204 protein-coding genes, 3 tRNA genes and 5 pseudogenes (1 of these 212 only partly in view) are annotated in these 227835 nt (G+C 73.2%); 123 read left to right on the top strand and 89 right to left on the bottom strand.

What is annotated here, in order from left to right; all coding sequences use genetic code 11:
* The 3 genes from ACVMYR_RS01060 to ACVMYR_RS01050 form a co-directional block, all read left to right on the top strand.
* Positions 1 to 1101, top strand: the 3' portion of a protein-coding gene (locus ACVMYR_RS01060) for a glycosyltransferase family 2 protein (RefSeq protein WP_077935870.1). The gene continues 441 nt to the left of window position 1, outside the view; the window shows 1101 of its 1542 coding nt (coding positions 442–1542); its start codon lies beyond the left edge, outside the window; its stop codon occupies positions 1099 to 1101.
* A gap of 216 nt (positions 1102 to 1317) precedes the next feature.
* A complete protein-coding gene (locus tag ACVMYR_RS01055; RefSeq protein ID WP_043961628.1) occupies positions 1318 to 2103 on the top strand; it encodes an FkbM family methyltransferase in 786 nt (261 codons plus the stop codon).
* Positions 2104 to 2506: 403 nt separating this feature from the next.
* Positions 2507 to 5545 carry an Ig-like domain-containing protein gene (locus tag ACVMYR_RS01050; protein WP_457120894.1) on the top strand — a complete coding sequence of 1013 codons (3039 nt, stop codon included), beginning with the start codon at positions 2507 to 2509 and terminating at the stop codon, positions 5543 to 5545.
* A gap of 92 nt (positions 5546 to 5637) precedes the next feature.
* Here ACVMYR_RS01050 and ACVMYR_RS01045 read toward each other — a convergent pair whose 3' ends face one another.
* The 5 genes from ACVMYR_RS01045 to ACVMYR_RS01025 form a co-directional block, all read right to left on the bottom strand.
* Positions 5638 to 6252 (bottom strand): hypothetical protein, encoded by a 615-nt coding sequence (locus ACVMYR_RS01045; protein ID WP_077935862.1) that lies wholly within the window; start codon positions 6250 to 6252, stop codon positions 5638 to 5640.
* Positions 6249 to 7625: a hypothetical protein gene (locus ACVMYR_RS01040; protein WP_457120893.1), complete on the bottom strand. Its 1377-nt coding sequence runs from the start codon at positions 7623 to 7625 to the stop codon at positions 6249 to 6251. Before ACVMYR_RS01040 ends, ACVMYR_RS01045 begins: the two co-directional genes overlap by 4 nt.
* Positions 7622 to 8425 carry an ABC transporter ATP-binding protein gene (locus ACVMYR_RS01035; RefSeq protein WP_387106297.1) on the bottom strand — a complete coding sequence of 268 codons (804 nt, stop codon included), beginning with the start codon at positions 8423 to 8425 and terminating at the stop codon, positions 7622 to 7624. The genes ACVMYR_RS01040 and ACVMYR_RS01035 overlap by 4 nt, the downstream gene beginning before the upstream one ends.
* Positions 8426 to 8515: 90 nt before the next feature.
* Positions 8516 to 9310, bottom strand: a complete 795-nt coding sequence (locus tag ACVMYR_RS01030) for a zf-HC2 domain-containing protein (protein ID WP_091283507.1) — start codon at positions 9308 to 9310, stop codon at positions 8516 to 8518.
* Entirely contained in the window at positions 9307 to 9858 is a 552-nt protein-coding gene (locus ACVMYR_RS01025) for an RNA polymerase sigma factor (RefSeq protein ID WP_457121277.1), read from the bottom strand. The genes ACVMYR_RS01030 and ACVMYR_RS01025 overlap by 4 nt, the downstream gene beginning before the upstream one ends.
* Before the next feature lie 211 nt (positions 9859 to 10069).
* Here ACVMYR_RS01025 and ACVMYR_RS01020 point away from each other — a divergent pair, with 211 nt between their 5' ends.
* On the top strand, positions 10070 to 11713 hold the full coding sequence (locus tag ACVMYR_RS01020) for a cellulose binding domain-containing protein (protein WP_431896516.1): 1644 nt from the start codon (positions 10070 to 10072) through the stop codon (positions 11711 to 11713).
* A gap of 72 nt (positions 11714 to 11785) precedes the next feature.
* On the opposite strand, the gene ACVMYR_RS01015 is transcribed toward ACVMYR_RS01020, so the two are convergent.
* On the bottom strand, positions 11786 to 13366 hold the full coding sequence (locus ACVMYR_RS01015; protein ID WP_457120892.1) for an FAD-dependent oxidoreductase: 1581 nt from the start codon (positions 13364 to 13366) through the stop codon (positions 11786 to 11788).
* Between the two features lie 173 nt (positions 13367 to 13539).
* Here ACVMYR_RS01015 and ACVMYR_RS01010 point away from each other — a divergent pair, with 173 nt between their 5' ends.
* Entirely contained in the window at positions 13540 to 13914 is a 375-nt protein-coding gene (locus ACVMYR_RS01010) for a PadR family transcriptional regulator (protein ID WP_457120891.1), read from the top strand.
* Positions 13911 to 15287: a permease prefix domain 1-containing protein gene (locus ACVMYR_RS01005; RefSeq protein ID WP_457120890.1), complete on the top strand. Its 1377-nt coding sequence runs from the start codon at positions 13911 to 13913 to the stop codon at positions 15285 to 15287. The genes ACVMYR_RS01010 and ACVMYR_RS01005 overlap by 4 nt, the downstream gene beginning before the upstream one ends.
* A 45-nt stretch (positions 15288 to 15332) precedes the next feature.
* Here ACVMYR_RS01005 and ACVMYR_RS01000 read toward each other — a convergent pair whose 3' ends face one another.
* The 6 genes from ACVMYR_RS01000 to ACVMYR_RS00975 all read right to left on the bottom strand — a co-directional run bounded on the left by ACVMYR_RS01000 (position 15333) and on the right by ACVMYR_RS00975 (position 24041).
* Entirely contained in the window at positions 15333 to 16460 is a 1128-nt protein-coding gene (locus ACVMYR_RS01000; RefSeq protein ID WP_043963826.1) for a glycoside hydrolase family 53 protein, read from the bottom strand.
* Positions 16461 to 16549: 89 nt separating this feature from the next.
* Entirely contained in the window at positions 16550 to 16744 is a 195-nt protein-coding gene (locus ACVMYR_RS00995) for a hypothetical protein (RefSeq protein ID WP_077935877.1), read from the bottom strand.
* A 187-nt stretch (positions 16745 to 16931) separates the two neighbouring features.
* Positions 16932 to 17975: a hypothetical protein gene (locus tag ACVMYR_RS00990; protein WP_077935878.1), complete on the bottom strand. Its 1044-nt coding sequence runs from the start codon at positions 17973 to 17975 to the stop codon at positions 16932 to 16934.
* A gap of 60 nt (positions 17976 to 18035) precedes the next feature.
* Positions 18036 to 18662, bottom strand: coding sequence for a hypothetical protein (locus ACVMYR_RS00985; RefSeq protein WP_077935879.1), 627 nt, complete (start codon positions 18660 to 18662; stop codon positions 18036 to 18038).
* A gap of 40 nt (positions 18663 to 18702) precedes the next feature.
* Positions 18703 to 21093 (bottom strand): family 43 glycosylhydrolase, encoded by a 2391-nt coding sequence (locus tag ACVMYR_RS00980; protein ID WP_228986361.1) that lies wholly within the window; start codon positions 21091 to 21093, stop codon positions 18703 to 18705.
* A 101-nt stretch (positions 21094 to 21194) separates the two neighbouring features.
* Entirely contained in the window at positions 21195 to 24041 is a 2847-nt protein-coding gene (locus ACVMYR_RS00975) for a family 43 glycosylhydrolase (protein ID WP_457120889.1), read from the bottom strand.
* Positions 24042 to 24605: 564 nt separating this feature from the next.
* Between ACVMYR_RS00975 and ACVMYR_RS00970 the strand changes: the two genes are divergently transcribed.
* Complete coding sequence (locus tag ACVMYR_RS00970; protein ID WP_457120888.1) at positions 24606 to 26195, top strand: glycoside hydrolase family 43 protein; 1590 nt, start codon at positions 24606 to 24608, stop codon at positions 26193 to 26195.
* Between the two features lie 50 nt (positions 26196 to 26245).
* Here the strand turns inward: ACVMYR_RS00970 and ACVMYR_RS00965 are convergent, their stop codons facing one another.
* Entirely contained in the window at positions 26246 to 27556 is a 1311-nt protein-coding gene (locus tag ACVMYR_RS00965; RefSeq protein WP_457120887.1) for a cellulose binding domain-containing protein, read from the bottom strand.
* 448 nt (positions 27557 to 28004) lie between these two features.
* Between ACVMYR_RS00965 and ACVMYR_RS00960 the strand changes: the two genes are divergently transcribed.
* The 3 genes from ACVMYR_RS00960 (at position 28005) to ACVMYR_RS00950 (ending at position 31461) form a co-directional block, all read left to right on the top strand.
* Positions 28005 to 28538: a SigE family RNA polymerase sigma factor gene (locus ACVMYR_RS00960; RefSeq protein ID WP_077935884.1), complete on the top strand. Its 534-nt coding sequence runs from the start codon at positions 28005 to 28007 to the stop codon at positions 28536 to 28538.
* Entirely contained in the window at positions 28525 to 29751 is a 1227-nt protein-coding gene (locus ACVMYR_RS00955; RefSeq protein WP_457120886.1) for a hypothetical protein, read from the top strand. The genes ACVMYR_RS00960 and ACVMYR_RS00955 overlap by 14 nt, the downstream gene beginning before the upstream one ends.
* A gap of 318 nt (positions 29752 to 30069) precedes the next feature.
* On the top strand, positions 30070 to 31461 hold the full coding sequence (locus tag ACVMYR_RS00950) for a poly(ethylene terephthalate) hydrolase family protein (protein WP_077935885.1): 1392 nt from the start codon (positions 30070 to 30072) through the stop codon (positions 31459 to 31461).
* 144 nt (positions 31462 to 31605) lie between these two features.
* On the opposite strand, the gene ACVMYR_RS00945 is transcribed toward ACVMYR_RS00950, so the two are convergent.
* A complete protein-coding gene (locus ACVMYR_RS00945; protein WP_431896530.1) occupies positions 31606 to 32844 on the bottom strand; it encodes a COG1361 family protein in 1239 nt (412 codons plus the stop codon).
* Positions 32845 to 33091: 247 nt separating this feature from the next.
* Here ACVMYR_RS00945 and ACVMYR_RS00940 point away from each other — a divergent pair, with 247 nt between their 5' ends.
* From ACVMYR_RS00940 to ACVMYR_RS00920, 5 genes are read left to right on the top strand one after another with little or no spacing between them, the layout of a single operon-like run.
* Positions 33092 to 34783: an ABC transporter substrate-binding protein gene (locus ACVMYR_RS00940; protein ID WP_457120885.1), complete on the top strand. Its 1692-nt coding sequence runs from the start codon at positions 33092 to 33094 to the stop codon at positions 34781 to 34783.
* The gene (locus ACVMYR_RS00935; RefSeq protein ID WP_396788909.1) at positions 34780 to 35784 is read left to right on the top strand and encodes an ABC transporter permease; all 1005 of its coding nucleotides are present in this window, start codon (positions 34780 to 34782) and stop codon (positions 35782 to 35784) included. Before ACVMYR_RS00940 ends, ACVMYR_RS00935 begins: the two co-directional genes overlap by 4 nt.
* Entirely contained in the window at positions 35777 to 36664 is an 888-nt protein-coding gene (locus ACVMYR_RS00930; RefSeq protein ID WP_396788910.1) for an ABC transporter permease, read from the top strand. The genes ACVMYR_RS00935 and ACVMYR_RS00930 overlap by 8 nt, the downstream gene beginning before the upstream one ends.
* Entirely contained in the window at positions 36661 to 37656 is a 996-nt protein-coding gene (locus ACVMYR_RS00925) for an ABC transporter ATP-binding protein (protein WP_091283535.1), read from the top strand. Before ACVMYR_RS00930 ends, ACVMYR_RS00925 begins: the two co-directional genes overlap by 4 nt.
* The gene (locus ACVMYR_RS00920) at positions 37653 to 38348 is read left to right on the top strand and encodes an ABC transporter ATP-binding protein (RefSeq protein WP_457120884.1); all 696 of its coding nucleotides are present in this window, start codon (positions 37653 to 37655) and stop codon (positions 38346 to 38348) included. Before ACVMYR_RS00925 ends, ACVMYR_RS00920 begins: the two co-directional genes overlap by 4 nt.
* A 117-nt stretch (positions 38349 to 38465) precedes the next feature.
* Here the strand turns inward: ACVMYR_RS00920 and ACVMYR_RS00915 are convergent, their stop codons facing one another.
* Positions 38466 to 38612 (bottom strand): hypothetical protein, encoded by a 147-nt coding sequence (locus tag ACVMYR_RS00915; RefSeq protein ID WP_457120883.1) that lies wholly within the window; start codon positions 38610 to 38612, stop codon positions 38466 to 38468.
* 76 nt (positions 38613 to 38688) lie between these two features.
* Complete coding sequence (locus tag ACVMYR_RS00910; protein WP_457120882.1) at positions 38689 to 39342, bottom strand: class I SAM-dependent methyltransferase; 654 nt, start codon at positions 39340 to 39342, stop codon at positions 38689 to 38691.
* A gap of 190 nt (positions 39343 to 39532) precedes the next feature.
* Between ACVMYR_RS00910 and ACVMYR_RS00905 the strand changes: the two genes are divergently transcribed.
* From ACVMYR_RS00905 to ACVMYR_RS00850, 12 genes are all read left to right on the top strand, one after another.
* Complete coding sequence (locus ACVMYR_RS00905) at positions 39533 to 40129, top strand: helix-turn-helix domain-containing protein (protein WP_043961654.1); 597 nt, start codon at positions 39533 to 39535, stop codon at positions 40127 to 40129.
* Positions 40130 to 40366: 237 nt separating this feature from the next.
* A complete protein-coding gene (locus ACVMYR_RS00900) occupies positions 40367 to 41269 on the top strand; it encodes a hypothetical protein (RefSeq protein ID WP_144082527.1) in 903 nt (300 codons plus the stop codon).
* Between the two features lie 3 nt (positions 41270 to 41272).
* Entirely contained in the window at positions 41273 to 43135 is a 1863-nt protein-coding gene (locus tag ACVMYR_RS00895) for an ABC transporter ATP-binding protein (protein ID WP_457120881.1), read from the top strand.
* Positions 43132 to 44940: an ABC transporter ATP-binding protein gene (locus tag ACVMYR_RS00890; protein ID WP_457120880.1), complete on the top strand. Its 1809-nt coding sequence runs from the start codon at positions 43132 to 43134 to the stop codon at positions 44938 to 44940. The genes ACVMYR_RS00895 and ACVMYR_RS00890 overlap by 4 nt, the downstream gene beginning before the upstream one ends.
* A 318-nt stretch (positions 44941 to 45258) precedes the next feature.
* Positions 45259 to 46071, top strand: coding sequence for a hypothetical protein (locus ACVMYR_RS00885; protein WP_457120879.1), 813 nt, complete (start codon positions 45259 to 45261; stop codon positions 46069 to 46071).
* Between the two features lie 226 nt (positions 46072 to 46297).
* A complete protein-coding gene (locus ACVMYR_RS00880; protein ID WP_457120878.1) occupies positions 46298 to 47071 on the top strand; it encodes a phytanoyl-CoA dioxygenase family protein in 774 nt (257 codons plus the stop codon).
* 47 nt (positions 47072 to 47118) lie between these two features.
* Positions 47119 to 48384 (top strand): glycosyltransferase family 4 protein, encoded by a 1266-nt coding sequence (locus ACVMYR_RS00875; RefSeq protein ID WP_457120877.1) that lies wholly within the window; start codon positions 47119 to 47121, stop codon positions 48382 to 48384.
* Positions 48385 to 48471: 87 nt separating this feature from the next.
* A complete protein-coding gene (locus ACVMYR_RS00870; protein ID WP_077935898.1) occupies positions 48472 to 48840 on the top strand; it encodes an MmcQ/YjbR family DNA-binding protein in 369 nt (122 codons plus the stop codon).
* 182 nt (positions 48841 to 49022) lie between these two features.
* The gene (locus ACVMYR_RS00865; RefSeq protein WP_457120876.1) at positions 49023 to 50198 is read left to right on the top strand and encodes a metallophosphoesterase; all 1176 of its coding nucleotides are present in this window, start codon (positions 49023 to 49025) and stop codon (positions 50196 to 50198) included.
* Between the two features lie 305 nt (positions 50199 to 50503).
* Entirely contained in the window at positions 50504 to 51505 is a 1002-nt protein-coding gene (locus ACVMYR_RS00860) for an NAD-dependent epimerase/dehydratase family protein (protein ID WP_457120875.1), read from the top strand.
* Positions 51506 to 51545: 40 nt separating this feature from the next.
* Complete coding sequence (locus ACVMYR_RS00855) at positions 51546 to 52370, top strand: enoyl-CoA hydratase/isomerase family protein (RefSeq protein ID WP_457120874.1); 825 nt, start codon at positions 51546 to 51548, stop codon at positions 52368 to 52370.
* A gap of 76 nt (positions 52371 to 52446) precedes the next feature.
* The gene (locus tag ACVMYR_RS00850) at positions 52447 to 53052 is read left to right on the top strand and encodes a TetR/AcrR family transcriptional regulator (RefSeq protein WP_431896558.1); all 606 of its coding nucleotides are present in this window, start codon (positions 52447 to 52449) and stop codon (positions 53050 to 53052) included.
* Between the two features lie 280 nt (positions 53053 to 53332).
* Here ACVMYR_RS00850 and ACVMYR_RS00845 read toward each other — a convergent pair whose 3' ends face one another.
* The gene (locus tag ACVMYR_RS00845; protein WP_457120873.1) at positions 53333 to 54442 is read right to left on the bottom strand and encodes a pyridoxal-phosphate dependent enzyme; all 1110 of its coding nucleotides are present in this window, start codon (positions 54440 to 54442) and stop codon (positions 53333 to 53335) included.
* 298 nt (positions 54443 to 54740) lie between these two features.
* Here ACVMYR_RS00845 and ACVMYR_RS00840 point away from each other — a divergent pair, with 298 nt between their 5' ends.
* Genes ACVMYR_RS00840 through ACVMYR_RS00820 form a run of 5 tightly spaced genes read left to right on the top strand, consistent with a single transcriptional unit; the run spans position 54741 to position 61081 of the window.
* Positions 54741 to 56255, top strand: a complete 1515-nt coding sequence (locus ACVMYR_RS00840; RefSeq protein ID WP_457120872.1) for an ABC transporter substrate-binding protein — start codon at positions 54741 to 54743, stop codon at positions 56253 to 56255.
* 2 nt (positions 56256 to 56257) lie between these two features.
* The gene (locus tag ACVMYR_RS00835; protein WP_457120871.1) at positions 56258 to 57217 is read left to right on the top strand and encodes an ABC transporter permease; all 960 of its coding nucleotides are present in this window, start codon (positions 56258 to 56260) and stop codon (positions 57215 to 57217) included.
* The gene (locus ACVMYR_RS00830) at positions 57214 to 59070 is read left to right on the top strand and encodes a dipeptide/oligopeptide/nickel ABC transporter permease/ATP-binding protein (protein WP_457120870.1); all 1857 of its coding nucleotides are present in this window, start codon (positions 57214 to 57216) and stop codon (positions 59068 to 59070) included. The genes ACVMYR_RS00835 and ACVMYR_RS00830 overlap by 4 nt, the downstream gene beginning before the upstream one ends.
* Positions 59064 to 59861 (top strand): ABC transporter ATP-binding protein, encoded by a 798-nt coding sequence (locus ACVMYR_RS00825; protein ID WP_457120869.1) that lies wholly within the window; start codon positions 59064 to 59066, stop codon positions 59859 to 59861. The genes ACVMYR_RS00830 and ACVMYR_RS00825 overlap by 7 nt, the downstream gene beginning before the upstream one ends.
* Positions 59858 to 61081 (top strand): ATP-grasp domain-containing protein, encoded by a 1224-nt coding sequence (locus ACVMYR_RS00820; RefSeq protein WP_457120868.1) that lies wholly within the window; start codon positions 59858 to 59860, stop codon positions 61079 to 61081. Before ACVMYR_RS00825 ends, ACVMYR_RS00820 begins: the two co-directional genes overlap by 4 nt.
* Here the strand turns inward: ACVMYR_RS00820 and ACVMYR_RS00815 are convergent.
* On the bottom strand, positions 61078 to 61815 hold the full coding sequence (locus tag ACVMYR_RS00815; protein WP_077935909.1) for a class I SAM-dependent methyltransferase: 738 nt from the start codon (positions 61813 to 61815) through the stop codon (positions 61078 to 61080). The two genes, ACVMYR_RS00820 and ACVMYR_RS00815, sit on opposite strands and share 4 nt — an antisense overlap.
* Before the next feature lie 98 nt (positions 61816 to 61913).
* On the opposite strand from ACVMYR_RS00815, the gene ACVMYR_RS00810 reads away from it, so the two are divergent.
* From ACVMYR_RS00810 to ACVMYR_RS00780, 7 genes and pseudogenes are all read left to right on the top strand, one after another.
* A complete protein-coding gene (locus ACVMYR_RS00810) occupies positions 61914 to 62924 on the top strand; it encodes an enolase C-terminal domain-like protein (protein WP_457120867.1) in 1011 nt (336 codons plus the stop codon).
* Positions 62925 to 62991: 67 nt separating this feature from the next.
* On the top strand, positions 62992 to 63729 hold the full coding sequence (locus ACVMYR_RS00805) for a class I SAM-dependent methyltransferase (RefSeq protein WP_457120866.1): 738 nt from the start codon (positions 62992 to 62994) through the stop codon (positions 63727 to 63729).
* The gene (locus ACVMYR_RS00800) at positions 63726 to 64907 is read left to right on the top strand and encodes an MFS transporter (RefSeq protein WP_096761567.1); all 1182 of its coding nucleotides are present in this window, start codon (positions 63726 to 63728) and stop codon (positions 64905 to 64907) included. The genes ACVMYR_RS00805 and ACVMYR_RS00800 overlap by 4 nt, the downstream gene beginning before the upstream one ends.
* Entirely contained in the window at positions 64904 to 66061 is a 1158-nt protein-coding gene (locus ACVMYR_RS00795; protein WP_457120865.1) for an acyl-CoA dehydrogenase family protein, read from the top strand. Before ACVMYR_RS00800 ends, ACVMYR_RS00795 begins: the two co-directional genes overlap by 4 nt.
* Positions 66062 to 66373: 312 nt before the next feature.
* On the top strand, positions 66374 to 67015 hold the full coding sequence (locus tag ACVMYR_RS00790; protein ID WP_256092083.1) for a superoxide dismutase: 642 nt from the start codon (positions 66374 to 66376) through the stop codon (positions 67013 to 67015).
* Between the two features lie 5 nt (positions 67016 to 67020).
* A complete protein-coding gene (locus ACVMYR_RS00785; RefSeq protein WP_077935914.1) occupies positions 67021 to 67287 on the top strand; it encodes a hypothetical protein in 267 nt (88 codons plus the stop codon).
* A gap of 11 nt (positions 67288 to 67298) precedes the next feature.
* Positions 67299 to 67481 (top strand): annotated as a pseudogene (locus ACVMYR_RS00780) (DUF6244 family protein); the annotation flags it as partial.
* Positions 67482 to 67822: 341 nt separating this feature from the next.
* On the opposite strand, the gene ACVMYR_RS00775 reads toward ACVMYR_RS00780, so the two are convergent.
* From ACVMYR_RS00775 to ACVMYR_RS00760, 4 genes are all read right to left on the bottom strand, one after another.
* Positions 67823 to 68263: a carboxymuconolactone decarboxylase family protein gene (locus ACVMYR_RS00775; RefSeq protein ID WP_457120864.1), complete on the bottom strand. Its 441-nt coding sequence runs from the start codon at positions 68261 to 68263 to the stop codon at positions 67823 to 67825.
* Entirely contained in the window at positions 68260 to 68772 is a 513-nt protein-coding gene (locus ACVMYR_RS00770) for a MarR family winged helix-turn-helix transcriptional regulator (RefSeq protein ID WP_457120863.1), read from the bottom strand. Before ACVMYR_RS00770 ends, ACVMYR_RS00775 begins: the two co-directional genes overlap by 4 nt.
* A 2-nt stretch (positions 68773 to 68774) precedes the next feature.
* Positions 68775 to 69632, bottom strand: coding sequence for an MBL fold metallo-hydrolase (locus ACVMYR_RS00765; protein ID WP_457120862.1), 858 nt, complete (start codon positions 69630 to 69632; stop codon positions 68775 to 68777).
* Positions 69633 to 69788: 156 nt separating this feature from the next.
* Positions 69789 to 70667, bottom strand: coding sequence for an aldo/keto reductase (locus tag ACVMYR_RS00760; protein ID WP_457120861.1), 879 nt, complete (start codon positions 70665 to 70667; stop codon positions 69789 to 69791).
* Between the two features lie 101 nt (positions 70668 to 70768).
* On the opposite strand from ACVMYR_RS00760, the gene ACVMYR_RS00755 reads away from it, so the two are divergent.
* The gene (locus ACVMYR_RS00755) at positions 70769 to 71344 is read left to right on the top strand and encodes a TetR/AcrR family transcriptional regulator (protein WP_457120860.1); all 576 of its coding nucleotides are present in this window, start codon (positions 70769 to 70771) and stop codon (positions 71342 to 71344) included.
* A gap of 253 nt (positions 71345 to 71597) precedes the next feature.
* Here the strand turns inward: ACVMYR_RS00755 and ACVMYR_RS00750 are convergent, their stop codons facing one another.
* The 3 genes from ACVMYR_RS00750 to ACVMYR_RS00740 form a co-directional block, all read right to left on the bottom strand.
* Entirely contained in the window at positions 71598 to 71861 is a 264-nt protein-coding gene (locus tag ACVMYR_RS00750) for a hypothetical protein (RefSeq protein ID WP_457120859.1), read from the bottom strand.
* 135 nt (positions 71862 to 71996) lie between these two features.
* Positions 71997 to 73850, bottom strand: a complete 1854-nt coding sequence (locus ACVMYR_RS00745) for a putative bifunctional diguanylate cyclase/phosphodiesterase (protein WP_457120858.1) — start codon at positions 73848 to 73850, stop codon at positions 71997 to 71999.
* The gene (locus ACVMYR_RS00740) at positions 73847 to 74653 is read right to left on the bottom strand and encodes an SAM-dependent methyltransferase (protein WP_077935920.1); all 807 of its coding nucleotides are present in this window, start codon (positions 74651 to 74653) and stop codon (positions 73847 to 73849) included. The genes ACVMYR_RS00745 and ACVMYR_RS00740 overlap by 4 nt, the downstream gene beginning before the upstream one ends.
* 225 nt (positions 74654 to 74878) lie before the next feature.
* Between ACVMYR_RS00740 and ACVMYR_RS00735 the strand changes: the two genes are divergently transcribed.
* Positions 74879 to 75589, top strand: a complete 711-nt coding sequence (locus ACVMYR_RS00735; RefSeq protein ID WP_457120857.1) for a hypothetical protein — start codon at positions 74879 to 74881, stop codon at positions 75587 to 75589.
* Positions 75590 to 75701: 112 nt separating this feature from the next.
* Here the strand turns inward: ACVMYR_RS00735 and ACVMYR_RS00730 are convergent, their stop codons facing one another.
* Positions 75702 to 76049, bottom strand: a complete 348-nt coding sequence (locus ACVMYR_RS00730) for a DDE-type integrase/transposase/recombinase (RefSeq protein WP_457120856.1) — start codon at positions 76047 to 76049, stop codon at positions 75702 to 75704.
* A gap of 218 nt (positions 76050 to 76267) precedes the next feature.
* Between ACVMYR_RS00730 and ACVMYR_RS00725 the strand changes: the two genes are divergently transcribed.
* The 4 genes and pseudogenes from ACVMYR_RS00725 to ACVMYR_RS00710 form a co-directional block, all read left to right on the top strand.
* The gene (locus tag ACVMYR_RS00725) at positions 76268 to 77473 is read left to right on the top strand and encodes a glycosyltransferase (RefSeq protein ID WP_457120855.1); all 1206 of its coding nucleotides are present in this window, start codon (positions 76268 to 76270) and stop codon (positions 77471 to 77473) included.
* A gap of 735 nt (positions 77474 to 78208) precedes the next feature.
* The gene (locus ACVMYR_RS00720; RefSeq protein WP_431896589.1) at positions 78209 to 78529 is read left to right on the top strand and encodes a helix-turn-helix domain-containing protein; all 321 of its coding nucleotides are present in this window, start codon (positions 78209 to 78211) and stop codon (positions 78527 to 78529) included.
* 608 nt (positions 78530 to 79137) lie between these two features.
* The gene (gene cspE / locus ACVMYR_RS00715; protein ID WP_013283833.1) at positions 79138 to 79341 is read left to right on the top strand and encodes a transcription antiterminator/RNA stability regulator CspE; all 204 of its coding nucleotides are present in this window, start codon (positions 79138 to 79140) and stop codon (positions 79339 to 79341) included.
* 123 nt (positions 79342 to 79464) lie between these two features.
* Positions 79465 to 79650 (top strand): annotated as a pseudogene (locus tag ACVMYR_RS00710) (transposase); the annotation flags it as partial.
* A gap of 52 nt (positions 79651 to 79702) precedes the next feature.
* Here ACVMYR_RS00710 and ACVMYR_RS00705 read toward each other — a convergent pair.
* Entirely contained in the window at positions 79703 to 79876 is a 174-nt protein-coding gene (locus tag ACVMYR_RS00705; protein WP_457120854.1) for a putative ATP-grasp target RiPP, read from the bottom strand.
* A gap of 185 nt (positions 79877 to 80061) precedes the next feature.
* On the bottom strand, positions 80062 to 81342 hold the full coding sequence (locus tag ACVMYR_RS00700; protein WP_431898264.1) for an alpha/beta fold hydrolase: 1281 nt from the start codon (positions 81340 to 81342) through the stop codon (positions 80062 to 80064).
* Between the two features lie 119 nt (positions 81343 to 81461).
* Here ACVMYR_RS00700 and ACVMYR_RS00695 point away from each other — a divergent pair, with 119 nt between their 5' ends.
* Both ACVMYR_RS00695 and ACVMYR_RS00690 read left to right on the top strand, forming a co-directional pair.
* Positions 81462 to 83696 (top strand): histidine kinase, encoded by a 2235-nt coding sequence (locus tag ACVMYR_RS00695; protein WP_457120853.1) that lies wholly within the window; start codon positions 81462 to 81464, stop codon positions 83694 to 83696.
* The gene (locus tag ACVMYR_RS00690) at positions 83693 to 84487 is read left to right on the top strand and encodes a response regulator transcription factor (RefSeq protein WP_457120852.1); all 795 of its coding nucleotides are present in this window, start codon (positions 83693 to 83695) and stop codon (positions 84485 to 84487) included. The genes ACVMYR_RS00695 and ACVMYR_RS00690 overlap by 4 nt, the downstream gene beginning before the upstream one ends.
* Positions 84488 to 84896: 409 nt before the next feature.
* Here the strand turns inward: ACVMYR_RS00690 and ACVMYR_RS00685 are convergent, their stop codons facing one another.
* Positions 84897 to 85460, bottom strand: a complete 564-nt coding sequence (locus tag ACVMYR_RS00685) for a hypothetical protein (RefSeq protein ID WP_457120851.1) — start codon at positions 85458 to 85460, stop codon at positions 84897 to 84899.
* On the bottom strand, positions 85457 to 85762 hold the full coding sequence (locus ACVMYR_RS00680; protein WP_457120850.1) for a hypothetical protein: 306 nt from the start codon (positions 85760 to 85762) through the stop codon (positions 85457 to 85459). Before ACVMYR_RS00680 ends, ACVMYR_RS00685 begins: the two co-directional genes overlap by 4 nt.
* Positions 85763 to 85828: 66 nt before the next feature.
* Between ACVMYR_RS00680 and ACVMYR_RS00675 the strand changes: the two genes are divergently transcribed.
* From ACVMYR_RS00675 to ACVMYR_RS00665, 3 genes and pseudogenes are all read left to right on the top strand, one after another.
* Positions 85829 to 86464 carry a DUF4291 domain-containing protein gene (locus ACVMYR_RS00675; protein ID WP_457121276.1) on the top strand — a complete coding sequence of 212 codons (636 nt, stop codon included), beginning with the start codon at positions 85829 to 85831 and terminating at the stop codon, positions 86462 to 86464.
* 209 nt (positions 86465 to 86673) lie between these two features.
* A pseudogene (locus ACVMYR_RS00670) lies at positions 86674 to 87509 on the top strand (IS5 family transposase).
* Positions 87506 to 87913 (top strand): hypothetical protein, encoded by a 408-nt coding sequence (locus ACVMYR_RS00665; RefSeq protein WP_457120849.1) that lies wholly within the window; start codon positions 87506 to 87508, stop codon positions 87911 to 87913. Before ACVMYR_RS00670 ends, ACVMYR_RS00665 begins: the two are co-directional and overlap by 4 nt.
* Positions 87914 to 87948: 35 nt before the next feature.
* Here ACVMYR_RS00665 and ACVMYR_RS00660 read toward each other — a convergent pair whose 3' ends face one another.
* Complete coding sequence (locus ACVMYR_RS00660) at positions 87949 to 89208, bottom strand: barstar family protein (protein WP_457120848.1); 1260 nt, start codon at positions 89206 to 89208, stop codon at positions 87949 to 87951.
* A 480-nt stretch (positions 89209 to 89688) separates the two neighbouring features.
* On the opposite strand from ACVMYR_RS00660, the gene ACVMYR_RS00655 reads away from it, so the two are divergent.
* Positions 89689 to 89761 (top strand) — tRNA-Arg (locus ACVMYR_RS00655).
* 260 nt (positions 89762 to 90021) lie between these two features.
* On the opposite strand, the gene ACVMYR_RS00650 is transcribed toward ACVMYR_RS00655, so the two are convergent.
* Positions 90022 to 90369: a DivIVA domain-containing protein gene (locus tag ACVMYR_RS00650; RefSeq protein ID WP_457120847.1), complete on the bottom strand. Its 348-nt coding sequence runs from the start codon at positions 90367 to 90369 to the stop codon at positions 90022 to 90024.
* 30 nt (positions 90370 to 90399) lie between these two features.
* Complete coding sequence (locus ACVMYR_RS00645; RefSeq protein ID WP_457120846.1) at positions 90400 to 90690, bottom strand: hypothetical protein; 291 nt, start codon at positions 90688 to 90690, stop codon at positions 90400 to 90402.
* A 687-nt stretch (positions 90691 to 91377) separates the two neighbouring features.
* On the opposite strand from ACVMYR_RS00645, the gene ACVMYR_RS00640 reads away from it, so the two are divergent.
* From ACVMYR_RS00640 to ACVMYR_RS00625, 4 genes are all read left to right on the top strand, one after another.
* Positions 91378 to 92658 carry a hypothetical protein gene (locus tag ACVMYR_RS00640; protein WP_457120845.1) on the top strand — a complete coding sequence of 427 codons (1281 nt, stop codon included), beginning with the start codon at positions 91378 to 91380 and terminating at the stop codon, positions 92656 to 92658.
* Positions 92659 to 92672: 14 nt separating this feature from the next.
* Complete coding sequence (locus ACVMYR_RS00635) at positions 92673 to 93218, top strand: GNAT family N-acetyltransferase (protein WP_457120844.1); 546 nt, start codon at positions 92673 to 92675, stop codon at positions 93216 to 93218.
* 53 nt (positions 93219 to 93271) lie between these two features.
* Complete coding sequence (locus ACVMYR_RS00630) at positions 93272 to 93640, top strand: hypothetical protein (RefSeq protein ID WP_457120843.1); 369 nt, start codon at positions 93272 to 93274, stop codon at positions 93638 to 93640.
* Positions 93641 to 94651: 1011 nt separating this feature from the next.
* Complete coding sequence (locus ACVMYR_RS00625; protein WP_457121275.1) at positions 94652 to 97831, top strand: NACHT domain-containing protein; 3180 nt, start codon at positions 94652 to 94654, stop codon at positions 97829 to 97831.
* An 862-nt stretch (positions 97832 to 98693) separates the two neighbouring features.
* Here the strand turns inward: ACVMYR_RS00625 and ACVMYR_RS00620 are convergent.
* Positions 98694 to 99125, bottom strand: coding sequence for a hypothetical protein (locus ACVMYR_RS00620; RefSeq protein ID WP_457120842.1), 432 nt, complete (start codon positions 99123 to 99125; stop codon positions 98694 to 98696).
* A complete protein-coding gene (locus tag ACVMYR_RS00615; RefSeq protein ID WP_457120841.1) occupies positions 99122 to 99799 on the bottom strand; it encodes a TetR/AcrR family transcriptional regulator in 678 nt (225 codons plus the stop codon). Before ACVMYR_RS00615 ends, ACVMYR_RS00620 begins: the two co-directional genes overlap by 4 nt.
* A 114-nt stretch (positions 99800 to 99913) precedes the next feature.
* On the opposite strand from ACVMYR_RS00615, the gene ACVMYR_RS00610 reads away from it, so the two are divergent.
* Complete coding sequence (locus ACVMYR_RS00610) at positions 99914 to 100582, top strand: SRPBCC family protein (RefSeq protein ID WP_457120840.1); 669 nt, start codon at positions 99914 to 99916, stop codon at positions 100580 to 100582.
* 519 nt (positions 100583 to 101101) lie between these two features.
* Here the strand turns inward: ACVMYR_RS00610 and ACVMYR_RS00605 are convergent.
* Complete coding sequence (locus ACVMYR_RS00605; protein WP_077935963.1) at positions 101102 to 101656, bottom strand: hypothetical protein; 555 nt, start codon at positions 101654 to 101656, stop codon at positions 101102 to 101104.
* Positions 101657 to 102020: 364 nt separating this feature from the next.
* Positions 102021 to 102230 (bottom strand): hypothetical protein, encoded by a 210-nt coding sequence (locus ACVMYR_RS00600; RefSeq protein WP_457120839.1) that lies wholly within the window; start codon positions 102228 to 102230, stop codon positions 102021 to 102023.
* 77 nt (positions 102231 to 102307) lie between these two features.
* Between ACVMYR_RS00600 and ACVMYR_RS00595 the strand changes: the two genes are divergently transcribed.
* Together ACVMYR_RS00595 and ACVMYR_RS00590 are read left to right on the top strand one after the other, a co-directional pair.
* Entirely contained in the window at positions 102308 to 102442 is a 135-nt protein-coding gene (locus ACVMYR_RS00595; RefSeq protein ID WP_457120838.1) for a hypothetical protein, read from the top strand.
* Positions 102443 to 102487: 45 nt separating this feature from the next.
* Entirely contained in the window at positions 102488 to 103786 is a 1299-nt protein-coding gene (locus ACVMYR_RS00590; protein WP_457120837.1) for a WD40 repeat domain-containing protein, read from the top strand.
* A 194-nt stretch (positions 103787 to 103980) separates the two neighbouring features.
* Here the strand turns inward: ACVMYR_RS00590 and ACVMYR_RS00585 are convergent, their stop codons facing one another.
* The 4 genes from ACVMYR_RS00585 to ACVMYR_RS00570 all read right to left on the bottom strand — a co-directional run bounded on the left by ACVMYR_RS00585 (position 103981) and on the right by ACVMYR_RS00570 (position 108171).
* A complete protein-coding gene (locus tag ACVMYR_RS00585; RefSeq protein ID WP_457120836.1) occupies positions 103981 to 105534 on the bottom strand; it encodes a cellulose binding domain-containing protein in 1554 nt (517 codons plus the stop codon).
* Between the two features lie 163 nt (positions 105535 to 105697).
* The gene (locus ACVMYR_RS00580; RefSeq protein WP_457120835.1) at positions 105698 to 106543 is read right to left on the bottom strand and encodes a LacI family DNA-binding transcriptional regulator; all 846 of its coding nucleotides are present in this window, start codon (positions 106541 to 106543) and stop codon (positions 105698 to 105700) included.
* Positions 106544 to 106560: 17 nt separating this feature from the next.
* Positions 106561 to 107832: an ROK family transcriptional regulator gene (locus ACVMYR_RS00575; protein ID WP_077935976.1), complete on the bottom strand. Its 1272-nt coding sequence runs from the start codon at positions 107830 to 107832 to the stop codon at positions 106561 to 106563.
* A 120-nt stretch (positions 107833 to 107952) separates the two neighbouring features.
* Positions 107953 to 108171 carry a hypothetical protein gene (locus ACVMYR_RS00570; protein ID WP_077935977.1) on the bottom strand — a complete coding sequence of 73 codons (219 nt, stop codon included), beginning with the start codon at positions 108169 to 108171 and terminating at the stop codon, positions 107953 to 107955.
* A 160-nt stretch (positions 108172 to 108331) separates the two neighbouring features.
* Between ACVMYR_RS00570 and ACVMYR_RS00565 the strand changes: the two genes are divergently transcribed.
* Complete coding sequence (locus ACVMYR_RS00565) at positions 108332 to 109198, top strand: AraC family transcriptional regulator (RefSeq protein WP_077935978.1); 867 nt, start codon at positions 108332 to 108334, stop codon at positions 109196 to 109198.
* Between the two features lie 92 nt (positions 109199 to 109290).
* Here the strand turns inward: ACVMYR_RS00565 and ACVMYR_RS00560 are convergent, their stop codons facing one another.
* On the bottom strand, positions 109291 to 110139 hold the full coding sequence (locus ACVMYR_RS00560; protein WP_457120834.1) for an SDR family oxidoreductase: 849 nt from the start codon (positions 110137 to 110139) through the stop codon (positions 109291 to 109293).
* A 158-nt stretch (positions 110140 to 110297) separates the two neighbouring features.
* On the opposite strand from ACVMYR_RS00560, the gene ACVMYR_RS00555 reads away from it, so the two are divergent.
* The gene (locus tag ACVMYR_RS00555; protein WP_043961714.1) at positions 110298 to 110654 is read left to right on the top strand and encodes a winged helix-turn-helix transcriptional regulator; all 357 of its coding nucleotides are present in this window, start codon (positions 110298 to 110300) and stop codon (positions 110652 to 110654) included.
* 237 nt (positions 110655 to 110891) lie between these two features.
* Here ACVMYR_RS00555 and ACVMYR_RS00550 read toward each other — a convergent pair whose 3' ends face one another.
* A complete protein-coding gene (locus ACVMYR_RS00550) occupies positions 110892 to 111488 on the bottom strand; it encodes a ClpP family protease (RefSeq protein ID WP_077935980.1) in 597 nt (198 codons plus the stop codon).
* A 138-nt stretch (positions 111489 to 111626) separates the two neighbouring features.
* Positions 111627 to 112271 carry a helix-turn-helix domain-containing protein gene (locus ACVMYR_RS00545; RefSeq protein ID WP_363629699.1) on the bottom strand — a complete coding sequence of 215 codons (645 nt, stop codon included), beginning with the start codon at positions 112269 to 112271 and terminating at the stop codon, positions 111627 to 111629.
* Between the two features lie 212 nt (positions 112272 to 112483).
* Between ACVMYR_RS00545 and ACVMYR_RS00540 the strand changes: the two genes are divergently transcribed.
* A complete protein-coding gene (locus ACVMYR_RS00540; protein ID WP_077935982.1) occupies positions 112484 to 113503 on the top strand; it encodes a potassium channel family protein in 1020 nt (339 codons plus the stop codon).
* 96 nt (positions 113504 to 113599) lie between these two features.
* Here the strand turns inward: ACVMYR_RS00540 and ACVMYR_RS00535 are convergent, their stop codons facing one another.
* The 3 genes from ACVMYR_RS00535 to ACVMYR_RS00525 form a co-directional block, all read right to left on the bottom strand.
* Positions 113600 to 114634: a 2-oxoacid:ferredoxin oxidoreductase subunit beta gene (locus tag ACVMYR_RS00535; RefSeq protein ID WP_077935983.1), complete on the bottom strand. Its 1035-nt coding sequence runs from the start codon at positions 114632 to 114634 to the stop codon at positions 113600 to 113602.
* Positions 114627 to 116471 (bottom strand): 2-oxoacid:acceptor oxidoreductase subunit alpha, encoded by a 1845-nt coding sequence (locus ACVMYR_RS00530; protein ID WP_077935984.1) that lies wholly within the window; start codon positions 116469 to 116471, stop codon positions 114627 to 114629. The genes ACVMYR_RS00535 and ACVMYR_RS00530 overlap by 8 nt, the downstream gene beginning before the upstream one ends.
* A 258-nt stretch (positions 116472 to 116729) precedes the next feature.
* Entirely contained in the window at positions 116730 to 118160 is a 1431-nt protein-coding gene (locus tag ACVMYR_RS00525; protein ID WP_457120833.1) for a hypothetical protein, read from the bottom strand.
* A 107-nt stretch (positions 118161 to 118267) separates the two neighbouring features.
* Between ACVMYR_RS00525 and ACVMYR_RS00520 the strand changes: the two genes are divergently transcribed.
* The gene (locus ACVMYR_RS00520) at positions 118268 to 118645 is read left to right on the top strand and encodes an NADH-quinone oxidoreductase subunit A (RefSeq protein ID WP_043961720.1); all 378 of its coding nucleotides are present in this window, start codon (positions 118268 to 118270) and stop codon (positions 118643 to 118645) included.
* A gap of 54 nt (positions 118646 to 118699) precedes the next feature.
* Here ACVMYR_RS00520 and folP read toward each other — a convergent pair whose 3' ends face one another.
* A complete protein-coding gene (gene folP / locus ACVMYR_RS00515; protein ID WP_091283239.1) occupies positions 118700 to 119569 on the bottom strand; it encodes a dihydropteroate synthase in 870 nt (289 codons plus the stop codon).
* Between the two features lie 235 nt (positions 119570 to 119804).
* Here folP and ACVMYR_RS00510 point away from each other — a divergent pair, with 235 nt between their 5' ends.
* The 4 genes from ACVMYR_RS00510 (at position 119805) to ACVMYR_RS00495 (ending at position 122374) form a co-directional block, all read left to right on the top strand.
* Positions 119805 to 120383 (top strand): DivIVA domain-containing protein, encoded by a 579-nt coding sequence (locus ACVMYR_RS00510; protein WP_077935987.1) that lies wholly within the window; start codon positions 119805 to 119807, stop codon positions 120381 to 120383.
* Positions 120380 to 120877, top strand: a complete 498-nt coding sequence (locus ACVMYR_RS00505) for an SRPBCC family protein (protein WP_074477038.1) — start codon at positions 120380 to 120382, stop codon at positions 120875 to 120877. The genes ACVMYR_RS00510 and ACVMYR_RS00505 overlap by 4 nt, the downstream gene beginning before the upstream one ends.
* Before the next feature lie 148 nt (positions 120878 to 121025).
* The gene (locus ACVMYR_RS00500; protein WP_457120832.1) at positions 121026 to 121613 is read left to right on the top strand and encodes a DNA-3-methyladenine glycosylase I; all 588 of its coding nucleotides are present in this window, start codon (positions 121026 to 121028) and stop codon (positions 121611 to 121613) included.
* Positions 121610 to 122374 (top strand): hypothetical protein, encoded by a 765-nt coding sequence (locus ACVMYR_RS00495; protein ID WP_457120831.1) that lies wholly within the window; start codon positions 121610 to 121612, stop codon positions 122372 to 122374. The genes ACVMYR_RS00500 and ACVMYR_RS00495 overlap by 4 nt, the downstream gene beginning before the upstream one ends.
* 73 nt (positions 122375 to 122447) lie before the next feature.
* Here the strand turns inward: ACVMYR_RS00495 and ACVMYR_RS00490 are convergent, their stop codons facing one another.
* Together ACVMYR_RS00490 and ACVMYR_RS00485 are read right to left on the bottom strand one after the other, a co-directional pair.
* A complete protein-coding gene (locus ACVMYR_RS00490) occupies positions 122448 to 123239 on the bottom strand; it encodes an enoyl-CoA hydratase/isomerase family protein (protein ID WP_077935990.1) in 792 nt (263 codons plus the stop codon).
* Positions 123236 to 124054: a PaaX family transcriptional regulator gene (locus ACVMYR_RS00485; RefSeq protein WP_043961726.1), complete on the bottom strand. Its 819-nt coding sequence runs from the start codon at positions 124052 to 124054 to the stop codon at positions 123236 to 123238. The genes ACVMYR_RS00490 and ACVMYR_RS00485 overlap by 4 nt, the downstream gene beginning before the upstream one ends.
* A 190-nt stretch (positions 124055 to 124244) precedes the next feature.
* Here ACVMYR_RS00485 and ACVMYR_RS00480 point away from each other — a divergent pair, with 190 nt between their 5' ends.
* Entirely contained in the window at positions 124245 to 124412 is a 168-nt protein-coding gene (locus tag ACVMYR_RS00480; protein ID WP_007455245.1) for a DUF3117 domain-containing protein, read from the top strand.
* Between the two features lie 142 nt (positions 124413 to 124554).
* Positions 124555 to 126030, top strand: coding sequence for a leucyl aminopeptidase family protein (locus ACVMYR_RS00475; RefSeq protein ID WP_077935991.1), 1476 nt, complete (start codon positions 124555 to 124557; stop codon positions 126028 to 126030).
* Between the two features lie 55 nt (positions 126031 to 126085).
* Here ACVMYR_RS00475 and ACVMYR_RS00470 read toward each other — a convergent pair whose 3' ends face one another.
* Positions 126086 to 126736: an O-methyltransferase gene (locus ACVMYR_RS00470; RefSeq protein ID WP_457121274.1), complete on the bottom strand. Its 651-nt coding sequence runs from the start codon at positions 126734 to 126736 to the stop codon at positions 126086 to 126088.
* Positions 126737 to 126976: 240 nt separating this feature from the next.
* Here ACVMYR_RS00470 and ACVMYR_RS00465 point away from each other — a divergent pair, with 240 nt between their 5' ends.
* Positions 126977 to 128326: a S1C family serine protease gene (locus ACVMYR_RS00465; RefSeq protein WP_457121273.1), complete on the top strand. Its 1350-nt coding sequence runs from the start codon at positions 126977 to 126979 to the stop codon at positions 128324 to 128326.
* 72 nt (positions 128327 to 128398) lie between these two features.
* Entirely contained in the window at positions 128399 to 128827 is a 429-nt protein-coding gene (locus ACVMYR_RS00460) for a Sec-independent protein translocase family protein (protein ID WP_077935993.1), read from the top strand.
* A 329-nt stretch (positions 128828 to 129156) separates the two neighbouring features.
* Here the strand turns inward: ACVMYR_RS00460 and ACVMYR_RS00455 are convergent, their stop codons facing one another.
* From ACVMYR_RS00455 to ACVMYR_RS00445, 3 genes are all read right to left on the bottom strand, one after another.
* Positions 129157 to 130305: an Mrp/NBP35 family ATP-binding protein gene (locus ACVMYR_RS00455; RefSeq protein ID WP_077935994.1), complete on the bottom strand. Its 1149-nt coding sequence runs from the start codon at positions 130303 to 130305 to the stop codon at positions 129157 to 129159.
* Between the two features lie 126 nt (positions 130306 to 130431).
* Positions 130432 to 131067 carry a DUF1003 domain-containing protein gene (locus tag ACVMYR_RS00450; protein ID WP_457120830.1) on the bottom strand — a complete coding sequence of 212 codons (636 nt, stop codon included), beginning with the start codon at positions 131065 to 131067 and terminating at the stop codon, positions 130432 to 130434.
* Positions 131060 to 132346 carry a magnesium transporter MgtE N-terminal domain-containing protein gene (locus ACVMYR_RS00445; RefSeq protein WP_431893098.1) on the bottom strand — a complete coding sequence of 429 codons (1287 nt, stop codon included), beginning with the start codon at positions 132344 to 132346 and terminating at the stop codon, positions 131060 to 131062. The genes ACVMYR_RS00450 and ACVMYR_RS00445 overlap by 8 nt, the downstream gene beginning before the upstream one ends.
* A 33-nt stretch (positions 132347 to 132379) precedes the next feature.
* On the opposite strand from ACVMYR_RS00445, the gene ACVMYR_RS00440 reads away from it, so the two are divergent.
* Both ACVMYR_RS00440 and ACVMYR_RS00435 read left to right on the top strand, forming a co-directional pair.
* Complete coding sequence (locus ACVMYR_RS00440; protein ID WP_043961733.1) at positions 132380 to 133249, top strand: PhzF family phenazine biosynthesis protein; 870 nt, start codon at positions 132380 to 132382, stop codon at positions 133247 to 133249.
* 104 nt (positions 133250 to 133353) lie between these two features.
* Positions 133354 to 133887 carry a hypothetical protein gene (locus ACVMYR_RS00435; RefSeq protein WP_096761573.1) on the top strand — a complete coding sequence of 178 codons (534 nt, stop codon included), beginning with the start codon at positions 133354 to 133356 and terminating at the stop codon, positions 133885 to 133887.
* 19 nt (positions 133888 to 133906) lie between these two features.
* Here the strand turns inward: ACVMYR_RS00435 and ACVMYR_RS00430 are convergent, their stop codons facing one another.
* Complete coding sequence (locus ACVMYR_RS00430; protein ID WP_457120829.1) at positions 133907 to 134605, bottom strand: HAD family hydrolase; 699 nt, start codon at positions 134603 to 134605, stop codon at positions 133907 to 133909.
* Between the two features lie 120 nt (positions 134606 to 134725).
* On the opposite strand from ACVMYR_RS00430, the pseudogene ACVMYR_RS00425 reads away from it, so the two are divergent.
* Positions 134726 to 135795: pseudogene (locus ACVMYR_RS00425) on the top strand (DMT family transporter).
* Positions 135796 to 135802: 7 nt separating this feature from the next.
* Here the strand turns inward: ACVMYR_RS00425 and ACVMYR_RS00420 are convergent.
* Positions 135803 to 136627, bottom strand: coding sequence for an SDR family NAD(P)-dependent oxidoreductase (locus ACVMYR_RS00420; protein WP_077935999.1), 825 nt, complete (start codon positions 136625 to 136627; stop codon positions 135803 to 135805).
* Between the two features lie 124 nt (positions 136628 to 136751).
* Between ACVMYR_RS00420 and ACVMYR_RS00415 the strand changes: the two genes are divergently transcribed.
* Positions 136752 to 137708, top strand: coding sequence for an HpcH/HpaI aldolase/citrate lyase family protein (locus ACVMYR_RS00415; protein ID WP_077936000.1), 957 nt, complete (start codon positions 136752 to 136754; stop codon positions 137706 to 137708).
* A gap of 99 nt (positions 137709 to 137807) precedes the next feature.
* Here ACVMYR_RS00415 and ACVMYR_RS00410 read toward each other — a convergent pair whose 3' ends face one another.
* Positions 137808 to 138329, bottom strand: a complete 522-nt coding sequence (locus ACVMYR_RS00410) for a DUF4190 domain-containing protein (RefSeq protein ID WP_077936001.1) — start codon at positions 138327 to 138329, stop codon at positions 137808 to 137810.
* A 119-nt stretch (positions 138330 to 138448) separates the two neighbouring features.
* Between ACVMYR_RS00410 and ACVMYR_RS00405 the strand changes: the two genes are divergently transcribed.
* The gene (locus ACVMYR_RS00405; protein ID WP_396791493.1) at positions 138449 to 139354 is read left to right on the top strand and encodes an SDR family NAD(P)-dependent oxidoreductase; all 906 of its coding nucleotides are present in this window, start codon (positions 138449 to 138451) and stop codon (positions 139352 to 139354) included.
* Positions 139355 to 139406: 52 nt separating this feature from the next.
* On the opposite strand, the gene ACVMYR_RS00400 is transcribed toward ACVMYR_RS00405, so the two are convergent.
* The gene (locus ACVMYR_RS00400; protein WP_396791491.1) at positions 139407 to 139862 is read right to left on the bottom strand and encodes a DUF4190 domain-containing protein; all 456 of its coding nucleotides are present in this window, start codon (positions 139860 to 139862) and stop codon (positions 139407 to 139409) included.
* Between the two features lie 180 nt (positions 139863 to 140042).
* On the opposite strand from ACVMYR_RS00400, the gene ACVMYR_RS00395 reads away from it, so the two are divergent.
* The gene (locus ACVMYR_RS00395) at positions 140043 to 141239 is read left to right on the top strand and encodes an acyl-CoA dehydrogenase family protein (protein ID WP_457120828.1); all 1197 of its coding nucleotides are present in this window, start codon (positions 140043 to 140045) and stop codon (positions 141237 to 141239) included.
* 22 nt (positions 141240 to 141261) lie between these two features.
* Here the strand turns inward: ACVMYR_RS00395 and ACVMYR_RS00390 are convergent, their stop codons facing one another.
* Together ACVMYR_RS00390 and ACVMYR_RS00385 are read right to left on the bottom strand one after the other, a co-directional pair.
* Entirely contained in the window at positions 141262 to 141669 is a 408-nt protein-coding gene (locus ACVMYR_RS00390) for a CoA-binding protein (protein WP_043961746.1), read from the bottom strand.
* 26 nt (positions 141670 to 141695) lie between these two features.
* Positions 141696 to 142742, bottom strand: coding sequence for an Rv2578c family radical SAM protein (locus tag ACVMYR_RS00385; protein WP_457120827.1), 1047 nt, complete (start codon positions 142740 to 142742; stop codon positions 141696 to 141698).
* Between the two features lie 91 nt (positions 142743 to 142833).
* Here ACVMYR_RS00385 and ACVMYR_RS00380 point away from each other — a divergent pair, with 91 nt between their 5' ends.
* Positions 142834 to 143214, top strand: a complete 381-nt coding sequence (locus ACVMYR_RS00380; protein ID WP_043961747.1) for a thiol-disulfide oxidoreductase DCC family protein — start codon at positions 142834 to 142836, stop codon at positions 143212 to 143214.
* 3 nt (positions 143215 to 143217) lie between these two features.
* Here ACVMYR_RS00380 and ACVMYR_RS00375 read toward each other — a convergent pair whose 3' ends face one another.
* The 3 genes from ACVMYR_RS00375 to ACVMYR_RS00365 are packed head-to-tail and all read right to left on the bottom strand — an operon-like array spanning position 143218 to position 148243.
* Positions 143218 to 144285, bottom strand: a complete 1068-nt coding sequence (locus ACVMYR_RS00375) for a DUF742 domain-containing protein (RefSeq protein ID WP_077936006.1) — start codon at positions 144283 to 144285, stop codon at positions 143218 to 143220.
* On the bottom strand, positions 144282 to 146927 hold the full coding sequence (locus tag ACVMYR_RS00370; RefSeq protein ID WP_457120826.1) for a LuxR C-terminal-related transcriptional regulator: 2646 nt from the start codon (positions 146925 to 146927) through the stop codon (positions 144282 to 144284). The genes ACVMYR_RS00375 and ACVMYR_RS00370 overlap by 4 nt, the downstream gene beginning before the upstream one ends.
* A 2-nt stretch (positions 146928 to 146929) precedes the next feature.
* Positions 146930 to 148243 (bottom strand): Hsp70 family protein, encoded by a 1314-nt coding sequence (locus ACVMYR_RS00365; protein ID WP_457120825.1) that lies wholly within the window; start codon positions 148241 to 148243, stop codon positions 146930 to 146932.
* A 327-nt stretch (positions 148244 to 148570) separates the two neighbouring features.
* Between ACVMYR_RS00365 and ACVMYR_RS00360 the strand changes: the two genes are divergently transcribed.
* From ACVMYR_RS00360 to ACVMYR_RS00350, 3 genes are all read left to right on the top strand, one after another.
* Positions 148571 to 149458, top strand: coding sequence for an IniB N-terminal domain-containing protein (locus ACVMYR_RS00360; protein ID WP_457120824.1), 888 nt, complete (start codon positions 148571 to 148573; stop codon positions 149456 to 149458).
* Between the two features lie 107 nt (positions 149459 to 149565).
* The gene (locus ACVMYR_RS00355) at positions 149566 to 151473 is read left to right on the top strand and encodes a dynamin family protein (protein ID WP_457121272.1); all 1908 of its coding nucleotides are present in this window, start codon (positions 149566 to 149568) and stop codon (positions 151471 to 151473) included.
* The gene (locus ACVMYR_RS00350; protein ID WP_457120823.1) at positions 151470 to 152954 is read left to right on the top strand and encodes a hypothetical protein; all 1485 of its coding nucleotides are present in this window, start codon (positions 151470 to 151472) and stop codon (positions 152952 to 152954) included. The genes ACVMYR_RS00355 and ACVMYR_RS00350 overlap by 4 nt, the downstream gene beginning before the upstream one ends.
* On the opposite strand, the gene ACVMYR_RS00345 is transcribed toward ACVMYR_RS00350, so the two are convergent.
* The 3 genes from ACVMYR_RS00345 to trxA form a co-directional block, all read right to left on the bottom strand.
* Positions 152853 to 153791 (bottom strand): MFS transporter permease, encoded by a 939-nt coding sequence (locus tag ACVMYR_RS00345; protein WP_457120822.1) that lies wholly within the window; start codon positions 153789 to 153791, stop codon positions 152853 to 152855. The genes ACVMYR_RS00350 and ACVMYR_RS00345 overlap by 102 nt on opposite strands.
* Positions 153788 to 154228: a hypothetical protein gene (locus tag ACVMYR_RS00340; protein ID WP_431893065.1), complete on the bottom strand. Its 441-nt coding sequence runs from the start codon at positions 154226 to 154228 to the stop codon at positions 153788 to 153790. The genes ACVMYR_RS00345 and ACVMYR_RS00340 overlap by 4 nt, the downstream gene beginning before the upstream one ends.
* A gap of 178 nt (positions 154229 to 154406) precedes the next feature.
* Complete coding sequence (gene trxA / locus ACVMYR_RS00335; protein ID WP_043961753.1) at positions 154407 to 154769, bottom strand: thioredoxin; 363 nt, start codon at positions 154767 to 154769, stop codon at positions 154407 to 154409.
* Between the two features lie 552 nt (positions 154770 to 155321).
* Here trxA and ACVMYR_RS00330 point away from each other — a divergent pair.
* The 11 genes from ACVMYR_RS00330 to ACVMYR_RS00280 all read left to right on the top strand — a co-directional run bounded on the left by ACVMYR_RS00330 (position 155322) and on the right by ACVMYR_RS00280 (position 164159).
* Positions 155322 to 155837, top strand: coding sequence for a MaoC family dehydratase (locus ACVMYR_RS00330; protein WP_077936013.1), 516 nt, complete (start codon positions 155322 to 155324; stop codon positions 155835 to 155837).
* Between the two features lie 72 nt (positions 155838 to 155909).
* Positions 155910 to 156437, top strand: a complete 528-nt coding sequence (locus ACVMYR_RS00325; protein WP_431893063.1) for a hypothetical protein — start codon at positions 155910 to 155912, stop codon at positions 156435 to 156437.
* 77 nt (positions 156438 to 156514) lie between these two features.
* A complete protein-coding gene (locus tag ACVMYR_RS00320; RefSeq protein ID WP_396791475.1) occupies positions 156515 to 157138 on the top strand; it encodes a TrmH family RNA methyltransferase in 624 nt (207 codons plus the stop codon).
* Between the two features lie 208 nt (positions 157139 to 157346).
* Positions 157347 to 158042: a DUF6758 family protein gene (locus tag ACVMYR_RS00315; protein ID WP_308102618.1), complete on the top strand. Its 696-nt coding sequence runs from the start codon at positions 157347 to 157349 to the stop codon at positions 158040 to 158042.
* 133 nt (positions 158043 to 158175) lie between these two features.
* On the top strand, positions 158176 to 158334 hold the full coding sequence (locus ACVMYR_RS00310) for a hypothetical protein (protein ID WP_165878125.1): 159 nt from the start codon (positions 158176 to 158178) through the stop codon (positions 158332 to 158334).
* 6 nt (positions 158335 to 158340) lie between these two features.
* Entirely contained in the window at positions 158341 to 159219 is an 879-nt protein-coding gene (locus ACVMYR_RS00305) for a PH domain-containing protein (RefSeq protein ID WP_077936015.1), read from the top strand.
* 106 nt (positions 159220 to 159325) lie between these two features.
* Positions 159326 to 160150 carry a SigE family RNA polymerase sigma factor gene (locus ACVMYR_RS00300; protein WP_457120821.1) on the top strand — a complete coding sequence of 275 codons (825 nt, stop codon included), beginning with the start codon at positions 159326 to 159328 and terminating at the stop codon, positions 160148 to 160150.
* Positions 160151 to 160206: 56 nt separating this feature from the next.
* Positions 160207 to 161439: a hypothetical protein gene (locus ACVMYR_RS00295; RefSeq protein ID WP_457120820.1), complete on the top strand. Its 1233-nt coding sequence runs from the start codon at positions 160207 to 160209 to the stop codon at positions 161437 to 161439.
* A gap of 89 nt (positions 161440 to 161528) precedes the next feature.
* Complete coding sequence (locus ACVMYR_RS00290) at positions 161529 to 162410, top strand: PHP domain-containing protein (protein ID WP_363633894.1); 882 nt, start codon at positions 161529 to 161531, stop codon at positions 162408 to 162410.
* Between the two features lie 32 nt (positions 162411 to 162442).
* Entirely contained in the window at positions 162443 to 163057 is a 615-nt protein-coding gene (locus tag ACVMYR_RS00285) for a MarC family protein (RefSeq protein ID WP_043961761.1), read from the top strand.
* Between the two features lie 280 nt (positions 163058 to 163337).
* Complete coding sequence (locus ACVMYR_RS00280) at positions 163338 to 164159, top strand: RecB family exonuclease (RefSeq protein ID WP_457121271.1); 822 nt, start codon at positions 163338 to 163340, stop codon at positions 164157 to 164159.
* Positions 164160 to 164395: 236 nt separating this feature from the next.
* On the opposite strand, the gene ACVMYR_RS00275 is transcribed toward ACVMYR_RS00280, so the two are convergent.
* A complete protein-coding gene (locus ACVMYR_RS00275; RefSeq protein ID WP_457120819.1) occupies positions 164396 to 165247 on the bottom strand; it encodes an oxygenase MpaB family protein in 852 nt (283 codons plus the stop codon).
* A 54-nt stretch (positions 165248 to 165301) separates the two neighbouring features.
* A complete protein-coding gene (locus ACVMYR_RS00270) occupies positions 165302 to 165730 on the bottom strand; it encodes a Fur family transcriptional regulator (protein WP_077938262.1) in 429 nt (142 codons plus the stop codon).
* 126 nt (positions 165731 to 165856) lie between these two features.
* On the opposite strand from ACVMYR_RS00270, the gene ACVMYR_RS00265 reads away from it, so the two are divergent.
* Entirely contained in the window at positions 165857 to 166339 is a 483-nt protein-coding gene (locus ACVMYR_RS00265) for a DUF2231 domain-containing protein (RefSeq protein WP_043963920.1), read from the top strand.
* A 158-nt stretch (positions 166340 to 166497) separates the two neighbouring features.
* Here ACVMYR_RS00265 and ACVMYR_RS00260 read toward each other — a convergent pair whose 3' ends face one another.
* Positions 166498 to 166851: a hypothetical protein gene (locus ACVMYR_RS00260; protein WP_363633893.1), complete on the bottom strand. Its 354-nt coding sequence runs from the start codon at positions 166849 to 166851 to the stop codon at positions 166498 to 166500.
* 66 nt (positions 166852 to 166917) lie between these two features.
* On the opposite strand from ACVMYR_RS00260, the gene ACVMYR_RS00255 reads away from it, so the two are divergent.
* Positions 166918 to 167103, top strand: a complete 186-nt coding sequence (locus tag ACVMYR_RS00255) for a hypothetical protein (protein WP_074477079.1) — start codon at positions 166918 to 166920, stop codon at positions 167101 to 167103.
* A 133-nt stretch (positions 167104 to 167236) separates the two neighbouring features.
* Here the strand turns inward: ACVMYR_RS00255 and ACVMYR_RS00250 are convergent, their stop codons facing one another.
* The 3 genes from ACVMYR_RS00250 to ACVMYR_RS00240 form a co-directional block, all read right to left on the bottom strand.
* Entirely contained in the window at positions 167237 to 167752 is a 516-nt protein-coding gene (locus tag ACVMYR_RS00250; RefSeq protein ID WP_091283184.1) for a flagellar biosynthesis protein FlgA, read from the bottom strand.
* Positions 167753 to 167988: 236 nt separating this feature from the next.
* Positions 167989 to 168414 carry an FmdB family zinc ribbon protein gene (locus ACVMYR_RS00245; protein ID WP_457120818.1) on the bottom strand — a complete coding sequence of 142 codons (426 nt, stop codon included), beginning with the start codon at positions 168412 to 168414 and terminating at the stop codon, positions 167989 to 167991.
* Positions 168415 to 168453: 39 nt separating this feature from the next.
* On the bottom strand, positions 168454 to 169140 hold the full coding sequence (locus ACVMYR_RS00240) for a 5-formyltetrahydrofolate cyclo-ligase (protein ID WP_077936020.1): 687 nt from the start codon (positions 169138 to 169140) through the stop codon (positions 168454 to 168456).
* Positions 169141 to 169223: 83 nt separating this feature from the next.
* Here ACVMYR_RS00240 and ACVMYR_RS00235 point away from each other — a divergent pair, with 83 nt between their 5' ends.
* The 7 genes from ACVMYR_RS00235 to ACVMYR_RS00205 all read left to right on the top strand — a co-directional run bounded on the left by ACVMYR_RS00235 (position 169224) and on the right by ACVMYR_RS00205 (position 176408).
* Positions 169224 to 171392: a diguanylate cyclase gene (locus ACVMYR_RS00235; RefSeq protein WP_457120817.1), complete on the top strand. Its 2169-nt coding sequence runs from the start codon at positions 169224 to 169226 to the stop codon at positions 171390 to 171392.
* A 9-nt stretch (positions 171393 to 171401) separates the two neighbouring features.
* Positions 171402 to 172403 carry a UTP--glucose-1-phosphate uridylyltransferase gene (locus tag ACVMYR_RS00230; protein WP_353899517.1) on the top strand — a complete coding sequence of 334 codons (1002 nt, stop codon included), beginning with the start codon at positions 171402 to 171404 and terminating at the stop codon, positions 172401 to 172403.
* Entirely contained in the window at positions 172400 to 173713 is a 1314-nt protein-coding gene (locus ACVMYR_RS00225) for a molybdopterin molybdotransferase MoeA (protein WP_043961769.1), read from the top strand. Before ACVMYR_RS00230 ends, ACVMYR_RS00225 begins: the two co-directional genes overlap by 4 nt.
* A 61-nt stretch (positions 173714 to 173774) precedes the next feature.
* Positions 173775 to 174416, top strand: a complete 642-nt coding sequence (locus ACVMYR_RS00220; RefSeq protein WP_457121270.1) for a GNAT family N-acetyltransferase — start codon at positions 173775 to 173777, stop codon at positions 174414 to 174416.
* A 179-nt stretch (positions 174417 to 174595) separates the two neighbouring features.
* A complete protein-coding gene (gene sepX, locus ACVMYR_RS00215; protein WP_457120816.1) occupies positions 174596 to 175393 on the top strand; it encodes a divisome protein SepX/GlpR in 798 nt (265 codons plus the stop codon).
* A gap of 253 nt (positions 175394 to 175646) precedes the next feature.
* Positions 175647 to 175720: transfer RNA gene (locus tag ACVMYR_RS00210), tRNA-Ala, on the top strand.
* 229 nt (positions 175721 to 175949) lie between these two features.
* Positions 175950 to 176408: a hypothetical protein gene (locus tag ACVMYR_RS00205; RefSeq protein WP_141722281.1), complete on the top strand. Its 459-nt coding sequence runs from the start codon at positions 175950 to 175952 to the stop codon at positions 176406 to 176408.
* Between the two features lie 111 nt (positions 176409 to 176519).
* Here ACVMYR_RS00205 and ACVMYR_RS00200 read toward each other — a convergent pair whose 3' ends face one another.
* Positions 176520 to 177383, bottom strand: a complete 864-nt coding sequence (locus ACVMYR_RS00200; protein ID WP_457120815.1) for an alpha/beta hydrolase — start codon at positions 177381 to 177383, stop codon at positions 176520 to 176522.
* A gap of 84 nt (positions 177384 to 177467) precedes the next feature.
* On the opposite strand from ACVMYR_RS00200, the gene ACVMYR_RS00195 reads away from it, so the two are divergent.
* Complete coding sequence (locus ACVMYR_RS00195) at positions 177468 to 179450, top strand: BTAD domain-containing putative transcriptional regulator (RefSeq protein WP_457120814.1); 1983 nt, start codon at positions 177468 to 177470, stop codon at positions 179448 to 179450.
* On the opposite strand, the gene ACVMYR_RS00190 is transcribed toward ACVMYR_RS00195, so the two are convergent.
* The 4 genes from ACVMYR_RS00190 to ACVMYR_RS00175 all read right to left on the bottom strand — a co-directional run bounded on the left by ACVMYR_RS00190 (position 179428) and on the right by ACVMYR_RS00175 (position 183023).
* Entirely contained in the window at positions 179428 to 179967 is a 540-nt protein-coding gene (locus ACVMYR_RS00190; protein ID WP_457120813.1) for a hypothetical protein, read from the bottom strand. The two genes, ACVMYR_RS00195 and ACVMYR_RS00190, sit on opposite strands and share 23 nt — an antisense overlap.
* Before the next feature lie 353 nt (positions 179968 to 180320).
* The gene (locus tag ACVMYR_RS00185) at positions 180321 to 181226 is read right to left on the bottom strand and encodes a hypothetical protein (protein WP_457120812.1); all 906 of its coding nucleotides are present in this window, start codon (positions 181224 to 181226) and stop codon (positions 180321 to 180323) included.
* A 5-nt stretch (positions 181227 to 181231) separates the two neighbouring features.
* Positions 181232 to 181990: a class I SAM-dependent methyltransferase gene (locus ACVMYR_RS00180; RefSeq protein WP_077936029.1), complete on the bottom strand. Its 759-nt coding sequence runs from the start codon at positions 181988 to 181990 to the stop codon at positions 181232 to 181234.
* A gap of 178 nt (positions 181991 to 182168) precedes the next feature.
* On the bottom strand, positions 182169 to 183023 hold the full coding sequence (locus tag ACVMYR_RS00175; RefSeq protein WP_228986392.1) for a hypothetical protein: 855 nt from the start codon (positions 183021 to 183023) through the stop codon (positions 182169 to 182171).
* A gap of 186 nt (positions 183024 to 183209) precedes the next feature.
* Between ACVMYR_RS00175 and ACVMYR_RS00170 the strand changes: the two genes are divergently transcribed.
* A complete protein-coding gene (locus tag ACVMYR_RS00170) occupies positions 183210 to 186167 on the top strand; it encodes an AfsR/SARP family transcriptional regulator (protein WP_457120811.1) in 2958 nt (985 codons plus the stop codon).
* On the opposite strand, the gene ACVMYR_RS00165 is transcribed toward ACVMYR_RS00170, so the two are convergent.
* The gene (locus ACVMYR_RS00165) at positions 186144 to 187508 is read right to left on the bottom strand and encodes a glycosyltransferase (protein ID WP_457120810.1); all 1365 of its coding nucleotides are present in this window, start codon (positions 187506 to 187508) and stop codon (positions 186144 to 186146) included. The genes ACVMYR_RS00170 and ACVMYR_RS00165 overlap by 24 nt on opposite strands.
* 11 nt (positions 187509 to 187519) lie before the next feature.
* The gene (locus tag ACVMYR_RS00160; RefSeq protein ID WP_457120809.1) at positions 187520 to 188827 is read right to left on the bottom strand and encodes a cytochrome P450; all 1308 of its coding nucleotides are present in this window, start codon (positions 188825 to 188827) and stop codon (positions 187520 to 187522) included.
* A gap of 328 nt (positions 188828 to 189155) precedes the next feature.
* On the opposite strand from ACVMYR_RS00160, the gene ACVMYR_RS00155 reads away from it, so the two are divergent.
* Genes ACVMYR_RS00155 through ACVMYR_RS00135 form a run of 5 tightly spaced genes read left to right on the top strand, consistent with a single transcriptional unit; the run spans position 189156 to position 200827 of the window.
* Positions 189156 to 196529, top strand: a complete 7374-nt coding sequence (locus tag ACVMYR_RS00155; RefSeq protein WP_457120808.1) for an amino acid adenylation domain-containing protein — start codon at positions 189156 to 189158, stop codon at positions 196527 to 196529.
* Positions 196526 to 197767, top strand: coding sequence for an FAD-dependent monooxygenase (locus ACVMYR_RS00150; protein WP_457120807.1), 1242 nt, complete (start codon positions 196526 to 196528; stop codon positions 197765 to 197767). The genes ACVMYR_RS00155 and ACVMYR_RS00150 overlap by 4 nt, the downstream gene beginning before the upstream one ends.
* On the top strand, positions 197764 to 199353 hold the full coding sequence (locus ACVMYR_RS00145) for a phthiocerol/phthiodiolone dimycocerosyl transferase family protein (RefSeq protein ID WP_457120806.1): 1590 nt from the start codon (positions 197764 to 197766) through the stop codon (positions 199351 to 199353). Before ACVMYR_RS00150 ends, ACVMYR_RS00145 begins: the two co-directional genes overlap by 4 nt.
* Entirely contained in the window at positions 199350 to 200321 is a 972-nt protein-coding gene (locus ACVMYR_RS00140; protein WP_396791442.1) for an SDR family oxidoreductase, read from the top strand. Before ACVMYR_RS00145 ends, ACVMYR_RS00140 begins: the two co-directional genes overlap by 4 nt.
* Before the next feature lie 5 nt (positions 200322 to 200326).
* Positions 200327 to 200827 carry a nuclear transport factor 2 family protein gene (locus ACVMYR_RS00135; protein ID WP_077936039.1) on the top strand — a complete coding sequence of 167 codons (501 nt, stop codon included), beginning with the start codon at positions 200327 to 200329 and terminating at the stop codon, positions 200825 to 200827.
* An 87-nt stretch (positions 200828 to 200914) separates the two neighbouring features.
* On the opposite strand, the gene ACVMYR_RS00130 is transcribed toward ACVMYR_RS00135, so the two are convergent.
* The 5 genes from ACVMYR_RS00130 to ACVMYR_RS00110 all read right to left on the bottom strand — a co-directional run bounded on the left by ACVMYR_RS00130 (position 200915) and on the right by ACVMYR_RS00110 (position 207078).
* On the bottom strand, positions 200915 to 201970 hold the full coding sequence (locus ACVMYR_RS00130) for a DUF4352 domain-containing protein (protein WP_077936040.1): 1056 nt from the start codon (positions 201968 to 201970) through the stop codon (positions 200915 to 200917).
* Positions 201971 to 202051: 81 nt separating this feature from the next.
* Positions 202052 to 202708, bottom strand: coding sequence for a 4'-phosphopantetheinyl transferase family protein (locus ACVMYR_RS00125; protein ID WP_457120805.1), 657 nt, complete (start codon positions 202706 to 202708; stop codon positions 202052 to 202054).
* A gap of 156 nt (positions 202709 to 202864) precedes the next feature.
* Positions 202865 to 203650 carry a peptidase gene (locus ACVMYR_RS00120; RefSeq protein WP_077936042.1) on the bottom strand — a complete coding sequence of 262 codons (786 nt, stop codon included), beginning with the start codon at positions 203648 to 203650 and terminating at the stop codon, positions 202865 to 202867.
* Between the two features lie 2 nt (positions 203651 to 203652).
* Positions 203653 to 204978, bottom strand: coding sequence for a VWA domain-containing protein (locus tag ACVMYR_RS00115; protein WP_457120804.1), 1326 nt, complete (start codon positions 204976 to 204978; stop codon positions 203653 to 203655).
* A 366-nt stretch (positions 204979 to 205344) separates the two neighbouring features.
* Positions 205345 to 207078, bottom strand: coding sequence for a dolichyl-phosphate-mannose--protein mannosyltransferase (locus ACVMYR_RS00110; protein ID WP_457120803.1), 1734 nt, complete (start codon positions 207076 to 207078; stop codon positions 205345 to 205347).
* Positions 207079 to 207170: 92 nt separating this feature from the next.
* Here ACVMYR_RS00110 and rsmI point away from each other — a divergent pair, with 92 nt between their 5' ends.
* Positions 207171 to 208010, top strand: coding sequence for a 16S rRNA (cytidine(1402)-2'-O)-methyltransferase (gene rsmI, locus ACVMYR_RS00105; protein ID WP_077936045.1), 840 nt, complete (start codon positions 207171 to 207173; stop codon positions 208008 to 208010).
* A gap of 137 nt (positions 208011 to 208147) precedes the next feature.
* Here the strand turns inward: rsmI and ACVMYR_RS00100 are convergent, their stop codons facing one another.
* Positions 208148 to 209071, bottom strand: a complete 924-nt coding sequence (locus ACVMYR_RS00100; RefSeq protein WP_457120802.1) for a hypothetical protein — start codon at positions 209069 to 209071, stop codon at positions 208148 to 208150.
* A gap of 146 nt (positions 209072 to 209217) precedes the next feature.
* Between ACVMYR_RS00100 and metG the strand changes: the two genes are divergently transcribed.
* Positions 209218 to 211020 carry a methionine--tRNA ligase gene (gene metG, locus ACVMYR_RS00095; protein WP_228986395.1) on the top strand — a complete coding sequence of 601 codons (1803 nt, stop codon included), beginning with the start codon at positions 209218 to 209220 and terminating at the stop codon, positions 211018 to 211020.
* A gap of 161 nt (positions 211021 to 211181) precedes the next feature.
* On the opposite strand, the gene ACVMYR_RS00090 is transcribed toward metG, so the two are convergent.
* On the bottom strand, positions 211182 to 212033 hold the full coding sequence (locus ACVMYR_RS00090) for an alpha/beta fold hydrolase (RefSeq protein ID WP_457120801.1): 852 nt from the start codon (positions 212031 to 212033) through the stop codon (positions 211182 to 211184).
* Positions 212034 to 212136: 103 nt separating this feature from the next.
* Positions 212137 to 213384 (bottom strand): hypothetical protein, encoded by a 1248-nt coding sequence (locus ACVMYR_RS00085; RefSeq protein ID WP_077936048.1) that lies wholly within the window; start codon positions 213382 to 213384, stop codon positions 212137 to 212139.
* 148 nt (positions 213385 to 213532) lie between these two features.
* Here ACVMYR_RS00085 and ACVMYR_RS00080 point away from each other — a divergent pair, with 148 nt between their 5' ends.
* The 7 genes from ACVMYR_RS00080 to ACVMYR_RS00050 all read left to right on the top strand — a co-directional run bounded on the left by ACVMYR_RS00080 (position 213533) and on the right by ACVMYR_RS00050 (position 219475).
* Complete coding sequence (locus ACVMYR_RS00080) at positions 213533 to 214447, top strand: TatD family hydrolase (RefSeq protein ID WP_396791607.1); 915 nt, start codon at positions 213533 to 213535, stop codon at positions 214445 to 214447.
* Positions 214444 to 215316, top strand: coding sequence for a 16S rRNA (adenine(1518)-N(6)/adenine(1519)-N(6))-dimethyltransferase RsmA (gene rsmA / locus ACVMYR_RS00075; protein ID WP_077936059.1), 873 nt, complete (start codon positions 214444 to 214446; stop codon positions 215314 to 215316). Before ACVMYR_RS00080 ends, rsmA begins: the two co-directional genes overlap by 4 nt.
* 9 nt (positions 215317 to 215325) lie before the next feature.
* The gene (locus ACVMYR_RS00070) at positions 215326 to 215454 is read left to right on the top strand and encodes a hypothetical protein (RefSeq protein ID WP_255378720.1); all 129 of its coding nucleotides are present in this window, start codon (positions 215326 to 215328) and stop codon (positions 215452 to 215454) included.
* Positions 215451 to 216407: a 4-(cytidine 5'-diphospho)-2-C-methyl-D-erythritol kinase gene (locus tag ACVMYR_RS00065; protein WP_457120800.1), complete on the top strand. Its 957-nt coding sequence runs from the start codon at positions 215451 to 215453 to the stop codon at positions 216405 to 216407. The genes ACVMYR_RS00070 and ACVMYR_RS00065 overlap by 4 nt, the downstream gene beginning before the upstream one ends.
* A 117-nt stretch (positions 216408 to 216524) precedes the next feature.
* Positions 216525 to 218336 carry an ABC-F family ATP-binding cassette domain-containing protein gene (locus tag ACVMYR_RS00060; protein ID WP_091283133.1) on the top strand — a complete coding sequence of 604 codons (1812 nt, stop codon included), beginning with the start codon at positions 216525 to 216527 and terminating at the stop codon, positions 218334 to 218336.
* A gap of 95 nt (positions 218337 to 218431) precedes the next feature.
* On the top strand, positions 218432 to 218887 hold the full coding sequence (locus ACVMYR_RS00055; protein ID WP_396791424.1) for a DUF4383 domain-containing protein: 456 nt from the start codon (positions 218432 to 218434) through the stop codon (positions 218885 to 218887).
* Between the two features lie 117 nt (positions 218888 to 219004).
* On the top strand, positions 219005 to 219475 hold the full coding sequence (locus ACVMYR_RS00050) for a DUF4383 domain-containing protein (RefSeq protein WP_077936052.1): 471 nt from the start codon (positions 219005 to 219007) through the stop codon (positions 219473 to 219475).
* Positions 219476 to 219505: 30 nt separating this feature from the next.
* Here the strand turns inward: ACVMYR_RS00050 and ACVMYR_RS00045 are convergent, their stop codons facing one another.
* Together ACVMYR_RS00045 and ACVMYR_RS00040 are read right to left on the bottom strand one after the other, a co-directional pair.
* On the bottom strand, positions 219506 to 220198 hold the full coding sequence (locus tag ACVMYR_RS00045; RefSeq protein WP_077936061.1) for a TetR/AcrR family transcriptional regulator: 693 nt from the start codon (positions 220196 to 220198) through the stop codon (positions 219506 to 219508).
* A 122-nt stretch (positions 220199 to 220320) separates the two neighbouring features.
* Positions 220321 to 221295: an acyl-CoA desaturase gene (locus ACVMYR_RS00040; protein WP_077936053.1), complete on the bottom strand. Its 975-nt coding sequence runs from the start codon at positions 221293 to 221295 to the stop codon at positions 220321 to 220323.
* Positions 221296 to 221390: 95 nt separating this feature from the next.
* Between ACVMYR_RS00040 and ACVMYR_RS00035 the strand changes: the two genes are divergently transcribed.
* From ACVMYR_RS00035 to ACVMYR_RS00005, 7 genes and pseudogenes are all read left to right on the top strand, one after another.
* Positions 221391 to 222275 carry a helix-turn-helix domain-containing protein gene (locus tag ACVMYR_RS00035; RefSeq protein WP_457120799.1) on the top strand — a complete coding sequence of 295 codons (885 nt, stop codon included), beginning with the start codon at positions 221391 to 221393 and terminating at the stop codon, positions 222273 to 222275.
* 29 nt (positions 222276 to 222304) lie between these two features.
* Positions 222305 to 222376 (top strand) — tRNA-Gln (locus ACVMYR_RS00030).
* A 170-nt stretch (positions 222377 to 222546) separates the two neighbouring features.
* A pseudogene (gene glmU / locus ACVMYR_RS00025) lies at positions 222547 to 224027 on the top strand (bifunctional UDP-N-acetylglucosamine diphosphorylase/glucosamine-1-phosphate N-acetyltransferase GlmU).
* Positions 224028 to 224081: 54 nt separating this feature from the next.
* Positions 224082 to 225062 carry a ribose-phosphate diphosphokinase gene (locus ACVMYR_RS00020; protein ID WP_077936056.1) on the top strand — a complete coding sequence of 327 codons (981 nt, stop codon included), beginning with the start codon at positions 224082 to 224084 and terminating at the stop codon, positions 225060 to 225062.
* 298 nt (positions 225063 to 225360) lie between these two features.
* Positions 225361 to 226053 carry a 50S ribosomal protein L25/general stress protein Ctc gene (locus ACVMYR_RS00015; RefSeq protein ID WP_043961799.1) on the top strand — a complete coding sequence of 231 codons (693 nt, stop codon included), beginning with the start codon at positions 225361 to 225363 and terminating at the stop codon, positions 226051 to 226053.
* 114 nt (positions 226054 to 226167) lie between these two features.
* On the top strand, positions 226168 to 226758 hold the full coding sequence (gene pth / locus ACVMYR_RS00010; RefSeq protein ID WP_353899487.1) for an aminoacyl-tRNA hydrolase: 591 nt from the start codon (positions 226168 to 226170) through the stop codon (positions 226756 to 226758).
* Between the two features lie 137 nt (positions 226759 to 226895).
* Positions 226896 to 227714: an inositol monophosphatase family protein gene (locus ACVMYR_RS00005; protein ID WP_077936058.1), complete on the top strand. Its 819-nt coding sequence runs from the start codon at positions 226896 to 226898 to the stop codon at positions 227712 to 227714.
* Positions 227715 to 227835: the final 121 nt, after the last annotated feature.

Genomic DNA, 227835 nt, shown 5'->3' with positions numbered 1-227835 from the left:
CTGGACAATGCCCCGCTGATCGACAGCCTGACGGCACACAAACTGTTCCGCCGGTCCTTCCTCGAAGAGCACGAGATCCGCTTCGTGGAGGAGAAGCGCCGGCTGGAGGACCACCTCTTCGTGGTCCGGGCCTTCCTGCTGTCCAAGCGCACCTCCGTGCTGTCGAACTACGTCTGCTACCACCACATCCGCCGCGAGGACGCCGGCAACGTGACGGCGCAGGGGCTGGACCCGGCGGGCTACTACGCCAACCTGCGCGACGTGCTGGACGTCGTCGACGCGCACACCGAGCCGGGGCCGCTGCGCGACAAGCTGCACCGGCGCTGGCTGCGTAACGAGATGGTCAGCCGGCTGCGCGGCAAGCGGTTCCTCCGGGAGCCGGCCGACTGGGTGGAGCAGGTGGCGCTGGAGTGCGGCAAGATCGTCCGTGAGCGCTTCGCGCCGGGCGTGGCCGCTGGGCTCCCGCCGCTGCAACGGGCGATCACGGCCCTCACCGCGGCCGACGACGTCGCCGGGCTGCGCGAGCTGGCCGAGTGGGAGGCGGGCGTCCGCGTCCAGGCCCGGGTCGACGACCACCGGGTGGACGGGACGGTCCTCACCGTCGACGTCACCGCGCACCTCGCGTCCGGCGACCAGCCGGTGGCCCTCACCGCCTCCGACGGGCGCTACCAGATCGTCCTGCCCGTCGACCTCGACCCGGAGATCCTCGACGTCACGGCCCGCCGGGCCATGGCCCGGCTCGACGTGGTGGCCCGGCGCAAGGAGGGCGGCGAGGAGTGCTTCCTGCCGGTCGAGTTCCGGGTCGAGGACGCCCCGGTCCAGGGCGCCGGGCAGGGGCGGGTGCATCTCGTGCACCACGCCACCGCCACGGTGGACTTCGCCACCCTGAACTCGGGCCGGACCGAGGGCACCTGGCTGCTCAAGGCCCGGCTCACCGAGAACGGGTGGACCGAGGACGCGCGGCTCCCGCTGACCTTCCGGTGCGCCGCTGACGGCGCCGCCCCGGTGCGGGTCGTGCCCGCCGCGAAGAAGAAGCCCGCCCTGCACCGGCGCGTCCGCAACCGCCTGCGCCGGGTGGCCAACCGCCTGCTGGGCCGGTAAGGAAGGGCCCCCTGTTAACGCATTCGGTATAGCAGGGTTCCCCTCTCACCTCTCTCGTGGACCGGCGGGCATCCCGGGCGGATGAACCGTTTCGCCGCTGCCCGCGTAGTCATTGTCAGCGCCGCGCGGCGTCCAACCGGACAGCCGGACGGCGGAGCGGTGCGGCGGCGCCGACGATCCGAGGTGTCCCGGTGGCGGGGCGACGGGAGGACCACCATGACCAGCGACCCGCGGCCCGGACAGCGGACGTTGCGCCGGGCCTGGGGACTCACCCGTTCCCTGGCCATCTACCACGGCCAACCCCACAAGCACCGCCGGGCACTGGAGCTCTACCGGGAGTTCCTCAAGCCCGGGGACGTCGGCTTCGACATCGGCGCCCACGTCGGCGGCCGGGTACGCACCTGGCGGCGGTTGGGCGCGCGGGTGGTGGCGGTGGAGCCGCAACCCGACTGTCTGCGGGCCCTGCGCCTGTTCTTCGGCCGGGACCCGAACGTGACGATCGTGCCCGAGGCCGTCGGCGCGGACGCCGGCCGGGCGCGGCTCGCCCTGTCCACCGCCACCCCGACGGTCTCGACGATGTCTACCGAGTGGATCGAGTCGGTCACGGCGGACAGCAGCTTCTCCGGGGTCCGCTGGGACCGGTCCGTCGAGGTCGACGTGGTGACCCTCGACGACCTCGTCGCCGCGCACGGCGTTCCCGCGTTCTGCAAGATCGACGTCGAGGGCTTCGAGGTGGACGTGCTGTCGGGGCTCAGCCGGCCCCTGCCCGCGCTGTCCTTCGAGTACCTCCCCCCGGCCCATGACGCGGCCCTCGCCGCGCTCGACATCGTGGACCGGCTGGGCGGCCCGGCCGGCGGGTACCGCTACAACTATTCGCCGGTGGAGACGATGCGCTACGCCGCTGACGAGTGGCTCGACGCGGCCGGGCTGGTGCGGCTGCTGGAGCGGTTCCGCCCGGCGGGCCGGTCCGGCGACGTCTACGCCCGCCTACGCGGGGCCTGAGGCTGGTCCCGGCGCGGGTGTCGGGCCGCGATCCGTTGCCCGGGGCCGGAGGCCGGCCCCGGCGCAGCCGCCGAGCCCGATCCGTTCGGTGGAGTGAGATTCGCTCCGATGGTGGTGCGTTCCGTCGCCGGGATCATGTCTGATGGCGATCGGCCTGATTCCGGCGAGGCACGAGATGGTGAGGCGGTTTCGCCTCTTACGGTGTCCTCGGCATGCCGGCGGGTGGACGCTGCCGGGGCCGACCCGGTGGCGCGATGCGGGCGCTAACAGGGGGTTTGTCTCGATGCGTGTTCGGAGCCGCGTGATCGCGGGTCTGGTGGCCGGGACTGTCGTGTTGATCGGTCAACCGGTCATCGCGGCGGTGTCTGCCTGGCAGGCGGGTCCTGCCGCCAAGGCGCTCGTCGTGGAAAGGCCGGGGCACACCGGCCTGGTGCCCAGCGCACCGCGCAACGATGTCCCGAGGATCACCGACGGTGAGGTCACCGACATCGAGGTGATCGGGAACCGGGTGTTCATCGCCGGCTCGTTCACCGGGATCGCCAACGTCGGGCAGACCGCGCTCGCGCAGCGGTGGCTGGCGTCGTACAACATCGACACGGGCAAGGTCGACACCGGCTTCCGGCCGACGTTCGACGGGGCCGTCGAGTCCGTCGAGGCGTCGCCGGACGGCTCGGCGCTCTACGTGGCCGGCACGTTCAACACCGTCGGCGGACTCACCAAGCGCAAGGTCGCCCGGCTCGACCCGGTGACCGGTGCCCCGGTCGCCGGCTTCACCGCGCAGGGCAACGGCCGCGGGACCGCCCTGGCCGTGACCAACAACGCGGTGTACGTCGGCGGCCAGTTCACCAAGATCAACAGCACGAACCGCACCGGCCTGGCGGCGCTCAACCCGACCACGGGGGCGGTGGACGCCGGCTTCGACCTGCAGCTGTCCGGTGGCATCGGCGTCGGCGGCATGCTCACCGTGCAGCAGCTCAAGCTGACCCACGACGGCGCGAAGCTGATGGTCGTCCACACCGGCCGGCAGATCGCCGGACAGGACCGCTACGGCGTCGGCCTGATCGACACCGCCACCAAGGCGCTCCTGCCGTGGCGCACCCGCCTGTGGGAGGACAACCTCTCCTTCGTCGGCGGCATCCAGCGGGCCTTCGGCGGCGACATCTCGCCGGACGACTCGTACTTCGTCGTCACCAGCGGCTCGGGCGGCGACCGCCCGCCGATCAACGACACCGCGATGGCGTTCCCGATGGCCGGCGGCGACCACGTCGAGCCGATCTGGATCTCCCGGCACTTCGACAGCATCTACTCGGTCGCCGTCACCGAGGCGGCCGTCTACGTCGGCGGCCACTTCAGCTGGCAGGAGTCGCCGACCGCCAACGTCCCGTGGCCGGGCCTGGACAACGTCGGGTACGGCACGGGCCAGGGCCTCAGCGGCTACGGCCTCGGCGACCAGGTGGTCCGCCGCGACCACCTCGGCGCGCTCGACCCGGCGACGGGCACCGCCCTGGAGTGGAACCCGGGTTCCAGCTCCTACGAGGGCGAGAAGGCGATGCTGGCCACCCCGCGCGGCCTCTTCGTCGGCGGCGACGGCAACACCAAGGGCGGCCTCACGGTGGGTCGGGTCGGCTTCTTCGACCTGGGCCGGGTGCCGGCGCCCTCGGCGGTGGAGACGACGATCGACACGCCCATCGAGGGTCGGGTGAAGCCCGCCAACGGCTCGTTCACGATCGAGGGCCAGGCGACCGCGCCGTCCGGCGTCAAGAAGGTGCAGCTCGAGATCCAGAACCGCGGCTCCAAGAAGTACCTCCAGCCGGACCTGAAGACGTGGGGCTCGTCCGCCGTCATCGTGTCGACCCTGGCCAGCCCGAACGCCACCTCGACCATGTGGTCGCTGGCCGTCTCGCTGCCCGTCGGCGAATACCAGATCCAGGCGAAGACGTTCGGCCGCACCAGCAGCGAGACCGACGCGACGAAGGCCGTCAAGAAGATCGAGACGTTCAGCTTCGACGACCTGCCCCCGACGACGAAGTTCAGCGCGCCGGCCGCCGGCCTGCTCGCCACGAAGACCTTCGTGGCCACCGGCACCGCCACCGACGACAAGGGCGTCAACGCGCTGACCTACTCGTTCCGCACCCCGGACAACCGCTACCTCCAGGACGACGGCACCGTCGCGCCGGTCTACAACACGTTCCGCACCGAGCCGGACGTGATCGGCGCGGTGTCGACGACCTGGCAGGTCGAGGTGACCCTGCCGACCGAGGGTGAGTGGCGGATGACCGCCACCGCCATCGACACCGCCGGCCAGAGCGACCTGCGCGGCGAGAACCGGGACTGGATCATCGCGGAGGACGGCGTGGCGCCGACGGTGGCCATCACCGCGCCCGCCGCGATGACCCCGCCCACCGCCGCCGGCCCGGTCACCGTGGCCCCCGGCAGCCCGCTCACCTTCTCCGGCACGGCCAGCGACGACGGCACCCTGAAGTCGGTCGAGGTCTACCTGCGCAACACCACCACCCGCGAGTCGCTGGCCGCCGACGGCACGTGGGGCCCCGACGCGGTCGCGGCGTACCACCGGGTGTCGCCGACGAACCTCAACGCCGCGTCGTACAACTGGTCGTTCACCACCGCGGCGCTCACCCCGGGCATCTACGACTTCCGGGTACGCGCCACCGACAACCTGGGCCTGGTCACGACGAACGCCAACCTGGGCAAGCTGGCCGTCACCGCCCAGGTGCCGGGCGACGCCTTCCCCAACGGGAAGCTGAACTTCACCGGCACCGACCAGAACGTGGAGCAGTTGCACCTCAACCTGGCCGGCACCGCGACCGACGACAAGGGCGTGCAGGGCGTCCGGGTGGCGCTGCGCGACCTGGACACCGGCCGGTACGTGCAGCCCAACGGCACGATGGCGGCGAGCTTCGCCACGGTGAACGCCACGCTCGCCTCGCCCGGCGCGACGAGCACCGCCTTCACCCTGTCGGTCGACCTGCCGACCAAGGGCGAGTACAGCGTCGAGGCGTGGGCCGTCGACACGTCGGGCCAGCAGGACAGCTCGACCTCCGGGGCCACCGCCAAGTACCTCGTCTACCCGGGCGACCTCGACCCGCGCCTGGAGCCGAGCCTCAGCCCGACCAACGGCGCGGTCTTCGGCGACTCGCGGATCGTGGTGACCGGGCGCGCGGTGGACGACGTCGGCATGTCGAAGGTGGAGGTGCAGATCGTCAACGGCGCGGGCCAGGGGATGAACTCCTCCGGCGCGTTCGGCGGCGGCTCCGCCCCGTGGATCGCCACGTTCCTCACCAGCCCGGGTTCGCCGGGGTCGAACTTCGCGTACACGTCGCCGGTGGTGCCGGCGGGCGCGTACACGATCTCGGTGCGGGCGGTCGACAACTACGGGCAGCTCCAGCAGCCGCCCACCACCATCTCGGTGACCGTCAGCTGAGCTGACGGCAGCCCAACCCGGGCCGCGTCGGGGCTACTTCCGCCCCGACGCGGCCCGGCCCGTATCCGGCCGCCGGCCCGATGCGGGCCACGTCACCGGTCGGGGGCCGTCTCCGCAGCCGGGCGGCGGGGGCAGCCCCGCAGGGCGTACGCGACGAGCCCGACCACGGCGAGGACCGTCGCGCAGACCGTCGCGGCGGTGGTGCCGGCCGGCTGGACCAGCCAGGCACCGACCTGCAGCCGCACCTGGTCGCTCGGCCCCAGCCACGGCAGCATCGCGACGAGGGTCCAGGTCAGCGGGGCGATCCAGGACAGCGCGGCACCCAGCAGCGCGGCGCCGAGCGCGGTGAGCCCGAGCAGGCCGGCCGTGTTGCGCGCCACCACGCCGAGTGGTTCGAACCGCACGTCGGTGAGCGTGCTGGCCAGGAGCAGCGCGACGATCGCGGCGGCGGCCAGCAGGACGTGCCCGGCGCGGCGGGCGGGCCAGTTGACCGACGCCGTGTGGTCGAGGGCGTCGTCGGCGCCGCCGAGCGTGGTGCCGACGGCGACCGCCGCGATCAGCGCGGCGACGCTGACCACCCGGGCGTTGACGGTCTGCCCGTCGGAGAAGTACGGCCAGCTCGCCCAGAGCGACCCGACCGCGCAGACCGTGCCGGCCAGCGCCAGGGGAACCCGCCGGGCCCGCAGGTACAGGCGGAGCCACCTCACGGTTGCGCCAGGAACAGCAGCGAGTGGAACCGGTCGATCTCGCAGCCGAGCGCGGCGGTGCGGGCCGCCTGCACCCGCTTGCGCTGCTCGTCGGGGGGCAGGTTCCGCAGCTCCCGGAGGGCGGCGCCCACCTTCTCCCGCTCCTCGGGGGTCGACCCCCGACCGAGGGCCGGCTGCCCGCCGGTGAGCCAGGCGACGGCGACCGCACGGGCCAGGTAGGTCGTGTGGTCGGTCCCGCACTCCCGCCACCAGGCGGCGTCGAGCAGCGCTGCCCGCAGTTCGTCGGGCGAGACGTCGGAGAAGCCGGTCCAGCCGACCGACAGGGCGTCGAAGACCAGGGTTCCGTCGTCGCGGACATGGTTCGCGTCCGACCGGACCGTGTTGTCGAGCAGCTGCCTGCTCTCCTCCACGCGGGTGGGGGCGGCGCCGGGCAGCTTCGCGTCGATGAGGGCCAGCGTCTCCCGGGCCGGGCCGACGACCCTGGGCAGCAGCGCGGCGTGCGCCCGGGTCACACAGACCTGGGGGCCGTCGTCGTCGCAGACCAGCTCGACGGCGGCCGGATCGAGCACGGCCGACCCGGAGTAGCCGCCGGTGGGCAGCAACGGCACCGCCACGGCGGCACCGACCACGGCCGGAAGCACGGCCAGTGCGACGGCGCGGCGGCCGACCGCGCCGAGCAGCAGCAGCCCGGTCGCGGCGAGGGCCGCCAGCCACAGCGCCTGGAGCAGGCTGACCGACGACGGGATCGTCTTGAAGTCGTTCAACGAGCTGATGGCAGGGGCCAGCAGCAGCACCGCCGGGTCGGGCCGGACCTTCGTGAAGTTCTCGTCGTAGCCCGACATCGAGACGTAGTCGGGCACGAAGGTCAGCACGGCGAACGCGACCACCGCGAGGATCGGGGCGGTGGCCACCCGGGGCACCGCCCGCCCGGCGGCCATGCCCAGCCAGCCGGCGGCGACCAGCGCGAGCGCGCCGACCGCGGTGATCGGGATCGTCGCGACGGGGAAGTATCCGGCGCTCGGCGCCACCCAGGGGATCCCGAGGAGGAACGTCAGCAGGTACACGGTGACCAGCGCGACCGCGTAGCCGGCGGCGAGCGGGACGCTGCGCTGCCACCGGGGCCGGACGGTGGTGCCGAACAGCTCGTCGACCCGGTGCCGCCGGTCGCGACGTCCCAACCATGCGCCGCCGGCCAGCGCCAGCGGCATCAGCATCATCAGCGTGGACCGGGCGTACACCGCCAACTGCGTCCACCGCCCTGCGTACCCCCCGGTGACGGTCAGCATGAGCGCGGCGCCGACGATCACCAGCAGCAGGGCGATGCCGGGGACCGCCGACCGGCGCACCTCGGTCCGCATGATCCTCCCGGTCATGCCGCCACCCGCTCCCGGTGGGAGCGCAGCAGCGCCGAGTAGCCGCGCTCGGCGGCGCTGTCCCCGGCGTCGCCGGTGCCGCCCTGCGCGGCGAGCTGCCCCGTGGTGCCCTGCCACACCAGCCGGCCCTCGTGCACCAGCACCACGTCGGTGCAGGCCACGGCGACGTCCTCGACCAGGTGGGTGGAGACCAGCACGCAGCTGTCCGACCCGATGTCGCGGAGCAACTCGCGGAAGTCGAGCCGCTGCTCGGGGTCGAGGCCGACGGTCGGCTCGTCGAGCAGCAGCAGCTCCGGGTCGTTGACGATCGCCTGGGCGATCCCGGCCCGGCGCACCATGCCGCCGGAGAGCGTCTTCATCCGGGCGTCGGCCCGGTCGGTCAGGCCCACCCGGTCGACGGCCCGCTGGACCGCGCCGGGGATGTCGGCCTTCGGCATCTCCTTGAGCCAGGCCATGTACTCGACGAACTCCCGGACGGTGAAGCGCGGATAGAAGCCGAAGTGCTGCGGCAGGTAGCCCAGCCTGCGGCGGACCCGACGCAGGTCGGCGCGGCCGCTGACGTTCTCGCCTAGCAGGTCGAGCCGCCCACCGGCGGGCTTCACCACGGTGGCGAGCGCCCGCATCAGGGTGGTCTTGCCGGCGCCGTTCGGGCCGAGCAGCCCGTGCACACCGGTGCCCAGCGCCAGGTCGAGCCCGTTGACCGCGAGGCGTCGGCCGGCGCGGACAGCCAGGTTCTCGGCGTGCACCGTCCACGCGTACGTGGTCGGTGCGGTCTCCGCCGCGCTGACGGCACGCATCATGATCTCTCCGTTCGTCGTGTCGTCGGCGGTGCCCGCCGACGGAGAAGGGGATGTACCGGCCGGACGACCGGGGTCGCCGGTGACGACCGGTCAGCTCCGGTCGGCGCGCAGCCGGCTGTGGTCGGTGGCCCGCAGGAGCACCACCGCGCTCAGCGCGACGGTGGCCAGCGCCCAGCCGGGCCAGCTACGGGTCTGGAGGACGACCGGCAGTTCCTGGCCGACCAGGCTCGGCGTGATCACGCCGACGGACCAGGCGATCGCCAACCCGAGCGCCGCCCGGTCCACCCCGACCAGCCCGCCCAGCGCCAGGGCGCCGGCGGTGAAGGCCAGGCACGGCAGCAGCCACAGCGCCGGCGAGTGCCCGGTCCACCAGCCCGCCACGGCCAGCACCGGGACGACCGCCGTCAGGATCGCCAGGGTCCGGCGCAGCAGCAGCGGCAGCCCCGCGCGGGGCACGGTGGCGATCAGTTCCCAGGCCGGATCGGTGCGCCGGCTCCACGCGGCGGCCACCAGCAGCAGCGGCACCAACGGCGCGACCAGCAGCACCGGCGACGGCATTCGGCCCGACACCATCTCCAGCAGGACCGCGACGACCACCAGCGCGGTGGTCGTGGCCAGCCAGGGCAGGAGCCGCGCGGCGACACCGGTGCGCCGTAGCCGGCGGCGACGCACCGGCCCGGGCCCGGCGTCGAGGCCGGCGGCGATCCCGACGGCCACCCGGTCCAGCAGTTGCCGGGCGGCCGGGTCGGCCGCGTCGGCCAGCAGCGCCCGGCACCCGGCGCAGGACTCCAGGTGCGCCTCGACGGCCCAGACGGTGACGTCGTCGACGCCGTCGTCGCCGGTGGCGTACCGGGAGATGAGGGTGGGGGTGGGGTGGTCGGTCATGACAGCGCCTCCCGTAGCGCGATGCGGGCCCGCCGCGCGTACGTCTTCACGGTTCCCTCCGGCATGCCGAGCAGCACCGAGGTCTCCCGCGTGGTCAGCCCGTCGAGCACCATCGCGCGCAGGACCCGGCGCAGGTTGGGCGGCAGCGCCAGCAGCGCCTGCTCCAGGTCGGCGTCCATCCCGCCGGCCAGCGCCTCCTCCTCGGCGGCGGGGGCGACGGTGGCGAAGGTCCGCACCGCCGGGACCCGTTCGGCGCGGGCGCGGGCGCGGAACGCGTCGACCAGCCGGTGGGCGGCGATCGTCCACAGCCAGCCGACGGCGCTGCCGCCGCCCGCGTGCTGGGCCTGGCTGCCGGCCGACCGCCACACCGCCAGGTAGGTGTCCTGGAGCACCTCGGCGACCACGTCGTCGTCGGCGCAGCGCCGCCGCAGCCGGGCGGTCAACCAGGGCGACGTACGGCGGTACAGCTCGTCGAAGGCCCGCCGGTCGTCCCGGGCGACGCGGCGCAGCAGCGCACCCTCGTCGAGGGTCTCCAGGCTCTGTCTCACAACAGGCAAGACGATCCCCGGGCCCACCCCGGTTTCCCATCGGTGGTGATCCACGTCACACTTGGCGGGGGGTGTTGCCGGGGCGGTCTCGGCCGACGGGGCCGGCGGTGGCTGTTGTTACCGATAACATAGACGCCTATAGTTTTCTGGCGAGAGTCGCCCCGGTCCAGCGTCGGCGGCGGTCGGCTCCGCCGCCGAAGAGGAGACAACGATGAGACGTACCGCTTCCCGCCGCCGGTGGGTGACCGCCCTGGCGGCCGGGTTCCTGCTGGTCGGCGCCGCCGTGGGTCTGCACGCGCCGGCTGGCCAGGCGCTGGAGAACGGGGTCGCCCGCACCCCGCCGATGGGTTGGAACAGCTGGAACACGTTCGGCTGCAACATCAACGAGACGTTGATCCGGCAGATGGCGGACGCGATCGTCAGCAGCGGGATGCGCGACGTGGGCTACGAGTACGTGGTGGTGGACGACTGCTGGTTCAACCCCAACCGGGACTCCGCCGGCAACCTCCAGGGGGATCCGACCCGGTTCCCCAGCGGGATGAAGGCCCTGGGTGACTACATCCACGGCAAGGGTCTCAAGTTCGGCATCTACCAGGTGCCGGTGGACAAGACCTGCGCGCAGTACTTCGGTGGGTATCCGGGGGCGACCGGCAGCCGCGGGCACGAGGTCCAGGACGCGCGGCAGTTCGCCGCGTGGGGGGTCGACTTCCTCAAGTACGACTGGTGCTCCCCGCAGGGCACGATCAACGACCAGGTGGCGACGTTCGCCAAGATGCGCGACGCGCTGGCGGCGACGGGCCGGCCGATCGTGTTCAGCATCAACCCGAACAGCATCCACGAGAAGACGGGCCCCCAGCGCAACTGGGGCGACGTGGCCAACATGTGGCGGACCACGGAGGACATCACCAACGCGTGGAACACCGGGCAGACCAACGGCTACCCGATGGGGATCCAGAACATCATCAACGTGACCGTGCCGCTGGCGTCGTACGCCCGGCCGGGGGCGTTCAACGACCCGGACATGATGGAGGTCGGCCGGGGCGGGATGACCGACACGGAGATGCGTAGCCACTTCGCGATGTGGGCGATCATGGCGTCGCCGCTCATCGCGGGCAACGACATCCGGTCGATGAACGCGGCGACGCAGACGATCCTCAAGAACCAGAACCTGATCGCCATCAACCAGGACCCCCTCGGCCTCCAGGGGGTGCAGGTGTCCAACGACGGCACCCGCCGGGTGCTGGCGAAGAAGCTGGCCAACGGTGACGTGGCGGTGGCGCTGTTCAACCAGGGCAGCGCGACCACGACGGTCTCGATCACGGCCCCCGCGATCGGCATGAGCCCCGGCACCCTCACCCTGCGCGACGCGTGGACCAACGGCACCAGCACCACCACCGGGACGATCTCGGCCAGCGTCCCGAGCCACGGCACGGTCGTCTACCGGGTCAGCGGCCCGGGCAGCACCCCGCCGCCCCCCACGACCCCGCCGCCCACCCCGCCCTCGCCCTCCCCGTCGCCCACGACGGGCCCGCCGGCCGGCGGGTGCCGGGTCGGCGCGACCGTCAACGCGTGGAGCACGGGCCTGACCGAGGACATCACGATCACCAACACGGGCAGCTCGGCGATCAACGGGTGGTCCCTGGCGTTCACCCTGCCGGCCGGGCAGAGCATCACCGGCGGCTGGAACGCCACCTACGCCCCGACCAGCGGGCAGGTGACCGCCACCAACGTCAGCTACAACGCGGCGATCCCGCCCGGCGGCTCGGTGTCCATCGGCTTCCAGGCCAACCACACCGGCAACTCGGCCGCACCGGCGGCCTTCACGCTCAACGGCAGCCCCTGCTCCCGCGCCTGAGGGAGCGTGACGGCCCGAGCCTGACGCCGGGCCCCGCCCGGTGCGCGCGTGCGGCGCACCGGGCGGGGCCGGTCACGCCCGGCGGCGGGCGACCAGCACGGCGTCGTGGATGGTGACCTCGCGGCCCTCCGGGTCGACCGTGGCCCGGGCCCGGGTCTCGGTGGCCAGCACCTGCCAGGCGGCGGGGTCGAGGGCGGACGCGACCTCCTCGGCGGTGTACATCGCGTCCGGGAAGTGCATCCGGTGGGCGGTGGTGCGCAGGTCGCGCGGGTGGTGCCCGACGATCAGCAGCGTCCCGCCCGGCGCGACCGCCGCGGCGAGCCGCGCGAACAGTTCCCGCCGCGCCGCGCCCGGCAGGTGCATGAACTGCGCCGACACCAGGTCGTACGCGCCCTCGGCCGGCGGCGTGACGCGCAGGTCGGCGTGCAGCCACTCGATGCGGTCGGCGACCTCGGGACCCGCCGCCGCGGCGTGGGCGGCGGCCCGCTCCAGGGCGGTGGCGGAGATGTCGACCGCCGTGACCCGCCAGCCCCGCCCGGCGAGCCAGCCGGCGTCGGCGCCCTCCCCGCAGCCGACGTCGAGCGCCCGGCCCGCCGGCAGCCCGGTCGCCTCCGCGACGAGCTGGGGGTTGGGCCGGCCGCTCCACACCGCCGGCCGGGCGCGGTAGCGCTCCTCCCAGGCGGCCTCCTCGAACATCGTCCGCGTCCGCTCCCGGTACGCGTCCACGGCGGCGCGACCCTCCTCGGCGACGAGGTCGGCGTTGATCGCCGCGCCGGCGGCCAGGCCCGCCACGGCGGAGGCGACGACCTGGGCGCGTACGTCGGCCACGTTGCCCGCGACCCACACGCCGGGCACGGCGGTGGCTCCGGTCGGGTCGGCGGGCACCTGGCTGCCGATCACCTGCCCGCCGAACTCGACGTCGACCGGCTTGCACCCCAGCGACTCCAGCACCTCGGCGCGGGCGGTGAACCGGGGCGCGACGACCACCGCGTCGAGCGCGACGACCTCGCCGGAGGCCAGGCGTACCCCGGTCAGGGTGTCGTCGGTGACCTCGACGGCCGCGACCCGGTCCGCCACGACGGTGATCTCCCGCGCGGCGAGCCGCTCGACGTCCTCGGCGGCGAGCGTCGCGTCGTGCAGCAGGAGCAGCACGTGCGGGCTCCACTGCCGCCACAGCTCCGCCTGGTGCACGGCCGTCGGGCCGGTGGCGAGGACGCCGATGCGCCGGTCCCGGACCTCCCACCCGTGGCAGTACGGGCAGTGCAGCACGTCGTGACCCCACCGCTCGGCCAGCCCCGGCAGGTCGGGCAGCTCGTCGACGAGCCCGGTCGCCACCAGCAGCCGCCGCGCCCGCACCTCCCGCCCGCCGTCCAGCGTGACCACGAAGCCGGTGTCCCCCCGGGCTGCCGCCTCGACCCGGCCGGCGACGATCTCGCCGCCGTAGCGGGTCACCTCGTCGCGCCCGGCCGCCACCAGCTCGGCCGGCGGGGTGCCCTCCCGGCCCAGGTAGTTGTGCACGTGCCCGGCCGGGGCGTTGCGCGGCTGCCCGGCGTCCACCACCAGCACCGACCGCCGCGCCCGGGCGAGGGCCAGGGCCCCGCTCAGCCCGGCCGCGCCCCCGCCGACCACCACCACGTCGTACGCCTCGTCCACCGCGCGCCTCCTTCGCTCGTCGTGCGCCCACCGTGCCGCGCGGCCCGCCGATCCGACAAGAGAAGTTGCCGGAACGGCAAAAGACCGGCCGGCCGGATGGCCCCGCCGGAGGGGATTGCGGGGCATGTTACCTAGAACTACTATGCATTGCAGTTCTAGGGATAGGTGGTCGGATGCACATCACCAAGGACCTCGTCGCCGCCTCGGCGACGCCGCTCGTGCTGGGGATCCTCGCCGAGGGCGAGAGCTACGGCTACGCGATCCTCAAACAGGTCAACGAGCTCTCGGGCGGGCGGCTGGAGTGGACCGAGGGTCTGCTCTACCCGCTGCTGCACCGCCTGGAGCGGCTCGGGCACGTCGAGTCGTACTGGCAGACCCCGCCCGGGGGACGCCGCCGCAAGTACTACCGCATCACCGACCAGGGCCGGGCCGAGCTGGTCGAGCAGCACCGCCAGTGGGCCGCGGTCGTCGACGCCCTGCGCGGCGTCTGGAACACGACCCGGGCCATCAACCCGATCGTGGCACCGGCCTGGGAGGCGGGACGATGACCCTCGACAGCGACAGCGACAGCGACCTGGAAGGCCAGATCGCCCAGTGGCGGGCCTACACCCGCCGTCGCCGGGAGCTGCACCACGCCGACACCGAGGAGCTGGAGGACCACCTGCGCAGCCGGATCACCGAGCTGACCGAGGCGGGCCTGCGCACCGACGAGGCGTTCCTCATCGCCGTCAAGCGCATGGGCAGCCTCGACGAGCTGTCGCGGGAGTTCGCCCGCGAGCACTCCGAGCGGCTATGGAAACAGCTCGTCCTGCCGGGGGAGCCGGACGCGCCCGCCGCCGCCCGCGCCCGCCGCGAGCTGCCCGTCATGGTGCTCTGCGCGGCCCTCGCGGCCCTCGCCATCAAGGTGCCGAGCTGGTTCGGGCTCGACCTGGCCGACGAGGACGCCGCCTTCTACGCCCGCAATCTGAGCCTGTTCGCGCTGCCGGCGCTGGCCGCGTACTTCGCCTGGCAGCGCCGGGTCGGCGTCCGCGTCGTCGGGGCGCTCGTGGCGCTGTTCGCCCTCGGCGGGGTCGCCGCGAACGCCTACCCGCTCGCCGGGGACTCGCAGTCCTTCGGGCTCACGGCGATCCACCTGCCGCTGGCGTTGTGGCTGGTCGTCGGCGTCGCCTACGTGGGCGGCGACTGGCGCTCCGAGCGGCGCCGGATGGACTTCATCCGGTTCACCGGCGAGTGGGTGATCTACTTCAGCCTCCTCGCCCTGGGCGGCGGCGTGCTCACGGCCTTCACCGCCGGCACCTTCCGGGCCATCGGCATCGACGCCGAACAGTTCATCAGCTCGTGGCTGCTGCCGTGCGGCGCGATGGCGGCCGTCGTCGTGTCGGCGTGGCTGGTCGAGGCGAAGCAGAGCGTCATCGAGAACATGGCCCCGGTGCTGACCCGCGTCTTCACGCCGCTGTTCGCGGCGACCCTGCTGGCGTTCCTGGTCGCCGTCGTCTGGACCAACAGCGGCATCGACGTCAAGCGCGACGTGCTCATCCTGTTCGACCTGCTGCTCGTCGTCGTGCTGGGCCTGCTGCTGTACGCCATCTCCGCCCGCGACCCCGCCGCCCGGCCCGGGCTGTTCGACCGCCTCCAGTTGGCGCTCGTCGTCAGCGCCCTGGTCATCGACGTCCTGGTGCTGGTGGCGATCACCAGCCGGATCGGCGAGTGGGGCTTCAGCCCCAACAAGACGGCGGCGCTGGGGGAGAACATCGTCCTGCTGACCAACCTGGCCTGGTCGGCGTGGCTGTTCCTCGGCTTCGTCCGGGGCCGCGCGCCCTTCGCCCGCCTGGAGCGCTGGCAGACCCGCTACCTCGCCGTGTACGCCGGCTGGGCCTGGGTCGTCGTCCTGGCCTTCCCCCTCGTGTTCGACTTCGCCTGAGCCCCTGAGCCGGTCCGGTCGCCGTTCGCGCGGTGGCCGGGCCGGCTACGGCGTCCAGCGGATGTTGGGGTTCACCTGGCCGGTCCAGTTGAAGATGGCCATGTTGTCCCACTGGTTGCCGGTGCCGTTGATGTTCGCCGGGTCCCACCCGTTGCCGGGGACGGCGTACCAGGTCGGCTCCCAGTAGAAGACGCCGACGGCACCGGCGTCGCGGGCGGTGTTCTGCACCCAGGCGAACTCGGTGGCCTGCCCGCTCCAGCTCGCGGGGTGGCCGGCGCAGGGCTCGCCACCGTTGATCGAGTTCGGCTCGCCGTCGGCGTTCGCGGCGGTGAACGGGTACGCCGTCTCGGTGAGCACGACGGGCCGGCCGTAGCGGGACCGCACGTCGGTGATGACGTTGTAGAGGTTGGCCAGGCTGCCGTGCCACATGCAGTAGTAGGACAGGGCGGTCAGGTCCCACTGGACGCCCTTGGCCCGGATGCCGTCGTAGAACCAGCGCGCGTTGGCCATGCTGTCCGCGTTGGCGGTGTGGATGATCACCTGAGTGCCGCCGTTGCACTGCTTCGTCGCCTGGTAGCCGGCCTTGAGCAGCAGGCTGAGGTTGGTGAAGTCGTTGTTGACGACCTTGCCGTCGTTCCACAGCATGCCGACGTTGATCTCGTTGCCGATCTGCACGCTGTCCGGCGTGGTGCCCTGCGCCTTGAGGCTGGAGCAGACGTCGTAGGTGTAGTTGTAGACGTCCGTCTGCAACTGGCCGATGCCGTGGCTGGCCCAGGCGGCGGGCTTGTACTGCTTGCCCGGGTCGGCCCAGGTGTCCGAGTAGTGGAAGTCGATCATCAGCTTGAGGCCCTTGGCCTTGACCGTCCGCGCGTACGCCAGCACCCGGGCCTTGTTGTTCCAGCCGCTGGCGGGGTTGTTCCAGACCCGGAGCCGGACGTAGTTGACGCCGAGGCCCTTGAGGATGTCGAGCGGGTCCCGCGCCGTGCCGGCGGCGTCGTAATATCGCGCGCCGAGGTCCAGGCTGCGCTGCACGCTGGAGACGTCCGCGCCCAGCATGGTGAGCGTGTTCGCGGCGGAGGCCGGCGCGGGCGGCACGAGCAGGGCGGCCGGCAGGGCGACCAGCGCGAGGAACGCGGCGATCCAGGCGTGCGGGCGGGAGCGGTGCCGAGTCATCCCGACCTCCTCGGTGGCGGGCGCGGGGCCGGGGCGCGGCACCGCCGGACATCAATCGATGTCCATATATACCACAGGTGGCGGGCCCGTCAGGCGTTCCGCCCCGGGCGGTCGCCCGCCTCCGTCGAGGCGGCAGCCTGGTCGACCGGGCCCACCGCGAACGGGTGGCGCAGCCGCCGCATCGCCTCCTCGCTGCCGTCGAAGGTCACGCCCCGGTCGTCGAGGTCGTCGGCGGTCGGCGTGACGAGGAACAGGGCCGATCGATCGTCGTCGTGAAAAGTCATGCGGGAGTCCCGTTTCTGGAGAGGAAGAACCTGGGCGGCTGCGGGTGGTGTTGCCGCATGGTCCCAGTCGGCGCTCACACCGGCGCCCGATCACGATGCCCGACGGCGGAGGAACCTCCTGCCGACACCGTCACCCCGCACCATACCCGGCGACGCCCCCGTCCACGCCGGCCGGACGTCGCCGGCCTCAGTCCGTCGAAGCTCCCACCGTGGTCGCGGACGCCCGGCCCTCCTGCCGGGCCCGGTCGAGCAGCAGGTCGAGCCGCCGCTGCCGCCGCCGACGGACGGCCCGCAGCAGCAGGGCGACCGCGACGAGAACGACCAGCAGGCCGAGCTGCGGCCACGGCACCGCCCAGACCGTCACGGTGGCCGTGGCCTGCCGGACGTCGGCGACGGTCCCGTCGCCGAGCGCCGCCGGGGTCACCGTCACGGTCGTCCGCAGCGGGCCCAGCCCCCAGACGCCGCCGACGTTGGCCCGGGCCACGCGGCTGCCGCCGGGCAGCAGCTCCTCCACCTCGACGGTGGTGTCCCGTCTGGCGAGGCCGAACGCCTCCGAGACGGTCACCCGCCCCCGGCCGGAGGCCCAGACGTTGCCGCCGTTGGCCACCGCGTACCGCAGGCGGAGCGTGCCCGGCGCGAACGGGTTCCAGGACCGGGCGTATGTGGCGGTCACGTCGTCGACGGCCAGGGCCGCCGTGGCCGTGCCGCTGGCGCGCAGCATGACCCGGAAGCCGACCCGGCTCTCGACGGCGACCGTGCCGCCGGTGCTGGTGACCGACGCCGCGATGCCCGCCGGATGGTCGCCCGGCGCGGCGTCGGCGGGCACGGTGATCGTGAAGGGCACCACCTTCGTCTCGTTCGCGCCGACGGTGACCGTGTCGCGCACCGAGATCCAGGTGCCGCCGTCCTTCGACGTCTCGGTCGAGGGCAGCATGTTGAAGCGGCCCTTGTCGGTGAGATAGCCGTCGGCGGCCTGGAGGCGGAACACCGCCCTGGCGGCGCTGAAGTTGCGCACGGCCAGGTGTTCCGTCACCACCTGGCCGGGGTCGAGGGTGCGCTCGATCCACCGCCGGCCGTCCGGGCCGTCCGGGTCGGCCGGCTGCACCGCCCAGGTCAGCTTCGGCGCGGCGGGTTCCGCGCCGGCACCGGTGGGCGCGACCGGCACGGCGACGAGCACCGCCGCCAGCACGGCGAGCAGCCTCGGCAGCGCCTGCGGCACGGAACGGATCATCGGGCGTCCTCCGGCGGGGTGCGGGGGCGGGACCGCTGCCGGCCCCGCCCCCGCGCGTGATCATTCGAACAGGGACAGGGTCAACGTCGAGGTGTACGCGCCCGCGGCGACGTCCGCCGGGGTGCGCAGGTACAGGTCGGCGTTGACCGAGTACGAGTCACCGGCGACCGCCCCCGAGTCGTACGTCGACATCAGCAGCTCCTGGTCGGCCAGGCCGACATTGTTGCCGGGCTGGGTCGGCTCGTCCAGGACGGTCACGACCTCCTCGCCCTCGGTCACCGAGCCGGTGGTGCCGCCGTCGATGAGCCGCGGCTTCCAGCCGAGGTGACCGGCGCTGATCGGGGCCTGCCCGGAGCTGCCGACGAAGTCGCTCGCGCTGCCGACCACGGCCCAGGCCGCGCCGGCCGGCACCTCGTCGGCGGTGCGGGTGTCGGTGACCGTCACCGTCGGCAGGGTGCCGACGAACTGGCGTACCAGCAGGGTCGAGCCGTCCTCGGACAGCGCGACCGAGTCGCCCGCGACCGACAGGGCGAGCACGCCCGGCTCCCGGATCTCCTCGATGTCGACCGTCACCCGGACGTCGGCGCCGTCCTCGGCCAGGGCCGGTGCCGGCAGCGCCGCCGTCCCGGCCAGGATGGCGGCCGCGGCACCCGCCGCGTACAGCCGCTTACGCTTCCATGTGTTCATGCGATCTCCGTTGACGTCCGTGGTTGATGGGGGTTGGTGGTCATCCGCCGCAGCTGAGGGCGGGGTGGTTGGCGGTGACGACGGTGGTGACGGTGGTGCCGTCGACGGTGCCGGTGGCGCGGATGGTGGCGGTGCCGGCGGGGATGGAGGTGGCGCGGGTGGTGAAGGACTGGTAGGCGTTGGTGCCGGGTGCGACGGCGGTGACGGTGCGGGTGCCGTAGGCGGTTTCGAGGGTGATGTCGACGGGTGCGGTGTGGCCGTTGGTGGCCTGTACGGCGACGTAGGCGCGGCCGCCGACGCAGCGTGTCTGCGCGCTCGCCGTCACCGGCAGCTCCGGCTGACCGGTCGCGGCCGCGAACTTCCAGGAGTCGAGCTCGAAGAGGTCCGCCCCGGCGGGTCCCGAGTAGGTGAAGTAGACGTCGTGCACGCCGCTGACGCCCTGGAGCGCGGCGGTCACCTCGGCCCACTCGCCGGCGGGCGTGTCGACCTCGACCGTGCCGACCACGGGGCCCGCCACGTCGTCCAGGCGCACCTGCACCCGGCCGCCGGCGGCCAGCGCCCGCACCTTCGCCGTCACGCTCGCCGCGCCGGCCGTGCCGAAGTCGACGGACGACAGCGCCGTCCAGTCGCCGTTGTCGATGTCACGCACCACCAGGTTCGGCGCGGAGGTGCCGAACTGGGCGGAACCGCCGTCGACCTTCGCGGTCGCGATGCCCTTGCTCCAGCCGAAGGTCTCCGCCTCGAACAACCGGTACGGGTCGAAGTCGCGGACCTGGTCCACGCCCGCGTAGGTGCCCACGACCTGCTGGATCGTGCCGTCCGGGTTGAACGTCAGCTCCTGGATGTGCGGGCTGCGGTAGCCCTGCGTGGTGTTGCCGTTGATGCGCTTGTTGAGCGTCGGGGCGTGGTAGGTGAAGTAGTACCTGCCCCCGAACTCGAACACCGACTGGTGGTTGTTGCCGCCCGTGCCGGCGCCGAAGAACTGCGACTGGTTCGGGAACAGCACGCCCGCGTAGGTCTCCTTCGGCCAGGACATCGGGTCGTCGGAGATCAGGTAGCCGATCTGGCCGCCGCCGGGGTAGCCGGGCAGCGGGGTCTGGTTGCCGCCGAAGTCCGCGCCCCCGAAGTGCGACGAGTACGACAGGTAGTACTTGCCCTGGCGCTTGAAGACCTGGGCCGCCTCGAACGAGACCGGGGTGTCGACCACCACGGCCGAACCCTGGGTGGAGACCATGTCGTCGCCGAGCCTGATCGCCCGGATGTTCTTCGGGTTGTTGAAGCGCTCGGCGGCCGGCATGCTCGTCGACGCGGGGCCGCCACCGAAGTAGAGGTAGCCCTGGCCGTCGTCGTCCACCAGCGGGGCCGGGTCGAACTTCCACGCGACGTCCTCGGCACCGGGAGTGCTGCCGTTGATCAGCGTGCTCGTCCGCTCGCTGGTCCACGGGCCGAGCGGCGAGTCACCCGTGATCACGTTGCTCGAACCGCCGCCGTTGGCGTAGTAGAGGAAGAACTTCTCCTTCCCGTTCACCGTCTTCTTGGCCATGCCCGGCGCCCACGAGTTGCCGGTGAACGGCGCGACGCCGTTCGGGCCCGCGACCTGGATCTCGCCGTGGTCCGTCCAGTTCACGAGGTCCTCGGACGAGATCAGCGTGATCTGGTTGATGTTGCCGTAGTTGATGCTCGGCGAGATGCCCGTGACCGGGTCGGGCGCGTAGCCCTGGGTGTCGTTGGTCATGTACAGGTAGACCCGGCCGTTGTGCACGAAGCCGAAGCCGTCGGCGCCGAACTTGTGCCCGATCAACGGGTTGTGCTCGCCGGGCAGCTTGCCGACGACCTCGATGGTCCTCGACGGCGGCGGGGGCGGCGGCGCGCCGATCACCGACACGTCGTCGAGCGTGAAGTCCATGAGGTGCAGGGCCGGGTCGGTGGACGGCGTGCTCGTCCACGGCGTCTCGAAGAAGATCCGGGCCGTCGACACGCTCTGGGACGCCGGAATGGTGAACGTCCCGTTGAACTGCGCCCACTGCCCCTTCGTCGCGACCACGCTCACCAGGTTGGTGTAGGTGGACCCGCCGTAGTGCATGGTGGCGAAGAACTGCTTCGTCGCCGGCCCGGCCTCGTTCTCGTACTTGATCCGGGCCGTGAGGGCGTAGGTCTGCCCGGCCTGCACCTTGCCGCTGAGATCCTGCATCGGCCCGGAACCGGTCGTCGCCCGGCCGGTGACGAGCGCCGCGCCCGACCCGGCGTAGGCGTCCGACGTCGCCGACAGCGTCGCGCCGTCGGTCGAGTTGCCGTTGTTCACGAACCAGTTGGCGACGCCGGCCTCGAACCCCCCGTTCACGATGAGGTTCTCCTCGGCGGCCTGGGCCGGCGCCGACGTGGCGACCAGCCCCGCGGCCAGCATGGCGCCGACCGCCGCGATCGCGGTCACCCGTCGCCGGGTAGCCCCTCGCAAGCGTTGTCTCACTCGGTGTGCTCCTTCGTTGGGACGTGCACTGGTGGTGGGTCGCCGGCCCCTCTCGGGCCGGTCGGCTATGCGCCGCAGCTGAGGGCGGGGTGGTTGGCGGTGACGACGGTGGTGACGGTGGTGCCGTCGACGGTGCCGGTGGCGCGGATGGTGGCGGTGCCGGCGGCGACGGAGGTGGCGCGGGTGGTGAAGGACTGGTAGGCGTTGGCGCCGGGTGCGACGGCGGTGACGGTGCGGGTGCCGTAGGCGGTTTCGAGGGTGATGTCGACGGGTGCGGTGTGGCCGTTGGTGGCCTGTACGGCGACGTAGGCGCGGCCGCCGACGCAGCGCGTCTGCGCGCTCGCCGTCACCGGCAGCTCGGGCTCGGCGCGGAGCACGCCGAGCCGCGCCAACTGGAAGCTGAGCGACCGCTGCGGCGCGTCGATCTGGTTCTGGGTGCCGAACCGGCCGGCCCGGGCCGCCTTGGCGGTGGCGAGCGCGGCCCGCATCGCCGCCCAGGCGTCCGCCGGGTAGTGCCGGCTGTCGAGCGTCTCGGCGTGCGCGATGGCCGCGTCGAGCGCGCCGGTGTCCAGCGGCAGGCCCTGCGCGGTCAGCGTGTCGCTGAGCAGGTAGTGGTCGAAGTCGACCCGCCCGCCCGTGGCCTGCGTGGCGTAGTTGAACAGGCCGACCCGGTGGCCCATGAAGTGCGCGAGGCTGCCGTCGAGCGTCTGCGGGCCGACCCGGTTGCCGAGCTGCGTCCAGGTGAGCCCGTCGAGGCTGTAGTAGAAGGTGGTCCAGAGCTGCCCGACCGGCGCGGCGAAGTCGAGATCGGCCTTCACGTGGACCACGGTCGCGTCGCCCAGCGGCACCGTCGTGCCCGGCAGGAAGCTCTCCAGCGCGGCCTGGTCGAGGTCGACCGCGAACGGCTGCCCCCGGTTGACCACGCCGAGGGTGTTCTGGCCGTCGACGCGCTTGACCGCGACGTACGAGAAGCCCCGGTTGTAGGCGGCCAGGCCGGCGACGTCGCCGTTGCGCATGCCGGAGATGTCCATCCGGGTCTCGGCCGACTGGCGCGGGCCGAAGGTGCGCTGCGACAGGGTGTTGCGCGCCTCCTCGAACCAGGCGAGTTCGGCCCGGTTCGACAGCTTCGTGTAGACGTACTGGCCGGTGACCACCTTGCCGGTGGTCAGGCGCAGCCAGCCCTCCCGGTCGGTGAGCGACCAGTACCGGTTGTCCGGGGCGTGGTTCCACTCCCAGGCCAGGTCCAGCCGCGAGCCGTTCGGGGCGATCTCCGCCTCGGTCGGGTGTTCGGTGGTGACGGGCTGCCCGACGACCGAGACGTCGTCGATCAGGTATTCCACCGTGGACGACGCCGGCTGCGGGTTGCCCCACGGCGTCTCCACCGCGAACTTGACGTTGGCGAGGTTCGCCGTCGCCGGGAACGTGTACTGGCCGGTGACCGTCGTCCACTGGCCGACGGGGACGGTGCCGAAGGTCATGACCTGCACGCCGGAGCCCCAGTCGGCGGCCAGGTTGAACCGGACGCTGGCCGGGCCCGAGGTGTACTTGATCTTCGCCGACACCGTGTAGGTCACACCGTGCTGGAGCTTGCCGGCGAGATTCTGGTGGGGGCCGGAGCCGTTGAGCGTGCGGTTGCCGACCCGCAGCGCCGCCGCGCCCGAGGCGGCGTCGGCCGGCTCCAGGGCGAGAGTCGCCCCGAACTGCGCGGACCACGGCGAGACGCTGCCGGACTCGAAGCCGGCGTTGCCGAGCAGCTCGACGCCGAGGAGCGACTCGTCGAGGTCGGGCGGCGTCGGGATCGTCCACTCCTCGTCCTGGTACGTCTTGTGCGGCGCGTCGTTGGCGAAGTCGTCCGAGGCGACGATGCTCTTCTGCCGTTCGAGGGCCTCCTCGGCCGGGCTCAGCCGGATCGGCTTGGTGAACGCGCCGTCGACCGGCACGACCCCGTTGTTGCCGAACGTCGGCCACCCGTCGGACCAGGTGGCGGGGATGAGGGCGGGGATGCGGCCGATCGGGAACGTGTCGCGGAAGAACATCCCGTGCCAGTCCGTCCCGCCGCCGACGCGCGCGACCGGCACGAGGCTGCCCTGGGCGAAGCCGTTGGAGTTGAGCACGCCGCGCGCCTCGTAGGTGTTGACCCCGCCGGCCGAGGTGTACCGCCCGAGCAGGTCCTTCGAGCGGAACATGACGACCTGACGCCCCTGGCCGGAGGGCCAGGTGATGATGACGGCGTAGTACCAGCCGTCGATGTGGTAGAACTGCGCGCCCTCGAACAGGCCGCCGATGAACGGTTGGCCGGCGTAGTCGGCCGCCGTGAAGATGTTCGGGTAGTCCTGCTCGATCGCGGTCAGGCCGGCGTTGAGGCGTACGGCGCTGGTGCCGCCCGAGCCGTAGAAGATGTACGGCGTGCCGTCCACGTCGAAGAAGAGCGACGGGTCGTGCAGGCCACGGCCGAGGGCGGTGCGCTGCCACGCGCCGTTCTCGATGTCGTCGGTGCGGTAGATGTACGCGCCGTTGAGGTTGTTGGTGTTGAACGCGACGTAGTACATGCCGTCGTGGTAGCGCAGCGACGACGCCCACTGCCCCTGACCGTAGGAGTTCTGGCCGTTGCGCAGGGAGAACGAGTCGCCGATGCTGGCCCGGTCGAAGACGTAGTTGACCGTCTCCCAGTTGACGAGGTCGTACGACTTCATGATCGGTGCACCCGGGCTCAGGTGCATCGTCGTGCTGATCATGTAGTAGATGTCGCGGCCCTCGTCGTTCTCGGCGGCCGGGACCCGCTCGACGCTGATGTCCGGCACGTCGGAGCGCAGCAGCGGCACGGTGTACGTGCCGTCGCCCCGGTCGGTCGACGTGTGCGACGACTCCGGGGACCACTCGTCGGCCGCCTGCGCCGCTGTGCCGATCGTCACGACACCGGCGCACAGGAGGAGCGCCCCCACGGCTGCCAGTGAGACCCGTCGTAGCCCTCCGGAGGCACCACGACCCACGGTTACTTTCATGCGAACTCCTGCCGCCAACGTAACGGGAGGTTCATAGTGTTATCGCTCACATGCGGTGTCAAGACGTTCCCGAGACTTGCCGGAAATCTTCGTGAAACAGTCGCCGCCGGGCGTGGAAGCGCTCCCGTAGCGGCAGATCAGCCGCGCTCCGATCAGGTGCAAGTCGCCCGGTTCGCGGCGAATCACGTGAGCGCGACCTATGGGGCAAGGGCCCGCGAGTGCCGAATACCGGGTCACGATGTTTGCGCTAACACGTCCCTGTCGTGAGGGGGGCCAAGAATAGCGGCGGCAGTCGCTCCCAATCGCTCGGGAGGCGCAATTCAAAATGAGTCCCGTCGATCTGCTGTTGCATTGTCGGCGGTGATTCGGGTCGCCGGTCGAACGCTGCGCGGGGGGCTGACCCGAAACCCGCCGCCGGGGAGACTGCGGTACGGCCCGCACCGCGCGGGCCACCTCGACCCCGGGAGGCAGCAGATGACTCCGGCCCAGGCCCGCACGACCCCCGGCACCGCCGGCTGGAGCGACGGCGCGTTCACCAACCCGGTGCTCGCCGGTCTGCACCCGGACCCGAGCGTCTGCCGGGTCGGCGACGACTACTACCTGGCCTGCTCCAGCTTCGAGTACTTCCCCGGGGTGCCCATCTTCCACAGCCGCGACCTCGTGCACTGGGCACAGATCGGCAACGTGCTGGACCGGCCCGGCCAACTGGTGCTGCCCGCGACGATGCCGTCGTCCGCCGGCGTCTACGCGCCGACGCTGCGCCACCACGACGGCCGCTTCTGGCTGATCGTCACCAACTGCGCCGACGGCGGCGGTAACCTCCTCTACACCGCCACCGACCCCGCCGGCGACTGGTCGGATCCCGTCCGGCTGCCCGGCATCGGCGGCATCGACCCGGACCTCGCCTGGGACGACGACGGCACCTGCTGGTGCACCTACGCCGGCATCGAGCAGGTGCGCCTCGACCCGCACACCGGGCGGACGCTCGGCCCGCCCCGCCGCCTGTGGTCCGGCGCGCCCGGCGCGCAGGCACCGGAGGCCCCGCACCTGTACCGGGTCGGCGACCACTGGTATCTCCTGATCGCCGAGGGCGGCACCGAACGCGGGCACGCCGTCTCGATCGCCCGCGCCCCCGCGCCCGACGGGCCCTACGAGCCGTGCCCGGCCAACCCGATCCTGACCCACCGGGGCACCAACCGTCCGATCCAGAACACGGGCCACGCCGACCTCGTCGAGGCGGCCGACGGAACCTGGTGGATGGTGCTGCTCGGCGTACGCCCCGGCGGCGGCACCCCCGGCTGGCACGTGCTCGGGCGGGAGACGTTCCTGGCCCCGGTGACCTGGGTCGACGACTGGCCGGTGGTGGGCGCGGTCGAGCCGGTCATGCAGGCGCCGCCGTGGCCCGCGCACCCGGTGCCGACGTCGCCCGTGCGGGACGACTTCGACGCCGACGGGCTGCACCCGCGCTGGGTGTCGGTGCGGTCCCGACCCGCCGGGAGCTGGTCGCTGACCGAGCGGCCCGGCTGGCTCACGCTGCGGGCGCGCGGCGCGTCGCTGGACGAGCCCGACGTCACGTTCGTCGGCCGCCGCCAGCAGCACCTGTCGTGCCGGGTGCGGACGCTGGTCGACGCGACCGGGGGGCGCGGCGGCCTCGCCGTACGCCTCGACGAGCGGCACCACTACGAGATCGAGGCGGGCGACGGCGAGGTGCGGGTGCTCGCGCGGATCGGCTCGGTGCTGTCCACGGTGGCCACCCGGCCCGTCGGGGCCGGCCCGGTGTGTCTGCGCGTCGACGTGGTCGCCCCGTCGCCCGGCGACTGGCACCCGGCCAAGGAACCCGACGTGCTCCGGTTCGGCGTCGAGGCGGCGGACGGCACGTACGACGTGCTGGGCACGCTCGACGGCCGTTACCTGTCCACGGAGGTCGCCGGCGGCTTCACCGGCCGGGTCGTCGGCATGTACGCCGGGTCCGGCAGCGTCCGCTTCGACTGGTTCGACTACGAGCCCCGCGACCTCGCGCGCGCGGACGGGGCGGTGCCGTCCGGGACCGAGCCGGGGCGCTGACGGCCGGCGGGCCCGGAGCCGGGTGGCTCCGGGCCCTGATCGTGCCGTGCTCAGGGGCTGGTGCAGGAGACGTTGCTGGGCGCGGGCCCGTCGCCGGTGGCGGTGAACCCGAACGTCGTCGAGCCGTTCGGGGCGACCGTGCCGTTGTAGGCGGCGTTCTTGACGGTGACGTTGCCGGTGGTGCCCGTGTTGACGCCGTTCCAGACGCTGCTGATGGCCTGGCCGCTGCCCAGCGTCAGGCGTACGGTCCAGCCGTTCAGCGTGGCGGTGGTGCCGTTGGCCACGGTGACCTCACCCTGGAACCCGCCGGGCCAGCTGTTGACCGCGCGGTACGTGGCGGTGCAGGTGCCGGGCTCGCCGGTCGGCGGCGGAGTCGTCGGCGGCGGGGAGGTCGGGGGCGGGGTGGTCGGCGGCGTGCTGGTGGGGGGAGCGGTGGTCGGCGGCGTGGTCGACGCGAACTGGCTGAAGAACTTCCAGATCTCGCCCGAGGTCCAGGTCCGGGAGTCGTTGGGGCTGGAGGAGCCGTCCACCGGGCTGGGGGTGTGGTCACCGTCGAAGGCGGCCCACTGCACGGGGTAGCCGGCCCGGCAGCCGGAGTAGGCGGTGGTGATGTGGGTCAGGCTGCCCCGGCTCGGCTCGCGCGGGCTCTGCGCGGTGCAGCCGTTGTTCCTGACGAACGTGTCGCGCAGCGACCGGCCCGCCGAGATGTTCAGCACGCTGTCGTAGATGCCGTGGATGCCGAAGTACGCCACCGGCTGGGTGCCGGGGTTGCAGCCGCTGAGGTTGGCCCCGGACAGGACGCTGACCGCCCGGATGACGGTGGGCCGGGCGCAGGCCACCGCGTAGCTCATGGCCCCGCCGTAGCTCCAGCCGAGCGCGAAGCGCTGCGTCGTGTCGACGCAGAGGTCGTTCTCGATCACCCGGGAGATGTCGTCGAACAGGGTCAGGTCACGGCCGTTGGTGTTGGCCCAGCCGTTGTCGATGCCCTGCGGCGCGACGAAGATCGTGCTGTTGTTCGACAGCGGCAGCAGGCCGTAGTAGCCGGCCGAGGCGACGTTGTTGGCCGAGCCGTTCAGCCAGTGGAAGCCGAAGATCAGCCGGTAGGGGCGGTTCCTGTCGTACCCGTCGGGGATCCGCAGGATGTAGCTGCGGTTCTGCCCGCTGCTGGAGATCGTGCGCGTGCCGCTGGTCAGCGTGGGGGCCTTCCCACAGCCGGCGGTCGCCGCGAGCGTGCCGTTCGTCGCGGCCTCCGCCGCCTGGCCGAGGCTGCCGGTCAGCACGCCGCCGGCGGTGGCGACGACGAGCGCCGCCGCGGCCGCGACGGAGGAGAGGACGTATCTGTGTTTCCACTGCCTCACCATTGCCTGGTTCCTTCCATCGATCGTCATGTGCGTGGTGGGGTCGTGTTGCCGTCCGTCGGCCGGCCCGGCAGGAGGGGGCTCGGAACGTGACGCCCGGCGGGTTGCCGCTTGGGTGAGCGGCCCGGCTGCCCGGCCGGGCCACGGGGTGGTGGCGGCCACGGGCGTCCGGGCTTCCTCCGCGTGGTCGACGGAAGCACCTCCCGGAGTCGTGGGGTTGCCACCAGCCCGTGTTAACGCTCACGTATTGATGGTCATATGTTTTCAGAAAGTTGCGGATTCATCAAGCGATAGTTTCGATCTTGGGTCGCCGGGCTGCGGTCGCGGCGCTCCCCGCCCCGTCGGGCGCGCGGCGCGGTTGCGCAGAGTTTTCGGGCGACTACTTCCCCGGACGGTGCAACTCCCCGGCCGGGTGGCTCCGTTCTACCTCCGTCATGAGGAGGCAGTCGACTTGAGAGCCGAAGACGAGCAGGCGTTCCGCGAGTTCGTGACGTCACAGATGGCGTCGCTGCGCAAGCTGGCGTACATGACCTGCGGCGACTGGCACACGGCGGAGGACGCCGTGGCCAACGCGCTGGTCAAGCTCTACCCCCGCTGGCGGAAGCTGGAACGGCCCGATCTCTACGCCAAGACCATGGTCTACCGGGCCGCGATCGACGAGACCCGCCGGCCCTGGCGACGCGAGCGGTCGGCCGGCGACGCCATGCCGGACGTGGCGCTGCGGGACCCGGCCGCCGCGGCCGACGAGCGCATGCGCCTGCGGGCGGCGCTCGACGCCGTGCCGGCCCGGCAGCGGGCTGCGGTCGTGCTCCGGCACTACCTGGGCCTGAGCTTGGAGGACACGGCCGGCGTGCTCGACTGCACGGTGGGCACGGCCAAGAGCCAGGCCTCCCGTGGCCTGGCGAAGCTGCGCGAGGCCCTCGCCGGCGAACACATCAGTCTCACCGGGAAGCAGATGGAGGAGTGGACCAGTGCAGTTGCGTGAATTCGTGGACGCCGTGACGGGCGAGGAGCCGCCGATGGCCCGCACCGTCGACGACATCGTCGCGGCCGGGCGGCGGGCCGAGCGGCGACGCCGGGCCGGCTTCGCGTCGGCGGGCGCGGCCGGTCTCGTCGTGGTCGCGGTCACCGGCGCGTTCCTGCTGCCGACCTCCGGCGCCGAGCGGAACACCCCGGCCACGCCGGCCCAGGCCGGCGCGGCGGCGGCCGAGCCCGCCGAGGCCACATGGCCCGACGCCCCGCCGTTCACCTTCACCTTCCAGGGGTACGACGCCGGCACGCTGCACGTGCAGGACCCGATCGTCGCGTCCACCGCCTACCAGATCGCCTCCGTCTACTCCGACCGCCACACCTCGAACGACAAGCCCGTCACGGCCGAGGAGGAGGCTGGAACGCGGGGCGACATCCTTGAGTGGAAGAAGAGGGCGGCCAAGGGGAAGCCGAGCCTGTGGGCGTACCTGACCGTCTACCGGCCGGGCGCCTTCGACCCCGCCAAGATCAAGGGCGGCGAGAAGGTCACCGTGGCCGGTCGCAAGGCCGTCCAGGCGACGCTGCCGGTCGGCCTCGGCCCGCAGGGCCCGACGGACGCGCGCAACAAGCTGTTCGCCTGGGAGTACGCCCACGACGCCTGGGCGGCCGTCACGTCGATCTCCAGCGACCAGGCCGCGCCGAGCTTCCGGGACCTGGGCGGCCTGGTCGAGGGCCTGAAGCCCGGCAGGCCGAAGCCGGCCCCGGTGCCGTTCACGGTGGGCTACGTGCCGGCCGGCTACCTGCCGCTGCAGAGCGGCACGCACGCCATGCCCGGCCTCAGCGGCATCGCCACGGCCCGTGCCGGCGACTACGGCGGCGCGACGTACACCAGGCCGGCCATGCCCACCTCGGGCCTGACCCTGCCGTACGACGCGGTCGAGGGCACCATCAAGGACGGCTTCCACATCTTCGTCACGCCGAACACCAGCTCGAACCAGTCGCCGGAGCCCGGCACGACGAAGTGCTACCGCACCACCGACGGCCCCGCGCGGGGTGGCTTCTGCAACGTCTGGAGCGCCGACGGCAGCGTCGTCCTCCAGGTCAGCAGCCAGGGCCTCGGCAACAGGCTGCCGCTGGCCGAGGTGGAGAAGGTCGCGAAGGGGATCACGGTCGCCGACGTCGCGGACGAGTCGACCTGGACTCCCGCCGCGAAGGCCCTGCGTCCGTGAGGAATCGGCACCTGGAGGTGGCGGGGGCCTGCTCGGCGGGGCCGGCTCCCGGGGGCGGGGCGGGGAGCTGAGGCTGGCCTGATCGTCACGGCGACAACGGCACTGCGCGTCACCGGCGGTGCCGTTGTCGCCGTTTCGGGTCCAGGTCATCGGTCGGCAGTGGTCGAAACTTTCGGGCATCTCGTTCGAAACTACCGGTTGAAACGCCCGGGGTTGTCTGTCAGCCTTGGTAACCATCGATCGATGTGAACGTAGACCTGGCCCGTCCCGGCCCGGCCGGACCCACCGCACCCACCCCACCACCAGGAGGAACCGACAGTGCGAGGACACGCGCACCCCCCGCCCCCGGACGACACCAGCGCCGGCCGGGTGGCCCCCGGCCTGCGGGGACGACTGGCCAAGCTGGCCGCAGCCGGCATCGCCGCCGCCGTCGGGCTGTTCACCATCGCGGTGGCGACCGGATCGGCGTCGGCCGCCGACAACCCGTACCAGCGGGGCCCGGACCCCACCCGGGCCAGCGTCGCGTCCGAGAACGGCCCCTTCGCCAACACGTCGGTCGCCGTCCCGACCGGCTACGGCTTCAACGGCGGCCGGATCTACTACCCGACCGACACCAGCCAGGGCACCTTCGGCGCGATCGCGATCTCGCCCGGCTACACCGCGCTGTTCTCCGTCGAGCTGGCCTGGATGGGGCCGTGGCTGGCCTCCCACGGCTTCGTCGTGATCGGCATCGAGACCAACAGCCGCAACGACTTCGACACGGCCCGGGGCACCCAGTTGCTCGCCGCGCTGGACTACCTGACCCAGCAGAGCCCGGTCCGCGACCGCGTCGACTCCAGCCGGCTGGCCGTCGCCGGTCACTCCATGGGCGGCGGTGGGGCGTTGAGCGCGGCCATGCGGCGCTCGTCGTTGAAGGCGGCGGTCGGCATCGCGCCGTACTCGCCGTCGTCGAACCTGGCCACCGACCGGGTGCCCACGATGGTCTTCTCCGGGCAGGCCGACACGGTGGTCACCCCGTCCTACGCCACCGGCCTCTACAACAGCCTCCCGAGCACCACGGAGAGCGCCTACCTGGAGGTCGCGGGCGCCGACCACGGGTTCATGGTCGGCCGGTCGAACCCCGTGCTGATCCGGACCATGCTGCCGTTCCTCAAGATCTTCATCGACAACGACGCCCGCTACAGCCAGTTCCTCTGCCCGCTGCTCGACACCAGCGGCGTGGTCACCTACCGCAGCACGTGCCCGCTGCTGCCCACCCCGCCGACCAGCCCGACGGCGACCCCCACCACCACCCCGACCGGGCCTTCGCCGACCAGCCCGCCCGGCGCCGCCAGCCAGCTCGTCGGCGCGCAGTCGGGCCGGTGCGTCGACGTGCCCAACGCCTCCCGCGCCAACGGCACCCGGGTGCAGCTCTGGGACTGCAACCGGCAGTCCAACCAGTCGTGGACGTACACCTCGACCAAGCAACTACGGGTGTACGGCGACATGTGCCTGGACGCGGCGGGCACGGGCAACGGCGCGGCGGTCCAGATCTACGGCTGCCACGGCCAGGCCAACCAGCAGTGGAACGTCAACTCCAACGGCACCGTCAGCAACGTGCAGTCCGGGCGCTGCCTGGACGTCTGGAGCACGGCCAACGGGGCGCAGATCCAGCTCTACGACTGCCACGGGCAGACCAACCAGCGGTTCAACCTCACGCCCCTCGCGTGATGCTCACGGCCGACGGGCCCCGGGCGGCCTCGGAGGCCGTCGCACCCCGACCCGGCCGCACCGCCTGAGGCGGTGGCGATCGCCGACCGGCCCCGCTCGTCCCCCGAGCGGGGCCGGTCCGGCCGCACCGGCCGGTGGGGCGGTTCAGCCTGCCGACCTCTCGTCCCCGGGGCTCACCAGGATCATCCGGCGACGCCGGGCAGCGAGGAACAACGCGGCTCCGACCGCCAGCGCCGCGACGCCGATCCCGCCGATCAGACCGGCCTGCGGCCCGGTGACCGGCAACCCGCCGTCACCGCCGCCGCCACCATCCTCGCCGCCATCGTCGCCGCCGCTCTTCGCGGCCAGCACCACGGCGAACCCGTCCTCGTTGTCGCTGTCGTCCGTGTCGGCCACCCGCACGGCGACGGCGTTCGCGGGCAGCGCGGTGCGCGCAGGCTTGGAGCGGCCGTCCGTCGACCGCTCGGCGAGGCCCTCCACCTGCACGGTTCCGCCCCGCAACGTCGCCGGGGCGGTGGCGGAGGCCGCGGTCTTCACCAGGTTGAACAGCTCGACCGCCGAGTAGGTCGTGTCGTTCGGATCGGTGTCCTCGACGGCCGGGACGAGGGTGAGGCTCTCGTAGGTGCAGACCGCCGACCGCCCGGCGTCGGCGAGCACACACTCGGTGGGCTGGCTGGTGAAGGTCACCCCCTCCGGCAGGCGCAGCGTGACCCGCACTCCGCTGACCGCCTTCCGGCCCTGGTTGGCGACGGTGTGCCGGACCGCACCCGTCTCACCCGGGTGCAGCGTCCCGGTGGGCTCGGGCGTGTCGTCGGCCCCGACCCGCACCGACTGCTTCACGTCCGGGGCGACCACCGAGAGGTCGGCACTGGACTGGTCGACCAGCTCCAGCGGGAACCATCCGGTGTTGTCGGCCGGGTTCGCGTCCTTCTCCGGCCCGATGGTGACCGAAGCCTCGAACTTGCCCTCGTAGGGACCCGCAGCCCCGTAGACGGTCGCGTCGACGGGAACGTCGACGGTCTCGCCCGGCCCCGGAATCAGCTCGGGCAACAGTCGGCAGTAGAACCCGCCGAAATCACCGTCGCACTCGCCCACGCCACCCTTTGAGTGCCAGATCAGGCCGACCGGCAGGGGGCCGGGGCCCTCCTGCGGCTGGCGGACCCTGACGACGACGTCGGTCGGGGTCTCGTCCCCCAGGTTGCTGACCTTCAGATGGACGACCTTCCTCTCGACCCCCAGCGGGACCCTCGTCCCGGACGCGGCGACCGCGAGGTCCGGGCCCTTCTTCGCTGCCTCGGCGGGGCCGGCGGGGACAGCCACCCCGGCGGCGAGGAGCAGCGCGGCGGCGACAGTTCGCGACAGCCGCCGACGATCAAAGCTCATGGCAGAACCCTTCAGGACGAGCGGACAGGGTGGTGGAGAACACTATCGGCAATCGGCTTCCGTGAGTGCCCGTCGCGTTGGCGAAACCGGGGCGGCGCTGGAGTCGCGCGGCGGAGGATCGCGCCCGTGCGAGGCCGGGGGTGACACCGGCGGGGAGCGGTGTCACGGGCACCTCCATGGGGGCTTATTGCCAACTTTTGGCAACTACGCGATAGTGGCATCAGTGGGCGGGTGCTCCGGCGGCGCGATGATCCGAACCATCGCCGGGGTGCCCGCCCAGCTCATGCGACGACGAACGTTCGAGGAGCCGCCGCCCGTGGCCGCACGATCCCTGGAGTACGTCATGGTCAAGCCCCTGCCCGCGCGCGTGACGGCGGCGGCCGTCGCCGCCCTGCTCGCCGTCGCCGGCTGCTCGTCGCCGACGGCGTCGTCCGGCGGGGCGGGCGACGCCGGCACGCTGGTGGTGGCCACCGCGGGTGAACCGGACACCCTCAACCCGGTGCTGAACTACGGCGTCGACGGCGCGTCGCTGATCTTCGACGGGCTGGTCGCCCGGGACGCCGGCAACCGGCTGGTGCCCGCCCTGGCCCGCGACCTGCCGACCGTGTCGGCGGACGGCAGGACCGTGACGGCCAGGCTGCGCGAGGGCGTGCTGTTCCACGACGGCACCCCGCTCACCGCCCAGGACGTCGTCTTCACCTACCGGGCGGTGCTCGACCCGAAGGTCGACTCCACGCTGCGCTCCGACCTGGACATGCTCGCCTCCGTGACCGCGCCCGACCCGGCCACCGTGGTCTTCACCCTGAAACACCCGTACGCGCCCTTCCTGCAGCGGCTGGCGCTGGGGATCGTCCCGGCGAAGGCGTTCGCCGGGCAGGACGTCAACAAGGCCGAGTTCAACCGCAGGCCGGTCGGCACCGGCCCGTACCGGGTGACGGCGTGGACGCCGGGGGACCGGCTCGTGCTCGCGGCCTACGACAAGCACTGGGGCGGCCGGCCGAAGAACCCGGGTGTCGTGGTCGCGTTCGTCGCCGACGACAACGTGCGCGCCCAGCGGATGCGGGCCGGGGAGTTCGACGCGGCCGAGCTGGCACCCAAGCTGGCCACCGGCTTCGACGGGCAGGGCGGCTACCGGGTGCAGCGGGTCCCGACCGCCGACTACCGGGGCGTCATGCTGCCCATGGGCAACCCGGTCACCGGCGACCTGGCGATCCGGCGGGCCCTGAACACGGCGGTGGACCGGCAGGCCATGGTGACCGGCGTCCTCGGCGGGGCGGGGGAACCGGCGTTCGGGCCGGTGCCGCCCTCCTCGGAGTTCGCCGAGCCGTCGATCGTCGGCCGGCCCACCGCCGACCCGGCCGCCGCGACCGCGATCCTGGATGCCGCCGGCTGGAGGCCGGGCCCGGACGGCATCCGCGCCAGGGGCGGCCGGCAGGCCGCGTTCACGCTGATGTACCCGGCCACCGACAGCCTGCGCAAGGAACTGGCCCTCGCCGTCACCGCCGACGCGAAGAAGATCGGCATCAGGGTCACCCCGGAAGGGCTGACCTGGGACGCGATCACCCCACGGATGAAGACCGACGCGCTGGTGATGGGCTACGGCACCCCGTACGACCCGGATTTCGTCTCCTACAAGCTGTTCGGCTCGGCCCTCGCCGGGCAGGGCTTCTTCAACCCCGGCTCCTACCGGTCCGCCGTCGCCGACCGCGCGTTGCAGCAGGGCCGCGACAGCGCCGACCCGGCCGTCCGCAGGGCCGCCTACGCCACCTTCCAGAAGCAGCTCGCCGCCGACGTGCCGTGGGTGTTCCTCACCTACCTGCAGCACACCTACGTCGTGAAGGACACCGTCGCGGGTGTGACGCCGCGGGTGGAGCCGCACGAGCACGACGTCGCCAACAGCCTCTGGTGGAACGTGCACACCTGGACGAAGCAGCCGTGACCGCGGCGACGGCCGGGCGTCGGCGGCTGGCCGGGGCCGGGGCGGTGGTCCGGCGGCGGCTGGTGGTGGCCGTACCCGTGCTGGCCGCGACCAGCATGGGCATGTTCGCCCTCGGCGCGGCCTCCCCGATCGACCCCGCGCAGCAGTACGCAGGCGCGGCGGCGTTCACCACCAGCGAGGAGAACCTCGCGCAGATCCGCGCGAACTGGGGCGTCGACGACCCGCTGCCCGTGCAGTACGCCCGCTGGATCGGCAACCTGCTGCGCGGCGACCTGGGCTGGTCGACCAGCCGTCACGAGCCGGTCACCTCCGTGCTGGCCGCCCGTGCCGGCTGGACCCTGCTGCTCGTCGGCACCGCCCTCGCCCTGGTCCTCGTGGCCAGCGTGCTGCTGGGCACCCTCGCCGCGTACCGGCGCGGCGGCTGGTTCGACCGGGCGCTGCGTGCCGCCGCGTACGCCGTGCAGTCGATGCCGGTGTTCTGGATCGGCCTCGCGGCGATCGCCGTGTTCGCCCTCGCCCTGGGCTGGTTGCCCGCCGGTGGGCTCACCGACATCACCGCGACCGGCACCGACCCCGCCGACGTGGCCCGGCACCTCATCCTGCCCGTGACGGTGCTGGCAATCTCCCAGGCCCCGTGGTTCGTGCTGTTCGTCCGCGACGCCGTCGCCGAGAGCCTGCGCGACGACCACGTCCTGGCCGCCCGCGCCCGCGGCCTGCCGGGCCGCACCGTCCTGTTCGGCCACGCGCTGCGCACCGCGCTGCTGCCGTTCCTCACCCTGGTCGGCACGCATCTGCCCGAACTGGTCGGCGGCGCGGTCCTGGTGGAGACCGTGTTCTCCCTGCCAGGCCTCGGCGCGGTCACCGTCGCGGCCGCGCTGGGCGCCGACTTCCCGCTGCTCGCGGCCACCACCCTGGCCACCGCCGTCGTGGTCCTGGCCGCGAACCTCGCCACCGACCTCGCCTACGCCGCCGCCGACCCCCGGGTACGCCTCGATGACTGACCTCGCCCGGCCGCCGGCCACCACCCCGGCCCGCACCCACCCGCCGACCCGGGCCCGCGCCGGTCGCCTCGGCGCGGGCGTGGCCGTCGGCGTCCTCGCCGCCGCGGTGGCCGCATGCCTGCTCGCGCCGCTGCTGTGGCCACTCGACCAGAGCGCGGTCGACCTCGCCCGTACCCGTCTCGCGCCCTCGCCCGACCACCTGGCCGGCACCGACGACCTCGGCCGCGACGTGGCGCTGCGCAGCCTCTACGGCCTGCGGGTGTCGCTGCTGGTCGGCGCGGTCGCCGCCCTGGTCGCCACCGTCGTCGGTGGCCTCGTCGGCGCGGTCGCCGGCACCCTCGGCGGCCGGGTCGACCGGGCCCTCATGCGCGTCGTCGACACCGTCGCCGCCCTGCCGCACCTGCTGCTGGGCATCTTCGTCGTCGCGATGCTGCGCCCCGGCCTCGGCGCCGTCATCGCCTCCATCGGGCTGACGCACTGGCTGTCCACCGCCCGCATCGTCCGCTCCGAGCTGCTCAGCCTGCGCACCCGCCCGTTCGTCGACGCCGCCATCTCCGGCGGGGCATCCCGCACCCGCGTGCTCACCCGGCACCTGCTGCCGCACGTCCTGCCGCGACTGGCCCTGGCCACCACCCTGATGGTGCCGCACGCCGTCTGGCACGAGACCGCCCTGTCCTTCCTCGGCCTCGGCCTGCCCCCGCACCTCGCCTCCATCGGCAACATGATCAACGACGGGCAGCGGTCCCTGCTCACCGGAGCCTGGTGGGCCAGCATCGTCCCCGGCCTCCTCCTCGTCGCGGTCACCCTCGCCCTCGCCGTGCTCACCGGCCGCTGGCGCGACCGCCTCGACCCCCGCGTCCGAGCGGAGCTGCACCTGTGACCACCACCGTCCCCACCGACACCCGCCGCGCTCACGCCCTGCTGGGCGTCGACGGGCTCACCGTCCGCTTCCACCTCCGGGGCGCCGTGGTGCACGCCGTCACCGACCTGAGCCTTACCCTGCACCCGGGCGAACTGCTGGCCGTCGTCGGCGAATCCGGCTGCGGAAAATCCGTCCTGGCCCACGCCCTGCTCGGTCTGCTGCCCCGCAACGCCACCGTCACCGGACGCGCCCACCTGCACCCGCCGGACGGCCATCCGGTCGACCTGATCGACGCCGGTGAACGACACCTCACCCGCCACGTACGTGGCCGCGCCGTCGGCCTCGTCCCGCAGAGTCCCGCCACCGCGCTCACCCCGGTCCGCAGCGGCCGGCGGCTGCTGGAGGAAACCCTGCGCGCCCACGGACACACCCGCCGCGCCGCCCCCGCCGCCGCCGACCGGATCGCCGCCGACGTCGGACTCGACCCCGGCGACCTGGACCGCTACCCCCACGAGCTGTCCGGCGGCATGGCCCAGCGGCTGGCCACCGCCCTGGCCCTCGCCCCCGACCCGCCGCTGCTACTCGCCGACGAACCGACCACCGGCCTCGACCGGCCCCTGGTCGACCACACCCTCGACCTGCTGCGCCGCCGCTGCGACACCGGCGCGGCCGTGCTGCTCATCACCCACGACCTCACCGCCGCCCGCCGCGTCGCCGACACCGTCGCCGTCATGTACGCCAGCCGCATCGTCGAACACCGCCCCACCGCCGCCCTGTTCGACGCGCCCGCCCACCCCTACACCGCCGGGCTGCTCGACGCCCTGCCCGACCGGGCCTTCACGCCCGTGCCCGGTCATCCGCCCATGCTCACCGACCTGCCCGACGGCTGCGCCTTCGCCCCACGCTGCCCCCGCGCCACCGACGCCTGCCACATCCCACCCCGCCTCCTGCCCGACGGCGCGGGGCGGGTCGCCTGCCACCACCGGCTCACCCCCGGAGCGCCCGCATGACCGTCACCACCGACGACACCGTGGACGGGGCCGCAGCCGGCGGGCTCGCCGCGCGGCGGGTCACCGTCGCGTACGGCCGGCAGCGCGTCCTCGACCGGGTCGACCTGCACATCGCCCCCGGCGAGACGGTCGGACTGCGCGGGCCCTCCGGCAGCGGCAAGTCCACCCTCGCCCGTGTGCTCGCCCTCCTGCACGCCCCCGACAGCGGGCACGTCACCATCGACGGGCACCCCGTGGGCGGTGCCCGGCACCGGCTGCCCGCCGCCCTGCGGACCCGCGTCGCGATCCTGTTCCAGAGCCCCCGCTCCGCCACCGATCCCCGGCTGAGCCTCGCCGACCTCATCGCCGAACCGCTCCGCGCCACCGGCGCGTCCCGCGACCAGGCGTCCGCCCGTACCGTTGACCTGGCCGACCTGGTCGGCCTCACGCCCGACCTGCTCGCCCGCCGCCCCCATGCGGTCAGCGACGGGCAACTGCAACGCGCCTGCCTCGCCCGCGCCCTCGTGCACCGGCCCGACTACCTGCTCTGCGACGAGGCCACCGCCATGCTCGACGCCTCCACCCAGGCCCACGTCGCCGCCGTCGTCACCGACTACCAGCGCCGCAGTTCGGCGGGGGTCCTGCTCATCACCCACGACCCCGCCCTGATGAGCCGCTGGGCGACGCGGGTGGTGGAGCTACCGCCGCCATGAGAAGGCGGTCTGCGCCACGATGGAGTCGGACGGCACGCCCGGGCCGCGACCGCCGGCCCGTCCGGAACGCCGTGTCGGCGTCACGGCCGGGCCGGCCGGCTGACGGTGGATCGGGTGTCATGCGGCGATGGCGTCGCTGGTCGGCTGCGACGGGGTGGCCGGCGTGGTGGGCATGGTCCGTCGCGGCCCCCGGGCCAGGACGTAGACGAAGAGGACCGTCGCGTCGGGGACGCTCACGCTCGGGGATCTGTCGGGGGCGGGCATGCGCGGGTTCCTTCCAAGGGGCGCGATGGGGTACGCCGGGAGGGACCTCGGTCCCCGGCGTCGGGAGAGGGTGGGGTCAGCGGCGGCGGGTGGCGCGTACGACGACGTCGTGCAGCGTGACCGGCTGGCCGCCGGGCCCGGGGATCGGGCGCTGGTGCTCCTCGGCGGTGACGACCTCCCAGTCGGCTTCGTCGAGGCCGGCCGTGATCTCGGCGAGGGTGACCGTCGCCTCGGCGGGATGACCGTGGCCATGGCCGTGACCGTGGTCGTGGCCGTTGCCTTGCGCGGTGTGCAGGTGCCCGACGATCAGCAGGGTGCCGCCGGTTGCCACCCAGTCGCAGATGCGCTGGTAGAACGCCAGTTGCGGCATCGCGGGATGCGCATAGTGGGTGGTGACCAGGTCGAAGCGCCGGCCCGGTTCCCAGACGGTCAGGTCCGCCTCGACCCACCGGATGGGCTCCGGCGGCCCGCTGGCGGCGGCGCGGCCGGCAGCGTGGGCGAGGGCGTCGGCGGAGATGTCGGCGGCGGTGACCTGCCAGCCACGGGAGGCGAGCCAGATCGCCTCGGCGCCGGCGCCGCATCCGGCGTCCAGGGCGGTGCCCGGTGCCAGGCCGGCGGTCTCGCGGGCGAGGTACGGGTTGGGTGGGCTGCCGGCCATGGAGCCGGGCCGACCGGCGTGGGTCTGCTGCCAGTGCTGTTGCCAGTAGGCCTTGTCGAAGCTGTGCGTCATCGGATGGCCTGCGCGTTCGTCAGCCGGGCGACGGCCCGGTCGGTGTCCTCGACGACGATCCCGTCCCGCACCAGTTCTGTCTGATCTCGCATGTGACCTGCCCCTTTCGCGGTCTCCTCCGGTCGTGACCCGATCCTGGGCGCCCCGGCGAAGATGCGCAAAGTTTCTTGCCGAATGGCAAAATGGGTGCATGGACGAGAACCTGGACCGCACCCTCGACGCGGTCGGCCCGCGGCTGAAGCAGCTGCGGCAGCGCCGCAACATCACCCTCACCGATCTGGCCGAGGAGACCGGCATCTCCGCCAGCACCCTCTCGCGCCTCGAAGCCGGCCTACGGCGCCCCACGCTCGAGCAGATGCTCCCGCTCGCCCGCGCCCACAACGTCACCATCGACGAACTCGTCGACGCCCCGCTGACCGGCGATCCCCGCATCAACCTGCGTCCGATCGCCACCGGCGACGGCTCCACCATCCTGCCGCTGACCCGCCGGCCCGGCGGCATCCAGGCCTACAAGTTCGTCCTGCCCGCAGGCGACGACAACCGCGTACCCGAGCTGCGCACCCATGAGGGCTACGACTGGGTCTACGTCCTCAACGGCACCCTGCGCCTGGTCCTCGGCGACGACGACCTCACCCTGCAACCCGGGGAAGCCGCCGAGTTCGACACCCGCACCCCCCACTGGTTCGGCGCCACCAGCGCCGGGCCCGTCGAGTTCCTCAGCCTCGTCGGCAGGCAGGGAGAACGCGCACACGTACGCGTCACGCCGAAACCGGGGACGCCGCACTGAGCGGCGGGAACCGCTGACCGACCTCCGACCCGTCGACGCCGGCTGGTCGTGCCGGTCGGGGCTCCGCCGGCTGAGCCCGGGTTGGCAGGATGTGGCCGACGAGCCGGCGGCCGGCCTTCCTCGCGTTACCGTCGTCGGACGACGAGACCGTTTGCGACATCGTGTCGAGGAGGTCTGATGGGCGCGACGCCGGTAGCGGGTGGCCCGGCAGATCCGTCTCCGGCGAAGGTGACGCTGATGCCGCATTCCTCGCCTGACGAACTGCACCGTCGGATGCTCCAGGCACCTCCGGCCGAACTCGACGGTGCCGCCCCGGTGCAGGTTCACTCCCTGGTCTCCCACAAACACGTTCCGTTGTACCTGTTCGCCATCAAGTCACTCGCCGGCTACTGGCGCGGAGTGGCGGCGGTCGTGCACGACGACGGCTCGTTGACCGACGCCGACCGGGCGCTGCTGGAGGAACAGGTCCCGGGCGTCCGCGTCATCCGGCGGCCCGACGCCGACGACATGGTCCAGGCCATGCTCGGGGACCATCCCCTCCTCGCGGAGGTCCGGCGGAGGAACGTCCGCATCCTGCAACTCGTCGACTACTTCCTGCTCGGTGACGCCGACCTGGTCATCGGCATGGACAGCGACATCCTCTTCTTCGGCGAACCGCTGGAGGTGATGCGGTGGGCCGCCGCCACCGAGCGGCAGCCGGCCTTCATGTACTCGCAGGAGCGGTTCGCGTCGGGGCGACTGCCGGGCGGGGTGCGGTGGATTCCCGAGGCGTTACCCGGCGTGCCGTACGTGCCGCACATGTGCTGCGGATTCGTCTGCGCGCACCGTCGCCGCTTCCTCGACCTCGACTACCTGGAGGTCATGATGGATCGGACGCCCCGGGAGATCCTGTTTCGCCCCCGCCATGTCACCCAGATGTTCTACTCGGTGCTGGGCGGGCGGCTCGGTGACGCGGCCCAGCCGCTCGGTGAGCCCTATCGCTCGGGGCCGTGGAGCAGGCTGCCGCCTGCGGAGAACCGCGTCCTGTGCCACTACTTCGCGTCCATCGAGTCGGCGGAGGTCGAGGACAACATCCGCCGGCTCCCCGAGCTGTTCCGGCGTGCGCTCCAGCAGCTCGAAGGCGCGGAACAGCGTGGTTGACTCATGAGCGGCGCGGCCCTTCGCCCGCCGCCGCTGTGGGAGAACGTGAACCCGTCCGGTGTGCGGGCGGTGTACGTCGAACGGCGCAGGCTGCTCGGGCTGCTACGCCACGCGGACCGACGGTGGCTGGCTGCCCTGGTCGCATCCCTCGTCGTTGTCGTGGCGGTCGGCCCGATCACCGTCGCGGCCACCCGCGGACTCGTCGACGCCATGCTCTCGAGGTCGGGAGAGTTCGTCCGGCTGGCCGTCGCCGTCGCCCTCCTGATGTTCGTCCGGCAGTTCGCGGAGATCGCCGGATCAACCCTGCGGGCCTCGATCGCCAGGCAGGTCGACGGTGCCGTGCGCGCCGAGCTTCGACGTATCGCCTCCCGGCCGCCCGGCATGGCCCACCTGGAGGATCCCGCCTTCCAGGACGTGGCGCTGCGCGCCGCGGACCAGGGCGTGGCGTGGCGCGACAGGTCCGCCGGTCTGGCGGCCGTGGGCCAGTTGTCGCTGACCGGCCGGATCCTCTCCGCGGCGGCCATGGCCGTGGCGCTCGGCGCCTACTTCCCGGTCCTGGCGGCAGTGCTGTTCCTGCTCTCCGTCACCTCGCGGTGGATCGCCGTCCGGCAGTGGATGCACCTCGAGTCGGTCAAGGACGCGGCGATGCCGGAGCGGCGCAAGGTCGACTACTGGGCGGAGTTGGCGGCCGGGCCCGAGGCCGCGAAGGAGGTCCGCCTGTTCGGTCTCGCCGGGTGGGTGGTCGAACGCCGGGCCGCCGCCCACCTCGCCTGGCTGGCCGACTACTGGAAGTTGCGGCGGAGGGTTCTCCGTAGCCAGAAGACGGCGGCCGTGCTGGCCGTGGTCTGTGCCGGTCTGGCACTCGGGGTCCCCGGCCGTGCGGCCTTCGACGGTCGGATCAGCATGGGGGCATTGGCGTCGTGTCTGGTCGCTGCCTGGGGCATCTTCGCCGTCGCCGCCCTCGGCGCCGAGGCACACGACATCGAGTACGGCAAGGATCCGATGCGGGCGCTGGCCGTCCTTGAGCGCGTGCAGGTCGAACCGCGGCGGAAGCTGCAGCTGCCGCCCGCGACGATCCCGACCATCAGGTTCGAGGAGGTGTTCTTCGAATATCCGGGCCAGCCCCGCCCTGTCCTGAACGGACTCGACCTGACCATCCGGGCGGGGGAGCGGCTGGCCCTGGTGGGGGTGAACGGGGTGGGGAAGACGACCCTGATCAAGCTCCTCGCGGGCCTGTACGAGCCGACGGGGGGCCGGATCACGGTGGACGGGGTCGACCTGCGCGACCTCGACCCCGAGGCGTGGCGGCGCAGGGTCACCGCGCTGTTCCAGGACTTCGTCCACTATCCGCTGACCCTCCGCGACAACATCACCCTGGCCGCCCCGGAGGTGGAGACCGACGACGCCGAGCTCGACGAGTTGATCCGGCGTGCCGGGGCGGGGGCTCTGCTGGCGGGCCGGCCCCGCGGCCTGGACACGTCGCTGTGGCGTACGGGGACCGCCGGCACAGACCTATCGGGCGGGCAGTGGCAGAAGCTCGCGATGGTACGAACGCTCCACGCGGTCGACAAGGGGCGGCAGGTGGTGCTCCTCGACGAGCCGACGGCGCACCTCGACGTCAGGGCGGAGGCGGAGTTCCACCAGCGGATCCTGGGGTCGATACCGGCCGCCTCGGTGGTGGTGATCTCACACCGGTTCTCCACCGTCCGGGCGGCCGACCGGATCGTGCTCCTCGACGGTGGGCGGATCACCGAAGAAGGCGATCACGACTCCCTGATGGCCGACGGCGGGACGTACGCCAGGCTCTTCACGCTCCAGGCGTCGAGGTTCACGGCCCGGCACCCGCAGCGGGAGTCCCCGGGGTGACCGTGCCGGCGAGCCTGCGGATGGCGCTCCACACCCTGCGGCTCAGCTACCGCGCGGATCCCCGGGTGACCTGCTTCGTCGGGGTCCTCGTCCTGCTCCAGGCCGGCCTCGTCGCCGCCACCGCGAGCGCCCAACGGTGGCTGGTCGATGCGGCGGGCACCCGCATGCTCGCCGGGCTCGTCGAGGCAGTCGTGGTCGGCATCCTCGCCTACGTCATGCAGGTCGTGGGCCAGCGGCTGGCCCTCAACTTCCGCAACGACCTCGTCAACCGTGTCCAGATGGCCATGGAGCAGGAGATCACGGAGACAGCGGCCCGGATCCCGACGATCGAGCACCTGGAGCGCGCCGAGTTCCTCAACCAGATCACGATGCTGCGGCGTGGAACGGTTGCCCTGACCACCACCGGCTGGGCGGCGGCCTACGCCGTGTCCGCCGGAGTCGGACTGTGCCTGAGCGTCTGGCTGTTGGCGGATCTCCACCCGTTGCTCACCATTCTGGCGCCGTGCGCCCTGCCGATCCTCGTCCTGACCAACCGGGCCCGGAAGATCCAGCAGCAGGCGTTCGACGCGACTGCGGAGCCGCTGCGGCAGGAGGCCGCGCTGCATGAGCTGTGCCTGCGACCCGGCCCTGCGAAGGAAGTGCGGATCAGCGGGAACGCCGAGAAGCTGAACCGGCTCGCGCAGCAGTTGTGGACGAGGGCCGCCCGCGAAGAGAGGGCGGCGCGGCTCCGGGGCCTGGGCATCGAGGCAGCCGGCTGGGCGCTCTACTACGGAGCCCTGGCCGTCACCCTCGTCCTCGTCGGGCACCTGATGGCGTCCGGGCAGACCACCGCGGGTGGTGCCGTCCTGCTCATCTCGCTCGCCGGTCAACTGCGCACCCAGCAGCAGGCGGTGGTCGACGCGATCACCCAGGTCGCTGCCGGTGGGCGGATCGCCGAACATCACTTCTGGCTCACGAGATACGCGTCGGCCTCCCGTGCCGGGGTGCTGCCGCCGCCAACGCGGTTGACCCGGGGAATCGTCCTGGACCGGGTCTCCTTCACCTATCCCGGCACCGACGAGCGCGTACTCGACGGGGTGGACCTCGTCGTTCCCGCAGGCTGCTCGATCGCTGTCGTGGGGGAGAACGGGGCGGGCAAGAGCACCCTCATCAAGCTCCTCATGGGGGTGCTTCGTCCGACCGGAGGCACCATCACCGTCGACGGGGTCGACCTCATGCGGCTGGACGCGTCCGGATGGGCGGCGGCGAGCACCGGTACGCTCCAGGACTTCCTGAAGCTCCAGGTCCCGGTGCGGGAGTCGGTCGGCGCGGGGGACCTGCGGAAGATCGGGGACGTCGTCGCCGTCGACGGTGCCCTGCAGCGTGCCGCCGCCGCGCAGTTCGTCCACGAACTTCCCGACGGCATCGAGACCCTCCTCGGCAGGCTCTTCGGCGGGATCGAGCTGTCGCACGGGCAGTGGCAGCGGCTCGCCGTCGCGCGAGGGCTGATGCGCACGAGCCCGTTGCTCCTCGTCCTGGACGAGCCGACCGCGGCCCTCGACGCGCAGGCCGAGCACGACCTGTTCGAACTCTTCACCAGGCAGGCTCGCGAGTACGGCGGTGACGGGGCGATCACGGTGCTGGTGTCCCACCGCTTCTCGACGGTCCACCTGGCCGACCGCATCGTCGTCGTCTCCGGCGGCAGGATCATCGAGCAGGGCACGCATCCGGAGCTGTTGGCGGCCGGGGGCGAGTACGCGAGCCTCTACCGCCTCCAGGCGGAGGCATATGGGCACCGGGCCCGCCCCCGTCGCCGCCCCGCATAGCACCGTCGTCGCCGGAGACGCCCGGTGCGGGCCGCGGACGCCTTCCGGACTCACCACCCGTGACGTCGGGCATCCAGCCAGCGTGGAATGACCTTCCGACAAGGACTGTGGACATCGCGCGTCGACGTATGGAACGATCGGTGTTCGTCACTGCGTCAAAGGTGTATCCGCTATGCGGGTGGCCGGGGAGAACGCTTGCCGCAGGCCGGCTGTCGGTGCTGGGCGATGAAGCTGATCCGCGGCTCGGCGCGTTGAGCGCCGTTGTCGAGGTCGCAGTGGGATCCATGATGAGTCGCGGCATGGATGAAAAGAGGAGAAGTGCGCGCTGATGGCAATCTGATCAATGATTCCGCACTTCCGAGAGATCGCCGTCGCGACGATGGCGGGTCTGTCGCTTTTCTTCCTTCGCCGTCTGGTGGGTCCGTTCTCGGCGACGTCATCGGTTCACTGGAAATGAGGATGGTCGGTCCCGAGGTCGTCTACCGGGCCATTGCCGGCAGCAGGCACGAACTTCTGCTGGCGTTGCCCGTCGAGTGGAAGCGAACGGGCCCGGCGCTCGATGTTCTCGCCGGGTGCCGGCTGGCGCGGGCGGGCATTCGGGTCAGGGCGTACGTCAGTGCCGAGTGCCGGGTCGGTGAGACGACCATCGACGGGGAGGTCCGGCGGCTCGTCCGTTCCGGCGCATCCGTCTTCACGACTTCGGAACCGTTGCCGCGACTCAGCGTGGTGGATGGGAAACTGCTGATGTCCGCCCTGAACCAGCGCGGGTATGACAGTGGCGGCCTCGCCGGCCGGGAGCTTCCCTTCCTGGGGCTCATGCTTCGGTCGATGCACGCGCATGCCTTGGCCCTGCCCGCCGAGTTCCCAGGCGACGAGTCCACCGAGTCGCTGAGCCGGGAGGTGTTGCACCAGCTCGTCAGCGGTTTCAAGGACGAGGCCGCCGCGCGCAGGGTCGGCATGTCCCTGCGCACCTATCGCCGGAGCGTGGCGCGGTGGATGACCCGTCTCGGCGCGCAGAGCCGCTTCCAGGCGGGATACGAGGCGGCTGTTCAGGGCCTCCTCTTCGGCCGGACGCGTCGAGACGGTGGACCGAACGAGGGCGCGGCGGTGCCGGGGGAGTTCGCCGGTTAGCCTTCGCGTCCACGCCGAGCTGCGCGGGCGGGCTGGCATGAACCTGCCAGTGTCGCCGTCCGGACTTTGCCCCCTCCTACGCTCGGAGTTGGTCCGGGCTCGCCGGACCACACCCAGAGTTCCACGAGGCCCTTGTCCAGCGGCGCGGCGGATATGCCGGGTGGACCGTACCGAGGTCGTGACCTCAGGAGGCCCAATGCTCATCCCTCCGTCGCAGACGCAGCCCATGTCCACCCGCGAGCTGTACCTGTTCGACACCATGGGGCTGTTGCGGATACCCGGGTTCCTCTCCCCTGACGCCGTCGAGGTGTGCCGGGGCGAAGTGCGTCGCCTGTCGTCGACGGCGGCACTCGGCGACGGTGCGAAGGAGAAGGTCGAAGACCTGGTGGGGAACAGCGCCCACTTCGCCGAGTTGGCGGCCAGTGAGGCGGTGCGAGCGCTGGTCGAACCGCTCGTCAACCAGCCGTACCGGCTCATCGAGAGCTATGCGCTGCGGCGCACCCGGCAGAGCGTCTTCTATCTCCACAACGGCAGCGGCGAGGTTCTGCATTACGCGGGGGACCGGGTCGCCCGACGGAACATGAGCTATATGCACACGTTCCATGACGGGAAGCTCTACTGCATGTTCGTCAAGGTTCTGATCTATCTGAGCGACGTCCTGAGTGACGACGATGGACCCTTCTGCTACCTGCAGGGATCGCACAAGGCCAACTTCGCCTGGTTTCCGGACGGCGACTCGGGTTCGCCGAATGCGTGGGTCTCGGAGACAGGCAACCCGAGGGCGGCCCTCACGAGGGAGAACTTCCCGTCGCTGGAATTCGTCCGGGCGAGGGCCGGGGACGCTCTGGTGATCAACGAGGCGCTGCTGCACGGCTCGCTCCAGAAGGCGTCCGGGGGCGAACGGATCCTGACCGCACTGGGCTTCGCCCCGTCGTTCGTGACGGACTGGAAGCGCCTCGATCCCCGGTCGGACGACATCCAGCGGCTGGGTCACTACTAGCTTCGCCCCCTCAAGAGCCCTCGTCTCCTTCCCCGGTGGTTGACGGCATGCGTGTACTGATGATCAGCAGCGACTACCCTCCCCGGCCCCGCAGCGGCATCGGAGTGCATGCCGCAGCCCTCGCCGGGGCTCTGCGCAGGCTGGGCGTCTCGGTGACGGTCATCACGACGGGGGCGAAACCGGAGAGCGGCCGCGGCGGTGACGACCACTACTGCGGGACGCTGGGCGCGGAGATCCTGTCCCTCCCCGGTGAGGCGTCAGCCACGTTGAGCATGTTGCACCGCAACGTGGGCATGGCGGCGGCCGCCGGGAAGCTGCCCGCCAGCTTCGACCTGGTCCACTGCCACGACTCGCGAGCCGTCCTGGCGGCACGTGCCGTCGCAGACCTGTGGGATCTCCCGCTGGTCATGACGAAGCACTACGACCGTTCGGCGGGCGGCACCCACCTCGACGAGGACACCTCCGACCGGGTCATGCTCGACTACGAACAACGGCTCGAACGGTGGGGGGTGGAGCGCAGCACCGTCATCATCGCGGTCAGCCAGTCCCTCGCGCGGGGGGTCCGTACGTCCGTCGGCCGGGCGGTCGAGAACCTCGTGGTCATCCCCAACGGCACGGAGTTCCACGACACCGCCCGGGACGCCCCGGCGTCGTCGCGCGGTGGGCCGCGCCCCCCGCAGGTCGAACTTCTCCAGGTGGGACGACTGGTCCACCAGAAGGGCTGTGACCTGTCGATCGCGGCGTTGAGCCTGCTGCGCGATCTTCCCGTCCGTCTCGTGGTCGCGGGCGACGGCCCGGCCCGGCCCCAACTGGAAGGTCTCGCGCGGTCGCTCGGCGTCCGCGACCGGGTCACCTTCCTCGGCTACGTGGCCAGGAGCCGGCTGGAGACGCTGTACGCGGACGCGCAGATCGCGCTGGTGCCGAGCAGGTTCGATCCCTTCCCCATCGCAGTCTGCGAGGCGCAGGCCGTCGGCAAGGTGGTCATCGGCGCGCGGATCGGCGGGATCCCCGAGCAGATCGACCACCTGGAGACCGGGATCCTCACCCCGCCCGAGGACCACATCGCGCTGGCCGGATGGATCCGCTGGGTGCTGGCGGATCCGCACCGCGCCCGCACCCTGGGCGAACGAGCCGGCTCCCACGCGCGGACGGCCTACTCCTGGGACCGTATTGCGGAGGCGACCCTGCGGCAGTACCAGGTGGCTCGGGAAACCTTCGCCGCGGCAGGGCAGCCCCGCCGGCCTGTCGCGGACCTGGACGCCGTGGCGGCGGTGGATGCGGTACGTCCGGCCGACACCGGAGGCGACAGGTGACCTCGCGGCACCGGGCGACCCGGATCGCCGGCGTTGGATGCCTTGGGGAAGGACGGGGGTCATCAGGCCTCGTTGTAGCCTCTGCGGATGGCTGATGCCGACGACGTGCGCCGTCTGGCGCTCGCGCTGCCCCACGTGGTGGAGATCGACAGCGACGGCTTCGACTTCCGGGTGGAGAACAAGGGATTCGTCTGGTCCTATCCGGAACGCCTGCCGGGGAAGCCACGGGTCATCCGCACCGACATCGCGGTGCTCTACGTCGGCGACGAGGCGGAGAAGCAGGCGCTGCTCCTCGGCGAGCCCGACCTGTTCTTCACGGCGACCGGCTACGACGGCTTTCCCTTGGTGATGTTGCGCCTCACCGAGGTGTCGGTCGAGCGGCTGGCCGAACTGATCACCGATGCGTGGCGGATGCGGGCGCCCGCTGAACTGCAGGAGACCGCGCAGGGCGGGTGACCGCCCGGGGCGGGGCACCCGGACGCCGGGCAGCGCCGCTCGGGAGGGCATGCCGCACCCGAGCCGAGGCGCCCCCGGGGCGCGGATCGATCACCTACGGGCTGGATCCGTTCCGCTTTCCGCGCGTGGTCGATCCGGCCCGGACCGTGTCATGCTGCACGGAGCCCGACGGGAGGACGACGATGGCTGCTGGCGATGCCGTACAGGTGCGGCCGGCGCGAGGGCTGCTGCGACCGCTGGTGTCCGGGGCGACGCTGATCGCGGTCCTGGCGTTGCTGTTCGGGCTGCCGTGGTGGACGTTGACGGTGGCGGCGCGGTGGCCGGCGCCGGTGGTGGCCGCCGGCACGGCGGTGTTCGTCGTCGCGGTGGTCGCGTTCCCCGTTCTGATGTCTCTCGGGCACGGCCGCCGGCGGCTGGACGCGGCGGCCCGCGCGGGGGACACGCTCCTCGGCCTGGTCTGGATCCTCTTCGTCTGGGCGCTGCTCGGCAACGTGGCCCGGCTCCCGCTGGCCGCCGCAGGGGTCGCCGATCCGGTGCGGTCCCGAGCCGTGGCGGTCGGCGCGGCGGCCGTCTCGATCGTCCTGGCTGTCTGGGGCTACGCCGAGGCGATGCGGGTGCCCCGGGTCCGGCGGGTGGACGTCACCATCGACCGGTTGGGTGCCGGTCTCGACGGGGTCCGGGTGGTGCTGCTGACCGACACCCACTACGGCCCGATCGACCGGGCCCGCTGGTCCGCCCGCACCATCGACGTGGTCAACGACCTGGCCCCCGACATCGTCTGCCACACCGGCGACATCGCCGACGGCACGGTCGACCAGCGCCGGGCACAGGCGGCGCCGCTGGGCGCTGTGCAGGCCCGGCTGGCCCGGGTGTACGTGACAGGCAACCACGAGTACTACGGCCAGGCGCAGGGCTGGGTCGACCACATGCGGACCCTCGGCTGGGAGCCACTGCACAACCGGCACCTCGTGGTGGAGCGGGGCGGCGCACGGCTCGTCGTCGCCGGGGTGGACGACGTGACCGCCGCCTCGTCCGGCGTCGCCGGTCATCGGGCCGACCACGCGGCGGCGCTCGCCGGCACCGACCCGCAGCTGCCCGTGCTGCTGCTGGCGCACCAGCCGAAGCAGATCGGCGACGCGGTCGCGGCCGGCGTGGATCTGCAACTGTCCGGGCACACCCACGGTGGCCAGATGTGGCCGTTCCACTACCTGGTCCGGCTCGACCAGCCGGTCGTGCAGGGCCTCAGCCGGCACGGCCGGACCCAGCTCTACACGAGCCGGGGGACCGGCTTCTGGGGCCCGCCATTCCGGATCTTCGCGCCGAGCGAGATCACCCTGCTCACCCTCCGGGCGGGTTAGCCCGACCAGGCCGGCACCCACCTGACCGTGGCTGGGATGCCTCGGTCAACCCTGCTGGCTGTCCCGGCCCCCAGTCCTCCGCCCTTGGTCGATTCCTCGACGGGTTGTCGGCGTCCGAGCAGGCCTGAGTCGGCACCGAGCTATCCCGATGATGACAAAGTCATCCCAGAGCGTTGACGGTGTCATCTCGATTGCCTACGCTGGCTGTGATGACGCCGTCATCTTGCAGGGCCGGGGTCCTCGGCCTGCGGAAGCCGGTATCCGCACGTATGCCGTGGGCGTCACGCAATCGTCGAGGAGTGTCGATGAATATCTTTCTCACGGGCGGATCGGGCTTCGCCGGAGGAGCAATCCTCCGGCGGCTGGTCAACGACGGGCACACGGTGCACGCGCTCGCGCGGTCCGCGGCGGCCGCGGACGCGATCACATCGGCCGGCGGGCTCCCGGTCGGCGGCGACCTGTTGGACCTGGTCAAGTCCGGCAGCGGGCCCGCGTGGCTACAGACTCTCGGCGAGGTCGACGCCGTGGTGCACTCGGCGGCCTTCATGGCCTTCTGGGGACCCGACCAGCTTTTCGTCGACCGCAACCTGCTGCCGACCCGCGCCCTCTACCAGGCCGCCGTGGAGGCACGGGTCAAGCGATTCGTCCTGGTGTCCGCGGCCAGTGTCTCCACCGGCACCAATCACGACCACACCGTCGACGAGAACTCCGACACGGGCAGGGCGAACATCGCCTACAGCCGCGTGAAGCTGCGCACCGAGCAGGAACTGCTTGCCCTGCCGCACGGGAACACGTCTCTGGTCGTCATCCGGCCGCCGTTCCTGTGGGGCCAGGGCATGACCCACACCTTGCAGGGATTCATCGACTCCGTCGAAGCCGGCCGATTCTCCTGGATCGACGGAGGGCGGCACAGGGTCGACTTCTGCCACGTCGACAACCTCGCCCACATCATCACGCTGGCACTCGACCGTGGGGATCACGGCTTGATCTGCTACGTCACCGACGGCAGCCCCCGCCCCGCCCGCGACTTCTTCACGCCTCTGCTCGCCACCCGCGGCGTCGACGTCAGCGCGGCCAACAGCGTTTCCCGGGCAGTGGCCTCACCTCTGGCCACGCTCATGCAGACCGCTGCCAAGGCGCGTCGCAGCGCCACCGCACCACCGCTCACCCCCTGGATCATCTCGTTCATGGGCCGCGACCGCGTCTACGACATCACCCGAGCGCGACTTCGACTGGGCTATCAGCCGGCGATCACCGTGGAAGAAGGACTCCGGCAAATGGCGCACTCCCACACCATGGGCCGCTGAACCTCGCGCCTACGCCACCCGGCCAGCGGAAGGATCCTCCATGAGGCAGTTCACAGTGGACGACCAGGCGACGAAGGTACGTCGAGTCACGTTCGCCAGTCCGCCGTTCAACCTGATCGGCGCGGACACCGTGGCTGAACTGTCGGACGTCGTCGACCGTCTGAGCGGCGAGGAACAGGTCAGCGTCGTCATCTTCGACAGTGCAACGCCGGGGTTCTTCTTCAACCACGTCGACAGCGACCAGATCCCGGCCATCGTGGACATGGCCGGCAGCGGGCCCCTGCCCGGGTTCGTCGAACTCGGCATGCGCCTGGCTGCCGCACCGTTCGTCAGCATCGCGTCGATCCGGGGACGCACCCGTGGCGGCGGCGCGGAGTACACCGCCGCCTTCGACCTGCGCTACGCCAGCCGGGAACAGGCGATCTTCTGCCAGCCCGAGGTCGGCTTCGGTCTGGTCCCCGGCGCCGGCGGCACCGAGCGACTGACACACCTCCTCGGCCGCGACCGGGCCTTGGAGGTGCTCCTGACCGGTCAGGACTACGACGCGGACCGCGCCGCACAGTACGGCTGGGTCACCCGGGCGATCCCCGATGCCGAACTCGACGACTTCGTCACCGCTGTCGCCCGGCGTATCGCCAGCTTCGACAAACAAGCCATCACGGCGGTCAAAACCCAGGTGAACCGCTCCACCCTGCCGCCGGAGGAGAACCTGCTGGCGTCGTTCGTCGAGTCCGCCCGATCCACCACGGGACCTGGCGTCGAGGCTCGAGGGCGCGCCGTCGGCAAACTCATCGCCCGGATCGGGATCGACGACCTCGAACGGAACCTGGGCCACCACCTCGAGTCGCTGGCCCAACAGCCGTAGCAACCCCCGGGGCGGTAGCCACACCCCCTCGCCTGCGGTCGGCAAAGGCGGCCTGACCCGGCCATAGGATGAACGCATGATCCGGGCTGAAACCGCCGCCGCGACACGCCAGGCCCTGCTCGAAGCGGCGGCCGAGCTGCTTGACCGCGGCGGCCTCGAAGCCGTGACCCTCCGTGCCGTTGGAGCGCGCGCAGGGGTCACCCGTGGAGCCCCCTACCGGCATTTCCCGGACAAAGAGCACCTCATGATCGCGGTCGGCAGCCATGCCTGGGACGAACTCGGTCAACGAATTGGCGCCATCCACCGAGACCCCAGCCTCACGCCGGCCGCAAAGCTGCGGGCCCTCCTCGCCGCTTTCATCAACCTCGCCCGCCGCCAACCCCATCTCTACCGTCTGATGTTCAGCAGCCCCGCCAGCGATCCCACCGCCTTCGCCCGGGCTGCCCAGCCCACGCAGGACGAATCCCTCCAGGTCGTCGCCGCCGTGACCGGCGAACACCACGCCCGCCGATACGCCGCCCTACTCCTCGCCAGCGCCGACGGCATCGCCGGCATGGAACTCACCGGCCAGCTCGAAGGCGAAAAATGGCACACCACCGCCGAAGAGCTGATCGACACCCTCGTCACCATGGTCGCCGCTCAAACCCGCGGAAGCGCCACGGAAGCGGCGGGCGGTTCCTGACACGATCGCTGAGCCTTCTTCAGGCTGACCTTGCAGGTCGGAGGGGGTGCGGCGGGCCCGGAGATCGATGAGGATGAGGCTCCGGGTCTGGCCGCAGGCGGTGCACCAACAGTGCGCCGCCGCCGAAGCCCGCTTCGAGGCGTTCGCCGCCGAGTTCGGCGACCAGCACCCCGGGGCTGGTGGTGTGCCTGCTCGGCCTGGTCGTTGCCAACGGCCCTCTCGCCTGGATCGAGGTCCTGCACGACGGCGATCTGTCCGTGCCGGCCGGGCTGATGACCCCTCAGCATCCCTGTTCATGATCGGGTGCTCGGTACATCTCCGGGTAGTGACGTGAAACGGTGCGGGTGGGTGGTGCATGGTCCGGGTGGGCGCGCCGGTCCCAGTCCATGGTCGACCATGGGAATGCGAGGTCTGCGAGGGCGTCGATCTCGGTGGGTTTGAGCGGAGCCGGGTCCAGGGCCTCCTCGTGCCGGGCGAATACCCGGTCCACGTATCGGTGCCCGGTGTCGGCGCCGATGACGAGATGCTCGCGTTCGGGGTGGCGCTGTGCCTCCCATGCTGCTGCCAGGAAGGCCGCTCCGGTGGACAGGCCAGCGAAGACGGCGTGCGTCCGCATCAGGTCGACCGTGCCGGCCATGGCGTAGTGGAACGTCAGCCAGTGCAACCGGTCGTAGAGGTCGGGGCGGACGTTGTCGAAGGGGATGGCGCTGCCGATGCCGGCGATGATGGCTTCAGGGTCCTGGAAGCGCTCGCTGCCGAAGCTGACGCTGCCGAACGGCTGGACCCCGATGAGTTTGGTCGACGGGTCGTGCTGGCGTAGCGGCTGGATCAGGCCGGCGCTCGACGCGCCGGTGCCGACGCTGGCCACTACCGTCAGGGGTCTGCCGGCGAGCGCGATGCGCACGAGGTCGGCCAGTTCCGCGTATCCCAGGCAGTGGTTGGGGTCGTGGTACTGGCGCATCCAGTGCATCTCGGGGTGGGCGCGCAGCAGTTGGCGTACTCGCGCGACCCTGCGGTCCTGATCGAGGCGCAGGTCGGACTCGGCTGGCATCTGGTCAACTGTCGCGCCGAGGATTTCCAACTGCGACCGGATCGTCGGTGTCACGGTGGTCGAGGCGACGATGTGGCAGCGGAGGTCGTAGCGGTGGCAGACCATCGCCAGGGCCAGGGCGTAGATGCCGCTCGAACTGTCGACGACGGTGTCTCCCGGCCGTACGGTGCCGTCGGCGAGCAAAGCCCGGACGGCGCCGAGGGCGGCGTAGATCTTCAGCGTCTCGAACCGGACGAGCATGGTGTTGTCCGACAGGCGGATGAGGCGTGGCGTCCTGAGGGCGTCGGTGACATGGCTGTGGACGGTCGTGACGGCTTCGGGCGGGACCGTGAATGGCATGGGTGGTCGTCCCTCGTGTTGTGCCGCCGGTGGGGGCGGCGGAGCGCGGGCATCCAAGGCCAGTCATCTAGGTCGATGTCTAGCGCTTCGTTCAGGTCGCGTCCACGGCCGTGCCGGTTCCGGTGCGCAGGGAATCTTCGCGAATGACGAATTGACCGATCTCGGGGGAACCAGGGGCATTGTGCCGCCGACTACTCCAGCGGTGGCCGACGAATCGCCGCCGAGCCGTCTGGTCAGCGTCCGCCCAGGAGAGCCCGTGTCACGACTACGCCCGCTCGCCCCTCTCGTAGCGTCGATCATGTTGGTCAGTGCGTGCACCGTCGACGCCGGTGCCGCCGGCGCCAGCTCCACGGTGCTGCGCATCGGCCTGAGCGCGGAGTCCGGAGCGCTGGATCCGCACGCGTTCACCGGCAACTTCCTGCTGCTCGACGCGATCTACGAGCCGTTGGTCACCTACGCGGAGGGCGGCAAGCTGGAGCCGGGGCTCGCGCAGTCGTGGACCGTCGCCGAGGGCGGTAAGCAGGTCACGTTCGACCTGCGCGACGGGGTGGTCTTCAGCGACGGGACGCCACTGGACTCCGCCGCCGTGAAGTGGAACTTCGACCGGTGGGTCGGGAACAAGAAGTTCACGTTCTTCCGCGCCTCGCAGATCATCTCGGCCGTGGACACCCCGGACGCGGACACCGTGCGGCTGACGCTGTCCGAGCCGTACGAGCCGCTGTTGCAGGAGCTGTCGATCGTGCGGCCGGTGCGGCTGCTCAGCCCGAAGTCCGCGACCGCGAGCGGCGAGTTCCAGAAACCGGTCGGCACCGGGCCCTGGACGGTGGAATCCCAGTCGGCCACCGGCGTCACGCTGGCCCGCAACGACGCCTACTGGGGGACGAAGCCGAAGCTGGAGAAGCTCGAGTTCAAGGTCATCCCCGACTCGCAGGCCCGCATCGACGCGCTCGGCAACGGCGAGCTCGACCTCATCGGTGGCTCGTACCTGGCCCCGATCACGCCGGTGGAGGCCCGGTCGCTGACGGACCGCGCCGACGTCGCACTGCTCACCGGCGCGCCCGACGTCTCGGTCATCCTCGGGTTCAACGCGAAGGGCCCGGCCGGTGACCGGGCCGTCCGCGAGGCGGTCCGGCAGGCGGTCGACACCGCCGCCCTGGCGAAGGCGCTGCTGCTGGGCTACGGCGAGCCGGCCCGGCGGGTGTTCCCGCCGGGCGTCCCCGACTCCGGCACCGACCTGCCGGTCGTCGTCGACCAGGACGCCGCCCGCCGCACGCTCGACGCGGCCGGCTACACGCCCAGCGGCGACGCCCGCGTCAAGGACGGCAAGAAGCTCTCTCTCAAGATGCTCATCCCCGCCGCACCGGCCGAGGGGCAGCTCGACCCGCGCGCCATGGCCGCCGCGATCGCCGCGTCGCTCAAGGAGGTCGGTATCACGGTCGAGATCGCCCCGGTCGACTCCGCCGCCTACTACGACGAGCGGGCCGAGGGCGCGTACGACATCACGTTCTTCGAGGGGCTCGGCGCGCCGTACGACCCGTCCGGGTCGATCGTCTCGCTGTTCACCTCCGGCGCCCGGGCCCCGCTGTGGGCGACCCCGGCCACCGAGGACCTGGTCGACAAGGCGCTCTACGCCACCACTCCGGCCGCCCGCAGCGCGGCATACCAGGCGCTCTACGACGCGGTGGCCGCCGACGCGGGCTTCGTGCCGCTGGTCTACCGGCCGCGTCTGTGGGCCGTCCGGGACGCCGTCAAGGGCTTCGCGGTGCCGCCCACCGACGTCGACCTGGAGCTGACCGGAGTCACCGTCGAGTGAGGGTGCCCGATCGCCTGGTCGCCGCCGGTGGGTACGTCGCGCGTTGGGCCGCCGACACCGTCGGGGTGCTGCTGGCCATGTCGGTCGGCACGTTCGCGCTGGTCCTGCTCGCCCGTGGCGACCCGGCGGCGGTGCTCGCGGCGACCCGGGCCGGACGACCGGCCACGCCCGAGCAGATCGAGGCGGTCCGCGTCGAGCTCGGCCTCGACGACCCCGCCCCGGTGCGGTACCTGAGGTGGCTCGCTGACGCGTGCACCGGCGACTTCGGGCTGTCGCTGCGGACGAACACCCCGGTGGGACCCGAGGTCGCCGACCGGCTGGGGGTCACGCTCGGGCTGGTCGCCGGCTCGGCGACGGTGGCGCTCGTGGTCGGGTTGGCGGTCGGCGTCGCCGGGGCGGTGCTGCCGCGAGGGCCGCTGCGTGGTGCCCTACGAATCGGCGCGCTGCTGGTCACGTCGGTGCCGGCGTTCTGGCTGAGCTACCTGCTGGTGCTGTTCCTGGCGCTGCGTCTGCACCTGGTACCGACGTCGGGAATGGCGGGCCCGCGGACGTGGCTCATGCCGATGGCGGTGCTCGGCCTGCCGGCGGCCGGTGTGCTCAGCCGGGTCGTCGCGGTCACGCTGCGCGAGGCGTTGGACCGGCCGTACGTGCGCGCGGCGCAGGCGCGGGGGAGCAGCCCGCTGTCGATCGTGCTCCGGGACGGCCTGCCCAACGCGGCCGGGCCGATCCTGTCCGTGGCGGGGTTCGGCATCGGCAGCCTCCTGGTCGCCACCGTCGTGGTGGAGAAGATCTTCGGCTGGCCCGGCCTCGGGGCCTACTTCGTGCAGGCGGCCGGGGCGCGGGACGTGCCGGCGCTGCAGGCCGCCGTGCTCGTCATGGGCGGCGGGTTCATCCTGGCCAACCGGTGCGCCGACGTCCTGCACGGCCTCATCGACCCACGCGCCCGCCGGAGCTCGTCGTGAACCGCGGCAGGGCGCGGACGACGCTGGTCGCGGTGCCGCTGGTCGTGTTCGCGGTGGCGGGACTGCTGGCGCCGCTGATCGCCCCGGCAGACCCCACCGCCAACGACCTCGCGGCCGGTCTGGCGTCGCCGTCTGCCGAGCACCTTCTCGGCACCGACCAGCTCGGCCGCGACCAGCTCAGCCGGCTGCTCTACGGCGCGCAGATCTCCCTGGCGATCACGGCGGCGGTGCTGGCCATCTCACTGACCGCCGGTGCGGTCGTCGGCACCGTGGCCGGCTACGCGGGCGGATGGGTCGACCGCGTGGTCTCCCGGGTGATCGACGTGGTCGTGTCACTGCCGGGGATGCTGGTGGCGCTCGCGGTGATCGGAGTACGCGGCCCCGGCGTGGACAACCTGATCCTCGCGCTCGCGCTGTGGTCGTGGGCGCCGTACGCCCGGATCGCGCGGGCCCGCGTCGCCAGCCTGCGCGGTAGCCCGCACCTGGACGCCCTGCGCCTGCTCGGCGCCGGTCACGGCCGGATCGTCGGCCGGCACCTGCTGCCGTTGGCGCTCGCGCCCTGCCTGGTCTACGCCAGCACCGACGTCGGCACCGTCGTGCTCGCCGTCGCCACGCTGAGTTTCCTCGGCCTCGGGGTCGCCCCGCCGTACGCGGAGTGGGGCCAGATGCTCATCGAGGGGCGGCCGTTCCTGGCCTCCGCGTGGTGGCTGGCCTACCCGCCCGGTGTCGCGATCACGGCCGTGGTGTTCGCCAGCAACCTGCTCGGCGAACGGCTCGCGGCCGGTGCGGAACGACCGTCGATCATCCGCCTGGTCCGCCCGGGACGGATCCGCCGCGCCACCCGGTCGGTGCCGTCCCCCGATCCGGGCACCGTGCTGCGGGTGCGGGACCTGTCCGTCGCGTATCCCGACGGCAGCGCTTCCCGGCGCGTCGTCGCCGGGATGTCCTACGAGGTGCGGCGCGGGCAGGTGCTCGCGTTCGTCGGCGAGACCGGCAGCGGCAAGACCACGGCCGCTCTCGCGCCGTTCGGGCTGCTCGACCCGAGCGCGGCGGTGACCGGCTCCGCGCTGCTGGACACCCACGAGCTGATCGGTCTCGCCCCGGGCGAGCGGCGCCGGATCAACGGCCGCAGGGTCGGCGTGGTCTTCCAGGACAGCGGCGCGTTCCTCAACCCGTTGCGGACCATCGGCGCGCACGTCGACGAGGCCGTCCGCAATGCCGGCCGGGGCGGACGGCGGGCCGCGACCCGCCGGGTCAGCGGGGAACTGCTGCGCCTGGCCGGTCTGCCGGATCCGGTGGCTGTCGCCCGCCAGTTCCCGCACCAGCTGTCCGGCGGCATGCGTCAGCGGGCGCAGATCGCCATCGCGCTCGCCGGTGAGCCGGAGCTGCTGGTCGCCGACGAGCCGACGTCCGCCCTCGACGCGACCGTGCAGGCGCAGCTGCTCGACCTGCTCGCGCGGCTGCGCGACGAGCTGGGCATGGCGATGATCATCGTCAGTCACGACCTGGCGGTGGTGTCGCGGGTCGCCGACACCGTGGCCGTCGTGTACGGCGGCCGGATCGTGGAATCGGGCCCGGCCACTGACCTGATCGACGAGCCGGACCATCCCTACACGCGCGGGCTGCTGGACGCCGTGCCCCGTCCCAGGACGGCGCCGGGCACCCGGTTCCGCACCATGCCGGGCCTCGCCGGAGGCGGCCCGGACGACCTCGCCGGCTGCGGCTTCGCGCCCCGGTGCCCGCTACGCCAGGACAGCTGCGACCACGAGCCCCCGGCCCTGCAACCGCTGCTTCCGGCGACCGCGCACCGGTCGGCGTGCCTGCACCCGCCGACCAGGGAGGGCTCGTGCTAGCAGTCGATCGGGTGAGCGCCGGCTACGGTGCCGTCGGGATGGTGGTCGAGGACGTCACGCTGCGGGTGGCGGCCGGTGAGATCGTCGGGCTGGTCGGCGAGTCCGGCTGCGGCAAGACGACGCTGGCGCGGGTCGTCACCGGCCTGCACCGCCCCCGCACCGGGACGGTTCACCTCGCGGGCGTCGACGTGCACGCGTTGCGGGGCCGGGCGTTGCGGGCGCACCGTCGTCAGATCCAGATGGTGTTCCAGGATCCCTTCCTGACGCTCAGCCCTCGGCAGACGATCCGGCAGGCGATCACCGAGCCGCTGCAGATCCACCGGATCGGTGACGCGCGGTCCCGGTCCGCGCGCGTGGACGAGCTGCTGGACCTCGTCGGGCTCGATCCCGCGCTGGGTGACCGCCGACCCGGGCAACTCTCCGGAGGGCAGCAGCAGCGGGTGGCGATCGCCCGCGCGCTGGCGCTGCAACCGCGGCTGCTGATCTGCGACGAGCCGGTCACCGCCCTCGACGTGTCGGTGCAGGCGAAGGTCCTCAACCTGCTCTGCGACCTGCGGGACCAGCTTGAGTTCGGTTGCCTGTTCATCACCCACGACCTCGCGGTCGTCGCGCAGCTCGCCGACCGGATCGCGGTCATGAGGGGCGGTCGGATCGTCGAGCAGGGCCCGACCGGGCAGGTCACCGACCAGCCCGCACATCCGTACACAAAGACCCTGCTCGCGCTCGGAATCAACGATGGGTGTCGATCGATGGGAACCCTGGGCCCCACCCGCCCGACCTATCCATCGTGACCATCGCGTGCATCGAGATGCTCTCCTTCGGCCTCGCCCACCTCGCCAGGGCCGCCCACTCCTGCGGTGAGCGGCTGGCGCTGCTGACCGGTGTCGAGCCGCTCTACCTCCACGAGCTGGCCACGCTGCCGCCGGGCACGATCGACGTGATACCGGTCGACACGCACGACCGCCGGGAGGTCACCAGAGCCCTGCGCGCGATCGGCGACCTGCGCGGCCTGATCAGCTCGACGGACACCTGGGGAGTGACCGGCGCCGAACTCGCCGCCGAATTGGGCCTGCCCGGCATCGACCCGGCGGTCATCCGGCTGGCCCGCGACAAGGCGCGCGTCCGCGACCTGCTGCACCGCAGCGGCCTGAGCCGGGTCGTGCCCTTCCCCGTGGACGACGTGGCCACGGTGAGCCTCGACCGGCTCGCCTCGGCGGTCGGGATGCCCGCTGTCGTCAAGGACACCGCCGGCACCAGCAGCGCGAACGTGTGGCTCGTCCGCGACGCCGACGACCTCGCCCGCCTCCGCCGCGAGGCCGCGGACACGGCGCTGTTCGGGAGCCTGTTCGCCGAGCCGTTCCTGCCCGGGCCCGTCTACAGCGCCGAGACCGTGACCTGGGCCGGGCAGACCAGGCTGCTGGGACTGTCGAGCCGGCTCATGTCGGCCCAGCCGTGGTTCCGGGAGGACGTGACCGCGTTCCCCGTGGCACTGCCACCCGACGAGCTCCGCGAGATCGAGGCGTGGGCTGGCACGGTGCTGGCGGCCCTCGGTTACACCGACCGGTTCGCGCACATCGAGATCGCCATGACCATCGACGGGCCGCAGCTGATCGAGGTGAACCCCCGCATCGGCGGCGCGCTGGTCGGCGAGGCGATGTGCCGCGCGCTCGGCGTCAACGTCTACGCCGGCCTCGTCGACCTCGCGCTCGGCCGCCGCCCCCGCCTGCTCGACGCGGCCCTGCCTGGAGGCCCCGCGGTGGCGTTCGTCCTGGCCTACCCGCAGCAGGCCGGTGAACTCGTCGCCGTGCACGGGACCGACGACCTGCACCGCTATCCGGGACAACCGCGCTGGTATCCGACCAAAGCCCTCGGTGCCCGCATCGCGCACGTCGCCGACGGGCGTGGCTACGCCGGCATCGTGCTCGCCGAAGGACCGACCGCCGAGATCGCCACGCACCGTGCCGTCGCCGCGGCGGGCGCGGTCCACGTCCGCACCCGCCAGTCGTGCTAGCCGCGTCGGCCGCGCACGATCAGCCGCCGGGCGTGGTTGTCGTACGGCTCCCCGTCGAAGCCGCCGAAGCAGTCCACGTCGGCGAAGCCCGCCTCGCGGAGCATCCCCTTGAGCTCGGCGGCGCTGTAGAGCGCGTGCTCGACGACGGCCGTGCGCGCCTGACCGCCCCGGACCAGGAGGAAGTCGTCCCGGAACCGGGTCCAGCCGGCGAGGACCGTGCCGCGCACGACGAGCGTGCCACCGTCGACGTCGACGATCTTCGGGGCGAGGCCGTCGCGGGCCGCGATCTCCTTGCCGTACAGGTCGATGAGCGCCCGACCACCGGGCTTGAGGCTGGTCAGCACGTTGCGCAGCACCCGCATGTTCTGGTCGTGGTCGGCGAACAACCCGAACGACGTGTACATGCTGATCGCGAGGTCGTACCGGTCCGGCTCGACGAACTCACGCATGTCGGCCCGGACGAGCCGGATGCCGACACCGGCGGCGGACGCGGCCGTCGCGGCCCGGTCGAGCAGCGCCGCGCTGAGGTCCACGCCGGTGACCGCCGCGCCCCGGCGGGCCAGCGGAATCGTGTACGTCCCCGGCCCGCACCCCAGATCCAGCACGGCGGCCCCGGCCGGCAGGCGCAGCAGCGGAGACGTCGACACCCGCGCCTCGGCCTCGGCGGCACGCCCGGCGGAGAACATCACCTCCGCGAACCCGGTCCACAACGCCTCGTCCTCGAACCACTCCATCACCACTCCATCCGCCGCCGTTGATGTCCGCCGCGTCTGATAGTCGTCGCCGGGCCTGCGCTGGTTCCGGCAAGCCGCACAATCGGGAGGACTCGCCCATGGAACTGTCCGTCCGCCGCGAGACACTGCGGCTCATCGAGGTGGTGCGCAGCTCCCGGGGCGAGATCGACTCCGTCGGGACCTGCATGGTCACCCTGACGCACGACGGGATCACCGCCTACGGCGAAGGCACACCGACCGGGTACGACGGCGTCACCGCCGACGACGTCGTGGCGGCAATCGACGCCGACGCGGCGGCGGTGCTCGGACGGGACCTGCGGGACCCGGAGGGCGTCCTCGACCGGATCGGTCGGTGGGACGCGCCCGCAGGTGCCCGGATGGCACTCGACGGCGCCGTGCACGACTGGATCGGCAAAACCGCCGGGCAGCCGACCTGGAAGCTGTCCGGCGCGGCCCGAACGCTCGGACCGACCGTCTACACGATCTCCATGGCAGGACCCGAAGCGGCGGCGAACGCGGTCCGCAACGCGCCGGCGGTGGGCGCCTTCAAGGTGAAGGTCGGCGGCCCCGGCGACATCGCATCCCTCGAAGCGATCCGGGCGGTCACCCCGCTGCCGGTCCGCATCGACGCCAACGAGGCGTGGGACCTCGACACGGCCCGCGCGCTCACCCCCCACCTGCGGCGGCTCGGCATCCAACTGATCGAGCAGCCGTTCCCGGTGACCGCGGTCGACGACTACCACCGCTACCGGGAGGTGCCCGACCGGCTGCCGGTCTTCCTCGACGAGGGCTGCACCGACGAGGCGAGCGTCCAGGCCGCCCGGTCGTACGCCGACGGTTTCGTCGTGAAGCTGTGCAAGGCCGGCGGGATCCGCGGCGCCCGGCGGGTGATGCAGGCCGGCCGGCGGGCCGGGCTCGGCACCATGATCAGCTGCATGTGCGAGTCGGAGCTGGCCATCAGCCAGGCCGCGCAGCTCGCACCGCTGGCCGACCACATCGACCTCGACGGCCACCTGTACCTGCGGGAACCACCCTTCCGGGGCCTCGGTCTCGAAGGCGGCCGGATCGTCCTGGGCGACGCACCCGGACTGGGCGTCGTGCCGTCGTGAGGAACTTTCCCGGTCATCGATACGACATGTCGACAGGACGCGGGGCGCCGCGCGATGGGAGGCCACGGTGAGCTGGTACGAGGATCTGTCCCTGTGGTCCGGCTTCTCGGACGTGCTCTTCTCCGCCGAACGGGCCCGGCACGCCGCCGAGCTGGTGGCCACCTCGCCGCTGTTGGCGTTCCCGCCCGGAAGCCGCGTGCTCGACCAGGGCTGTGGCGTCGGCTTCTTCGCGGTGCCGCTGGCGCGTCAGGGCCACCGGGTGACCGGCGTGGACATCCACCGCGAGCTGCTCGACCGCGCCGAAGCCGAGGCGGCCGGTACCGGGTCCGGGCCGTCGTTCGTCCGCGCGGACGTGCGCGAGTACGTGTCGCCGGACGCGTTCGACGTCGTGGTGAACATGTACACGTCCTTCGGGTATTTCGACGAGCACGACGACAACCTCCAGGTCCTGCGCAACGCGTACCGCTGCCTGGTGCCCGGGGGGACGCTGATCGTCGACCTGCTGAGCAAGGAGATCTACGCCTCCTGGGTGGGGCCGCCGAAGATCGTCGACGTGCCCGGCGGCATGGTGGTCATGCGCGACACGATCCTCGACGACTGGACCCGGTACCGCACCGACTGGACGCTGGTCCGCGGCGACCGCGCCGAGCACACCTCGCTCACCTGCTGGGTCTACAGCGCAGCGGAGCTGACGGACATGGTCGCGCAGGCCGGGTTCGAAAAGGTCGAGTGCTTCGGCGACTTCGCCGGCGGACCGTACGACGGCGCGGCCACCAGGCTGATCGTCCGGGGAACCAAGGCGTGACCGGCATCCGCCGGTTCACCCGGGTGCAACTCGCGCTGCTCGGCAGCGGGTTCCTCGTCAACCTGATCAACTTCTCGGTGTACCCGTACCTGGCGGTCCTGCTCCGCGACCGGATGAACCTGGGCATGGACCAGGTGGGTGTCATCCTCGGGCTCGCCACGTTCGTGCAGTTCGCCGGCGGGCTGCCGGGCGCGGCCCTCGCCGAGCGACTCGGCCTCCAACGGTGCCTGCTCGCCGCGATGGTGCTGCAGACGCTCGGCTCGCTGGGCTTCCTCGCCGGCGGCGCCTGGCCGGCGCTGACGATCGCCGCGCTGTTCCTGCGCTCGGCGGCCTCGGCGGTCTACTCGCCCAGCGTGCGGGGCTACACCGTGCTCGGCGCGACCCCGGACGAGCGGCCACGGCTGGTCTCCGCGAGCTATGCCACGGGCAACGTCGGCATCGCCCTCGGGCCGGTGGCGGGCGCGCTGTTCATCCACGACCCGACCGTGATGTTCGCCGTCGCCACCGTGCTGCACCTGGCGATGACGATCGGGCACGCCCTCCTGCCCCGGGAACGGCGAGCCGACCACGAGGTGGTCGAGCCGCTGCGCCGCGCTCTGCACGGAATCGCGGTGCTGCCGTTCGCCGTGACCGCCCTGACCCTCTACCTGCACATGCACTTCTACCAGTACCTGTCGTCGTACGCCGAGGGCCGGGTGCTGGCCGTGTTCTACGGGGCGGCCATGATGGCGTACTCGCTGATCCTGGCCGTGATCCAGCCGCTGATCTCCCAGCGGGTCGAGCGGATGCGGTACCCGCACGCGATGGCCCTCGGCTTCGGTGGCCTGGCCGTCGGCATGCTCGCCTTCACCGGAGGCAACGAGATCGCGATCGCCGCCGGCGTCCTCGCCATCGGCGCGGGCAACTCCGTGCTCTTCCTCAAGAACACCCTCGAAGCGCTCGCCCGCACCGACAGATCTCCCACGGTCGTCTTCGGCCAGCAGCGGCTCGCCGAAGGCGGCGGCGCGTTCCTCAGCGGCCTCGCGGGCGGGGGCCTCTACCAGCTGTTCGAGTCCGCCGGGAACCTCGCCGGCTTCTGGCTGGCCATCGCCGCCCAGTGCCTGCTGCTGCCACCGGTCGTGATCCTCGCGGACCGGATGCTCCGCCGCCCCGCACCCGAACCGACAGGGGTGTCATGAACCCGGCAGAAGCGATCACCACCGCCCACACCGTCGCCGAGCGGCTCCGCGCGGACGCCGTCGAGCGGGACCACGCCAACCAGCCCCCGCACGCCGAGATCGACCTGCTGCGCGACAGCGGCCTACTCGCCCTCGACCCCGACGACCACCCCACCACACACGCCGTGACCCGGATCGTGGCGGCCGTCGACGCCTCGATCGGTCACCTCCTCGGCTACCACTACCTGCACCTGTGGCGGGCCACGCTCTACGACAACGCCGAGCTGGCGACCTCGCTACGCCAGGAGGCCGCCACCGGCCGGGTGTTCGTAGCCGCGGTCAGCAACCCACGCGACACCATCACGGCCACCACGACCAGCGACGGGCTCCGCGTCTCGGGCCGCGGCGCGTTCGCCACCGGCTGCGCCGTCGCCGACCGCCTGCTTGTCAGCGCGATCCGCGAGGACCACACGGCCCGCCTCGTCGTCGTCATGCACCGCGCTGGTGGCGGCCTCTCGCACCCTCCGGACTGGGACAACCTGGGCCAACGCCTGACGGCGAGCGGCAGCGTCGCCTTCGACGACGTCCGGGTCAGCCAGGGCGACGTGCTGGGCACCTTCCCGGCAGCCGAAGACGAGTCCAGCCCTCGCCACCTACGCCTGTCCCTGGTGTCGCTGGCCTTCCAGGCAGTCCTCGCGCAGGTCCTCGTCGGCATCACTGCCGGCGCGATCGACGAGGCCGCCAGATACACCCGCGATCGTTCGCGCCCCTGGCCCGCGAGCGGAGTCGTGCGGGCCGTCGACGACCCGCACGTGCTCGCGGGCTACGGAGAGCTCGCCGCGACCCTGGATGCGGCCCGTCTCCTGGCCGACCAGGCGACCCGCGCCCTCACCGAGGCCGACACCTGCGGCCCTGCCCTGACCCCGACCGAACGCGGCCGGGCGGCACTGACCGTCTCCGCCGCGAAGGTCGTTTCCAGCCGACTGGCCACGGAGGCGACGAGCCGGATCTTCGAGTTCACCGGCGCGCGCGCAACGGCCCGCGCCACCGGCCTCGACCGGTTCTGGCGCGACGCCCGCACGCTCACCCTGCACGATCCCGTCGCATACAAGGCCCAGGAACTCGGCGACCACCTCCTCACCGGGCGGTATCCACGCATGACGGCATACAGCTGACCGCCCCCGGCATCCGGCTGCGGCCCGCCAGAGCAGATCGCGGTGCGGAGCCGTGTCGGCGCGGGGCGTCCAGACCTGGTCATCGATATGTTCCGCGTGGGCGTCGAGGACGAGGAAGCCGTGGTGTCCCACATCGAGGTCATCACGAACAGATGTAAACCCTGATGATCCGTCCCGAGCCGATTCGCCACCGAGCGCTACTGGGCGAGGCCGTGAAGGTGATCGACCTTGTGTTGCAAGAAACGCACGAGGGTGCCCCCGCTCCCCACGACAGCCGCCGTCTTGTTGCAAGATAGTGGCAACAGCGAAGCTATGGCAGTATTACTGGAGGGGATCCTGATGGCGGTCTACACCCTGCCCGACATGCCCTACGACTACGGTGCGCTGGAGCCGGCCATGTCCGGACAGATCCTTGAGCTGCACCACAGCAAGCACCACGCCGCGTACGTCAAGGGTGCCAACGACGGCCTCGAACAGCTCGCCGAGGCCCGCGCCAAGGGTGACTTCGGCACCCTGGTCGGGCTGGAGAAGACGTTCGCGTTCAACCTGTCCGGCCACGTGCTGCACACCATCTTCTGGGGCAACCTGTCCCCGGACGGCGGCGACCGGCCCGATGGCGAACTGGCGGCGGCGATCGACGAGCACTTCGGTTCCTTCGACGCGTTCGCCGGGCAACTGTCCGCGGCGACCAAGAGCGTGCAGGGCTCCGGCTGGGGTGTGCTGGCCTGGGAGCCGCTCGGGCAGCGACTCATCGTCGAGCAGGTCTACGACCACCACGGCAACGTCGGCCAGGGCTCCACGCCGCTGCTGGTCTTCGACGCCTGGGAGCACGCCTACTACCTGCAGTACAAGAATGTGCGCCCCGACTACGTCGACCGGCTGTGGAACCTGGTCAACTGGTCGGACGTGATCGCCCGCTTCGACGCCGCCCGCGCCACGAGTCCGAAGGTCTGACCCGGGTGAGTGAAGCCACCCCCACGGCAGCGGAGCTGCTCCAACGCGCCGCCGGAGTCATCGCGGCCAAGCACCGCGGTGACCTCGTCGGCGCCGAGGAACTGCTCGCCGCGTTCCCCAGCGAGCAGGCCCGCACCCTCGGCTTCTACCTGCTGGCCGACCTCGCACTCGGACTGGTCCGCGCCCAGAGTGGCCAAGCCATGGACGATCTGGTCCGCGAACTGTCCCTGCTCGTGGCCGCCAGTGCAGGGAACCCGCCGGCTACAGCATGACCGGGCGGGCGGTTTCACCTCGGCGACCCATGGTCGCCATGGTCCTGCAGGGCGGGCAGCCCGGTCCGTTGCTGCAGGCCCTGGACGGTATCAAGCAGGTTCTGGTGCTGGTCGTCGCGTGTACCACCAGCGCCCGGCAGGCCGTCGAAGCGGCGGTCGCGCAGGCGCGGCAGTTGGGGTCGTCGGGAAACTGACGAGGGCTGGCGGTCACCGGCATGGTCGCAGTCTGCGAGGACTCCTTCGGCCTGTCCGGGAACCCGCGGCCCCGAACATCCGGCCGTCCACACCAACCTCGCCACTGCCGGGCGGGTAGCCTCCCCGCGCCGCCGCCTAATACTCCAGCCGTAGCTGGTGGATTCGGTGTCTTCGCTGGTAGTGGGCCTGTTTGGCGCGGTTGACGGCGTGGCGGTAGTCGCTACTGGTAGCGGTCTCCGGTAGTTGGTTCAGCGACCAAGCAGAACTTCACACCGGAGCCCTCGACCAGGGCTTGCCCTCAGCTTCATCTGATGAGCTGTTTCCGGTCTGATCTTGTAGGTCAGGCCGGGTCAGTGGGGTCGCTGATCCATGAGGGCGAGGCTCCGGGTCGGACAGCAAGCGGCGCCGTGCTCAGGACGGTGGCCATGGCGACCGATGTCGCCGGCTGGCCGAGGTAGGCGGTCAGCAGCACCATCAACTCGGCCAGGCCCTCTTCGGTGACGCCGGCGGCGCGTGCGGCGTTCAGGTAGGTGATCAGCCGGGCATCGGCGACGTGTTGGCCGACGAGGGCGGCGATGACGGCGACGCTGCGGTCGCGGTCGGTCAGTTCCGTTCCGGACCATCCGGGTCCGCCGGCCGCGAGGAAGGCCTCCCGGGCGTACTGTGCGCCGGCTCGCGCCGCGAGCATGCTCTCGGCTTCGTCCTCGGGGACGCCGAGGTTGCGGGCGTACACGGCGCGGCCGGCGGTGATGCGGTCGGCCACGTTGTCGGAAGCGTTCATATGCACGATCCCGGGTCTTCGGCTGAGCCGATGATGAGGTAGAGGGCCCGTCGCAGCTGTGTGACCTCGGCCGCCGGGATGGGCCGGACCGCGTCGGCCTCGCGAGCTTCGGCTCCGGCCGCGATCGCCGCGCGCGCCGCATCGCCCTTCGGGGTGATGGCGATGATGCGGGCCCGCCGGTCTCGTGGGTTGACGCGCCGTGAGACGAGTTCCATGCGCTCGAGCCGGTCGATCTCCGCAGTGAGAGTCGTCTTGTCCATGCCGAGGGCTTGCCCAAGTTCGACCTGGGTGAGATCGGCGGTCTTGTGCAGAGCGCTGAGGACGATGTGGTCGCGCAGCGACAGGCCGTGGCGTTCTGCTTCCGCGCCGACGAGTGCGTGCATCCGCTGGGCGGCCCGGTGGAGCAGCCACGTGAGCTCGGAGTCGGGCCCCGGTCCCAGAGTGGGGCGCTGCGGTGCGTCGTCGTCGGTCGTCGGCTCGGGGCGGCCCGGGGCGGGTGCGGCAGGCATGGTCACAGTGTCACGCTCGGGAACCGGGACGGCAGGAGCGGGATGCTGTCGTAGGCGGCGACATCGTGGGCCGGAACGACCTGCAACACGCGGCTGAGGGCGATGCTGTGCTGCAGGCCGACCCGGACGGTCCTGGCGTCGACATCGGCGACGCGGCGCATCAACCACGGGCGTTGCGCACCACGGGAGATGCCGTCCATCTGCCAGGTGAGGTCGCCGATGAACGCATAACGCTTCCCGGTGGGCAGCGTGACGAACACGACGACGGAACCCGAGGTGTGCCCTGCGGCGAGGGCCACGACCACCGAGCCGTCTCCGTAGAGGTCGAAGCTCGCCGGAAAGCCGAGATACTCCGGGCCGTCGAAGGCGTACTCCCGGATCTCCAGGCCTTGCGACACCGCGCGGAACACCCTGCCGTGCGAGTCGTCGGCGCCGTAGCGGATTTCGGCCTCGTTGATCCACACCGGCACCCGCAGGGAGTCCAGGCCGCTGACGTGATCCCAGTGCACGTGCGTGACGAGCACGCCCAGGAGCCGGGACCGGTCATAGCCGGCCGCATCGAGCTGCTGCGCCGCGGTCCGGCCGAGCTGGTAGGGAGCACGCTCCATGCGCGCCAGCATCGTGATGTGCTCCGCCACGTGCTCGCCGAACCCGGCGTCGATGAGCAGGTCGCCCTTCGGGTGGGAGATGAGCACGGCGGTGGCCGCGAAATCCCGCGTGTCCCGTACCGACCCTCCGGTCACGGCGAACACCGCTCGCGTCGTATAGGTGCCGGTGGGCAGACGGTGCAGCGCCATGTCCGCCGGCGGAGCCGCCTCGGGCAGCCGGCCTGTCCAGTACGCGGAAGGTGAAATGACCATACCCGGAACCGTACGACCCGAGAACCTCCGAGTCAAGAATATCCGAGTCAAGAGTATTCGGCCTTCGTCCTGCGTCTCGTTGGTGGACGCCCTCCTGGCGCCTCGGCGCCGCCGGCGACCACCTCAGGGCTGGGTGTGCGTGCTCCCGCTCTCCGCTCAGGCGGTCGTGTCCTGGGCCAGCGCGTCGAAGGCCGTCGTCGCTTCCTGGTCCAGCCCGATCCGGGCGACCGCGATGTTGTCGGCCAGGTGCGCGAGGTTGCGGGTGCCGGGGATCAGCAGTGTGGCCCGGCTGTGCCCGAGCAGCCACGCCAGCCCGGCCTGGGCCGGGGTGATGCCGAGGCGTCGGGCGTGCGCGATGACCACCGGGTCGTCGGTAACGCTGGGCAGCCAGTCGAAGGCCGATCCGAGCGGGCAGTACGGCACCCAGGCGATGCCCTGTTCGGCGCATTCGGTCAGCACGTCCTCCTGGCCTCGGGTGAGGACGTTGTACAGGTTCTGCACGCAGACGATGCCGGCCGGAAGGGCCTGCCGCAGTTGTGCGAGGTTGACGTGGCTCAGGCCGATGCCGCCGATCTTCCCCTCGTCGCGTAGGGCGATCAGCTCGGCGAGCTGGCTGTCCAGGTCGACCACCTGGTCGCCGGTGACGGTGATGCCCGGCGGCGCGTCGGCCCGGCGAAGGTTGACCACGGCGAGGTGTTCGGTGCCGAGGGTGCGCAGGTTCTCCTCGACCGACGCCCGTAGCTGCGCCGGCTGCTGGGCGGCGACCAGTCGCTCGGTCGGGTGGGACACCGCGCCGACCTTGGTGACGATCCGCAGGCTGTCGGCGTACGGATGCAGAGCGGTCCTGATCAGTTCGTTGACTGTGCCGTAGAACTGGGCCGTGTCGATGTGATCGACGCCAAGCTCGACCGCGCGGCGCAGCACCGTGACGGCATCCGCGGGGTCGGCGTGTTCCAGCTGCATGGCGCCGAAGCCGACCCGCAGGACCTCGTGATCGCCCAGCTTTCCGTGCGCGTACACCTGCGATGTGGTCATGGTGGTGGACCTCCAGATACGATGACCGCAAGTGGAACCGGTTCCGCTTGTCTCAGCTCGACCCTAGCAGAAGCGGAAGCGATTCCGCTTATGAGGTGATCATGGTTTCCGAGATCGAGCGACGCCCCGGCGCGCGCAGGGACGCCCAGCGCAACCGGCAGCGCATCATCGAGGCCGCCAAGCGCGCCCTCACCACCGGTCCGGCCCCTGTCAAGATCGAGACCATCGCCCGCGAGGCGGGAGTCGGCGTCGGCACGCTCTACCGGAACTTCCCGTCCCGGGAAGCCTTGGTCGAGGAGGTCTACCGCAGCGAACTCACCCACCTCTGCGCCGTCGCCGCGCAACTGGTGGCCGACCACCCGCCAGCCGATGCCATGCGCGAATGGATGCGCTGCTACCAGGACTTCGTCGCCACCAAACACGGCATGGCCGAAGCCCTACGCGCGGTGATCGCCAGCGGTGCGATCAACTCCGGCCAGACCCGCGAACACCTCGACGGCGCCATCGCCACCATCCTCGACGCCGGCCGAACCGACGGCAGCCTGCGTGCCGACGTCCAACCGGCCGACGTGTCCGCCAGCATGGCCGGCATCATGCTGACCGCCGCCGACATCGACCAGGCCAGCCGGATGCTGCAACTCCTCGTCGACGGCCTACTCGCCCGCGACCCCTCCTGAAGGGTCTACCCCATGGCCTACCTGCCTGAAGAGGCGACGCACTCTTCCGCCGCGATGCGATCCGCGCGCTGCCGCGGCGGCGACGGCAGGGCTGAGAGCGCGCAGGGAAACACCGCCGGTCCGGGCCGGCGGACGCCTGCCGTAGCAGCAGCCTGACCCGATCGGCGAGTCCGCCGGCCGCCGACGCGGCCTCGGGCATGGCGAGTAGCGGCGCAGCGCTGTGGTCACGTCGGCGGACGGCTCGGGGCGAACGTCAGTCGGGCGTGCCCTTGCTCTTGTCCTTCTGGCGCTTGACCGCGTCCTTGCGGAACTCGACGAGGGTCGCCACCACCGTCTCGGCGGCCACCAGCCATCCGTGCCCTTGGTCGTAGGCGGGTGCGGCGTTGATGGGCACGCCGTCGACCTCGACCATGCCGTTGTCGTAGGCGGTGACAGTCACGGTGAGGGTCAATCCCTTGTCCTTCTTGGTGGACTGCACCTTCCAGTTGTCTCGGATGCGCTTGATTGAGGCGGGCACGTCGGTGCTCCTTCCGTTCGGCGGGTCGATGATCGTGCCTGTGCTCAGTGCCGGCTGTCAGGTTGGCGACTCGACGCGGAGACGCGCTGCGAACACCTGTCGAGGGGCGCGCGAAACCGGGCTCCGCCAGCGGCGTCAGCGCCGCTGGACCGGAGACGCCGGCAGCCCGGTGTCGGGTGGCACGGCGTCGCGGTGCTGCTGAGCCACGATGCCGGTGGTGATCTCGTCGGGCGGCACCGGGCGGCCGAAGTGCCAGCCCTGCCCGTTGTCGCACCCGGTCGCGGCCAGCCGGTCGGCCTGCTGGGCGGTCTCGATGCCCTCCGCGGTCACGACGAGGCCGAGCTTGTGCCCGAGCGACACGACGGTGCTGAGGAACTCGTCGTCCGTGCCGGGGCGGCGGGCCCCCGGCCGCCTGGCCGGCTGCGCCGACGAACGGGTCAGGCTCGCGTCGAGTTTGAGGCCGTGCAGGGGGAGGGAGCGGAGATTGGCCAGGTTCGCATAGCCGATGCCGAAGTCGTCGATGACGATCCGGACCCCGATTTTCATGAGCGCCGCCAGGGTCTCCGTCACCACGCCGGTCAGATCGATCACGGCCTGCTCGGTGACTTCGAGCTGGAGCAGGTGCGGCGGCAGCCCCGTCCGGTCGAGGATCTGCGCCACCGCCCCGGCCAGGCCGTTCTGGCGGAGCTGGCGCACCGACACGTTCACGCTCACGTACAGGCCGGGTTGGATCCGCTGCCAACGGCTGGCCTGTCGACACGCCTGCTCCAGCAGCTGCCCGCCGAGCGCCACCACGACGCCGGTGCGTTCGGCGAGCTCGATGAACCGGGCGGCGCTCAGCAGGCCGAGCTGGGGATGCTGCCAGCGGGCCAGGGCTTCCACCCCAGCCAGCCGTCCGGACCGCAGGGCGGCGATGGGCTGGTAGGCGGCGACGAACTCGCCCCGGCGCAGCGCCGCCGGCATGGCCGCCGACAGGCGGTAACGCGCGGCGTCGGCGGTGCTGCGATCCTGGTCGAACTGGCGCAGGGTGGCCTTCCCGTCCGCCTTGGCCCAGTGCAGCGCGATCTCGCTGGCGCGCATCAGGGCCGCGGCGGCGCCGTCGGCGACGGCGCCCTCGGCCACTCCCGCGCTCGCCGTCAGGGGCACCTCGGTGCCGTCGACGCGGAACGGGGCGGCGAGCGCGGCGAGCGCCTGATCGGCGATCTTGACGGTGTCCTCGGCGCAGGTGGTGTCGCGGACCAGGATCGCGAACCGGTCGCTGTCCAGCCGCGCCACCAACTCGATCCGCCGGTCGGTGAGCGCGCCGAGCCGACCGGCGATCTCGCGGAGCAGCAGGTCGCCCACCTGATGCCCAAGCACGTCGTTGACCGCCGCGAAGTCGTCGACGTCGAGGCAGCAGACACCGACCCGGTCGATCGGCTCGTCGGCGGCGGACAGCCGGCCCAACCGCTCGGTGAACAACGTCAGGTTGGGCAGCCCGGTCAACTGGTCGTGGGTGGCGAAGCGGCGGAACCTGGCCTCGCTGACCCTGAGCGCCTCCTCGGCCTGGTTGCGGGCGGCCAACGCGGCCAGCCGGACCGTGTCCTGGGCTCTCAGGCTGCGGTCGTGCGCGGCCGCCGCGAAGCCCGCCGCGAGTTCGGCCAAGAGGCCGTTCAGCCGGGCGGCGCGGGTGGGGTCGGCGGCGAGGCCCAGCTCACCGAGGAACCGCGAGCCGATGACCGCGATTGTCCCACCGAGCGCTTCCGGCGACCCGAAGCCGACCGCCACCAGATCCTCGCCGATCCGCCGGCCGTCGCCGGGCTCGGCCGAATCGGCGAGGACCGCGCTGACCAGACGGTCCGCCAGCCCGGTCACGATGCGACGCCGCCGCCCGGCGCTGATCGGCACGTAGTGGGCCCGGTGCAGGGCCCCAGCCCACGCCGTGACGAACTCCCCGACGCCGGGGCGACGCCCGTCGTCGAGGCCGTCGGCGGCGGACCGACCGCTCACCCGCGGCGTCCGACTCCGACGTAGAAACTCATCCGCTCCGGGTGCTCCCCGACATCCGTCCGCGACTCGGGACGCCACAGAGGGGACCACACCACGCCGGGTTCCACCAGTTCCAGGCCGGCGAAGAAGTCCTCCACCTCGGCGCGGGTGCGGGCGGTGACCGGCGTGTTCGTCCGGCCGCTGAGCCGGGTGCCCTCGCCCATCTCGTCCGGCCGGCTGTCGGTGGTGACGTGGCTGATCGCCACGCAACTCCCCGGGGCCAGCGCCGTCCACAGCCGCTTGATCAGCCCGTACGGGTCGTCGTGGTCGGGGACGGCGTGCACGACCGAGACGAGCAGCAGGCCGACCGGCCGGTCGAGATCCAGCAGCCGGCGGACCTCCGGGTGGCCCAGGATGGCCTCCGGGTGGCGCAGGTCTTCGAGCAGCGCGATCGCGTTCGGCTGGCCGGCGAGGATGTGCGTGCTGTGCGTCACCGCCACCGGATCGATGTCCACATAGACCACCCGGGTGTCCGGATCCACCTCCTGGGCGATCTCGTGCACGTTGCCCACCGTCGGGATGCCCGACCCGATGTCCAGGAACTGCCGAATCCCTTCGTCGAGCATGAACCGCACCGCGCGGTGCAGGAACTCGCGGTTAGCCCGCGCGACCAGGCGGAGGTCCGGCACCGCCGCCAATGCCTGGCGGGCGAACTCCCGGTCGACCTCGAAGTTGTGCGAGCCGCCGAGCCAGTAGTCGTAGGCTCGCGCCACGCTCGGCCGACTCAGATCAACATCTGCTGGCGCCCACTCCGGCCGTTCCATCGCCGCCCTTCCTCACCACCACGTTCACGTGGCCGCCGCCACTGTAATCGGAGTTTACCGATTCGTTTGATCGCGCCGACATCACGCCGCCCGCCCGCCGCCCGGCCTGGGATCGCCGCGCCGAACCACTGCGCGACGCCACGGTGCCGGCACGCGGGGACCGGACCGCCCCGGGATCCGGCCGGACCGACCCGGCGTGGACGTCACGCGGGGTACGCTGCGGTGGTGGGCCGGCGTGATCAGTACCGGGCCGAGCTGCGCGGGTTCGATCCGGCGCGCTGGCCGGACTTCCTCCGGGAGCACTCGGGGCTGCCTGGTCCACGCGCCAACATCGCACTCGCCGAAGCCGTCGCCGACGAGGGCGAGCTGACCTCGTTCGATCGGTTGATCTCCACGGACGACGAGTACCTGGTGTTCTGCGGGGTGCTCGGGCTCGGCCGGCTGTTGGCCACCGCCACGGACGCACGGACACGCGCGGACGTCGAGGCGCGCTTACGCGACCACGCCACCGACGCCCGTTGGCGGGTGCGCGAGGCGGTGGCCCTGGCGTTGCAGCGGCTCGGCGACGCCGACCTGCCGCGCCTGCTCGAACTCGCGACGGCCTGGGCCGCGCGCCCGCACCCGTTGCTCCGGCGGGCGGTGGTCGCGGGCGTGTGCGAACCGCGCCTGCTGACCGCCCCGGACGCCGCCGCCCGCGCCGTCGCGCTGTGCGAACGGGCGACCACGGGACTGGCCGGCCTCTCGGCCGAACAGCGGCGTGACGACGGCGTCCGCGCGCTGCGCCAGGCGTTGGGCTACTGCTGGAGTGTCGCGGTGGCCGCCGATCCGGCGGCCGGCCTGCCGCGCTTCCAGGCGCTGACGGCCGTCGACGACCGCGACGTGGCCTGGATCGTCCGGGAAAACAGGAAGAAGAAGCGACTCGCGAGACTGCTCTGACAGCGCCGGGGACCGCCCGGGCCGCCACCGCGGTGTCGTCGCGTACCGACACGACGGCACGCCACGTCCGGTCGGACGACGTCCTGTCCCGGCGGTACGGCCGCCCGCCCGGCTACCGCGGACGCGGTGGCCGGACGCCTGCTCCCGGGGTACGACGCCGGGCCCGGGACTCGACACCGTGGAGGTGTTCCGTGACCTGACGCGAAGGACTCCGACGTGCCCTCCTGCATCGACTGGGACGGTTCTCGTTGGCACGGTGCTCAGCTGGCCGAGGGCTGGTGTTGGGCGGGTTGTGCCATGTCCAGGGCGTCGATGACCAGCTCGGAGCACAGTGGTCGGCGATCGACCAGCCCACGACCCGGCGGGCAAACGCGTCCAGCACGACCCCGCAGTACACCCAGCCGGCCTGGGTGCGTTGCTGGGTGATGTCGGTGACCCATAACGCGTTCGGCTTGAACACCAGCCGGTGCCGCGCACTGTCCCGCCCATGAGCATCGCAGGGCCCGTCCTGGCGACAGGGGAAGCCGCGGCAAGGAGAAGCGCAACAAAAACGGCAAGGAGTCGCATCCCCCTGCCATAACTAACATATACCGCAACCGGGGGCTTGCGGCAAGGCCCGGGGGTGCGCGCAGAATCGCTGTCCGTAACTGGAATCCGCGTGGAGATGGGGGTTGCGGCATGCGGGTATTGCTGTCGACATTCGGTGGCCGTGGCGATGTCGAGCCGCTGGTCGGGCTGGCGATCGCGCTGCGGGAGGCGGGCGCGGGCGTGCGGGTGTGCGCCCCGCCGGACTGCGCCGAGCGGCTGGACCAGTTCGGGGTGGAGTTGGTGCCGATCGGCCAGTCGGTGCGCGAGATGGTGCACGGGCCGGCCCCGACCACGGTGCCGGACGTGCCGCGCAAGGCCGCCGAGCTGATGGCCGAGCAGTTCGCCGAGCTCCCGGCGGCCGCCGAGGGCTGCGATGTCATGGTGGCGACGGGCCTGTTCCCGGTCACGGCGAGCGTGCAGTCGGTGGCGGAGCGGCTGGGCGTCCGTTATGTCTACGCCGCGTACTGCCCGATCTTCCTGCCGTCGCCGGCCCACCGCCCGCAGTCAGCGCCGACCCGGCCGTTGCCGCCGGACGTCACGGACTGGAAGGAGCTCGACGCGCTGGCGATCGAGGGCTACAACGCGGTCTTCGGCGCCGCCCTCAACCGTGAACGGGCGGCGATCGGCCTGTCTCCGGTCGACAACGTCCGCGACCACGTCTTCACCGCGGACCCGTGGCTGGCCGCGGACCCGACCCTGGCCCCATGGCCAGCCGACGGCGCGAACCCCGTCGACGTGGTGCAGACCGGCGCCTGGATGGTCCCCGACCCGCGTCCGCTCGACCCCGGTCTGAGGGCGTTCCTCGACGCCGGCGACCCGCCCGTGTACGTCGGCTTCGGCAGCATGCCCGCACCGCAGCACGCCGCGGAGGTCGCCCTGGCCGCGATCCGCGCCCATGGCCGTCGCGCCGTAGTCTCCCGCGGCTGGGCTGGCCTGACCCCGTCCGCCGTCGCGGACGATGTCCGCGTGGTCGCCGAAGTCAACCACCGGGCGCTGTTCCGGCGCTGCGCCGCCGTCGTGCACCATGGCGGCGCCGGCACCACGACGACGGCCGCGTTGACGGGCGTACCCCAGGTGTTGGTTCCGCAGATGGCTGATCAGCCGTACTTCGCCGCCCGCGTCGCTGCCCTGGGCATCGGCGCCGCCCACTCCGGCCCGTCTCCGACCGTCGAGTCCCTGGCCACCGCCCTCGGGCAGGCCCTGTCGCCCGAGACCCGGTCCCACGCCGCCGCGACGGCCGCCACCATCCGCCCGGACGGCGCCGCGGTGGCCGCGAACCTCATCCTCGACCTCTGACGCCCGCGCCAGTCCAATTCTGGCGGGGCCGACGCGCCTGTTGCAGGCGCGTCGGCGGGACGTACTGAATCGCTGACGGCCGCATCCGCTGGATCGCGCCGTTTCCCGACCGGCGGAAACTGTCTCGCGTCGAGCCAGCCTTCCTGATGGCTGGAGGTCAGGAAATCTGGGCTTTGGAGCCTAGACATCTTCGTCGGTCTGGCATACTCTTCTTCGAGTCGAGGGGAAAGATCCGTCAAGACGCAGACGGGCCGTCCGGCCGTGAGGTCACGACGGGCGGCGAGGAGGGGGACAAGCTTCACCGTTCCCTCCCGAGATGCAGTAGGCAGTAGGACCACGTCAGTCCCGGCGGAACGCACGCCGGGCGCAGGTGGGGCCAGGGTTCTCTTCGGGGCTCCAGCTGATGTCCGCCGCACGTGTCGGGGCCATGAAGTCGCGTGGGCTCCGGCGCCGGCAGACCGCACGACAGCAAGGGAAAGAAGCAGCAGAGGAAAGGGAGGGCCGTACACCGTTGGATCGCCCGCCGGCAGCCGTCATTCCAGGCTCGGCGGACACCGCAGCTTCCATCGAACGAGAGGTGGTCTCCGGTCACGCATATGCGATCCTCGCACCCGAAGCCGTCAGTGACGGCTGGTGCGGATACGACAAGCCGACGTTCCGGTCGGTAGATGGTGTTCTGACCCGTAACCCTGGGCCCCGGCGCGCAAGCGCCGGGGCCCTCGACGTGGAGGTGACATGGGGCGAAACCCCGAAGACATGTTCGGCGATGAGAACACTCCGGCCTACACCATCGGTCAGGCCGCGGAGATGCTCGGCACCACGCAGGACTTCCTGCGTCGCCTGGACGAGGCGAAACTGATCAACCCGCACCGCTCCAGCGGCGGCCACCGCCGCTACTCCCGCTACCAGCTGCGTCTGGCCGCCCGGGCCCGTGAAATGGTCGACCAGGGCACCGCCCTGGAGGCCGCCTGCCGGATCATCATCCTGGAGGACCAACTCGAGGAAGCCCTCCGGCAGAACGAGAAGCAGCAGCGGGGGCCGCGGCGACAGGACTGACCAGCCCCACACCCTTCGTGCGAGGTCGGCGGGCGATGAGCCAGCCGGCCAGGCGAAGGTTCCCGTCCCCGCTCGGTCCTGGTACCCCCGCTCGTCGCACCTCCTCACATCCCGGCCGGCGACCGGGCTGCTGTGCGTGACCGGCGGTCCGAGGCGTCGCCGTCCTACGTCGGCCGGCATGCCAGGGCACGCCGGGTCGGCGGCGGGTAGCGTCCGATCATGGCCAGCGGCGGAACGGACGACGTGGGTGGCGGGTGGAACACCGCTCGCGGCACCGACGACGTGGCATTGCTGTCGGAAGAGGCGTCACCCGGGGGCGTCCACGATCGCCAGCCGCGCCGGGTCGCCGAGCACGGCGTGGATCCGAGCGCGCCTCCGCAGAGAAGCAAGCTCAGCGGCCCACCCGCCGCCATCTGGCCGACGTCGGATCATGTGCTACAGTAACCGAGTTGCAGTTTTGATTTCCGTAGACGTTTCCCGGCGCCTGATGGGGCATTGAAACCCATCCAGGCGCTTTTCGTTTTTCGTGTCGTTTCGACGCGGGTGATCAACGCGGCGGCGTAAGCGACCGCACAGTGCGGTCGCCAACAGCCTGCGAAGGAGCAGACATGACTACAGGCACCGTGAAGTGGTTCAACGCCGACAAGGGCTTCGGCTTCATCAGCCCGGACGACGGCGGCGCCGACGTCTTCGCCCACTTCTCCGCCATCTCGGCGAGCGGCTTCCGCAGCCTCGACGAGAACCAGAAGGTGGAGTTCGACATCACCCAGGGCCAGAAGGGCCCGCAGGCGGAAAACATCCGCCCGCTCTGATCCACATTCTCTGAACGGCGGCCCGACTGGTTCAGCGGGCCGCCGTTTGGCGTTTCATGCGCTCACCACAGCATCGCGAAGACCGTCTGATCGGCAGAAGGCCGGCCATCTCGGTGCGGATCCGACAGCCCCACCAAACTCGCGGCTCATGCCGGCCTGGCGCCGGTTTCCCGCGACTCCGGCACTGTTTACGGGAACCATCGGCCTGCCCGCCGATACCACCTGAGACTGCGGCACATTTTGTGGATGGCCGCGTTCACCGCCGCCAGAGAATGCCCCACCTCCCGGGCCTACTACGAGAAGAAGCGGGGTGGCCGTCGCCGACCGGCCCGGGACAGGGCGGGCCGGCGACGGCGGCCGATCAGAAGTCGCTGTCGGTGTCGTTCCGGCCCCCGCTGGGGATGTCGTCGATGGTCTTCGACGAACCCCCGGCGTCCCGCCTCGGCAGGCCACCCAGCATCCGGGTGAGCTGCTCGTCGGCCAGTTCCACGCCGTCGGCCGGAATCGTGTCGATCCGCACGGTCTTGCGCCTCATGTCGTACCCCTCTTCACCCTGATGGAGCGCCCGGCTGCTCGGCCGGACGAACGCCAGTGTGTGGCCGCCGGGAACCGCCTGGGACCAGGGATCTCCCTGGTTCGGGACCCCCAGTCTTGGCTGGCCGGGTGTCCGCCGGACGCGCGGCCGGGCCGGCGCTGGAGCGATCGTCGCCGGGGTCCGACTCACGACGGGGGTCGGGCCGAGGTGTAGGCCGGCAGCGGCAGCGGCTCGTCGCGCAGGAACGCGCGGAGCAGCGCGTCGTACGCCTCCCGCTGGCCGGAGGTGATGTCGTGTCCCGTGTGCGGCAGGTAGACCAGGGTCGCCTGCGGCAACGTGCGCCGGTATTCGTACGTTTCCTCCCACGGGACGAAGTCGCACTCGCCGCGCATGATCAGCGCCGGCACCCGGGCCTGCCGGAGCGCGGGCCGCGGATCGGGGATGCGGGCGAAGTCCTCGACCGTCAGTTGGTTGACGTAGAAGCCCTGGTGGTTGTCGTGCACCTTGGCGGGTGCCGAACCGGGGCAGCGGGCGGTGTCCTTGCCGAGCACGGCGACGGCGTGCATCAGCGCGTCCGCCTCGTCGTCGCCGACGAGCGCGTGCGCCGCGTTCGGGTTGACGCCCTGCAGGACCGCCTGGGCGACGACCCGCGGCGAGGCGAACAGCTCGTCGCGCTGCCGACGCTGCTCGGCCGGCATCCGGGCCCAGGGGTCGCCGCCTCCGCCGTCCGGGTAGGCGCCCGCCCAGATCGGGCCGGGCGAGGTGAACACGACCCGGGCGACGTGCTGCGGGTGGGCCGCGAGATACTGCGCCGCGAGCGAGCCGCCCCACGACTGCCCGACGAGAACGACGCGCTCGGCGCCCAGCTCGACACGGATCGCGTCGAGGTCGGCGACCTGCCGGGCGACGGTGTAGCCGGTGACGTCGGCGAGCCGGGTGGACCGGCCGGCACCGAGCTGGTCGTAGGCGTAGACCTCGAAGCCGTCGGCAGTGAGCAGGGCACCGACGGCGGGCACCCCCTCCCCCGGGGTGCCGGGGCCGCCGTGCAGGAAGAGCACGGGCGTCGGGCGGGGCGTGCCGGAGGCGGCGGCGTGGACGTACGCGATCCGTGATCCGGTGGGCAGGTCCCAGAACCGGACGCCGGCGGGCGGGGGCGGGGCGGCCGGGTGCGGGCCGGGCCGGAACACGGTCACGGCGGCGAGCCCGGCGACGGCGACGGTGACGGCGGCGGCCAGCACCGTCGCGGCGCGGCTCCGGCGTCGTACGCCGAGCAGCGCGAACGCGGGCCGGGCGAGGAGCTGGGCGACGGTGCCCAGCAACACGAGCCCCACCGCGCACAGCAGCGGTATCCAGGCGGTGACGAGCGCGGTGGCGACGAAGCCCGCGCCGCCCACGGTCACGGCGGTGGCCACGGCGACCGGCAGCAGCAGGACGCCGATGCTCCGGCGAACAAGGGAACGAACCATGAAGATCATGCTGGCCGGTGCCGGGCGCAGGCGCGTCGTGCCACAGGACGGCTTCCACGCGCCCCACCCCCGCCTCGCGGCGGGGTCCCGACCGGCCGGGCGGCCCGTACCATCGGGGTATGCGACGCTGGGCCCCTGACCTGGGCGACACCTGGGCTCCCGGCGCCGTGGCGGTGTCGCAGGCGCTGTGGTGGCTCGCCGCCCGGCCGGACCCGCGGCTGGCGCCCGGCGTCTGCGCCGTCGCCGTGGTCGCCGTGGTCGCGCTGCTCTACCGCCGGCGGGTGCCCGGCCCGGCGCTGGCCGGTGCCGCCCTGGCCACCGCGCTGGCCGCCCCCGTCGTCGGGGCCGCCCCGGCCGGCCCGGCCGCGGTGCTGCTGACGGCGTACGCGCTGGTGGTGCACCGCACGGCGGCGGTTTCGGCGGCCGGCGTCGCGGCCGTGGTGGCCGGGTTCGCCGTGACGGCGGCGGCCTCCGGCGCGTCGGCGCGGGCCACCGTCGCGACCGCGCTCGTGCTCGGGGCCGTGGCCGCCGGGGTGTGGGCGGTCGGGCGGTTCCGCCGTCGGGTCCGCGCCGACCGGGCCTCGGCCGAGGCCTTTCGGGCGGCCGTGGACGGGTTCGCGCCGCTCGCGGTCGCGCAGGAACGCCGGCGGCTCTCGACCGAGCTGCACGACGTGGCCGGTCACCGGCTGACCGCGATCCTCGTGTCCGCCGGTGCGGCGCTGCGCCTCGCCGACCCGGTGCTGCGGGAGCGGGCGATCGAACACGCGATCGGCGCCGGGCAGGCGGCGGTCGACGACCTGGACCGGGTGGTGGCGTCGGCGGGGCGGGACGACGAGGTCGGCATCGAGGCGGTCGACCAGCTGGTGGCGGGCCACCCGTGGGTGCGCTACGAGCGCACCGCGCGGGTCGTCCCGCCGGCGGTCGCGGCCCTGGCGCACCTGATCGTCCGCGAGGCGCTGACCAACCTCATGCGGTACGCGCAGGGCGCGGCGGCGACGGTGCGGATCACCGCCGACCCCGGCGGGTGCACCGTGACGGTGCTCGACGGGGGTGGCAGCCGCGCGGCCGGCGACGTGGGCAGCGGGCTCGGCATCGCCGGGCTCCGCGCCCGGGTCGAGGCGGTCGGCGGCGACCTCGACGCCGGGCCAGCCGGTCCGGGATGGCGGGTCCGGGCCAGGCTGCCGTGGCGGCCCGGGGAGGCACCGGGCGCCGCGCCAGGGACCGGAGCGACGCCGCCCGTCCGGGCGACGACGGGAGCGCCGCCGGGCGTCCGGATGTGGGCCGGGGCCGGCGCGGCGGTCCGGGACGGGGCGATGGTCGTCCTCGCGCTCGGGCTGTCCACGGGCACGGTGCTGCTGCCGGGCGGGGACGGCCCCGATCCGCTGGCCGCACCGATTCCGGCGACGCTGCTGGTCGCGCTGCTGGTGCTGCACGCGCTGCCGTTGGCGTGGCGCCGGCTCGCGCCCGGCGCGGCGCTGGTCGCGGCGTTGACGGTCCAGGTCGCCTGGCTGGCCGGCACCGCTGCCGGCTGGACCCGGCACGACCCGGCGGAGACGTTCCTGTGGTGCTGGTGGGTCGAGCTGGCGCTGGTGTACGCGGTGGGCGCCTACCGGCCCGCAGCCAGCCTCGGGTTCGCCGCGCCGTTGGCGGTGGCCGCCGTCGGCGGAGTGGCCCTGGGCGCGGGCGCCGACATCACCGGAAACCGTGCCGCGGCCGGTGCAGTGCTGGGCGTCGTGCTCGCGATACCGCTGGTCGCCGCCTGGCTCGCCGGCAGGCTGGTGACGACGCGGCGGTCCCGCCGGTCGACCGCCGAGGCCGCCGCACGGGAGACCGTGCGCCGGCACGCCGACAGCGCGGCGCGGGGCGAGCGCGCGCGCATCGTGGACGACCTGCGCGCGAGCGCGCGGCTGCACGCCACCTCGGCGCTCGCCGCGGCCGAGGCGGGCCGGCTGGACGAGGTCGCGGCGCAGGCCCGCGCCGGCCTGGTCGCCCTGCGACGGCTGCTGCACGGGCTGCCCCAGGACCGGCCCGACCCGCCGCCCGCCGTCGCCGCCCTGTCCGACCTGGCGGCGCGCCGCCGGTCGGCGCTGCGGTTCGTCGGCGAGCCACGGTCCCTGCCCGCGCCCCTGGAGGTGGCCGCGCACCGGGCGGGCGCGGCGCTCATCGCCGACGGCGCGGTGGCCACGGTGACGTACGTCGCCGGCGGGATCGGCCTGGAGGTCCGCCGCTGCCCGCCCGTCGGTGCGGAGGTGCTGCGGTCGCTGCGGGATCTGACGGACGCGGCCAGCGGTTCGGTGGCGGTCGACACCGACCGCACCACGGTCCGCGTCTGGTTGCCGGAGGCGCTGCGATGATCCGGGTCATCGTCGCCGACGACGAGGCCACGGTGCGCGCCGGCATCGCCGCGATCCTCGACGCCGAGCCGGACATCGCGGTCGTCGGCCAGGCCCACGACGGTGACTCGGCCGTCGCGCTCGTCGCGTCGACCACTCCCGACGTCGCCGTCCTGGACGTACGCATGCCAGCCCGCCGGCCCCCCACCCCGGGTCCGCCGGTTCGGGGGCTCCGCCCGGAGGGCCCGCCCTCGGGCCGGCCGACCTGCGCCGACGGGATCGCGGCGGCCGCCGCGATCGGGCAGCGGCATCCGGCGACCCGGATCGTCATGCTGACGACGTTCGGCCTCGACGAGTACGTGTTCGCGGCGCTACGGGCCGGAGCGGCCGGGTTCCTGCTCAAGGACGCGGAGCCGCAGCGGGTCGTCGACGCCGTCCGGGTCGTCGCCGCCGGGGACGCGATGCTCGACCCGGGGGTCACCCACCGGCTCATCGACCGGTTCGCGACCGGGCCCGGGCCCGAGCACGCCGCACGCCTCGGCGGGCTGACCCCCCGCGAGACGCAGGTGCTGCACCAGGTGGCACGCGGGCTGTCCAACGCCGAGATCGCGGCGGTCCTGGGCATCAGCGCGTCGACGGTCAAGGACCACGTGGCGGTCGTCCTGGGCAAGCTGGGCGTGCGCGACCGGGTGCAGGCGACGATCGCGGCGTACGAGGGCGGGCTGATCCGCCCGGGGGTACGCGAGCAGCAGGCCCCGGAATCGTCGGGGCACCACGGGTCTCCACCGTCGAAGGGCCGGCTGCTCGGATGAAGGTCCGGCCGGTCGGCCATGCCGCACCCGGCCCCCACCGCCCCGTCGACTCCCTGAGTCACGCGTGGCTGTCGGAGATCGGCTCTCTGGTGCGTTCCTGCGGCGAGGCTGGCGCGGCGGCTCCACGAAGCAGGGTCCCCGGCACACGCCGGCACCGGATCTGGTCAACCGTCAGTTCACCGCCGACGGGCCGAACCGGCTCTGGGTCGCCGACGCCACCCGCATCTCCTGCGGCGAGGGCGTGTCGTACTCGTCGACGATCAGAGCTGCCAAGTCGATCTGCACGTCGGGCAGCGTACGTGAGCAGTCGCCTCCGATGCTGCCGCGCCTTGACGGCGGCAGAGCGCGCCCTGGGGGGGCAGATCGCCGACCCGGACGCGCTGGTGACCGGGACCGCGACGCAACCGGGTCAGGGGTTGTCAATCTTGGTCAGCGTGGTGACCTCGCCGTTGGTGGTGGTGACCGCGACCAGGCCACCCTGCTTTCCGGCCAGCCACTTCGTGAGCTCGGACGCAGAGATCCAGTGACCGGCGCCGGCATGCACCGAGACGATGCCGTCCCCGCCGCCGACGTTCTCCCACGACGTCAGCTTCGGCGCGGACCGGACCGGGATCGTCACCTTCGTGTGGCTCTCGACGATCTGGTACGGGTCGCTGCACCTGATATCGCTCAAGTCGATTTTGAACTGCTTGCAGTAGTCCGCACTGGCCATCACGAGCACCGGCTGAGCCACCGCGGAGTGCGCGATCGGATCGTACGAGTAGAGCTCCACCATCGGCTGGCTGGAGCCGTTCGTCGGATCGGTGAAGTGCGTCGGCTGACCCACCACCGGCGACCGGAGATCGACGTCCGCGAAGGTCACTGTGGCGTCCCCTTCGGTCGTGTCGTTGAGCGCCCCTAGCACGACCCGGCCCGCGACGAGCTGCGGGTCGGTGACCGGCATACTCAAGGCGGGTGTGCCGTCGACCGTCACCTGGCCGTGCCGTTGTGCACGGTGATGCCGGTCCGGTGCGTCTGCCCGACCTGGAACGCGCTCGAGGTGACCCGCTGCTCCGAGTTGAACCCATTCCCCGAGCTCTCGTCGATCCCCAGCCGGATCTCGTTCTCGCAGAACGAGGCTACGTAACCGTGCTGGTCGACCAACCGGAACCAGAACACCGCGCAGGCGCCCTTGGTGACGATGCCGACGTCGACCGCGATCGTCTGGTCGCCGGCGAACGAGTCCTGCGGCAGCTCAGCGGAATGCCGGCGGCGAACCCCGCGCGGGCCCGTCAACCTTCGCGATAGCGTTCATACGGAATCTGGGTGGAACAATCGGTCCTGATCGTTGAGGATCGGCGGGTGTCCGTTCCCGTACGTCAGATCCGCGCCCGCTACTCGGCGGCCACCGTCACCGTCTACCAGGCGTACCCGCCGCAGATCGCGCTGCCGGCGGTCGCGGCCGGCCGTTTCGTCGCCCCGTTCAAGCGGGACCGGATGACGTGGATCAAGCCGTCATTCCTGTGGATGATGTACCGCTGCGGCTGGGCCACCAAGCCAGGGCAGGAGCGCGTGCTGTCCATCGACATCACGCGCGAGGGGTTCGAGTGGGCACTGACGCGAGCCTGTCTCAGCCACTACGACCGCGACGTGCACGGCGACAGGGCGACCTGGTCGCGGCTGTTGAAGACCAGTCCCGTCCGAGTGCAGTGGGACCCTGAGCGGTCCCTGCGCCTGAATGCTTTGCCATACCGGTCGCTGCAGGTCGGCCTGTCCGGCGAGGCTGTCGACCGGTACGTCGACGACTGGATAGTCGCCGTCGCGGACATCACCCCCACCGTTGAACGAGTCCGGGACCTGCTGAGCCGCGGCGACGATCAGGCAGCTGCAGATCAACTGCCCGTCGAGCACGCCTACCCACTCCCGGATCGGATCGCCGTCGGCCTCCACACCAGCCCGGACGTCGCCGCCGACGAGGACCCTGAGCGACAGCAGTGACAGTGCATCAGAGACGACCCGCCCAGCCGCCCCCGTCGCAGCCGGACAGGACGCGCCCCTCAGAGGGCGGTCCGCAGTAATTTGGTCCTATCTATGTGTTGAGTCCGGTTGGTGGCCTTCCGGCGGGTTTGCTATGGATGGCGGCAGGTCGATGGGATGAATGTGAGTTCTGGTCGTGACCGTCGGGCGGATGGGGCGTTAGCCCGGTCATGGGTGATCGAAAGCGGTATCCCAGTGATGTCACCGACGAGCAGTGGGAGCTGATCGGACCGTTCCTGCAGGCCTGGAAGCCAAGCGGGTCGCGGTCTCGGTGTCGGGTCGTGAGGGTGACTACGACCTGCGGGAGATCGTGAACGCGATCTTCTACCAGAACCGGACCGGATGTCAGTGGGCGTACCTGCCGCACGACCTGCCGCCGAAGTCGGCCACCTACTACTACTTCGCGCTGTGGCGTGACGACGGCACCGACCAGGTGATCCACGACCTGCTGCGCTGCCAGGCCCGGGAGAAGGTCGGCCGTCGGGAGGATCCGAGCGCGGTGGTGTTGGACACCCAGTCGGTTCGGGCGGCGAACCACGTCCCGGCGGCCACGACCGGCAAGGACGCCGGGAAGAAGGTGTCGGGGCGTAAGCGGGGCCTGGCCGTGGACGCGTTGGGGCTGGTCATCGCGGTCGTGGTGACCGCGGCGTCGGTCACCGACAACGCCATCGGCATCCGGCTGCTCGACAAGGTCGTCGCACACACCCCGACGGTGACCTGCGCCTTCGTCGACGCCGGGTTCAAACAGGACCTCGCCCTGCACGGCGCCGTCCTGGGCATCGACATCGAGGTCGTCAAACGCTCCGACACCCGGCCCGGGTTCGTACCGATCCGCAGGCGGTGGATCGTTGAGCAGACCTACGGCTCGCTGATGCTGCACCGCCGACTCGTGCGCGAGTACGAGAGCCGACCCGAATCCTCGACGTCACGAACACTGTGGGCGTCGACGGCGATCATCGTGCGCCGGCTGACCGGGACCAGCACATCGTCCTGGCGGCACCGGTGAACCTTCCCACGGTTCTCGACCTGATCGCCGGACGCGAGGCCACCACACGCCACACCGCCGACCGGCTCCGCGAGCAGATCACCACGCTCACCGCCGAACTCGCCCACGCCGAGCGTGAACTGGCCGATCTGGCGACCACCCGCACCACCCTACGAGGGCTCGCCGCAGCCGAGTTCACCGCCGACGACCCGACGATAGCCAGCAGCCCCTACCAGCAGATCCTGCACGTCCTCACCACCGAGCCCGCCGGCATGCGCGCCAAGAGCATCTGCCTCGCACTCGGCGTCGAACCTCTACCGAAACATGTCGAGAGCACCCGCGCGAAGCTGAAACGCATGGTCAACCGCCACGTCCTCACCGAAGACGAACCCGGCGTATTCACCCTCGCTCCGAGACGGACGTAATCCTCCGAACCGTCCTCTCAGCGTCGACTGTCAGCTCACCGCAAGTCGATGTCGACCTGATGCGCCGCAAGCATGTCCAGCAGGTACTCCAGCGTGGTCGCCGGACCCAGTAGACGCCGGTCGTAGCCGGTGAGGAGGTGTTCACGGGCGACGGCCGAGTCGTGCCACACCAGCCGGAACGGTGTCTGAGCTCCGAACCTTCCGCGTAGGCAGTCATTGAGGGCGTCGAGGTTCCACCCGAAGTATCCGCCCGGTCCGTTGATGGTCTCACCGATCGCGCAGTAGAACCCTTCGATGTCGGTCACGAAACGACCGTCGAGGTCGTACGTGACACCTGCCGACCGATCCGGTGCAACAGTTCGGTGGGCGAGAGCCACGCCCGCCCAGTGATGGCGTAACTCCCGGTCGTAGCCAGCCCACAGATTCCTCTCAGCGGGCCTTCCGGTGTGCCAATGCTCCAGGATGCCGAGGATCCCCGTCGGCATCGGCTCCCCCATGTCGCTGCTGACCGTCACGTCGAGGAGGCCGGCACCGATCCGCGAAGGCTCGCTGGCATCGACCGTCCCGGACAGCATGGCCCCGATGACCTGGCTGGCCGAGCCGTCGGCGGCGACCGCGTACACCTCAGCGCTGATCCGACGGCGACGCAGACCGGCCTTGGTCGACTGGCCGAGCGCATCGAGTTTGGTCAGCAGGGGAGATTCCGGCCGGCAGCCGAGGAGCCGCACCTGCGTCACCGCGGGCGCGGCCTGATCGCGGAACACCCCGGTGACGTCCCGACACGTGCCGTAAGGCTCCCCGTCCGGGCCCTGCAGCACGAACTCGGTCACCTGCCCGGGACGGATCACGGCTTCCGTGCGGTCGTGGACGTGGACGAAACCGCTGAGGTCGATGTCTACGGTTCCCGGCATGGTGGCGTTCGGGCGCTGCGCCAGCACGACGACGTCGCCGAGATCCTGGCCCCACCAGTACGGTGGCGGGGACGCTGTCACGAAGACGTCGCCCAGCCAGGCATGCTCCGTGCCGAGCGCCTCGGCGGGCAGCCGATCGAGGAGGCCAGCGAGCGCGCCGGCCGGCGTGCAGCCGACGAGCGTGAACCGCTCCCGAGGCCGTGGCGGCAGGTCCACGAACAGTCCTTCGATCTCCGCGCACAGCGTCAGAGGGATATCGTCCGCCCAGGAGCCCTCAAGGTCGACGTCGCCAAGAAGCAGCCAACGCGGACCAACGGGATGTTCCCACGTCCACCGCCGCCGCTCGGGCGGCAAGACCACCCCGGGACCGACGCTCGACGTCACGCTGAGACCCTACCCGCTGTCAGCGCCACGACAGAGGCCCGTTCATAGACGGTCTTGAACCGACTGACCGACGAAAGCTCGCACTCCCACGCGTCCGCCTGAGCCGGGAGTTCCTCGTGAGGCGGATTTAGGACTCACCCCGAACGCTGACCCCGCTAGTCGTCTTGCCCCCACCGGTACCCGAAGCCCGGAAGGTCGCCGACGAGGCCGGCACCTGCCCCGACTGCGGCCGGCCCGCTGAAGAGGGAGTCTCTGGATGATCTTCGATGATGTGCGCGGTGCGTGCTCCCCAGCGGATGCCAACCCAGGCGTGCCGGTGCCAACACGGGTCACCCGGCCGACCGCTGGTCGCAAACGGGGGTTCGTGTGCTCGAGCTGTGGTCCTGGGCTGGGCAAACGGGGGTCCGGGTGACGCGGGTGAACGTGGGCCACTCCCTGCCACCCCAGGTGAACCCCCAGGTCGCTAGACTAGGCCCTCGCGCCCCCGTAGCTCAGGGGATAGAGCATCGGTTTCCTAAACCGTGTGTCGCAGGTTCGAATCCTGCCGGGGGCACCTCGAAGATCAGCAGAAACGCCACCTGAGCAGCGGATACGTTCCCGCATCGATTGATCATCCTGTGCAGCCGGATGCCACCCTGAGCCGCCGCTTGTAGCCGTCCGTGCAGAGTGCGTGCAACGATCTTGGACGGTTGGGGCGGCCCGGTTTCTCCAGGCCAGAACCCCCACAACGCGGAAGGGCCGCGGCGTCAGCCACGGCCCCATGCTCCCGTGCTCGCTCAGCGGGCGTTGCGAGCGAGAGCGCGAGTTGGGAGGTCATCGTCTCGCTCGTCGTTCCACGTGATGACTTGTATGCCGCCCAGCTCTGCTGCCGTTCTGCTGATCTCCTGTCCATGCGCTGTCGTCGTCCTGACCCGGCCTCGGCGTGAACTGGCTTTGCCAGTCCCGGAGCGCGTTCTTCAGCCGGACGTTCTCCTCCCGGAGGCTGGCCTCAGCGGCGTCCCTGGCGGTCAGCTCGTCGACGACGCGGCGCAGGAACGCGTAGACGTGTTCCTCGGCTAGGCCGCGCCGCCCGAACCCGGAGCGCCGGAACCGCAGTCGGCGCACCTGCTCGGGGACCATCGGGGCCAGTCGCGAGGCCGCTCGGAAGACTCCCACTGCCATCGAACGCTCCCATCGGGCCGCCGCCCGTGCTCACTTCCGCACGGCGTTCCTGGCCGTCGTACGTACCGTTGGTTTCCGGTCGGGTTGGCGGACCGCAGCGGCCGGCGGGGTGGCCCGTTGGAGGCCCGCCTTCTGGACGTAGATCTCCCGGCGGTCCAGGGCGTTGCCCTTCGGATCGAGGACGTAGCCGGTCAGCCAGATCCACCCGTAGTAGGTGGGTTGGTCGGGGACCGTGATGACCCGGAAGATCAACGCCCGGTCGCCGAACTGCACCGACGCCTGCCGGTTGACGTACAGCACGTCTCCCGGCTTCGGAACCACGACCGCCTGCCTTCCCTACCTTGGATTGGTCGGGGCGCCGAGGCGGGCGGGCTTCCGCTACGGCCGACACCGCGCCTCCACCAGCACCCGCCCCGGGCCAACTCAGGACACGGCGCAACGCCGCGTGATCTCGGAGGGCTGGCGGCCGTCACCGGTCAGGCGACGACCGCCAGCCCCGCCCACTGCCCCTGTGCGCCGGTGCCTGCGCAGTCGAGACAGTCGCGCCGCTGCAACCGATTCGGGTCACCCGGTGCCCGCAGGGAGCGCCGAGGGCTGGCCATCTTCCAGCCCCGCCCCTCGCACGCGGGACACGCAGCCGGTGCGGACGGCGAGGACCGATGCGGTCCCCGCTGTGGGCGCGACCCCTCCACGCACCACACGACGCGAACTCCGGTTTGCTCAGCGCCCCTCCTCGCTGAGCTCACCTCCCGGTGTGCGCGCCGACGCGGCTGCCCATGTGCATCAGCGGGATGCACATGCACAATTGCGGTGGGTGAGCCGTCCATGTAGGAGAGAGTGCCCGGGACCTACGGGACCGATCGAGGACCCGTACGTACACCTCTGGCGGACATCGAGCGGACACCACGAGGACCTGCCTTGCCGCAAGGACCTCACCCGGGCGAGCGTGGAGACAGCCCATCAGGAAGGCGTAGACGGATGGCACGAGAACGCCGCGAACCTCGCACGATGCTGGAGCACCTGATCCAGCAGAGCGACCGCACGTACGAGGAACTGGCCGACGAGTTCTCCCGGATGGACTCCCGGGCGGCGATCAGCGCCCGGCACCTCGGGCGACTGGCACGCGGCGAACGCGACCTGGCCTCATCGACCCCCGCCACCCGGCGGGCACTGCAGGCCATGTTCAACAAGTCCATCGACGAACTACAGCGCCCCTGGGCTCCCCACCAGATGACCCCTGCGCCGGAGCGACACCTTGTTGTCGACCCCACCGGCGCCGGCCCGGAAAGGAACCTCCTCGCCATGGCCGCACAACGCGCCCGTCAGTACGCCATGCTCGCCGCCGAGTCCACCAGCCCCGCCGCCATCGAACAGCTCGCCGAGGACGTGCAGCGCCTCGCCCTGGCCTACCCGCAACGACCCGTCAGCCACGTGCTGCCCGACCTGGTCGAGACACAGGACACCCTGTTCACCCTCCTGGAGCGCCGCCAGGCCCCGAACCAGTCCAGAGACCTGCACTTCCTCGCCGGCATCACCAGCGGCCTGCTCGCCAAGGTCTCCCACGACATGGCCGACCCCCACTCGGCCATGCTCCAGGCCCGCACCGCCGTGCTCTGCGCCGAGCAGGCCGGACACCCCGGGCTACAGGCGTGGCTGCGCGGCCTGCAATCCCTCGTGGCCTATTGGGCCGGTCGCTACGCCGAGGCGGTCCGCTACGCCGAAGCCGGCCGCGAATACGCCACCCAGGCCGGCGGCACCTCCGCCGTGTGGCTGCCCGCCAGCGCCGCCCGCGCCTACGCCGCCCTTGGCAACGCCGAGCAGGCCAAGGCCGCAATCACCGAGGCCGAGGACGCCTGGTCCCGCGTACGCCCCGACGAGATGGACGAGATGGGCGGCATCTGCACCTTCAACCAGCCCCGCACCCTCTACTACGCCAGCGATGCCCTGGCCTGGCTCCCCGGCGAAGCCACCGCCACCGAGCGATACGCCCTACGCGCCACGCAGGCGTACGCCGACCCGAACGACCCGGCATGGGCGTTCGGCGACCAGGCCGGCTCCCACGCCAACCTGGCCATTGCCCGCGTGGCCAGCGGGAACCTGGACGCCGCCGCCGACGCCCTGGCCCCCGTGCTCGACCTGCCCGCCGACCAGCGCATCAACGGAATCATTCACTCCGTGCGCCGCGTCCATCAGGCCATCACCCGCGCCGGCCACGCAGCCGACGCCCGCGACCTCATCGACGGCATCGAACACTTCACCCACACCCCGGCCAACGCCCTACCGCGATAGGGCAGCATCAGGGCATGCACCCGATCACCATCCCCGGCCGCGTCGTCACCCTGCGCGACATGCGCTCCGATGACGCGGCCGACGCGTGGGCAATCGTCGGAGACGACCGCGTCACCCAATGGCTCTCCTTCGACAGCCGGGACCAGGCCGCCGCCGTCGCCATGGTCGAAGGCACCATCCAACGCGCCCAGCACACCCCCCGCACCGAGTACTACCTAGCCGTTGCCGACGCCACAGACCGCATGATCGGGTTTGCGCGACTCGGACTCACCGGCCACCAGGCCGCCAAACTCGGATACGCCATCAGCGCCGACCATTGGGGCCACGGCTACGCCACCGACGCCGCCCGCACGATGGTGGACTACGGCTTCCAGACGCTGAAGCTCCACCGCATCACCGCAGCTATCGGCCCCGACAACGCAGCCTCCATCACCGTTGCCGAGAGACTCGGCATGCAGTACGAGGGCCGGCTACGCGACCACGTCTTCACCAACGGCGGATGGCGCGACTCCTTGCTCTACTCCATCCTCGCCCAGGAGTGGACCCCCGCCGCCGGCTGACGTGACGTCCGGGCCACGGAGCCGCCCGACAGCGCGCCGGTACGATCGCCGCCATGCGCGACGCCGACACGCCGCCGCAAGAATCCACCGACGATCCCTCGTACCTGGCAGCACTCACACCCCAGCAACGCGCTGACCTGATCCGCGCAGCCGCTGCCGAGGTGCGCGACCGCGTACAGGCGTGGCGCGACAACCCGCACTGGCGCAACACCCCAACCAACAGCCACCGCTACGAAACGACCATCGGCGCGATCGACGCCCTCGGCCAGCTACCCGACCCAGACACCGAGGAAGCCGTAGCCAGCCTGGCCGACGCCGCCCGGCCGGTCATCGTGGAATGGCGCCCCAGCCGGCCAGGCCCCGAACAGGCGATCTACGCAGCAGTGGAACGCCTCCGGCGGACGATAGACGCCAGCATGTAGGAGCCGGTCGCATTGCTGGGCAGCACGTTGCCGAAACAATCTCAGTAGGGATCAAGGCGCTCCGCGCGGCGCGGGCCGGGGCGCGGCAACCAGTTCCTACGGAGTCGCCCGCCCCGGCGCTGACCGCGCCGGGGCGGAGAGTCCGCCGGCCCGAAAACCCACGCTTGGCGTCATCTCCGGGTTAGTGAGGTGACCCGGAGACGAGCCTGGCTCGACCAGGGGAACACGACGAAGCCCTATCGCCGGTCGCGTCCACCCGACGAGCTTCGAATCCGCACCAGGGGCGGCCGTGGTGGAGTTGCCGAACGGAGTAACGAGGCCGCTCGGGTGTCCGGGGTCGAGGACAAGGTAGAAGGAAGGGGCGGGCCCGGAGGAGGGTGGGGGTGGGAACTGCCCACGCGTTACCGCCTGGTGGTGGAGGTGTCCAGCTTGAAGAACCGTGAAGAGTGGTCGCCCGCCGGCCCGGTTGAGGTGACTCCTCCCGCCGGTCGAGTGTGTACCGGGCCATCGGGGTCGTCATCCGGTGGCTGGGCTGGCCCCGAGGTGGGATTGCCAAACCGTTTCACGGACTATTCAGGCGGCCAGCAGACGCGCGGTCAGAGCGCCTCCGTCCGGGATGGAGCTGCCGAACGGCTCCGGTGGTGAGCGCTTGAGGAGGGGAAGCCATCCGCCCGCCACCGAACCAGACAGAGCCGAGCAGGCCAAGGCCAGGGTGGCGAGCTGGAGAGCCCTACCGGACGTATGACCCTGTCACCCTGGTCTTGGCCTGCTCCACGGTGTGTAAGTCGGCGGCAGACAGGGCTGGCGGTTGAGTTGGCTGGGGTAGTCCGCAAAGGGTGATTATCCACCTACTTAGGCAGCACACGTCTGGGCGAGGGTGCCCCCTAGCGAAACTTTTCGGTCCGCCGCTCGCAACGTCAAGTCAGGCTGCCCACCCTGTTTGCTGATCGTCGCATAGACTGGCGCCTTGCCTAAGGGAGAGCGTCGACCGTGGGGGTTAAAAGCGTGGACATGCCTGTTCGCATCATCGCAGCAAATGCAAACGAACAGGGCGACCTCTTGACAAGGTTGGCGGCTGATTTAATCTTCACTCTTGGATACGACAACTGCCTCTTTGACACGCATAAGACCGGTCGAGAATTAGATCTGACCGCGACTCACCGTTTTGAGGCGCGAGATATTGTAGCCGAATTCAAGAGCGGTGCGACGCCTTCCGGCGGCGCGGACTTAAACAAGTTCTATGGTGTGCTCGATGCGGAGCGCCGACGGCGTGAAGGTCGCGAGGTGCACGGCTATTTCGTCTCATTGGCAGGCTTTCGGTCGACGGCAGTGGCGCAGGAGGAGGAACTGGGTAACCGCTTCGCCCTGCTCGATGGCCGGCGCGTGCGGGATGAATTAGCTGACGGTAAGATCATTGTAGGCGCCACCCGAGCTGTTGATGCTGCTCGTCAAGTAGCAGGGCCCGTTGCTGACCTTGAAATGGACGAGCATCCAGGTTTAATCGGCCATTCTATTGGCTGGATCTGGGCCGTCTACTTCAACTCGCAACGGCAGCGTGCCGCCGTTTGCTTAGTGCACGCGGATGGCGCACCTCTGAGTCTCGCTATGGCTAAACAGGTCTACTCCACGGCAAAGAGCGTTAAGGATCCCCTCGGGGGATTGCGGCTTCTCAACAAAGCCCCGCAGTCAGACAATCGAGCAACGGTCAAGAGGCGCTACATGGCCTACTTGAAGCAGGAATTCGGCGGGATCACTCTAGAAGGTCTCCCTGTCGATCAAAGCATGGGATCGGGTCAGTTCAAGCTTGAAACGTTGTACGTTCCCCTGCATTTCGTTGAGATCGGGTCTGCCGCAAACACAGGAAGAGTTTCGGAGACGAGGGATGATGATTCCTCGCCTGAGTCGTCGTTGGAAGACGGCGAAGGGCGAGTGTCGTATAATTACACGCTCGGGGGGGCGCTTGACAAATATCATCATCTGGCAATTCTTGGACTTCCTGGATCTGGCAAGACTACGGCACTGAAGCGGATTGCGGTTGCCTACGCGGACAAGTCTAGATTAGCGGGTAGTGCCGATGGCCTTCCGAAGGCATCCTGGTTTCCTGTCGTAATAAAATGCAGGCACCTTGCGGGAAGCGTCCGTAACACAATTCTGCAAATCATTGCAGAGCAGGTGGAGCGCGCAGAGATGCCGGAATACCGCGACGATTTCGAGAGGCTGGTTGCTAGCGAACTCCGCAACGGCAACCTGATGCTGCTGGTCGACGGACTGGACGAGATAGCCTCGGCAGGAGACAGGCTGGCTTTCGTGAGTCAGCTTCGAACCTTCATTGGCGTCTATCCCAAGTGCAGGCTGGTTGTCACGTCGCGCGAGGCAGGCTTCCGATCTGTGGCTGCTTCCGTAAATTCTATCTGCCACCCACTTCGAGTGGCAGACCTGTCTGACGCGTCGATTCGAACGCTTGTAGTTGCCTGGCATAGTGAAGTTGTCGGCAAGTCGGTGGGGGTCAAAAAGAAAGCTCTGGAATTGGCCGAGTTTATCATCGACACAGACCGAGTTCATAGCCTCGCCACTAATCCTTTGCTACTCACAACGCTTCTGCTAGTGCAGCGTTGGGTCGGTCAGGTTCCGCGCCGTCGGAGCGTTCTATACGACAAGGCGATCGAAGTTCTTCTAATGACCTGGAATGCTGAGGGCCACCTTCCCCTCGATCCAGAGGAGGCGATTCCTCAGCTCGCCTATACGGCCTATGCAATGATGGCTCGCGGTAGAAAGACCGTAACGCTAGACGAGCTTTCCGAGCTTCTGACCTCTGCGCGACGCGACGTGCCAGAGGTCTTGGCCTACGCCATGACCCCTGTGCACGATTTTGTCGAGAGGGTTGAAGAGCGCAGTAGTCTCATGACCCTCAGCGGACATGAGCTGGTGGGTGGGAAGCTTAAGCCGACCTATGAATTTAAGCACCTCACTTTCCAGGAGTACTTAGCCGCTCAGGCAATCGCTTACAGGCACTTAGATGCTGCATCGCGGGACAAGTCAATCGTAGAGATATTGGATGACCGGCTTGACCTTGAGGAATGGCAGGAAGTTGTCACTCTAACCGCAGTGTCATCCAAGATGGAAGCCGCTCAAATAGTGGGCAGGCTGTTGGAAAGAGTGCGACTGTCCCTACTTGAATCCAAGAAGACTCGCCGAGGTCGACGATTGGGGGACGGTCCAAGTCAGTTGACGGTGAATCTGATTGGGTGTCTACGCGACGAGGTGCAAATAGCTCCAGGTCTCGCGAAGGAAGCCATTGAAGCTAGTGTAGTCGCACACCGTTACCTCGGGCCTATGGGTCTTTCCGTGGCTGGCCAGCTCTATGGCGGGCGGTACGATGCGCTTTTGCGTCGCGTATGTATGGAGAAGTATCGCTTCGACGTTGAGGACTTCATTCTCTTCGGTTCATCAATTTCGGATATTGCCAACTTGGATTATAGGGCTACGGCGTCGAGCGTGGAACTCGATGACTGGATTCAGCAGAGACTTGTCTCGAAGGACGAAGCCATCGCGATTCCCGCTGCCTTGGCGCTGATGTCAGCGGCCTTCCGGGCCCGAAACCTATTGCGAAGCGGGGTTAGGGATGATCGGAATCTTGCTCCGTCACTTGACGGTTCCATTGAGCGTTTGCTTTCAGGGTTAATTGCAGAGCCGTCCCGGCGTTGTGATCGCCTGTACTTCTCGAAAATGTGGGCGGCTGCCTGGGCGGTCCTCCTAATTCCGGACTACGATCCGGACGTTATTAACGCCCTGCAGCTCAAGATGGTTAAGGTCTGGATAAGCGCCTCTAATTCCGAGGTTTCGCGCATGGCGTCTTGGGTCCTAAGTGCCTGCCCCCTCGTTGGTCAATGGAAGCTAGATGAGGCAGAGCGCGAGAGGCTCCAGTCGTTCGGCCGGTCCCAGGTGGGTGCGCGTGGTCTGTATAAGGAACTTCGTCGGCGTGGTGGTCTTGTCATTCGTTACTATGTCGATGACGTGGTCAATGTCAAATCCTCAATAATTAAGGAAGTTGTCAGTGATCATAACCGCGGTTTAGACATCGCAGAGGAATTTACCGAGAAAATGCTTTTGGCTCTTGGTGAGGAAGGGCGACGAGCGTTCGACGAGCTGGATATGCGTATCGCTCGCAGGGCTATCAATGGCGTTCGCTAACATGTGAGAGTTCAAGGTGCGATGGCCGGCGGACATTGAGGCGGCGTCGAAGGGGTCAAGAATCTGGACTCCATGAGCAGTGATCGATGCCGACCGGCCTGCCGATAGTGCTGTCGCGGCTCGCCAGCCCGCCTGTGTGGCATCTGGCGGGCCGGCGAGGGCTTGGGTGTGCGGTCGGTGTGCTACGTCAGTGAGGAATCAGCACGAGGTCCTTGAACCACCTGAGGCGACTCGGAAGGCAGGCGATCCGCACGGCAACGGCATCAGACGGCATTGATTGAACCCTTGAAGTGAGGTCGACATTCATGCCAAAAGGGGCTAGTTTTGCTATATATTCATTCCGTCCGGACAGCTAGGCCGACAGACGAGGTTCGGTGTTGATGATGGACGAAACGGTGAGCTGGCCAGCGGCGGGAATTCACGTTTGCCGACATCAGCCTTGATCTTTGCGAAATGGGCTTGGGTTCCACGAATGCAGCTTCCGCGCTTGCGGCCTGCCCTGCGGGCGGCCTCCGGCCGTCCTCGGGCGTCCGCAGCGCTTCGTGCAGAGTGCGTGCAATGATCTTGACGCGCGAAGCCGGCAAGTAGCCGGCCCGCCCAGGTCACGGCCACAGTGATCACACTGCCGCTGTCGCTTTCCTAAACCGTGTGTCGCAGGTTCGAATCCTGCCGGGGGCACCTCGAAGGTCAGCAGAAACGCCACCTGAGCAGCGGATACGTTCCCGCATTGATTGATCATCCGATGCCATCCGAAGCCGCCGATTACAGCTGTCCGTGCAGACTGCGTGCAATGATCGCCCAGCGTGGCATGTCCGGCCGGTTGATCGGTGTGGCATCAGGTGTGGAACGTCCGTCAACGCGCTCAGCGTGATGCCGTCACCGCCGCTGGCTGCAGTCGAAGGTCGTGCCAGCTCACCCAACAGTCAGATTGCTTGGTCGCGACTTCGCTGCGGCACCCGCGGCACACGAGATTCGGTCCGTCCAAGCCATCGAGTCGGCAGCACCCGTTGCGCCGCCTCGGGTCGGGATGAGGGCCGAGGCCATGAACGTCGTGCGGGTTCACCAGGATGGTGCCCCGAGGTCCGTCGGACACGTGCACCCGCGGATCGGCAGTCGTCGGTACGTACGGAGGACCGAAGGGTTCCGGGTCGACGGCGAACCTGCCGGGCCGCACCCGCGTGACGGGTACGTCATGATCGTTGGCCGCCTGCTCTGACGGCTCATCGGACAGTGCCGTCTCCGCCAGATCGCCGGTCAGCGGCATCCCGCAGGCGAGGCAGGCGAAGATCGTCACCCGCCCATGGTCGCACGAGTCGTCAGTTCGTCGACCTCGTCGGCGAACAGGAGCGCCGAGTCGAAGCCCATGCCGACGAACTGACCGGCGAGTTCCAGCGACAGCACGCCGTGCAGCCGCGTCCAGAAGGCCAGTGCCCGACGGAGGACCGCCGCCGGCACGGAATCGTCGCCCGCCCACTGCCGATGGCTGTCGAGGTGCGCCTCGAACGGAGTGCCGGACGGGTCGGCGTGGTCCCTCCGGCAGGCGCCGATGATCATCGTCATGATCTCGCTGGCGATGGCCGTCGTGTCGTCGGGTGCGCGGTAGCCAGGAACCGGAGTGCCATAGATCAACAGGTACCGGTGTGGGTTGACCAGGGCCCAGTCGCGTACGACCTGAGCCAGCATCGCGAGGTCGGCGCCGTTGTGGGACGCGGTGCGCAGCGCGTCGGCGAGACCGTGGTACGCGTCTCTGATGAGAGCGGTGATCAGGTCGTCGCGGCTGGCGAAGTACCGGTAGAGAGCAGGCCCGCTCATGCCCAACTGCTTGGCGATCGCCTTGAGCGACAGCGCAGGCACGCCGACCGTGGCGATCTGCTCCCACGCGTGCTGCTTGATTTCGGCCTGCATCTGAGCCCGGTAGCGCTCGCGCGGCCCGACCACCTCGCTGTCGCTCGATCCATCCACGGTCACGGTTACAGGCTATCACTGCCGCTATTGACGGTAGCTCAACGCGAGTTATAGCCTGTAACTAACACGATGCTGGGTAACTTTCCTGGTGCTCGCCCCTGAACAAGGAGACGGACGATGATCAGATCCCGCCGCGGCGCCCGACTGTCCGCAGTGCTCGCGATCCCGCTGCTCGCGATCGGGGCTCTCGGTGTACCATCGCCAGCCTCCGCCGCAACCGCCGGCGGCCCTTCCGGGTCGATCCCATCGGCCTCGGCTCCGCTGACCTGCGCCGGTCGAGGGGTCGACCCGGCCGCCAAGATTCGGTACCGGACCGAAACCCTGATCGAGGCACCGCTGCACACCATCTGGAAGCTCCAGACCGACGTGGAGCACTGGCCGTCGTGGCAGCCGGTAGTCACAAGCGCCGAACGGCTGGACCGCGGAGCGCTGCGCCCGGGCTCGCAGTTCCGGTGGACCACCCCCGTACCCGAGCCGCCGAACACTCCTGCCACGACCCTGTCCATCACCTCCACCGTTCACCAGCTCAAGCGCAACACGTGCATCCGCTGGTCCGGGCCGGCAGTCGGTGAGGGCCTCCGCATCGACATGGGCGTCCACGTCTGGAACTTCACGCCCGTCAAGGGTGGCGTGCTGGTGCGCACCGAGGAGACCTGGACCGGTGCCCAGGTCGAAGCGGATGTGCCGACCTCTACCGCCTATCTCGGCTACGGCCTCGAAGCCTGGCTGAGCGATCTCACGAACGCCGCCGGCGCCGAGCAGTGCGGCAGGACCCGCACCGCGTGAGCCTCACGTACGCGGTGTTGCCCGGCGCTCACGACGGCGCCGGGCGCCACCGCGCGGCCTGCTGGCGGCGCAAACGCCGGCAATCGGCCGGCGGGCCGGCCGATTGCAGACTCCGCCAAGGACCGGAACCGATGCCTCCGGCGGGGATCTTCGACAGAGATGGGGCCGCCCACCTCCATCGCAGGTCCGGGCGGAGCCGAGCAGACCTGCTCGCCGGTGTGCGGACTCACGGTGGAGATGGGCTTGAGGCGGAGGAGTGGTACGCGTACAGCAGTCTTGATCTTTGCAGGACATGGGTAGCCGTCGGCTCGTGGCCTGCCCCGCGGGCGGCCTCCGTCCGTCCTCGGGCGTCCGCAGTGCTTCGTGCAGAGTGCGGGCAGCGATCTTGGTGCGCGGAGCCGGGAGTAGTAGTCGACCGGCCCAGTTCAGGGCCACAGTGGTCACGCTGCCGCTGTCGCCGTCCTGAACCGTGTGTGTGGCGGTGAGCCTGGCGGTGCTGGTCCTGGGGTCCCGTCGTGGTCAGCTCAAGGTGAAGGTGACGTCGTCGACGTCGAAGGCCGTGGCGCCGTTGCCAGCAGTCTCGCTGGCGAGGAAGCTGGCAGTCGCGGTGCGCTCGGTCGTCGCCGTCCCGGTCGACATGCTGTACTGCCGCCACTGCGCCCCGCCGTCGAAGGCCAGCGAGAACCTCGTCTTCGGGGGTATCCCGGTGACTGCCAGCCCGACGTTCAGGTAGTCGCTGCGGCTGGTCTCCGTGGTGATGGTCCGAACCCAGAAGCGGACCGTCAGGTCGCAGCCGGCCGGCACCGTGACGGTGGTGCGTAGCAAATCGGAACGCGTCACGTCCAGCCCGGCGAAGGCGGCGTACGCGAGGCCGGTGTGTGCGGGCCGGATCGAGTCGCCGAGCACGACCATGCGCGGGCCGGCTGTCCAGCCGGTGGCGCCGAGCTCGAACCCCGGGTTTGCGTGGATCTGCCCGGTGCAGGGCGCGTCGGCCGCCGGCCGGGCGTCGGACACGCCGCCCGTAGCGAGGAGCAGCAGGGTCGCAGCCAAGGCGGTGGTGACGAAAGCCTTCATCAGTTCTCCCCATGCCAAGACATTCGGAACCATCGATATGCATCGACCATGCGCGATGGGCGTTGGCGCGTCAAGCTATTTCTGGCATCGGCTCCGCACGGTGCTCGCCTGGCCTTCCAGGCCTGCAGGAACGGCCCGATCAGCGCCCACTGCGCCTCGGTGGCATCACTGAGGTATTCCTTCCGATCTGCGAGATCCACGTCCCAAGGCACCGAGGGTCGGCACTCCACTGCGGAACAGCCGCCCGTCGGCGCCCACTCCGAACCGGTCGACGTGCGCCCGCAGGATCGCCACCAGCTCCGGCGGGATCGGCGCCTCCCGCGCATCAGGGCGACGGATGCTGCCCAAATCGGGCGAGCCTGCGCTACGTACTGGACGGATTGTGGTGTCTCGCTGCCATGCCCGAGGCGAAGTGACGCTCTGCCTCGTGCCTGTGCTGGTCGGCACTTGCCTGACGGACCGCAGCCGAATCCTGATCCGACGTGAGCTTCGCGCGGTCGCGTCGAGTCACGAAGGCGACAACCGCAAGCAGCAACACCACGAACGTCGCGAGCGTCACCACCAGTGTTGTCATGCCATCAACGCTACGGGACACGCGCCAGCTCCGGCTGCCGCAGGTGGCAGCGAGGCCGGGCCGATGCCGGACGAGAGGTGACGGACTACGCGAACAGCGTCAGCCCGCGGTGGGCGGTCAAGGTGCCGGCGGAGTCGTGCCGCCTCTTCTCGGCCGTGCACCGTCCCTCGTACGCGCTGATGCATGCCCGCATCGTCGCGGTGCCCAGTTGACGCGCCCCGGAGCGGAGGACAACCAGGGCGGATATCGTGCTGCCCGTGCTGACCCTCTTCTGTGGACATCCGGCGGACGCGGCCACCAGCCGGGTGTGTTCCCACCTGGTCGCCGTACCCGAAGACCGGGACGTGGCGTGCCTCCGGGTGCTGACCGGGCGCGGGATGGACTTCGACCTGGTCTGCCGGGAGTGCGACGAGGCCGGCCAGCCGGCCGTGCTGGTCGTGGTGTGCGAGGGATGCGTCGACCGGCTCGTCGAGGACGGGGAGATGCTCGGGTGGCGCGGCGAGCCGGAGATCCTGGAACGGCCGGAACCGTTGGACGCGACGGTGTCGGGCTGGTCGCTGCCGCCGTCGTCGGGGCAGGTGGTCGACCTCGCTCCGATCGACGACGCCGACGGCTCCCGATGGCTGGCGCTCACCGCCGACGGCACCATCGTCGAGCTCGACCCGGACAACGACCGGGCCACGGTGTTGGCGACCGTCGAGCTGGTCGACGAGCCGGGGCACACCCCATGGATGGACCGGCAACTTCGGCGCAGGCTGCACGCCTCCGCCTGTGGCCGCTTCGCCGCCGTGGTCGACGACTACGGTCGGTACGGGCGGGTGGTGGACCTCGGTCGGGGTGGTGTGGTGACGCTGGCGCTCGACGGCGGGGACTACCACGCGAACACGGTGCCGTTCTCGCTGGCCTTCGCGCGGGTCGACGACCGGCCGTTGGTGGTGCACCGCACCCGCTGGAACCGGCTCGACGTCAGCGACCCGGCCACCGGGGAGTTGCTGACCGCGCGTGAGATCGAGAAGACGTTGGAGCAGGAACGGCCGGCGCACCATCTCGACTACTTCCACGGCCGGCTGCTCTGCTCGCCCGGCAGCCGGATGATCGCCGACGACGGCTGGATCTGGCACCCGGTCGGCGAGCCCTCGGTGTGGGATCTTCGCCCCTGGCTGAACGGCAACGTGTGGGAGTCCGAGGACGGGCCGACCCGCCAGCGGCTGTGTTTCCGCGACTACTACTGGAACGGGCCGCTCTGCTTCGTCGGCGACGACCTGCTGGCCGTCGGTGGCATCGGCGACGACGACGAGACGATCCTGCCCGGCGTACGCCTGTTCGACGTGGCCTCGGGCCGCGAGCTGGCCACCTTTGCCGGCCCCGCCGGGGACTGGTTCTCCGACGGCCGGCGGCTCTACTCGGCGCACGCCGACGGCCTGCACGTCTGGGACCCGCTCACCGGTCACCGCACCGGCACGGTGCCCGGCTTCGTGCCGACCTGCCTGCACCGGGGCACCGGCGAACTCGCCGCCGTCGCCGACGGCGTGCTGCGTCGTTGCCGGCCGGCGTGAGCGTTCCACGTTGCCGGCCGGCGTGAGCGTTCCACGTTGCCGGCCGGCGTGAGCGTTCCACGTTGCCGGCCGGCGTGAGCGTTCCACCGGGGGTGGTCGGCCCACCCCGCCGGTACGGCCCGGTAACCGCGCACGTCGCCGGCCGGCACGCCCCCCACTCGCGGGGCGCGCCGGCCGGCGGGTTGGTGGCGCCGTTACGGGGTCACGGAGAGCAGGTGGGCCTTGTAGCCCTCACCGTAGGTGCTGGTGGGGGTGCCGTCGTAGTCCTGGATGAGGACGTTGCCGCCGCTGCATCCCCAGGGGTTCCAGGTCCACGCCGTGTAGCCGATGCGCTTGGAGTCCAGCCAGGTCATCACCTGGTCGATGTAGTCGTGGGCACAGGTGTCCTGGCCGATCTCGCCGGCGTGCACCGGCACCTGCGCGGCGACGGCGCCGATCTGGCTGTCCCAGCAGCTGACGGTGACGCAGGCGTTGAAGTTGTACGAGTGCCACGACGCCACGATGTTGTTGAGCGGGTCGTTCGGCTTGTAGTTGAGCCACTGGCTCAGGTCGTTGGTCCAGGTCAGGCCGGCGACCAGCAGGACGTTGCCGGCGCCGGTGGCCCGTACGGCGTCGACCAGGTCCTGCATGCCGGCGACCTCGTAGGTGATGCCGGTGCAGGTGCCGCCGTCGCGCAGGCAGCGCCACGCGGCAGCCATGTCCGACCAGTTGTTGGCGGCGTCCGGGTAGGGCTCGTTGAACAGGTCGAACACGACGGCGTTGTTGCCCTTGAACGCGTTGGCCACGCCGGTCCAGAACTGCGGCGTGTGCTGCATGCTGGGCATCGGCTTCTGGCAGGTGGCGTTGACGTCGGCGCAGGCGGAGATGTTGCCGGTGTACTGCCCGTGGGTCCAGTGCAGGTCGAGGATCGGGTTGATCCCGTTGGCCACGAGCAGGTTCACGTAGTCCTTGACGGCCTGCTGGTACGTCGCGCCGCTGGGCGAGCCGGAGAGGCCGAGCCAGCAGTCCTCGTTGAGCGGGATCCGCACGGCGCGGATGTTCCACGCCTTCATGGCGTTGACCGAGGCCTGGTCGACGGGCCCGCTGTCCCACATGCCCTTGCCCTGCACGCAGGCGAACTCACCGCTGGCCCGGTTGACCCCGAGTAGCCGGTAGGTCGCCCCGCTCGCCGTCACCAGCCGGTTGCCGGAGACTTTCAGGGCGGGCGCGGCACCGGTCGGCGGCGGCGTCGTGGGCGGCGGAGTGGTGGGCGGCGGAGTGGTGGGCGGCGGAGTGGTGGGCGGCGGGGTCGTCGGGGGCGGGGTGGTGGTCGGCCCGGGGGTCGGCGACGTCACCGAGCCGGTGCAGGTCGTGCCGTTGAGCGCGAACGACGTCGGCACGGGGTTGCTGCCGCTCCACGAGCCGTTGAAGCCGATCGCGGTCGACCCGCCCGTGCCCAGCGACCCGTTCCAGCTCAGGCTGGCGGCCGAGACGCGGGTGCCGGACTGCGACCAGGTGGCGCTCCAGCCCTGGGTGACCTGCTGGCCGCTGGTCGGGAAGTCGAAGGTCAGCGTCCAGCCGGTGACCGCGGAGCCGAGGTTGGTGATGGCGATGTTCCCGCTGAACCCGCCTGTCCACTGGCTCTGCACGGTGTATGCCACGGAGCAGCCGGTGGCCGCCGCTGAGGCGGGGAAGGTGAGCCCGGCCAGGCCGGCGGCGACCAGGGTCGCGGTGGTGCCGACGGCCATCAGGGCATGACGATGTCTCATCTGATCTCCTCGTGGTCGAGAGGGGATCGTCGATGGGAGCGCATCGAAGATCTTTGTTTGTTTACCTCACTAAGTCAAGCTCGCGACTGCGCCGCCCGCCCGCCGGGCGGCAGGCAGACAGGCAGACAGGCAGACAGGCGGCAGGCAGGCGAGCGGGCGGGCGCTACTCAAGCCCGCCGGGCGGCGGGGCCGTGGTCTGCCGCACGATCACCGTCTCGGTGGGGCACCACCGTTCCCTGACCGGCGCGCCGTCGAGCAGCGCGAGCACGGAGCCGGCCACCAGCTCGCCGAAGTCGTGCACGTCGAGGCTCATCGTGGTGAGCTGCGGGGCGGACAGGCGGCACAGGCTGGAGTCGTCCCAGGCGAGCAGGCTCAGGTCGCGGGGGACCGTGAGGCCCAGCTCCCCGGCCACGTCCAGGCCGCCGACCGCCATCAGGTCGTTGTCGTAGATGATCGCGCTGGGCGGGTCGCCGTCGCGCAGCAGCCGGGCGGTCAAGGCCGCGCCCGACTCCTCCGAGTAGTCGCCGGTCAGCACCACGGCGTCGATGCCGGCCGGGCCCGCGGCGGCCAGCAACGCGGCGGTGCGGGTGCGGGTGTGCCGCAGCGTGTCCGGCCCGCTGATCCGCGCGATCCGGCGGTGCCCGAGGCCGGCCAGGTGCGCGACCGCCGCCCGCACCGAGCCGACGTCGTCCCGCCGGACGGCCGGGGCGTCGCCGTCGGGCTCGCCGGCCACGACCACGGGGAGGCCGAGTTCGCGCAGGACCGCCGGCCGGGGATCCCCGGCGGTCGGGTTCACCAGCACCACGGCCTCGGCCAGCCGGAGCTGCGCCCACCGGCAATAGGCGGCGATCTCGGCGGCGTGGTCGGCGACGATGTGCAGCAGCACCGACCGGCCGTGCTCGGCGAGGCACTCCTCGATGCCGGAGATGAACTCCATGAAGAACGGCTCGGCGCCGAGCAGGCGGGGCGCCCGGGCGAGCACCAGGCCGACCGCGCTCGTCGTGCTCATCGCACCCCCATCGCAGGTCAGCGGGCCGATCCGGGCAGCGGCGCGAACTCCCCGTCGAGGCTCTCCGACACCCGGAGCCCGCGGTGGAACGGCACCAGCTCGGACTCCAGGACCAGGGCGGCGGCCCCGACGGCGGACGCGGTGGCGGCGGACCGGGACAGCCGTACGTCGACGGCGTGCGCGGAGCGGGAGAAGACGGTGTGCAGCTCCTGGCGCAGCACGGGCAGGTAGACCGAACCGGCGACGGCGAAGCCGGGCCCGGTCAGGACGATGACCTCCAGGTCCATCACGTTGGCGAGGGTGCGGGCGGCCGCCGCGACGTACCGGGCGGACCTCTCGCACAGCGCCAGCGCCCGCCGCTGTCCGCGCCGGGCGGCGCGGCCGATCGCGGCGAAGTCGCGGGCGACCGCCGCGGGTCCGGTGCCGGTGGTGAGGCCGAGCGCCCCGGCCAGGCCCGCGTCCGCCCGCCCCGCCGCGACCACGGCGGCGGGCCCGGCGACGGCCTCCACGCACCCCCGGGCCCCGCACCAGCAGCGCGGGCCGTCCGCGTCCACGCAGACGTGCCCCAGCTCGCCGGCGTTGCCGCTCGGGCCGCGGTAGGTGATCCCGTCGATGACCAGCCCGGCGCCGAGGCCGCTGCCCATGTAGAGGGCGGCGGCGGCGCTCGCCGTGCCGAACCCGCCCGCCCAGTGTTCGCCCAGGGCGGCGGCGGTGGCGTCGTTGTCCAGCACCACCGGCAGGTCGGTCGCCTGCTCCAGGGCCGCGCCGAGCGGGTACTCCCGCCAGTGCCGCAGCTCGGGGTTGAGGCCGGCGACCCCCCGGCCGGTGAGCGGGCCGGGGAAGACCAGGCCCACCCCGACCAGCCGCGCCCGCTCCACGCCGACGCTGTCGACCAGGGTCGGGATCTCGGCCGCGATCCGGGAGACGACCGTCGCGGGCGCCTCGGCGCCGACGCCCGGCCGGGAGATCCGGGCCACCACGACCCCGGTCAGGTCGGTCAGGACGTACGTCATGACCCCCTGGCCGAGGCACACGCCCACGGCGTACCGGGAGGTGTGGTTGAGCCGGAGCAGGACCCGCCGCTTCCCGCCGGTCGACTCGGCGTGGCCGGTCTCGACGACCAGGCCCTCGTCGATGAGCTTACGGACGAGGTTGGAGATGGTGGGCGCGGTGAAGCCGGTCACGCTGATCAGGCCCACCCGGCTGATCGTGCCGGCCGCCCGGATGGCGTCCAGCACCGCGGCCTTGCTGCTCGCGTGCGGCAGCTTGTCCGCTCTCGGTCCGCTCACTGCTCCCCGGTCACGCCGTCCGACTCCCCCGCAGAGCATAGGCGTTCGCCGCTGCCGCCGCGCACGCCTGCTGGCGGCCGGCGGGTCAGGCCCGGCCGCCAGAGCCCCGCTGGGCGACGCTCAGCGCCGCAGTTCCCGCCAGCCCGAGCTGCCTCCGCGCCACGCCCCCGCGAGGATGCTCGCGGAACTGTGGCTGGAGCATTCCAGCACCTTCGAGCGGCCTTGCTCACCACCGATCTGCGCCTGGACCTCCCAGCGCTGACCATCGGTGCGGATGTAGACGTCGCGACGTCCTCGTTTGGTCGCGTCCCCGTTCCACCAGTGCTCCTCGACGATCACATCGCGACCGTACCAGCAGGCGCGGGTGCGGCGGCAGCCACGACGGTGAGGGAATCTCGCACGGACCGCCCGGGGCGGGTCGGCCGTCCCGGCGGGTCGGGCCCAGGATGTCTGGTACGCGTGATCCCGTGGTTTCTGGCGGCAGGAAGGGGAGTTCCGGGTGCTGGACCGGCTGAACGAGGCGATGGCGTACGTCGAGGGGCATCTCGACCAGCGGATCGAGGTGGGTGAGCTGGCGCGGATCGCGGTGACGTCGGAGCACCACTTCCGGCGGATGTTCTCGGCGCTGGCCGGGATGCCGCTGTCGGAGTACGTGCGGCGTCGCCGGCTCACCGTCGCCGCCGCCGAGGTACTCGCGGGGGAGCGGACGCTGCTCGACATCGCGTTCCGGTACGGGTACGGGTCGGGGGAGGCGTTCGCCCGGGCGTTCCAGGCCGTGCACGGGGTCGGCCCCGGCGAGGCCCGGCGCAACGGCGCCGCCCTGCGGTCGCAGCCCCGGATGTCCTTCCGGCTCGTCGTCGAGGGGAGATCCAGCATGCGGTACCGCATCGCCGACAAGGGGGCCTTCCACCTGGTCGGGCGGAAGGCCCGCGTCCCGCTCGTGTACGAGGGGTTGAACCCGGCGATCGTGGCGTTCGTCAAGAGCATCGACGCCGGGACGGCCGAGCGGATCGCGGCCCTCTCCGACCAGGAGCCGCAGGGCATCGTCAACGTCAGCGACAAGCTGGGGGTCAACCGGGAGGAGGGCACCGAGCTGGACTACTGGCACGCCGTGGTCACCGCCGCCACCCCGCCGCGGGACCTGGACGCCATGCCGGTGCCCGCCGGCACCTGGGCGGTCTTCTCCACCTCGGGCGAGTTCCCGCAGGCCCTCCAGCACCTCTGGCGGGACGTCTTCACGGAGTGGTTCCCGTCGAACCCGTACCGCAGCCGACCGGGCCCGGAGATGCTCCGGGCCCGGGTGTCCTCCGACGGCTCGCGGGCCGACGCCGAGCTGTGGGTCCCGGTGGAGCGGGTCCCGGCCTGAGCCGCCGGCCCCGCCCGCGAACGGCGGACGGGGCCGGTGCGGCGCGGCGGCCCGACGCGGCTGTCCGGATTCGGCTGTCCGGATGCGGCGGCTCAGCGCGCGGCGCGCAGCGCCTCGGCGAGCGTGATCGGCTCGCGGCCGATCAGCTTCGCCAGGTCGTCGCCCTCGACGTACAGCTCGCCCCGGGCCAGGCCCAGGTCGCTGTCGGCGAGGACGGCGGCGAAGCCCTCGGGTACGCCGGCGGAGACCAGCACCTCGGTGAACTTCCCCGCCGGCAGGTCGGTGTAGCCGACGGCGCGACCGGTCTGCCGGGACACCTCCTCGGCCAGCTCCGTCAGGGTGAACGCCGCGCCGCCCAGCTCGTACACCCGGTTGGTCTCCGCGGCGCCGGTGAGCGCCGCGGCGGCGGCCTCGGCGAAGTCCGCGCGGGTCGCGGCGCTGACCCGCCCGTCGCCCGCCGCGCCGGTCACCCCGAACTGGAGGTACGTCGAGAGCTGGCCGGTGTAGTTCTCCAGGTACCAGCCGTTGCGCAGGATCACGTACGGCAGGCCCGACGCGGTGATCTCCCGCTCGGTGGCGAGGTGCTCCCCGGCGAGGACCATGCCGGAGCGGTCGGCGTTGGCGATGCTGGTGTAGACGACCAGCCCGACGCCGGCCTCGCGGGCGGCGGCGACGACGTTGTGGTGCTGGGTGGCGCGCTGCCCGACCTCGCTGCCGGAGACGAACATCAGCTTGTCGGCCCCGGCGAACGCTGTGCGCAGCGACTCGGGGTCTGTGTAGTCGACCTGCCGGGTGTTCACCCCGTGCCCGGCGAGGTCGGCGAGCTTGCCGGCGTCCCGGCCGAGCGCCACGATCTCCCCGGCGGGCACGCCCCGCCGCAGCAGCGCGGCGACGATCAGCTGGCCGAGGTGGCCGGTGGCTCCGGTGACGACGATGGACATGGTGTGCTCCCTCTCGATGCCGGAGACGGTCCCCTGGTCGGGGGCCGTGCTCCGGGTCGGACGATCCGTCGTCCGGTGCAACGGGAAGCTTCCGCCGCCACTTCCCGTTGGAGAGTAGGCACCTTGAAGTAAGGCACTATCTGATGGAGAGTTAGAGCGTGGAACCCACTCCCTTCGCCCGCGACTGCGGCAGCCGGCAGGTCCTCGACCGGATCGGCGACCGGTGGAGCGTGCTCGTCGTCCTCACCCTCGCCGACGGCGGGAAGCGCTTCAGCGAGCTGGCCCGGCGCATCGAGGGGGTGAGCCAGAAGATGCTCACCCAGACGCTGCGCGGCCTGGAACGCGACGGCCTGATCACCCGCACCGCGTACGCGACCGTCCCGCCCCGGGTCGACTACGCGCTGACCGGCCTCGGGCGCAGCCTGCTCGACCTGGTGGGCGGGCTGGAGGCGTGGGCGACGACGCACCTCGGCGAGGTCGAGGCCGCCCGCGCCCGCTACGACGCCGCCGGCTGAGGGGCCGCCCGTGGGGCCCGGTGGCGGGCGGCACGCCCGGTGGGATTGCGATGTAACGGGAATCGGCGGTAAAGCGCTGCGCCCCCGAAGTGCCCGGGCGGGCGCACTCCGGACATAGGCTTCGCGAGGTCGGAGGTCGGACACGGGGATCGAGGGGGCGTGTCCGGCCGCCGCCGCCCCATCCGGCGCCGGGCCGCCGCCCCGCCCCGCGCCGGGCCGGCGGTCATCCGGCCGGGATCAGGCCGCCAGCTGGTCGACCCGGCTGAGCACCCGGTCGATCAGGCCGTACTCCCGGGCCTCCTCGGGGGTGAACCAGCGGTCCCGGTCCGAGTCCTGCTGGATCTGCTCCACCGAGCGCCCGCTGTGCCGGGCGATCAGCTCGTGCATCGTGCGCTTGACGTGCAGCATGTTCTCCGCCTGGATGGTGATGTCGGCGACGGTGCCGCCGAATCCGCCCGACGGCTGGTGCATCATGATCCGCGAGTGGGGCAGGGCGTACCGCTTGCCGGCGGTGCCCGCGCAGAGCAGGAACTGGCCCATCGAGCCGGCCATGCCGAGCGCGAGGGTGGCCACGTCGTTGCTGATGTACCGCATCGTGTCGTAGACGGCCATCCCGGCGCTGACCGAGCCGCCCGGTGAGTTGATGTAGAGGTAGATGTCGCGCTCGCTGTCCTCGGCCGCCAGCAGCAGGAGCTGTGCGCAGATCTGGTTGGCCGACTCGTCGGTGACCTCCGTGCCGAGGAAGATGATCCGTTCCTTCAGCAGCCGCTGGAAGACCTGGTCGCCGAAGGACGGCTGGCCACCGTCCCGCATCCACACGTCGTACCTGATCATCGTGATCGACCTCCACGCTGCCGGCGGGCGACGGACTCCGCCCAGGGGAACCGGTGCCCCCAGCGTCCGCCCACCGGGCGCGTGGTTCCCAGCGCTTCTGCCGGCGGCAGATCCGCCGACGGCAGAAACCGGCCGGGCCTAGCGGGCGGTCAGCCGCCGCAGGCCCGCCCGGGCCCGCCGCCGGGCCAGCACCCTCGCGGTACGCGCGGCGGGGCGCCGAAGCGGCGCGGACGCGAACAGCCGGACCGGCAGGACGTGGACGGCCGGGCCGGGGTGCGCCACCGCCCCGCCCACGGACACCACGGACGTGCCCAGGCCCACCCCGCCGACGTGCAGCAGCCGGCCGCCCGCGGTCGGGGTGACCCCGCCGAGCCGCAGCACCCGGCCGGCGGCCACCGGCACCCGGCACTCCACCAGCGGCCCGCCCTGCTGCGGGCCGACCGGGTCGGCGTGGAAGCCGAGGCGCAGGCGCGGGCCGGGCTCGCCGCCCACCGGCACCACCTCGTCCAGGCGGGCCAGCGCCACCCGGGGCGCGGCGGGCACCCGCCGCTCGACCCGGCGCAGGTCGTCGCGGGCCTCCTCCAGCAGGTCCGACAGGTCGATGCCGAGGGCGCGGCAGATCGCCGCCAGCACCTCGGAACTGGCCTCCTTGCGCCCGCGCTCGACCTCGGAGAGGTAGGGCAGGGACACCCCCGCCGCCTCGGCCACCTCGCGCAGGGTGCGGCCCTGGCGCTGCCGCACCCGACGCAGCACGCTGCCGATCACCCGTCGCAGCAACGACATCCGGGCCTCCTCGTGGTGGGCGCTCCTGCTCCCATCATGCCGGTTCGGCGGGCGACACACCGACCCCGCCGCCCCTACGGCGGCTGCGCCGACGCCTTCCGGTGCGGCGACCGGCTCCCGACCACCGGCGTTGTCCCGGCCTGCCGGGCCGGTCCGGCGCGTACCCGCTATGTTGTGCACGTGCAGGCGACGGAGGCGGAGCAGGTCCCGCGGTGATCCACTTTCCCGCGCAGCGGCGGGGCCCGCTGAGCGCGCTGAGCCTGCGCCTGGCCGCCGCCCTGGGCCTGGTCCTCGCGGTCGTCACCGCGGTCTACCTCGACCGCGACGGCTACCGCGACGTCAACGAGGACGGCCTCACCCTCCTCGACTGCTTCTACTACGCGGTGGTCTCCCTCTCCACCACCGGATACGGCGACATCACGCCGGCGGCGCCGTCCGCCCGGCTGGTCAACGTCCTGTTCGTCACCCCGGCCCGGGTGCTCTTCCTGATCATCCTGGTCGGCACCACCCTGGAAGTCCTGACCGAGCAGTACCGGACCGGCCGTCGTCTGACGCGGTGGAGGAAGAGCGTGAAGAACCACGTCATCATCTGCGGCTACGGCACCAAGGGCCGCAGCGCGGTCTCGGCGCTGCTGGAGAACGGCCTCGACAAGTCCCGGATCGTGGTGGTCGAGCGCAGCCCGGCGTCGCTGCGGCAGGCCACCTCGGCGGGGCTCGTCGCGATCGAGGGGTCGGCGACCCGCTCCTCCGTGCTCAACGAGGCGCACGTGCGCAACGCCAAGGCGGTGATCATCGCGACCGACAGCGACGACGCGTCGGTGCTGGTCGCGCTCACCGTCCGGCAGCTCACCGCCGGGCAGGTGCGGATCATCGCGGCGGCCCGCGAGGCCGAGAACGCGCCGCTGCTCAAGCAGAGCGGCGCGCACCACGTGATCGTCTCCTCCGCCACGGCGGGCCGGCTGCTCGGCCTGTCCACCTCCGCGCCGCCGCTGATCGACGTGGTGGAGGACCTGCTCACCCCCGGCCAGGGCATGGCCCTGGCGATGCGTTCGGCGGAGCGCAACGAGGTCGGCCGCTCCCCGCGCGAGCTGGACGACACCCTGGTCATCGCGCTGGTCCGCCGGGGGAAGGTGGTCACGCTCTCCGACCGGGCCGGCGCGGTCATCGAGACCGGCGACATGCTCGTGCACGTCCGCGACGACCGGCCCCAGCCCGCCGGCACGCCGGGCTGACCGCCCGCCGCCCGCCGCGCTCCACGACGAAGGGCCCGCCACCTTCCGGTGACGGGCCCTCCGCTCGCCTGACGGGTCGCCCCTGGGCGGGACGGATCAGAGGATCGTCCAGGTGTCGCCACTGCCCAGCAGGCCGGCGAGCTGCTGCTCCGGGGTCTCGGTGACCTTCGCCTTCGCCTCCTCGACCTGGGCCTGGACCACGCTGTCGTAGGACGGGCGGTCGACCGACCGGAACACGCCGATCGGGGTGTTGCTCAGGTCGAGCCCGGGCAGCCGGGACAGCGCGAACGCGTACGCCGGGTCGGCGACCGTCGCGTCGTGCACGACGATCTCCTCCGGGCGGACCGACGCGGTCTCCCGCACCTCCAGGCCGAAGCCGCCCGGCGGGTGGACGACGCAGAACCGGCCCTCGGCACCGAACGTGATCGGCTGCCCGTGCTCCAGCCGGATCAGGAAGTCGTCGCGGGTGGCCGGCTCCTTGAGCTGGTCGAACGCCCCGTCGTTGAAGATGTTGCAGTTCTGGTAGATCTCCACGAACGCCGAGCCCTGGTGCTCGGCGGCGGCCCGCAGCACCGACTGGAGGTGCTTGCGGTCGGAGTCGATGGTGCGGCCGACGAAGCTCGCCTCCGCCCCCAGGGCCAGCGAGAGCGGGTTGAACGGGGCGTCGGCCGAACCGGCCGGCGTCGACTTGGTGATCTTGCCGACCTCGGACGTCGGAGAGTACTGCCCCTTGGTCAGGCCGTAGATCCGGTTGTTGAACAGCAGGATCTTCAGGTTGACGTTGCGGCGCAGCGCGTGGATGAGGTGGTTGCCGCCGATCGACAGCGCGTCGCCGTCGCCGGTGACGACCCACACGGACAGGTCCGGGCGGGACACCGACAGGCCCGTGGCGATCGCCGGGGCGCGGCCGTGGATCGAGTGCAGCCCGTAGGTGTTCATGTAGTACGGGAACCGGGATGAGCACCCGATGCCGGAGACGAAGACGATCCGCTCCCGGGGGATGTTCAGCTCCGGCATGAACTGCTGCACGGCGGCGAGGATCGCGTAGTCACCGCAGCCGGGGCACCAGCGCACCTCCTGGTCGGACTTGAAGTCCTTCGCGGTGAGCTTGAGGGCGACGGGCTCAGACATTCTTCAGGACCTCTTCCAGCATCGTCTCCAGCTCGGTGGCCGTGAACGGCAGGCCGCGGACCTGGTTGTAGCCGATGGCGTCGACCAGGTACTTGCCCCGGATCACCTGGGCGAGCTGGCCGAGATTCATCTCGGGGATGACCACCCGGTCGTAGGAGCGCAGCACCTCGCCGAGGTTGGCGGGCATCGGGGCCAGGTGCCGCAGGTGCGCCTGCGCGACGGGGAGCCCGCGCTGACGCAGCCGCCGGCAGGCGGCGCCGATCGGGCCGTACGTCGAGCCCCAGCCCAGCACCAGCAGCCGGGCGTTGCCGTCCGGGTCCTCCACCTCGACGTCCGGCACCGGGATCGCCTCGATCCGGGCCGCCCGGGTGCGCACCATGAAGTCGTGGTTGGCCGGGTCGTACGAGATGTCGCCGGTCTTGTCGGCCTTCTCCAGGCCGCCGATGCGGTGCTCCAGCCCCGGCGTGCCCGGGATGGCCCACGGCCGGGCCAGGGTCTGCGGGTCACGCAGGTAGGGCAGGAACGTGCCGTCGTCGCCGTTGGGCGCGGTGGCGAACTCGACCCGCAGGTCGGGCAGGGACTCCACGTCGGGCAGCAGCCACGGCTCGGAGCCGTTGGCGACGTAGTTGTCGGAGAGCAGGAGCACCGGGGTGCGGTAGGTCAGCGCGATCCGGGCCGCCTCGATCGCCGCGTGGAAGCAGTCCGACGGGGACTTCGGGGCGATCACCGCGACGGGGGCCTCGCCGTGCCGGCCGTACAGGGCCATGTTGAGGTCGGCCTGCTCGGTCTTGGTGGGCATGCCCGTCGACGGGCCGGCCCGCTGCACGTCCACGATGACCAGCGGCAGCTCCAGCGCCACCGCGAGGGAGATCGTCTCGCTCTTGAGCGCCACGCCGGGGCCGCTGGTGGTGGTGACGCCGAGCGCCCCGCCGTACGACGCGCCGAGCGCCGCGCCGACCGCGGCGATCTCGTCCTCGGCCTGCATGGTGACGATGCCGAACCGCTTGTGCTTGCTCAGCTCGTGCAGGATGTCCGACGCCGGGGTGATCGGGTAGGCGCCGAGGAACACCGGCAGCCCGGAGCGGACGCCCGCGGCCACCAGGCCGAGGGAGAGCGCCGCGTTGCCGGTGATGTTGCGGTAGGTGCCCGGCACCATCTTCGCCGGCTTCACCTCGTAACGCACCGAGAAGGAGTCGGTGGTCTCGCCGAAGTTCCAGCCGGCCCGGAACGCCGCGACGTTCGCCGCGACCAGCTCGGGGCGCTTGGCGAACTTGCGCTCCAGGAAGCGCAGGGTCGACTCGTACGGGCGGGAGTACATCCAGGAGAGCAGGCCGAGGGCGAACATGTTCTTCGCCCGCTCGGCGTCCTTCTTGGACACCTGCTGGTCGGCGAGCGCCCCGACGGTCATCGAGGTGAGCGCGACGGGGTGCACCACGTAGCCGTCGAGGGAGTCGTCGTCCAGGGGGCTGGCCTGGTAGCCCACCTTGGCGAGGTTGCGCTTGGTGAACTCGTCGGTGTTGACGATGATGTCCGCGCCGCGCGGCAGGTCGGCCAGGTTGGCCTTGAGCGCGGCCGGGTTCATCGCGACCAGCACGTTCGGCGCGTCGCCCGGGGTGAGGATGTCGTAGTCGGCGAAGTGCACCTGGAAGCTCGACACGCCCGGCAGGGTCCCGGCGGGGGCCCGGATCTCGGCGGGGAAGTTGGGCAACGTGGAGATGTCGTTGCCCAGCTGGGCCGTCTCCGAGGTGAACCGGTCGCCGGTCAGCTGCATGCCGTCGCCGGAGTCGCCGGCGAACCGGATGACCACCCGGTCGAGTTGACGGATCTGCTTCGTCACGCCTGCCCCTCGCTTCGCTCGGCGCGGTCGCGCGGGCGGCTGAACATGATGGTGACCTCGCCTTGCCCGGCCACATGACCTCCTTGACACAGCGCTGCCCCGCACCGCCCGTGGGTGGTCCGGTCCGGTCTGGGTTCCTACCCGAGAGCCTACGTCGGATGGGATGTCGAGCTTGCCCAGTGGTCCGCCGACTGGGAACAGATTCCGGGCGCTTACGTCATGGTTTGGGGCTGTTTGCCCCGCCCGCCGTAATCAGAATCACCGGCCGCCGGACGGGCCGGTGAGCCGGCGACGCAGCGAGACGGTGGCCAACGCGAGCGCCAGCACCACCAGCAGCACCGAGATCACGATCAGGGCGACCGCGCCCCGCTGCGCCGTGCTGAGCCCGCCGCCGGGGCGGTCGCCGGCCCCGGCCGCGGCGAGCACCCCCTGGGAGCCGGCCGGGGCGGGCGTCGCGATCGGGGTGGCCATCGCGGCCGCCGCGGTGATCCGGAAGCTCATCTGCAACTGCCGGGCCTGCCCGCTGCGCGGGTCGAGGCGGCCGACCACGGCGCCGGCCAGCGGCGCGTCGCGCTGCGCCTCGGCGGTCGCGCTGACCGTGAGCCGCAGGGTGGCGGCCCCGCCGGCCCGCACCGCGCCGACGTCGCACCTGGTGCGGGTGGCGCTCAGCGCGGCACAGCCGGCCGGCGGGGCCGGGATCGTGACGCCGTCGGGCAGGACCACCTCGATCCGCCCGTCCGCGTCGACCTTGCCGGTGTTGCCCAGTCGGACGGCCAGCTCGCTGGCGCTCCCGCTGATGTCGAACGCCACCCCGTCGGCCCGCAGCGCGATGCCCGGCACCGGCGGGCCCGGCGGGAAGAGCACCGCGAAGCCCTCGTTGTCGTCGACCGACCCGGCCACCACCCCCGGGGCGGTGGCGCTCACCCGCACCGCGCCGCTGAGCGGCATCCGCCGCCACGCGTCGCCGTCGACCCGCACCGAGATCAGCGTGCTGAACCGCGCGCCGGCCGCCGTCGTCCACGCGCCGCAGCGGTGCCCGCCGCCCCCGGCCGGCGCGCAACCGGCGGTGCCCGCGTCGGTCATCCCGGCCGGCAGCGTGTACGAGAGCCGGATCTGCTCGGTGACATCGCCGGTGTTGGTCACGGTGATCCGCAGCGTGGTCGTGGTCCCGGCCGCGTTCCAGTACGCGTCGGTCAGCACGACGTCGTCGGTGCTCACCCGCACGCCGAGGCGGCCCGGTGCCGGGGCGCCCGGACCGGGGGCCGACGTGCGCACCGGCGGGGTGGTGGTCGGGGCCGACGGCCCGGCGGTGGTGGCCGGCGCCGTGGTGGTGGGCGGGTCGGCGGGGCCGGCCGGCGTGCTGGGCGCCGGCCCGGTGGTGGTGGGGGCCGGGGCGGTGGTTTCCGGCGGCGGGGGCAGGGTCGGCGGCGCCTCGGTGGGCGTCGGCTCGGCCGGCGTCGGCTCGACCGGCGGGGTCTCGTCGCCGGGGTCGCCGGCCGGCCCCGCCGGAGGGTCCGCCGGCGCGGCCGCCGCGCGGGCCGGGGGCGGCGCGGCCGTGGCCCAGCCGGGCAGCGCCGCGACCGCGGCGAGCAGCCCGACCGTCAGGGACGCGGCGAGCAGCGTCGCGAGACGTCGGTCGGTTGCCCGCCGAACGGGGCGTACGTCCACGCGGGCCAGCTCCTCCGCCAACAGTCGGTGACGGTTCAATAGTCGGTAACAGTTGCCCGGCGGCACTAGTCCCGCCGGGAAACAGTTCCGTAACGTGCGCCGGGCGCGGCACGGTAGGCTGACCCACCGTGACCGGTTACCTGGGCTCGTACGCGACGCTCGGGCTCCTGCTGCTCGCCGCAGCCCTCTTCTTCGTCGTGGCGTTCGCCGCGAACCGGGTGCTGCGTCCCGCCCGTCCGGCGGACCCGCCCGGCAAGCGGGCCGGCTACGAGTGCGGCCTCGACCCGGTGGGCGGCGACTGGGCCCAGATGCAGATCCGCTACTACGTGTACGCCTACCTGTACGTGCTGTTCGCGGTCGAGGCGGTCTTCCTGTTCCCGTGGGCGGTGGTCTTCGACCGGCCCGGCTTCGGGCTCGTCACGGTCGCCGAGATGGGCGTCTTCGTGGGTGTGCTGGCGCTGGGCATCCTCTACGCCTGGCGCAAGAACATCCTCCGCTGGACCTGAACGCCGGGCCCGGCCGACGGTGCGGCGGGCACCCGGGCGGGCCGGGGCCGACGGTCAGGCCAGCCCGCGGCGGGTGACGGTCGGCGGGCGGTCGCCCCGGATCGACGCCACCATGTCCAGCACCCGCCGGGTGGGCCCCACCTGGTGGGCACGGAACACGCGCGCGCCCAGCCAGGCCGACAGCGCGGTCGCCGCCAGGGTCCCCTCCAGCCGTTCGGCCACGGGCAGGTCCAGCGTCTCGCCGATGAAGTCCTTGTTGGACAGGGCCACCAGCAGCGGCCAGCCGGTGGCGGAGAGCTCGTCGAGCCGGCGGGTGATCTCCAGGGAGTGCCGGGTGTTCTTGCCGAAGTCGTGCGCCGGGTCGATGAGGACGCCGTCGGGGCGTACCCCCAGGGCGACCGCGCGCTCGGCGAGGCCGGTGACCGTCGCGACCACGTCGGCCACCACGTCGGCGAACGCCGCCCGGTGCGGTCGGGTGCGCGGCTCCAGTCCGCCCGCGTGCGAGCAGACCAGCCCGGCCCCGGTCTCGGCCGCGACCCGGGCGAGCGCCGGATCCGCCCCCGACCAGGTGTCGTTGAGCAGGTCGGCACCGGCCGCGACCGCCTCCACCGCCACCTCGGCCCGCCAGGTGTCGATGGAGATGACCACGTCCGGGAAGGCGGCCCGCACGGCGGCGATCGTGTCCACCGTGCGGCGGATCTCCTCGGCCACGTCCACCTCGTCGCCGGGGCCTGCCTTGACCCCGCCGATGTCGATGATCTCCGCGCCCTCGGCCACCGCCCGCTCCACCGCGCGCAGCGCGCTGTCCTGCGCGAAGGTCGCCCCCCGGTCGAAGAACGAGTCGGGCGTGCGGTTGACGATGGCCATCACCACCAGCTCGCCCGGCGCGAAGGTCCGGCTTCCGAGCCGAAGCGCTCCGGCCATGTCGCCTCCCGATCTCCCGTAGCCGCCGATCCGTCGCGGCCACCGGTCCGTCGCGGCCGTCGATCCTTGCGGCCGCCGGTCTTCCGTAGCCGGCCGGGCGACCCGGCCGCCTCCGACGCTAGCCGGTCGTCCGGTGGTCCTTCCTGGCGGTACGACGGCACAGATCCGCACCGATCTGTGGGAGGACCGCCCGGCGGGGTCGCTCCGGGCCCGTTCGCGTGCCACGATCTCTTGCATGGGTCAGGTGCTGCTCCTGCTGGTCGTCGCGCTCACCGTCGCGGCAGTGGTCTTCGGGGTGACGGTGCTGGTCACCGGCCGCGATCCCGGCCTCGCGCCGGTCGAGCCGGACGGGCGGGCCGTCCCGCTGCCGGTCAGCCGGCCGCTGCGTGAGTCCGACGTGGGCGACGCCCGTTTCGACACGGCGCCGCGCGGGTACCGGATGTCCCAGGTCGACCAGGCGATGCGCCGGGCGGCCTACGACATCGGGTACAAGTCCGAGCTGATCGGCGTGCTGGAGGCGGAGGTCACCGCGTTGCGCGAGGGACGGGTCGCCGACGCCGACGCGCTGCGGCACACCCGCGAGCAGGCGGCGGCTGCCGCCGCCGAGCAGGCAGCGGGGGCCGACGCCCCCAGCACTGCCGCAGCCCCCGCCGCCGCTGCCGCTACCGGTGCGGCTGCCGCCGACGCCCCCACCGGGGACGCCGCCCCGGCCGCCGTCCCCGCCACCGGAGCCGACCTCACGGTGACCGCCGCCGCCCCCGAGGCCGGCGACCGCGAGCCGACCGACCGCCCCGTCGGGTCGGAGCCGGCGTGACCGGCTCGGCGGACGCCGAGGGCCTCCGCGAGGCGGCCCAGCCCGGCGCCGGCGAGGTCACCGCCACGGTGATCGTCAACGCGCCGGCCGAGCGGGTGTTCGCCGGCCTGCTGGCCTGGGAGCGGCAGTCCGACTGGATCCCGTTCACCACCGTCCGGGTCGTCGAGGGCGACGGCGGCGAGGGCAGCCTCGTGGAGGCGGTCACCTCGCTCGGGCCGGCGGTCCTGCGCGACGAGATGCGGGTGGTCCGGGTCGACGCACCGTACGAGATCGGCGTGGTGCACTGCGGCCGCCTGCTGCGCGGTCCCGGGGTGCTGCGCTGCACCCAGATCGAGGGCGGGCGCACCCAGGTCGTCTGGCACGAGTGGTTCCACGTGCCGGGCGGCGCGGCCGGGCGGGTGGCGTGGCCGGTGCTCTGGCCCGGCTCCAAGGTCAGCCTCACCCAGGCGTTGAAGAAGTTCGGCCGGCTGGTCGAGCAGGGCCGCCTGCCCTGACGGCCGCCACCGCACCGCCCGGTGCGGCCGGGTGCGGGCCGGGGCGTTACCGCCAGGTCGCCGACATGGCGGGGTCCCGAGGGGGCGGATACCGCCACCACGCCGGCACGCCCTTGCCCGGCCGGCGGCTCGGGCTAGCGTGTGAGCCGTGACTGACCTGGTGATCGGCGCGGACGGGCTGGCCCGCTGCGCGTGGGGGGCGAGCACCCCGGACTACGTCCCCTACCACGACCGGGAGTGGGGGCGACCCCTGCGCGGCGACGACGCGCTCTACGAGCGGATGACCCTGGAGGCGTTCCAGTCGGGCCTGTCCTGGCTGACCATCCTGCGCAAGCGCCCCGCGTTCCGGCTGGCCTTCGACGACTTCCGCATCGAGGCGGTGGCGGCCTACGGCGAGGTCGACGTGACCCGGCTGCTGGCCGACGCCGGCATCGTGCGCAACCGGGCCAAGGTCGAGGCGGCGATCGCCAACGCCCGGGCCGCCCTGGAGCTGCCCGAGGGGCTCTCCGCCCTGCTCTGGTCCTACGCGCCGCCGTCCCGGGCCACCCGGCTGGCCTCGTTCGCCGAGGTGCCGGCGCTGACCCCGGAGTCGACGGCCCTGGCCAAGGCGCTGAAGAAGCGCGGCTTCCGGTTCGTCGGCCCCACCACGGCGTACGCGCTCATGCAGGCCACCGGCATGGTCGACGACCACCTGGCCGGCTGCCACGTCACCGGCGTGATGGGATCGACCCCATGACCGACACCGACGACCGCCCCGACAGCACGGTCCCCGAGCGCCCCGACAGCACGGTCCCCGCCGGGCCCGACCCCGGGCGGGGCGCCGCCGCCTGGGCCGTGCTCCTCCCCCCGGGGCGCTACGAGGCCGAGCGGCTCGTCCACCACGACACGCTGGAGCTGACCGGGTTGACCGGGCTGACCGGCGACGCCGCGGCCGGCGGTCCCGCCACCGCCGCGACCACCAGGGCCGGGGTCGGTGCCGCCGGGGCCACCGCCACCAGGGCCGGGGCCGCCGACGCCACCGCCGGTCCCCGGCCGGGTGACGCCGTGGCCGTGCTGACCGAGGACCCGCTCCGGCTGGTGGCCCTCGGCCGGGTCGCCCGGGCCACCGCCGAGCGCCGCGAGGACCCCGACGACCCCCAGTCCGACCCGGCCTCCGGCGCGTTCGTGGTCGCGTACACCCGGCGGGTCTTCGACGAGCCGGTGCCGGCCGACGGGCTGGCGCTCGACGGGCCGGTCACCGCCCTGCCCGCCGACGCCTACCGGGCGCTGGTCGGGCGGCTCGGCCCGCCGCCGGCCCGCCGGTCCTGGCTGGTCAGCCTGGACCTCCCGATCGAGGCGGCCACGCCGGCGGAGGCCGTCCGGCTGTTCTGGTCCTACGTGCGCGACCTGGGCCCCCGCGAGCTGCCCGCCTTCGTCTCGCCGTCCGGCGACGAGCTGGCGATGCAGGCGTTCGTGCTGGGGGCCGAGGCCAACCAGGACCCGGAGGAGGACGACTGACCCGGCCCCGGCGACCCCGGCCGCGTCCCGGCTGCGTCTGGCGGCGGGTGCGGCGGCCTACCGGGCGGCGGGTTCAGCGGCCCTCGAAGACGGGCTTCTGCTTGTTGACGAAGGCCAGGGTGGCGGCCCGGTGGTCTGCGGTGCCCCCGCAGATCGACTGGGCCTGCGCCTCGGCGGCCAGGGCATCGGCGAGGGTGCCGGCGTCGGCGATGGAGAGCTGCCGCTTGATCGCCCCGTACGCGACGGTCGGGCCGGCGGCGAGCCGGGCGGCCAGCTCCTGCGCGGTCGGCAGCACCTGCTCGTCGTCGTCGAGCAGGCGGGTCAGCAGGCCCAGCCGGCTGGCCTCCTCGGCGGCGACCGGCTCGGCGAGCATCAGCAGCTCGACGGCCTTGGCGTGGCCGACCAGCCGGGGCAGCGTCCAGGAGGCGCCGGTGTCGGCGGCGAGCCCCACCCCGGCGAAGGCCATCAGGAACCGGGTCTTCGGCCCGCCGATGCGGAAGTCGGCCAGGAAGGCCAGCGACGCCCCGGCCCCGGCGGCCATCCCCCGCACGGCCGCCACCACCGGCTTCGGCAGGTTGGCCAGCCGGGCGGCGATCGGGTTGTAGTGGGCCCGGACGGTGTCCAGCGGGTTCGCGTCCGGCGACTCCAGGATCTGCACGTGCTCGCGCAGGTCCTGGCCGGCGCTGAACGAGCCGCCCGCCCCGGCCAGCACCACGGCCCGGCAGGACCGGTCGGCCTCCAGCTCGGCCAGGGCGTCCCGGAGCGCCTCCTTGAGCGCCACGTCGAGCGCGTTCATCGCGGTCGGGCGGTTGAGGGTCAGGGTGACGACGGCGTCGGTGCGGTCGACGAGCAGCGGCTCGGTCACGTCTTGACGACCCTTCTCTCACGGTTGGTGGCGTCGAGGCACTGCTCGACGTACCGGTCGGCGGCCGGCCGTAGCCGGGTCGCGTGTCGGTCGAAGAAACTGGCCGCGGCGGTGCCGGGCCAGCGCTCGGGCAGCAGCGCCGGGGGGAGCTGCGGGTCCCGGAACAGGAAAGTACGCCATGCGTGCACGAGCCGGAACCGGGCCGCGTACGCCTCCTCGTCGTCGCTGCGCACGGTGACGGCGGCCAGCAGCGGGCGCTGCTCGGCGACGAACTGCTCGTAGGCGTGCCCGATCTCGGTGAGGTCCCAGGCGCGGCGGACCACGCCCATCGCGCCCGGGGTGCCGGCGGCGTGCGCGGCGGTGAACCGCTCGTACCGCACGCCGGCCTCTTCGAGCAGGACGTCGACGTCCTCCGCCGGCCGGGTGGCCACCCAGGTCTGCTCGTCGAGGGCGCCGTAGCCGAGGAAGCTCAGGTTGGCGGCGAGCCGCTGCCGCTCCCGGCGGGAGGCGGGGCTGTCCAGGACGAGCATGTCGAACCGTCCGTCCCAGCTGATCCGACCGGTCCGGTAGATCCGGGCGGCCGCCTCGTCGAGTCGCCGTGCGGCTTTCGGTGTGATCGAATAGCCCGGCCCCGAGGCCAGCCGGAGCGGGTCGAGCCAGCCCTGGCGGACCATCCGGCTGACCGCCGTGCGCACCGCCGGTGGGGCGATCCCGAGCGGCGCGAGCAACTTGACCAGGGCGGCGACCGGCGCGCGGCCACCCCGGGGTCGGAGGTGGTCGCCGTACAGGTCGAAGAGTGCCGACCGTGCCTGCATGACCGCACATTGTGACAGGCCTTCTCAAGATAAGCTAGGTCCTGTTACATCAATGCCTCTTCGGTTTGGGTCCGGCGGTGTTCATCAGGGAAAATCGTTGGTCGACACCGCCGTGCACGTCGCGGTGGGTGATGGCGAAGAGGCTGTGGGGCAACCCACCGACCCTGTTGCAGGTCTGAGGGGAGACAACATGGCGGCGATGAAGCCGCGGACGGGCGACGGTCCGCTGGAAGTCACCAAGGAGGGCCGGGGCATCGTCATGCGGGTCCCGCTGGAGGGTGGTGGCCGGCTCGTCGTCGAGATGACTCCCGACGAGGCCAACGCGCTCGGTGACGCACTGAAGGCAGCCGCCGGCTGACCGAGGAACGGTCCGCGCGGCGCTCGTCGCGCGGGCGGTTCACACCTCCCTGAGCCACCGGCCCCGCCGGTGGCTCAGGGCTTCACCCTGGGCTCGGGGCGCGTCCGGGCCCTCTTCCGACCCATCTGGAGGTCGTTCCAGCGTGCTTGCCATCCGCCTGGTGGGTGGGCCCGAGCGGTCCGACGCCCTGGCCCTGCCCATCCGACCCGCCGGCACGGCCGAGGACGGCGCGCAGGGGGCGACGGTGCTGCCCGGCCTGCCGGCGCTCGCCGACGACGTGCTGGCCGAGGCCGCCGCCCTGGTCCCGGCGGCCCGGGCCACCGGGCGGGCCGGCGAGGTGCACGTCCACCTGCGGCCGGGGCGGGTCCCGGCGCGGCTGTTGCTGGTCGGCGCGGGTGACGGCGACGAGTCCGGATGGCGGGCGGCAGGGGCCGCGCTGGCCCGGGCGGCGTCCGGTGAGACACATCTCACGATCATGATGCCGGTCGATGTCGAGCCCGACGCGGTGCGTGGCCTCGTCGAGGGGCTGCTGCTGGCGTCGTACCGTTTCCGGCTCACCGAGGCCGGCGAGTCCCCGGCGCTGGCCGGCGTCGACGTCGCCGTCGGTGACCCGACCGCGTACGCGGACGTGGTCGAACGGGCCGAGGTCACCGCCCGGATGACCCGCCTGGCCCGGGACCTGACCAACACCCCGTCCTCGGTGAAGAACCCGCAGTGGTTCGCCGAGCAGGTCGAGGCCGCCGTGGCCGGCCGACCCGACCTGCGGCTGCGGGTCCGGCAGCCCGACGAACTGGCCGCCGAGGGCTTCGGTGGCATCCTCGCCGTCGGCGGCGGCTCCGCCAGCGGCCCGCGCCTGGTCGAGCTGGACTGGCACCCCGCCGACGCGCGCACCCACGTCGTCCTGGTCGGCAAAGGGATCACCTTCGACACCGGCGGCATCTCCATCAAGCCGGTGCCCGCCATGAAGCTGATGCGCAAGGACATGGCCGGGGCCGCCGCCGTCGTCGCCGCCACGCTGGGCGCGGCCGCGCTGCGGCTGCCGGTCCGGATCACCACCCTGGCGCCGCTGGCGGAGAACGCGGTCAGCGGGTCGGCGTTCCGCCCCGGCGACGTCATCACCCACTACGGCGGCGTGACCAGCGAGACCACCAACTCCGACGCAGAGGGGCGGCTGGTGCTCGCCGACGCGCTGGCGTACGCCGTCGCCGAGCTCAAGCCCGACCTGCTGATCGACCTGGCGACGCTGACCGGGGCGAACATGGTGGCGCTCGGCAAGCGCACCGGCGCGCTCTACTCCGACAACGACGAGCTGGCCGCCGACGTGCTGGCCGCGATCGACGCGGCCGGTGAGTCGGCCTGGCGGATGCCGCTGCCGGCCGACTACGTCGAATACCTGGGCAGCGACGTGGCCGACCTCTACAGCGCCCCGAACTCCGGCGGCGGGTCGGTGCTGGCCGCGCTCTACCTGCGTGAGTTCACCGGTGACCTGCGGCAGCGCTGGCTGCACGTCGACATGTCCGCGCCCTCCTGGGCCGACGGCGACGCCGCCGAGCTGACCCGCGGCGCCACCGGCTGGGGGGTGCGCGGCCTGCTGCGCTGGCTGGCCACCCTCGGGTGACGCGTCTCCCCGGCGGCGGGGGCGGCTCAGGGCTTCGCGCGGCGGGCGGCGTGACTCAGCACTTCACGGCGGCGAGCAGGCCGTGACCGACCGGGAGCAGCGCCGGCGTCCAGTCCTCGGACTCCCGGAGCGCCTTGATCGTCTCCCGGGTGGTCACCGTCTCCACGTCCCGGGCCGCGGGATCGCCGATCCGGCCGTCGGCCAGCGTGCCGTGCAGGGCGAGCACCCCGCCGCGGCGCAGCAGCCGCAGCGCCGCGGCCACGCAGGAGCTGAAGTTGGTGGCCTCGGTGTCGACGAAGACCATGTCGTACGCGCCGTCGGCGAGCCGGGGCAGCACATCCAGCGCCCGCCCCGTGATGATGCGGGTGCGCCCGGAGGGGAAGCCCGCCTCGGCGAAGATCCGACGGGCGATCCGCTGGTGTTCCACCTCGACGTCGATGGTGGTGAGGACGCCGTCGGCGCGCATGCCCCGCAGCAACCACACGCCGCTCACGCCGGTGCCGGTGCCGATCTCGACCACCGCCCGTGCGCTCCCGGCGGCGGCGAGCAGCCGCAGGGCCGCCCCCGTGCCCGGGGTCACCGCGTCGAGGCCCACCTCGCGGGCGAGGCTGCGGGCGGTCCGCAGCACGAGATCCTCGGTGACGTACGACTCGGCGAACTGCGACGCCGGGGTCGTCGAGCTGCCGGAACTGGCGGCCGTGGCGATGGGACACCTCCGTCGGGGGCGGGTTGGCGGTATGAGCCTAGAGGCGGGGGCGAACGGGCGCAGCCGCGAGTCCGGTGCCCGACGATCACGGTGGAACGTGCCCGATCGGGCGGTTCCCACCGGCCGGTCACGCACCGCAACCGCTGACTGCACTCGCGGCATTCGTGTAATCCTGGATGCGGTATCCCCGTCGTCGGACCGGCCAGCCCTGCCGGCCCGGGGCGAGGGGGCCGGGGACGACTGGGAGGCACCGACGTGACCGACGGCTGGGACTGGCGCCAGCCCGGGGGAGCTCCGACTCCGGCGGCACCGCCGGGGGCCGGTGCGCCGCCGGCCGGGCCGCCGACGGCGCCCGACGGCGTCCACCAGGGTTCCGCGACCTCGCCCTGGTGGTCCGACGCGCTCGCCGACCCGTGGCGCGACCCGTACGCCCCGGCGGCGGTGGTGGTGCCCGGCCCCGTCGACGGTGCCGCGGAGCCGGAGCCGGTCGTCGACCCGGACGCGCCGGGCCGGCCGACGCTGCGCCAACTGCTGCTCATCCCGCTGATCACCGCGCTGCTCGCCGGGACCCTCGGCGGTGCCCTGGGGTACGCCTTCGCGGTGCGCGGCGGCGCGGCCGGCGGCCCGGTGCTCGGTGCCGGTTCCGCCGAGGCCCCGGCGCTGGCCCAGCGCAAGCCGGAGTCGCTGGCCGGGGTAGCCCAACGCGTCCTGCCCAGCGTGGTCACCGTCCGGGTGGCCAGCCTGGGCGGGACGAGCGAGGGTTCCGGCTTCATCGTCAGCACCGACGGCTACGTGATCACCAACGACCACGTCGTCGCCGGGGGCACCGGCAAGGCGTCGGTGGTGTTCAACGACGGCAGCACCGCCGCCGCCAGCGTCGTCGGCCAGGACCCGGAGTCCGACATCGCGGTGATCAAGGTGGCCTCCGCCACAAACCTGCGGCCGGTGGAGTTCGGTGACTCCGACGCCCTCGCCGTCGGCGACCCGGTGCTGGCCATCGGCTCGCCGCTGTCCCTGGCCAACACGGTGACCGCCGGCATCGTGAGCGCCCTGGACCGGACGATGCAGGCGGGCGACCCGGGCGGGCCGACCCGCTACTACGCGGCCATCCAGACCGACGCCGCGGTCAACCACGGCAACTCCGGCGGCCCGCTGGTGGACTCGGCCGGCCGGGTGATCGGGGTGAACTCGACGATCAAGTCGCTGGTGGCCGACGGGCAGGAGGCCGGCAACATCGGGCTCGCCTTCGCCATCCCGATCAACCAGGCGAAGCGGGTCACCCAGGACATCATCGGCACGGGCAAGGCCCGCCGTACGGTCATCGGCGCCCAGGTCGGCGGCACCGGCGCGGCCAGCGGCGGCACCGGCGGCGTACGCCTGGCGTCGGTGGAGCCGTCGGGCCCGGCGGCCGGGGCCGGGCTGCGGGCGGGGGACGTGATCCTGCGGCTCGCCGGCCGCCCGATGACCGACCCGACCGACCTGATCGCCCTGGTACGCAAGTTCGCGCCGGGGTCCGTGGTGACCGTGGAGTACCGGCGCGGTTCGAGCCGGCAGAACGCCTCGGTGACGCTCGCCGCGGACGTCAAGTGAGACCCACCGGCCCCTCCCCGAGGAGCCTTCACCTGCGTACGCTTGGCCTGATGCCCACGAGGAGGCCCAGCAGTGTTCGAGAACCTCAACTGGTGGGAGATCGCCGCGCTGCTGCTCCTGGCGCTGCTGATCTTCGGTGACCGGCTGCCCAACGTGATCAGCGACGGGCTGCGCATGGTCCGTAACCTGCGCGCCATGGCCCGCAACGCGACCGGCGACCTGAGCCGTGAGCTGGGCACCGACATCCAGCTGGAGGACCTGCACCCGAAGGCGTTCATCCGCAAGCACCTGCTCAGCGAGGAGGACGAGCAGGCGATCCGGAAGCCGCTGCAGGGCGTCTACGACAGCCTCCGCGCGGACGTCACCGCCGTGCACGACGACCTGAAGGACGTGGCCAAGGCGGTCGACCTGAAGTCGACGGCCTCGGGCGGCGCGGTCACGGCCACCTCCGGCGGCACGGCCCCGGCCCCCCGCACGGCCAGCTACGACGACGCCACCTGACCCCGCGCCTTCGTCGCCGGTGGGGCGCGCCTCCCGGTCGGAACCCCGCCCCCGGCCTCCGGCCCGCGTGGCGGCCGATGCACAGGTCGGCGCATAGGGAGCTGAGTCAGATACGACATCACCACCCTGCCGCCGGGACGGGGTGATCAGAAGGATCGTGCCGGCGGTCCGCCGGTCGACCCACGCTGTCCCGGCGAGATCGGCTGATGTCGTATTCGACTCAGCTCCCTATGCGGCGAGACGAGTCATCCCGCCGGGAGCGCCGAGGGGCCGGCCCGCCGGGTGGCCATCGCCACCGGCGGAAACGGCCGACCGTCAGCGGCCAGCCGTCAGCGGCCGGCCGGCTTCAGGCCGAGGGGCTTACCGAGCAGCGACTCCCGTCGCACCGCGAGCCGGTCGGCGACCTGACCGAGGGCCTTCGCAGCCGGCGAATCCGGCTCGGCCAGCACGATCGGGTTGCCGGCGTCGCCGGCCTCCCGGACCCGGGTGTCCAGCGGGATCTGCCCGAGCAGCGGCACCTGTGCCCCGATCGTCCGGGTCAGCGACTCGGCCACGGTCGTGCCGCCGCCGGAGCCGAAGACCTCCATCCGGGAGCCGTCCGGCAGTTCCAGCCACGACATGTTCTCGATCACGCCGACCACCCGCTGGTGCGTCTGGAGGGCGATCGCGCCGGCCCGCTCGGCCACCTCGGCGGCGGCGGCCTGCGGCGTGGTGACCACCAGGATCTCGGCGTTCGGCAGCAGCTGGGCCAGCGAGATGGCCACGTCGCCGGTGCCCGGGGGCAGGTCGAGCAGGAGCACGTCCAGGTCGCCCCAGTAGACGTCGGCGAGGAACTGCTGCAACGCCCGGTGCAGCATCGGGCCGCGCCACACCACGGCCGCGTTGCCCGAGGTGAACATGCCGATCGAGATCACCTTCACGCCGTGCGCCTGCGGCGGCATGATCAGGTCCTCCACCCGGGTCGGGCGACCGTCCGCGCCGAGCATCCGGGGCACCGAGTGGCCGTAGATGTCCGCGTCGACGACGCCGACGTTCAACCCCCGGGCGGCCAGCGCGGCGGCCAGGTTCACCGTGACGCTGGACTTGCCGACGCCGCCCTTGCCGCTGGCGACCGCGTACACGCGGGTGCGGGAGCCGGGCTGGGCGAACGGGATCACCGGCTCCTCGGTGGCGGAACCCCCGCGCAGCTTCGCCTGGAGACCCTGGCGCTGCTCGGGGCTCATCACCCCGAACTCGATCTCCACCCCGGTCACCCCGGGCACCGCGCCGACGGCGGCGGTGATGTCGGCGCGCAGCTTGTCCTTCAGCGGGCAGCCGGCCACGGTGAGCAGCAGCTCGACCCGGACCACGCCGTCGTCGCCGACCTGGGCGGAGCGGACCATGCCGAGGTCGGTGATGGGCCGGCGGATCTCCGGGTCGTCGACGGTGGCCAGGGCGGCCTGGACGGCGTCCTCGACGGTGCTGACGGGTGCTGACATGCCCGCAATGCTACGTCGGGGGCGATAGGTGCCGGCCGTCGGCGGGCCCCGGTGTGAGCGAATCGATGGCCCACCCGGCCTGGTCAGCGCGCCCACCAGCCCTGGTCACCAGGCCCGGCAGGCTGGTCAGCGCCCGCCGGTCGACCCCTCCGGACGGCCGCCCCGGGCGAAGTCGCCGTCCAACTCGTCGAGGGGCTCGTCGAGGTGCGCCCCACCCCCGCGCGGCGGCGGGCGCTCCTGCACCGGGCGCTCCTGCTGCCGGCGTTCCAGCTTCTGCCGGCGCTGGGCGGCCTCGTCCAGTTCCTCGGCCAGTCGGGCCAGCTCCGAACGGAGGAAGTCCCGCGTCGCCACCTCGCCCAGCGCGATCCGCAGCGCCGCGACCTCCCGGGCCAGGTACTCGGTGTCCGCCTTCTGCATGGTCGCGCGCCGCCGGTCCTCCTCCAGCGCCACCCGGTCCCGGTCCGTCTGCCGGTTCTGCGCGAGCAGGATCAGCGGCGCCGCGTAGGACGCCTGGAGGGAGAGCACCAGGGTCAGGAACGTGAAGGTGTACGGGTCGAAGCGCAGGCTCGCCGGGGCCAGGGTGTTCCAGCCGAACCAGGCGGCGATCACCACCGTCATGTAGACGATGAAGTTCGCCGTGCCCATGCCCCGGGCGATCCCCTCGGACCACCGGCCGAACGCCTCCGGGTCGAACCGGGGCAGCTTCACGCCCCGGGGCTCGCGCGGCTGGTCCAGCCGCTCCGCCCGCCGCTGCTCACTCATCGGCGCCGTCCAGCACCTCGTGCACCGGCGCGGGGGCGGTCGGGGCGTCCCGGTCCCGCCAGTCGCGCGGCAACGAGTGGTCCAGCACGTCGTCGACGGTCACCGCGCCGACGAGCCGGTTGTTGCGGTCCACCACCGGCATGGCGACCAGGTCGTACGTGGCCATCCGGCGGGTGATCTCCGGCAGCGGGGTGGCCGGGCGCAGCGGGTCGATGTCGTTGACCACCACCCCGCCGAGCAGGTCGGCCGGTGGCTCCCGCAGCAGCCGCTGGAAGTGCACCATGCCCAGGTAGCGGCCGGTCGGGGTGGTCAGCGGCGCACGGGTCACGAAGACCTGCGCGGCCACGGCCGGGGAGAGCTGCTCCTCCCGGATCCGGGCCAGCGCCTCGGCGACCGTGGCGTCCGGCGGGAGGATCACCGGCTCGGAGGTCATCACGCTGCCCGCCGTGCCCGACGAGTACTTGAGCAGCTGACGGACCGGGTCGGCCTCGCCGGGCTCCATCAGGTCCAGCAGCACGTCCTGCTCGGTCGGGGGAAGCTCGTTGAGCAGGTCGGCGGCGTCGTCCGGGTCCATCTCCTCCAGCACGTCAGCGGCCCGCTCCCGGTCCAGCGCGGCGAGGATCTCCACCTGGTCGTGCTCGGGCAGCTCGCTGAGCACGTCGGCCAGCCGCTCGTCGTCCAGCGCCGCCGCCACCTCGTTGCGCCGGCTGTCCGGCAGGTCCTGCAGGGCGTTGGCCAGGTCGGCCGGGCGCATGTCCTCCAGGACGGCGAGCAGGTTCGCCGTACCCCGGTTCTCGCCGATGCCGCTGAGGCCGCGCACCCGGTCCCACTCGACCTGGTGCAGGTGGCCGCGGCGGGTGAGCCGGCCGGTGTGCTCGCGGACGGCGACGCGGGTCAGCGACCACTCGCCGCCCCGGCTGCACTCCATGGCCACGTCGACCACCGACCCGGGCTGGCCGCCCGGGTCGAGCTGCACGCGCCGGTCCAGCAGTTCCTGGAGCACCAGCAGCTCGTTGGGGCGCTTCTCGAACCGGCGCAGGTTGAGCGTGCCGCTGCCGAGCACCACCGCGTCGGCGTCGATGGTGGTGATCCGGTTGATCGACAGGAAGATCCGCCGGCGCATCGGCATCTCGGCGACCAGACCCACCACCTCCGGCGGGCGCTGGGTGGGCCGGAGCCGGGCCACCGCGTCGCGCACCCGACCCACCTGGTCGCCGTTCGGGTCGAAGACGGCGACTCCGGCGAGTCGGGCGATGTAGACCCGGTTCGGCGTGCTCACGGGCACCAGCCTAAGCGCCTACTGTTTATCAACATGTCGACCTTGGCCTACGAGATCGTGGACGTCTTCACCGACCGCCCGTTCGCCGGCAACCCGCTTGCCGTCGTGTTCGGCGCCGAGGGGCTGGCCACCGAACAGATGCAGTCGCTCGCGTTGGAGTTCAACCTGTCCGAGACGGTGTTCGTGCTGCCGCCGACCCAGGTCGGGGCCACCTACCGGGCGCGGATCTTCACCCCCACCGACGAGCTGCCGTTCGCCGGCCATCCCAGCGTCGGCGCGGCGGTGACCGCGAGCCGCCGGGGCCTGTTCGGCGTGGGGCAGATCACCCAGGAGTGCGGGGCCGGGGTGCTGCCGATCGAGGTCACCGCGCACGGCGCGACGCTGACCGGCGGCGTGCCGACGCTCGGGCCCGAGCTGGACCTGGAGCCGCTGCTGGAGATGGCCGGCCTCACCGCCGCCGACCACGCCGGCCCACCGCCCCGGGTCGCCGGGTGCGGGCTGGAGTTCCCGTACCTGCCGGTGCGGCCGGACGCGGTGGCCCGCGCCCGGGTCGACCCGGCGGCGGCGCAGCGGTACGGCCTCGAACACATCAGCGTCTTCTCCTGGGACGCCGACTCGCAAACCGCGCACGCCCGCGTCTTCGTCCCCGGGCACGGCGTGCCGGAGGACCCGGCGACCGGCTCGGCCGCCCTCGGGCTCGGCGTGTGGCTGGTCGCCAGCGGGCTGCTCCCCGGCGAGGGGCGCTCCTCCTACACCGTCCGGCAGGGCGCCGAGCTGCGCCGCCCGTCCCTGCTGGCGTGCACGGTCACCGCGGCCGGCGGTGCGGCGGTCGGCGCGACGGTGCGCGGCGACGTGATGCCGGTGGCGCGCGGCGAGATCGCCGTCCCACCCTTCGTCGGCTGAGGTGTAAGGAAGGGCACCCTGTTAACGCCTGCGGTAGAGAAGGGAACCCCTCTCACCCGCGATGGGCGGGAGGCGTCGCCGTACGCTCGCGCGGGCCGGTGGGCATGCGGGAGGATGCCGGGGTGACTGACGAGGTGGACGGGCGAATCGGCACGCCCCTGGTCGACGAGGCGGTGAAGAAGGCCGCCGTCGCCTGGGTGGGCGTCGCGGGCGGGCCGGCGCGGGCGCTGTGGTGCGTACCGTCGCCAGGGTCGCTCCTGGTCGTGAGCGGCCCCGGCGAGCAGGCCGCGCCCGGGCTCGCGGAGGCGGCCGAGGCGCAGGTGACGCTGCGCGGCGACCACGGCGGCCGGATCGTCACCTGGCCGGCCCGGGTGACCCGGCTGGCCCCGGGCACCGAGGAGTGGACGGCCCTGGCCCCGGCGGTCGCCGCCAAGCGGCTCAACGCCCCCGGTTCCGCGGCCGACCTGGTGCAGCGGTGGGCCGCCGACGACTGCGCCCTGGTCCGGCTCACCCCGGCCGGCGAACCGGCCGCCGGGGACCGGCTGCCGGACGCCTCGCTGGCGGAGCCGCCCCGGGCGACCCCGGTGGTCCGGGCCACCCGCCGACCGTTCCGGCTGCACCGCGTCCGCCGCCGCTGACCGGCCCGCCGCAGGCGGGTCAGGCCGGCACGGCGACCGGGTCCACCAGGTCGAGGACGTCGCTCAGCGAGCCCAGCTCCGGCCCGTCCCAGGCCGGTTCGGCGTTGAAGACCATGTGCTCGGCGAGGTCCGGGGCGGCCAGCCGCACCGCCGTCATGCCGGCCCGCCGCGCGCCGGTGAGCTCCTGGCTGCCGCCGTCGCCGACGTACAGGCAGTCGCCCGGGGACAGGCCGAGCGGGCCGCACGCCGACAGGTAGAGCGCCGGGTCGGGCTTGCAGCGCCCGAGCTGCACCGAGAAGACCCGCACGTCGAGCAGCGGGGCCACGGCCAGCTGCGGCAGGAACTCCGGCAGCTCGTGGGTGCAGTCGCTGACCAGGCCGGTGCGTACGCCCGCCGCGCGCAGCGCCGTCAGCACGGGCACCGCCTCGTCGCGCAGCCGGGTGTCCGCGCGGACCGCCCGCTGCTGGGCGGCGACGGCCGCGCGCAGCGCACTCTCCGGCGGGTGTACGCCCGCCTGCGCGCACACCCAGCGCAGGGTCGCCACGGCGTCGCCGAACCGCCCGCTGGCCCGCTCGTAGTAGCTGCGGTCGAGCACGTCGACGAGCGCGTCGACCGGGCAGCCGAGCAGCTCGGCGGTGGACCGGTGGGCCGCACCGCGTTGCACGCAACGGGTGAGCGTGCCGAAGAAGTCGAACAGCACCGCACGAAAAACGGGCATGGGGGAGTGCCTCCGGACGTCGAGGGGGAGGGTCGCCGGCGGATGTGACGATCGTAATCGAACGCTGACGTTCTGTGGTGACGGGTGGTCGTCGCGCTGCTCGTGTAAGGATTGCTTCCCGTGCCCGTCCCTCACCACCACCGCCCGGTGGGCCCCCTGACCGGCGGGGTCCTCGCCCTGGCCGTCCTCGCGGTCTCGTCGTCCGCGCCGTTGGTCGCCTTCGCCGCCGCGCCCGCCCTGGCGATCGCCTTCTGGCGCAACCTGCTCGCCGTCGGGGTGCTGGGCCCGTTCGCGCTGGCCCGGCGGCGGGCGGAGTTCCGGGCGCTGACCCGGTCGGGCACGGGTCGCGAGGGGCCGGTGGGCGCCGGCCGCGAGGGGCCCGCAGCTACGGGCCGCGACGGGCGCGCACCGGCGGTTGCCGGCCGGCGCGAGGGCTGGTTGTGCGTGTTGTCGGGGGTGCGCTGGCCGCCCACTTCGCGACCTGGATGCCGAGCGTCCAGCTCACCTCGGTCGCCGCCGCCGTCGCCCTGGTCGCCACCCAGCCGGCCTGGCAGGGGCTGATCGCCCGGGGCCAGGGCCGGCGGCTGCCGCCGGCCGTCTGGGTCGGCATCGCGGTGGCGGTCGCCGGGGCGGTGCTCGCCTCCGGGGCCGACTTCGCCGTCTCCGGCCGGGCGTTCGCCGGCGACCTGCTCGCGGTGGCCGGCGGCCTGTTCGCGGCGGTCTACACCGCCCTCGGGGAACGGGCCCGGGTCACCGTCAGCACCACCACCTACACCACCATCTGCTACGGGGTGTGCGCGCTGATCCTGCTGGTCGTCTGCCTGGTCGGCGGCGTGCCGCTGGGCGGCTACGACACCGGCACCTGGCTGGCGATCCTCGGCCTGGTGGCCGGGGCCCAGCTGCTCGGCCACTCGATGTTCAACTATGCGCTGCGGCGGGTCTCCGCGACCACGGTCAGCATGCTGATCCTGCTGGAGGCACCCGGGGCGGCCCTGATCGCCTGGGCCTGGCTCGGCCAGCTGCCCCGGGTCGGCGCGCTGCCGGGGCTCGCGCTGATCCTGGCCGGCGTCACGGTGGTGGTGCTCGGCGGGTCCCGCGCCGGTCGCCGCACCGTCCCCGCCCCGCTCCCGGTCGCCGCGGCCCCGCTGGCAGCCGACACCGGCACGGGGCCTAGCCACGCCAAGCAGTAGCCCCGGGTCACGGCTCGACGCCGACCGCCTTCGCGCTGGCCTCCCAGAGCCGGGCGGCGAGCTGCGGGTCGGTGGCCTTGCGCAGCGGTCGGCGGGGTCGACGGTCGGCGTAGTAGCCGCCGTCGACCAGCCGGGCCGGATCCTGGTTGGCCAGCCAGACCAGGGTCTCCGCGCCCTTCTCCGGGCTGCGGAACGGCATGATCCGCATGCCGAGGGCGACCAGCCGGCTGTCCGCGCCGAACCGGGTCCGCACCACGCCCGGGTGGAAGCAGTACGCCGGGATGTCCGGCCAGCGCCGGGCGGCCTCGCCGGTGAACAGGATGTTCGCCTGCTTGCTGGTGCCGTACGCGCGCATCGAGCGGTAGCCGCGCAGGGCGGCGTTGAGGTCGTCGGGGTCGAGGACGCCGCTGCGGTGCGCGCCGGAGGCGGTCACCACCAGCCGGCCCACCCGGTCCCGCAGCAGGGTGCTGAGCAGGAAGGGCGCGAGGTGGTTGGCCTGCATGGACAGCTCGAACCCGTCGACCGTGGTCACCGGGCGCAGCACGATCGCGCCGGCGTTGTTGGCCAGCACGTCGATCCGGTCGTACGCGGCGCGCAGCCGCTCGGCGAGCCCCCGCACGTCGTCGAGGACGGCGTAGTCGGCCCGGAACAGCTCGGGCCGCTCGCCGCTGGCCTCCCGCACCCGCTCGCCCGCGGCCTGGAGCCGGGCCGGGTCCCGCCCGACCAGCACCACCCGGTCGCCCCGGCGGGCCAGCTCCACCGCGGCGGCGAGGCCGATGCCGGAGCTGGCGCCCGTCACCACCACGGTGCGCCGCCCCGTGAGATCCTCCACAGGCCCATTCACCCCAGTCACGGCACGAGGTTACCGTGGCGTCACAAGCACCTTTGCGATCGTTCAGTCATCCGCTTGCCGAACAGGTGGCGTCGGCCTGCCCGCCGCGCCGGAAGGAGGCTCCATGACCGCCGCCGGTCGTCCCCGCCGGTCCTGCCTCGCCGTGCCGGGCTCCAGCGTCAAAATGCTCGGCAAGGCCCAGGGCCTCCCCGCCGACCAGGTCTTCCTCGACCTGGAGGACGCCGTCGCGCCGCTGGCCAAGCCGGACGCGCGTAAGAACATCGTGGCTGCCCTCAACGAGGGCGACTGGGCCGGCAAGACCCGGGTGGTCCGGGTCAACGACCTGACCACCCCGTGGACGTACCGGGACGTGATCGACGTCGTGGAGGGGGCCGGCGCGCACCTGGACTGCGTCATGCTGCCCAAGGTGCAGGACGCCGCCCAGGTGCAGTGGCTGGACCTGACGCTCACCCAGCTGGAGAAGACCCTCGGCCTGCCGGTCGGCCGGATCGGCATCGAGGCGCAGATCGAGAACGCGGCCGGGCTGGTCAACGTCGACGCCATCGCCGCCGCCTCGCCCCGCGTCGAGACGATCATCTTTGGCCCGGCCGACTTCATGGCCTCGATCAACATGAGGTCGCTGGTGGTCGGCGGGCTCATGCCGGACTACCCGGGCGACCCCTACCACTACATCCTGATGCGCATCCTGATGGCCGCCCGGATGCACGACCTGCAGGCCATCGACGGCCCGTTCCTGCAGATCCGGGACACCGACGCGTTCCGCGAGGTGGCGAAGCGCTCGGCCGCGCTGGGCTTCGACGGCAAGTGGGTGCTGCACCCCGGCCAGATCGACGCCGCCAACGAGGTCTACTCGCCGGCCCAGGCCGACTACGACCACGCCGAGCTGATCCTCGACGCGTACGAGCACTACACCTCGGAGGCCGGCGGCCGGCTCGGCGCGGTCATGCTCGGCGACGAGATGATCGACGAGGCGTCCCGCAAGATGGCCCTGGTGATCGCCGCCAAGGGCCGGGCGGCCGGCATGACCCGCACGTCGCGCTTCACGCCGCCCGCCGAGTGACCCGACGCCGCCGACCGCCCCGTCGAGGGACCGACGCTCCGTGAGCTGAGAGCCGGCGGGCTACGGTGCCGCCCCCGACCGGGGACGGCACCGGGCCGGTCAGTAGCCGTAGCTGGTTCCGCTGCCGGAATCGCTCGTGGTGATGGCGATGACGATCAGCACCACGTAGAAGAGGATCGCCAGCACCATCAGGCCGGTCAGGATCCAGCCGACGATGATGGCCGCCTTCGCCATCCCCTCGCCGCCCTCGCCCGTCTCGCGGATCTGCTTGCGGGCCACGTGCCCGAGGATCGCGCCGATCGGCGCGGTGATGCAGGAGCCGATGCCGACGAGGGCGAGCACCAGCGCCGCGATGGCCATCCCGTTGGTCCTCGGCGGCGGCGGGTACCCGTACCCCGGGTAGCCCGCCGCCGGGTAGCCGGCCGGGGCGTAGCCGGGCGCGGCGTAGGGGTCGGCGACCGGCGCGGCCTGCTCCATCTTCATCCCCGCGTACGGGTCGGCCGGCGCGTACGGGTCACCGCCGATCGGCTGCCCGCTCGTCGGCAGCGTCGGGTCGACCGGCGGTGTGGACGGCTGGGACCAGGGGTCGCTCGGACCGTCGGCCGGTGGGGGGTAGGTCATGGCTTCTCTCCGCGTCTCGTCGAGGGTGCGCGGTCAGGGTAGCCAGGACCACCCAAAACGCGGCGTCCGTCACCGGGTGCCGCGTTGCCCGGAGCAGGGCGAACCGGCAGGATCGCGGCATGGCAATCGATGCGCGCGCCGCGGACCGCTCCGGCAGCCGACCACGACGGGACGTGAGCCGCCCGGGCACGGCCCGGCGCAGCCGCCCCACCACCGGGGCCGGCCCGGCCGACGAGGACGCCCCGGTGGCGCTGCCGGAGCCGGTCACCATGCGGCTCGACGGCCGGGTCGCCCTGGTCACGGGCGCGGGCAGCCCCGACGGCATCGGGTACGCCACCGCCCGCCGCCTGGCGGACCTGGGGGCCCGGGTGGCCATCGTCTCCACCACCCGGCGCATCCACGAGCGGGCCGGCGAGCTGGGGGTGACCGGGTTCGTCGCCGATCTCACCGACGAGTCGGAGGTCGGCGCGCTCGCCGACGCGGTGGCCGAGCAGCTCGGCGACGTCGAGGTGCTGGTCAACAACGCCGGCCTGGCGAGCCGGGCCAGCCCGGAGGTGCTGCGCCCGGTGGCCCAGCTCAGCTACGACGAGTGGCGCGGCGAGATCGACCGGAACCTGACCACGGCGTTCCTGTGCAGTCGGGCGTTCATCGGTGGGATGGCCGAGCGCGGCTGGGGGCGGATCGTCAACCTGGCGGCCACGGCCGGTCCGGTGAACGCCCTGCCCACCGAGGCGGCGTACGCGGCGGCGAAGGCGGGCGTGGTGGGGCTGACCCGGGCGCTGGCGATGGAGATGATCGCCGACGGGGTGACGGTGAACTCGGTGGCCCCCGGCACCATCCACACCGCCGCCTCCACCGTGGCGGAGATCCGGCAGGGCCTCGGCACGCCGGTGGGCCGCCCCGGCACCCCGGACGAGGTGGCCGCCGCGATCGCCTTCCTCTGCTCGCCGGCCGCGTCGTACATCACGGGGCAGATGCTGGTGGTCGACGGTGGCAACAGCGTCCGGGAGGCGCAGTTCCGCTGACCGCCGCCGGGCTCCGGCCGGGGCCGTCGACCGCCGCCGGGCGCCGGGGGGATCAGTTGTAGGAGCTGCCGTCCGTGGAGCCGCCCCAGAAGACCAGCCCGAGCCAGCCGCAGCAGGCGATCAGGCCGATCACGGTGAAGATGTAGCTGAGGATCAGGCCCCAGGTGGCGAGCTGGTCGCCGTCCTCGCCGGTGCGCCGGATCTGCCGCTTGGCCACGTGGCCGAGCACGATGCCGGCGGGCGCGAAGACGAACGCGAAGACCAGCGACAGCACGGCGAGGACGTTGGTGCCCCGCCCCTGACCGGGAGGCGGGCCGTACTGGCCCTCCCCCGGCGGGCCGTACTGCCCGTAGCCCGGGGGCGGGCCGCCGTACTGTCCGGGCGGCGGTGGCTCGTACCGGGCGGCCGGCGGCGGCTCGTACGGCGATGGGGGCGGCTCGTACTGGCCGGGCGGCGGCGGCTCGTACGGGGATGGCGGTTCGTCCGGCTCGCGCGGTGGATAACTCATCCGGCACCTCCCGCTACCCGTCGTGACCTGGCCCATTGCGGACGCTACCCGCGGCGGTGAACCTTTTCACAGCGCTTGGCTGGACTGGTCGCCTTGGCCTCGCCGCCCCGGCGGTCGATACTTACCGGGCGTTCAGTTACCCACGAGTAACGCGTCGATGAGTGATCCCCGGAGGCTGAGATGGCCAGACTCGCCCAGACGCCCGGCCTGACCGACGTGCAGCGGTCGATCCTGGAGACCGTCCGCGAGTTCGCCGACCGGGAGATCATCCCGCACGCGCAGCGGCTGGAGCACGCCGACGAGTACCCCACCGACATCCTCGACGGGATGCGCGAGATGGGGCTGTTCGGCCTCACCATCGCCGAGGAGCACGGCGGCCTGGGCGAGTCCCTGCTGACCTACGCCCTGGTGGTCGAGGAGCTGTCCCGGGGCTGGATGTCGATCTCCGGCATCGTCAACACGCACTTCATCGTGGCGTACCTGATCTCGCAGCACGGCTCCGCCGAGCAGCGGGCCCGGCTGCTGCCGAGGATGGCCACCGGCGAGGTGCGCGGCGCGTTCTCCATGTCGGAGCCCGAGTGCGGCTCGGACGTCTCGGCGATCAGGTCCAAGGCGGTCCGTGACGGCGACACCTACGTCCTGAACGGCCAGAAGATGTGGCTGACCAACGGCGCGTACTCCTCGGTGGTCGCCACGCTGGTCAAGACCGACACCGGGGCCGAATCTGTCTACGGCAACATGAGCACCTTCCTGCTGGAGAAGGAGCCCGGCTTCGGCGAGACCGCGCCCGGCCTCACCATCCCCGGCAGGATCGACAAGATGGGCTACAAGGGCGTCGAGACCACCGAGATGGTGCTCGACGGCGTCGCCGTCCCCGCCTCCGCCGTGCTCGGCGGCGAGGGGCAGGTCGGCCGGGGCTTCTACCAGATGATGGACGGCATCGAGGTCGGCCGCGTCAACGTCGCCGCCCGCGCCTGCGGCATCTCCATCCGCGCGTTCGAGCTGGCCGTCGCGTACGCCCAGCAGCGCAGGACCTTCGGCCAGCCGCTCGCGAAGCACCAGGCGATCGCGTTCAAGCTCGCCGAGATGGGCACGAAGATCGAGGCCGCGCACGCCCTCATGGTCAACGCCGCCCGGCTCAAGGACGCCGGCCAGCGCAACGACGTCGAGGCCGGGATGGCCAAGCTGCTCGCCTCCGAATACTGCGCCGAGGTCGTCCAGGAGGCGTTCCGCATCCACGGCGGCTACGGCTACTCCAAGGAATACGAGATCGAGCGGCTGATGCGGGAGGCCCCGTTCCTGCTCATCGGCGAGGGCACCTCGGAGATCCAGAAGACCATCATCTCCCGCGGCCTCCTGCGCGACTACAAGCTCTGACGGTGCACGGAAGGGCCGCCGGCTAGCCGAGGCGCGTCAGGTCGGCGGCGGCCCGCTCGATGATCAGGCAGCGGTCCTCGACGTAGTCGACGCCGGCCTCCTCGGCGATCCGCCGCGCCTCCGGCGAGACGATCCCGAGCTGCAACCAGACCGCGGGCGCGCCGATCGCCACCGCCTCGCGGACCACCCCGACGGCGTCCCGGGCCGGGCGGAACACGTCCACCAGGTCCACCGGGTGCGGGATGTCGGCCAGCGACGCGTACGCCCGCTCGCCGAACAGCTCGTCGACGGTCGGGTTGACCGGGATGATGCGCCAGCCGTACCGCTGCATCTGCGCCGGCACCCGGTGCGCGGCCTTGCCGGGGTCGCGGGACGCGCCCACGACGGCGATCACGGCGGAGTCGGCGAGGATCTGCTGGGCGCTGCGCATCCCGCGACTCTAGCCCGCCGCCCGGCTCAGAGGAGGGTGAGCTGCTCGGCCGGCGGCGGGCCCGGCTCCGCGACGGGCCGCCGGCCCTCGCCCGCCCCGGCGCGCAGCAGGCCGTGCCGGCGGGCGGCGATGCGCACCCGGGCGGCCAGTTCCCGTTGGTACGCCTGCGGCGCGTACGCGCCCGCCCGGTAGAGCTCGCGGTAGCGGGGGACAAGGTGCGGGTGCTCCCGGCCGAGCCAGCGCGCGAACCACTCGCGGGCACCGGGGCGCAGGTGCAGGGCCAGCGGCGTCACGCTGGCCGCCCCGGCGGCGGCGATGGCCGACACGGTGGCGTCGATCGACGCCTCGTCGTCGCAGAGGCCGGGCAGGACGGGGGCCATCAGCACGCCGACGGAGAAGCCGGCGTCGGTCAGCGCGCGGACGGCCGCCAGCCGGCGGCGCGGGCTCGGGGTGCCCGGCTCCACCGCCCGCCACAGCGCCTCGTCGACGAACCCCACCGAGTACGCCAGGCTGACCCGGGTGACCTCGGCGGCCCGGCGCAGCAGCGGCAGATCCCGCAGCAGGAGGGTGCCCTTGGTCAGGATCGAGAACGGGTTAGCGAAGTCGCGCAGCGCCGCGATGATCTGCGGCATGAGCTGGTATTTCCCCTCGGCGCGCTGGTAGCAGTCCACGTTGGTGCCCATCGCCACGGGCGCGCCGCGCCACCTCGGCGCGGCCAGCTCCCGGCGGACCAGCTCGCCCGCGTTGACCTTGACGATCACCTGCCGGTCGAAGTCCGCCCCGGCGTCGAGGTCGAGGTAGGTGTGCGTGTGGCGGGCGAGGCAGTAGACGCAGGCGTGCGAGCAGCCCCGGTAGGGGTTGATCGTCCACTCGAACGGGACGCGGGACGTGCCCGGCACCCGGTTGATGATCGATTTCGCCCGCACCTCGTGGAAGGTCATCCCCGCGAAGCCGGGCGTGTCGAAGGTGCGGGTGACCGCGCCGGGCAGCGCCAGCGGCAGGGGTGGAGCCGCCGGCGCTGCCCGCTCGGAACCGGCCTCGTCCGGGGGAGCGGAGAGGTTGTCCCAGCGCATGGACCCCATTCGAACACGCGTACGAACGAAGTGCAAGTGACGTGCCGGACACCGGCGCACGGCGGGATGGACGCCGGGGGAGGATGGGGGTATGGAGAGGTCGACCTTCGTCTACGACGGCGACTGCGCGTTCTGCACGAAGTGCGCGGAGTTCATCGAGCGCCGCATCCCCACCCGGGCGCGGGTGCTGCCCTGGCAGTTCGCGGACCTCGACGCGCTGGGCCTGACGGAGGCCGAGTGCACCGAGGCCGTGCAGTGGGTCGGCGCGGACGGCTCCCGGGCCGCCGGGCCGGACGCGATCGCGCGGCTGCTCGGCGACAGCGGGCCCCTGTGGCGGGTCGCCGGGGCGGGGCTGCGCTTCCCGCCCGCCCGTGCGGCGGCCTGGCCCGCGTACCGCTGGGTGGCCCGCAACCGGCACCGGCTGCCGGGCGGCACGGCCGCCTGCGCCGTGCCCTCGGCCCAGCGGGACTGATCCTCACCACGCCCGCAGCGCGGAGAGCAGCCGCTCCAGCAGCTCCAGCGAGGGCCGCCCGTCGTGGGACGGCAGGTCCCGCACCTCGACCAGCCCCGCCCGGCGCAGCCCGTCGAGCAGCACGCGGACGGCACCCACCGGCAGGTCCAGGTCGGTGGCGATCTCGGCGACCGACAGCGGACGCCGGCACCGCCGGACGATCCGCGCCTGCTCGGGGCTGAGGCGGGGCAGCCGGCCCGTCCCTGGCCGGGCCAGCACCAGGGAGGCGAGGTCGAGCTGCTCGGCCTCGGTCGCCCCGCCGGCCGCGCCCGGGGCCGGCGGCGCGGCGGCCGCCGCGAGGAGGGCCGGCCGGATCCGGCCGGGCGCGGTGGTCCCGGCCCGGACGACCGGCCCCGACCCGGGCGGCACAGGCATCGGAATCGCCGCCCCCGACCCCGACGGCACGGGTGCCGGCAGCGCCGCCCCCGACCAGGGCGGGACGGCGGGCGTCGGCAGCGCCGCCCCTGGTGCGGGCGCGTCGGGCGGTGGGTGCGGCTGCGCGGGAAGGTGCCGGTCGGCCTCCGTCACGAAGCGCGCCACCTCGAACTCGATGTCGGCCGCCCGGGACTGTTCGCCGGTGTGCAGGGCTAGGACGACGCCGGTGCGGATGCCGGTGACGTGCAGGAGTGCCCCCGGCATCCGGGTGACGATCCGTCGTGGCTCGGCATCGGCGCAGAACCGGGCCGTGGCCGCGCCGAGCGCCCACAGGCCGGCGACCATGCCCGAGACCTGCTCGGCCACCGCCGCGTCGGTGCCCCGGGAGGCGCCGAGCCGGAGCCCGTCGGGCGAGAGCAGCACGGCGAGGCGGGCCCCGGGCACCCGGTCGACCAGCGCGTCCAGTGCCCGCATGAGCGCGTCGCTCCCGGCCGCCGCGCCTGCGGGCCGGGTGGCGTGGGCGGCCGGTCCGGCGGTGGGCTGGCCGACCGTCCCCGGATCGCCGAGGGCCGGCGCGGTGCCGCTCGGCGTGGCGGCAGCCGGGCCGGTCGCTGCCGGACCGGTGCCGGGTGGGGCGTCCGGGCAGGTCGTCGTCATGTGGTCGACCGTTCCCGCCACGCCCCACCGGCTGTGACGGCCATCCGCTCCGCGACGAGGGTGCGCAGCAGGGCCAGCAGTTCGGTGCGGTTGGCGCAGTTCAGTCGCGACCGCATCCGGGCCACGTGGTGCTCCACGGTCTTGGCGGAGATGAACAACCGGTCGCCGATCTCGCGGTAGGTCAACCCGGCCAGCACCAGCTCGGCCACCTCGTGCTCGCGTTCGCTCAGCTCGCTACGGGGCACGGCGTCGACCTCGGCGGCCGGTGGGGCCGCGCCGCCCGGGGGACGCTGCCCGCCCCTGGCCCCGCCGGGCCCGCCCTTCCCGCCGGTGGTCCCGCTCCTCGCCCCCGCGTGCCGGCCCTGGAACACCCGGGCACAGTCCAGCAGGGCGGTCATCGCCCGCCGGTCCGCCGTGCGGATGGCGGCCTGCCCGGCGAGCCGGGCGGCGTCCCAGCAGAACCCCGCGTCGTACAGGCCACGGGCGGCGGCCTCGACCCGGGCCGGGTCGACCGTGCCCCGCAGGACGTCCACCCAGCTCGCGGCGGCGGTGGCGGCCACCGCCGCGTACCGGCTGTGGTCCGCGGCGGCGGTCAGGGCCGCCACGTGTTCCTCGGCCGCGCCGGGCCGGTCGGCGAGGATCGCGGCGTGCAGCCCGCTCCAGTGCAGCGGCGCGCTCCACAGCGGCGGGTCGCCCAGCCGGCCCAGCAACGTCCGGGCCAGCTGCAGGTGCGGTTCCAGCCGGTCGAGTTCGCCCAGCCGGGCCGCCGCGATCGCCAGCTCGCCGAGGGGCAGCAGGGTGAACAGGTCGACGGGGTGCCGGACCACGGCGTCCAGCGCGTGCCCCCAACCGCGCTGCAACGCGCCCAGGTCGCTGTTGCGGCGGGCCACCCCCAGCTCCAGGGTCGTGGCGAAGAGCAGGTCGCGGGACTCCAGCAGGCCACCCGAGGCGGTCGCCACCGCGGCGGCGTCGGCCGCGGCGGCCGTGCGGCCCCGTAGCATCAGGATCCACGCCCGCAGCAGCAGGTGGCGGCGGGCCAGCAGGGGACCGCCGATCCCGCTGGCGGTGGCCCGGTCGAGCACCCGCTCGGCGATGTCCAGCTCCCCGCAGTGCACCCCGGTCAGCGCGGCCAGCGCGGCGGGGCTGTCGGGCAGGAGGACGGTGCGGCCGTCCGGCTCCAGCAGGGCCGCCGCCTGCACCAGGGTGGACAGCGCGGTGGTGGGCGTACCGTCGATGCTGGCCCGGACCCCCTCGGCCATCAGCCGGGCCGCGCCGGCGCCCAGCGTCGGCGGACCGCCGGTCGCCGGGCCCACCGACCCGGCGTCGCCGGTCGGCGTCGCGGTGGCGAGCGACCCGACCTCGGCGAAGGCCGCCGCCGCGGGCGTGCCCGACCACCGGTAGAGCTCCACGCTGCGGCCGGTCTGCCCCCGGTGCGCCAGGGCGGTCGCGGCGACGGCCGCAGCCTCGGCCCGGTCGTCCGGCGCGGCACCGGCGAGCAGCCGGTCGGCCAGCCGCAGGGCGGTGTCCAGGTCGCCGGCGAGCAGCGCGGCGACGGCCTGGCGGCCGGGGGCGGACGAACCGGTGGCGGTGGCGGCGGCGAACAGTTCGGCCGCCAGCGCCGGCTGTTCGGCCAGCGCCTCCTCGGCGGCCATCCGCAGCGCGGGCGCGGGGCAGTCGCCGAGGGCGCCGACGGTCCGCAGCGCGGAGACCAGCGGCAGGACCGGGCCGCCCCGGCCGAGCCGCTGGTCGACGAGCCGGTGCCAGACCGCCGTCCGGTCGGTGGGCGGGCTGAGCGCGACGACCGCCCGCCGGACGAGCGGCGTGATCCGGTGGTCGGCGGTGAGCAGGCCCGCCGCCCGGGTCGCGGCGACGAGTTCGGCCACCGCGCCGGGCGTCCGGTCGAGCAGCGCGCCGAGCAGGTCGACCGTCAGGGGCACGCCAGCGGCGAGCGCGAGCAGCAGGCTCCGGGCGTCCGGCGTCAGCCGGTCCAGGTCCGGCCCGAACTCCACGAGGGCCGACTGCGGCGGCTCGCCCGGCGACGCCGCCCCGCCCGGCCCCGGCGCGGCCGAGCCCAACAGCAAGCCCGGCGCGGCCGGCGGGGTCGGGTCCGGCGCGGCGGACAGTGCGCGTACCAGCCGGTCCACGTCCCGGGGCACCCCGGCGGTCTGCGCGTGCACGTGGTCAGCCAGGCGGGCCGCCTGCGGTGCGGCGGCGCACCGCAGCGCGGTCTGCTCAGGGTTGAAGGGGACGAGCAGCACGGGTTCGGCGTGCCGGCGCAGCGCGTCGGCCAGCTCGACCAGCGCCGGGCACCGTGGCCAGGGGCGGTATCCCACGACGATCCGGTGCCGACCGGTGTCCACCAGCGCGCGGAGCGCACCGAGCCGCGTGTCGTCGAGCAGGTGCGCGTCGTCGACCAGCAGCACGGTGCCGGGCTCGGGCGGCTCGGTGGCCGCCGGCACCGTGGTCAGCACGGTCTGCCCGGCCTGCCGGCAGCGGCGAGCCATCTCGCTGAGCAGGGCGGTCTTGCCGTGGCCCCCGGGGCCGGTCACGGCGAGCGCGAACGGCGCGGCCGGGTCGGCGGCGAGCCGGTCGAGCAGGGACCGCTGCTCCCGGCTGAGCAGCAGCGGGCGCTCGATAGTCATGATCATCGTACGCTTCCCTCGCGGCCACGCCGGCGCAGCGACGCCAGGCGGGACGCTCTCGGCAGCTCCAGTGGGGCGATCCGGACCGGGGGCCGGGGCGGTGGCGCGCCCGGGAACCCGTCGTCGCCGTGCTCGTCGTGCCGGGGGCCGCGCCCTCCGGCCGGCACCCGGGCGACCGCCGCCGCCCTGCCCACCCGGACCCCGGCGACCCCCACCGGCTCGGCCCCGGGTCGCGGGGCCGGCACGCGGGGCCGGGGCGCGACCACCTGGCGCGCGGCCAGCGCCGCCCCGGCCGCCGCGACCAGCTGGGGATCGGGGGCGACCTGCACCGGGCCCGGCAGGGAAACGTGGAGCAGCTCGGCGACCAGCGGAACCCGGGTGGCGCCGCCGGCGAGCAGGACGCCGTCGAGGCGCGCCGGCTCCAGCCCGGCACTGTGGACGGCCCGCAGCAGCAGGTCGACGGTCGCCCGTACGGCGGGTCGGATCATCTCCTCGAACTCCGCGCGGCTCACCGGCACCCGCGCGGGCCCGGTCGGCAGGTCCAGCACCACGTCGGCCTGCGGGGCGACGGACAGCTCGTGGACGGCCCGTTCGCACGCCGACGGCAGCTCCCGCGCCGCGGCGTCGGCCCACTGCCCGTCGAGGGCGGACAGCTCCCGCGCCAGCACGGCCCGGACGTGGTCGGTCAGCTCCGCGACGAACTCCGCCCCGCCGCAGCCGGGAAGGCCCAGCGGCAGGCCGAGGGGCGCGTACGTGCCGTCGTCGTTCCGCCGGACCAGCGCGCCCTCGAAGGTCTCCCCGCCGAGCGCGTACACGGCCGCGAGGTCGCCGGCGAACCCCCGCGCGGCGTGCCCCTCGGCGACCGTCACCGGGCAGGGCAGCAGCGTCACCCCGGGCACCTCGAACTCCCACAGCGCGCGCCGCAGCAGCTCCCGCCGGTGCGGGCCCCAGCCCGCCGGGTGGCTCACCACCACGGCCTCGGCCGGGCCGCCCTCGGTGGCCCGCACCTGCTCCACCACCCAGCCGGCCAGCATCGCCGTCAGGGTCTGCGCCGGGTACGCCTCGCCGCCGAGCACCACGGGCACGTCGTCGCCGACGCGGCGGACGAAGCCGCGCACGGCGCGACCGCCACCGTCGGAGGTGGACGCGCCGACGGTGAGGTCACCGTGGGCGGACAGGCGCAGCACGGAGGGGACGGTGGCTGCCCCGGCGTCCAGCGCGACGGCCTCGGGGTGCGCCCAGTCGATGCCCCGTCGCCGGACGACGCTGGCGGTGGTCGTGGTGTTCCCGATGTCTATTCCCAGGACGTACGGCATCGTCTCTTCCTCACCAGGAGTTGGCCGACCGGCGGCGACGGTGTCGGGACGTGCGGTGCCCCGGCCCGGCAGACCCCGTGGGTTCATACGTTCGTACCAGAGATCGAAGCTGAACCGGGACCCTAACTTCGGGCTGCCGGATTCCCCCCATCCCCCTAACGGACGGCGGGGGTGGGGCCCCGATCCGGCGGGGGCGGTTTCGGGTCGTTCCCCGATGCCCGTCGTCGGCTCCGTCCGTAGCGTCACCGGTCACGGTCGACGTCCGTCGACGCCGGTCACTGTCGACGCCCGGTCGACGCCGGCGACACGTCCGAGGAGAAGCGGCTCATGGAACCGAACCAGACCCTGCACGACTTCGTGCTCAACCTGCTGACCGACCCCGATGCCCGGTCGGCCTTCGACCTGGACCCGGAGGGCGCGTTGCAGGCGGCCGGGCTGCAGGACATCACCGCCGCCGACGTCCAGGACGTGGTGCCGCTGGTGGTCGACTACGCGCCGGTGCAGGGACTCACCTCGCTGGCTCCGGCGGCGCAGTTCGGCCTCGACCCGCTGCCGGCTGACGCCACCGACGCGGTGGGCCAGTTGCAACACGTGGCGCAGCAGATCGGCGTCACCGGTTCCTCGGCCGGGGTGGACGTCAAGGCCGGGGTGCTGGGCACCATCGCCGTGGACCCGGCCACGGTCTCGGCCGGGGTGACCGTGCTGCCGGGGGTCGGGCTGGGCGTCGGGCGCGGCGGCCTGGACACCGACCTGACCGGGGTGGGCGACGTGGCGCACACCCTCGACGACGGGGTGGTGCCGGGCCTCGACGCGACCGTGGACCCGGTGGTCGGGGGCGTCACCGGCGCGGTCGACGGCCTGCCGGGCGCGCCGGACGCGGGGGGCCTGGACGACTCCGACCTGCTCGACGGGGACCTCGGCGGCGTCCTGCCTGGCGTCCACGGTCAGGTCGGTGGGCTCGTCGACTCGATCGGCGTCGACGACGCCCTGGGTGGCCTGGGCCTGCCCGGCGGCGCGGGTGGCGTGGTGCCGCCGGTCGACGTGCCCGGCGCCGTGTCGGGGGTGACCGACCACGCGGACGACACGGTTTCCGGGACGCTGGGTGGCGTCACGGGCGCGGTCGGTGGCATCACCGGTGGTGTGACGGGCGGCCACGGCGGCGCGCCCGCCGGCACCGACTCCGGCCTGCTCGGGCTGGGCGACGGGCTGTTCTGAGCGGCCCCGGCGGCGGACGGGACCGGGGCACGAGGGGGTGCCCCGGCCCGGTCCATCGTTCATCACCTCTTGATAATTTCTCCGCAATCGGCACACTTGGTCCCGTGATGGCGGGAATCTGGCTGGACGTGCTCGACGAAATCGCCCGGACCTGCACCGCCCACGGGCGTGCCGACCTGCTCCGCACGGTCCACCACAAACGGGTCCAACTGCTCGAGCCGGCGCTGCGTGTGCTGGTCGTCGGCGAGCCGGGCCAGGGCAAGAGCCAACTGGTCAATGCTGTCGTCACCGCGCAGGTCTGCCCGGTCGGCGACGGCCGCACCACCGTCCTGCCGACGGTGGTGCGGCACGCCGAGACAGCCTGCGCCGCCGTGGTCCGGCACCCGGTTCAGCGCGAGCGGCCCGCCGGCTCGGACGGGGCCGCCGCCCTGGCCTCCGCCGGGTCCTCCGTCGCGCCCTACGCGGCGGTCCCGGCCGTGTCCCCGGCCGCCGAGCGGACGCCGCTGCCGCTGGACCGGCTCGCCGCCGGCGTCGCCGGGACTATCGCGCGCGGCACCGGCCCGGCCCACGTCGAGGTGGGCGTCCCCCGGGCGTTGCTCGCCGACGGTCTGGTGCTCGTGGACACCCCGGCCGGCGACGGCACGATCCCCGCCTCCGGCACGCCGGAGGCCGCGCTGCACCGGGCCGACCTCGTGCTGCTGGTCTCCGACTCCACCCGGGAGCTCTCCGTCGCCGAGCTGAACCTGCTGCTGCACCTCACCCGGTCGCACCCGAACGTGGCGGTGGTGCAGACCAAGACCGACCTGGTGCCCGACTGGCGGGCGGTCGCCGAGCGCAACCGGCAGCACCTGCACGAGGCCGGCGTACCGGCCGCGCTGATCCCGGTCTCGGCGGCGTTGCGGCTGCGGGCGGCCGTCGCCGACGACCACCCGCTCAACGCCGAGTCGGGCTTTCCCGTGCTGATCGCCCGGCTCCGCCGGGACCTCGCCGGCAAGGGCGACGCGCTGGCCCGTACGGCCGTCACCATGCTCGCCCGCACGGTCGTCGAGCAGCTCGCTGCCCCGCTGCGCGCCGAGCTGGACAGCCAGCAGGTCGAGGAGCAGGCCGGGCCGATCTCCCGGCTGCACGCCGCCCAGCGCGAGGTGGACGAGCTGCGGCGCTGCTCCACCCGCTGGCAGAACACGCTGTCGGACGAGATGACCGACCTGCTCTCCGACATCGAGTACGACCTGCGGGAGCGGACCCGGCAGATCCTGCGCGAGGTCGACACGGCGTTCGACACGGCCGACCCGCTGACCGGCTGGGACGTCTTCGAGGAATGGCTGGAGCGCAGCCTCGCGGCGGCGGCGCGGGAGAACCGCGAGTGGCTGGTCCGCCGCTGCGACTGGACCGCCCGCCGGGTGGCCGCCCACTTCGGCCGGTACGGCCACGACGCGCTGCCGGAGTGGTCGACGGCGGTGCCGGAGGACCCCGCCGAGCGGCTGCCGCACTTCGAGCGGCCGGCGATCGACCGGTTCACCGTCACCCAGAAGGTGCTCAGCGGCATGAAGGGCTCGTACGGCGGGATGCTGATGTGCGGGCTCGCGCTGACCCTGGCGGGGATGCCGATGATCAATCCGGTGTCGGTCGGGTTCGGCGCGCTGCTCGGGGGCAAGGCCATCCGCGACGAGAGCCGGCAGCACCTGCGGCACCGGCAGTCGGCGGCGAAGACGGCGGTCCAGCGGCACGTCGACGAGTTCTTCCTCCGGGTGACGAAGGACTGCCGGGACACGGCGCGCCAGGTGCAGCGGCTGCTGCGTAACCACTTCACCGCACTGACCGAGGAGCTGCAGGAGGACATCGTCCAGTCGCTGCGCAGCGCGAAGCAGGCCGCCGACACCGACGCGGCGGCCCGCGACCGCCGGCAGCGGGAGATCCGGGCGAGGATGGCCCGGCTGGCGCGGCTGCACGAGCAGGCCCAGGGGCTGACAGCCGGGCGCGGCGCCGGCCCGGTGCTGCTGGAGCAGCCGGCATGACGTCCGGGCGGGGGCTGGAGGATGCGGTGTGGGCCCTGCTGCACGAGGCCCTGCACCACTACCGGGACCACCCCTGGGCCGCCGACCGGCTGCGGCACGAGCTGGCCAGGCTGGAGGAGCCGCTGCGGGTCGCCGTCGCCGGCGGCTGGCGGTCCGGGAAGTCGACGCTGCTGAACGCCATCATGGGGGAGCAGGTCGCGCCGGTCGCCGGGGTCGACGGCGAGGACACCTTCACCTGGTACGAGGACGGGCCCGCCCCGGGGGCCACCGCCTGGTCGACCGACGGCGTGCCGCAGGAGCTGGCGGTGACCCGGTCGGCGACCGGCCTGCGGGTCGACGGGCCCGGCTGGCGGCCCGGCGAGCTGCGGGACCTCGTCGTGCGGTGGCCGACCCGGGCCCTGCGCCAGCTCACCCTCATCGACACGCCCGCCGTCGCCGACCCGGACGAGCAGGGGCGCGCCCCGGTGGTCGAGCGGGCCCTGCGCGACGCCGACGCCCTGCTCTACCTGACCCGCGACGGCCGCGACAGCGACCTGCGGGCACTGGATTCCGAGCGGGACGGGATCGTCGGCCAGGCCGGCGCGGTGCACGTGCTCCTGGTGCGCTCGCGCGCCGACGAGACCGGCGGCGGGCGGATCGACGCGCTGCTGACCGCCCGGCAGCTCGTCCGGCGGCAGCAGCGCGACCCCCGGGTGGCCGCCCGCTGCGTGCACGCGCTCGCGTGCAGCGGCACCGTGGGCCTGGCCGGCCGGACGCTGGGCGAGGCGGACTTCGCCGCGCTGGCGGAGCTGGCCCGGGTGCCGCGCCCGGAGCTGGACGCGCACCTCCTCTCCGCCGACCGGTTCGTCCGGGCCGGACTGCCCGTGGGCCTCTCCGCCGACGCGCGGGCCGCGTTGCTGGAGCGGCTGGGGCTGTTCGGCGTCCGACTGGCCACCACGCTGGTCCGCACCGGCTGCGACAGCCGGGTGAAGCTCTCCACCGAGCTGATCCGGCGCAGCGGCCTCACCGAGCTGCGGGAGTCGGTCAACCGCCTCTTCGTCGACCGGCAGGGCACCCTGAAGGCCCGGTCGGCGCTGGTGGCCGTGGAGGGGCTGCTGCGCGCGGAGCCCGGCCCCGGCACCGGCGAACTGCTCGGCGTCGTGGAGCGGATCGTGGCCGGCGCGCACGAGTTCGCGGAGCTGCGCCTGCTCGCGGCGCTGCGCGCGGGCCGGGTCGGGTTCGCCGCCGAGCCGGCCGCCGAAGCACAGCGGCTGGTCGGCGGCGAGGGCACCGCGCCGGCGGCCCGGCTCGGGGCGGAGCACGACGCGACCGCGCGGCAGCTGTGGGAGCTGGCCGTCGACGCGCAGTGGCGGTGGCGGGAGCGCGCGGAGGATCCGACCCTACGGCTGGTGCAGCGGCGCGGGGCGGAGGTCGTCGCCCGCAGCTGCGAGGGGCTGATCGTCGAGCTGGCCGGGCCGCCCCGCCGGTCCACCCCGGCGTAGCCGTCCCGCCGGCCCGCCCCCGCCGAGCCGGCGCAGCCAGGCCACGGGGCGTACCCGCTCCAGCGGCAGGAAGCTGGCCATGGCCACCAGGTGCGGGGCGAACGAGATGGTGATCGTCGCCATGGTGACCACGTGGAACGAGTAGAAGAAGCCCACCGTGGCCAGCCGGGCGCGGGCCGGCAGCACGAAGACCACCGGGCTGAGCAGTTCGAAGGCGAGGATGCCGAACTGCGCCACGAGCAGCAGGTGGGGCACGCCGGCGATCAGATCGGCCAGGTCGGTGCCGCGCCGGATGATCGCCTTGGCGAGCACCGAGCCGGTGGCCCAGTCGAGGCCACCGAACCGGAACTTCGCGAAGGCGGCCAGGAAATAGGTGCAGATCACCGCGATCTGGGTGACCCGCAGCGCCCAGCCACCCGCCTCGGTGCGGGTCGGGTCGCCGTGCCGGGCCCGGCCGGCGGTGGGCAGCGCGGCGAGCGCGACGAGCAGGCCGAACCGGTCGTGGTCGACCTTGCCGTAGCTCATCGCGATGATCATCCACTCCAGGTAGAGCGCGAAGACCGACCAGCCGAGCAGGCGGTGGGCCCGGCCTGTCGCGGCGAGCAGGGCGAGGGCCAGCAGCACCCAGAAGATCACGCCGACCAGCGCCGGGGTGGGGGTCGGCAGCGGGAGCACCCGCCCGACGAGCAGCGGCTGGTAGAGGTCGCCGGGGACGCTCGCGCGGGCGCGTACCCAGGGGGTGAAGAACACCAGGTCGGCGGCGACGAAGAGGTAGACCAGGGTGCGGAAGGCGGCCACCCGGCCCCGGGGGACCGCCTCGGTCAGCCAGCGGGTCACCCGTCCGCCCGCCAGCTCACCACGGTCTCGTCGGTCCAGCGCCCGGTCGGCCGGGCGTCGGCGATGCCGTACCAGCGGATCACGATGCGCACCTCGACCAGCGCGGCGGCGTCGGGGTGGCGTTCGGCGTACGCGTCGGCGACCCGGCGCAGCCGGGCGGGGTCCTCGACGTACCGGCTCTGCTGGCCCTCGATCTCGGCCCGGCGGATGCCGGTGGCGTCCTGGCCCAGGTCGACCACGGCGCCGGTGCGGTCGACGCCCTCGACGCGGGTGTCGGGGGCGGCGGCGTCCGGCGGGTCGGACGTGGAGTACATCCGGAACGGCCCGAACGGGAAGTCGTCGTCGCTGCCCCGGACGGTGCCGGCCAGCAACACGACGAGGCCGAGCGCGGTGGCGGCCAGTCGGGCCCCCCGGCCCCGGCGGGTCAGCGTTTCCATCGGTTTCCGACGGTACGGGATGAAGGGCGCCCTTCGGGTCCCTCCGTCGGGTGGCGTGCCCCAACCGTACCGGTGACGCGGGGCCGGTGCCGCCCGCCGAAGGGCCGGTGACGCGGCGGCGGCCGGGCCCCGGGTGGGGTCCGGCCGCCGGCTGCGCGGGCTCGGTGGTGCCCGGCGTTCAGTGCTTGTGCTCGGCCAGCTTCTTGCGGACGTCGTCCATGTCGAGGCCCTGGACCTGCTCGATGAGGTTCTCCAGAGCCGACTCGGGCAGCGCCCCCGGCTGGGCGAAGACGATCACACCGTCCCGGATCGCCATGATCGTCGGGATCGAGCGGATGTCGAACTTCGCGCCGAGCTCCTGCTGGGCCTCGGTGTCGACCTTGCCGAAGACGATGTCGGGGTGCTTGTCGGAGGAGCGCTCGTAGACCGGGGCGAACCGCTTGCACGGGCCGCACCACTCCGCCCAGAAGTCGACGAGGACGATGCCGTCGCCGCCCGCCACCTCGTCGAAGTTCGCCGTGGTCAGCTCAACGGTTGCCATGTGGACTCTCCGATCACCGCGGAATCACGTACGCCTCCTGGAACCAGGACGGGACCCGGCGCATTCCCGGGCGTCCGCCCCCGAAACCCGGCGGGGCCGGGGGACGGGGTGTCAGCGTATCGATTCATATCTGTTGCCGGCAGCCTTGCCGGGTGCACTTGCATGACGCATTTGCGTGACGGGACGTGATGGGAGCGTTTCCACAGGTGGAGGCCCCGATTGCTGATCAACTTCGATGATCTGATGCCTGACTAGCGGCGATTCGACCTGCGGTGATCGCTCCCACACTTCATGATCGTCACTCTTCGTATTGTTACGAAAAGATAAATGTGACGCCGGTCTCTGTTGATCGGGCCTCGTCGTGCGGCAGAATCTTCCCCATCAGAGCGTGGGCGGCGGGTGCCGGGGAGGGCCCCGCCGCTCATTGCGTCTCCCCCCGGGAGCGCGGCCGGTGTGACATTTCCTCGCCCGGCTGCGGCCCGCGGCCCCGCCTTAACCCTCGATAAGGCATGCTGGCCCGAACTCCGTCGCCCGCCCGTGGAGGGGACCCCGATGCAGTTCGGCCGCTACTACGAGGAGTTCGAGGTCGGCGCGGTCTACCGGCACTGGCCGGGTAAGACCGTCACCGAGTACGACGACCACCTCTTCTGCCTGCTCACCATGAACCACCACCCCCTGCACCTCGACGCGCACTACGCCGAGTCGGCGAGCCAGTTCGGCCGCAACGTGGTGGTCGGCAACTACGTCTACTCCCTGCTGCTCGGCCTGTCCGTGCCCGACGTCAGCGGCAAGGCCATCGCGAACCTGGAGGTCGAGTCGCTGCGGCACGTCGCCCCGACCTTCCACGGCGACACCATCTACGGCGAGACCACCGTCCTGGACAAGCGCGAGTCCTCCTCGAAGCCCGACCGGGGCGTGGTGTCGGTGGAGACCCGCGGCTACAAGCAGGACGGCACCATGGTCTGCGTCTTCCGCCGCCGGGTGATGGTCCCCAAGCAGGCATACGCGGCCGCGACCGTGCCCGAGGGCGTCGACCCGGAGCGGCCGAGCTTCCCCGAGCCGCGCTGACCCCACCCGGGCGCGGGCGGGCCCGCGCCGCGCGGTTGCGGCGAAGGGGCCCGACGCGCCGTACGGGGTCATATGCTGGCGCCGGAGGTCCCCATGAGCCACTCCGTCGCCGGAGAGCCGCCCTCTGCCGGCCGCCGCGCCGCACCGCTGACCACCGCCGCCTACTCCGCCGCCGAGTGGGACCTGCTCACCGGCCTGCCCGGCCGGGTGCTCGTGGCCGCCGCCGCACCCGACCCCGGCGGCCCGTCCCGGGGCGTCGTCGCCGGGCTGGCCGGCCTCGACGCCGTGGCCGCCGGGCGTGCCTCCGACAGCGACCTGGTCCGCGCCGTGGTCGCCGCCATCTACGCCCGGCACGACGGGGCGACCGCCCCCGAGGACCGGCTCACCGACCTGGTCGACCTGCTGGCCGCCTGCCGCGCCACGGTCCGGGTGCTGCGTCGGCGGGCCGACCCCGCCGACTCGGCCGCGTACCGGCAGTGGGTGCAGTCGGTGGCGGCCCGGGTCCGCCGGGCCACCCCCGGGGCCCCGGCGGGCGGGGGCGTGACGCCGGCCGACCGGCGGTTCCTCGACCGGCTCGGCGGGGCCCTCGGCCTCGGCTGACCCCGCCCGACCCGGCCGGGTGGCCCGGCGCACCCGACGCTGCGGGGCGACCGGGGGGTCCGTACCCTCTGGAGACCGTGACCGGTGATCAGCTTGAGGTCGGCGTGGGCCCGTGGGCCGGCGACCCCCCGGCCGACCCGCGCTACGACCCGCAGCTGCTCGCCGAGGGCGACCGGCGCAACGTCGTGGACCGGTACCGGTACTGGCGGCGGGAGGCCGTGGTGGCCGACCTCGACCGGCGTCGGCACGACTTCCACGTGGCGATCGAGAACTGGCAGCACGACCTCAACATCGGCACCGTGGTCCGCAACGCCAACGCCTTCCTGGCGGCCGAGGTGCACATCGTGGGGCGGCGGCGGTGGAACCGACGGGGCGCCATGGTGACCGACCGGTACCAGCATGTCCGGCACCACGAGACGATCGAGGAGTTCGCCGCCTGGGCCGGGGACCGGGACCTGCCGGTGGTGGGCATCGACAACCTGCCCGGCTCCCGGGCGCTGGAGACGACGAGCCTGCCGCGCCGCTGCGCGCTGCTGTTCGGCCAGGAGGGACCGGGGCTGTCCGAGGCCGCCCGGTCGGCCTGCGACCAGCTCTTCTCCATCGCCCAGTACGGCTCGACCCGGTCGATCAACGCCGGGGTGGCCAGCGGCATCGCCATGCACGCCTGGATCCGCGCCCACGCCGGCCCGCCGCCCGCCTGACCTCCGCCCCGCCCGCCGCGCTCTGCCCGTCGGTCGGTCGTGCCGCCGTGTCGGCGACATGGCGGTGTCCAGGGCTCCCGGACCGCTCGATGTCGGCGACATGGCGGGGCCCGTTCCCTTCCGGACCGGGGCAGGCCGGCGGGGGCGACGCGCCGGGGATTCGGCCGCTCCACTTGACTGGGCGGCGAGCCGGGGCGACGGTGGAAACGTGAGTGTCGCGGTGAGTTGCCCCAGGTGTGGTGGATCCGTCCGGGAGCCGGACCTGATGCACACGGAGTGGCGGTGCGCGCGCTGCGGCCCCGTGCCGCCGCTGCACGTCCCCGAGCACATCGGCGCGGAGATCGTGGCCAGCGTCGTGGGCCGGGTCGCCGCCGCCGGGCCCCCCGACGGCCCCGCCACGCCGGTCTGGTGCCCGTGGCCCATGCCGCCCGGCTGGACCCTCACCGGCGTGGCGTACGCCGGGGACGAGCGCGCCGGGGTGCGCGCCACCGTCGTGGCCTTCGCCGGGCCCGAGCCGCTCGGCGGCGGCCCGGCCGACCTGGTGTTCGTGGCCGAGGAGCCGGGCGTCGGGCTGGGCACCCGGTTCGCCGGCATGGCCGGCCCCGACCCGGGCCCGCAACTCGCCGAGGCGCTGGACGATCCCGGCCCCGGGCATCCGGGGCATGTCGGGCAGGCCAGGATCCGTGTCGCCGGCCACCCGACTCCACTGTGGCTCGTGAATTCTCCGACGGATCGAAGCGCGTACGCCGGCGAGGCTCGGGGATTGTGGCTTCATGCGATAGCCTGGCCGGCGAGTGCGGGGCATTTGCTCGCCGAGGACGTGGAGCTGCACGACCTCACAGAGTGGACGCCGTCCGAGCTCGTGTACGGCGCTCCGTCTCCGTACCTGCACGGGAAGGCCTGACTAGCCGAGAGGCTTGGCAAGTCTCCCGTTCTGTCGGAGAACGGACGCAGAGATTCACTGTACGACACCTTACTGATACTCTGGGTGCCGCTGCGGTAAATGGACCCGGCGCCGCGCGAGAGGATGGCCCGCCATGGTCAAGAAGGTCCTCACCTGGGCCGGTATCGCATTCTTGATCTTCTTTGTTGCGTACCGGCCGAACTCCGCCGCAGACGTCTTCAAGTCGATCGGCGGCGGCATCATGGACATCGCCCAGGGGTTCGGCGACTTCTTCACCAGCCTCATCGCCTAACCGCCGATGGGCAGCCCCTCCGGTCCGCCGTTCGACCCCGACGACCCCGACCGGGAGCGCCGGGACCGAGACACGGAGCCGATCCCCCGGGTCAGGCCCGACGACGTTCCGGGCTCAGGCCCGGGGCAGGGCTTCTCCGACGGTCCGCCCTTCTCCGACGACGCCGGCTACGGCGACGGTCCCTTCGGCGGCCAGGCGCGCTCCGGGCGGGCCTGGGTCCGCGATCCGGAGGCCGACTACCAGCCGCCGCAGATCTCCGAAGAGGAGCTCGCCGGGCTGCGGGTCGACGCCTCCGGCATGCCGCTCGGCCCCCGACGGGTCCTGCCGCTGGAGGACGAGCCCAGCTCGCTGGTGGCGCGCTACCTCTTCCCCACCGAGCGCTACCGGGGCGAGTGGAAGCGGCACTGGATCCACCTGACCACGCCGATCCTGGTGGGCATCGGGGCGACCTTCGTCCTCGGCTACCTCTCCGGCTTCCTCGCCGGGCGGGACGTGGGCGCGCTGACCACCATCGCGGTGCTGCTCTGGTTCGCCGTGATGGGCTGGGTGGCCTGGAAGGTCGCCGACTGGTGGTACGACCGGTTCATCCTGACCAACAAGCGGGTCATGGTGGTCAACGGCATCGTCACCCGCAAGGTGGCGATGATGCCGCTCGCCCGGGTCACCGACATGAAATACGAGCAGAGCCCCACCGGCCGCGCCCTCAACTACGGCACGTTCGTGCTGGAGTCCGCCGGCCAGGACCAGGCGCTCCGCGAGATCAAGAACCTGCCCAACCCGAACGAGCTCTACCTGCGCGTCGTCGAGGAGATGTACGAGCCGCAGGCAGTCGAGGCCCGACTGGGCAAGGAGGCGGACGAGGCCAAGGCCGACGACGGGGCGTGAAACTTTCCGTCCGAACATCGGAGGAAGCCCGCACCTTTCGCCGTCGCCCGGTCCGCCCCCGGCATGACAACCTGCCATGCAGGCACGGGGGTGCGGGAGGTGAGCGGTGGCCGCGAAAGACCCGCTGGAGGAGGAGTTCCGCGAGTTCGTCGCGGCCCGCTCCGGGGCGCTGCTGCGCACCGCATACCTGCTGACCGGCGACTGGGCCACGGCCGAGGACCTGCTCCAGACCGCGCTGACCAAGACCTACCTCGCCTGCAAGCGGCTCGGCGGCATCGAGGCGATCGAGCCGTACGCGCGCCGCGTCATGGTCAACACGTCGACGAGCTGGTGGCGGCGGCGCTGGCACGGTGAGCGGCCGACCGAGGTGCTGCCCGAACGCGCCGGGGTCGACGAGATCGAGCAGCAGCTCGACCGGGACGTGCTGTGGCGGCAGCTCAGGGCGCTGCCCAGCCGGCAGCGTGCGGTGCTGGTGCTGCGCTTCTACGAGGACATGTCGGAGGCGCAGACCGCCGCGCTGCTGGAGATCTCGCCGGGCACCGTGAAGAGCCAGACCTCCCGGGCGCTGGCCACCCTGCGCCGACGGCTCGGCGCACAGGCCGCCCTCGACCTGACCGACGCCGCGCCGCAGCCCGACGGGCGGGCGGGCAACCGTCCCGCCCCCCGGACGCGGCCCGCGGAGGCCGCCCGCCTCCGGCCCGCCCGACAGGCCGAACCCGCCGCCGCCCGTCCGGCCCCGGCGACCCCGTCCCGTCCCGCCCCGACGGTGCCCACCGCGCCGCGCCCGGCCCGGGCGGGGGCGCCCGCCGCGTCCACCACGAGCGGAGCCGGTCCTCGTCCCGCCCCGGCCGGCGGCGCGCCGCTCCCGGTGCCCGTCGAGCCCGTCGGTGCCCCGGTGCCGGCCGAGGCCGTCGGCGCGGAGCGGAGGTGAGCGGGGTGGCCGGTCCCGGTGACAACCGGACGCCCGTTCCCGCGCGTCCAACAGTCGTGACGGCGGACGAGCTGGAGCGTGCGCTCCGGGAGACCCTCTCCCGGCAGGCCGCCGCGCCGCTGCCGTGCACCGTGGACCCGGCCGGCCTGGCCATCCGGCGGGCCACCCGGACACGCCGCCGCCGGGTCGTCACCGGCACCGTCCTGGCCGGGATGGCCACGGTGCTGGTCAGCGCCGGCGTGGTGCAGCTCAGCCCCCAGGCAACCCAGCCCACCCCGCCGACCGTGGTGCTCGGCGACCCGCGCGGCTCCTCCTGGACGGTCCCGGAACCGGTGCCGAGCCCGTCGGGCGGATCACCCCGAGCGGCCCTCGGGCCGGCCGGCGGCGCGGTCGACCTGGTCGTCGACGGCACCCTCTACACCGCCGGGAACACGAACATCCCCCTCGGGGTGGCCGACGCCGACCGGGCGCAGCGCGTACCGGACAAGGGGGGTTGGCTGGTGGTGGGCGCGCCCACCGTCGCCGGCCGGGCCCTGCTGTCCGTGCACGCCGACGGCAGCACCAGGGTGCTGCTCGCCGGCGCGGAGGCGATCGCCGTCGCCCCCGACGGCGGCCAGGTCGCCTGGCGCGACGGCGACCGGCTCTCCATCGCCGGGATCGTCGGCGACAAGCTCGTCGCGGTCGCCGGCACGACGGCGCCCGGCGCGGCCGTGCCGGTCGGCTTCGCCGGCAACTCCGTCCTGGTGCGCCGCGATCCGGCCCGACCCGGGTACGCGCTCTGGCATCCGGCCGCGGGCGGGCTCCCCACCGCCGGCTGGCGCGACGTCCTCGCCGTCCACGGGGCGCTGCCGGACGGCCGGCTCGTCGGCCTCGTCTCCGCCGGCACGCCCCGACGCCCCTGCCTGGCGCTGCTCGACCCCAACCGGGCGCTGGCGACCATCCGCTCGGCCTGCGGGCCGACCCTCAGCTCCGACGGGCTGGGCGGGGTCTCCGCCGACGGCCGCTGGCTGCTGCTGAACGGCCGCACCGGCTCGTCCGACGCCACCGGGGCGCTCCTGGTCGACCTCGCCACCCTCGGCGGCACGTTGGTCGCCCGTCCCGCCGGCCCGACGCTGGCCGGCGCGGTGTGCTGGACGCCGGCCGGCACCGCCTGGTATGCCGACGCCCGGGGCGGGCTGGTGCCGGTGCGGCCCGACCGCGTGGTCGCCGGAGAGCGGGCCGCCGCCAGCCCGTTGACCGGCGTCGAGCCGGCCGGCCGGCCGGTGATCGTCACCGACCCGGCACCCTGACCGGCCGGCGGCACCGACCCGGCACCCTGGCAGGCCGGCGGCGTCGACCCGGCACCCTGACCGGCCGGCGGCACCGATAGCGTCGGGCGATGACCCCGCCCCCGGTGCCGGCCGCCGCCCGGATCGACCTGCACGCCCACTCGACGGCCAGCGACGGCACCCTCACGCCGGCCGAGCTGGTCCGGGCGGCCGGCGAGGCCGGCCTGGACGTCGTGGCGATCACCGACCACGACACCACCGCCGGGTGGGCGCCCGCCGTGGCCGCGTTGCCGCCCGGCCTCACCCTGGTCCGGGGCGCGGAGATCTCCTGCCGCTGGCACGGTGCCGACCCGCCGGTGGCGCTGCACCTGCTCGCGTACCTCTTCGACCCGGCGGAGCCGGAGCTGGGCGCGGAGCTGGCCCGGGTGCGGGCCGCCCGCGAGGTGCGCGGGGAACGCATCGTGGCGCTGCTGCGCGCCGACGGCGTCGAGCTGAGCTGGCCGGAGATCCTGGCCGGGGCGGGCGGCGGGACGGTGGGTCGCCCGCACATCGCCCAGGCTCTCATCCGCGCCGGGCTGGTGGCCACCACCACCGAGGCGTTCGGGCCGGAGTGGCTGGGCGAGCGGTACCGGCTGCCCAAGGACGACATCGACGTGTTCCGGGCGGTCCGGCTGGTGCGGGCTGCGGGCGGCGTGCCCGTGTTCGCCCACCCGAGGGCGAGCCGGCGCGGCCGGATCGTGCCCGACGAGCTGATCGTCGAGCTGGCGGCGGCCGGGCTCGCCGGCCTGGAGGCCGACCACGAGGACCATTCCCCGGCCGAGCGGGCGCACGTGCGGGCGCTCGCCGCCGAGCTGGGCCTGTTCGTCACCGGCTCGTCGGACTTCCACGGCACGCACAAGACCGTCCGGCTCGGCGCGTTCACCACCTCGCCCGAGGCGTACGGGCGGATCGTGGCCGAGGCCACCGGCGTGACCCCCGTCGCTTCGGCCTGATCCGCCTCCACCTGCGCGGCTACCCTCTCCGGGTGGATCTGAAGCTCTTCGGTGAGGTCTTCGTGACCCTGCTGGTCATCGTCGACCCGCCGGGCATGATGCCGATCTTCCTCGCGCTCACCGGCCCCCTGGCCGCCCGGGACCGCAACCGGGCCGCCTGGCAGGCGGTGGCCCTGGCGCTCGGCGTGATCGTGGTCTTCGCCGTGGCCGGGCAGACCCTCCTCGCGTATCTGCACGTCGACCTGCCGGCGCTCCAGGCGGCCGGCGGGCTGCTGCTGATCCTCGTCGCGCTGGAACTGCTGACCGGCAAGGCCGACGACCCCACCCAGCAGGCCACCTCGAACATCGCCCTGGTGCCGCTGGGCACCCCGCTGCTGGCCGGACCGGGCGCGATCGTGGCGACCATGCTCTTCGTCCAGCAGGCCGACCGGGCGCTCGACTACGGCGCCATCGCCGCGGCCATCGTGGCGGTGATGCTCACCGTCTGGGTGGTGCTGCGCTTCTCCGGCGGGATCGTCAAGATCCTGCGCCCGGGCGGGATCGAGGTGCTCACCCGCATCGCCGGCCTGCTGCTCGCCGCGATCGCGGTGCAGCTCATCGCCGACGCCATCGCGGCCTTCGTCACCCAGTACACGAGCGCGACCTGACCCCGGGCGCGGGCGTGGCCTGAGCCGGGGCGGCGGGCGGGCCCGATCCGTGCCCGCGCCCGGCCGGAGCCGGTGCCCGGTCGTGACTGATCCGGCGGTGCGACCCGCCGGGCGGGTCGGAGCGGCTGTCGTAACCGGGTGGCAGGATCGCGGGGTGCGACCAGCCTCCTCATCCGGCCGCCCCGCCGGTCGACCCGCCGCCGGGGCGGGCCGGACCCCGCGCCCCCGCGCCGCCCAGTCCCGCCCGGCCGCCCAGCCCGAGCAGCTCGGCTTCGACGGCATGCCGGAGCGGCTGTTCGTCTGCACCCCCAGCAAGCTCGGCGCGTACGCGGACTGCCCCCGCCGCTACCGCTACTCGTACGTGGACCGGCCCGCGCCGCCGAAGGGCCCGCCGTGGGCCCACAACTCGCTGGGCGCGAGCGTGCACAACGCCCTGAAGAACTGGTATGCCCTGCCCGCCGACCGCCGCCGCCCGGAGGCGCTCGCCGGGCTGCTGCGGGGCACCTGGGTACGCGACGGGTTCCGCGACGACGAGCAGGAGCGCGACGCGTACCGGCGGGCGTTGGCCTGGCTGGAGTCCTACGCCGAGACGCTGGACACGCAGGAAGACCCGGTCGGCGTCGAGCGGGTGGTGGCGGTCAGGACGGCGGTGCTGGCGTTCAACGGGCGCGCCGACCGGATCGACCTCCGCCCTGGCGCGAGCGGGCCGGAGCTGGTCATCGTCGACTACAAGACCGGCCGCACGGGGCTGGACGCCGACGACGCGCGCGGCTCGCAGGCGTTGGCGCTCTACGCGTACGCCGCCGAGCGGGTGTTCCGTCGGCCGTGCCGCCGGGTCGAGCTGCACCATCTGCCCACCGGCACGATCGCCGCCCACGAGCACACCGTCGAGTCGCTGGCCCGGCAGGTCACCCGCGCCGAGGAGACGGCGCGGGACATCATGGCCGCCGAGCGGGCCGTCGCCGACGGGTCCGACCCGGACGACGCCTTCCCGGCCGAGCCGGGGCCGCGCTGCGGCTGGTGCGACTACCGCCGCACCTGCCCTGCGGGCGCGCAGACACCGGGGAAGGATCCCTGGGCGGCCATGGACCGCCGGGACTGACCCCGGCCTGGCCCGGGCCGGCGGGCCCGCCGGCCCGGGCCGGCCCGATCGACCTCGGGCGCGCGGGGCGGGCGCGGGGCGGCGCGGGGCGGGCGTGTCATGTCGGGCTGATGGCGGTATCCGAGCGGCGGGATGCCGCCATGTCGGCGACATGACGCCGAGCCCTCGGCCCCGGGCAGGCCCGGGGCCGAGCGGGCCCGCCCGCCCGAGGCCGGCCCGCGGCGGGCCCCGACCGGTCAGCGCGGAGTCAGGCGGGCGGCCCGTTCCTTCGCCGCCTGCTGCAACGGCCCCTCCCGCCAGCGCTGCGGCAGGGCCGTCAGCGCCAGCCGCAGGGCGCGGACGGTCAGGTCGGCCGACAGTTCGGTGGTCGGCAGCCCCAGGCCGCCGTACAGCCGGCGGGCCCAGGGCGGCAGCAGCGCGAACGCGGTGCCGGCGACGCCGAAGTACGCCAGCCGGGCCGGCCCGAGGTTCAACCCGACCCGGGCCGGGAGGTTGAGCTTCCACGGCAGGGGCGGGGCGGTGAGGAAGACGGCCGTCTCCGCCGCCTCCCGGGTCATTCGCAGCGCCGGCCGGATCTGCCGGTAGTAGTCCGCGACCTCGGCCGCCGTGCCGGGCACGTCCGCCGGGTCCAGCCCGACCAGGGCCGCCGCCCGGCGCTGCTCGGTGTAGTAGCCGTCGACCTCCGCGTCGGTCAGCGGCAGCCCGGCCCGGCGGGCGGTGCTCAGGAACGACTCGACCTCGGTGACGTGCACCCAGCGCAGCAGCTCCGGCTCGTCGATCCGGAACTCCTCCCCGGTGTCCGGGTCGGTGGCCCGCATCCGGCCGTGCAGCCGCCGCAGCCGGGCCCCGGCGGCCTCGGCCTCGGCCGTGGTGCCGTAGATGGTGGTGGCGACGTAGGTGGCCGTCCGGACCAGCCGGCCCCACGCGTCGGTGCGGTAGTTGCTGTTCTGGGCCACCCCGGCCATGGCCCGGGGGTGCAGCGCCTGGAGGTAGAGCGAGCGCAGGCCGGCGACGATCAGGATCGGCTCCTCGTGCACCTTCCACGTGACCGATCCCGGACCGAACAGGCCGAGGTCATCGGAGTCCACCCGACCAAGGGTGCCACGCCCGGCCGCGTGCCCGGACGGGGCGGGAGGGCGGTGTCAGTCGTCGGCGCTGCGGCGGGCCTGGCAGGTCGGGCAGAGCCCCCAGAAGGTGACCTCCGCCTCGTCCACCTCGAAGCCGTGGGCGATGTTCGGGTCGAGGCAGGGCTTCTCGCCTACCGCGCAGTCGATGTCGGCGATCTCGCCGCAGCCCCGGCAGACCACGTGGTGGTGGTTGTCGCCGGCCCGCGCCTCGTACCGGGCGGGACTGCCGGCCGGCTCGATCCGGCGGGACAGCCCGGCGCGGGACAGCGCGCCGAGGACGTCGTACACGGCCTGGGTGGAGACGGAGTCGAGGCGTTCCCGCACCCGCCGGGTGATCTCGTCGACCTCCAGGTGCCCGCCGGCGGAGAGGACGTCCAGCACGGCGAGGCGCGGCCGGGTGACCCGCAGGCCCCTCGACCGCAGCAGTTCCTCGCCACCGGACATGAGGTCAATGACAGCATGGGGTGCACCGGGCGACAAGCGAGCTCCTGACCTGGGTGGTCCGGGCCACAGCCGCGGGGGCGGCGTACGCTGACGCCGCGGGGATCACGTCCACGGCCGGAGGTGTCGGTGTTCAGGGAGATCAACGGGCTGCCAAGCCACATCCTGGTGATCCACGCGGCGGTGGTGTTCGTGCCACTACTCGCGTTGCTGGCCAGCGCGTACGGGCTGGTGCCGAGGTGGCGTCCCCGGCTGGGCTGGGCGGTGGCCGGCCTCGCGGTGCTGACCCCGATCGTCACCTGGGTGTCGACCGAGACGGGCGAGGCACTAGAGGAAGCGTTCGAGGAGAAGGGCTTCGACCAGGCCCTGCTCGCGCAGATCCACGAGCATTCGGAGTACGCCGAGACGCTGCTCTGGTTCACCGTGGGGCTCGCCGTGGCCGCCATCGCCCTGCTGCTGGTGACCCGCAACGACGACCGGGTCTCCCGGCTGCCGTCCTGGGCGCCCCTGCTGCTGACGGTCGTGGTGGTCGTGCTGGGCGTGGCCTCGCTGGTCTACGTCTTCCTCACCGGGGACTCCGGCGCCGAGGCGGCCTGGGGTCGGGTGCTCTGAGCCGACGCGGCCCGGGCCGGACGGCGCAGGTCAGCCGGCCCGGGCCGCGCGGCCAGCGGACGCCCGAAGCGGTCAGCGGACACGCGGAAGGGCCAGCGGAACGCCCACGAGCGGTCAGCGGACCACGCGAACGGTCAGCGGACGCCCGGGAGCCGCGGTCAGCGGAACGCCCGCGAGCAGAGCAGGCAGAGCAGGGCCAGCAGCACCACGCCGGCGACCGCGCCGACGCCCCAGGTGACGTGCTGGGCCTGCTGCTCGACCGCGTCCAGCCCGGCCATGTCCTGCGGCGGCAGCTGGCGGGGCGGCGCGGCCCGCACGTGCAGCGGGGGACGCCACCCGGGTGGCGGCGGCGTGGTGGGCGGCGGCCCGCCGTAGCCGGTGGGCGGGTCGACGCCGGCCGGGCCGGGCCCCGGTGGGCGCGGCAGGTCGTCGGTCGCGCCGCCGCCGTCGGCCGGGTCGGGCGGGCGACGCCAGTAGTCGTCCTCGGGGCGGTCACCGCTGGGCGTGGTCACGCCGACCGACGCTACCAACCGTCCGGCCGGGTGGCCGGTCGGACGCGGGCCGGAACCCGGGTAGTCTTGCCGCTCGTGAGCATCGACCCGGGGGCGCAGGCGCGCGGCGACGACGACCGCGCCGTCGACCTGAGTGAGGACTTCGTGGTGCTGCCCGAGCAGACGGCCGACGACACGGACCGGGGCTGGGGCGAGACGTCCGGCGGCAACGACGACTGGCTGCTCGCCGAGCGCCCCCCGCACTGGAGCTGAGCGCCGCCGAGGCACCGCATCGGAGGTGACGGCGGCCCACCCCCGCACCGGAGTTGACGGCCGGCCCCCCGCGCCGGAGCCTGCGGCCGGCTCCCCGGGCCGGCTGTGCCCGACCGGTCGGCCGGCAGGGGCGTCATCCCCGCACCACGATCGCGAAGCGGCTGCCCTCCGGGAGCCCGACGGCGCGGTGCGCCTGCTCGGGCCGCAGCGCCAGGTAGAGCGCCGAGGAGCCGTCGGTCGCGCCGGCCCCGACCACATCGAGCACCAGCGCCCGGGGTGCCAGCAGGTCGGCGTCGCCGGCCTGTCGACCGGCCGGTACGGCGAGCAGGTCGACCCGGGCCCCGGGGCGGACGACCGCGAGCGCGGCCGGCTCGGCCAGCCGGATCGGCACCCCCACCGCCCCGTCGGGCAGCGGCAGGGCGGCCGGCGACGCGGCGGGATCGGAAGCCGCCTCGGCGGGCGGTGGAGCGGCGGGGCCGGGGGAGCGGTCGCCGGTCGGCGGCGGGCAGCCGGACGGGGTGTGCAGGACCGCCGCGGCGAGCCCGAGAAGGGCGGCGACCAGCGCGGCGCGCAGCAGCGTCGCCCGCCCCGGCAGTCGGGGCCGGCGCAGCGGCCGCAGTGATCCCGTGTCCGCCCCGGCGTTCCCCATCCGGCCCTCCCGCCCGCCCCCGGCACCAGTGCGGTGCCGGGAGCAGCAGGTTAGGCCGCGCGGGGGCCGTCCCGCCCGGCCCGGGCCGGGACCTGTGGACAACGAGGCGGCCTGTGGACAACCCCCACCCGGGCCGATGATCTGCTATGGCACGGCCACGGCGTGAATCTTGGAAGATTCCGGCCCCCGGAGGGGCCCGCTTCTTTCAAGATCTCCTATGTCCGGAGCCGTTGCCGTCAGGAGGCGCTGGAGGCGGGGGCCTTGGCCGTGCCGCCCGACGAGGACGAGCCCGACGACCCCGACGACCCCGACGAACCGGAGGCCCCCGAGGAGCCCGACGCCGAACCCGAGGACCCGGACGAGCCCGACGACGCCGAGGAGTTGGCGGACGAGCCGCCCGACGTGCCCGACGAGCCGGAGTCGCCGCCGGAGGACGACTCCGAGGCGGCCGGCTTGCCCGAGCCGTTCTTGGCCGCGTCCGAGCCGGAGCGGGAGTCGGTGCGGTAGAAGCCCGAGCCCTTGAAGACGATGCCGACGGAGTTGAACACCTTGCGCAGCCGCCCCGCACACGCCGGGCACTCGGTCAGCGGCTCGTCAGAGAAGGACTGCACCGCCTCGAGCTGCTGGCCGCACTCGGTGCAGGCGTACTGGTACGTGGGCACGGTCTCCTCCGGATCTGGCACAGCCGGTTGGCACTCGACTCATTCGAGTGCCAATGGTGCGTCATCGGACCCGGGTTCGTCCAGCGGAAGTGCCCGGACCGACACGGAGTCGCCCGTCAGCGTACGCAGCCCGCCGGAGGGGCTCACCACCGCGCGGACGGGCCGGTCGTGCGGCTCGGCGGGCAGCCGCGCGACCAGCTCGCCGTCGTGCAGCAGGGCCACCGTCAGGGCGTCCGTGCCGACGCGGGCCAGCGCCCGGTCGTAGCTGCCGCCGCCGCGCCCCAGCCGCCGCCCGCGCCGGTCCACCGCCAGGGCGGGCACCACCACCAGCCGCGCGTCGGCGACCGCCGCCCGGCCGAGCCGGGGACCCGTCGGCTCCCGCAGGCCGCGTCCGGCCGCGACGAGGCAGCCCGGCCCGGTGTACGCCGCCCAGTCCAGGTCGAGGTCGTCCCGGAGCACCGGCAGCAGCAGCTCGCCGCCCGGCGGCAGCGCCGCGCGCAGCGCCTCCGGCAGCTCCGGCCCGCCCGGCTCCGAGCCGACGGGGACGTACGCGGTGACCCGGGCCGGGCGCAGCCGGCGTACCAGATCGGTCAGGGCGGCCCGGACGCGCGCCGCGGCCGCCGCCCGCGTCGGGGCGGGCAGCGCGCGGCGGCGGGCGAGCAGCTCCACCCGCGCCTGCCGCTTCGCCTCGTGGGTCACTTCCGCTTCATCAGAAAAATCCGGCACGCAACACTCCTGACGCAACGTTTGTCTCGCGGTCGCACTGTGTCAGCATCGCTACATCGGGCGCGGAACTTCCGGGGGGAGCGTTGACGCTACGCGGGCGGTTGACGGCGGCCTTCCTCACGGTGGTGCTCGGCCCGGTCCTGCTCGGGGCGTTCTTCGTCGGCCTGACCATGACGACCGTCGACCGCAACCGGGCGGCCGAGCGGCTCGGCCTGGCCGCCGCGACCGTGCGTACCTCGGTCGACGCCCTCTGCCAGCAGCTTCGCGCGGCGGCCGACGCGGTCGCCCTGGCCCCCGACGCGGCCGGGCGGGCGGGCACGGCCGGTCAGGTGGTCGGCCGGGGCCTCGCCGCCGCCGTGCTCGTCACCGACGTGGCCGGCGTCCCGACCTACGCCACCCCCGGCGCCCCGGCCGCGCCCTGGCGGGACTGCGGTGCCGCCGACCCGGCCGCCGGGCCGGTCGCGGCGCTCGCCGCCCGGGTGGCGCTGCGCGACCGGGCCGGCGGCGACCTGGGCGCGGTCGTCACCGCCCAGCCGGTCGACCCGGGCCTCGTCGCGCGGCTCGCGGCGGTCACCGGCGTCGCGGTCACCCTCCTCGACGGCGCGCCCGGCTCCGTCGGGGTCGCGCACACCACCGAGGCCCCGGCCGTACGCGACGGGGTGCTCGCCGCCGCGCGCCGGGCCGCCGGCGACCGGGTCGCCGCCACCGGCGATGGCCGGTACGTCCGCCGCGTCCTCCCCGCGCCGGGCCAGCCGCTGCCGCTGGTGCTCTCCGTCCCCAGCGAGCAGCCCCCCGACCTGTACGCGGCGCTGGTCGGCGCGGTGCTGCTGGCCGGGCTGCTGGCGGTGGCCGCCGCCTGGCGGCTGGCCCGGGTCACCACCCGCCCGCTCGTGGAGCTGGCCGGCGCGGCGGACCGGGTGGCCCACGGCGACCTCGCCACCCGGGTGCCGGTGCGCAGCCGCGACGAGCTGGGCCGGCTGGCCGGCGCGTTCAACCGGATGACCCGGGAGACCGGCATCTACGTGCAGGCGCTCACCAGCAGCCGGGACCAGCTGCGCGGCCACCTCGCCGTGCTCGGCGACACCCTGGCCAGCACCCACGACCTGCAACGGATCCTGCGGGTCATCCTGCACAGCGCGATCGCGGCCACCGGGGCGCGGGCCGGTGCGGTGCTGCTGGTCGACGGCGGCGTCCTGGTCGGCCGGTGCGCCGAGGGGCTCGACGGGCGCTGGTCGCCCGACGCCGGTGCGGAGGCGGATGCCGTCGGCGCGGCCGGCCTGCGGGTGCCCGTCGGCGCGGGGATCGTCGGCGCGGTGGCGGCGACCGGCCAGCCGCGCCGGGGACGGGCCGACCCGGTGGCGGAGGCCGCCGGGGAGCCGCGCTGCGAGACGTACGTCGCGGTGCCCTTCGCCGCCCCCGGCGGCCCGGCCGACCCGGGCATCCGGTCCGGCGTGGACCCGGGCACGCCCGGCGGCTCGGCGGCGGCGCTCGGCGTGCTGGTCCTCTACGACCGGCTCGGCGGGGACGAGTTCGACGACGCCGACCTGGAGACCCTGCGGACCTTCGCCGGGCACGCGGCGGTGGCGGTCGACAACGTGCGGCTGCACGAGGAGGCCCAGCGGTTGTCGCTGACCGACCCGCTCACCGGGTTGTGGAACTACCGCTACCTGCGCGAGTCGATCCGCCGGGAAGTGGAGCGGGCCAGCCGGTTCGGCCGGATGCTGAGCGTCCTCGCCCTGGACCTGGACCGGTTCAAGGAGGTCAACGACACCTGGGGGCACGCCGCCGGGGACGCCGTGCTCGTCGAGTTCGCCCGCCGGGTGCGGGGCGAGATCCGCGAGGTGGACCTGGCCTTCCGCCAGGGAGGGGAGGAGTTCGTGGTGCTGCTGCCGGAAACCGACGCGCGGGGCGCGGCGATCGTCGCCGAACGGCTCGGCGCGGCGACCCGGGACACCCCCGTCCCGGTGGACTCGGGCGGCGGGGCGCGGATCCGGGTGACCGTCTCCGTCGGCATCGCCGTCTACCCGGACCATGCCTCCACCGGCGAGCAGGTCCTCGACGCGGCCGACGACGCCCTGTACGCGGCGAAGGCGGCGGGCCGGGACACCTGGCGGCTGGCCGAGGCGCGGCCCTGGCCGCCGGTGGAGGAACTGGCCGTGCCGGCCGGTTCGGTCAGCCCGGCCGACGGCCTGCCCCGGGCCGGCGGCGCGTCTTCCGGTCCTCACCCGTCGCAACACGGCCTTGGCCGATAGTCTCGCGACATGTCGGAGCACTCAGCGAACCCCTCAGCGGCCACCGCAACCGGTCGTTCCCGCGCGGTCAAGGCCGTCATCCCGGCCGCCGGCCTGGCCACCCGGTTCCTGCCGGCCACCAAGGCGGTGCCCAAGGAGCTGCTGCCGGTCGTCGACCGGCCGGTCCTGCAGTACATCGTCGAGGAGGCCACCCAGGCGGGCATCGGCGACGTGCTGCTGATCACCGGGCGCGGCAAGACATCGATGGTGGACCACTTCGACCGCCGGCCCGACCTGGAGGCCCGGCTGGAGTCCAAGGGCGACGCCGAGCGGCTGGCCGCGGTGCGCCGCCCCAGCGAGCTGGCCGAGATCTACACGTGCCGGCAGCCGGAGCAGCTCGGCCTCGGCCACGCCGTCGGCTACGCCGAGTCGCACGTCGGCGACCAGCCCTTCGCGGTGCTGCTCGGCGACGAGTTCGTCAAGCCGTCCGAGCCGCTGCTGCCGGCGATGCTGGAGCTGCAGGCCCGCACCGGCGGCATCGTGCTGGCCTTCTTCGAGGTCGACCCGGCCGAGACCAAGCGGTACGGCATCGCCTCCGTCGAGCCGGCCGAGCCGGAGCTGACCGACATCGGCGAGGTCGTGAAGGTCACCGGCATGGTCGAGAAGCCCAAGCCGGAGGAGGCCCCCAGCAACCTCGCCGTCCTCGGCCGGTACGTGCTGCCGGGGCGGATCTTCGACGCGATCCGGCGCACCGAGCCGGGCAGCGGCGGCGAGATCCAGCTCACCGACGCGATGGAGCTGCTGCGCACCGAGGGCGTCCCGGTGCACGCGATCGTCTACCGGGGCACCCGCTACGACACGGGGATGCCGCTGGGCTACCTCCAGACGGTGGTGCAGCTCGCCTGCGAGCGCGAGGACCTCGGCGCGGAGTTCCGCAAGTGGCTCGCCGAGTTCGTCAACAACGGCGACGAGACCGTCACCGAGGCGATCCTCAACGGCATGCGCGAGGCGTCGGGCGGTCCTAATACATGACCGCGACGGCCGACGCCGAGGCGGCCGCGAACGAGTTGACGCCGCTCGCCGACTACCTGGGCAGCGTGCTGCGCAGGTTACGCGCGCTGCCTCCGCTCGACCTCGACCTCACCCAGGCGTACGGCAACGTCCTCGCCGAGGACGTCGTCGCGCCGCACTCCTACCCGGCCTTCGACCAGGCGGCCGTCGACGGGTACGCGGCGCGCTGGGACGACCTCTCCGGCGCGGGCCGGGCGGCGGGCGGATACGCCGGCCGCTCCGGCCCGTCCGGGTCCCGCACCGTGCGGCTCAACGTGGTCGGCGACCTCGGCGCGGCGAGCTGGCGGCCGGTGCGGCTCACCCCGGGGGCCTGCTTCTCGGTGGCCGCCGGCGCCCCGCTGCCGATCGCCGCCGACGTGGTGGTGCCGGTGGAGTGGACCGACCAGGGCATGGCCGCCGTGGAGATCTTCCGCACCCCCAAGCGGGGGTACGGGGTGCGCCGCGCCGGTGAGGAGCTGCCGGCCGGCACGCTGCTCGCCCGCGCCGGCACGTACGTCTCCCCGGCCCTGGTGGCCGTCTTCGCCGCCACCGGCATCGGGCACGTGGTGGTGCGGCCCAGCCCCCGGGTGGTCATCGTGGCCACCGGCGACGAGCTGGTCGACGTGGGCCGGGGCAGCCAGCCCGGCCAGGTGGTGGACGCCAACTCGCACGCCCTGACCGCCGCCGCCGCCGAGGTGGGCGCGCTGGCGTACCGGGTGGGGATCTGCGACGACGACCCGGAAGGGCTGCGCGGGCTGCTGGAGGACCAGACCCTGCGGGCCGACCTGATCATCACCACCGGCGGCACCGGCACCGGGCCGGGCGACATGGTGCGCCGCATTCTGTCCCGCCGGGAGGGCGGCCGGGCCGGGCCGGTCACCTTCACCGAGGTGGCCCTCTATCCCGGCACCGCTCTCGGGTTCGGTACGGTCGGCGCCGAGGAGGTGCCGGTGGTCTGTCTTCCTGGTGAACCCGGCGCGGCGCTGATCGGCTTCGAGGTGCTGGCCCGGCCCGCCATCAACCTGTTGGCCGGGGCCGAGCCCGTGTTCCGGCCGAGCGTGCGCGCGCACCTGCTGGAGACCATCACCTCGCCCGGCGGGCTGCGCGAGTTCCGTCCCGCGCACGTCGCCGAGCGGCGTGGCGGCGGCTACACCGTCCAGCCGCTGCCGGGCGGGAAGTTCACCCTGTCCGGCCTGGCCGAGGCCAACGGGCTGATGGTGCTCGGCGAGCGGGTCACCACGGCCGCCGCCGGCTCCACCGTGGACGTCCTCCTGCTGGACCGGCGCCGGTGAGCGCGAGGAGTGAGCTTGCGAGCCCCGCAGTCGCGAGCGGAGGATCGGCCCGGTGAGTGGACTGTGGTCGGGGCGGTCGCCGGGGTGGCCGGTGGTGCTCGCGGACGGCCCGGTGCTGCTGCGACCCTACCGACGCTCGGACGCGGCGGCCTGGTCGGAGGTGCGCCGCACCAACCGGGCCTGGCTGGCCCCGTGGGAGTCGGTGCTGCCCGGCAACTGGGACGAGCTGAACTCCCCGGCGGCGTTCCGCTGGGTCCACAAGGACCAGCGCCGCTCGGCGCGCACCGGCGAGGGGATGCCGTTCGCCGTCTGCCTGCGTGAGCACGGCGGGGAGCGGCTGGTCGGGCACCTCAACGTCGGCAGCATCGTCCGGCGGGCGTTCTGCTCGGCGTACGTCGGATACTGGGTGGACTCCCGGGTGGCCGGCCGGGGCGTCATCCCCACCGCGCTGGCGCTCGCCGTGGACCACGCGTTCGGCCCCGGCGGGCTGCACCGGATCGAGGTGAACATCCGGCCGGAAAACAAGCCGTCCCGCCGGGTGGTGGAGAAGCTCGGCTTCCGCGAGGAGTCGTACCACGTGCGTTACATGCATATCGACGGTGCGTGGCGCGACCACATCGGATACGCCATGACCAGCGAGGAAGTCGCCGCCGAGGGCGGCCTGCTGGCCCGCTGGCACCGGCTGCGCGCCACCGCGGGGTGAACCGTCCCACCCCCGCCTGATCGGCGCGGCGCACAATCAACGTGGTCGGCGGCCCGTAACCTCAAGTAACTGCAAGCTGCGGCAAGCGCTGCACGACCGCATGTTCGACCGCCCGGAACGGGGTCCGTCGAAGATCCTGCGGTCGTACGGCGGTTGCCCCGAACTTGGTGACGGGAGGGGTGAGGGTGCCGACCTCGGTGCTCCTCGCCGTCCTCGCCGCCGCCGGTCTGCTCGCCCTCGCGCCGGCGCTCGTTCGCCGGTACGACGCCACCGAGCGGCTGGTGGCGGAGCGGGCGCAGTCGACGGCGCGGGTGCTCCAGCGCCGCCGGCGGCGACGCACTGTCCCCGGGCGCCGGCCGGTCAACCCCTCCCGCTCCCTTGTTGTCACCCTCAGTGAAGACGCGAGTACGGGCGGTCTCTCCGCCCCCGTCTCCGCCCCGCCCGCCCCGACGCGGCGGCGGGGCCGGTTGCGCGCCGTGCCCCCGGCCGCGAAGTCCCGTCGACGGGCCGCGCCCCGCCGCCGGCCGCACACCCCGGCGATCTACCGCAGGCGGCGGGTGCTCGCCGCCCTGCTGCTGCTCAACGTCGTCGAACTGATCGGGGTGGCCGTCGTCGGCCCCGGCTTCTGGATCGGCTTCTCCGTCACGGCCACCCTCCTGGTGACGTACGTGGTGCACCTGCGCAAGCGGGCCCTCGCCGAGCGCCGCCGCCGACGCGCCCACGCCCGGGAGGCCGCCTGGCTGGCCGCCCGACAGGCCGAGGTGCGCCGGGAGCAGGCCCGCCGCGCAGCGGCCCGCCGGGAGGCCCAGCGCCGCCTGGCCGCCCAGCGCGAGGCGGTACGCCGCACGGCGATGGGCCTGGACCGTCCCGCCGACCTGCCGCCAGCAGCCAGCAGCGGCGGCTCGGTGTCGTACCGGCGGGCAGGCGGGCTGCGGGGCCGCCCGTACCAGTCGGGCCGCACCTCCCACTCGGCCTGACCGCCTTGATCGGCTCCACGTCGGCGCGGCCTTGATCGACTCGCGCTTGATCGACTCCATGTCGGCGACACGGCGGTATCCCGGCCCCTCGGACCCCGCCATGTCGCCGACATGGTGAGCGTCGACCGGGCCCGTGAGCAGGCATCGGCCGGGTCGGCGGGGTGGATTCGCATGGCGGGCGGGTGTGCTGTTAGTCTTGTCGCCGGCCCGCCTGGTGCAAGCCAGGTGGGACCGAAGCCGGTTCGCCGGCGGAGGGGCTGTGGCGCAGACCGGTAGCGCACCTCGTTCGCATCGAGGGGGTCAGGGGTTCAAATCCCCTCAGCTCCACCCAGTAAAAAGGCCGTCTCCTTAGTTCGGAGACGGCCTTTTTCGATTTTGTGCATCACGTCCGCCTCCGGCGGTGCCCAGGGTGCGTATTGCGGTCGAGCAACCTTCCCCGGCTGCGGCCGGGGCTTGACCGGTTTCGATCTGTGGGCTGGACGCCACAGCTCCGGACCGGAAACATGAACGCCGTCCGTGAGCAAAAGGGCATCGTTGCGTGAGGAGAGGCTCCGGTATGCGCGTTTCTGTCAGGATCTTCGGTGTCGGGGTGGCTTCGGCCGCGCTGCTGGTCGCCAGCCCGATGCCCGCCATGGCCGAGGACGGTTCCGTCTACGCGCGGGTGTGGACGTACCCGTCCGGCGGCAGCGGCGAGGGCGGCGAGACGCGGGCGGACCTGAACTTCACCTCGGCACGTTCGGTGACGTACAACAACTGGACCATCAACGACATCTGCCCCGGTGACAACTACCGCGTCATCGCGCGGGCGCGCGCCCAGCTCCGGGACGGCTCGTGGGCAAACGGCACGTGGCACGAGGACGACGGCACGTGCGACAGCGACGCCTGGGGCCCGTACGACGGCAAGGAGCTGAACACCTCCCGCGACATCATGAAGGCCGGGCTGCAGGTCTGCGTCGACCTCGGCCCTTCGCTGAAGTGCGAGGCGGAGTACCGGGACAACGGCCACACCTCGTAGGTGGCGGCCCGGATCGGCCCGTGGGTCGTAGCCGAGGCCCCCGGCTCCCCGACGACCCTCCGGTGAAGCCGGGTGGTCGACGGGAGCCGGGGCCCGGGTGCCGGCGCTCGCTCAGCGGGTCAGCAACGCGCGGATCTCCCCGGCGACCAGGCCGGGAGCCTCCTCGGCCATGAAGTGGCCGCACGTGACCGGGACGTGGTGGAGGTCCGGGGCCCACGCCTTCCACAGCCCGGCGGCGTCGAAGCCGAGCATGGACCCCCAGTCCTGCTGCAGCACGGTGACCGGCATGGTCAGGGTGCGACCGGCGTCGCGGTCGGCCTGGTCGTGTTCGATGTCGATTCCGGCCGAGGCCCGGTAGTCGGCGACGATCGAACCGATGGCGGCGCGGGCGGCGTCGAGGTAGACGCGGCGGACGTCGGCGGGGATGGCCTGCGGGTCGTTGGCCCACAGATCGAGGAAGTAGCCGAAGAAGTCGTCGGAGGCCCCGGCGATCATCTTCTCGGGTAGGCCGGGCGGCTGGGCCATCAGATAGAGGTGGAAGCCGACCTGCGCGCTGACTCCGTGCATGACGTTCCACATGTCGAGCGTCGGCAGCACGTCCAGCGACGCCAGGTGCGTGACGTGCTCCGGGTGGTCGAGCCCGGTACGGATCGCGACCAGCGCACCCCGGTCGTGCCCGACGAGGGCGAACCGGTCGTGGCCCAGCGCCTTCGCGACGGCCACCACGTCGGCGCCCATGGTCCGCTTGGAGTAGGTGTCCGGCCCGTCCTCGGCCGGCTTGTCGCTGGCGCCGTACCCACGCAGGTCGGGACAGATCACGGTGTGCTCCACGGCCAGGTCGGCGGCGACGTGCCGCCACATCAGGTGGGTCTGCGGGAAGCCGTGCAGCAGGACGATCGGGCTGCCCGAGCCGGCCACGGCGGTGTTGAGTTCCACGCCGTCGGCGACGGGGACGCGTACGTAGTCGAACTTCATGATTCGCACCTTTCGCTCGCGGGTCGACAACCACTGTCCGAGGTTCGGATGAGCAGCGGATGAGCGCCGGGATAGCGTGGCTCCGTGCGCCGTGGGCCTGTGACGTTCGGCGTTCTCGGCCCGGTGGTCGCCGAGGACGAACAGGGGCGTCCCGTCGCGTTGAAGGGCCCGATGCACCGCGCGGTACTGGCCCGACTGCTGGTGGCCCGTCGCCGGGTCGTACCCGTCAGTGATCTCGTCGATGATCTGTGGGTGTCGCCTCCGGACGGCGCGGTGTCCGCCGTGCGGACCTTCGTCGCGGCGCTGCGCAGGGCGGTCGAGCCGGACCGTCCGCCGCGGGCACCGGCCACGCTGCTGGTCACCCAGGGCCTCGGGTACGCACTGCGCTGCGAGCCCGATCAGGTGGACGCGTGGCGGTTCGAGCGGGCCGTCACCGACGCCGGCACCATGGACGCGGCCGCAGCGCTGGTCCGGCTGGACGAGGCGCTCGCCTGGTGGCGCGGTCCCGCGTACGCCGACTTTCCGGACGCCGCCTGGGCGCGGGCCGACCGCTCCCGACTCGCCGAACTGCGCCTGCAGGCCGTCGAAGGGCGGGCCCAGGCCCGGCTCGACCTGGGGCGGGCCGCCGAGGCGGTCCCCGACCTCGACGAGCATGTCATCGCGCATCCGTGGCGGGAGCAGGGGTGGCGGCTGTTGGCGCTGGCCCTGTATCGGTCGGGTCGGCAGGGCGATGCCCTGGCCGTCCTGCGTCGGGCCCGTGAGCTGCTCGCCGGCCACCTGGGCGTGGAGCCCGGCCCGGCCCTGCGCGAGCTGGAGACCGACATCCTGCGGCAGGAGCCGAGCCTGGCCGGGCCCGCCCGACCCGATCCGGCCGGGGAGGTGTTGATGCGGGCCGTCGCCGCCTACGACCGGGTGCTCGCCGGTGGTGCCCGGGTGCGGCTGGAGTCGGCGGTCGGCCTGCTGCGCAACCTCGCGGTGACCGGAGCGGGTGGCCTGGTGGCGGCCCGGGAGCAGCGCGCGGCGACGATCGCCGCCGCCGAGCAGCTCGGCGACCCGACGTTGACCGCGCGGGTGATCGGCGCGTACGACGTGCCGGCCAACTGGCCGCGCGCCGACGACCCCGCGCATGCCGCCGGCATCGTCGCCGCCGCTGAACGGGCCCTCGCGGTCCTCCCCCCGGGCGGCCCCGACCCGGTCCGGGCCCGGCTGTTGGCCACCATCGCGATCGAGTCGCGCGGCACCCGTGACCTGCGGCCACGCGAGTACGCCCAGGAGGCCGAAGCGATCGCCCGCGAGTTGGACGACCCCGCGCTGCTCGCGTTCGCGTTGAACGGCGTGTTCATGCAGAGCTGCCACGACACCGGTGGCTCCGTGCATCGCGACCGGATCGGCGCCGAGCTGGTGCGCCTGGCGCACCGGCACGGCCTGGCCTCCGCGGAGGTCCTCGGCCACCTGATTCGGCTGCAGTCCAGTTGCGCGACGGCCGCGTTCGACCGGGCCGACCGGCACGCGGAGGCCGCCGACGACCTGGCCGGTCGGCACGAGCGTCCCCTGGTCGGTGTGTTCACCCAGTGGTATCGGGCACTGCGCGCCGACGTCGCCGAGCGGGCGTCGGTCGCGCGGGCCGAGGCGCTGTACCGTGGTGCGGCGGCCCGGCTGGACGAGGCGGGAATGCCCGGCATGCGCGACGGCCTGCTGCCCCTGGCCCTGCTCGGCCTGCGCCTGCGCCGTGGCCTGCCGCTCGACTCCGCGGACGACCAGTGGGGGCCTTACGAGCCGTGGGTGCGTCCCCTGCTCGAACCGGGTCGAACCGCGCTCGCCGACGTGCCGGACCCACCTGCGGACCTGCTCGCCGAGGCACTGTGGTGCCTGTTCGGGCGGGCCGCGATCGCCGCAGCCGACCGGGCCGCCATGGTACGGGCCAGGCGGGCGCTCGCCCCGGCAGCGGCCGAATGGGCCGGCGCGTCGAGCGGGGCACTGACGGTCGGCCCCGTCGCGGATCAGTTGGCGGCGCTGGACGCGGCGCTGCGACCCGGCTTACCCGTCAGAGGTAGGCGATCTCGCTGAAGGTGAGCGGGATGAAGCTGGTGGGACCGCCGTAGGTCCAGGTGATGTAGGCGTCCGCGCCGGTGCGGTATTCGCCGGACATCCGGGGGTATTCGGTGTCGGCGCTCGCGGTGGTGGTGCTGTAGCTCGTGTGGGTGTTGTAGGTGACCTGGCTGCTGTAGCGGAACAGGGCGACCTCGACCTGGATCGCGTACACGGGCTGGGTGCACCGCACGGTCGCGATGCCCTCCTCGCCACCGCCGTACGGGCCGCCGTAGTAGACGAAGGGCTTGGACGGGGTCAGCGTGCAGGTGATGTCCAGCGCGCCCACCTTGGCCGTCGCGACGAGCGGACCGCGAGCGGTCGTGGCCTGCGCGGAATAGGTCGCGGTGCCGGCGGAAAGGGGGGAGCCCTGGTTCTTCGCCGCGCTGCCTGCGGCCTGGCTCGGCCCGGCCACCGCGAGCAGTGCGGCCGACAGAGCGACGGTGGACAGTGCGGCGCAGGCCCGGAGGGCCCAGCTTGGACGTACTTTCGTCATTACGCGTCCTTCTGTGTCGTAATCGAGCGGGTCGGGGAGGTGCTGGAGTCGGCCGGTTTCGACGAATGCGGCAGATCGGTTGCTCTATTCCGTGGCACCGAAGTGATGCACGCATATTTGCGGGCGTGCGCGGGGAAAAGGAATATAATGAGTATTTGGCTAATCTGCCGCGTGTCGAACCCGCCTGGTCAGAGTCTCGCAGTGGCCCGACTGTCACGCAAGATTGTGGCGCGCCCGCCGATTCGAGTGTCGCAATTCTGTCCGAGTTAATCGATTAATTGTTTCGGATCGCGTTTGCGGCGCATGGGAAAAACGGTATTGCGGGAATCGCAATTCCCGTTGGCTGGCCCGCGTCAGCCGAGGCCGAGCCGGTGCAGGGCGAGCGCCATGAACCCGCGTACCGACCGGTCCCAGCCGGGCACCTCGGCGTCGAAGCCCGCGCTGCGGGCCTCGACGAGGACGTCGAGGGCCCGGTCGGGCAGCCGGTCGCCGAGCCGACGGGCCAGTGCGACCGCGGCGGTGACCCGGACGACCGCGGTGTTCGCCGAGAGCAGCCCGCTCAGGCGGGCGTCGGTCCCCGCCGAGTCGACCGGACAGTGGCCGAGGGTGAGGTTGGCGCTGGCCCGGGCGGCGGCGTGGGCCTCGTCGGCGGAAACCGCGACGAGCCCGGCCAGGGCCGCCTCGTCGGGCGCGAACCAGGCGAGCAGCTCGGCGGCGTGCCCGGCGAGCTGCGGGTCCGGCTCGGCGAGCCAGCGGACGTACCGGTCGGTGTGCCTTGCCCCGGCGTGGAAGGCGTCGGCCGCCCAGCGGACCGCCGCGTCGCCGGCCAGGCCCGCGATCTCGTCGTGTTCGCACAGGTCCCCGGCCGCCAGGTGGCGGGCCACCAGCGTCGCCTGGTCGTCGGTGATGCCGTCGGCGGCGGCAAAGGCCCGGCGCGGGTCGAATGGCAACGCGTCGTCGCGCCGGTCGCCGAGCACCACCGCGCGGAGCAGGCCGACCACCTCCGCCCGGTCGCCGGTGGTGGGGTCGTCGGCGAGCGCCGCCAGGAACGGCACCACATGGCGGCTCGCCTCCCACCGCGTGCCCTGGTGGTGGACGGTGCCGGACAACTCGGACCGCGCGAGGCTCCGGGTCGGCGCGTCCGCCGACCGCAGTGCCCGCAACTGGCCCGGTACGTCGGCGGCCGGCCCGTACGCGTGGTGCAGCGACCCCCACGGGATCCGGTCGAGCCCGGCCAGCGGGTCGGTGGACCCGGCCACGCCCGTCAGCGTCGTTCGAGCGTGAGCAGCGGCTCGGACAGCGGCGGCGACGGCGCGTCGGGGTCGGCGGCCACGGCCTCCTCGATGCTGCGCAGGCCGGCCTCCACCTCGTCGGGGTCGAGCTGGGAGAAGAACGAGAGCGCGCGCAGGCGCAGCCGGTCGAGCACGTCGGCCCGGGTGCCCTCGGACGGTTGGGTGACCGTGCCGAAGCCGGTGACCCGCCAGCCGGCCGCCGTGAACATCTCGATGACCTCGTGCAGCGGCTGGAACTGCGCGAGGTCCGCTTCGAGGCCGCGCGGGAAGTGGTCGAGCCACCAGGGCTCGGGGTGGTGGTCGCTGAAGTTGCCGCGCAGCAGCAGCCGCCCGGCCGGCCTGAGCACCCGGGCCAGCTCCCGGACCGCACGGGGCTTGTCCTGGACGTGGTGCCAGGACAGGAACATGAGCGCGTAGTCGGCGCTGCCGTCCGGCACGGGCAGGTCCTCGGCGGAGCCCGCCAGGTAGCGCACGTCGGGGTGCGGGGGCTGCGCCTGGGCCACCTCGCGCATGCGTACCGAGGGTTCGACGCCGGTGACCGGCCCGAACGCGCGCGCCAGCGCGGGGGTGAACCGGCCGGTGCCCGACCCGACGTCCAGCCCCACCAGTGGCCGCCGCTGCGGCAGCGCGGCGGCGAACGCGCTCAGCCACGCCCCCAACTGCGGCTCGGTGAGCGCCCGGCCGCGCGCGTAGTGCTGGTGCTGCTCCCGGTCGTAGTCGACCCGTCTCATGCGCCGCTCCCTCGCCAGTGCCGGCAGGCCGTCCCGGCGAGCCCGACCCGCCAGTCAGACCTGTGTCCGATGTATCGAGACGATACATCGGAACGATACTGAGCGGTGCCCGACAGGACCACGAGCGGCGGGCCGGAACCGCCGGGGCCACCAGGCCCGGTGGCCCCGGCCCGCCGGGTCAGCTGGCGCAGATGCCGTACGCGTTGAGGCTCCACGAGCCGGCGAAGCCGTCGGCGTCCTCGTGCGCCCCCACCCGTACGGTGGTGCCCCCGGTGATGTTGACGGCGCTGAGCAGCACCTGACCGTTGCCGGCGTTGATGTCCGCGCCCGCGCTGTAGAGCCCCTTGCCGGCCGGGCACGACTTGAAGGTGCTGTCGGACGGGTCGCTCGCGCCCGTCCCCGTCACCACGATCCGCTCCAGCCCGGCGGGCGCGGTGGCGCAGACCGCGATCGCGGTGGCGCTCCAGCCGGCCGGCGAGGTGCCCTGCACGGCGACCGCCCGGACGGTCACCGAGGTCAGGTCGAACGACGGCACCACCTGGTCGAGCACGACGTCGCCCAGGCCGCTGTTGACCCGCCCGCCCATCCCGATGACCTTCTTCGTCCCGCAGCTCGCCGTCACGTACTCCGTCCCGGCCGCCCCGGTCGTGGCCACGACCTGGTAGCCGGCCGGCGCGGTGGCGCACTGGGCGAGGGCCTGGAGCCCCCAGTCGCCGGCGAAGTTGACCGGCCCGACCTCCCGCATCGTCGCGATGAAGCCGGTGCCGTTCGCCAGCGGCTCCAGCCGGTCCAGCCCGACCCGACCGGCGGCCGACGAGCCGGCGGGGAGGAAGCCGCCGCCCCCGGTGACCACCTTGCCGACCGGGCAGGACGCGAGCGCCGACTTGTCCACGCTGCTCTCGGCCGCCGACTGGGTGACCGTCTCCAGCCCGGCCGGCGTCGCCGAGGCCGGCGCCGCCCAGCCCATGGCGGCGATCACGACCGCCGTCGACGCGACGACCGTCAGCGCGCCCTGTCCCCTGGTAACTCGCATGTCGCTCTCCCTGTCCACCGTGGCCGACGTCGTGCCGGCCCGTCTCTCGCCGCACCCGTGGGCCGGCGGATGGGGAGAGCCTGGGCGGGGCCGCTTGTCGTCCGCTATCCGACCGCTTGTCGCCGGCCGCGCCGCCCCCGCCGTCCATAGACTGTGGTCGTCCGATCACGACTGACGAGGAAAGCCATGCGGTGGTCCCTCCTCGGCCCCGTCCAGGTGACCGCCGGGGGGCGGGTCCTTCCCATCGACCGCCCCCAGCAACGCGCCGTGCTCGCGCTGCTGCTCCTCAACGCCGACCGCCTGGTCCCCGCCGGGCAGCTCGTGGCGGCGCTCTGGGCCGACGACCCGCCGGCCAGCGCCCGGAACCAGGTGCAGGTCTGCGTATCCCGGATCCGGTCGGCCCTGCGGGACGCGGGCGCGGGCGACCTCCTGGTCACCCAGGGCGGGGGCTACCGACTCACCGTGCGCGGGACGGAGCTGGACCTGACCGAGTTCGCGGAGGCGGTCGAGCGGGCCCGGGCCGAGGAGGCGGCCGGGCGGCCGGCGGAGGCGGCGCGGCTGCTGCGTGCGGGCCTGGCGCTGTGGCGCGGGCCGGCGCTGGCCGGCGCGGCCGGGGCCTTCGTCGACACCGCCGCCGCCGGCCTGGACGAGCAGCGGCTGCTCGCCTGCGAGCGGCTGGCCACCGTGGAACTCGGCCTCGGCCGGTTCGCCGCGACCGCGCGCGCCCTGCGCCCCCTGGTGGCCGAGCATCCGCTGCGGGAACCGCTGGTGGCCGGGTATCTGCTCGCCCTGGCCGGCTGCGGCCAGCGGGCCGCCGCGCTGCGGGTCTACGCCGAGACCCGGCGTCGCCTCGTCGACGAGCTGGGCGTGGAGCCCGGCCCCGAGCTGAGCGGGGCCCACCTTCGGGTCCTGCGGGGACAGTGGCCGCCCGGGCCCGTACCCCCGGAACCGCCGCCGCCCGCCGGGACCGCGCCCCCGGAGCCCACGCCACCCGCCGCCGGGCCGCCCCCGACGCAACTGCCCGGCCAGCCCGCCTGGTTCACCGGGCGGGCGGCGGCGCTGCGGCAGCTGGACGCCCTGTTGCCGGCCGACGCGGCCGACGCCGACCCGGGCGGCGGCGCGGGCCGGGCGGTGGTGATCTCCGCGATCGCCGGCACCGCCGGGGTCGGCAAGACCACCCTGGCGGTGCACTGGGCGCGCCGGATCGCGCACCGCTTCCCCGACGGGCAGCTCTACGTCAACCTGCGCGGGTTCGACCTCGACGGCCGGGCGGTGCCGCCGGGCGAGGCGCTGCGCGGCTTCCTGGAGGCGCTGCACGTGCCGCCCCAGCGGGTGCCCACCGACCTGCCCGGGCAGGCCGCCCTGTTCCGGACCCTGCTCGCCGACCGGCGGGTCCTGGTGCTGCTCGACAACGCCCGCGACGACGAGCAGGTGCGCCCCCTGCTGCCGGGCTCGCCGGGCAGCCTCGTCGTGGTGACCAGCCGCAACCGGCTCACCGGCCTGATGGTCACCGACGGGGCCCACCCGGTGGCGCTGGACCTGCTCCCGCCGGCCGAGGCGCGGGAACTGCTGGGCCGCCGGCTCGGCCGGGGCCGCGCCGACCGCGAGCCGGCGGCGCGGGACGAGATCGTCCGTCGCTGCGCCGGCCTGCCGCTGGCGCTGGCCATCGTGGCGGCGCGGGCCGTCGGGCAGCCCGCCGCGCCGCTGGCGGCCCTCGCCGCCGAGCTGCGGGACACCGACCCGGACCGGCTGACCGCGCTGGCCACCGGCGACCCCGCGACCGACGTACGGGCGGTCTTCTCCTGGTCGTACCGGGCGTTGGACGCCGACTCGGCCCGGCTGTTCCGGCTGCTCGGGCTGCACCCGGGTCCCGACGCCGCGCGGCCGGCGGTGGCGAGCCTGACCGGCCTGCCGCCGTCCCGGGTCGGCCCGCTGCTGGCCGGGCTGACCCGGGTGCACCTGCTCACCGAGCGCACCCCCGGCCGGTACGCGATGCACGACCTGCTCCGCGCGTACGCGTCGGAGCTGTGCCACGGGCTCGACCCCGAGGCGGAGCGGGAGGCCGCCCGGCGTCGCCTGTTCGACCACTACCTGCACGCCTCGCACGCGGCGGACCACCTGCTCGATCCGTACCGGCTGGCCCGGCCCGCCGCGCTGCCGCCGCCGCAGCAGGGGGTGACGGTGGGCGACCGGCCGGACCACGCCTGGGCGACCGGGTGGTTCGCCGCCGAGCACCACGTCCTGCTGGCCTGCGTGGAGCAGACGGCGGCCACCGGCCTGGACCGGCACGCGTGGACGCTGGCGGCGGCCCTCACCACGTACCTCGACCGCAGCGGGCACTGGCCCGAGCTGGCCGCCGCGCAGCGGACCGCCCTGGCGGCGGCGCTGCGCCGGGGTGACCTGGCCGGGCAGGCCCTGGCGCACCGGGGCCTGGCCATCGCCTGCACCTGGTCGGGCGACCACGAGGCGGCGCACCGGCACTACCGCCGCGACCTGGAGCTCTACCGGGAGTTGGGCGACGACACCGGCCGGGCGCACACGCACCTCGGGGTGAGCTGGGTGCTGGCGCGGCAGGGCCGGCTGCGGGCCGCCCTGGCCGAGACCCGACTGGCCCTCGACCTGTACCGGGCCGCCGACTACCGGGTCGGGCAGGCCAAGGCGCTCAACAACCTGGGTTGGATGCACGCCAGGCTGGGCGAGCCGGTGCCGGCGCTGCGCTGCTGCCGGGCGGCCCTGCGCCTGCACGAGGAGAACGGCGACCGGCACGGCGCGGCGTTGACCTGGGACAGCCTCGGCTACGTCCGGCACGGCCTCGGCGACCACGACCGGGCCGCGGACTGCTACCGGCGGGCGCTGGCGCTGCACCGGGAACTCGGCGACCGGTACGACGAGGCGGAGGTGCTGGACAACCTGGGTGACAGCCTGCGGGCCGCCGGTGACCTGGACGCCGCGCGCCGGGCGTGGCGGGAGGCGTTGGCGATCTTCGACGAGCTGCGCCATCCGGACGCCGACCGGCCCCGGGCCAAGCTCGCCGCCCCGGCCGCCGGCTCCCCGGCCGCCGCAGCGCCGGCGGGTGCCCCGGCGGCGTCGGTGGCCAGCGCGGCGGGTGCCTCGGCGGCGTCAGTGGCTGGCGGCGAGCTTTAGCACCAGGTCGGCGGCCCGCCCCACCCCGCCGGCCCGGCGGCACTGCTCGCCCCAGTGCCGGCTGCGTTCCCGGAAGCTCTCCTCGGTGAGCAGCCGGCGCAGCTTCGCGGCCACCTCGTCCGCGTCGACGTGCGGTGGACGGTCGAGCGCCAGGCCGACGCCGGCGTCGACGGCGCGGGCCGCGATGTCGTAGCAGTCCAGCCAGAACGGGGTCATCAGCATCGGCTGCCCGAAGTGGACGCCCTCGTGGAAGCCGTTGGCCCCGCCGTGGCAGACGAACGCCCGGACGTTCGGGTGGGCCAGCACGTCGAGCTGGGACGGGATCCACTCCTCGACCCGCACGTGGGGCGGCAGCGGGCCGGGCAGCAGGTGCCGCTGCGCGGCGGGCAGCTTCCACAGCACCTGGTGCTCGGGCCCGATCGCGGCCAGCGCCTCGGCGAACGCCCGCACCTGCGGGCCGGTGAGCCGGGCCAGGGTGCCCAGGCAGGCGTAGACGACCGAGGTCTGCCGGTCGAGCCAGCCGATCAGCTCCGCGCCGGGCGCGAGCCCGCCCGCTGCCGGTCCGCCCGGCGCGGTCGCGGTCGGGCGGGGCGCGGGTTCGCGCGGCGGCACCATCGGACCGAGCAGGTGCAGGTGCTCCGGCGCGGGGAAGGGGTATTCCAGCCCGAACACCGTGTAGCCGAAGACGGCCGTCGCGGCGGCACTGTATTTCTCGGGGTCGCCGAAGGCGTTGTCGATCCGCTGGGCGCGGCGGTGCCGGGCCTGCCCGGCGAGCGCGCGCAGCAGCGACAGCCGCAGGCGGGCGCGGAAGGTCAGGTTGGTCCACCGCTGCCGGGGGCCCAGCCGGCGGGGCAGCCCCGAGGTGGGCGTCGGATAGTCCCACGGCAGCCGGCTCAGGTAGACGTTGCTGGGCGGGAACGCCAGGCTCAGCACGTACGGCACGCCCCGCGCCAGCGCCGCGTCGAGCGCGCCCAGGTTCAGCATGTCTATCACCATCAGCGAGGGCCGGATCTCGTCGATCTGTTCGAGGGTCCGCGCCCGGACCCGGTCGGCCACCTCGGGGATCCGGATCTGCCGGGCGAGGGCGACCAGGCCGGCGGTGGTCATCGGCCCCCGGGTCATCGCGGCGTACAGCTCGTCGTCGACGCGGAGCACGGTGTCGCCGGTGGAACGGAAGCGCAGCGGGCTGCCGGTGGCGTGGGCCGCCACCCGGTCCCGCGCCTCCTCCTCGGCGGCGAACCACAGGCCGGGCTCGCCGCGCCGGGACAGCTCCCCGGCGATGGCGAGCAGGGGGTTGAGCTGCCCCGGGTGCGCGGGGCTGGCGAAGAGGACGGAGCGCATGGGTGTCCCTCCTACGGCCGGAGCCGTACCGGCAACTGGTCGTACCCGCGCAGCACCCGGGTCGGGCGGCGGCGCGGCACCCCGGCCAGCGCCGCGTCGGGGTAGCGCTCGAAGAACGCGGCCAGCCCGACCTGGCCCTCCAGCCGGGCGAGCGCCGCGCCGAGGCAGTAGTGCACGCCGCTGGAGAACGAGAGGTGGTCGCGGGCGTTGGCGCGGGTGACGTCGAAGCGGTCCGGGTCGGCGAAGACGGCGGGGTCCCGGTTCGCGCCGCCCATCATCGGCACCACGACCTCCCCGGCGCGCACCCGTACGCCGACCACCTCCGTGTCGGCGAGGCAGTAGCGGGCGGTCGTCTGGGCGGGCGAGTCGTACCGCAGGATCTCCTCCACCGCGTTGGCCCACCCGTCGGGCCGCCCGCGCAGCGAAGCGAGCTGGTCGGGGTGGCGGATGAGCAGGTGGATGCCGGTGCCGAGCAGGTTGACCGTGGTCTCGAACCCGGCCACCAGCAGCAGGCCAGCGAGGGCCAGCAGCTCCTCCTCGGTGAGCCGCTCGCCGTCGCTGTCGAGGTGCACGAGGCGGCTGAGCAGGTCGTCGCCCGGGTCGGCCCGCAGCCGGGCGAAGTGCCCGCGCAGCCACCCGTTGAGCTGCCCGATGGCGGCCTCGGCGGCACGGTATTCCCGCAGCGTCAGCCCGAGGTCGAGCGTCGGGGTGGCGGCCTCACCCCAGGCCAGGAACCGCTGCCGCAGGTGCTGCGGCACGCCGAGGATCTCCGCGATCACGGTGAGCGGCAGCAGGCTCGCGTAGCGCCCGATCACCTCCACGGTGCCGGCCGCGTCCGGGGAGAGGTCGTCCAGCAGGGCCGAGGCGTGCCGCTCGATCCGGGGCCGTAGCCCCTCGATGGCCCGGGGGGTGAAGACCTTGGCGACCAGGCGGCGGTAGCGGGTGTGCGCCGGCGGGTCGACGACCAGCATCGAGGGCGGGTCAGCCGGGCCGATGGGCCGCCCGCTGCGGCCGAGGCGGCGCAGCACCGCGAGCGGGCCGGGTGCCGGCAGCGAGCCGGGGTCGCTGCTGAATGCCTCGCCGCGCAGCACCGCGACGACCGCGTCGTGCCGGGTGGTGCTCCACATGAGCCGGCCCCGGACCAGCGCGCCGGCCTCGCGGACCTCCCGGTAGAACGGGTACGGGTCGTCGCGGATCGCCGGGTCGAAGAAGAGCCGGGCCTGCGCGTCGCCCCGGCGGGCGGCGAGGCCGATGCCGAGCCGGGCCAGGCCGTGCCGGTCGACCCAGCGCACGAGGGTCCCCGGTCTGGTCAGCTCCACCCGAACCTCCCGCCATCAGCCATGTCGGACGCCCGTGCAATTCCCATCATGGCCATGGCGCGCGTCAATTCCTATCAGCGCGGGGGATTTGCCGAGGTGATCTCGAAAAGAACTTATACCCCAGCCGGAGACGTCGGCGCAACGACCTCTTTCTTTGCATGAGAATTCGATGTGAAGGTGCCGAACTCGCTGACGTAAACGTCGTAACTCCGGTACTGTCCAGCGCCATGGCAGCGACGAAAGTCGATCAATATTGTCATGTGACGGCGCGTCGGTCGTGCGGTTCGGTCGTGAGGGGTGAGCAGTGAAGAATGTCGACCGGGCACCGTTGACCACAGTTCAGGCCGACATCTGGGTAGCTGGTCGACTATGTCCGGAGCTGCCCCAGTTCAACGTCGGGGGATACCTGCGGTTCACCGGGCCCGTCGACCTCGACCTGATGCGTACCTGCATGAATCGGGCCGTCCTGCGGAACGACGCGTTGCGGCTGCGTTTCGAGGAAGAGAACGGTGAGCCCTATCAGTGGGTCGAGGACGAACCACCGGTAATTGCCACCATCGACTTCTCGGAAGACGCCGACCCCCGTGCGGCCTGCCATTCCTGGATGGCCCGGTCGTTCGACCGCCCGTTTCGGCTGCGCCGGAGTCGAATGTACGAACTGGCCCTGCTCGTCGAGAGCGAATCGGTCACCTACGCGTACCTCAATGCCCATCACCTCGTCACCGACGGCTGGGGCGGGCGGCTGCTGCTGCAGCAGGCGAGCGAGGACTACGCCCGCCTGCTGCGCGCCGGGGCGAGCGCCGAGGAGCCGCCGCCGTCGTCGTACCTGGCCGTGGCCCGCGCCCGCGCCGAGCGCCCGCGACCGGCCCCCGGCGAACGGGACCGCGAGCACTACCGCGCCGCGCTGGCGGGCGTCGCGCCGGCCCTGTTCCCGCGCCGCGCGACCGCCGACCGCCCGACCGGCGACAGCGGCTCGACCGGTGGCACCCGCTCGGTCGGCGGCAGGCCCGCCACCAGCGGGCGGCACAGCTTCTCCATCGACCGGGCCCTGGTCGACCGGATCACCGCCCGGGGCGAGTCCCCGTTCACCGTCGTCGCCTCCGCCCTCGCCACCTACCTCGCCCGGATCCACCGCACCGACCGGGTCGTCCTCGGCGTACCCCTGCTCAACCGCCGCACCCACGTCGAACGCCGCACCGTCGGCCACTTCGCCAACGAACTGCCCCTGCCGGTCCGGATCGACGGCGCGCGACCGCTGGCGGACCTGGCCGCCGAGGTGCAGACGACCCTGCGCGCGCTCTGGGCCCACCAGGGACTGTCCCGGGGCGAGCTGCTGCGCGGCGTGGCCCTGGCCGACGGCGGGCGGCAGCTCTACGACGTGACCCTGTCGTGGATGCGCTGGCCCCGCCCGGAGCCGGTCCCCGGCGTCGCGCAGCGGACGATGGTGCGCAGCCGGCTGCACGACGGGCACGTCCTCGCCGTGCTCGTCAACGACTTCGACGACGGCCCGCTGACGGTGGACCTCGACTACGCCCCCGACGTGTTCGACGCGGACTTCCCGATCGAGGCCCTGGGCCGGCACGTCGTCACGCTGCTCCGCAACGCCCTCGACCGACCCGACCGGCCGCTCGCGCAGACCCCGATGCTGCCCAAGGTCGAACGGGACCGGCTCACCCGGGGGCTCAACGACACCCGGGCCGACCTGCCCGACGACCTGACGGTGCACGGCCTGTTCGCCCGGCAGGCCGCCCGCACCCCGGACCGGACCGCGCTGGTCGTCGACGGCACCGACGAGACGGTCAGCTACGCCGACCTCGACGCCCGCGCCAACCAGGTGGCCCACGCCCTGCGCGACGCCGGCATCGGCCGGGGCGACCGGGTCGCGGTCCTCGCCGACCGGGGGCCGGGGCTGCTCACCGCGATCCTGGGCACGCTGAAGGCGGGCGGGGCGTACGTCGCGATCGAACCCGACCATCCCCAGGCGCGGCTGCGGCACCTGCTCACCGACAGCGGGGCCCGGGTGCTCGTGGTGACCGGCGACACGCCACCGCCGCCGGTCGGCCCCGGGGTCGCCGTCTGCCACCTCAAGGCCATGACCGACCGGCCCACGACGCCCGTGGCGCCGGTCGCCGAGGGTGCCGACCTCGCGTACGTGTGCTACACGTCGGGCTCCACCGGCCGCCCCAAGGGGGTGCTGATCGAGCACCGCTCGGTGGTCAACCGGCTCGCCTGGATGCAGCGGCGCTACCCGCTGACCGGCGACGACGTGCTGGTGCAGAAGACGCCCGTGTCGTTCGACGTCTCCGTGTGGGAGCTGTTCTGGTGGGCGCTCGCCGGGGCCCGGCTGGTGCTGCCCGAGCCGGAGGTGCGGCGGGACCCGGCCGTGCTGCTGCGGACGGTCGCCCGGCAGGGCGTGAGCGTCGTCCACTTCGTACCGTCGATGTTGGGGCCCTTCCTCGACCTGCTCGCCGACGACCCCGCGGCCCGCGCGGACGCCGCCGGACTGCGGCTGGTCTTCGCCAGCGGCGAGGAGCTGCCGCCCCGGCACGTCGACCGGTTCCACCGGCTGCTGCCCGCCGGGCCGCCGGCACCCCGGCTGGTCAACCTGTACGGGCCGACCGAGGCGACGGTCGACGTCTCCCACTTCGAGTGCCGGCCCGACCCGGCCGGGCGGACCGCCCGGGTGCCGATCGGCCGCCCGATCGACAACATCCAGCTCTACGTGCTCGGCCCCGGCGACGAGCCGCAGCCGGTCGGCGCGCCCGGCGAGCTGTGCATCGCCGGGATCGGCGTCGCCCGGGGCTACCTGGACCGGCCCGAGCTGACCGCCCAGCGGTTCGGCGTGGACCCGGTGACCGGCGGCCGGCTGTACCGCACCGGCGACCTCGCCCGCTGGCTCGCCGACGGCACCGTCGAATACCTGGGCCGCCTCGACGACCAGGTGAAGATCCGGGGCAACCGGGTCGAGCCCGGCGAGGTCCAGCACGCCCTGGCCGCCGTGCCCGGCGTGCGGGAGGCGGTCGTGGTGGCCCGCACCGACCCGGCCCGGGGCACCCACCTCGTCGGCTACTACCGGGCCGACGCCGACCTCGACCCGGCGTGGCTGCGCGCCCAGCTCCTGCACGGGCTGCCCGACTACCTGGTCCCCGCCCTCTTCCACCGCCTCGACCGGATCCCGCTCACCGCCCACGGCAAGCTCGACCAGGCCGCCCTGCCCGACCCGGCCGCCGGGTCCGCCACCGATCCCGCCGTCGGGCCCGTCGACGGCGGCCCGCCCGCCGGTGCCGCCCGCGCCGACGCCGGGACCGGGCCGGGCCCCCGCGACGAGGTGGAGCGCACCCTCGCCGCGATCTGGGCGCGGGTGCTCGGGGTGCCGTCCGTCGGCATCCACCAGGACTGGTTCGCCGTCGGCGGCGACTCGATCCTCGCCCTGCGGGTCGGCGCCGAGGCGGCCCGGCACGGCCTGCACGTCACCGTCGCCGACCTGGTGGCCCGGCCCACCGTGGCGGCGCTGGCCGCCCACGCCCGCGCCGCCACGCCGCCGGCCGGGGAGCAGGACGCGCCGCCGGAGCCGTTCGGGCTGGTGTCGCACCTGGACCGGGCCGCGCTGGGCGACGCGCAGGACGCCTTCCCGGCGACCCGGCTCCAGCTCGGCCTGCTGTTCCACGGCAGCGAACGCGAGGACGCCACCGCCTACCACGACGTGTTCCGCTACTCGCTGCGGCTGCCGTGGGACGAGGTCGCGTTCCGCGCCGCCCACGCCCGGCTCCTCGACCGCCACCCGGCCCTGCGCTCCTCGTTCGACCTGGGCGGCTACTCCGAGCCGCTCCAGGTCGTGCACGCCCGGGTGACCGGCGGCCTCGACGTCGCCGACCTGCGCGACCTCGACGCCGCCGCGGCCGACGCCGAGGTGCTGGCGCACATGCGGCAGCGGCGACGCCACCGGTACGCGTTCGACCGCGCCCCGCTGCACCTGATGCGGGTGCACCTGCTGCCGTCCGGGGCCGTCGACCTGGTGTTCAGCTTCCACCACGTGCTCCTCGACGGCTGGAGCGTGGCCACCGTCGTCGGCGACCTGCTGCGGACCTACCTGCGCCTGGTCGGCGTCGACATCGACCCGCCCCGGGCGGCCGCGCTGCCCTCCCCGGCGGCGTACGTCGTCGAGGAACGCCGCGCGGTCGACTCCGTCGCCACCCGCGACTTCTGGCGGGCCCGGCTCGACGGCGCGGAGCTCACCCAGATCGAGGGCTGCCGCCAGTACGAGCCGCCCGGCGACGAGGGGACGATCATCCGGCACGTCCCGCTGCCCGACGACCTCCAGGACCGCATCCGCGGCTTCGCCGCCGCGCACGGGCTGCCGGTCAAGTCGGTCCTGCTCGCGGCGCACTGCCTGCTGCTGCGGCTGTACTCCGGCGCGGCGGACGTCACCACCGGCCTGGTCACCCACGGGCGGCCGGACCGGCCCGGGGCGGAACTCGTCGCGGGGCTGTTCCTCAACACGGTGCCGCTGCGGGTCACCCCCGGCGCGCGTACCTGGCTGGAGCTGGTCCGGCAGGTCCACGGGCAGGAACGGGAGTGCCACCCGCACCGGCGCTACCCGCTGCACGCCATCGTCGGCGACCGGGGCGGCGAGCCCGTCTTCGAGACGGCCTTCAACTACGTCCACATGCACGTGCTGACCCCGCTGCTGGAGCTGCCCGAGGTCGAGCTGCTCGGCTTCGACACCTGGGAGGAGACCAACTTCACCCTGCTGGTGAACGTGTTCGTCAGCCCCGCCGACCGGCGCGTGTCGCTGCGCGTCGACGCCGACGGGCGCACCCTCACCCCGGCGCAGACCGACCTGCTGATCGACGCCTACCTGCGCATCCTCGCCCGGATCGTGGCCGACCCGCAGGGCGAGCCGGACTTCGGCTTCCTCGCCGCCGCGCCGCAGCCCGCCGGCCCGCCCCTGGAAACCCCCGGCGACGTGGGACGCCGCCTCGCCGCGCACGCCCGGCGCACCCCGGACGCCGTCGCGATCACCTTCGACGCCGAGGCTGCCTCCGGCGGCCCGCCGCAGCGGTGGACCTACGCGCGGCTCGATGAGATGGTCGACCGGATCGCCGTCGGGCTGCTGTGCGCCGGGGTACGGCCTGGCCAGCTCGTCGGGATCGCCCTGGACCGATCGCCGGAGATGATCGCCGCGATCTACGGCATCGCGCGGGCCGGGGCCGCCTGCGTCCCGCTGGACGTGACGTACCCGGCGGAGCGCATCGCCGCGATGGTCGAGCAGGCCCGGCCGGCGCGGATCGTGACGCACCGGCGGCACCGGGGCCTGGTGGGCGACCAGGCGACCGTCCTCGACGTGGCCGACCTCGTCGCGGACCCGGCGACCGGTGGCGTCGTCGCGGACCCGGCGACCGGTGGCATCGTCGCGGGGCCCGCAGTCACCGACGAGGCCGTGGCGCTGCCCCGGGTCACCGCCGACGACCTGCTCTACGTCCTGTTCACCTCCGGCTCGACCGGGGTGCCCAAGGGCGTGGCGATGACCCACGGCGCGCTCGACAACTACCAGGCGTGGCAGATCCGGGCGGCCAGCGCGGCGGCCGGCGGCACCACGCTGCAGTACGCCCCGCTCAGCTTCGACGTGTCGTTCCAGGAGATCCTCACCACGATCAGCGCGGGCGGCACCCTGCGGATCATCGACGAGGACCTCCGGAGGGACGTGCCGGCCCTGCTGCGGCTGCTCGACCGCGAGTCCGTCGCGCGGATCTTCCTGCCGTACGTCGCGTTGCAGCAGCTCGCCGAGGCCGCGGAGCTGCTCGGCATCCACCCCCGCGCGCTGCGGGTGGTGATCTCCTCCGGCGAGCAGCTGCGGGTGACCGCCGAGATCCGGCGTTTCCTGGCCGCCCTGCCGGCCGGCGCGGTCCTGGAGAACCAGTACGGGCCGACCGAGACGCACCTGGTCACCGCGTACCCGATGACCGGCGACCCGGCGCGGTGGCCCAACCTGCCGCCGATCGGGCCCGCCATCGCCGGGGTCGAGATGCACCTGCTGGACGAGCGGATGCGGCCCGTGCCGACGGGGGTGACCGGCGAGCTGTACTACGGCGGGATCCAGGTCACCCGGGGCTACCACGGCCGGCCGGGCCTCACCGCCGAGCGCTGCGTGCCCAACCCGTTCGGCCCGCCGGGCAGCCGGCTCTACCGCACCGGCGACCTGGCCCGCTACCTGCCCAACGGGGACCTGATCTGGGTGGCCCGCACCGACACCCAGACCAAGATCCGTGGCTTCCGGGTGGAACCCCTGGAGGTGGAGATGGCGGTCATGGAGCTGGCCGCGGAGTACCCGGGGATCCGGGAGGCCGCCGTCGTCGCCCGCCGCCGGGAGGGCGTCGACTCCTACCTCGCCGCGTTCCTCGTCGGCGACCCGGACGCGGTCGACCTGGCCGACGTACGCGGCCGGCTGCGCGCCACCCTCCCCGAGCACCTGGTGCCGGCGCGCTGGCAGTGGCTGCCGGGGATGCCGCTGACCCCCAGCGGCAAGCGCAACGACCGGGCCCTGCGGGAGCTGCCGCTGGAGCTGGCCGAGGCGCCCCGCGTCGCCCCCCGCGACCGGTACGAGCGCGTCGTCGCCGACATCGCCGCCGACCTGCTGCACCTGCCGGCCGTCGGGGCGCACGACAACCTGTTCGAGCTGGGCGGCACGTCGCTGACCGCGATGCGGCTGGTGGTGATGCTGGAGAAGCGGTTCGGGGTGGCCGTGCCCGTCTCGGCGTTCGTCGCCACGCCGACCGTGGCGGGCGTGGCCACGCTGCTGCGCTCCGGCGGGGCGGACCTCACGTTCGACCCGCTGGTGCCGATCCGGGCCCGGGGCGACCGGCCACCGCTGTTCCTGGTGCACCCGCTCGGCGGCAACGTGCTCTGCTACGTCCCGCTGGCCCGCCACCTCAGCCCCGACCAGCCCCTGTACGCGTTGCAGGCCGCCGGGGTGGACGCGGGCACCGAGCCGCTGCGTACCGTGCCCGAGCTGGCCCGCGCCTACCTCGACGCGATCCGCCGGGTTCAGCCCGACGGCCCGTACGCCATCGGCGGCTGGTCGTTCGGCGGGGTGGTCGCCTTCGAGATGGCGCGACAGCTTCGCGAGGGCGGGGCCGGGGTCGACCGGCTGATCCTGCTCGACCCGATCGCCCGCCGGCCCGGCGACCCGGTGCCGGTCGCCGACGACGTCCTGCTCGACTGGTTCTTCTGGGAGTTGATGCGGCTCGGCCACGACGGGGTGCCGACGCGCGGCGTGCCGACCGAGCTGACCACACCCGAGGCGAAGCTCGACTTCATCGCGGGTCGGGCCGGCGAGAGCGGGGTGCTGCGCCCGGGCAGCCCGCGCGGCTCGGTGCGCCGCCTCTTCGCGGTCTTCCGGGCCAACTGGGAGGCGATCATCTCCTACCGGCCCGAGGTCGTCGACCAGGACCTCACCCTGCTGCGGGCCGCCGACCCGCTGCCCGCCGTGCTGAAGCCCATGCACGATCTCGCCGGCACCCTGCACCTCGACCCGCGCAACGGCTGGGGCGAGCTGACCACCGGCCGGGTCGACGTGATCGACGTACCCGGTGACCACCTGGTGCTGATGGACGAGCCGTACGTGGCCGAGGTGGGGCGGCGGATCACCGGGCTGCTGGCGGACGACGCCCCGGCCCGCCGGCCGGTCGGGGACGCGCGATGATCGCCCCCGCCGGCTCCGGCGGCCCGGCCCGCGCCGCCGGCTCGGTGCAGGCCGCCGGTTCGGGCCGCCGCCGGCCGAAGGCCATCATCGTCGGCGCGGGCATCGGCGGCCTCGCGGCGGCCGGCGCGCTGCGCCGCGTCGGGGTCGACGTGGAGATCCACGAGCAGGCGTCGGAGCTGCGGGCGGCCGGCTCGGCGCTCTCGCTGACCGCCAACGCCCGCGTCGCGCTGCGCTGCCTCGGCATCGACCTCGACGTGGAGCGGCACGGCCAGGTCTACCCGGAGCTGCACTTCCGCACCGCCGCCGGGCGGCCGATCAGGACCGTCCGGTTCGCGCACCTCGGCGACCGGGTCGGCGCGCAGAACGTCGCCATCCACCGCGCCGAACTGCACCGGGCCCTGCTCGCCGAGGCCGGGGACCCGCCGATCCGGCTCGGGTCCGCCGCCCGCCGGTTCCACCGCCACCACGGCGGCATCCGGGTCGAGTTCGCCGACGGCACCAGCGCCGACGGCGACCTGCTGATCGGCGCGGACGGCTTCGGATCGGCGGTACGCCGGCAGCTCGTCGGCCCCGAGCGCCCCCGGGAACCCGGGTACGTGTGCTGGCTGGCGACCGTCGCATACCGGCACCACCTGGTGCGCGACGGGTACGCCGCCCACTACTGGGGGCGGGGCCAGCGGTTCGGGCTGGTGCACCTCGGCGGCGACAACGTCTACTGGTGGGGCACCCGCAACATGCCGCCGGAGGCGGCCCGCGACTGGCGTGGCGGCCGGGACGAGATCCTCCGCGCGTACGCGGGCTGGGCCGACGAGGTGGTCGAAACCGTGGCCGCCACCGCCGACGCGGCGGTCATCAGCGTCCCCGCCCGGGACCGCCCCGCCCTGCGACGCTGGGGCGACGGCGCGGTCACCCTGCTCGGCGACGCGGCGCACCCGATGCTGCCGAGCCTCGGCCAGGGCGCGGCGATGGCGGTCGAGGACGCGGTGGTGCTGGCCCGGTGCCTGGCCGGGGCCACCGACCTGCCGGGCGCGTTGCGCCGCTACGAGGCGGCCCGCCGTGACCGCACCCGGCGGATGATCCGCCAGGCGCACTCGCTGAGCCGGATCGAGCAGCTCGCCAGCCCCGCCGGGGACCTGGCCCGCCGCGCGTACCTGCGGTGGCTGCCCACGCGCCTGGTCGACCGCCGCAACCTGGCGGACCTGACCTTCCCCGACGCCCTGCCGGCGGCCGGGCGGTGAGCCCCGCGCGTGGGGCCCACCGGGCGCTCAGCCCGCTGGAGCGCTGGTACTGGATCGCCGACCAGGTCTCCCCGCTCAACGTCATCGCCCGGGTCCGGGTGCGCGGACACCTGCCGCCGGAGCTGCTGCGGGCGGCGCTGGACGACCTCCAGGCCCGCCATCCGCTGCTGCGGGTGGCCATCGCGACCCGGCCGGACGGCCGGCGACCCCGGTTCGTACCGACGGACCGGCCGATCCCGCTGCGGCGGGCCGCGCCCGGCAGCGACGGTGCCGCCGACGCCAGGCTGCCTGCCGCCCCCGGCGTGCCCACCGATCCCGCCGCGGCCGCTGACCCCGACGCAGGTTGGCTGCGCGAGGTCAACGAGCGGGAGCTGGCCGACCGGGTCGACTGGCGGGCCGGCCCGCTCTGCCGGGCCGTCGTGCTGACGACGGGCGCTGCGCCCGGGGACGCGCACGACCTGATCCTGACCCTGCCGCACTGCGTGGCCGACGGCACGACCGCCCTGTCGCTGCTGCGCCAGTGGATCGAGCACGCCGACCGGCTGGCCGCCCAGGGCCCGCCCGGCCCGGACGGCCGAACCCCGGTCAGCGCCGAGCCGGCCCTGCCACCGGCCGAGCGGATGTTCCCCCGCCGGTACCGGGGCGTCACCGGCGCGCTGCGGCTCGGCGGGCAACTGCTGCGGGACCTGTACGCGGTGCGCCGGCACCGGCCGACCCGGGTGACGCCGAGCCGGTTCGTGCCGTTCACCGAGCGCCGGAGCCGGCTGCTGCACCGCACGCTCACCGCCGAGCAGGTCGCCGCGCTGGCCCGGGCGTGCCGCCGGGAACGGACCACGGTGCACGGTGCGCTCGCCGCCGCCATGGTCCTCGCGGTCGCCGCCGAGACACCCCCGCCCGCCCCGGGGCACGTGGCGATCGGTTCCCCGGTGGACTTCCGGGCCGCGCTGACGCCCCCCGTGCCCGAGCGGGCCGTCGGCGCGTACGTCGCCACCGTCCCCTCGTTCGTGCCCTACCGGCCGGGCGTGTCGCTGTGGCAGGTCGCCCGGTCGATCAGCGGCGACCTCGCGGGCCGTCGCCGCCGGGGCAGCCATTTCGCCATGGTCGACCTCGTCCGCCTCTCCTGCCCGCCGTCGGTCGCGGCCAGCGGCCGGTTCGTGGAGCTGACCGAGCGGACCGGGCCGGTGAACCTCTGCCTGTCCAACCTCGGCCGGTACGACTTCCCGGACCGGATCGGGGCCTGGCGGCTCGGCGGGGCGCAGTTCGTCGCCGGGCTCTCCGTCTGCGGCTACTTCGTCGCCACGGCGAACACCAGCCACGGGGAGCTGGCCTGGAACTTCGTCCACGTGCCGGAGGCGGTCCCGGACGCCAGGGCGGCCCGCCTCGTCGCCGCCTGCGTCGACGCGGTGCTGGCCGAGATCGGCGAGTCGGCGGCCGGTGCCGGGGAAGCGGCGGCCGGGATCGAGCCGACGGCGACGGGGGCCGAGGGAGCGGCGGCCGAGATCGACGAGACAGCGGCCGGGACCGACGCAACGGCGACGGGGGTCGCGGCGGTGCCGGCCGGAACCGACAGAGGGGCGGGAACATGATCGGGGCCGGACGGCGGATCGACGCGCGGGGCCGGGCCGTGGTGGTCACCGGCGCCTCGTCGGGGCTCGGCCGGGAGGCCGCGCTCCACCTGGAGCGGGCCGGTTTCCGGGTCTTCGCCGGGGTGCGTGACCGGGCCGCCGCCGACGACCTGGCCGCCGCCGCCACGGCCGGGCGGCTCACCCCGCTGCGCCTCGACGTCACCCGGGCCGACCAGATCCGGGGCGCCGTCGACGAGGTGGCCCGGCAGGTCGGGGCCGGTGGCCTCTGGGGGCTGGTCAACAACGCGGGCATCAGCCTGCCCGGCCCGCTGGAGTGCGTGCCGCCGGAGCAGCTGCGGCGGCAGCTCGACACCAACGTGGTCGGCCAGGTCGCCGTGATCCAGGGCTTCCTCCCGCTGCTGCGCACCGGCCGGGGCCGGATCGTGAACGTCACCTCCGGCCTGGGCCGGGTCGCCCTGCCCTACCTGGGCGCGTACGCGGCGGCCCAGTTCGCCAAGGAGGCGGTCAGCGACAGCCTGCGGCGCGAGCTGCGGCCGTTCGGGATCGCGGTGTCGGTGGTCCAGCCGGGGGCGATCCAGACGCCGATCTGGGACAAGGTCGCCGACGCCGGGACGGAGACGATGGCCCGGGCGGCGGGGCGGGCCGGCGACCTGTACGCGGAGCCGTTCGACCGCTTCCTCACCCGGCTGGCCGCGCAGGCCCGGCGCAGCGGGACCACCCCGGCGGACTTCGCGCGGGCGGTCGCCCGGGCGCTGACCGCCGCGCGGCCGAGGACCCGGTATCCGGTCGGCGGCGACGTGCGGTTGGGCAGCCTGGCCGCCCGCCTGCTGCCCGACGCCCTGCTCGACCGCAACTTCGCCCCGCTCGTGCGGCCCCGCCCCGACCGGCGACCCCCGACCGGCGACCCGGGTCCCGCATCCGGCGACCCGGGGCCCGTGCCCCTCGCCCCGACCAGCAGTGAGGACTGACCAGCATGGACGCCGACCAGCAGGCCCGGACCCAGGCCCAGGCCCGGTTCGCCCGCAACCTGGAGTTGATCTCCGAGGGGCGGATCACCGAATGGGTGGAGCTGTTCGACCCCGAGGGGGTGCTGGAGTTCCCCTACCCCCTGCCGGGCATCCCCGCGCGGTTCACCGGCCACCGCGAGCTGTACGAGCACATGAAGGACTTCCCGAAGCAGTTCGACGTGCGCTTCTCCGGCCTGACCTTCCACGAGACCACCGACCCGGAGCTGGTGATCGCCGAGTTCGTCGGTGCCGGCCGGGGCGTCGTCACGGGCCGGCCGTTCCACCAGGTCTACATCTCGGTGGTGCGGTTCCGGGACGGGCGGATCGTCCACTTCCGGGACTTCTGGAACCCCCTGGCGACCATCCGGGCCGGGCTGACGATCGGGCACGCCTGGCGTGGCCTGGTCGACCTCCTGCGGCCCGCCACACGCCGCCGCCCGAAAGGGCCGGGCCCCGGTCGGGGGTGACCGTGGTCCCGCCACCCGTGGGGTGGGGACGGACGGGGGGCCGGCCCGCGGCGGCGGGCCGGCCCCCACGTACGCGAGGTGGTGCGCCTACGGCTTCCAGGAGCCGGCGGTCTCCAGCTTGTGCCGGTATTCCAGCTCGCCGTTCTTGTTGGTCACGTCGAAGGTGACGCTGCCGGTGCGCTTGCTGCCCTCCCGCAGGTTGACCCCGGAGTCGAGCAGGTCGCCGCAGCCGGCCAGCGCGCCGGCGATCCCGTTCGCGGTGGTGCCGTCCTCGGCCACCCACTGGAAGTAGAATGGGTTGATCGACATGTTGCCCTTCTTCACCGTCGCGGTGACGTCCGCGATCAGGTAGAGCCCCTTGTCGGGGTCGGGCGAGTACGACTTGCAGCCCTTCGTCGAGGTGCGGAACCGCAGCACCGTGATCTCCAGGGTGCCGTCGTCGTCGGTGATGACCAGGCTGTCGCCGGCCTTCATGTTGAAGGTCTCACCGTCGGCCGGTGCGGACGACGACGAGGAGGTCGGGCCGGCGCTCGGCAGGCCGCTCGGTGCGGTGGTGACCCGGGGCAGGTCCGGGAACTGCCGCTCGGCCTCCTTCGCCGCCTCGTTGGCCCCGGTGACCAGCGCCACGATGCCGCCGACGCAGCAGAGCAGCGCGAGCACCACCACGATGACCACGATGATGACGATCGGCTTCTTGCTGCTCTTGTTGGCCGGCGGGCCGAGCGGGTAACCCGGGCCCGGCGCGTAGCCCGGGCCGGGCGGGTACGACCCACCCGGGGGCGGCGGGTAGGCCGGCCCCGGCGGTGGCGGGTAGGCCGCCTCCACGCCCGGCTGGTACGTCGGGTCGGGGGTGGGCGGCGGCGTGAACCCACCCGGCTGGTACGGCGAACCCGACGTGGGCTGGTACGGCGAGCCCGAGGTCGGCTGGTACGGCGCGCCGGACACCGGCGGCGGATAGGGCGCACCCGAGACCGGCGGCGGCGGGTACCCCGCGCCCGAGACCGGGGGCTGGGCGGTGGTCGGCGGCAGGGGCGGCGGGGCGGTCGGATCGGCCGGCCACGGGGGCACGGGTGCCGTCGCTGGATCCTGGTTCTGCTGGTAGGGGTCTTGCGGCGGCCCGTATGGGTCCTGGGGGTGGCTCACCGTACTCCTCGGCACCTCATCGCGATCTCGAACGCCCTGACGGTATCGCTCCTGGCCAAGTCGGGGATCGCCCCGACCGTCTCATCGGGGTAACAGGATGGCGGCGGTACGGACCACGTCGGCGTCGACGGCGAACCGCCCGGTGACCGTCGCGGGCGGGTCGGGCACCGGGGCCGCGTCCAGCCTGGCGGGGGAGATCCGGGCCGTGAACAGGCCGGAGTCCGGGTCCAGCTCGATGCGGGCGTCGTGGAAGTCCAGCCACGTGCCGACGATCGGGTGCCACACCTTGTAGACGGTCTCCTTGGCGCTGAACAGCACGACGGGCCAGGGCGCGGTGTCGGGGAGCCGGGCGCAGTCGTCCCACTCCTCGGGCAGGCCGACCAGCCGGCGTACCCCCGGGTTGAGTTCCCGGTGCCGTTCGGCGTCCATGCCGACCGATCGGATCTCGTCGGCGCGGGCCACGGCGGCGGCGCAGTAGCCCGGCGTGTGGGTGATGGTGCCGACCACCCCGGGCGGCCAGACCGGGGAGCGGTCGGGCGCGGCGGGTACGGCGACGGCCGGCACGCCGAGCCGGGCGAGCGCCCGCCGGGCGCAGACCCGCCCGGCGGTGAAGTCGCGCCGGCGGCGCTCGACCGCCCGGTCACCCAGGCAGGCCCGCTCGGCGGGCAGCAGCTCGCCGTCCCCGTCGTCCCCACCGGCGACGGCCACCGCGACCTCGGGCGGCAGCAGGTCACGCATCCCGGCCCCCGCCGCCCCCGTCGCGGCCCCGACCGCCCCGCACGCCGCTCATCGCCGTCGAACGTACCGCACCCGTCCCCGCGCCGGCGGGCCGTGGGATCGGCGGTCGGCACGCGCCGATCCCACGGCCCACGGCAGGGGCCGGGCCGGCGGGGGTCAGGGCCGGCGGGGACGGCGGGTCAGCGCGAAGCCGACGACGCCGGCCACCGCCGCGAGCACCCCGCCGACCGTGGTCCAGACCCACCGCGACGACAGGTCCGGCAGCCACCCGGCGAGGAGGCTTCCGTCGTCCTCCTCGTCGGCCGGGGCCGCCGCCGGGTCACCGGTCAGCACCGTCCCGGCCTTCGTGTTTGGCACCAGCGGGGCCTTCAGCTCCCCGTCGTCGGCGGGGGCGTCGCCGTCGCCGACCTCGGCGACCAGCAGGTCCACGTCGACCGGCAGGCCGAGGTCCGGCTCCGGCAGCTCCACGACGGAGAGCCGCACGTAGTACGTGCCGGGCAGCGGGTCGGCCGACCACGGCTCGGCCCACGACCGGACCCGGCGCAGGGTGCAGCCCAGCGCCACGCTGGTCGCCGACGCCCCGGCGGTCGGGGTCTGCGCCCCCGCCGTGCACGCCTGCCGGCGGCGCAGGCCGTCGAAGACCTCGACGGTCCAGGTGGAGTCGCCGGTGCGGCCCTTCGGGAAGGTGACCGTCGCCGCGATCTCGTGGACCTGCCCGGCGCTGGCCGAGAACGACCAGTAGAGGTAGTCGCCGCCTGACGCGCCGACCCGCACCGGCTGGCCGGCGGTGATCGGCGTGGCGGTGAGGAACGAGGTGCCGGCCTTGGTGACCGTCGCGGCACCGGGCGAGGGGGTGGGCGCGGCCAGCGCGGGGGCGGCCGGGAGCGTCAGCGCGGCGGCGGCGACCAGCGCCGCCGAGGACCGGATCAACGGGGTACGCATCGTCAGTTCTCCCTCCAGGTGGCGACCCACCAGCGGGTGAGCAGCCCGGCGACGAGCCCGGTGACCAGGCCGGCCAGGGTCAGCAGCAGCAACAGCACCCAGCCCCGGCCCAGGTCCGGCCCGCCGGGGTCCGGCGACGAGGCGACCACGTCGACGGTCAGCTCGATCGGCATCCCCGGGCTGGCCCGGGTGCCGGGGCGCGGCGCGAACGCGTTGCTGACCACCAGGCAGACGGTGGTCGGGGCGGCCGCCGTGTCGCCGGCGGCCGGGCTCGGCGTCTCCCCGTCGTCGGCGTCCGCGTCGGCGTCGGCGTCGGCGGCGGCCGACCAGCGCAGGCCGGCGGAGACCACGTCGGTGCGACCGCTGCCGGCGTCCACGCCCCGGACCAGCTCCCGGCCGTCGGGGGCGGTGGCCCGCAGCAGCACCGCGTGGTCGGGGTTGACCGGGCGGTCCAGCGCGATGCTCACCGAGGCCCGCAGCTCCTGACCCGGGCGCACCGGCACCCGGTACCAGCGGTGCTCAGAGAACTGTTCCCGGTCGGTGTAGACGCCGGGGGCGAGCAGCGGCGCGTCCGGGCACCGGGCGGAGCCGCCCACCACGGTCGGTGCGGCGGTGTAGGTGTCCCGGGCCCGGTCCACCAGCTGCTTGATCCGGCCGGTCAGCTCCTCGGCGCTCTGCGCGGCCGTGTACGTCCCGCCGGTGGCGCCGGCGATGCAGAGCAACTGCCGGCGCACCTTCTCGTCGGGGGCGAGCCCGAGGGTGTCCACCACCAGCTTGGTGCCCTGGGCGGCCAGCTCGCGGGCCACCTCGCACGGGTCCGGCGGGGCGCAGGTGTCCTCGCCGTCGGTGATCAGCACGATCCGGCGGGCGGTGGCACCCGTGCCGAGGTCGGCGGCGGCCGAGCGCAGCGCCAGCCCGACCGGGGTGAACCCGGTGGGCCGGAGGGTGGCCACGGCCGCCTTGGCCTGGGCCCGGTCCACCCGGCCGACCGGCACGATCTGCTGGGTGTCCTGGCAGCCGACCTTCTTGTCCTTGCCCTTGTAGGTGGCCCCGAGCACCCGGATGCCGAGCTGGGTCTCCTCGGGCAGCGCGTCCACGACCTCGTTGAACGCCTGCTGCGCCACCGAGATCCGGCTGCGCCCGTCGATGTCCCGGGCCCGCATCGAGCCGCTGACGTCGAGCACCAGCTCGACCCGGGGCGGCTCGGCAGCGTTCTCCTCGTCCGCCCGCGCGGGTGCGGGACCACCCAGCGCGACCGCCGGACCGACCAGGACGGTTGCCGCCAGCAGTCCGCGGAAGACGGTTGTCCATCGTCTCTTGTTGATCACCGGGGCGAGTGTAGTGAGATCCACTTTGGAGGCTCAGGCGGCCCTCAGGCGCCCGGCGGCGGGGTGGGCCGGACCCTCGGCGCGGCCGGAAAGCTCCGTAAGGTCCCCGCTGGATGACTGACGGTTAGCTGCCGCATGTAAACCATTAGGCTGGTGTTGCTCCGTCGGAAATCTGACCCGAGTCCACCCGTTGTGCCGGTGGTGCCGGGTGGTTAAGCTCCTATTGCGCGCCCCAATCGCCCGCTTCCCCCGTGGCAGGCGATCGGGGCGCGCGTCTTTGCGCCCAGGAGCCGTTTCCCCGCCCCGGTGGCCCGACAACCGGGCCCGCCCCGGGGCCCGGTTGTCCGATATCCGACGGCTGGCGCGTCAGATCCAGCGGCCGTCCAACCACATCCGGGCCGACCACTCCGCGTACGGCAGCAGCTTGCCCACGAAGATCGGATAGAAGTACGCGAAGCAGAGCGCCACCAGCAGCACGTACGCGCCCACGATGACGCCACCCACCAGCCGGCGTTCCGCCGCCTCGTCCTCGCCGTCGGCGGAGGCCCCCTTGGTGGCCGGCGCCCGCGCCCCGTCGGTGGCCGGCGTGACGATCGCGCCCAGCACGTAGACGACCGCGAGGACCAGGAACGGCAGGGCCGGCGCGGTGTAGAAGGAGAACATCGTCCGGCCGTCGAGGGCGAACCAGAACCAGGGCAGCAGCCCGGCGGCCACGCAGAGCAGGATCGCCCCGGCCCGCCAGTCCCGCCGCGCGAGGCCGATCCAGGCTGCCCCGAACAGGGCGGGCAGGAACGACCACCACAGCAGCGGCGTGCCCAGCAGCAGGATCTCCGAGGCGCAGCTCGGCGCGCCGCAGGCGCCCTCGCCCGACCAGTGGAACGCCACCGGCCGGCCCAGCAGCAGCCACTGCCAGGGCCAGGACTGGTATTTGTGCGGGTCGTCGAGCTGCTTGTGGAAGCCGTACGCCGCCTTGTGGTATTCCCACAGGTTGTTCAGCGCCCCGATGATCGGGGTGTCGCTCAGGCCCGGCACGTTCGGGTACTTGGCGGCGAGGCGGTAGTAGCCGTCGTCGGTCAGCAGCCAGCCCGACCAGGTCGCCACGTAGGCGACGACCATGAGGACGCCGGCCAGCACCAGCCAGGGCAGCTCGTCGAGCAGCGCGTCGCGCCACGGCCGGCGCACCCCCGCGGAGCGGCGGACGCCGACCTCCCACAGCAGGGCCAGCAGCGCGAAGGCCGGCAGGAAGTAGAGGGCGCTCCACTTGACCGCGCAGGCGAGGCCGAGCAGCACCCCGGCGGCCAGCCGCCACCACGGCCAGTTCCGCCAGCCGCCGGCGGGCCGGCCGGCGCGGCCGGGCGCGGTGGGGTCGAGGCCGGCGTCCAGCGCCCGGCTCCACCGGCGACGCCGGGCGTCCCGGTCGAGGACCAGCGCGCCGAACGCGGCCAGCACGAACAGCAGCAGGAAGATGTCGAGCAGGGCGGTGCGGGACAGCACCAGGTGGAAGCCGTCGAGGGCGAGCAGCAGGCCGGCGGCGCAGCCGAGCGTGGTGGAGCGGAACAGCCGGCGGCCGATGCGCACCAGCAGCAGCACCGAGACGATGCCGGCCAGCGCCGCGCCGAAGCGCCAGCCGAACTCCGGTGCGGTCGTCATCAGGTGCCCGGGCACGGAGATGTTGTGCTCGGCGTCGGAGTAGCCGAACGCCCACTCGCCGAGGCCGATCAGCCACTTGCCCAGCGGCGGGTGCACCACGTACGACGGGCCGTTGTCCTTGTAGTTCCACTCGACGCCCTTGTCGACGAGCCCCCAGCCGTCGCGGGCGTAGTAGATCTCGTCGAAGATCTTGCCCTTGGGGTAGCTGAGGCCGACCAGGCGCAGGATCGCGGCGATCGCCACCACCACGGCGGTGGCGATCCACGAGTTGACGTCCAGCCGGGCGTCGACGGTGGCGAGCCGCCGCCGCACGATCGCGGGGACGCCCCCGCCGCCGGCGTCGGGGGTGGGGGGAGGCCCGGACTCCTCGGTCGCGTCGCCGGCGGACCCGGCCTGCTCCGGTCCCGCCTGGCCCGCGCTCGCGCTCTGCGCTGTCGACGCACTCGTCACGCAGCGATCGTAGGCTGCGGAGGTGCCCGGTGGCGCCCGTCGTCCCCGATATCGGTACAACTGTCGATGAAGGAGCGCTTCTCTTGGGTGAAATGTCCGAATCCGGACGCCTGATCCTCCTCGGCGCGCCGCTCGGCAACCCGGCCGACGCGTCCGCCCGGCTCCGCGAGGTGCTCGCCGCCGCCGACGTGGTCGCCGCCGAGGACACCCGGCGGCTCACCCGGCTGGCCCGCGACCTCGACGTCACCGTCGGCGGCCGGATCGTCTCCTACTTCGAGGGCAACGAGGAGCGGCGCACCCCCGAACTCGTCGAGGTCCTCCGCGAGGGATACGTCGTCGCCCTGGTCACCGACGGCGGCATGCCCAGCGTCTCCGACCCCGGCTACCGGCTGGTCCGGGGCGCCCTCGACGCCGGGGTCCCGGTGACCGCCGCACCCGGGCCCAGCGCCGTCACCACCGCCCTGGCCCTGTCCGGCCTGCCCAGCGACCGGTTCTGCTTCGAGGGCTTCCTGCCCCGCACCCCCGGCGCGCGACGGTCCCGGGTGCGCGCCCTGGCCGGCGAGGAACGCACCCTGGTCCTCTTCGAGGCCCCGCACCGCATCGCGGGCGCGCTCGCCGACCTGGCCGCCGGGTTCGGCGCCGACCGCCCGGCCGCGCTCTGCCGCGAGCTGACCAAGACGTACGAGGAGGTGGTCCGCCGCCCCCTCGGCGAGCTGGCCGCCTGGGCCGCCGAGCACGAGCCGCGCGGCGAGATCACCCTCGTGGTGGCCGGCGCGCCACCGGCCGCCGCGCAGCGCCCCGACGACGAGACCCTCCGCGCGGCCGTCGCCGAGCGGGAGGCCGCCGGCCTGTCCCGGCGCGACGCGATCACCGAGGTCGCCACCGAGTACGGCCTGCGCCGCCGCGACGTCTACACCACCGTCCACGCCTGAGGTGCAAGGAAGGGCACCTTGTTAACGCATTCTGTATAGGAAGGGCCCCTTCCTAACCGGCGGGCGGGCGGGCGAGCGCAGCCGGCGGGGCGGCGGGCGGGCGGCGAACCGGCCGGCGGGGGCCGGGGCGGGCGCGCCTACCAGGCTGCGGCGAGGAAGCCGGCGCTGATCACGAGCGGGCCGGCCACCGCGACCGCCACCGCCCAGCGGCGGGCCCGCCGGTCGGCCAGCCGGGCCGCACCGGTGTACCGGGCGATCCCCGCGCCGCAGGCCAGCACCAGCAGCAGCCCGAGCAGCCAGCGCAGGTGCCGACCGGCGCCGGTGTCGGCGTACGCGGTGTCGCCCGACGGGCCGGTCATCCGGGCGGTCAGGGTGGAGCCGGTGGCGGTGCGTTCGGCGGGCACCCCGCTGACCCGTACCCCGAAGGCGATGAACCGCTCGCCCTCGGCGGTGAAGACCCCCCGGCAGCGCTGCGTCAACCCGGCGCCCGTGCACTCGCCGATCACGACGGTGCCGGTGGTGGCGTGCCCGAGGGCGAGCCAGAACGGGCCGACGCTCACCCAGGCGAAGAAGGCGGCGAGCAGGCTGAGCGCCAGCAGGGCGGAGAGGCCCTGCCAGGGGTCCGGTGGGTGGGCGGGCCGGTCGGCGGCGCGCCGCCGGCGGGTGCCGCCCCGGGGGTCCGCGTCGGCGGCGCGCCGCCACCAGCGGCGGCGGCCGTGTTCCTCGCGCAGGGGGGTGCCGTCCCAGTGCACCTGTTCGATCGGGGCCCAGAACAGCCCGTCGTCGTCGCCCTGCGCGTCCTCGTCGGGGGCGGGGGCCCGGCGGAGCCGGCCGCCGGGCTGCCGGACCGGAACCCGGCGCGGCACCGCGTCGACCGGGGCGCCGGTGGTCGGCTCCACCTCCACCGGCTGGTCGGGGCCGACCGCCTGCCCGGGCAGCGCGGGCGGGCCGGGCTGCGTGGTCGGGCCCGCCTGGGCGGGCCGGGCCGCCTGCGCGGGCGGCGCGGGCGCCGATCCGCCGGGCGGCTCCTCGTGCCCCTGGGCGGCTCGTCTGCCAGTCACGGTTTCATTGGACACCGGCAGGTGAGGGCAGCAGTGCAGGTCAGGCCGCGTGTCGGCGACAAATCGGGCGAGAAGCCCGGGGTGCTCGTGGCGAGCCGGCCTATTGGTTCGCGGTGGCCCCGCGCCGGTCACTAGGCTTGCTGGTCATGAGTCACGTTCTCGCGGCGGTAGCCTGGCCGTACGCCAACGGCCCGCGCCACATCGGCCACGTCTCCGGTTTCGGCGTTCCCTCCGACGTCTTCGCCCGGTACATGCGGATGGCCGGCCACGACGTGCTCATGGTCTCGGGCACCGACGAGCACGGCACCCCGATCCAGGTGCAGGCCGACGCCGAGGGGGTCACCCCCCGCGAGCTGGCCGACCGCTACAACCGGGTGATCGCCGAGGACCTGCGGGCGCTGGGGCTGTCGTACGACCTGTTCACCCGCACCACCACCCGCAACCACTACGCGGTGGTGCAGGAGCTGTTCGCCGGGCTGCACCGCAACGGCTACATCGTGCCCCGGGTCACCACCGGCGCGATCTCGCCGTCGACGGGCCGGACCCTGCCCGACCGGTACATCGAGGGCACCTGCCCGATCTGCGGGTACGACAGCGCCCGTGGCGACCAGTGCGACAACTGCGGCAACCAGCTCGACCCGGTCGACCTGATCAACCCCAAGTCCAAGATCAACGGCGAGACGCCGGAGTTCGTCGAGACCGAGCACTTCTTCCTCGACCTGCCCGCCCTCGCCGACGCCCTGCGGCAATGGCTGGACGGCCGCGAGGGCTGGCGGCCCAACGTGCTGCGGTTCTCGCGGAACCTCCTCGACGACCTCCAGCCCCGGGCCATCACCCGGGACCTGGAGTGGGGCGTGCCGATCCCCCTCGACGACTGGCGCGACCGCCCGGACAAGCGGATCTACGTCTGGTTCGACGCGGTCATCGGCTACCTGTCGGCGTCCATCGAGTGGGCCCGCCGCACCGGCGACCCGGAGGCGTGGCGCAGGTGGTGGTCCTCCGACGCCGAGGGCAGGGACGCCCGCAGCTACTACTTCATGGGCAAGGACAACATCGTCTTCCACTCGGTGATCTGGCCGGCGCTGCTCGGCGGCTACTCCGGCGCGGGCGACCACGACGGCGAGCCCGGCGCGCTGGGCCGGCTCAACCTGCCCACCGAGGTCGTCTCCAGCGAATACCTCACGATGGAGGGCCGCAAGTTCTCCTCGTCCCGCAAGGTCGTCATCTACGTGCGGGACTTCCTCGAACGCTACGACGCGGACGCGCTGCGCTACTTCATCGCGGTCGCCGGGCCGGAGAGCAACGACACCGACTTCACCTGGGCCGAGTTCCTCCGCCGCAACAACGACGAGCTGGTCGCCGGCTGGGGCAACCTGGTCAACCGGTCGGTGTCGATGGCGGCGAAGAACTTCGGCGCGATCCCGCCGGTCGACCCCGCCGGGCTCACGGAGGCCGACGAGGCGCTGCTGGCCACCGCCCGCGCCGGCTTCGACACCGTCGGCGACCTGATCGGCCGGCACCGTCAGAAGCAGGCCATCGGCGAGGCGATGCGGGTCGTCGCCGAGGCCAACAAGTACCTGTCGGAGCAGGCCCCCTGGAAGCTCAAGGCCGAGGCCGACAAACCCCGGATGGGCACCATCCTGCACGTCGCCCTCCAGGTGGTCAGCGACGCCAACACCCTGCTCACGCCGTTCCTGCCGCACTCCGCGCAGCAGATCCACGAGCTGCTCGGCGGCACCGGCGTGCACGCCCCGATGCCCGTGCTGGAGGAGGTCGACGACCTCGACGGCGGGCCCGCGTACCCGGTGCTGACCGGCGACTACACGGTCGGGGCACGCTGGGAGTCGGTGCCGCTGGAGGCGGGCCGGCCGCTCGCGGCGCCGAAGCCGGTGTTCCGCAAGCTCGACCCGTCGATCGTCGAGGAGGAGCTGGCCCGGCTCGCCGGCTGACCCGCCCCGCCGGCCCCCGACGAAGGGCCCGCCCCGCCGGCCCACCACGAAGGCCCGCGATGACGGCGACATGGCGGCATCCCGGCACTCGGGACACCGCCATGTCGCCGACATCGTCGTGCGGAAGGCTCGTCGTGCGGAAGCTCGGCGTGCGGAAGGGCTCAGCGCCGTGCCATCGCCGGGGCCACCACGAACTCCAGGATCGCCCGGTTCACCTCGTCGGCGTTCGTCCACGGGATGCCGTGCGGCGCGCCCTTCAGCGTCACCAGCCGGCCGTCGGGCAGCATCGGCTGCAACCGCTGGCCGGTCACTCCGTACGGCAGGACCCGGTCCTGGTCGCCCTGCACGATCAGCACCGGCACGTCGATCCGGGGCACGTCGGGCCGGAAGTCGGTCAGCCAGGCGTCCACGCTCTGGTACGTGCCGATGGCCGAGGCCCGCGCGCCGATGTCCCAGTGCGCCCGGTACGCCTCCTCGCTGACCAGCCTGCCCTTGTTGTCCGCGTAGTTGAAGAAGTTGTCGCAGAAGCTGGTGAGGAACGCGAACCGGTCGGCGAGGATCGCCTGCTTGAAGCCCTCGAACGGGCCCCGGTCCAGCCCCTCCGGGTTGTCCGGGGTCTTCAGCAGGAACGGCGCGAGCGGGGAGAGCAGCACCGCCCGGTCCACCCGGTTCGACCCGTACGTGCCCAGGTAGCGGGTGACCTCACCGGTGCCCATCGAGTGCCCGATCAGGATCGCGTTGCGCAGGTCCAGCTCGGTCATCAGCACGTCCAGGTCGGCCGCGAACGTGTCGTAGTCGTAGCCGGCGGCCGGCTGGCTGGAGTTGCCGAAGCCCCGCCGGTCGTACGTGATGGTCCGGTAGCCGGCGGCGAGCAGCGCGTTGGTCTGCTTCTCCCACGTCGCCCCGTTGAACGGGAAGCCGTGGATCAGCACGACCGGCTGGCCGGCGCCGTGGTCCTCGTAGTACAGGTCGATGGGCGCGGTGTTCTCCGCGCCGACGGTCATGAAGGGCATCTCGTCTCCCGGTGCGGGGTCGGGTCGTCGGACGCCCCGCGCATTCCCGACCCGCCCCCCGATATGCGGCCCCGCCGGGACCGCGCCGCCGGGGCCGCTCCGGTCAGAGCGGATAGGACACGTCGACCATCCGGTCGTCGGTCACCTCGGCCGCCGGGGCCCACACCTCGTAGACGCCCCGTTCCTGGCACTGCGCCCCGGTCGCGGCCACCGCGTCCGGATCGGGCCGGACCAGCCGCAGCCGCAGCCAGCCCGCCTCCTCCCGCAGGACGAGCCAGGGCACGCCCCGCCAGGCGGCGTGCCGCAACCGGCGGGCCACCGCCTCCACCGGGTACCGCGCGGCCCGGGTCATCGCCAGCACCCGGAATCCGCCGGGCAGGTCGGCGACCGCCTCGTACGCGGCGCCGGCGTACCCGCCGACGAGCTGCGTCGACCGGGCCGCCTCCCCGGTCGGCAGCCACTCCTGGTCGGGGGAGAGGTCCGGCACCCCGGCCAGCAGGTGCCGCCACTGCGGGCCGACCATCCGCAGCCAGCCCCGCTGCTCGGCCTGGTAGCTGTAGAGCACCACCTCCTCGCCCGACGCCGGGTAGGCCAGCAGGGTGGCGTTGGCCGGCATCGGCAGGTCGGCGAAGTCCCGCGTGACGAACTCCGGGACCAGCTGCGCCTCGCTCGGCACGAACCCGGTGCCCAGCACCGGCGGGCCGAGCCGGTCCCGGGGCGGCAGCGCCGTCAACCCCCGGTGCTCCGCGCCGACCGGCCGCACGTAGTCGGCCGGGTCCGCCGCCCGCCAGCGCAGCGCGTACGCCACCTCCAGGTCGTCGCGGCCGCCCGGCGAGTCGGTGCGCAGCACCGCCAGGGCCCCCGGGGTACGCAGATGCGCCACGTCGTGCTCGCGGTGGCAGAAGCCGTGCGGTAGCCAACCCCGGGCGTACCCGGCGAGCTGCCGCGCGGAGAGCACCTTGACCATCCGGGTGCCCCGCCGGACCACCGCGGACGCCCGCACCGCCACCAGCGTCGGATCGCCGGCCGAGGCCGGCTGCTGGCTGAGCCGCTGCACCTGCGACCAGCCCCGTTCGCGGTGCAGCGGCACCATCAGCGGGGTGTCCGGTTCCTCGGTCGGCTCGGCCGCGCCGTGCACCGCGTCGACCTCGCTGGCGTGGGCGAACCGCCGCCAGGGCAGCGGTGCCCCCGCCCGGGGCGACCACTCGAAGCCGGGTGCCTCCTCGGCGCTGAACAACTCGTACGCCGCGCCCCGGGCGATCGCCTCCGCCGGATAGGCGACCCCGCCGCACGTGACGCGCAGCCCCGCCCGCGCTTCGGCGGCGCCGCGGGCCTGGGGGGAGACGCTCACCCCGGCGACGCTAGGCCCGCCGCGTTCCGGGCGGGTGAACGGCCGGTGACGGCCCGATGACCGGTGCCTGGTCGGCGCGCTCCCCACCCGACCGCCGGGACACCCGGGAAGGGGCCGGGTGGCGGACCGGGCCGACCGGCGGTGTGTGATGCTGGCGGCGATGACCGAGTCGACCGAACCCCGCCGGCAGCGGGCCGCCCGCCGTGCCGGCGAGTTCCCGCCCGCGCCCGAGCCGCTGCCCGGCCCCGTGCCGGACAGCCACACCCACCTGGACATCACCGTCACCGAGGCCGGCGTGCCGGCCGGCGGGGCTGGCGGCAACGCCACCGCCGACGACCCGGTCGCGGCGGCCGTCGCGGTGGCCGCCGAGGCCGGCGTGGACCGGCTCGTCCAGGTCGGCGTCGACGTCGCGTCCTCGGCGTGGAGCGCCGACGCCGCCGACCGCTACCCGGCGGTGCTCGCCACCGTCGCGCTGCACCCCAACGAGGCGCCCCGCCTCGCCGACCTCGACGAGGCGCTGCGCGCCATCGAGGCCCTCGCCGCCCGCGACCGGGTGCACGGCATCGGCGAGACCGGAATGGACTTCTTCCGCACCGGCGACGAGGGCCGCGCCGCGCAGGAGGAGAGCTTCCGCGCCCACATCGGCATCGCCAAGCGGCACGGCAAGGCCCTCGTCATCCACGACCGGGACGCCCACGCCGACGTGCTGCGCGTCCTCGACGACGAGGGCGCCCCGGACACCGTCGTCCTGCACTGCTTCTCCGGCGACGCCGACTTCGCCCGCGAGTGCGTCCGCCGGGGCTACCTGCTCAGCTTCGCCGGCACCGTCACCTTCGCCAGCGCCACCGCGCTGCGCGAGGCCGCCGCGCTCACCCCGCTCGACCAGCTCCTCGTGGAGACCGACGCCCCGTACCTCACCCCCACCCCGCACCGGGGGCGGCCGAACGCGTCGTACCTGATCCCGCTCACCGTCCGCGCGCTGGCCGCGACCACCGGCGCGGACCTCGACGCGCTCTGCGCCGCCCTGTCGGCCAACGGCGAACGCGCCTTCGGCCCGTGGTGACCCCCGGCCTGCTCGGCCCGGCGGAGATCCGGGACCTCGCCGCCCGCCTCGGCGTCAGCCCCACCAAGAAGCTCGGCCAGAACTTCGTGCACGACCCCAACACCGTGCGCCGCATCGTCGCCGCCGCCGCGCTCACCGCCGACGACGTCGCCCTGGAGGTCGGCCCCGGCCTCGGCTCGCTCACTCTCGCCCTGCTCCCCGTCGCCGCGCACACCCACGCCGTCGAGATCGACCCGACGCTGGCCGCCGCGCTGCCGCAGACCGCCGCCCACCATGCCGGCCCGTACGCCGACCGGCTCACCGTGCACCGCGCCGACGCGCTGCGCGTCACCGCCGCCGAACTGGCCGACCCCGCGCCGACCGCCCTGGTGGCGAACCTGCCGTACAACGTGGCCGTGCCCGTGGTGCTGCACCTGCTCGCCGCGCTGCCCAGCCTCCGCCACGGCCTGGTGATGGTGCAGAAGGAGGTCGCCGACCGGCTCGTCGCCGGCCCCGGCTCCAAGGTGTACGGCATCCCGTCGGTCAAGCTCGCCTGGCACGCGCACGCCCGCGCCGCCGGCCGGGTCCCGCCGAACGTGTTCTGGCCGGTGCCCAACGTCGACTCCGGACTGGTCGCCTTCACCCGCCGCGAGCCGCCCCGCCCCGAGGTGCCCCGGGAACGGGTCTTCGCCGTCGTCGACGCCGCGTTCGCCCAGCGCCGCAAGACCCTGCGGGCCGCCCTCGCCGGGTGGGCCGGCGGCCCCGACCGGGCCGCCGCCGCCCTCACCGCCGCCGGGGTGGACCCCGGCGCACGCGGGGAGTCACTCACCGTCGAGCAGTTCGCCGCCGTCGCCGCGTCGGCTCCGACCGGCACGCCGGCCGCGCAGTAGGCTGGCGCGGTGCCCGGACCCCGCAACGCGTACGACCTGGTTGACGGCCGTTCCGCGCCGGCCACCGACCCCGCCGAGGAGCTGATCGTGACCGAGCCGTTCGACATCCGCCTGCGCCTGCGGGGCATCGTCCCGTGACCGAGGCATGGCGACCGGACGACGATGACGACCAGCAGCGACGCGGGGCCGCCGGCCCCGTCCGGGTGCGGGTCCCCGCCAAGGTCAACCTGCACCTCGGGGTGGGCCCGCTGCGCCGCGACGGCTACCACGAGCTGAACACGGTCTACCACGCGATCTCCATCCACGACGAGCTGACCGCCCGCCGCGGCGACACCCTCACCCTGACCATGGAGGGGGAGGGCACCGGCGAGCTGGCCCTCGACGACACCAACCTGGTGATCCGGGCCGCCCACGCCCTCGCCGGCTACGCGGGCGTCATGCCGCACGCCCGGCTGCACCTGCGCAAGCAGATCCCGCTCGCCGGGGGCCTGGCCGGCGGCAGCGCCGACGCGGCGGCGGCCCTCGTCGCCTGCGACGCGCTCTGGGGCACCGGCCTGTCCCGCGACGAGCTGGCCGGGATCGCCGCCGACCTCGGCTCCGACGTGCCGTTCCTGATCCACGGCGGCACCGCGCTGGGCACCGGCCGGGGCGAGGCCGTCAGCCCCGTGCTGGCCCGCCCCACCTCCTGGCACTGGGTGGTCGCCATCGCCGACGGCGGCCTCTCCACCCCCGCCGCGTACGCCGAACTCGACCGGCTCCGCGCCGCCGGCGCCGCCGGGCCGGCGCTGGGCAGCACCGACGGGCTCCTCGCCGCGCTGCGCCAACGCGACCCCCGGGTGCTCGCCGCCACCCTCGGCAACGACCTCCAGGCCGCCGCGCTGGCCATGCGCCCGTCGCTGGCCGCCACCCTCAAGGCCGGCGAGGCCGCCGGGGCGCTCGCCGGCATCGTCTCCGGCTCCGGGCCCACCTGCGTCTTCCTCGCCGCCGACGCCGGCGACGCCGAGCGGATCGCCGCCGAGCTGGAGGCGGCCGGGGTGTGCCGCGAGGCGCGCACCGCCCACGGCCCGGTGGCCGGCGCCCGGATCGGCTGACCCACCCGCGCCCGACCCGCCCCCCGGGGCGGGCCGGGCGCGTCCGCGTACCCTGGGAGCCAGGCGTCCCCAGGTGCCCGCCGGCACCGGGACGCCTTGATCATGGAAGGTGGGCCAGTGGCCAACATCGTCAACCTGGACCGGGTGTCCAAGGGGTACGGCGCCGCCGGGCCGCTGCTCACCGACGTCTCGCTCGGCCTCGACGACGCCGACCGGATCGGCGTCGTCGGCCTCAACGGCGCCGGCAAGTCCACCCTGCTGCGGATGCTCACCAAGCAGGAGGACCCCGACGACGGCCGCGTCACCCACCGCCGCGACCTGCGCGTCCTGTGGCTGCCGCAGGCCCTCGCCCTCGCCCCCGAGGCCACCGTCCGGGACGTGGTCCTCGGCACCGCCTGGCTCGACCAGAGCATGGGCGCCGAACACGAGTGGGCCGGCGACGCCGGCGTCCGCGCCATCCTCGACGGCCTCGGCATGCCCCACCTCGGCCTCGACCAGCCCGTCGGCCCCATGTCCGGCGGCGAGCGCCGCCGCGTCGCCCTGGCCGCCCTGCTGGTCCGCGAGTCCGACCTGCTCATCCTCGACGAGCCCACCAACCACCTCGACGTCGGCGGCGTCGACTGGCTCGCGAAGCACCTCGTCGGCCGGCGCGGCGCGCTCGTCGTGGTCACCCACGACCGGTGGTTCCTCGACGCCGTCTGCACCACCACCTGGGAGGTCGCCGACCAGACCGTCCGGGCCTACGAGGGCGGCTTCGCCGCCTGGACCCTCGCCCGCGCCGAACGCGAACGCGTCGCCGCCGCCACCGAGGCCCGCCGGCAGAACCTCCTCCGCAAGGAGATCGCCTGGCTGCGGCGCGGCCCGCCCGCCCGCACCTCCAAGCCGAAGTTCCGCATCGACGCCGCCAACGCGCTCATCGACGACGTGCCGCCGCCGCGCGACACCATGTCGCTGCAACGGCTCGCCACCGCCCGCCTCGGCAAGCAGGTGTACGACCTGGAGCACGTCCGGCTGCACGCCGGCCCCAAGGAGATCCTGCACGACACCACCTGGCAGGTCGGCCCCGGCGACCGGATCGCCATCCTCGGCCGCAACGGCGCAGGCAAGACCACCCTGCTGCGGCTGCTCGCCGGCATCACCCGCCCCGACGGCGGACGCTTCCACACCGGCTCCACGGTCAAGCCGGCCTTCCTCTCCCAGGAGCTGGCCGAACTCCCCGGCCACCTGCGCGTCCTCGAAGCCGTCGAGGAGGTCGCCCGCCGGGTGCAGCTCGGCGACCGGGAGGTCTCCGCCGCCCAGCTCGCCGAGGTCTTCGGCTTCGACGACCGCCGGCTCTGGACGCCCGTCGGCGACCTCTCCGGCGGGGAACGCCGCCGCCTGCAGATGCTCCGGCTGCTCGCCGCCGAGCCCAACGTGCTGCTGTTCGACGAGCCCACCAACGACCTGGACACCGACACCCTCGCCGCGCTGGAGGACCTCCTCGACTCCTGGCCCGGCACGATCATCGTGGCCAGCCACGACCGGTACCTCATCGAACGGGTCACCGACGTCGCGTACGGGATGTTCGGCGACGGCCGCCTCGTGCACCTGCCCGGCGGCGTCGACGAATACCTGGCCCGCGCCGCCGACCGGCAGCCCGCCGCCCCGGCCGCCCCCACCGGGCCCACCGCCGACGGCACGCCCGCCGCCGCCACGGGCGGCATGTCCGCCGCCGAGGCCCGGCAGGCCAAGAAGGAACTCACCCGGCTCGAACGCCAGATCGCCAAGCTGGACCAGCGGGAGGTCACCCTCCTCGACCAGCTCGCCGCCAACGCCACCGACTACGCCAAGGTCGCCGAGCTGGACGCCCAGCTCAAGGACGTCCGGGCCGAACGGGAGCAGGTCGAGGAGAGCTGGCTGGCCCTCGCCGAGCAGGTGCCCGGCAGCTGACCAGGGCAACCGGGCGGGGGGTGTGCGGCGTCACAGCCCGCCGTGCGGGACAATCGCAGGCGACCCCTCACCCGCACGGTCTTGGAGACTCAGACATGGCCCACACCCCCGTCAACCACCCCGCGCGGCCGATCTACCGGGCGATCGGCGGGCTCGTTGGTCTGTACTTCCTGGTCTTCGGCGTGCTCGGCCTCGTCGCCAGCGCCGGCAACGACTTCCTCGCCCAGGACGACACCAAGGTGCTCGGGCAGGGCACCAACCTCGGCTTCTCGCTGCTGAGCATCGTGCTCGGCATCGCGATCGTCGCCGGCACCGTGATCGGCCGCAACCTCGACGTCGCGATCAACCAGTGGCTGGCGTACGCCCTCATGGTCCTCGGCCTCGCCGCGCTGGCCTTCCTCCAGACCGACGCCAACATCTTCAACTTCACCATCACCACCGACATCGTGGTGCTGACCCTCTCCATGGTCCTGCTGATGGCCGGCATGTACGGCAAGGTCGGCACGGACGAGGAGAACGAGGCCTGGCAGAAGGCCCGGCTCGTCCTGTAGCCCGCACACCGCAGCGGGGGTCGGCACGCGCCGGCCCCCGCTGCGGCGGTTCGGCCCGCGTCCGACGGCCGGCGGGGTGACAATCCTTCCGACTGGTGTCAATCGGACGGAGGGGTCATGGCGCACTTTCCGGTCAACCACCCGGCCCGGCCGCTCTACCGCGTCCTCGCCGGGCTCGTCGGGCTCTACATCCTGCTCTTCGGCGTGTGGGGCACCGCCGAGACCTGGGGCGAAGGGCTCTTCGACCGGGGCAGCCACTGGGCCCTCGGGCTCCGCACCAACCTGGCGTTCTCGCTCGTCTCGGTGGCCTTCGGCATCGTGCTGCTGATCGGGGCGTCCCGGCGCACCAACCTCGGCCACTACATGAACCTCACCGCCGGCGTGGTCTTCCTCGTCACCGGCACCCTGATGATGGCCGTCCTGCAGACCCCCGCGAACTTCCTCAACTTCTCGATGTCCACCGTCATCGTGTCGCTGCTGTTCGGGCTGGTGCTGCTCGCCACCGGCCTCTACGACAAGGTCGGGCCGGCCGACCACGCCGAGGCCGAGGACCGGCGCCGCCGCGACCCCGTCCCCGGCACCCGCTGACCGCCGACCCGCCGCCGACCGACCGCGCCGTCAGCGGCCCCGGGACGTGATCAGCGTCGGCTTCGCCTCCAGGTGCGACAACCCGTTCCAGGCCAGGTTGACCAGGTGCGCCGCCACCGTCTCCTTACGCGGCTTGCGCACCTCCAGCCACCAGCGCCCCGTCAACGCCACCATCCCCACCAGCGCCTGCGAGTAGAGCTCGGCCAGCTTCGGGTCGTACCCCCGGGTCTTGAACTCGGCCCCGAGAATGTGCTCGACCTGGTGCGCGACGTCGTTCATCACGCTGCTGAAGTTGCCCGTCGCCGACATCAGCGGCGATTCCCGGACCAGCACCCGGAAACCGCTGGTCTCCTCCTCGATGTAACCCAGCAGGGTCAGCGCCGCCTGCTCCAGCAACTCCCGGGGGTGACCGGCCGTCAACGCCGTGGTGATCCGGTCCAGCAGGGCCCGGACCTCCCGGTCCACCACCACCGCGTAGAGCCCCTCCTTACCGCCGAAGTGCTCGTAGACCACCGGCTTGGAGACCTTCGCCCGGGCCGCCACCTCCTCGATAGAGGTCGCGTCGAAGCCCCGCTCGGCGAACAACTGCCGACCGATCGAGATCAACTGCTCGCGCCGCTGGGCCGCCGACATCCGCACCCGCGACGGCGGCTTGCCCGCCGCCGGCACCGCGCGCCGCCGCCCGCCGCCCGTCCCGCCTCCGCCGACCGGACCATCTGCCATGCCGTCACCTCGCCGGCGCGCCGTGACGCCCTGTCGTGGGATGCTGCCGCCGTCGTTGGTCGCGCCGCCGTCGTCGGTCATCCGGCCATCCTGCCAGGTGGCGGCCGGCCCGACCGACCCGTTTACCGCAGCCGACCCCGCCCCGGCGGCTCCGGGTGGGCCAGCTTGGCCGCGATGCGCTCCGGCTTCGGCCAGCGCACCGCCCACGCGGCCCCGGTCCGCTCCAACAGCCAGATCACCCGGGCCGAGATATCGACCTGCCCCCGCAGCACGCCGTGGCGGGCGCTCGTCGGCTCGGCATGGTGCAGGTTGTGCCAGCTCTCGCCGAACGACAGGATCGCCAGCGGCCAGAAGTTGGTCGCCCGGTCGCCCTGGCGCATCGCGAACGGCCGCTCCCCGTAGACATGGCAGACCGAGTTGATCGACCAGGTCACGTGGTGCAGCAGCGAGATCCGCACCAGCCCACCCCAGAACAGCGCCGTCAGGGCGCCCCGCCACGACCAGGTGAGCAGGCCGCCCATCAGCGCCGGGCCGAGCACCGTGACCACCACCAGCACCGGGAAGAGCCGGTCCACCCTCCGCGTCGCCCGGTCGGCGAGCAGGTCCGGGGCGAACCGCTCCCGGTTGGACAGTTCCCGGCCGAACAGCCAGCCGACGTGCGCGTGGAACAGCCCCTTCACCAGCCCCCGGACGCTCTGCCCGAACCGCCACGGCGAGTGCGGGTCGCCGTCGAGGTCGGAGAACGCGTGGTGCCGGCGGTGGTCGGCGACCCACTGGATGATCTCGCCCTGCACCGCGAGGGAACCCGCGACCGCCAGCGCCACCCGCAGCCACGGCCGCGCCCTGAAGGAGCCGTGGGTGAAGTAGCGGTGGTAGCCGACCGTGATGCCCAGCCCCGAGACGACGTACCAGAACGCGGCCACCGCCACGTCGGTCCAGCCCAGCCAGCCGCCCCAGGCGACCGGCACCGCGGCGACCAGGGCCAGGAACGGGACGACCACGAACGCCCACAGGGCGACCAGGATGCCCCGCGACTGCGGGCCCTGGGTCAGCGGCTTCGGACCGGTGGAGTGGGACTCGGTCAGAGCGGTCGACATGGCACCTCGCAGCGGGACGGCAGAGATCACGAAGTTACGCCTACGTCACCGTAACTTAGGGCGTCGGCAAAAGCACCGGACAGTTCCCGGCGTGGATGCGTCCGCTGTCGTACGTCCGTCCTAACCTGCTGTTCGTGGAGGACTCCCGGGCGGCAGAGGTCCGTCGACTGCGCACCGTCGAGCAGCTCAGCGTGCGCGAGATCAGGGCCCGCACCGGCCTCGGCCGCAACCGCGTCCAGGAGCTGCTGCGCGGGGTGCCCGCCCCGGAGCGGACCCGCCGGCCCAACGCCAAGGACGCCCTCCGGGCCGAGGCGACGCAACTGCGCGCCCGGGGGCAGTCGGTGAACGACATCGCGCGACAGCTCGGGGTGGCGAAGTCGACGGCGTACGAGTGGGTGAAGCACCTGCCGCTCGACCCGGACGACGCGACCGCGCAGCGCCGCCGGGCCCACTCGCAACGGATGACCGAAGCCCGGTGGGCGGAGCACCGGCGGGCCCGCGAGCGCGCCCGGGCGGAGACGATGGTCGCCGCCGCACGGGTGGTCGGTTCCCTCGACCGGCGTGACTGTCTGCTCCTCGGTGCGGCCATCTACTGGTGCGAAGGTGCCAAGTCCAAGCCGTGGCGGGCGCAGGACCGCCTTCAGTTCATCAACAGTGATCCGGGCCTGCTCGCGTTGTTCCTCCGCTTTCTCGACGAGTGCGGGGTCGCTCGGGAGGTGCCCGACTACCGGGTCAGCATCCACGAGTCGGCCGATGCGGACGCGGCGGTCCGATGGTGGGCGGACCGGCTGGGCCTGCCGGTGGGTCGGTTCAGCCGGTCGGTGCTGAAGCGCCACAATCCGACCACCGTCCGCCGCAACACGGGCGACGACTACCGAGGCTGCCTGGTGATCACCGTGCCGCGCAGTCGCGAGCTCTACTGGCGGATCGAGGGTATGATCGCCGAGCTGTTCCGGACGGCAGGCGGTACACCCGACTAGATCGACGTACCGCTAGGCTGGGCGGGCGATGGGGTGTGGGGTAACGGCAACCCGCAGGCCTTTGGAGCCTTGAGCTCCTGGTTCGAATCCAGGCACCCCAGCTCGCGTTCTCCGTGCTGGAGGAATGCCGGCTTTCGCCAGGCGGATGCGGATCGCCGCCCTTGCGTGGTTAGCATGGCCGCGAGACTGTCGCCGTCCCGACGGGAGCCACGTCGTGTCCCAGCCCCACCTCCGCACCGTCGTCGTGCTCGCCGCCGGGGAGGGCAAGCGGATGAAGTCGGCGCTGCCCAAGGTGCTGCATCCCCTGCTCGGCCGGACCCTGCTCGGCCACGTGCTCACCGCCACCGGGCCCCTGCGGGCGGACCGTACCGTCGTCGTGGTCGGCCACGGGGCGGACCGGGTCCGGGCGCACCTGGCCGAGGTCGCCCCGGAGGCCGTGCCGGTGCTCCAGGCCGAGCAGCGCGGCACCGGCCACGCGGTCCGGATCGCGCTCGACGCCGTCGCCGACGCCGCGGGGACCGTGGTCGTGATCAACGGAGACGTGCCGCTGCTGCGCCCCGAGACGGTCGCCGCGCTGGTCGACGCGCACGAGGCGGCCGGTGCGGCGGCGACCGTGCTCGCCGCCGAGGTGCCCGACCCCACCGGGCTCGGGCGGATCGTCCGGGACGGGGCGGGCCGGCTGCGGCAGATCGTCGAGGAGCGCGACGCCACCGCCGAGCAGCGGGCGCTGCGGGAGATCAACGCCGGCAGCTACGCGTTCGACGCGGTGCGGCTGCGGGACGCGCTGGGCAAGCTCTCCACCGACAACGACCAGGGCGAGGAGTACCTGACGGACGTCTTCGCCCTGCTGGTCTCCGCCGGTGAGCCGGTCGGGGTGCACGTGGCCACCGACCACGTCGAGACGCTGGGCTGCAACGACCGGGTCGAGTTGGCGGCGCTGCGCCGGCTGCTGCGCGACCGGGTCAACGAGGCGTGGATGCGCACCGGGGTGAGCATCCTGGACCCGGCGACGACCTGGATCGACGTGACGGTCGCGGTGGACCGGGACGCGGTGATCGACCAGAACACGCAGCTGCGCGGCCGGACCGTGGTGGGCGCGGAGGCGGTGGTGGGCCCGGACGTGACGCTGATCGACACGGTGGTCGGGCCGGGTGCGACGGTGCTGCGCAGCCACGCCGTCGACGCCGAGGTCGGCGCGGGGGCCAGCGTCGGGCCGTACGCGTACCTGCGGCCGGCGGCGCGGTTGGCCGAGAAGGCCAAGGTCGGCACGTTCGTCGAGGTGAAGAACTCCGAGGTGGGTGCGGGCGCGAAGGTGCCGCACCTGTCGTACGTGGGCGACGCGACGATCGGGGCGCGGGCCAACATCGGCGCGGCGACGATCTTCGTGAACTACGACGGGGTGAACAAGCACCGCACGACGGTGGGGGAGGCGGCCTTCATCGGCTGCGACACGAGCCTGATCGCCCCGGTGGAGGTGGGGCCGGGCGCGTACGTCGCGGCGGGCAGCGCGATCAGCCAGGACGTGCCGCCGGGGGCACTCGGGGTGACCCGCGCGCCGCAGCGCAGCATCGAGGGATGGGTGGCCCGGAGGCGGGCCGGCACGGCGTCGGCGGAGGCTGCGGAGCGGGCTTTGCGGGCTGCGGCGGAGGATGCGCCTGGGGCATAGTGGGCGCAAGGGAAGGTGAGGCAATCCACGAGGGCGCCGAGGCGGTTCGGGGGCCGTCAGGCGGGGGAGATACTGCAAACCGATAGTCCCCGGCCCCACACCGCAGCCGGGCAAACCGACCAACGGGAGCAGACGGGCCCATGGGCAGCATCGTCGCCGAAAACCGCAAGAGCCTGATGCTCTTCTCCGGACGTGGTTTCCCGGACTTGGCCAGGGAGATCGGTGAGGTCCTCGGCATCGCGCCGACGCCCGCCGACGCGTACGAGTTCGCCAACGGCGAGATCTTCGTGCGTTTCAAGGACTCGGTGCGTGGTTCGGACGCCTTCGTGGTGCAGTCCGTGACGCACGGGGTCAACACCTGGGTCATGGAGACCCTGATCATGGTCGATGCGCTGAAGCGTGGGTCGGCCAAGCGGATCACCGTGGTCCTGCCGTTCTACCCGTACTCGCGGCAGGACAAGAAGCACCGCGGCCGGGAGCCGATCTCGGCGCGGCTGGTGGCGGACCTGCTGAAGACGGCGGGGGCGAACCGCATCCTCACGGTGGACCTGCACACCGCGCAGATCCAGGGCTTCTTCGACGGCCCGGTCGACCACCTGTTCGCGATGGACGTGCTGGCCGAGTACGTGGAGCGCAAGTTCGCCGGGCGGCCGATGACGGTGGTGGCGCCGGACTCGGGCCGGGTGCGGGTGGCGGAGCGGTGGACCGACCGGCTGGGCGGTTGCCCGCTGGCGTTCATCCACAAGACGCGGGATCCGTTGAAGCCGAACCAGGTGGTGGCGAACCGGGTGGTCGGTGAGGTCGAGGGTCGGGTGTGCCTGATCGTCGACGACATGATCGACACCGGTGGGACGATCACCAAGGCCGCCGACATCCTGCGGGAGTCGGGCGCGGCGGAGATCGTGGTGGCGTCGACCCACGCGTTGCTGTCGGATCCGGCGACCGAGCGGCTGAAGAACAGCCCGATCACCGAGGTCGTGGTGACGAACACGCTGCCGTTGCCGCCGGAGAAGCAGCTCGACAAGATCACGGTGCTGTCGATCGCGCCGCTGCTGGCCCGGGCGATCCGGGAGGTCTTCGACGACGGCTCGGTGACGACCCTCTTCGGTGGCCTGAGCTGAGGTGATCGTCGTGCGTCGGCCGCCGCGACGGCGGCCGGCGCACGGCGGTGTTGGGCGTTTTCGCTCCTGACAGCGCGCGGGGCGGGGACTGCCGTCGGGCGCGTATTCAGCTCGGGTAGACTGTTGCGGTTGCCACGGCGAGGGTGCCCGGCGGGCCGCTGAAAAGCACCGCACGGAGGCACCGTGATCGACGCGGTGCTCCGGGCAGTCGTTCATGACGCATGAGCCCCAGCGAGCCCCTCGCCCCAGCACCGCAAGACGACAAGCCGCCGCAGCGAAAAGCATCAGGAGTTTCCCCGTGTCCGAGGTAAAGATCAGCGCCGAGCCCCGTACCGAGTTCGGCAAGGGTGGTGCCCGCCGTACCCGCCGGGCCGGCATGGTGCCCGCCGTGCTGTACGGCCACGCCGAGAAGCCGAAGCACATCGCGCTGCCCGCGCGTGAGTTCGCCGCCGCGATCCGTAAGGGCGGCGCCAACCAGCTGTTCGCGATCGAGGTCAGCGACGGCACCCAGGTGCTGGCGCTGCCGAAGGCGATCCAGCGTGACCCGATCAAGGACACCTTCGAGCACGTCGACCTGCTGCTGGTCCGCCGCGGCGAGAAGGTCACCGTCGAGGTCCCGGTCCAGCTGACCGGCGAGGCCGCGAAGGACACCCTGATCGTGCACGACCACGACACCCTCTCGGTGACCGCCGACGCCACCAAGGTGCCGGACCACCTGGAGGCGTCGATCGAGGGCCTGGAGGCCGGCACGCAGGTCACCGCCGCCGACGTGGAGCTGCCGTCGGGCGTCGAGCTGGCCGCCGACCCGGAGCTGCCGGTCGCCGCCGTGACGGCCGCCCCGACCGCCGAGCAGCTGGAGGCCACGCTGCCCGAGGTCGAGGCCCCCGCCGAGGAGGCCGAGGCCGAGGCTGGCGAGGAGGCCGCCGAGGGTGCCGAGGCGCCGGCCGCCGAGGGCGAGGAGGCCCCGGCCGAGGCGAAGACCGAGGCCTGACCGGTCAGTCTTTCCGTGCGACAGGCGCCCCCGACCCCGGGGGCGCCTGTCGTCGTGTCGGGACCGGGTCTGGGCCGGCCGCCGGGTGCGGCGGGCGAGCGGGAGGGGTGTGGCGTGACGGACGAGGCGGGGCCGTGGCTGGTGGTCGGCCTGGGCAACCCGGGCCGGGAGTACGCGGGTAACCGGCACAACGTGGGCTTCATGGTGGCCGAGCTGCTGGCCGCCCGGGTGGGCGGGAAGTTCGGTCGGCACCGGCGGGCGGTGGCCGAGGTGGCCGAGGGCCGGCTCGGGTTGGGCGGGCCGAAGCTGGTGCTGATGAAGCCGCTGACGTACATGAACCTCTCCGGGGGGCCGGTGGCCGGGTTGGCGCAGTTCCACAAGGTGCCGCCGGGGCGGGTGATCGCGGTCCACGACGAGCTGGACATCGGCTACGGCCAGCTGCGGGTGAAGTGCGGCGGCGGCGAGGGCGGGCACAACGGGCTGCGTTCGATGTCGAAGTCGCTGGGGACGAAGGAGTACGTGCGGGTGCGGTTCGGCATCGGCCGGCCGCCGGGGCGGCAGGACCCGGCCGACTACGTGCTGTCGGACTTCTCGGCGGCGGAGCGCAAGGAGTTGGAGTTCCTGGTGGACCGGGCGGCGGACGTGGTCGAGTCGGTGGTCACCCGGGGTGTGGAGCCGACCCAGAACCTCTATCACGGGGCCTGAGCCGGGCGGGGCGGCGCGGCTGGCGGTCGTACGGCCGGTAGTCTGCGCCTTTCCGGCGGACCACGGCCGGCAGGTGGCCGTGGCCGGCGAGGTGGGTCGCGGCGAGGCGACGGGAGTGAGTGGTGGGCAGTCCTCCGATGATCGACGGCGCGTTCGCCCGGTGGTTGGCGGCCCAGGCCGGGCAGGCGCTGCTGGGCGTGCGGGCCGATCTGGGGTTCGCCGACCCGGGGGCGTTGCGGTCGGCCGGGGACAAGGTCTCGCACGACCTGATCCGCACCGAGCTGGCGAAGTGGCGGCCGGGGGACGCGGTTCTCTCGGAGGAGGACGAGGGGTCGCGGCTGGCGTGGGCGGCGGAGGTGAGCGCCGGGGCGGTGTCCCGGCTGACCGCCGACCGGGTGTGGATCGTCGACCCGTTGGACGGGACCCGGGAGTTCTCCGAGGAGGGCCGTTCGGACTGGGCGGTGCACGTGGCGTTGTGGGCGCGTACGGCGTCGACGCCGCACCGCCTGGTGGCGGGGGCGGTGGGGTTGCCGGCGCAGCACCGGGTGCTGGGCACGGACCATCCGCCGGCGTACCCGCCGATGACCCTGGAGGCGGCGACCTCGGGCGGCGGAAGGACCATCCGGTTGGCGGCCAGTCGTAGCCGTCCGCCGGTTTTCCTGACCGATCTGGCGGACGATGTGGGCGCTCATCTGGTGCCGATGGGCTCGGCGGGGGCGAAGATCGCCGCTGTGGTGACGGGTGAGGTCGACGCGTACGTCCACGCGGGCGGCCAGTACGAGTGGGACTCGGCCGCTCCGGTGGCTGTGGCGACGGCCACCGGCCTGCATGCTTCCCGGATCGACGGTTCTGCGCTGAAATACAACGAGGCCGACCCGCGCCTGCCGGATCTGCTGGTCTGCCGCAAGGATCTCGCCAGCCGGTTGCTTGCAGCGCTGCAGAGGCATTCCGGGTAGCCTGAGCAGTCTTCTTCACGTGTCCGACCGGAAAGGTCTGGAATCCATGAGCGCAGCCGAGCGGATCGAGGCCGGGTCATGACCGCCCCCGCCACGTACCAGGTCTCCCACCTCGATGCCC

The organism is Micromonospora sp. PTRAS2, assembly GCF_054052245.1.
Note: the sequence above shows the minus strand (reverse complement) of the source record. Positions and strands in the feature narration are given on the sequence as shown.

Bases quoted from the DNA above. Each gene is read 5' to 3' on its own strand.
- ACVMYR_RS01055 (WP_043961628.1), top strand. From the start codon at position 1,318: ATGACCAGCGACCCGCGGCCCGGACAGCGGACGTTGCGCCGGGCCTGG.
- ACVMYR_RS01040 (WP_457120893.1), bottom strand. From the start codon at position 7,625: ATGACCGGGAGGATCATGCGGACCGAGGTGCGCCGGTCGGCGGTCCCC.
- ACVMYR_RS01035 (WP_387106297.1), bottom strand. From the start codon at position 8,425: ATGATGCGTGCCGTCAGCGCGGCGGAGACCGCACCGACCACGTACGCG.
- ACVMYR_RS01030 (WP_091283507.1), bottom strand. From the start codon at position 9,310: ATGACCGACCACCCCACCCCCACCCTCATCTCCCGGTACGCCACCGGC.
- ACVMYR_RS01020 (WP_431896516.1), top strand. From the start codon at position 10,070: ATGAGACGTACCGCTTCCCGCCGCCGGTGGGTGACCGCCCTGGCGGCC.
- ACVMYR_RS01010 (WP_457120891.1), top strand. From the start codon at position 13,540: ATGCACATCACCAAGGACCTCGTCGCCGCCTCGGCGACGCCGCTCGTG.
- ACVMYR_RS01005 (WP_457120890.1), top strand. From the start codon at position 13,911: ATGACCCTCGACAGCGACAGCGACAGCGACCTGGAAGGCCAGATCGCC.
- ACVMYR_RS01000 (WP_043963826.1), bottom strand. From the start codon at position 16,460: ATGACTCGGCACCGCTCCCGCCCGCACGCCTGGATCGCCGCGTTCCTC.
- ACVMYR_RS00995 (WP_077935877.1), bottom strand. From the start codon at position 16,744: ATGACTTTTCACGACGACGATCGATCGGCCCTGTTCCTCGTCACGCCG.
- ACVMYR_RS00990 (WP_077935878.1), bottom strand. From the start codon at position 17,975: ATGATCCGTTCCGTGCCGCAGGCGCTGCCGAGGCTGCTCGCCGTGCTG.
- ACVMYR_RS00985 (WP_077935879.1), bottom strand. From the start codon at position 18,662: ATGAACACATGGAAGCGTAAGCGGCTGTACGCGGCGGGTGCCGCGGCC.
- ACVMYR_RS00970 (WP_457120888.1), top strand. From the start codon at position 24,606: ATGACTCCGGCCCAGGCCCGCACGACCCCCGGCACCGCCGGCTGGAGC.
- ACVMYR_RS00965 (WP_457120887.1), bottom strand. From the start codon at position 27,556: ATGGTGAGGCAGTGGAAACACAGATACGTCCTCTCCTCCGTCGCGGCC.
- ACVMYR_RS00945 (WP_431896530.1), bottom strand. From the start codon at position 32,844: ATGAGCTTTGATCGTCGGCGGCTGTCGCGAACTGTCGCCGCCGCGCTG.
- ACVMYR_RS00940 (WP_457120885.1), top strand. From the start codon at position 33,092: ATGATCCGAACCATCGCCGGGGTGCCCGCCCAGCTCATGCGACGACGA.
- ACVMYR_RS00930 (WP_396788910.1), top strand. From the start codon at position 35,777: ATGACTGACCTCGCCCGGCCGCCGGCCACCACCCCGGCCCGCACCCAC.
- ACVMYR_RS00920 (WP_457120884.1), top strand. From the start codon at position 37,653: ATGACCGTCACCACCGACGACACCGTGGACGGGGCCGCAGCCGGCGGG.
- ACVMYR_RS00915 (WP_457120883.1), bottom strand. From the start codon at position 38,612: ATGCCCGCCCCCGACAGATCCCCGAGCGTGAGCGTCCCCGACGCGACG.
- ACVMYR_RS00910 (WP_457120882.1), bottom strand. From the start codon at position 39,342: ATGACGCACAGCTTCGACAAGGCCTACTGGCAACAGCACTGGCAGCAG.
- ACVMYR_RS00905 (WP_043961654.1), top strand. From the start codon at position 39,533: ATGGACGAGAACCTGGACCGCACCCTCGACGCGGTCGGCCCGCGGCTG.
- ACVMYR_RS00900 (WP_144082527.1), top strand. From the start codon at position 40,367: ATGCCGCATTCCTCGCCTGACGAACTGCACCGTCGGATGCTCCAGGCA.
- ACVMYR_RS00895 (WP_457120881.1), top strand. From the start codon at position 41,273: ATGAGCGGCGCGGCCCTTCGCCCGCCGCCGCTGTGGGAGAACGTGAAC.
- ACVMYR_RS00880 (WP_457120878.1), top strand. From the start codon at position 46,298: ATGTCCACCCGCGAGCTGTACCTGTTCGACACCATGGGGCTGTTGCGG.
- ACVMYR_RS00875 (WP_457120877.1), top strand. From the start codon at position 47,119: ATGCGTGTACTGATGATCAGCAGCGACTACCCTCCCCGGCCCCGCAGC.
- ACVMYR_RS00870 (WP_077935898.1), top strand. From the start codon at position 48,472: ATGGCTGATGCCGACGACGTGCGCCGTCTGGCGCTCGCGCTGCCCCAC.
- ACVMYR_RS00865 (WP_457120876.1), top strand. From the start codon at position 49,023: ATGGCTGCTGGCGATGCCGTACAGGTGCGGCCGGCGCGAGGGCTGCTG.
- ACVMYR_RS00860 (WP_457120875.1), top strand. From the start codon at position 50,504: ATGAATATCTTTCTCACGGGCGGATCGGGCTTCGCCGGAGGAGCAATC.
- ACVMYR_RS00855 (WP_457120874.1), top strand. From the start codon at position 51,546: ATGAGGCAGTTCACAGTGGACGACCAGGCGACGAAGGTACGTCGAGTC.
- ACVMYR_RS00850 (WP_431896558.1), top strand. From the start codon at position 52,447: ATGATCCGGGCTGAAACCGCCGCCGCGACACGCCAGGCCCTGCTCGAA.
- ACVMYR_RS00845 (WP_457120873.1), bottom strand. From the start codon at position 54,442: ATGCCATTCACGGTCCCGCCCGAAGCCGTCACGACCGTCCACAGCCAT.
- ACVMYR_RS00840 (WP_457120872.1), top strand. From the start codon at position 54,741: ATGTTGGTCAGTGCGTGCACCGTCGACGCCGGTGCCGCCGGCGCCAGC.
- ACVMYR_RS00815 (WP_077935909.1), bottom strand. From the start codon at position 61,815: ATGGAGTGGTTCGAGGACGAGGCGTTGTGGACCGGGTTCGCGGAGGTG.
- ACVMYR_RS00810 (WP_457120867.1), top strand. From the start codon at position 61,914: ATGGAACTGTCCGTCCGCCGCGAGACACTGCGGCTCATCGAGGTGGTG.
- ACVMYR_RS00795 (WP_457120865.1), top strand. From the start codon at position 64,904: ATGAACCCGGCAGAAGCGATCACCACCGCCCACACCGTCGCCGAGCGG.
- ACVMYR_RS00790 (WP_256092083.1), top strand. From the start codon at position 66,374: ATGGCAGTATTACTGGAGGGGATCCTGATGGCGGTCTACACCCTGCCC.
- ACVMYR_RS00775 (WP_457120864.1), bottom strand. From the start codon at position 68,263: ATGAACGCTTCCGACAACGTGGCCGACCGCATCACCGCCGGCCGCGCC.
- ACVMYR_RS00770 (WP_457120863.1), bottom strand. From the start codon at position 68,772: ATGCCTGCCGCACCCGCCCCGGGCCGCCCCGAGCCGACGACCGACGAC.
- ACVMYR_RS00765 (WP_457120862.1), bottom strand. From the start codon at position 69,632: ATGGTCATTTCACCTTCCGCGTACTGGACAGGCCGGCTGCCCGAGGCG.
- ACVMYR_RS00760 (WP_457120861.1), bottom strand. From the start codon at position 70,667: ATGACCACATCGCAGGTGTACGCGCACGGAAAGCTGGGCGATCACGAG.
- ACVMYR_RS00755 (WP_457120860.1), top strand. From the start codon at position 70,769: ATGGTTTCCGAGATCGAGCGACGCCCCGGCGCGCGCAGGGACGCCCAG.
- ACVMYR_RS00740 (WP_077935920.1), bottom strand. From the start codon at position 74,653: ATGGAACGGCCGGAGTGGGCGCCAGCAGATGTTGATCTGAGTCGGCCG.
- ACVMYR_RS00725 (WP_457120855.1), top strand. From the start codon at position 76,268: ATGCGGGTATTGCTGTCGACATTCGGTGGCCGTGGCGATGTCGAGCCG.
- ACVMYR_RS00720 (WP_431896589.1), top strand. From the start codon at position 78,209: ATGGGGCGAAACCCCGAAGACATGTTCGGCGATGAGAACACTCCGGCC.
- cspE (WP_013283833.1), top strand. From the start codon at position 79,138: ATGACTACAGGCACCGTGAAGTGGTTCAACGCCGACAAGGGCTTCGGC.
- ACVMYR_RS00705 (WP_457120854.1), bottom strand. From the start codon at position 79,876: ATGAGGCGCAAGACCGTGCGGATCGACACGATTCCGGCCGACGGCGTG.
- ACVMYR_RS00700 (WP_431898264.1), bottom strand. From the start codon at position 81,342: ATGGTTCGTTCCCTTGTTCGCCGGAGCATCGGCGTCCTGCTGCTGCCG.
- ACVMYR_RS00695 (WP_457120853.1), top strand. From the start codon at position 81,462: ATGCGACGCTGGGCCCCTGACCTGGGCGACACCTGGGCTCCCGGCGCC.
- ACVMYR_RS00690 (WP_457120852.1), top strand. From the start codon at position 83,693: ATGATCCGGGTCATCGTCGCCGACGACGAGGCCACGGTGCGCGCCGGC.
- ACVMYR_RS00650 (WP_457120847.1), bottom strand. From the start codon at position 90,369: ATGGCAGTGGGAGTCTTCCGAGCGGCCTCGCGACTGGCCCCGATGGTC.
- ACVMYR_RS00640 (WP_457120845.1), top strand. From the start codon at position 91,378: ATGCTGGAGCACCTGATCCAGCAGAGCGACCGCACGTACGAGGAACTG.
- ACVMYR_RS00635 (WP_457120844.1), top strand. From the start codon at position 92,673: ATGCACCCGATCACCATCCCCGGCCGCGTCGTCACCCTGCGCGACATG.
- ACVMYR_RS00630 (WP_457120843.1), top strand. From the start codon at position 93,272: ATGCGCGACGCCGACACGCCGCCGCAAGAATCCACCGACGATCCCTCG.
- ACVMYR_RS00625 (WP_457121275.1), top strand. From the start codon at position 94,652: ATGCCTGTTCGCATCATCGCAGCAAATGCAAACGAACAGGGCGACCTC.
- ACVMYR_RS00610 (WP_457120840.1), top strand. From the start codon at position 99,914: ATGATCAGATCCCGCCGCGGCGCCCGACTGTCCGCAGTGCTCGCGATC.
- ACVMYR_RS00605 (WP_077935963.1), bottom strand. From the start codon at position 101,656: ATGAAGGCTTTCGTCACCACCGCCTTGGCTGCGACCCTGCTGCTCCTC.
- ACVMYR_RS00600 (WP_457120839.1), bottom strand. From the start codon at position 102,230: ATGACAACACTGGTGGTGACGCTCGCGACGTTCGTGGTGTTGCTGCTT.
- ACVMYR_RS00585 (WP_457120836.1), bottom strand. From the start codon at position 105,534: ATGAGACATCGTCATGCCCTGATGGCCGTCGGCACCACCGCGACCCTG.
- ACVMYR_RS00580 (WP_457120835.1), bottom strand. From the start codon at position 106,543: ATGAGCACGACGAGCGCGGTCGGCCTGGTGCTCGCCCGGGCGCCCCGC.
- ACVMYR_RS00560 (WP_457120834.1), bottom strand. From the start codon at position 110,139: ATGTCCATCGTCGTCACCGGAGCCACCGGCCACCTCGGCCAGCTGATC.
- ACVMYR_RS00550 (WP_077935980.1), bottom strand. From the start codon at position 111,488: ATGATCAGGTACGACGTGTGGATGCGGGACGGTGGCCAGCCGTCCTTC.
- ACVMYR_RS00545 (WP_363629699.1), bottom strand. From the start codon at position 112,271: ATGTCGTTGCTGCGACGGGTGATCGGCAGCGTGCTGCGTCGGGTGCGG.
- ACVMYR_RS00535 (WP_077935983.1), bottom strand. From the start codon at position 114,634: ATGTCTGAGCCCGTCGCCCTCAAGCTCACCGCGAAGGACTTCAAGTCC.
- folP (WP_091283239.1), bottom strand. From the start codon at position 119,569: ATGGCCGGAGCGCTTCGGCTCGGAAGCCGGACCTTCGCGCCGGGCGAG.
- ACVMYR_RS00510 (WP_077935987.1), top strand. From the start codon at position 119,805: ATGGGTCAGGTGCTGCTCCTGCTGGTCGTCGCGCTCACCGTCGCGGCA.
- ACVMYR_RS00495 (WP_457120831.1), top strand. From the start codon at position 121,610: ATGACCGACACCGACGACCGCCCCGACAGCACGGTCCCCGAGCGCCCC.
- ACVMYR_RS00485 (WP_043961726.1), bottom strand. From the start codon at position 124,054: ATGCAGGCACGGTCGGCACTCTTCGACCTGTACGGCGACCACCTCCGA.
- ACVMYR_RS00480 (WP_007455245.1), top strand. From the start codon at position 124,245: ATGGCGGCGATGAAGCCGCGGACGGGCGACGGTCCGCTGGAAGTCACC.
- ACVMYR_RS00455 (WP_077935994.1), bottom strand. From the start codon at position 130,305: ATGTCAGCACCCGTCAGCACCGTCGAGGACGCCGTCCAGGCCGCCCTG.
- ACVMYR_RS00450 (WP_457120830.1), bottom strand. From the start codon at position 131,067: ATGAGTGAGCAGCGGCGGGCGGAGCGGCTGGACCAGCCGCGCGAGCCC.
- ACVMYR_RS00440 (WP_043961733.1), top strand. From the start codon at position 132,380: ATGTCGACCTTGGCCTACGAGATCGTGGACGTCTTCACCGACCGCCCG.
- ACVMYR_RS00435 (WP_096761573.1), top strand. From the start codon at position 133,354: ATGCGGGAGGATGCCGGGGTGACTGACGAGGTGGACGGGCGAATCGGC.
- ACVMYR_RS00430 (WP_457120829.1), bottom strand. From the start codon at position 134,605: ATGCCCGTTTTTCGTGCGGTGCTGTTCGACTTCTTCGGCACGCTCACC.
- ACVMYR_RS00415 (WP_077936000.1), top strand. From the start codon at position 136,752: ATGACCGCCGCCGGTCGTCCCCGCCGGTCCTGCCTCGCCGTGCCGGGC.
- ACVMYR_RS00410 (WP_077936001.1), bottom strand. From the start codon at position 138,329: ATGACCTACCCCCCACCGGCCGACGGTCCGAGCGACCCCTGGTCCCAG.
- ACVMYR_RS00405 (WP_396791493.1), top strand. From the start codon at position 138,449: ATGGCAATCGATGCGCGCGCCGCGGACCGCTCCGGCAGCCGACCACGA.
- ACVMYR_RS00400 (WP_396791491.1), bottom strand. From the start codon at position 139,862: ATGAGTTATCCACCGCGCGAGCCGGACGAACCGCCATCCCCGTACGAG.
- ACVMYR_RS00395 (WP_457120828.1), top strand. From the start codon at position 140,043: ATGGCCAGACTCGCCCAGACGCCCGGCCTGACCGACGTGCAGCGGTCG.
- ACVMYR_RS00390 (WP_043961746.1), bottom strand. From the start codon at position 141,669: ATGCGCAGCGCCCAGCAGATCCTCGCCGACTCCGCCGTGATCGCCGTC.
- ACVMYR_RS00385 (WP_457120827.1), bottom strand. From the start codon at position 142,742: ATGCGCTGGGACAACCTCTCCGCTCCCCCGGACGAGGCCGGTTCCGAG.
- ACVMYR_RS00380 (WP_043961747.1), top strand. From the start codon at position 142,834: ATGGAGAGGTCGACCTTCGTCTACGACGGCGACTGCGCGTTCTGCACG.
- ACVMYR_RS00375 (WP_077936006.1), bottom strand. From the start codon at position 144,285: ATGACGACGACCTGCCCGGACGCCCCACCCGGCACCGGTCCGGCAGCG.
- ACVMYR_RS00370 (WP_457120826.1), bottom strand. From the start codon at position 146,927: ATGACTATCGAGCGCCCGCTGCTGCTCAGCCGGGAGCAGCGGTCCCTG.
- ACVMYR_RS00365 (WP_457120825.1), bottom strand. From the start codon at position 148,243: ATGCCGTACGTCCTGGGAATAGACATCGGGAACACCACGACCACCGCC.
- ACVMYR_RS00360 (WP_457120824.1), top strand. From the start codon at position 148,571: ATGGAACCGAACCAGACCCTGCACGACTTCGTGCTCAACCTGCTGACC.
- ACVMYR_RS00355 (WP_457121272.1), top strand. From the start codon at position 149,566: ATGGCGGGAATCTGGCTGGACGTGCTCGACGAAATCGCCCGGACCTGC.
- ACVMYR_RS00350 (WP_457120823.1), top strand. From the start codon at position 151,470: ATGACGTCCGGGCGGGGGCTGGAGGATGCGGTGTGGGCCCTGCTGCAC.
- ACVMYR_RS00340 (WP_431893065.1), bottom strand. From the start codon at position 154,228: ATGGAAACGCTGACCCGCCGGGGCCGGGGGGCCCGACTGGCCGCCACC.
- trxA (WP_043961753.1), bottom strand. From the start codon at position 154,769: ATGGCAACCGTTGAGCTGACCACGGCGAACTTCGACGAGGTGGCGGGC.
- ACVMYR_RS00330 (WP_077936013.1), top strand. From the start codon at position 155,322: ATGCAGTTCGGCCGCTACTACGAGGAGTTCGAGGTCGGCGCGGTCTAC.
- ACVMYR_RS00325 (WP_431893063.1), top strand. From the start codon at position 155,910: ATGCTGGCGCCGGAGGTCCCCATGAGCCACTCCGTCGCCGGAGAGCCG.
- ACVMYR_RS00310 (WP_165878125.1), top strand. From the start codon at position 158,176: ATGGTCAAGAAGGTCCTCACCTGGGCCGGTATCGCATTCTTGATCTTC.
- ACVMYR_RS00305 (WP_077936015.1), top strand. From the start codon at position 158,341: ATGGGCAGCCCCTCCGGTCCGCCGTTCGACCCCGACGACCCCGACCGG.
- ACVMYR_RS00290 (WP_363633894.1), top strand. From the start codon at position 161,529: ATGACCCCGCCCCCGGTGCCGGCCGCCGCCCGGATCGACCTGCACGCC.
- ACVMYR_RS00280 (WP_457121271.1), top strand. From the start codon at position 163,338: ATGCCGGAGCGGCTGTTCGTCTGCACCCCCAGCAAGCTCGGCGCGTAC.
- ACVMYR_RS00270 (WP_077938262.1), bottom strand. From the start codon at position 165,730: ATGTCCGGTGGCGAGGAACTGCTGCGGTCGAGGGGCCTGCGGGTCACC.
- ACVMYR_RS00250 (WP_091283184.1), bottom strand. From the start codon at position 167,752: ATGGGGAACGCCGGGGCGGACACGGGATCACTGCGGCCGCTGCGCCGG.
- ACVMYR_RS00230 (WP_353899517.1), top strand. From the start codon at position 171,402: ATGTCGGAGCACTCAGCGAACCCCTCAGCGGCCACCGCAACCGGTCGT.
- ACVMYR_RS00225 (WP_043961769.1), top strand. From the start codon at position 172,400: ATGACCGCGACGGCCGACGCCGAGGCGGCCGCGAACGAGTTGACGCCG.
- ACVMYR_RS00205 (WP_141722281.1), top strand. From the start codon at position 175,950: ATGCGCGTTTCTGTCAGGATCTTCGGTGTCGGGGTGGCTTCGGCCGCG.
- ACVMYR_RS00200 (WP_457120815.1), bottom strand. From the start codon at position 177,383: ATGAAGTTCGACTACGTACGCGTCCCCGTCGCCGACGGCGTGGAACTC.
- ACVMYR_RS00190 (WP_457120813.1), bottom strand. From the start codon at position 179,967: ATGACGAAAGTACGTCCAAGCTGGGCCCTCCGGGCCTGCGCCGCACTG.
- ACVMYR_RS00180 (WP_077936029.1), bottom strand. From the start codon at position 181,990: ATGAGACGGGTCGACTACGACCGGGAGCAGCACCAGCACTACGCGCGC.
- ACVMYR_RS00175 (WP_228986392.1), bottom strand. From the start codon at position 183,023: ATGCGAGTTACCAGGGGACAGGGCGCGCTGACGGTCGTCGCGTCGACG.
- ACVMYR_RS00170 (WP_457120811.1), top strand. From the start codon at position 183,210: ATGCGGTGGTCCCTCCTCGGCCCCGTCCAGGTGACCGCCGGGGGGCGG.
- ACVMYR_RS00165 (WP_457120810.1), bottom strand. From the start codon at position 187,508: ATGCGCTCCGTCCTCTTCGCCAGCCCCGCGCACCCGGGGCAGCTCAAC.
- ACVMYR_RS00150 (WP_457120807.1), top strand. From the start codon at position 196,526: ATGATCGCCCCCGCCGGCTCCGGCGGCCCGGCCCGCGCCGCCGGCTCG.
- ACVMYR_RS00140 (WP_396791442.1), top strand. From the start codon at position 199,350: ATGATCGGGGCCGGACGGCGGATCGACGCGCGGGGCCGGGCCGTGGTG.
- ACVMYR_RS00135 (WP_077936039.1), top strand. From the start codon at position 200,327: ATGGACGCCGACCAGCAGGCCCGGACCCAGGCCCAGGCCCGGTTCGCC.
- ACVMYR_RS00125 (WP_457120805.1), bottom strand. From the start codon at position 202,708: ATGCGTGACCTGCTGCCGCCCGAGGTCGCGGTGGCCGTCGCCGGTGGG.
- ACVMYR_RS00120 (WP_077936042.1), bottom strand. From the start codon at position 203,650: ATGCGTACCCCGTTGATCCGGTCCTCGGCGGCGCTGGTCGCCGCCGCC.
- rsmI (WP_077936045.1), top strand. From the start codon at position 207,171: ATGTCCGAATCCGGACGCCTGATCCTCCTCGGCGCGCCGCTCGGCAAC.
- metG (WP_228986395.1), top strand. From the start codon at position 209,218: ATGAGTCACGTTCTCGCGGCGGTAGCCTGGCCGTACGCCAACGGCCCG.
- ACVMYR_RS00090 (WP_457120801.1), bottom strand. From the start codon at position 212,033: ATGCCCTTCATGACCGTCGGCGCGGAGAACACCGCGCCCATCGACCTG.
- ACVMYR_RS00080 (WP_396791607.1), top strand. From the start codon at position 213,533: ATGCTGGCGGCGATGACCGAGTCGACCGAACCCCGCCGGCAGCGGGCC.
- ACVMYR_RS00055 (WP_396791424.1), top strand. From the start codon at position 218,432: ATGGCCCACACCCCCGTCAACCACCCCGCGCGGCCGATCTACCGGGCG.
- ACVMYR_RS00050 (WP_077936052.1), top strand. From the start codon at position 219,005: ATGGCGCACTTTCCGGTCAACCACCCGGCCCGGCCGCTCTACCGCGTC.
- ACVMYR_RS00045 (WP_077936061.1), bottom strand. From the start codon at position 220,198: ATGGCAGATGGTCCGGTCGGCGGAGGCGGGACGGGCGGCGGGCGGCGG.
- ACVMYR_RS00040 (WP_077936053.1), bottom strand. From the start codon at position 221,295: ATGTCGACCGCTCTGACCGAGTCCCACTCCACCGGTCCGAAGCCGCTG.
- ACVMYR_RS00035 (WP_457120799.1), top strand. From the start codon at position 221,391: ATGCGTCCGCTGTCGTACGTCCGTCCTAACCTGCTGTTCGTGGAGGAC.
- ACVMYR_RS00020 (WP_077936056.1), top strand. From the start codon at position 224,082: ATGGGCAGCATCGTCGCCGAAAACCGCAAGAGCCTGATGCTCTTCTCC.
- ACVMYR_RS00005 (WP_077936058.1), top strand. From the start codon at position 226,896: ATGATCGACGGCGCGTTCGCCCGGTGGTTGGCGGCCCAGGCCGGGCAG.